The organism is Pseudomonas sp. ML2-2023-3 (genome assembly GCF_037055275.1).
Classification (GTDB): domain Bacteria; phylum Pseudomonadota; class Gammaproteobacteria; order Pseudomonadales; family Pseudomonadaceae; genus Aquipseudomonas.
Genome location: NZ_CP146343.1, coordinates 4,914,294 through 5,112,500, shown reverse-complemented (window position 1 = coordinate 5,112,500; position 198,207 = coordinate 4,914,294). Strand labels below are relative to the sequence as shown.

Annotated in this window: 194 protein-coding genes, 3 tRNA genes and 5 rRNA genes (2 of these 202 running past the window's edge); 98 read left to right on the top strand and 104 right to left on the bottom strand. The window is 57.5% G+C overall.

The window, feature by feature from the left end:
• From V6P94_RS23660 to V6P94_RS23625, 8 genes are all read left to right on the top strand, one after another.
• Positions 1–1,777 (top strand): 23S ribosomal RNA (locus V6P94_RS23660) (it extends 1,115 nt beyond the left edge of the window).
• 151 nt (positions 1,778–1,928) lie between these two features.
• A 5S ribosomal RNA gene (gene rrf / locus V6P94_RS23655) occupies positions 1,929–2,044 on the top strand.
• Positions 2,045–2,524: 480 nt separating this feature from the next.
• Positions 2,525–4,061, top strand: a 16S ribosomal RNA gene (locus V6P94_RS23650).
• A gap of 312 nt (positions 4,062–4,373) precedes the next feature.
• Positions 4,374–7,265: ribosomal RNA gene (locus V6P94_RS23645) — 23S ribosomal RNA — on the top strand.
• A gap of 151 nt (positions 7,266–7,416) precedes the next feature.
• Positions 7,417–7,532 (top strand): 5S ribosomal RNA (gene rrf / locus V6P94_RS23640).
• Together the 16S, 23S and 5S rRNA genes form the textbook arrangement of a ribosomal RNA operon.
• Before the next feature lie 196 nt (positions 7,533–7,728).
• Positions 7,729–8,388: a paraquat-inducible protein A gene (locus V6P94_RS23635; RefSeq protein WP_133076461.1), complete on the top strand. Its 660-nt coding sequence runs from the start codon at positions 7,729–7,731 to the stop codon at positions 8,386–8,388.
• The gene (locus V6P94_RS23630) at positions 8,375–8,998 is read left to right on the top strand and encodes a paraquat-inducible protein A (protein WP_095003217.1); all 624 of its coding nucleotides are present in this window, start codon (positions 8,375–8,377) and stop codon (positions 8,996–8,998) included. The genes V6P94_RS23635 and V6P94_RS23630 overlap by 14 nt, the downstream gene beginning before the upstream one ends.
• Positions 8,991–11,294, top strand: a complete 2,304-nt coding sequence (locus tag V6P94_RS23625) for a PqiB family protein (RefSeq protein ID WP_133076460.1) — start codon at positions 8,991–8,993, stop codon at positions 11,292–11,294. The genes V6P94_RS23630 and V6P94_RS23625 overlap by 8 nt, the downstream gene beginning before the upstream one ends.
• 56 nt (positions 11,295–11,350) lie before the next feature.
• On the opposite strand, the gene mksF is transcribed toward V6P94_RS23625, so the two are convergent.
• From mksF to mksB, 3 genes are read right to left on the bottom strand one after another with little or no spacing between them, the layout of a single operon-like run.
• Entirely contained in the window at positions 11,351–14,191 is a 2,841-nt protein-coding gene (gene mksF / locus V6P94_RS23620; RefSeq protein ID WP_133076459.1) for an Mks condensin complex protein MksF, read from the bottom strand.
• Positions 14,188–14,835, bottom strand: coding sequence for an Mks condensin complex protein MksE (gene mksE / locus V6P94_RS23615; RefSeq protein ID WP_338648815.1), 648 nt, complete (start codon positions 14,833–14,835; stop codon positions 14,188–14,190). The genes mksF and mksE overlap by 4 nt, the downstream gene beginning before the upstream one ends.
• Entirely contained in the window at positions 14,825–16,102 is a 1,278-nt protein-coding gene (gene mksB, locus V6P94_RS23610) for an Mks condensin complex protein MksB (protein WP_133076457.1), read from the bottom strand. Before mksB ends, mksE begins: the two co-directional genes overlap by 11 nt.
• A 144-nt stretch (positions 16,103–16,246) precedes the next feature.
• On the opposite strand from mksB, the gene V6P94_RS23605 reads away from it, so the two are divergent.
• Both V6P94_RS23605 and rimI read left to right on the top strand, forming a co-directional pair.
• Positions 16,247–17,020: an energy transducer TonB gene (locus tag V6P94_RS23605; protein ID WP_133076456.1), complete on the top strand. Its 774-nt coding sequence runs from the start codon at positions 16,247–16,249 to the stop codon at positions 17,018–17,020.
• Complete coding sequence (gene rimI / locus V6P94_RS23600) at positions 17,013–17,465, top strand: ribosomal protein S18-alanine N-acetyltransferase (protein WP_016781701.1); 453 nt, start codon at positions 17,013–17,015, stop codon at positions 17,463–17,465. Before V6P94_RS23605 ends, rimI begins: the two co-directional genes overlap by 8 nt.
• Before the next feature lie 114 nt (positions 17,466–17,579).
• Here rimI and V6P94_RS23595 read toward each other — a convergent pair whose 3' ends face one another.
• Positions 17,580–17,963, bottom strand: a complete 384-nt coding sequence (locus tag V6P94_RS23595; protein WP_219261718.1) for a serine kinase/phosphatase — start codon at positions 17,961–17,963, stop codon at positions 17,580–17,582.
• 154 nt (positions 17,964–18,117) lie between these two features.
• Here V6P94_RS23595 and can point away from each other — a divergent pair, with 154 nt between their 5' ends.
• Positions 18,118–18,756, top strand: a complete 639-nt coding sequence (gene can / locus V6P94_RS23590; RefSeq protein WP_338648814.1) for a carbonate dehydratase — start codon at positions 18,118–18,120, stop codon at positions 18,754–18,756.
• Between the two features lie 126 nt (positions 18,757–18,882).
• Here can and V6P94_RS23585 read toward each other — a convergent pair whose 3' ends face one another.
• Complete coding sequence (locus V6P94_RS23585) at positions 18,883–20,301, bottom strand: short-chain fatty acid transporter (RefSeq protein ID WP_019825185.1); 1,419 nt, start codon at positions 20,299–20,301, stop codon at positions 18,883–18,885.
• A 189-nt stretch (positions 20,302–20,490) separates the two neighbouring features.
• Here V6P94_RS23585 and V6P94_RS23580 point away from each other — a divergent pair, with 189 nt between their 5' ends.
• From V6P94_RS23580 to V6P94_RS23560, 5 genes are all read left to right on the top strand, one after another.
• Positions 20,491–21,372, top strand: a complete 882-nt coding sequence (locus tag V6P94_RS23580) for a Dyp-type peroxidase (protein ID WP_322149971.1) — start codon at positions 20,491–20,493, stop codon at positions 21,370–21,372.
• 193 nt (positions 21,373–21,565) lie between these two features.
• Positions 21,566–24,334, top strand: a complete 2,769-nt coding sequence (locus V6P94_RS23575) for an ATP-binding protein (RefSeq protein WP_338648813.1) — start codon at positions 21,566–21,568, stop codon at positions 24,332–24,334.
• 11 nt (positions 24,335–24,345) lie between these two features.
• Positions 24,346–25,542, top strand: coding sequence for an EAL domain-containing response regulator (locus V6P94_RS23570; protein ID WP_338648811.1), 1,197 nt, complete (start codon positions 24,346–24,348; stop codon positions 25,540–25,542).
• 79 nt (positions 25,543–25,621) lie between these two features.
• On the top strand, positions 25,622–26,272 hold the full coding sequence (locus V6P94_RS23565) for a response regulator (protein WP_338648810.1): 651 nt from the start codon (positions 25,622–25,624) through the stop codon (positions 26,270–26,272).
• A 73-nt stretch (positions 26,273–26,345) separates the two neighbouring features.
• The gene (locus V6P94_RS23560) at positions 26,346–26,990 is read left to right on the top strand and encodes a response regulator (protein WP_338648809.1); all 645 of its coding nucleotides are present in this window, start codon (positions 26,346–26,348) and stop codon (positions 26,988–26,990) included.
• A 10-nt stretch (positions 26,991–27,000) separates the two neighbouring features.
• On the opposite strand, the gene V6P94_RS23555 is transcribed toward V6P94_RS23560, so the two are convergent.
• From V6P94_RS23555 to V6P94_RS23530, 6 genes are all read right to left on the bottom strand, one after another.
• Positions 27,001–27,507 carry a fimbrial protein gene (locus V6P94_RS23555; protein ID WP_338648808.1) on the bottom strand — a complete coding sequence of 169 codons (507 nt, stop codon included), beginning with the start codon at positions 27,505–27,507 and terminating at the stop codon, positions 27,001–27,003.
• Positions 27,508–27,526: 19 nt separating this feature from the next.
• Positions 27,527–28,015 carry a fimbrial protein gene (locus tag V6P94_RS23550; RefSeq protein ID WP_338648807.1) on the bottom strand — a complete coding sequence of 163 codons (489 nt, stop codon included), beginning with the start codon at positions 28,013–28,015 and terminating at the stop codon, positions 27,527–27,529.
• 19 nt (positions 28,016–28,034) lie between these two features.
• Positions 28,035–28,985, bottom strand: coding sequence for a fimbrial protein (locus V6P94_RS23545; RefSeq protein ID WP_338648806.1), 951 nt, complete (start codon positions 28,983–28,985; stop codon positions 28,035–28,037).
• Positions 28,978–31,608, bottom strand: coding sequence for a fimbria/pilus outer membrane usher protein (locus V6P94_RS23540; RefSeq protein ID WP_338648805.1), 2,631 nt, complete (start codon positions 31,606–31,608; stop codon positions 28,978–28,980). The genes V6P94_RS23545 and V6P94_RS23540 overlap by 8 nt, the downstream gene beginning before the upstream one ends.
• Positions 31,609–31,643: 35 nt before the next feature.
• Positions 31,644–32,342: a molecular chaperone gene (locus V6P94_RS23535; RefSeq protein WP_338648804.1), complete on the bottom strand. Its 699-nt coding sequence runs from the start codon at positions 32,340–32,342 to the stop codon at positions 31,644–31,646.
• Between the two features lie 73 nt (positions 32,343–32,415).
• On the bottom strand, positions 32,416–32,976 hold the full coding sequence (locus tag V6P94_RS23530) for a fimbrial protein (protein ID WP_338648803.1): 561 nt from the start codon (positions 32,974–32,976) through the stop codon (positions 32,416–32,418).
• Positions 32,977–33,227: 251 nt separating this feature from the next.
• Between V6P94_RS23530 and V6P94_RS23525 the strand changes: the two genes are divergently transcribed.
• Both V6P94_RS23525 and V6P94_RS23520 read left to right on the top strand, forming a co-directional pair.
• Positions 33,228–36,479 (top strand): response regulator, encoded by a 3,252-nt coding sequence (locus tag V6P94_RS23525; protein WP_338648801.1) that lies wholly within the window; start codon positions 33,228–33,230, stop codon positions 36,477–36,479.
• 80 nt (positions 36,480–36,559) lie between these two features.
• A tRNA-Phe gene (locus V6P94_RS23520) sits at positions 36,560–36,635 on the top strand.
• 152 nt (positions 36,636–36,787) lie between these two features.
• Here V6P94_RS23520 and V6P94_RS23515 read toward each other — a convergent pair.
• Together V6P94_RS23515 and V6P94_RS23510 are read right to left on the bottom strand one after the other, a co-directional pair.
• On the bottom strand, positions 36,788–37,078 hold the full coding sequence (locus tag V6P94_RS23515; RefSeq protein ID WP_338648800.1) for a DUF3325 family protein: 291 nt from the start codon (positions 37,076–37,078) through the stop codon (positions 36,788–36,790).
• Between the two features lie 3 nt (positions 37,079–37,081).
• Positions 37,082–38,605 carry a PepSY-associated TM helix domain-containing protein gene (locus V6P94_RS23510; protein WP_338648799.1) on the bottom strand — a complete coding sequence of 508 codons (1,524 nt, stop codon included), beginning with the start codon at positions 38,603–38,605 and terminating at the stop codon, positions 37,082–37,084.
• Positions 38,606–38,620: 15 nt separating this feature from the next.
• Here V6P94_RS23510 and V6P94_RS23505 point away from each other — a divergent pair, with 15 nt between their 5' ends.
• The gene (locus V6P94_RS23505) at positions 38,621–38,779 is read left to right on the top strand and encodes a hypothetical protein (RefSeq protein WP_338648798.1); all 159 of its coding nucleotides are present in this window, start codon (positions 38,621–38,623) and stop codon (positions 38,777–38,779) included.
• A gap of 199 nt (positions 38,780–38,978) precedes the next feature.
• Here the strand turns inward: V6P94_RS23505 and V6P94_RS23500 are convergent, their stop codons facing one another.
• The 5 genes from V6P94_RS23500 to V6P94_RS23480 form a co-directional block, all read right to left on the bottom strand.
• On the bottom strand, positions 38,979–40,751 hold the full coding sequence (locus tag V6P94_RS23500; protein ID WP_338648796.1) for a TonB-dependent siderophore receptor: 1,773 nt from the start codon (positions 40,749–40,751) through the stop codon (positions 38,979–38,981).
• A gap of 2 nt (positions 40,752–40,753) precedes the next feature.
• A complete protein-coding gene (locus V6P94_RS23495; RefSeq protein ID WP_338648795.1) occupies positions 40,754–41,407 on the bottom strand; it encodes a TonB-dependent receptor plug domain-containing protein in 654 nt (217 codons plus the stop codon).
• A gap of 93 nt (positions 41,408–41,500) precedes the next feature.
• Entirely contained in the window at positions 41,501–42,445 is a 945-nt protein-coding gene (locus V6P94_RS23490; RefSeq protein WP_338648794.1) for a FecR domain-containing protein, read from the bottom strand.
• On the bottom strand, positions 42,442–42,966 hold the full coding sequence (locus V6P94_RS23485; RefSeq protein WP_338648793.1) for a sigma-70 family RNA polymerase sigma factor: 525 nt from the start codon (positions 42,964–42,966) through the stop codon (positions 42,442–42,444). The genes V6P94_RS23490 and V6P94_RS23485 overlap by 4 nt, the downstream gene beginning before the upstream one ends.
• Before the next feature lie 515 nt (positions 42,967–43,481).
• A tRNA-Met gene (locus tag V6P94_RS23480) sits at positions 43,482–43,558 on the bottom strand.
• A 172-nt stretch (positions 43,559–43,730) separates the two neighbouring features.
• On the opposite strand from V6P94_RS23480, the gene V6P94_RS23475 reads away from it, so the two are divergent.
• Positions 43,731–44,948 (top strand): MFS transporter, encoded by a 1,218-nt coding sequence (locus V6P94_RS23475; protein ID WP_338648792.1) that lies wholly within the window; start codon positions 43,731–43,733, stop codon positions 44,946–44,948.
• Between the two features lie 85 nt (positions 44,949–45,033).
• Here V6P94_RS23475 and V6P94_RS23470 read toward each other — a convergent pair whose 3' ends face one another.
• From V6P94_RS23470 to V6P94_RS23450, 5 genes are all read right to left on the bottom strand, one after another.
• On the bottom strand, positions 45,034–45,573 hold the full coding sequence (locus V6P94_RS23470) for a sigma-70 family RNA polymerase sigma factor (RefSeq protein WP_326397353.1): 540 nt from the start codon (positions 45,571–45,573) through the stop codon (positions 45,034–45,036).
• A gap of 68 nt (positions 45,574–45,641) precedes the next feature.
• Positions 45,642–45,986, bottom strand: coding sequence for a hypothetical protein (locus tag V6P94_RS23465; protein WP_338648791.1), 345 nt, complete (start codon positions 45,984–45,986; stop codon positions 45,642–45,644).
• A complete protein-coding gene (gene sctJ, locus V6P94_RS23460; RefSeq protein WP_338649467.1) occupies positions 45,983–46,729 on the bottom strand; it encodes a type III secretion system inner membrane ring lipoprotein SctJ in 747 nt (248 codons plus the stop codon). Before sctJ ends, V6P94_RS23465 begins: the two co-directional genes overlap by 4 nt.
• A gap of 513 nt (positions 46,730–47,242) precedes the next feature.
• A complete protein-coding gene (locus tag V6P94_RS23455; protein WP_338648790.1) occupies positions 47,243–47,503 on the bottom strand; it encodes a hypothetical protein in 261 nt (86 codons plus the stop codon).
• 294 nt (positions 47,504–47,797) lie between these two features.
• Complete coding sequence (locus V6P94_RS23450; RefSeq protein WP_338648789.1) at positions 47,798–48,715, bottom strand: sigma 54-interacting transcriptional regulator; 918 nt, start codon at positions 48,713–48,715, stop codon at positions 47,798–47,800.
• A 260-nt stretch (positions 48,716–48,975) separates the two neighbouring features.
• Between V6P94_RS23450 and V6P94_RS23445 the strand changes: the two genes are divergently transcribed.
• Positions 48,976–50,067: an IS630 family transposase gene (locus tag V6P94_RS23445; protein ID WP_044272157.1), complete on the top strand. Its 1,092-nt coding sequence runs from the start codon at positions 48,976–48,978 to the stop codon at positions 50,065–50,067.
• Between the two features lie 68 nt (positions 50,068–50,135).
• On the opposite strand, the gene V6P94_RS23440 is transcribed toward V6P94_RS23445, so the two are convergent.
• From V6P94_RS23440 to V6P94_RS23400, 9 genes are all read right to left on the bottom strand, one after another.
• Positions 50,136–51,209, bottom strand: coding sequence for an FUSC family protein (locus V6P94_RS23440; protein ID WP_133076414.1), 1,074 nt, complete (start codon positions 51,207–51,209; stop codon positions 50,136–50,138).
• 131 nt (positions 51,210–51,340) lie between these two features.
• The gene (ychF, locus tag V6P94_RS23435; RefSeq protein WP_133076413.1) at positions 51,341–52,441 is read right to left on the bottom strand and encodes a redox-regulated ATPase YchF; all 1,101 of its coding nucleotides are present in this window, start codon (positions 52,439–52,441) and stop codon (positions 51,341–51,343) included.
• 23 nt (positions 52,442–52,464) lie between these two features.
• On the bottom strand, positions 52,465–53,049 hold the full coding sequence (gene pth / locus V6P94_RS23430; protein WP_003439790.1) for an aminoacyl-tRNA hydrolase: 585 nt from the start codon (positions 53,047–53,049) through the stop codon (positions 52,465–52,467).
• Between the two features lie 166 nt (positions 53,050–53,215).
• On the bottom strand, positions 53,216–53,803 hold the full coding sequence (locus tag V6P94_RS23425; RefSeq protein ID WP_095035802.1) for a 50S ribosomal protein L25/general stress protein Ctc: 588 nt from the start codon (positions 53,801–53,803) through the stop codon (positions 53,216–53,218).
• Positions 53,804–53,943: 140 nt separating this feature from the next.
• Positions 53,944–54,885, bottom strand: a complete 942-nt coding sequence (locus tag V6P94_RS23420) for a ribose-phosphate pyrophosphokinase (protein WP_019825119.1) — start codon at positions 54,883–54,885, stop codon at positions 53,944–53,946.
• Between the two features lie 45 nt (positions 54,886–54,930).
• Positions 54,931–55,005, bottom strand: a tRNA-Gln gene (locus tag V6P94_RS23415).
• A 10-nt stretch (positions 55,006–55,015) separates the two neighbouring features.
• On the bottom strand, positions 55,016–55,903 hold the full coding sequence (ispE, locus tag V6P94_RS23410) for a 4-(cytidine 5'-diphospho)-2-C-methyl-D-erythritol kinase (protein ID WP_326427360.1): 888 nt from the start codon (positions 55,901–55,903) through the stop codon (positions 55,016–55,018).
• 1 nt (position 55,904) lies between these two features.
• A complete protein-coding gene (lolB, locus tag V6P94_RS23405; protein ID WP_405046719.1) occupies positions 55,905–56,516 on the bottom strand; it encodes a lipoprotein insertase outer membrane protein LolB in 612 nt (203 codons plus the stop codon).
• 18 nt (positions 56,517–56,534) lie between these two features.
• On the bottom strand, positions 56,535–58,259 hold the full coding sequence (locus tag V6P94_RS23400) for a tetratricopeptide repeat protein (protein WP_133076410.1): 1,725 nt from the start codon (positions 58,257–58,259) through the stop codon (positions 56,535–56,537).
• 203 nt (positions 58,260–58,462) lie between these two features.
• Between V6P94_RS23400 and hemA the strand changes: the two genes are divergently transcribed.
• The 6 genes from hemA to V6P94_RS23370 all read left to right on the top strand — a co-directional run bounded on the left by hemA (position 58,463) and on the right by V6P94_RS23370 (position 63,796).
• On the top strand, positions 58,463–59,746 hold the full coding sequence (gene hemA, locus V6P94_RS23395) for a glutamyl-tRNA reductase (RefSeq protein ID WP_133076409.1): 1,284 nt from the start codon (positions 58,463–58,465) through the stop codon (positions 59,744–59,746).
• Between the two features lie 2 nt (positions 59,747–59,748).
• Positions 59,749–60,831, top strand: a complete 1,083-nt coding sequence (prfA, locus tag V6P94_RS23390) for a peptide chain release factor 1 (RefSeq protein WP_133076408.1) — start codon at positions 59,749–59,751, stop codon at positions 60,829–60,831.
• Positions 60,832–61,662 (top strand): peptide chain release factor N(5)-glutamine methyltransferase, encoded by an 831-nt coding sequence (gene prmC / locus V6P94_RS23385; RefSeq protein WP_338648788.1) that lies wholly within the window; start codon positions 60,832–60,834, stop codon positions 61,660–61,662.
• Positions 61,656–62,411: a molybdopterin-synthase adenylyltransferase MoeB gene (locus tag V6P94_RS23380; protein ID WP_133076406.1), complete on the top strand. Its 756-nt coding sequence runs from the start codon at positions 61,656–61,658 to the stop codon at positions 62,409–62,411. The genes prmC and V6P94_RS23380 overlap by 7 nt, the downstream gene beginning before the upstream one ends.
• Positions 62,404–63,195: a glutamate racemase gene (gene murI / locus V6P94_RS23375; protein WP_338648787.1), complete on the top strand. Its 792-nt coding sequence runs from the start codon at positions 62,404–62,406 to the stop codon at positions 63,193–63,195. Before V6P94_RS23380 ends, murI begins: the two co-directional genes overlap by 8 nt.
• An 82-nt stretch (positions 63,196–63,277) precedes the next feature.
• Positions 63,278–63,796 (top strand): acyloxyacyl hydrolase, encoded by a 519-nt coding sequence (locus V6P94_RS23370; RefSeq protein WP_338648786.1) that lies wholly within the window; start codon positions 63,278–63,280, stop codon positions 63,794–63,796.
• Between the two features lie 10 nt (positions 63,797–63,806).
• Here V6P94_RS23370 and V6P94_RS23365 read toward each other — a convergent pair whose 3' ends face one another.
• The 11 genes from V6P94_RS23365 to V6P94_RS23315 form a co-directional block, all read right to left on the bottom strand.
• Positions 63,807–64,112: a YkgJ family cysteine cluster protein gene (locus V6P94_RS23365; RefSeq protein ID WP_037032157.1), complete on the bottom strand. Its 306-nt coding sequence runs from the start codon at positions 64,110–64,112 to the stop codon at positions 63,807–63,809.
• Between the two features lie 163 nt (positions 64,113–64,275).
• Complete coding sequence (locus V6P94_RS23360) at positions 64,276–64,782, bottom strand: DUF2878 domain-containing protein (protein ID WP_338648785.1); 507 nt, start codon at positions 64,780–64,782, stop codon at positions 64,276–64,278.
• Complete coding sequence (locus V6P94_RS23355) at positions 64,775–66,046, bottom strand: class I SAM-dependent methyltransferase (protein WP_133076402.1); 1,272 nt, start codon at positions 66,044–66,046, stop codon at positions 64,775–64,777. Before V6P94_RS23355 ends, V6P94_RS23360 begins: the two co-directional genes overlap by 8 nt.
• Positions 66,033–66,833: a DUF1365 domain-containing protein gene (locus tag V6P94_RS23350; protein ID WP_338648784.1), complete on the bottom strand. Its 801-nt coding sequence runs from the start codon at positions 66,831–66,833 to the stop codon at positions 66,033–66,035. Before V6P94_RS23350 ends, V6P94_RS23355 begins: the two co-directional genes overlap by 14 nt.
• Positions 66,830–68,077 carry an FAD-dependent oxidoreductase gene (locus V6P94_RS23345; RefSeq protein ID WP_338648783.1) on the bottom strand — a complete coding sequence of 416 codons (1,248 nt, stop codon included), beginning with the start codon at positions 68,075–68,077 and terminating at the stop codon, positions 66,830–66,832. The genes V6P94_RS23350 and V6P94_RS23345 overlap by 4 nt, the downstream gene beginning before the upstream one ends.
• Positions 68,074–68,844, bottom strand: a complete 771-nt coding sequence (locus V6P94_RS23340; RefSeq protein ID WP_338648782.1) for an SDR family NAD(P)-dependent oxidoreductase — start codon at positions 68,842–68,844, stop codon at positions 68,074–68,076. Before V6P94_RS23340 ends, V6P94_RS23345 begins: the two co-directional genes overlap by 4 nt.
• The gene (gene phrB, locus V6P94_RS23335) at positions 68,837–70,282 is read right to left on the bottom strand and encodes a deoxyribodipyrimidine photo-lyase (protein ID WP_338648781.1); all 1,446 of its coding nucleotides are present in this window, start codon (positions 70,280–70,282) and stop codon (positions 68,837–68,839) included. Before phrB ends, V6P94_RS23340 begins: the two co-directional genes overlap by 8 nt.
• Positions 70,283–70,294: 12 nt before the next feature.
• Positions 70,295–71,230, bottom strand: coding sequence for a MerR family transcriptional regulator (locus V6P94_RS23330; protein ID WP_338648780.1), 936 nt, complete (start codon positions 71,228–71,230; stop codon positions 70,295–70,297).
• 2 nt (positions 71,231–71,232) lie between these two features.
• The gene (locus V6P94_RS23325) at positions 71,233–72,201 is read right to left on the bottom strand and encodes a DUF523 and DUF1722 domain-containing protein (protein ID WP_338648779.1); all 969 of its coding nucleotides are present in this window, start codon (positions 72,199–72,201) and stop codon (positions 71,233–71,235) included.
• 122 nt (positions 72,202–72,323) lie between these two features.
• Complete coding sequence (locus V6P94_RS23320; RefSeq protein ID WP_019825089.1) at positions 72,324–72,539, bottom strand: TIGR02450 family Trp-rich protein; 216 nt, start codon at positions 72,537–72,539, stop codon at positions 72,324–72,326.
• Positions 72,536–73,522 carry an FAD-dependent oxidoreductase gene (locus V6P94_RS23315; protein WP_338648778.1) on the bottom strand — a complete coding sequence of 329 codons (987 nt, stop codon included), beginning with the start codon at positions 73,520–73,522 and terminating at the stop codon, positions 72,536–72,538. The genes V6P94_RS23320 and V6P94_RS23315 overlap by 4 nt, the downstream gene beginning before the upstream one ends.
• Positions 73,523–73,713: 191 nt before the next feature.
• On the opposite strand from V6P94_RS23315, the gene V6P94_RS23310 reads away from it, so the two are divergent.
• The gene (locus V6P94_RS23310) at positions 73,714–74,616 is read left to right on the top strand and encodes a TIGR01777 family oxidoreductase (protein ID WP_338648777.1); all 903 of its coding nucleotides are present in this window, start codon (positions 73,714–73,716) and stop codon (positions 74,614–74,616) included.
• Between the two features lie 13 nt (positions 74,617–74,629).
• Entirely contained in the window at positions 74,630–75,655 is a 1,026-nt protein-coding gene (gene hemH / locus V6P94_RS23305; RefSeq protein WP_338648775.1) for a ferrochelatase, read from the top strand.
• 107 nt (positions 75,656–75,762) lie between these two features.
• Here the strand turns inward: hemH and V6P94_RS23300 are convergent, their stop codons facing one another.
• Positions 75,763–77,037: a uracil-xanthine permease family protein gene (locus V6P94_RS23300; RefSeq protein ID WP_338648774.1), complete on the bottom strand. Its 1,275-nt coding sequence runs from the start codon at positions 77,035–77,037 to the stop codon at positions 75,763–75,765.
• Position 77,038: 1 nt separating this feature from the next.
• Positions 77,039–77,677 carry a uracil phosphoribosyltransferase gene (gene upp / locus V6P94_RS23295; protein WP_133076391.1) on the bottom strand — a complete coding sequence of 213 codons (639 nt, stop codon included), beginning with the start codon at positions 77,675–77,677 and terminating at the stop codon, positions 77,039–77,041.
• A gap of 165 nt (positions 77,678–77,842) precedes the next feature.
• Between upp and V6P94_RS23290 the strand changes: the two genes are divergently transcribed.
• Together V6P94_RS23290 and V6P94_RS23285 are read left to right on the top strand one after the other, a co-directional pair.
• Positions 77,843–78,400, top strand: a complete 558-nt coding sequence (locus V6P94_RS23290; RefSeq protein WP_133076390.1) for a hypoxanthine-guanine phosphoribosyltransferase — start codon at positions 77,843–77,845, stop codon at positions 78,398–78,400.
• Positions 78,401–78,465: 65 nt separating this feature from the next.
• Positions 78,466–79,407, top strand: coding sequence for an AEC family transporter (locus tag V6P94_RS23285; protein WP_133076389.1), 942 nt, complete (start codon positions 78,466–78,468; stop codon positions 79,405–79,407).
• Here V6P94_RS23285 and V6P94_RS23280 read toward each other — a convergent pair.
• The 5 genes from V6P94_RS23280 to gatC form a co-directional block, all read right to left on the bottom strand.
• Positions 79,404–80,444, bottom strand: coding sequence for a calcium/sodium antiporter (locus tag V6P94_RS23280; protein WP_133076469.1), 1,041 nt, complete (start codon positions 80,442–80,444; stop codon positions 79,404–79,406). The two genes, V6P94_RS23285 and V6P94_RS23280, sit on opposite strands and share 4 nt — an antisense overlap.
• Before the next feature lie 50 nt (positions 80,445–80,494).
• On the bottom strand, positions 80,495–80,866 hold the full coding sequence (locus V6P94_RS23275; RefSeq protein WP_133076388.1) for a septal ring lytic transglycosylase RlpA family protein: 372 nt from the start codon (positions 80,864–80,866) through the stop codon (positions 80,495–80,497).
• Positions 80,867–81,044: 178 nt separating this feature from the next.
• The gene (gatB, locus tag V6P94_RS23270; protein WP_133076387.1) at positions 81,045–82,490 is read right to left on the bottom strand and encodes an Asp-tRNA(Asn)/Glu-tRNA(Gln) amidotransferase subunit GatB; all 1,446 of its coding nucleotides are present in this window, start codon (positions 82,488–82,490) and stop codon (positions 81,045–81,047) included.
• A gap of 10 nt (positions 82,491–82,500) precedes the next feature.
• On the bottom strand, positions 82,501–83,952 hold the full coding sequence (gatA, locus tag V6P94_RS23265) for an Asp-tRNA(Asn)/Glu-tRNA(Gln) amidotransferase subunit GatA (RefSeq protein WP_338648772.1): 1,452 nt from the start codon (positions 83,950–83,952) through the stop codon (positions 82,501–82,503).
• Between the two features lie 14 nt (positions 83,953–83,966).
• Positions 83,967–84,254, bottom strand: a complete 288-nt coding sequence (gene gatC, locus V6P94_RS23260; RefSeq protein ID WP_019825066.1) for an Asp-tRNA(Asn)/Glu-tRNA(Gln) amidotransferase subunit GatC — start codon at positions 84,252–84,254, stop codon at positions 83,967–83,969.
• A gap of 210 nt (positions 84,255–84,464) precedes the next feature.
• On the opposite strand from gatC, the gene mreB reads away from it, so the two are divergent.
• From mreB to tldD, 8 genes are all read left to right on the top strand, one after another.
• Positions 84,465–85,502 (top strand): rod shape-determining protein MreB, encoded by a 1,038-nt coding sequence (mreB, locus tag V6P94_RS23255; protein ID WP_003439856.1) that lies wholly within the window; start codon positions 84,465–84,467, stop codon positions 85,500–85,502.
• Positions 85,503–85,645: 143 nt separating this feature from the next.
• Positions 85,646–86,731 carry a rod shape-determining protein MreC gene (gene mreC, locus V6P94_RS23250; protein ID WP_338649466.1) on the top strand — a complete coding sequence of 362 codons (1,086 nt, stop codon included), beginning with the start codon at positions 85,646–85,648 and terminating at the stop codon, positions 86,729–86,731.
• On the top strand, positions 86,731–87,219 hold the full coding sequence (mreD, locus tag V6P94_RS23245; RefSeq protein ID WP_019825061.1) for a rod shape-determining protein MreD: 489 nt from the start codon (positions 86,731–86,733) through the stop codon (positions 87,217–87,219). Before mreC ends, mreD begins: the two co-directional genes overlap by 1 nt.
• A 51-nt stretch (positions 87,220–87,270) precedes the next feature.
• On the top strand, positions 87,271–87,876 hold the full coding sequence (locus V6P94_RS23240) for a nucleoside triphosphate pyrophosphatase (protein ID WP_133076384.1): 606 nt from the start codon (positions 87,271–87,273) through the stop codon (positions 87,874–87,876).
• 56 nt (positions 87,877–87,932) lie between these two features.
• Positions 87,933–89,390 carry a ribonuclease G gene (rng, locus tag V6P94_RS23235; protein WP_133076383.1) on the top strand — a complete coding sequence of 486 codons (1,458 nt, stop codon included), beginning with the start codon at positions 87,933–87,935 and terminating at the stop codon, positions 89,388–89,390.
• 75 nt (positions 89,391–89,465) lie between these two features.
• The gene (locus V6P94_RS23230; RefSeq protein WP_338648771.1) at positions 89,466–93,278 is read left to right on the top strand and encodes a YhdP family protein; all 3,813 of its coding nucleotides are present in this window, start codon (positions 89,466–89,468) and stop codon (positions 93,276–93,278) included.
• A gap of 9 nt (positions 93,279–93,287) precedes the next feature.
• Positions 93,288–94,115 (top strand): carbon-nitrogen hydrolase family protein, encoded by an 828-nt coding sequence (locus V6P94_RS23225; protein WP_338648770.1) that lies wholly within the window; start codon positions 93,288–93,290, stop codon positions 94,113–94,115.
• Between the two features lie 128 nt (positions 94,116–94,243).
• A complete protein-coding gene (gene tldD / locus V6P94_RS23220; RefSeq protein ID WP_019825054.1) occupies positions 94,244–95,686 on the top strand; it encodes a metalloprotease TldD in 1,443 nt (480 codons plus the stop codon).
• A gap of 47 nt (positions 95,687–95,733) precedes the next feature.
• On the opposite strand, the gene yjgA is transcribed toward tldD, so the two are convergent.
• A complete protein-coding gene (gene yjgA / locus V6P94_RS23215; RefSeq protein WP_095029013.1) occupies positions 95,734–96,255 on the bottom strand; it encodes a ribosome biogenesis factor YjgA in 522 nt (173 codons plus the stop codon).
• Positions 96,256–96,362: 107 nt separating this feature from the next.
• On the opposite strand from yjgA, the gene pmbA reads away from it, so the two are divergent.
• The gene (gene pmbA, locus V6P94_RS23210; protein ID WP_338648768.1) at positions 96,363–97,709 is read left to right on the top strand and encodes a metalloprotease PmbA; all 1,347 of its coding nucleotides are present in this window, start codon (positions 96,363–96,365) and stop codon (positions 97,707–97,709) included.
• 322 nt (positions 97,710–98,031) lie between these two features.
• Here the strand turns inward: pmbA and V6P94_RS23205 are convergent, their stop codons facing one another.
• The gene (locus V6P94_RS23205; RefSeq protein ID WP_338648767.1) at positions 98,032–98,613 is read right to left on the bottom strand and encodes a fimbrial protein; all 582 of its coding nucleotides are present in this window, start codon (positions 98,611–98,613) and stop codon (positions 98,032–98,034) included.
• A 449-nt stretch (positions 98,614–99,062) separates the two neighbouring features.
• On the opposite strand from V6P94_RS23205, the gene V6P94_RS23200 reads away from it, so the two are divergent.
• Positions 99,063–100,106, top strand: a complete 1,044-nt coding sequence (locus tag V6P94_RS23200) for an IS630 family transposase (protein ID WP_338648766.1) — start codon at positions 99,063–99,065, stop codon at positions 100,104–100,106.
• Here V6P94_RS23200 and V6P94_RS23195 read toward each other — a convergent pair.
• Together V6P94_RS23195 and V6P94_RS23190 are read right to left on the bottom strand one after the other, a co-directional pair.
• Positions 100,099–100,404 (bottom strand): fimbria/pilus periplasmic chaperone, encoded by a 306-nt coding sequence (locus V6P94_RS23195; RefSeq protein ID WP_338648764.1) that lies wholly within the window; start codon positions 100,402–100,404, stop codon positions 100,099–100,101. The genes V6P94_RS23200 and V6P94_RS23195 overlap by 8 nt on opposite strands.
• 63 nt (positions 100,405–100,467) lie before the next feature.
• Positions 100,468–101,016 (bottom strand): fimbrial protein, encoded by a 549-nt coding sequence (locus V6P94_RS23190; protein WP_338648763.1) that lies wholly within the window; start codon positions 101,014–101,016, stop codon positions 100,468–100,470.
• Between the two features lie 234 nt (positions 101,017–101,250).
• Here V6P94_RS23190 and V6P94_RS23185 point away from each other — a divergent pair, with 234 nt between their 5' ends.
• Genes V6P94_RS23185 through V6P94_RS23165 form a run of 5 tightly spaced genes read left to right on the top strand, consistent with a single transcriptional unit; the run spans position 101,251 to position 105,026 of the window.
• Complete coding sequence (locus V6P94_RS23185) at positions 101,251–101,646, top strand: FagA protein (RefSeq protein WP_338648762.1); 396 nt, start codon at positions 101,251–101,253, stop codon at positions 101,644–101,646.
• The gene (locus tag V6P94_RS23180) at positions 101,639–103,015 is read left to right on the top strand and encodes a class II fumarate hydratase (RefSeq protein WP_338648761.1); all 1,377 of its coding nucleotides are present in this window, start codon (positions 101,639–101,641) and stop codon (positions 103,013–103,015) included. Before V6P94_RS23185 ends, V6P94_RS23180 begins: the two co-directional genes overlap by 8 nt.
• Positions 103,016–103,042: 27 nt before the next feature.
• Positions 103,043–103,492: a hypothetical protein gene (locus V6P94_RS23175; protein ID WP_133076372.1), complete on the top strand. Its 450-nt coding sequence runs from the start codon at positions 103,043–103,045 to the stop codon at positions 103,490–103,492.
• Position 103,493: 1 nt separating this feature from the next.
• Positions 103,494–104,105, top strand: a complete 612-nt coding sequence (locus V6P94_RS23170) for a superoxide dismutase (RefSeq protein ID WP_326397368.1) — start codon at positions 103,494–103,496, stop codon at positions 104,103–104,105.
• Between the two features lie 27 nt (positions 104,106–104,132).
• Entirely contained in the window at positions 104,133–105,026 is an 894-nt protein-coding gene (locus tag V6P94_RS23165; protein WP_338648759.1) for a ZIP family metal transporter, read from the top strand.
• Between the two features lie 17 nt (positions 105,027–105,043).
• Here V6P94_RS23165 and V6P94_RS23160 read toward each other — a convergent pair whose 3' ends face one another.
• From V6P94_RS23160 to V6P94_RS23115, 10 genes are all read right to left on the bottom strand, one after another.
• Positions 105,044–105,316, bottom strand: a complete 273-nt coding sequence (locus V6P94_RS23160; protein WP_019825032.1) for an HPr family phosphocarrier protein — start codon at positions 105,314–105,316, stop codon at positions 105,044–105,046.
• Positions 105,317–105,331: 15 nt separating this feature from the next.
• Entirely contained in the window at positions 105,332–106,189 is an 858-nt protein-coding gene (rapZ, locus tag V6P94_RS23155; RefSeq protein WP_133076369.1) for an RNase adapter RapZ, read from the bottom strand.
• Positions 106,190–106,191: 2 nt separating this feature from the next.
• Positions 106,192–106,656, bottom strand: a complete 465-nt coding sequence (gene ptsN, locus V6P94_RS23150) for a PTS IIA-like nitrogen regulatory protein PtsN (RefSeq protein WP_095001138.1) — start codon at positions 106,654–106,656, stop codon at positions 106,192–106,194.
• Positions 106,657–106,668: 12 nt separating this feature from the next.
• Positions 106,669–106,977, bottom strand: a complete 309-nt coding sequence (gene hpf, locus V6P94_RS23145; RefSeq protein WP_016781796.1) for a ribosome hibernation-promoting factor, HPF/YfiA family — start codon at positions 106,975–106,977, stop codon at positions 106,669–106,671.
• A gap of 75 nt (positions 106,978–107,052) precedes the next feature.
• Complete coding sequence (locus V6P94_RS23140; protein ID WP_338648758.1) at positions 107,053–108,546, bottom strand: RNA polymerase factor sigma-54; 1,494 nt, start codon at positions 108,544–108,546, stop codon at positions 107,053–107,055.
• Between the two features lie 231 nt (positions 108,547–108,777).
• Complete coding sequence (gene lptB / locus V6P94_RS23135) at positions 108,778–109,503, bottom strand: LPS export ABC transporter ATP-binding protein (protein WP_133076366.1); 726 nt, start codon at positions 109,501–109,503, stop codon at positions 108,778–108,780.
• Positions 109,503–110,048: a lipopolysaccharide transport periplasmic protein LptA gene (gene lptA / locus V6P94_RS23130; RefSeq protein ID WP_133076365.1), complete on the bottom strand. Its 546-nt coding sequence runs from the start codon at positions 110,046–110,048 to the stop codon at positions 109,503–109,505. Before lptA ends, lptB begins: the two co-directional genes overlap by 1 nt.
• Positions 110,035–110,607, bottom strand: a complete 573-nt coding sequence (gene lptC / locus V6P94_RS23125) for an LPS export ABC transporter periplasmic protein LptC (protein ID WP_338648757.1) — start codon at positions 110,605–110,607, stop codon at positions 110,035–110,037. The genes lptA and lptC overlap by 14 nt, the downstream gene beginning before the upstream one ends.
• Before the next feature lie 8 nt (positions 110,608–110,615).
• On the bottom strand, positions 110,616–111,140 hold the full coding sequence (locus tag V6P94_RS23120; protein WP_133076363.1) for an HAD family hydrolase: 525 nt from the start codon (positions 111,138–111,140) through the stop codon (positions 110,616–110,618).
• Entirely contained in the window at positions 111,140–112,114 is a 975-nt protein-coding gene (locus V6P94_RS23115) for a KpsF/GutQ family sugar-phosphate isomerase (protein WP_019825016.1), read from the bottom strand. The genes V6P94_RS23120 and V6P94_RS23115 overlap by 1 nt, the downstream gene beginning before the upstream one ends.
• 292 nt (positions 112,115–112,406) lie before the next feature.
• Between V6P94_RS23115 and V6P94_RS23110 the strand changes: the two genes are divergently transcribed.
• The 10 genes from V6P94_RS23110 to hisC all read left to right on the top strand — a co-directional run bounded on the left by V6P94_RS23110 (position 112,407) and on the right by hisC (position 120,454).
• Positions 112,407–113,216, top strand: coding sequence for an ATP-binding cassette domain-containing protein (locus V6P94_RS23110; protein WP_046809022.1), 810 nt, complete (start codon positions 112,407–112,409; stop codon positions 113,214–113,216).
• Positions 113,216–114,013 carry a lipid asymmetry maintenance ABC transporter permease subunit MlaE gene (gene mlaE / locus V6P94_RS23105; protein ID WP_133076362.1) on the top strand — a complete coding sequence of 266 codons (798 nt, stop codon included), beginning with the start codon at positions 113,216–113,218 and terminating at the stop codon, positions 114,011–114,013. The genes V6P94_RS23110 and mlaE overlap by 1 nt, the downstream gene beginning before the upstream one ends.
• A complete protein-coding gene (gene mlaD / locus V6P94_RS23100) occupies positions 114,013–114,480 on the top strand; it encodes an outer membrane lipid asymmetry maintenance protein MlaD (RefSeq protein ID WP_019825010.1) in 468 nt (155 codons plus the stop codon). The genes mlaE and mlaD overlap by 1 nt, the downstream gene beginning before the upstream one ends.
• Before the next feature lie 11 nt (positions 114,481–114,491).
• Complete coding sequence (locus V6P94_RS23095) at positions 114,492–115,151, top strand: phospholipid-binding protein MlaC (protein ID WP_133076361.1); 660 nt, start codon at positions 114,492–114,494, stop codon at positions 115,149–115,151.
• Complete coding sequence (locus V6P94_RS23090) at positions 115,148–115,453, top strand: lipid asymmetry maintenance protein MlaB (RefSeq protein ID WP_019825006.1); 306 nt, start codon at positions 115,148–115,150, stop codon at positions 115,451–115,453. Before V6P94_RS23095 ends, V6P94_RS23090 begins: the two co-directional genes overlap by 4 nt.
• A gap of 115 nt (positions 115,454–115,568) precedes the next feature.
• Positions 115,569–115,808 (top strand): BolA family protein, encoded by a 240-nt coding sequence (locus tag V6P94_RS23085; protein WP_003439919.1) that lies wholly within the window; start codon positions 115,569–115,571, stop codon positions 115,806–115,808.
• Between the two features lie 31 nt (positions 115,809–115,839).
• Positions 115,840–117,105 carry a UDP-N-acetylglucosamine 1-carboxyvinyltransferase gene (gene murA / locus V6P94_RS23080; protein ID WP_133076360.1) on the top strand — a complete coding sequence of 422 codons (1,266 nt, stop codon included), beginning with the start codon at positions 115,840–115,842 and terminating at the stop codon, positions 117,103–117,105.
• A gap of 182 nt (positions 117,106–117,287) precedes the next feature.
• Positions 117,288–117,923, top strand: coding sequence for an ATP phosphoribosyltransferase (gene hisG / locus V6P94_RS23075; RefSeq protein ID WP_133076359.1), 636 nt, complete (start codon positions 117,288–117,290; stop codon positions 117,921–117,923).
• A gap of 147 nt (positions 117,924–118,070) precedes the next feature.
• Positions 118,071–119,396: a histidinol dehydrogenase gene (gene hisD / locus V6P94_RS23070; protein ID WP_133076358.1), complete on the top strand. Its 1,326-nt coding sequence runs from the start codon at positions 118,071–118,073 to the stop codon at positions 119,394–119,396.
• A gap of 2 nt (positions 119,397–119,398) precedes the next feature.
• Positions 119,399–120,454 carry a histidinol-phosphate transaminase gene (hisC, locus tag V6P94_RS23065; RefSeq protein ID WP_338648754.1) on the top strand — a complete coding sequence of 352 codons (1,056 nt, stop codon included), beginning with the start codon at positions 119,399–119,401 and terminating at the stop codon, positions 120,452–120,454.
• A 126-nt stretch (positions 120,455–120,580) separates the two neighbouring features.
• On the opposite strand, the gene algW is transcribed toward hisC, so the two are convergent.
• Positions 120,581–121,738: a Do family serine endopeptidase AlgW gene (gene algW / locus V6P94_RS23060; RefSeq protein ID WP_133076356.1), complete on the bottom strand. Its 1,158-nt coding sequence runs from the start codon at positions 121,736–121,738 to the stop codon at positions 120,581–120,583.
• Between the two features lie 100 nt (positions 121,739–121,838).
• Between algW and V6P94_RS23055 the strand changes: the two genes are divergently transcribed.
• From V6P94_RS23055 to cysN, 3 genes are all read left to right on the top strand, one after another.
• Positions 121,839–122,597, top strand: a complete 759-nt coding sequence (locus V6P94_RS23055) for a Nif3-like dinuclear metal center hexameric protein (protein WP_338648752.1) — start codon at positions 121,839–121,841, stop codon at positions 122,595–122,597.
• 246 nt (positions 122,598–122,843) lie between these two features.
• The gene (gene cysD, locus V6P94_RS23050; protein ID WP_019408820.1) at positions 122,844–123,761 is read left to right on the top strand and encodes a sulfate adenylyltransferase subunit CysD; all 918 of its coding nucleotides are present in this window, start codon (positions 122,844–122,846) and stop codon (positions 123,759–123,761) included.
• Positions 123,762–123,770: 9 nt separating this feature from the next.
• A complete protein-coding gene (cysN, locus tag V6P94_RS23045; protein ID WP_338648751.1) occupies positions 123,771–125,669 on the top strand; it encodes a sulfate adenylyltransferase subunit CysN in 1,899 nt (632 codons plus the stop codon).
• A gap of 171 nt (positions 125,670–125,840) precedes the next feature.
• On the opposite strand, the gene V6P94_RS23040 is transcribed toward cysN, so the two are convergent.
• Genes V6P94_RS23040 through V6P94_RS23030 form a run of 3 tightly spaced genes read right to left on the bottom strand, consistent with a single transcriptional unit; the run spans position 125,841 to position 129,244 of the window.
• A complete protein-coding gene (locus V6P94_RS23040) occupies positions 125,841–126,746 on the bottom strand; it encodes an acyltransferase (protein ID WP_338648750.1) in 906 nt (301 codons plus the stop codon).
• Entirely contained in the window at positions 126,747–128,846 is a 2,100-nt protein-coding gene (gene pta, locus V6P94_RS23035) for a phosphate acetyltransferase (protein ID WP_326427344.1), read from the bottom strand. It lies immediately after the preceding gene.
• Positions 128,847–128,905: 59 nt separating this feature from the next.
• A complete protein-coding gene (locus tag V6P94_RS23030) occupies positions 128,906–129,244 on the bottom strand; it encodes a DUF3565 domain-containing protein (RefSeq protein WP_133076351.1) in 339 nt (112 codons plus the stop codon).
• Between V6P94_RS23030 and V6P94_RS23025 the strand changes: the two genes are divergently transcribed.
• Together V6P94_RS23025 and V6P94_RS23020 are read left to right on the top strand one after the other, a co-directional pair.
• On the top strand, positions 129,213–129,698 hold the full coding sequence (locus V6P94_RS23025) for a peptidylprolyl isomerase (protein WP_019824979.1): 486 nt from the start codon (positions 129,213–129,215) through the stop codon (positions 129,696–129,698). The two genes, V6P94_RS23030 and V6P94_RS23025, sit on opposite strands and share 32 nt — an antisense overlap.
• 133 nt (positions 129,699–129,831) lie before the next feature.
• The gene (locus V6P94_RS23020; protein ID WP_133076350.1) at positions 129,832–130,314 is read left to right on the top strand and encodes a glutathione peroxidase; all 483 of its coding nucleotides are present in this window, start codon (positions 129,832–129,834) and stop codon (positions 130,312–130,314) included.
• On the opposite strand, the gene V6P94_RS23015 is transcribed toward V6P94_RS23020, so the two are convergent.
• The gene (locus V6P94_RS23015; protein ID WP_338648748.1) at positions 130,311–131,501 is read right to left on the bottom strand and encodes a glycosyltransferase family 1 protein; all 1,191 of its coding nucleotides are present in this window, start codon (positions 131,499–131,501) and stop codon (positions 130,311–130,313) included. The genes V6P94_RS23020 and V6P94_RS23015 overlap by 4 nt on opposite strands.
• A 64-nt stretch (positions 131,502–131,565) precedes the next feature.
• A complete protein-coding gene (gene cysZ / locus V6P94_RS23010; RefSeq protein WP_338648747.1) occupies positions 131,566–132,315 on the bottom strand; it encodes a sulfate transporter CysZ in 750 nt (249 codons plus the stop codon).
• Positions 132,316–132,625: 310 nt separating this feature from the next.
• On the opposite strand from cysZ, the gene trxB reads away from it, so the two are divergent.
• On the top strand, positions 132,626–133,588 hold the full coding sequence (gene trxB / locus V6P94_RS23005) for a thioredoxin-disulfide reductase (RefSeq protein ID WP_133076347.1): 963 nt from the start codon (positions 132,626–132,628) through the stop codon (positions 133,586–133,588).
• 160 nt (positions 133,589–133,748) lie between these two features.
• Here the strand turns inward: trxB and V6P94_RS23000 are convergent, their stop codons facing one another.
• The 6 genes from V6P94_RS23000 to V6P94_RS22975 all read right to left on the bottom strand — a co-directional run bounded on the left by V6P94_RS23000 (position 133,749) and on the right by V6P94_RS22975 (position 136,734).
• Positions 133,749–134,090, bottom strand: a complete 342-nt coding sequence (locus tag V6P94_RS23000; protein ID WP_133076346.1) for a HopJ type III effector protein — start codon at positions 134,088–134,090, stop codon at positions 133,749–133,751.
• Positions 134,087–134,380 carry a DUF1244 domain-containing protein gene (locus tag V6P94_RS22995; RefSeq protein WP_338648746.1) on the bottom strand — a complete coding sequence of 98 codons (294 nt, stop codon included), beginning with the start codon at positions 134,378–134,380 and terminating at the stop codon, positions 134,087–134,089. Before V6P94_RS22995 ends, V6P94_RS23000 begins: the two co-directional genes overlap by 4 nt.
• A gap of 14 nt (positions 134,381–134,394) precedes the next feature.
• Entirely contained in the window at positions 134,395–134,781 is a 387-nt protein-coding gene (gene folX, locus V6P94_RS22990; RefSeq protein ID WP_133076344.1) for a dihydroneopterin triphosphate 2'-epimerase, read from the bottom strand.
• Entirely contained in the window at positions 134,781–135,341 is a 561-nt protein-coding gene (gene folE, locus V6P94_RS22985) for a GTP cyclohydrolase I FolE (RefSeq protein ID WP_338648745.1), read from the bottom strand. The genes folX and folE overlap by 1 nt, the downstream gene beginning before the upstream one ends.
• Positions 135,342–135,365: 24 nt before the next feature.
• The gene (gene folM / locus V6P94_RS22980; RefSeq protein ID WP_338648744.1) at positions 135,366–136,076 is read right to left on the bottom strand and encodes a dihydromonapterin reductase; all 711 of its coding nucleotides are present in this window, start codon (positions 136,074–136,076) and stop codon (positions 135,366–135,368) included.
• Between the two features lie 88 nt (positions 136,077–136,164).
• Positions 136,165–136,734, bottom strand: coding sequence for an antibiotic biosynthesis monooxygenase (locus V6P94_RS22975; RefSeq protein WP_338648743.1), 570 nt, complete (start codon positions 136,732–136,734; stop codon positions 136,165–136,167).
• 261 nt (positions 136,735–136,995) lie between these two features.
• Between V6P94_RS22975 and V6P94_RS22970 the strand changes: the two genes are divergently transcribed.
• The gene (locus V6P94_RS22970; protein ID WP_338648742.1) at positions 136,996–137,928 is read left to right on the top strand and encodes a MerR family transcriptional regulator; all 933 of its coding nucleotides are present in this window, start codon (positions 136,996–136,998) and stop codon (positions 137,926–137,928) included.
• A gap of 6 nt (positions 137,929–137,934) precedes the next feature.
• Here V6P94_RS22970 and V6P94_RS22965 read toward each other — a convergent pair whose 3' ends face one another.
• Together V6P94_RS22965 and V6P94_RS22960 are read right to left on the bottom strand one after the other, a co-directional pair.
• The gene (locus V6P94_RS22965) at positions 137,935–138,540 is read right to left on the bottom strand and encodes a hypothetical protein (protein ID WP_338648741.1); all 606 of its coding nucleotides are present in this window, start codon (positions 138,538–138,540) and stop codon (positions 137,935–137,937) included.
• 58 nt (positions 138,541–138,598) lie between these two features.
• Positions 138,599–139,066, bottom strand: a complete 468-nt coding sequence (locus V6P94_RS22960; protein ID WP_338648740.1) for a PAS domain-containing protein — start codon at positions 139,064–139,066, stop codon at positions 138,599–138,601.
• A 110-nt stretch (positions 139,067–139,176) separates the two neighbouring features.
• On the opposite strand from V6P94_RS22960, the gene V6P94_RS22955 reads away from it, so the two are divergent.
• Entirely contained in the window at positions 139,177–139,632 is a 456-nt protein-coding gene (locus tag V6P94_RS22955) for a flavodoxin (RefSeq protein WP_133076337.1), read from the top strand.
• Here the strand turns inward: V6P94_RS22955 and V6P94_RS22950 are convergent.
• Entirely contained in the window at positions 139,613–140,509 is an 897-nt protein-coding gene (locus tag V6P94_RS22950; protein ID WP_338648739.1) for a LysR family transcriptional regulator, read from the bottom strand. The two genes, V6P94_RS22955 and V6P94_RS22950, sit on opposite strands and share 20 nt — an antisense overlap.
• A gap of 99 nt (positions 140,510–140,608) precedes the next feature.
• On the opposite strand from V6P94_RS22950, the gene V6P94_RS22945 reads away from it, so the two are divergent.
• From V6P94_RS22945 to V6P94_RS22935, 3 genes are all read left to right on the top strand, one after another.
• Positions 140,609–140,995 carry a CidA/LrgA family protein gene (locus V6P94_RS22945; protein ID WP_326427341.1) on the top strand — a complete coding sequence of 129 codons (387 nt, stop codon included), beginning with the start codon at positions 140,609–140,611 and terminating at the stop codon, positions 140,993–140,995.
• Positions 140,985–141,671, top strand: a complete 687-nt coding sequence (locus V6P94_RS22940) for an LrgB family protein (RefSeq protein WP_338648738.1) — start codon at positions 140,985–140,987, stop codon at positions 141,669–141,671. The genes V6P94_RS22945 and V6P94_RS22940 overlap by 11 nt, the downstream gene beginning before the upstream one ends.
• A gap of 410 nt (positions 141,672–142,081) precedes the next feature.
• On the top strand, positions 142,082–142,456 hold the full coding sequence (locus tag V6P94_RS22935; protein ID WP_338648737.1) for a hypothetical protein: 375 nt from the start codon (positions 142,082–142,084) through the stop codon (positions 142,454–142,456).
• A 12-nt stretch (positions 142,457–142,468) separates the two neighbouring features.
• Here V6P94_RS22935 and V6P94_RS22930 read toward each other — a convergent pair whose 3' ends face one another.
• Positions 142,469–143,263 carry an IclR family transcriptional regulator gene (locus tag V6P94_RS22930; protein WP_133076332.1) on the bottom strand — a complete coding sequence of 265 codons (795 nt, stop codon included), beginning with the start codon at positions 143,261–143,263 and terminating at the stop codon, positions 142,469–142,471.
• Between the two features lie 164 nt (positions 143,264–143,427).
• Between V6P94_RS22930 and hmgA the strand changes: the two genes are divergently transcribed.
• The 4 genes from hmgA (at position 143,428) to V6P94_RS22910 (ending at position 147,936) form a co-directional block, all read left to right on the top strand.
• The gene (gene hmgA / locus V6P94_RS22925) at positions 143,428–144,732 is read left to right on the top strand and encodes a homogentisate 1,2-dioxygenase (protein ID WP_338648736.1); all 1,305 of its coding nucleotides are present in this window, start codon (positions 143,428–143,430) and stop codon (positions 144,730–144,732) included.
• A 3-nt stretch (positions 144,733–144,735) separates the two neighbouring features.
• Positions 144,736–146,040 (top strand): fumarylacetoacetase, encoded by a 1,305-nt coding sequence (gene fahA, locus V6P94_RS22920; protein WP_338648735.1) that lies wholly within the window; start codon positions 144,736–144,738, stop codon positions 146,038–146,040.
• A gap of 12 nt (positions 146,041–146,052) precedes the next feature.
• Positions 146,053–146,691, top strand: a complete 639-nt coding sequence (maiA, locus tag V6P94_RS22915; protein WP_133076329.1) for a maleylacetoacetate isomerase — start codon at positions 146,053–146,055, stop codon at positions 146,689–146,691.
• Between the two features lie 219 nt (positions 146,692–146,910).
• Positions 146,911–147,936 (top strand): Glu/Leu/Phe/Val dehydrogenase dimerization domain-containing protein, encoded by a 1,026-nt coding sequence (locus tag V6P94_RS22910; protein ID WP_338649465.1) that lies wholly within the window; start codon positions 146,911–146,913, stop codon positions 147,934–147,936.
• Here the strand turns inward: V6P94_RS22910 and V6P94_RS22905 are convergent.
• The 3 genes from V6P94_RS22905 to V6P94_RS22895 form a co-directional block, all read right to left on the bottom strand.
• Entirely contained in the window at positions 147,912–148,304 is a 393-nt protein-coding gene (locus tag V6P94_RS22905; RefSeq protein WP_133076328.1) for a MerR family transcriptional regulator, read from the bottom strand. The two genes, V6P94_RS22910 and V6P94_RS22905, sit on opposite strands and share 25 nt — an antisense overlap.
• A gap of 39 nt (positions 148,305–148,343) precedes the next feature.
• Complete coding sequence (locus tag V6P94_RS22900) at positions 148,344–148,919, bottom strand: NAD(P)H-dependent oxidoreductase (RefSeq protein ID WP_338648734.1); 576 nt, start codon at positions 148,917–148,919, stop codon at positions 148,344–148,346.
• Positions 148,920–148,997: 78 nt separating this feature from the next.
• A complete protein-coding gene (locus V6P94_RS22895) occupies positions 148,998–149,255 on the bottom strand; it encodes a YebG family protein (protein WP_338648733.1) in 258 nt (85 codons plus the stop codon).
• Positions 149,256–149,511: 256 nt separating this feature from the next.
• Between V6P94_RS22895 and V6P94_RS22890 the strand changes: the two genes are divergently transcribed.
• Positions 149,512–150,012, top strand: coding sequence for a phosphate-starvation-inducible PsiE family protein (locus V6P94_RS22890; RefSeq protein ID WP_133076326.1), 501 nt, complete (start codon positions 149,512–149,514; stop codon positions 150,010–150,012).
• Between the two features lie 70 nt (positions 150,013–150,082).
• Here V6P94_RS22890 and V6P94_RS22885 read toward each other — a convergent pair whose 3' ends face one another.
• The 4 genes from V6P94_RS22885 to V6P94_RS22870 form a co-directional block, all read right to left on the bottom strand.
• Positions 150,083–150,511 (bottom strand): HPF/RaiA family ribosome-associated protein, encoded by a 429-nt coding sequence (locus V6P94_RS22885; protein ID WP_133076325.1) that lies wholly within the window; start codon positions 150,509–150,511, stop codon positions 150,083–150,085.
• 202 nt (positions 150,512–150,713) lie between these two features.
• Positions 150,714–153,050, bottom strand: a complete 2,337-nt coding sequence (fecA, locus tag V6P94_RS22880; RefSeq protein ID WP_338648731.1) for a TonB-dependent Fe(3+) dicitrate receptor FecA — start codon at positions 153,048–153,050, stop codon at positions 150,714–150,716.
• A gap of 202 nt (positions 153,051–153,252) precedes the next feature.
• The gene (locus V6P94_RS22875) at positions 153,253–154,218 is read right to left on the bottom strand and encodes a FecR family protein (protein ID WP_338648730.1); all 966 of its coding nucleotides are present in this window, start codon (positions 154,216–154,218) and stop codon (positions 153,253–153,255) included.
• Complete coding sequence (locus tag V6P94_RS22870) at positions 154,215–154,703, bottom strand: sigma-70 family RNA polymerase sigma factor (RefSeq protein WP_133076322.1); 489 nt, start codon at positions 154,701–154,703, stop codon at positions 154,215–154,217. Before V6P94_RS22870 ends, V6P94_RS22875 begins: the two co-directional genes overlap by 4 nt.
• A 176-nt stretch (positions 154,704–154,879) precedes the next feature.
• Here V6P94_RS22870 and V6P94_RS22865 point away from each other — a divergent pair, with 176 nt between their 5' ends.
• The 3 genes from V6P94_RS22865 to V6P94_RS22855 all read left to right on the top strand — a co-directional run bounded on the left by V6P94_RS22865 (position 154,880) and on the right by V6P94_RS22855 (position 159,043).
• Entirely contained in the window at positions 154,880–155,440 is a 561-nt protein-coding gene (locus V6P94_RS22865) for an RNA polymerase sigma factor (RefSeq protein ID WP_133076321.1), read from the top strand.
• Positions 155,437–156,423: a FecR domain-containing protein gene (locus V6P94_RS22860; protein ID WP_133076320.1), complete on the top strand. Its 987-nt coding sequence runs from the start codon at positions 155,437–155,439 to the stop codon at positions 156,421–156,423. The genes V6P94_RS22865 and V6P94_RS22860 overlap by 4 nt, the downstream gene beginning before the upstream one ends.
• 202 nt (positions 156,424–156,625) lie before the next feature.
• Positions 156,626–159,043 carry a TonB-dependent receptor gene (locus V6P94_RS22855; RefSeq protein ID WP_338649464.1) on the top strand — a complete coding sequence of 806 codons (2,418 nt, stop codon included), beginning with the start codon at positions 156,626–156,628 and terminating at the stop codon, positions 159,041–159,043.
• Positions 159,044–159,097: 54 nt separating this feature from the next.
• Here the strand turns inward: V6P94_RS22855 and V6P94_RS22850 are convergent, their stop codons facing one another.
• The gene (locus V6P94_RS22850; RefSeq protein WP_133076319.1) at positions 159,098–159,970 is read right to left on the bottom strand and encodes a helix-turn-helix domain-containing protein; all 873 of its coding nucleotides are present in this window, start codon (positions 159,968–159,970) and stop codon (positions 159,098–159,100) included.
• A gap of 134 nt (positions 159,971–160,104) precedes the next feature.
• Here V6P94_RS22850 and V6P94_RS22845 point away from each other — a divergent pair, with 134 nt between their 5' ends.
• A complete protein-coding gene (locus V6P94_RS22845) occupies positions 160,105–161,001 on the top strand; it encodes a DMT family transporter (RefSeq protein WP_219261667.1) in 897 nt (298 codons plus the stop codon).
• 109 nt (positions 161,002–161,110) lie between these two features.
• On the opposite strand, the gene V6P94_RS22840 is transcribed toward V6P94_RS22845, so the two are convergent.
• The gene (locus V6P94_RS22840) at positions 161,111–162,100 is read right to left on the bottom strand and encodes a D-glycerate dehydrogenase (RefSeq protein WP_338648729.1); all 990 of its coding nucleotides are present in this window, start codon (positions 162,098–162,100) and stop codon (positions 161,111–161,113) included.
• Between the two features lie 164 nt (positions 162,101–162,264).
• Entirely contained in the window at positions 162,265–163,197 is a 933-nt protein-coding gene (locus tag V6P94_RS22835; protein WP_133076316.1) for a LysR family transcriptional regulator, read from the bottom strand.
• 220 nt (positions 163,198–163,417) lie between these two features.
• Between V6P94_RS22835 and V6P94_RS22830 the strand changes: the two genes are divergently transcribed.
• From V6P94_RS22830 to V6P94_RS22815, 4 genes are read left to right on the top strand one after another with little or no spacing between them, the layout of a single operon-like run.
• On the top strand, positions 163,418–164,929 hold the full coding sequence (locus V6P94_RS22830) for an efflux transporter outer membrane subunit (RefSeq protein ID WP_338648728.1): 1,512 nt from the start codon (positions 163,418–163,420) through the stop codon (positions 164,927–164,929).
• Positions 164,930–164,959: 30 nt separating this feature from the next.
• Positions 164,960–167,146 carry an FUSC family protein gene (locus V6P94_RS22825; RefSeq protein ID WP_338648727.1) on the top strand — a complete coding sequence of 729 codons (2,187 nt, stop codon included), beginning with the start codon at positions 164,960–164,962 and terminating at the stop codon, positions 167,144–167,146.
• Positions 167,136–167,336 carry a DUF1656 domain-containing protein gene (locus V6P94_RS22820; RefSeq protein WP_016781859.1) on the top strand — a complete coding sequence of 67 codons (201 nt, stop codon included), beginning with the start codon at positions 167,136–167,138 and terminating at the stop codon, positions 167,334–167,336. Before V6P94_RS22825 ends, V6P94_RS22820 begins: the two co-directional genes overlap by 11 nt.
• Positions 167,337–167,346: 10 nt before the next feature.
• On the top strand, positions 167,347–168,210 hold the full coding sequence (locus V6P94_RS22815; RefSeq protein ID WP_133076313.1) for an HlyD family secretion protein: 864 nt from the start codon (positions 167,347–167,349) through the stop codon (positions 168,208–168,210).
• A gap of 103 nt (positions 168,211–168,313) precedes the next feature.
• Here V6P94_RS22815 and V6P94_RS22810 read toward each other — a convergent pair whose 3' ends face one another.
• The gene (locus V6P94_RS22810) at positions 168,314–168,709 is read right to left on the bottom strand and encodes a DUF4440 domain-containing protein (RefSeq protein ID WP_322149906.1); all 396 of its coding nucleotides are present in this window, start codon (positions 168,707–168,709) and stop codon (positions 168,314–168,316) included.
• 13 nt (positions 168,710–168,722) lie between these two features.
• Positions 168,723–169,946, bottom strand: coding sequence for an MFS transporter (locus V6P94_RS22805; protein ID WP_338648726.1), 1,224 nt, complete (start codon positions 169,944–169,946; stop codon positions 168,723–168,725).
• 109 nt (positions 169,947–170,055) lie between these two features.
• On the opposite strand from V6P94_RS22805, the gene V6P94_RS22800 reads away from it, so the two are divergent.
• Positions 170,056–170,940 (top strand): LysR family transcriptional regulator, encoded by an 885-nt coding sequence (locus V6P94_RS22800; RefSeq protein WP_326397392.1) that lies wholly within the window; start codon positions 170,056–170,058, stop codon positions 170,938–170,940.
• Between the two features lie 117 nt (positions 170,941–171,057).
• Here the strand turns inward: V6P94_RS22800 and V6P94_RS22795 are convergent, their stop codons facing one another.
• Both V6P94_RS22795 and V6P94_RS22790 read right to left on the bottom strand, forming a co-directional pair.
• Positions 171,058–171,882 carry an SDR family oxidoreductase gene (locus V6P94_RS22795; protein WP_338648725.1) on the bottom strand — a complete coding sequence of 275 codons (825 nt, stop codon included), beginning with the start codon at positions 171,880–171,882 and terminating at the stop codon, positions 171,058–171,060.
• A 10-nt stretch (positions 171,883–171,892) separates the two neighbouring features.
• The gene (locus tag V6P94_RS22790) at positions 171,893–172,357 is read right to left on the bottom strand and encodes a multidrug transporter (RefSeq protein WP_133076308.1); all 465 of its coding nucleotides are present in this window, start codon (positions 172,355–172,357) and stop codon (positions 171,893–171,895) included.
• Positions 172,358–172,542: 185 nt separating this feature from the next.
• Here V6P94_RS22790 and V6P94_RS22785 point away from each other — a divergent pair, with 185 nt between their 5' ends.
• Positions 172,543–174,336, top strand: a complete 1,794-nt coding sequence (locus V6P94_RS22785) for a hypothetical protein (RefSeq protein WP_338648724.1) — start codon at positions 172,543–172,545, stop codon at positions 174,334–174,336.
• Between the two features lie 27 nt (positions 174,337–174,363).
• A complete protein-coding gene (locus V6P94_RS22780; RefSeq protein WP_338648723.1) occupies positions 174,364–175,425 on the top strand; it encodes an RHS repeat-associated core domain-containing protein in 1,062 nt (353 codons plus the stop codon).
• Between the two features lie 48 nt (positions 175,426–175,473).
• Here V6P94_RS22780 and yaaA read toward each other — a convergent pair whose 3' ends face one another.
• Positions 175,474–176,253, bottom strand: a complete 780-nt coding sequence (gene yaaA, locus V6P94_RS22775) for a peroxide stress protein YaaA (RefSeq protein WP_338648722.1) — start codon at positions 176,251–176,253, stop codon at positions 175,474–175,476.
• Between the two features lie 134 nt (positions 176,254–176,387).
• On the opposite strand from yaaA, the gene V6P94_RS22770 reads away from it, so the two are divergent.
• The 3 genes from V6P94_RS22770 to V6P94_RS22760 all read left to right on the top strand — a co-directional run bounded on the left by V6P94_RS22770 (position 176,388) and on the right by V6P94_RS22760 (position 180,302).
• Entirely contained in the window at positions 176,388–177,506 is a 1,119-nt protein-coding gene (locus tag V6P94_RS22770; RefSeq protein ID WP_338648721.1) for a polysaccharide deacetylase family protein, read from the top strand.
• A gap of 259 nt (positions 177,507–177,765) precedes the next feature.
• Positions 177,766–179,160, top strand: coding sequence for a PhoH family protein (locus tag V6P94_RS22765; protein ID WP_133076304.1), 1,395 nt, complete (start codon positions 177,766–177,768; stop codon positions 179,158–179,160).
• A gap of 230 nt (positions 179,161–179,390) precedes the next feature.
• Positions 179,391–180,302, top strand: coding sequence for a LysR family transcriptional regulator (locus V6P94_RS22760; protein WP_338648720.1), 912 nt, complete (start codon positions 179,391–179,393; stop codon positions 180,300–180,302).
• Here V6P94_RS22760 and V6P94_RS22755 read toward each other — a convergent pair.
• On the bottom strand, positions 180,291–180,737 hold the full coding sequence (locus V6P94_RS22755; protein ID WP_338648719.1) for a DMT family transporter: 447 nt from the start codon (positions 180,735–180,737) through the stop codon (positions 180,291–180,293). The two genes, V6P94_RS22760 and V6P94_RS22755, sit on opposite strands and share 12 nt — an antisense overlap.
• 145 nt (positions 180,738–180,882) lie before the next feature.
• Between V6P94_RS22755 and moaC the strand changes: the two genes are divergently transcribed.
• The 3 genes from moaC to moaE are packed head-to-tail and all read left to right on the top strand — an operon-like array spanning position 180,883 to position 182,050.
• A complete protein-coding gene (gene moaC / locus V6P94_RS22750) occupies positions 180,883–181,356 on the top strand; it encodes a cyclic pyranopterin monophosphate synthase MoaC (RefSeq protein WP_133076300.1) in 474 nt (157 codons plus the stop codon).
• Positions 181,353–181,598, top strand: coding sequence for a MoaD/ThiS family protein (locus V6P94_RS22745; protein ID WP_338648717.1), 246 nt, complete (start codon positions 181,353–181,355; stop codon positions 181,596–181,598). The genes moaC and V6P94_RS22745 overlap by 4 nt, the downstream gene beginning before the upstream one ends.
• 2 nt (positions 181,599–181,600) lie before the next feature.
• Positions 181,601–182,050 carry a molybdopterin synthase catalytic subunit MoaE gene (moaE, locus tag V6P94_RS22740; protein ID WP_338648715.1) on the top strand — a complete coding sequence of 150 codons (450 nt, stop codon included), beginning with the start codon at positions 181,601–181,603 and terminating at the stop codon, positions 182,048–182,050.
• 169 nt (positions 182,051–182,219) lie between these two features.
• Here the strand turns inward: moaE and rhlB are convergent, their stop codons facing one another.
• Positions 182,220–183,722, bottom strand: a complete 1,503-nt coding sequence (rhlB, locus tag V6P94_RS22735; protein WP_338648714.1) for an ATP-dependent RNA helicase RhlB — start codon at positions 183,720–183,722, stop codon at positions 182,220–182,222.
• A gap of 84 nt (positions 183,723–183,806) precedes the next feature.
• Positions 183,807–184,463, bottom strand: coding sequence for an alpha/beta fold hydrolase (locus tag V6P94_RS22730; protein WP_338648713.1), 657 nt, complete (start codon positions 184,461–184,463; stop codon positions 183,807–183,809).
• A 420-nt stretch (positions 184,464–184,883) separates the two neighbouring features.
• Here V6P94_RS22730 and V6P94_RS22725 point away from each other — a divergent pair, with 420 nt between their 5' ends.
• From V6P94_RS22725 to V6P94_RS22710, 4 genes are all read left to right on the top strand, one after another.
• The gene (locus V6P94_RS22725) at positions 184,884–185,915 is read left to right on the top strand and encodes an amino acid ABC transporter substrate-binding protein (RefSeq protein WP_338648712.1); all 1,032 of its coding nucleotides are present in this window, start codon (positions 184,884–184,886) and stop codon (positions 185,913–185,915) included.
• 65 nt (positions 185,916–185,980) lie between these two features.
• The gene (locus V6P94_RS22720; protein ID WP_133076294.1) at positions 185,981–187,162 is read left to right on the top strand and encodes an amino acid ABC transporter permease; all 1,182 of its coding nucleotides are present in this window, start codon (positions 185,981–185,983) and stop codon (positions 187,160–187,162) included.
• 10 nt (positions 187,163–187,172) lie between these two features.
• A complete protein-coding gene (locus V6P94_RS22715; protein ID WP_338648711.1) occupies positions 187,173–188,270 on the top strand; it encodes an amino acid ABC transporter permease in 1,098 nt (365 codons plus the stop codon).
• A gap of 12 nt (positions 188,271–188,282) precedes the next feature.
• On the top strand, positions 188,283–189,047 hold the full coding sequence (locus V6P94_RS22710) for an amino acid ABC transporter ATP-binding protein (protein WP_133076292.1): 765 nt from the start codon (positions 188,283–188,285) through the stop codon (positions 189,045–189,047).
• Positions 189,048–189,087: 40 nt separating this feature from the next.
• On the opposite strand, the gene V6P94_RS22705 is transcribed toward V6P94_RS22710, so the two are convergent.
• Both V6P94_RS22705 and V6P94_RS22700 read right to left on the bottom strand, forming a co-directional pair.
• Entirely contained in the window at positions 189,088–189,558 is a 471-nt protein-coding gene (locus V6P94_RS22705; RefSeq protein WP_338648710.1) for a type II toxin-antitoxin system MqsA family antitoxin, read from the bottom strand.
• Complete coding sequence (locus V6P94_RS22700; RefSeq protein ID WP_338648709.1) at positions 189,555–189,866, bottom strand: type II toxin-antitoxin system MqsR family toxin; 312 nt, start codon at positions 189,864–189,866, stop codon at positions 189,555–189,557. Before V6P94_RS22700 ends, V6P94_RS22705 begins: the two co-directional genes overlap by 4 nt.
• Positions 189,867–190,029: 163 nt before the next feature.
• Here V6P94_RS22700 and V6P94_RS22695 point away from each other — a divergent pair, with 163 nt between their 5' ends.
• The 4 genes from V6P94_RS22695 to V6P94_RS22680 all read left to right on the top strand — a co-directional run bounded on the left by V6P94_RS22695 (position 190,030) and on the right by V6P94_RS22680 (position 192,834).
• Entirely contained in the window at positions 190,030–190,689 is a 660-nt protein-coding gene (locus tag V6P94_RS22695; RefSeq protein ID WP_133076289.1) for a FadR/GntR family transcriptional regulator, read from the top strand.
• On the top strand, positions 190,679–191,998 hold the full coding sequence (locus V6P94_RS22690) for a CynX/NimT family MFS transporter (RefSeq protein ID WP_338648708.1): 1,320 nt from the start codon (positions 190,679–190,681) through the stop codon (positions 191,996–191,998). Before V6P94_RS22695 ends, V6P94_RS22690 begins: the two co-directional genes overlap by 11 nt.
• Before the next feature lie 66 nt (positions 191,999–192,064).
• Entirely contained in the window at positions 192,065–192,535 is a 471-nt protein-coding gene (locus V6P94_RS22685) for a nuclear transport factor 2 family protein (protein ID WP_133076287.1), read from the top strand.
• Positions 192,536–192,537: 2 nt separating this feature from the next.
• Positions 192,538–192,834 carry a GIY-YIG nuclease family protein gene (locus V6P94_RS22680; protein ID WP_338648707.1) on the top strand — a complete coding sequence of 99 codons (297 nt, stop codon included), beginning with the start codon at positions 192,538–192,540 and terminating at the stop codon, positions 192,832–192,834.
• Here the strand turns inward: V6P94_RS22680 and V6P94_RS22675 are convergent.
• Entirely contained in the window at positions 192,800–193,150 is a 351-nt protein-coding gene (locus V6P94_RS22675) for a glutaredoxin family protein (RefSeq protein ID WP_133076285.1), read from the bottom strand. The genes V6P94_RS22680 and V6P94_RS22675 overlap by 35 nt on opposite strands.
• Positions 193,150–194,154, bottom strand: a complete 1,005-nt coding sequence (gene yejK, locus V6P94_RS22670) for a nucleoid-associated protein YejK (protein WP_133076284.1) — start codon at positions 194,152–194,154, stop codon at positions 193,150–193,152. The genes V6P94_RS22675 and yejK overlap by 1 nt, the downstream gene beginning before the upstream one ends.
• A gap of 386 nt (positions 194,155–194,540) precedes the next feature.
• On the opposite strand from yejK, the gene V6P94_RS22665 reads away from it, so the two are divergent.
• Positions 194,541–194,822, top strand: a complete 282-nt coding sequence (locus V6P94_RS22665) for an HU family DNA-binding protein (protein ID WP_003440137.1) — start codon at positions 194,541–194,543, stop codon at positions 194,820–194,822.
• A gap of 174 nt (positions 194,823–194,996) precedes the next feature.
• Here V6P94_RS22665 and rlmF read toward each other — a convergent pair whose 3' ends face one another.
• Complete coding sequence (gene rlmF, locus V6P94_RS22660; RefSeq protein WP_133076283.1) at positions 194,997–196,013, bottom strand: 23S rRNA (adenine(1618)-N(6))-methyltransferase RlmF; 1,017 nt, start codon at positions 196,011–196,013, stop codon at positions 194,997–194,999.
• A 98-nt stretch (positions 196,014–196,111) separates the two neighbouring features.
• A protein-coding gene (locus V6P94_RS22655) for a valine--tRNA ligase (RefSeq protein ID WP_133076282.1) crosses the window boundary here: on the bottom strand, positions 196,112–198,207 show its 3' portion. Its footprint extends 751 nt past the window's final position; only the last 2,096 of its 2,847 coding nucleotides appear in the window; its start codon lies beyond the right edge, outside the window; it ends in the stop codon at positions 196,112–196,114.

Sequence of the window (198,207 nt, the reverse complement as noted above, 5' to 3'; positions counted from 1 at the left end):
GAAGATTTAACGGGGCTCAAACCATACACCGAAGCTACGGGTATCACTTAGGTGATGCGGTAGAGGAGCGTTCTGTAAGCCTGTGAAGGTGAGTTGAGAAGCTTGCTGGAGGTATCAGAAGTGCGAATGCTGACATGAGTAACGATAATGGGTGTGAAAAACACCCACGCCGAAAGACCAAGGTTTCCTGCGCAACGTTAATCGACGCAGGGTTAGTCGGTCCCTAAGGCGAGGCTGAAAAGCGTAGTCGATGGAAAACAGGTTAATATTCCTGTACTTCTGGTTATTGCGATGGAGGGACGGAGAAGGCTAGGCCAGCTTGGCGTTGGTTGTCCAAGTTTAAGGTGGTAGGCTGGAATCTTAGGTAAATCCGGGATTCTAAGGCCGAGAGCTGATGACGAGTTGTCTTTTAGACAACGAAGTGGTTGATGCCATGCTTCCAAGAAAAGCTTCTAAGCTTCAGGTAACCAGGAACCGTACCCCAAACCGACACAGGTGGTTGGGTAGAGAATACCAAGGCGCTTGAGAGAACTCGGGTGAAGGAACTAGGCAAAATGGCACCGTAACTTCGGGAGAAGGTGCGCCGGTGAGGGTGAAGCATTTACTGCGTAAGCCCATGCCGGTCGAAGATACCAGGCCGCTGCGACTGTTTATTAAAAACACAGCACTCTGCAAACACGAAAGTGGACGTATAGGGTGTGACGCCTGCCCGGTGCCGGAAGGTTAATTGATGGGGTTAGCTAACGCGAAGCTCTTGATCGAAGCCCCGGTAAACGGCGGCCGTAACTATAACGGTCCTAAGGTAGCGAAATTCCTTGTCGGGTAAGTTCCGACCTGCACGAATGGCGTAACGATGGCGGCGCTGTCTCCACCCGAGACTCAGTGAAATTGAAATCGCTGTGAAGATGCAGTGTATCCGCGGCTAGACGGAAAGACCCCGTGAACCTTTACTATAGCTTTGCACTGGACTTTGAATTTGCTTGTGTAGGATAGGTGGGAGGCTTTGAAGTGTGGACGCCAGTCTGCATGGAGCCAACCTTGAAATACCACCCTGGCAACTTTGAGGTTCTAACTCAGGTCCGTTATCCGGATCGAGGACAGTGTATGGTGGGTAGTTTGACTGGGGCGGTCTCCTCCTAAAGAGTAACGGAGGAGTACGAAGGTGCGCTCAGACCGGTCGGAAATCGGTCGTAGAGTATAAAGGCAAAAGCGCGCTTGACTGCGAGACAGACACGTCGAGCAGGTACGAAAGTAGGTCTTAGTGATCCGGTGGTTCTGTATGGAAGGGCCATCGCTCAACGGATAAAAGGTACTCCGGGGATAACAGGCTGATACCGCCCAAGAGTTCATATCGACGGCGGTGTTTGGCACCTCGATGTCGGCTCATCACATCCTGGGGCTGAAGCCGGTCCCAAGGGTATGGCTGTTCGCCATTTAAAGTGGTACGCGAGCTGGGTTTAGAACGTCGTGAGACAGTTCGGTCCCTATCTGCCGTGGACGTTTGAGATTTGAGAGGGGCTGCTCCTAGTACGAGAGGACCGGAGTGGACGAACCTCTGGTGTTCCGGTTGTCACGCCAGTGGCATTGCCGGGTAGCTATGTTCGGGAAAGATAACCGCTGAAAGCATCTAAGCGGGAAACTTGCCTCAAGATGAGATCTCACTGGAACCTTGAGTTCCCTAAAGGGCCGTCGAAGACTACGACGTTGATAGGTTGGGTGTGTAAGCGCTGTGAGGCGTTGAGCTAACCAATACTAATTGCCCGTGAGGCTTGACCATATAACACCCAAGCAATTTGAGTCGAAGAGACCAGATTGCGGTGTGTGAAGACGATACAGACCGAAAGTTTGCGACTCACAAAACACCAAACTATTACATACCCATTCGCTGGAGCGTAAACCGAAAGGTAAACGACCTGGCTACCGAATTTCTTGACGACCATAGAGCATTGGAACCACCTGATCCCATCCCGAACTCAGAAGTGAAACGATGCATCGCCGATGGTAGTGTGGGGTTTCCCCATGTGAGAGTAGGTCATCGTCAAGATTAAATTCCAAAATCCCTGTCTGCTCGCGCAGACGGGGATTTTGTTTTTGTATAAGTACAAGCTTTGTAAAAAGCCTGTGCTGTTAACCAGGTCATTTGCCTGGCTAACACTTCGATTATCTCAATCGAAAGCAGCAGGAAATAAGGTGTTGACAGCAGCGTGTAACGCTGTAGAATTCGCCTCCCGCTAACGAGAGATCGAAAGCGCAAGTGGTTGATGTTACAGAGGAAACTTTGAAAATATCTTAAAATAACCGCTTGACAGTAACAGAGGCTGCTGTAGAATGCGCGCCTCGGTTCAGCGAAAGCTAAACCAACCGCTCTTTAACAACTGAATCAAGCAATTCGTGTGGGTGCTTGTGGAGTCAGACTGATAGTCAACAAGATTATCAGCATCACAAGTTACTCCGCGAGAAATCAAAGATGTAACCAACGATTGCTGAGCCAAGTTTAGGGTTTCTTAAAAACCCAAAGATGTTTGAACTGAAGAGTTTGATCATGGCTCAGATTGAACGCTGGCGGCAGGCCTAACACATGCAAGTCGAGCGGTAGAGAGAAGCTTGCTTCTCTTGAGAGCGGCGGACGGGTGAGTAATACCTAGGAATCTGCCTGATAGTGGGGGATAACGTTCGGAAACGGACGCTAATACCGCATACGTCCTACGGGAGAAAGCAGGGGACCTTCAGGCCTTGCGCTATCAGATGAGCCTAGGTCGGATTAGCTAGTTGGTGAGGTAATGGCTCACCAAGGCTACGATCCGTAACTGGTCTGAGAGGATGATCAGTCACACTGGAACTGAGACACGGTCCAGACTCCTACGGGAGGCAGCAGTGGGGAATATTGGACAATGGGCGAAAGCCTGATCCAGCCATGCCGCGTGTGTGAAGAAGGTCTTCGGATTGTAAAGCACTTTAAGTTGGGAGGAAGGGCATTAACCTAATACGTTAGTGTTTTGACGTTACCGACAGAATAAGCACCGGCTAACTCTGTGCCAGCAGCCGCGGTAATACAGAGGGTGCAAGCGTTAATCGGAATTACTGGGCGTAAAGCGCGCGTAGGTGGTTTGTTAAGTTGAATGTGAAATCCCCGGGCTCAACCTGGGAACTGCATCCAAAACTGGCAAGCTAGAGTATGGTAGAGGGTAGTGGAATTTCCTGTGTAGCGGTGAAATGCGTAGATATAGGAAGGAACACCAGTGGCGAAGGCGACTACCTGGACTGATACTGACACTGAGGTGCGAAAGCGTGGGGAGCAAACAGGATTAGATACCCTGGTAGTCCACGCCGTAAACGATGTCAACTAGCCGTTGGGAGTCTTGAACTCTTAGTGGCGCAGCTAACGCATTAAGTTGACCGCCTGGGGAGTACGGCCGCAAGGTTAAAACTCAAATGAATTGACGGGGGCCCGCACAAGCGGTGGAGCATGTGGTTTAATTCGAAGCAACGCGAAGAACCTTACCAGGCCTTGACATCCAATGAACTTTCTAGAGATAGATTGGTGCCTTCGGGAACATTGAGACAGGTGCTGCATGGCTGTCGTCAGCTCGTGTCGTGAGATGTTGGGTTAAGTCCCGTAACGAGCGCAACCCTTGTCCTTAGTTACCAGCACGTAATGGTGGGCACTCTAAGGAGACTGCCGGTGACAAACCGGAGGAAGGTGGGGATGACGTCAAGTCATCATGGCCCTTACGGCCTGGGCTACACACGTGCTACAATGGTCGGTACAAAGGGTTGCCAAGCCGCGAGGTGGAGCTAATCCCATAAAACCGATCGTAGTCCGGATCGCAGTCTGCAACTCGACTGCGTGAAGTCGGAATCGCTAGTAATCGTGAATCAGAATGTCACGGTGAATACGTTCCCGGGCCTTGTACACACCGCCCGTCACACCATGGGAGTGGGTTGCACCAGAAGTAGCTAGTCTAACCTTCGGGAGGACGGTTACCACGGTGTGATTCATGACTGGGGTGAAGTCGTAACAAGGTAGCCGTAGGGGAACCTGCGGCTGGATCACCTCCTTAATCGACGACATCAGCTGCTCCATAAGTTCCCACACGAATTGCTTGATTCATTGTAGAAGACGATAACTGCAGAGTCGCTCTGTGGTTTTTCTGTCGTAAAGCTTAGAAATGAGCATTCCATCGAACGGTGGTGAATGTTGATTTCTGATCTTTTGATTAGATCGTTCTTTAAAAATTTGGGTATGTAATAGAAAGTTAGACTGAATAGCACTTTCACTGGTGTTTATTCAGGCTAAGGTAAAATTTGTGATTGAAAGCAAATTTTCGGCGAATGTCGTCTTCATAGTATAACCAGATTGCTTGGGGTTATATGGTCAAGTGAAGAAGCGCATACGGTGGATGCCTTGGCAGTCAGAGGCGATGAAAGACGTGGTAGCCTGCGAAAAGCTTCGGGGAGTCGGCAAACAGACTTTGATCCGGAGATGTCTGAATGGGGGAACCCACCTAACATAAGTTAGGTATCTTAAGCTGAATACATAGGCTTAAGAAGCGAACCAGGGGAACTGAAACATCTAAGTACCCTGAGGAAAAGAAATCAACCGAGATTCCCTTAGTAGTGGCGAGCGAACGGGGACCAGCCCTTAAGCTGTATTGATGTTAGCGGAACGCTCTGGAAAGTGCGGCCATAGTGGGTGATAGCCCTGTACGCGAAAACATCTTTGCAGTGAAATCGAGTAGGACGGAGCACGAGAAACTTTGTCTGAATATGGGGGGACCATCCTCCAAGGCTAAATACTACTGACTGACCGATAGTGAACTAGTACCGTGAGGGAAAGGCGAAAAGAACCCCGGAGAGGGGAGTGAAATAGATCCTGAAACCGTATGCGTACAAGCAGTGGGAGCCCACTTTGTTGGGTGACTGCGTACCTTTTGTATAATGGGTCAGCGACTTATTTTCAGTGGCAAGCTTAACCGAATAGGGGAGGCGTAGCGAAAGCGAGTCTTAATAGGGCGTCTAGTCGCTGGGAATAGACCCGAAACCGGGCGATCTATCCATGGGCAGGTTGAAGGTTGGGTAACACTAACTGGAGGACCGAACCGACTACCGTTGAAAAGTTAGCGGATGACCTGTGGATCGGAGTGAAAGGCTAATCAAGCTCGGAGATAGCTGGTTCTCCTCGAAAGCTATTTAGGTAGCGCCTCATGTATCACTGTAGGGGGTAGAGCACTGTTTCGGCTAGGGGGTCATCCCGACTTACCAAACCGATGCAAACTCCGAATACCTACAAGTGCCGAGCATGGGAGACACACGGCGGGTGCTAACGTCCGTCGTGAAAAGGGAAACAACCCAGACCGTCAGCTAAGGTCCCAAAGTTATGGTTAAGTGGGAAACGATGTGGGAAGGCTTAGACAGCTAGGAGGTTGGCTTAGAAGCAGCCACCCTTTAAAGAAAGCGTAATAGCTCACTAGTCGAGTCGGCCTGCGCGGAAGATTTAACGGGGCTCAAACCATACACCGAAGCTACGGGTATCACTTAGGTGATGCGGTAGAGGAGCGTTCTGTAAGCCTGTGAAGGTGAGTTGAGAAGCTTGCTGGAGGTATCAGAAGTGCGAATGCTGACATGAGTAACGATAATGGGTGTGAAAAACACCCACGCCGAAAGACCAAGGTTTCCTGCGCAACGTTAATCGACGCAGGGTTAGTCGGTCCCTAAGGCGAGGCTGAAAAGCGTAGTCGATGGAAAACAGGTTAATATTCCTGTACTTCTGGTTATTGCGATGGAGGGACGGAGAAGGCTAGGCCAGCTTGGCGTTGGTTGTCCAAGTTTAAGGTGGTAGGCTGGAATCTTAGGTAAATCCGGGATTCTAAGGCCGAGAGCTGATGACGAGTTGTCTTTTAGACAACGAAGTGGTTGATGCCATGCTTCCAAGAAAAGCTTCTAAGCTTCAGGTAACCAGGAACCGTACCCCAAACCGACACAGGTGGTTGGGTAGAGAATACCAAGGCGCTTGAGAGAACTCGGGTGAAGGAACTAGGCAAAATGGCACCGTAACTTCGGGAGAAGGTGCGCCGGTGAGGGTGAAGCATTTACTGCGTAAGCCCATGCCGGTCGAAGATACCAGGCCGCTGCGACTGTTTATTAAAAACACAGCACTCTGCAAACACGAAAGTGGACGTATAGGGTGTGACGCCTGCCCGGTGCCGGAAGGTTAATTGATGGGGTTAGCTAACGCGAAGCTCTTGATCGAAGCCCCGGTAAACGGCGGCCGTAACTATAACGGTCCTAAGGTAGCGAAATTCCTTGTCGGGTAAGTTCCGACCTGCACGAATGGCGTAACGATGGCGGCGCTGTCTCCACCCGAGACTCAGTGAAATTGAAATCGCTGTGAAGATGCAGTGTATCCGCGGCTAGACGGAAAGACCCCGTGAACCTTTACTATAGCTTTGCACTGGACTTTGAATTTGCTTGTGTAGGATAGGTGGGAGGCTTTGAAGTGTGGACGCCAGTCTGCATGGAGCCAACCTTGAAATACCACCCTGGCAACTTTGAGGTTCTAACTCAGGTCCGTTATCCGGATCGAGGACAGTGTATGGTGGGTAGTTTGACTGGGGCGGTCTCCTCCTAAAGAGTAACGGAGGAGTACGAAGGTGCGCTCAGACCGGTCGGAAATCGGTCGTAGAGTATAAAGGCAAAAGCGCGCTTGACTGCGAGACAGACACGTCGAGCAGGTACGAAAGTAGGTCTTAGTGATCCGGTGGTTCTGTATGGAAGGGCCATCGCTCAACGGATAAAAGGTACTCCGGGGATAACAGGCTGATACCGCCCAAGAGTTCATATCGACGGCGGTGTTTGGCACCTCGATGTCGGCTCATCACATCCTGGGGCTGAAGCCGGTCCCAAGGGTATGGCTGTTCGCCATTTAAAGTGGTACGCGAGCTGGGTTTAGAACGTCGTGAGACAGTTCGGTCCCTATCTGCCGTGGACGTTTGAGATTTGAGAGGGGCTGCTCCTAGTACGAGAGGACCGGAGTGGACGAACCTCTGGTGTTCCGGTTGTCACGCCAGTGGCATTGCCGGGTAGCTATGTTCGGGAAAGATAACCGCTGAAAGCATCTAAGCGGGAAACTTGCCTCAAGATGAGATCTCACTGGAACCTTGAGTTCCCTAAAGGGCCGTCGAAGACTACGACGTTGATAGGTTGGGTGTGTAAGCGCTGTGAGGCGTTGAGCTAACCAATACTAATTGCCCGTGAGGCTTGACCATATAACACCCAAGCAATTTGAGTCGAAGAGACCAGATTGCGGTGTGTGAAGACGATACAGACCGAAAGTTTGCGACTCACAAAACACCAAACTATTACATACCCATTCGCTGGAGCGTAAACCGAAAGGTAAACGACCTGGCTACCGAATTTCTTGACGACCATAGAGCATTGGAACCACCTGATCCCATCCCGAACTCAGAAGTGAAACGATGCATCGCCGATGGTAGTGTGGGGTTTCCCCATGTGAGAGTAGGTCATCGTCAAGATTAAATTCCAAACCCCCTGTCTGCTAACGCAGACAGGGGGTTTGTTTTTGGGCCGAGAAAAGTGGTGGTAAGTCCAAAATCCGGCTAAACCGCTCTTCAGTTCGGCTGCATCTAAAGTCCTACAAATATGCACAGTTATTTTGTAGTCCGCGCACTAGAATAGACTCAGTCAATTTCTGAGCCAGAGACTCCCTTTATGCCAGATCCGGTTGACCCCCGCGGGGTGTCAGAATTACCGCTGGACGAGTTGGTGGCCTGTCATGAGTGCGATTTGTTGATGCGCAAGCCGCATCTTGCTCTCGGTGAGAAAGCCCAATGCCCGCGCTGCGGTTACGAACTCTATGCTCACAGGTACAAGGTGGTCGAACGCAGCCTTGCGCTTGTGATCGCCGCATTGTTGCTCTACATACCTGCGAACTTTTTACCCATCATGCAGCTCAACCTGCTGGGCCAGGCGTCGCAAGACACGGTCTGGAGTGGTGTGCTTGGTTTGTTCAACACCGGCATGCAAGGCATAGCGGTGGTGGTGTTCCTGTGTAGCATGGGGGTTCCGCTACTCAAGTTGCTCTGCCAGCTCGCCGTGCTGCTCAGCATTCGCTGGAATGTAGGGCGCAGCTACGGGTTGCTCATTTACCGCATTTATCATCACTTGCGTGACTGGGGCATGCTTGAGGTGTACCTGATGGGGGTGCTGGTGGCGATTGTGAAACTGGCCGATCTGGCTGAGCTGAGCCTTGGCCTGGGTTTGGTCTGTTTTGTGAGCTTATTGCTGGTACAGGTTTGGCTGGAGGTTGTGATGTCACCTCACCAGATTTGGCAGGCATTGTCCGGGGAGGATGTTCATGCGGGCGATTGATGCGGGTATCTTGATCTGTGGCGAGTGTCACGAACTCAACAGGCAAGACCCCGAAACCGACGAGCAGACCTGTACTCGCTGCGGCGCACTGGTCCATGCGCGTCGCCCTGACAGCCTGATGCGCACCTGGGCATTACTGCTGACCTCGGCCATTCTCTACATTCCGGCCAACCTGCTGCCGATCATGACCGTCAATTCATTGGGCCAAGGCTCCCCGAGCACTATCATGGCGGGTGTCATCGAGCTGGTGCAGCACGGCATGATTCCGATTGCGGCCGTCGTGTTTGTGGCAAGTATCCTGGTGCCCACTTTCAAGCTGGTCGGCATTGCCTTGCTGTTGTTTTCCGTGCAGCGCCATCAACCGTTGTCTGCGCGGCAACGTATCATCATGTATCGCTTTATTGAGTTCATTGGCCGTTGGTCAATGTTGGATATTTTCGTCATCGCCATTTTGGTGGCCGTGGTGAACTTTGGACGCATAGCCAGCATCGAGGCCAATCTGGGCGCGGTGGCTTTTGCCAGTGTGGTGGTGCTGACGATGCTTGCAGCTGTAACTTTTGATCCCCGACTGATTTGGGACAATACGGAGTCGGACGACGACCATGAGTGACTTGCCTACCGCTAAAACCCGCCCGGCTTCGAACTGGTCGGCGATCTGGATCCTCCCGCTTATTGCCCTGATCATTGGTGGCTGGCTGGGGTGGCGTGCCTACAGCCAAACCGGCATCGATATTCAAGTGCGCTTTGAAAGTGGCGAAGGCATCGTCGCCAACAAGACCGAAGTGGTCTACAAAGGCATGCCTGTGGGCAAGGTCAAGACCCTGGCCCTGGATGAAGACGGTCCGAACAAGGGTGTAATTGCCACGGTCGAGATGGACAAGGACGTCGAGCAATACCTGAAGACCAATACCCGCTTCTGGCTGGTCAAGCCCAGCGTGTCATTGGCCGGTATCACGGGGCTCGAAACCCTGGTCTCGGGTAACTACATTGCCGTGAGTCCTTCCGATGGAGAACCTGCGCGCAAGTTCAAGGCACTGTCGCAAGAACCGCCCCTGTCAGATGCCATGCCCGGCCTTCACCTGACCCTCAAGGCTGACCGTCTCGGCTCGCTGAACCGTGGCAGCCCGGTTTTCTATAAGCAAATCCAGGTCGGCCAGATCAAAAGCTACGTGCTCTCGGAAGACCAGAGTACGGTCGAGATCAAAGTCTTTATCGAGCCTACCTACGCCAATCTGGTGCGCAAACACACGCGTTTCTGGAATGCCAGTGGCATCAGCATCGACGCCAACCTGTCAGGTGTGAAGCTGCGCAGTGAATCCCTTGCCAGCATCGTCGCGGGTGGTATTGCGTTCGCAACTCCTGAAAACCGCAAAGACAGCCCGCCTACCGACTCGAACCTGCCGTTCAGGCTCTATGAGGACTTCGATGCCGCACAGGCCGGGATCAAGGTCAAAGTTAAGCTCAGCGACTTCGAGGGCCTGCAGGCGGGTCGCACACCGGTCATGTACAAAGGCATACAGGTCGGCAGCCTCAAGGGCCTCAAGGTCGATCCGGACCTGACCAGCGCTAGCGCCGAGCTGACCCTCGACCCGTTGGCCGAAGACTATCTGGTGCAAGGGACTCAGTTCTGGGTGGTCAAGCCGTCGATCTCCCTGGCCGGTATCACCGGGCTGGAGGCCTTGGTAAAGGGTAACTACATCGCCATTCGTCCGGGTGACAAGGGCAGCACCCCCGAGCGTGAATTTGTCGCACGGCCAAAAGCGCCACCGCTGGACCTGCGTTCGCCGGGCCTGCACATGGTGCTCTTTACCGAGAACCTGGGTTCGCTGGATGTTGGCAGCCCGATTCTCTACAAGCAGGTCAAAGTCGGTTCAGTGCAGAGCTATCAGTTCTCTCGCACGAAAAAGCAGCTCGTCATTGGGGTACATATCGAGAAGGAATACGAAAACCTGGTCAACGCCTCGACCCGCTTCTGGAATGCCAGCGGTATCACGCTCACCGGCGGCCTGACCGGCGGGATTCAGGTCAAGAGTGAATCCCTGCAAAGCCTGATGGCCGGCGGGATTGCTTTTGAAACCCCAGAGGCCACCGCGCCGCTGCAAAAGCGGATCCCGCGCTTCCGCCTGTTTACTGACCGTGATGCCGCGATGCAGCAGGGTGTAGCCGTTACGATCAAGGTGGCTCGTGCCGATGGGCTGCGAGAGGGCACGCCTATTCGTTTCAAGGGGCTGGATGTGGGCAAGATCGAAAGCGTCGACCTGAGCCAGGATTTGCAATCGGTCATGCTTAAGGCGCGCATTACCGAAGTCCCGGAGCGCATTGCGCGGGTCGGCAGCCAGTTCTGGGTGGTCAAGCCAGAACTGGGGCTGATGAAAACGGCGAACCTCGAAACCCTGGTGACAGGTCAGTACCTGGAAGTGCAGCCCGCAATCAAGCAACTGGGCCGCCAGACCAGCTTTGTAGCGCTGGAGCAGGCACCGGATGCTGCCGTTCCCCAGGCCGGGTTGAGCCTTGTTTTGAGCGCTGCCCGCCGTGGCTCGCTCAAAGAGGGCGTGCCTGTTACCTACCGCGAAGTCACCGTGGGCAAGGTGACGGGCTATGAGCTGGGTAGCACCGCCGATCGCGTGCTGGTACACATCCTGATCGAGCCCCGTTACGCGCCGTTGGTACGCACCGGTAGCCGCTTCTGGAATACCAGCGGTTTCGGAGTCGACTTCGGCCTGTTCAAAGGGGCAACGATTCGTACCGAGTCCCTGGAAACCCTGGTCCAGGGTGGGATTGCCTTCGCTACCCCGGGTGATGACAAGATGGGTAATCAGGCCCGCCCCGAGCAAACCTTCCCGCTCTTCGACAAGTTCGAAGACGAGTGGCTGCAATGGGCGCCGAAGATCCAGCTAGGCAAATAAGCACCAAAAAAAACCGCGATCAGTGATCGCGGTTTTTTTATGTCCAGAATTGAGCCTCAGACTTCATCCAGTTCAGGCTCTTGCACAGCGGCCACCGCATCAGGCTTGACCTCATCATGGCGACGAATGTACTTCCAGTCGTCTTCATCGATGTAAATCCCGTTAGGCCCGCTACCGCCTTCAAGGTCAATTGCCACATGGGCGCAGACCTGGGGTTTCACGCTGGCCAGAATTGGCACGAAGCCCAGCTGCAAGCTGGTTTCCAACAAGGCAGTCTGGTTTTTCTCGTCAATGTCCGCGGCTTCGTCCAGGTAGTACGGCAAGCGGATACGGCCCGCTTGATCGCGATCCATCAAGTGCAGCAACAAATACATGTTGGTCAGCGCCTTGATCGTCATGGTCGTACCGTTGGATGCCGCCCCGTCGATATCAGTATGGATCACCGGCTGGCCATTGACCTTGGTGATCTCGAACGCCAGCTCAAACAAGTCCTTGAGCCCCAACTGGTTGTGGTTGGCTGCTACCAGTCGCGCCAGATATTCCTTGGCCTCTTCGTTCTTGTTGTCCTGCTCGGCACTCTGGCTGAGGTCGAACACAGACAGGGTTTCGCCTTCTTCGTACTGACCGGCGCTGTGGATAATCTGATCGATATGCTTGAGCGCCTCCTTGTTGGGGGCCAGCACAATGCGGAAGCTCTTGAGGTTGGACACCTGGCGCTTGTTGATCTCGCGGTTGAACAGCGCCAGTTGATGCTCAAGGCTGTCGTAGTCGCTGCGGATGTTACGCAGTGTACGGGCGATGTCAGTCACTGCCGCCCGGCGCGCCTTGCCCAGGGTCAACGCTTCTTCGGTGCGGTGTGCGTAAGCGTTGATCAACAACTGCAGGCGCCGCTCCATATCGTCTTCGCTGTCGAACTTGGCCACGCCTTTGAGGCGCACCTGCGCATACAGGGCTTCGATCTGGCCATCGCAGCGCAACAAGCCCTGCCAGCTGTCCTGATAGTCGTTGAGCAATGGCAGCAGGTTGTCCATCGAGTCATCGACCGGGTCCATAAACGGCGTACCGAAGGGCAAGTCAGCGGGCAGTAATTGGCGTCGACGCAAGCTGTCATCCAGGGTTCGCTGCTTGGCTTCCATGTCACCGATCTGGCGCCCGACCAACTGCAACTTGGCAGACAATTGCTGCACGCGCTCGGTAAAGGCATCGCTGGAGCGCTTCAGCTCGTCTTGCGCGGCTTCGGCCTGGGCCAGTTGCTCAAGCTTTTCGCCTTCCTCGGCACCCAGTGTCTGACTACGGCGGAAGTCTTCAAGGGCCTTCTGCGCATCCAGCACTTGCTGATACAACGACTCGGCTTCGGTTTTGCTCGCGGCGCGATCCGAAGTGACGGCTTGCTGGGTTTTCAGTTGCTTGAGTTCTTTTTCCAGACGCTCTCTCTGCTCGCGCAATGCCGCCCGGTCAGCCAGCGCCTGCAGGGCAGGAGGCTCAATGTGGCTGAGGTCGATGGACAGGCCCGGGGCCTCAAAGCGCTCGCCCTTGAAGCCGTCGAGAATCAATTCCAGCGACTTGACCCAGGCATCGCTGTCATCCAGCGCAATCCCGTGCTCGCCCAACGGCAAGCTGAACAGGGCGCTGTTGAACAGGCGCATCAGGCGCTCCACATCCTGCTGCGAAAATTCTTCGCGCAGGCGGGCATAACTGTTGTTATCGGCGTGATCGAGTTGTTGTTTGACGGACTTGAGGCGTTTTTCCAGGTCGCGCAGACGCTCGTCCAGATCCTCGGCACTGAACTGACGTGATTGCGCCAGCGCGCCTGCCAGTTCGTCATGGGCGTCCTTGGCACTCAGCAGTTGCTGTTCCAGTACCTTCACGTCGTCAACCAGGGCAAAGCGGTGCTTGAGCACCGACAACTCGCCCAGCCAGCGTTGAGTGCCGGCGATTTCCCTCTCCAGGCGCATCAGCTCCTGGGTGCTGCTGCGCTGATCGTTTTGCAAGGCGTCCTGCTCGTTGCGGTAGTGCTCGGACTGAATCAGCAGCTCCTCCTTGCGAGCCCCGGCGTAGTCCTGCCAGGTGCCGAGCAACGAGTCCAGCAGCGGCGACAGGCGATGCAGCTTGCCGCGCAACAGGTCGCGCTGACGAACGCCGGCAGCCAGTGACTCAACCAAGGGCCCGGCGCCGACCAGTGCGTTGTAGTCCTGCTCCATGCGTCGCACATCGCGGAAAGCTTCTTCACACGCCGCGATGTAGTCAACGCTGCCCGAGCGCAGACTGTGTTCAAACGCATCGAGAAACAGCTGCTTGAGCTTGGCAGCGGTGATTTCGCGCATGTGCAGCAGGTTGATAAACAGTGCGCGGAACGTTTTGAGGCTCTGTTCACTTGTGGAGCGCAGGGGGATCAATGTCAGATCCAGCGGAATAGAGGTATGCCCACCCACCAGCAAACGACGTAGTTCATCAGGCTTGAGTTCGTAGGCTTTGAGGCCATTGCGCTCAAGGTTATTGAACAGTTCTTTCTGGCGCAGGCAGGTGTCGTCTTTTTGGTAGTGAGCCAGGTCCAGCTTGCCCGCATAGGCGAAAAACTGGTGCCCGAAGCCACCGCCGGGCCCGCGTCCCACCACACCAATCACATGGGGACCGTGGGGCAGTGAGACTTCGACCAGGATGTAGCTGGTATCAGAGGCAAAGTAGAAGCGCCGCGATTGCTCCAGGCTGTATTTACCGAAGCTCATGTCTGACATGCGCGCCAGAATCGGGAACTGCAAAGCGTTGATCGATGCGGATTTACCGAGGTTGTTCGCCCCGTATACCGACAGCGGATGTTCCAGCGGGAACAGGCCCAGGCTGTATCCGGCGGTGTTCAGCAAGGCAAAGCGGCGTATGCCGTAGCGTTCCTGGCTCATGCGTCCATCTCCTGTTGTTCATCCGCGATGGCGCGGGCCAGAGCCGCTTCGTCGTCAATGTCGTCATCGACCAGAACCGGTGTCGGCAAAGGCAAGATGCTGTGCAGGCTGGCTGCCAGATCACGGTCTTGCTGCACCGACAGGCACACATCCAGAAACCGGTGCATCGGTGGCAGAAAGCGGTAGATGCCGGGTTCTTCACTGGCAAAGCCGAGCTGGGTCATGCGGCGCATGATCTTTTCTTCCAGCTCTTCATGGGTGGTGACTTCGGCCTGTACAAACAGGTCGCGGTACTTTTCAAGCAAGGCGGGCAACTCGTCGCGGCCCAGGCTGCCTCCGTCGAGTACGGCAATCGGGTCGCGGCTCTGATCGGCCAGATGCTCGACGATGATGAAGGTGAACAGCGCCAGACGCTGTGCGGTCTTGTTCACCTGGGCAGTGGCGGTCTCGGGTACGAAGTAATAGAAGCCGCGGGTGTCACACACCAGTTCAAAGCCCAGCGCTTTGAACAGCGTGCGGTATTGATCCTGGAAGTTCGACAGTTGCGCGTACAGTTCAGGATCCCGGCGACTGACGTGATAGCCCTTGAACAGCTCACGAAAAATCGGTGCCAGCTGGGACAGTTCAGAAAGATCAAGATGCATGCAGGGGGCTCGCAGAGGTCTGGGTCGCATCTTCGCTGTGAGAAAGCAAAGCGAATGAGCGCAGGCTGACCCGATGTTCGTGGGTGTGGTAATCGCGACGCTCAAGGCGTTCGCGCACGAAGCGTTTTTCACGGGACAGGCGGGAGAACCAGTACAGCAATTCGTCGGTGTCGCCGTCCGGCTCTTGTGCCAGCAGCCAGTTCATCAAGTCCGGCATCGGCAGCGCGTCGCTGCAGCGGTCGAGCATTTCCTTGACCGTGCGCGGGGCCTTGGGTGTTTCGCCCCGGTGGACTTTATGGGCCTTGGGGAATTTCGCGGGTTTGGGCTCGAAGCGGGCCAGGGCATAGACATAAGCCTCGACCTGACTGGCGCTGCCCAAGAAGGTGCTTTGCGGGCGAGTGAACATCGGCATCGAGGCTTGAGGCACCGCGTCCAGTCCCTTGCGCCGGATGGCTGCCAGCGCCAGCGCTGCACCGCGGGTTACGGCGTTATGCCGGCGGGCTTCTTCACGCAGCGGCAGTAGCAGTTCACGGGCATGGCGCAGGGTCATCTGGGCGCTGGTCTGCATTTCGAGGATGCGCGCATGGGTGCGCAACAGCATGTCGTCGTCCACCAGGTGGCCGAGTCGTTGCTGCTCGCTGAGCATGCGCAGCAGCACGATTTCAACCTTGCGTACGCCTTGCTCAAAAGCGCCGTCGGCGTTGACCAGTTGAATCATGGGTTCGACATACTCATCCCATGTCGCCAGTACCTCGGCGTAGCGCTGGCGCAGGGGGATCTGCCGGTCGCTGGTCTTGGCCCGCTCGGCTACGGCGACCAACGCTTGCTCATCGTTCGCCAGTTTCTTCAGTACATCACGTACACGCATGTCGAGCAGGCGCAGCTGACGTGCCAGATCATGGCCGTCACGGATGTCGAACGCATCCTGGATATATCCGGCCAAACGCTCCAGATGGCGCAGGTAAGCTTCGATTTCCAGGCACAGGCCAAGGCGATGTTCGTGCCTCAGATACGCCAGAAAATCGTGGATTTGCGCGTTGAGCTCGAAGCGGTTCGGACTTTTTGCGACTGGCACCAGTATGTCCAGACGGATCCAGCTGTCGAGCACGGTGGTGATGTCTTGTGGTGTGCTGTCCACCTGATGAGCGGCCAGTTGCAGGCGCAGTTCGTTGAGGCTCAAGGTGCCTTGGTCGAAGTGTTCACACAAAGGCTCAAGGAGTGCCCAGTGCTCGGCGAGGGCACGTAAAACGCGCTTGGGTTCGATCATGGGAGGGCCAGTCAATTGGCAAGTAAAGGCCGCGATTGTACTGCAACGTGCGGTCGAGTCATCACTTGGCGGATCAACTGCAGGCGGGAAGGGCAGAAGGGCGGTAGAATCCCCCCTCTTTAGTTATCCACAGATGGCCGACCTTTGTTGAACGAGTCCCGCCGCCGCGCTTTTTTGACTGCCATGCAAGTGGTCAGCTGGTTGCCGCGCACTGAACTGCCGTTTGCCGCCCCTTCGCGGCCAGAGCTGCTGGTACTTCCCGAACCACCGGCCGAGCCTGTCATCACGCGGCCTGTGGTCAAGGCTGCGGTCGCGCCGGGCAAGCCTGCGCAGCGTCCAAAAATCGAAGTGCCCCGGCCTTCGGTCAGCCGGCCTGTCAGCAAACCCGTGGTTGAGGCTGAATCGGCGCCTGTGCCGGCCAAGGTCGTGCAACTGCCACCGCCACGCTTTGCCTTGCAGTTGCTGCGTGCCGGGCGATGCCTGGTGCTGGTGGAGTTACCCACAGGCAGTGCATTCCAGAGTCGTGATCCGGCCTATTTATTGTTGAAGGACATGCTGCGCGCGGCGGGGCTGCCCGATAGTCCGCAGATCATTGGTGAGCCGGTGCGCTGGCCGTTGCTGCGCCGTGGCAATGTCGATCAGGGGCCTGAGGCTGCACGCGAATTCGTGCAGGGCTTTGTCATGGCCCGCCTCGAAGAGGCCGAGTGCGCCTGCTTGTGGCTGGTGGGGCTGCCGGCCGTGCGGTTTGCCGGTGAGACCGATGCACAAGTGTTCAACCGCGAACTCCACATCGAAGGGCTGGGCTGCGCATGGGCGTTGCCGGGTCTTGAACTTTTAATGGATGAGCCACAACGCAAAGCGGATGTGTGGCAAGCCATGCGCCAGCTGATGGCGCGCTGGAAACAAAACGATGAGTGATGCCGTAACGTTCCGCCCGATGACCGAGGCGGACCTTGATGCCGTATTGAAAATTGAATACGCCGCCTTCAGCCATCCCTGGACCCGAGGTATTTTTCTCGACGGTCTGGGCAAGTACCACATCTGGCTGATGTTTGAAGGTGAGCAGCAAGTGGGGCATGGCGTGGTGCAGATCATCCTCGACGAAGCTCATTTGCTGAACATCACCGTCAAGCCCGAAAGCCAGGGTCGAGGCCTGGGACTCAAGCTGCTTGAGCACCTAATGTCCATTGCCTACCAGCACGAAGCCCGTGAATGTTTCCTCGAACTGCGCGACAGCAACACGGCCGCGTTCAAGTTGTATGAGCGCTATGGCTTCAACGAAATCGGCCGCCGCCGCGACTACTACCCTGCGGTAGGTGGTCGTGAAGATGCGGTGGTGATGGCCTGCACCCTGGTCGACTGACGGCGAAAAGTCGTTAGGTGTGAGCGGGCTTGCTCGCGATGCTGGCGCTGCGGTTTATCAGGCAAACCGTGTTGATCCGATCGCGAGCAAGCCCGCTCCCACAGGGTTTACGTTTCAAGGCTTGCGTCCTACCGGGTCAATTTCCGCCAGTTCTGCCTCATCCAGCCCTTTTCCGGCGCCTATTTCGTCCTCGTCGACCAGGCTCAAATCCCAGTCAGCAGCGCCGTTCGGGCTCTGGGCGGCTTCCTTGGCATCGCGGGCACCGTCTTCGCGGATGAGCATCTCCTGCTCCAGGTCGTCGTCATTGAGGCCCAAGTCCAGCTCATCATCCAGCACCGCCCTGTGCTTGACTTTTTCATCGTCGATAAACAGGTCACTGATGGGCTCGTACGTGTCGTCGTCATCAAAGTTCAGTGGCTCGACGGAGCCCATGGCGTCTTCTATATCGTCTATGGGCGCGGGTTGCGGTGCCCCGTAAGGGCGGCGTGAATCAGTCATGGTAATTCCTCATCGTATGGGGCCTTAATACGATGACTGTAGCCATTGTTGAAGATTCCACCCGACCGACCGCCGGAATGACATTGATGAACGACGTGACCTCGACCGCAGGTCGGTTGTCAAAGCAGCGCATCAACTCTTGAGGCTTCACAGCATGAACGAACTACAAGATCTGATTGATAACAACGAGCGCTGGGCCGATGCGATCAAGCAGGAAGATCCTGACTTCTTCGCCAAGCTGGCTCGCCAGCAAACGCCTGAGTACCTGTGGATTGGTTGTTCGGATGCCCGTGTACCGGCCAACGAAATTGTCGGCATGTTGCCCGGCGATCTCTTTGTGCACCGTAACGTGGCCAATGTCGTGCTGCACACTGACTTGAACTGTCTGTCGGTGATCCAGTACGCGGTCGATGTGTTGAAGGTCAAACATATTCTGGTGACCGGCCACTATGGCTGTGGCGGCGTACGCGCATCCATGAAGGACCAGCAACTGGGCCTGATCGATGGTTGGCTGCGTTCCATTCGCGACCTGTATTACGAAAACCGCGAAGTGCTGGCGCTGTTGCCGACCGAGGAAGAGCGGGTAGACCGTTTGTGCGAGCTGAACGTGATCCAGCAAGTGGCCAACGTGGGTCACACCAACATTGTGCAAAATGCCTGGCATCGCGGGCAGAAGCTGTCGGTTCACGGCTGTATTTACGGGATCAAGGACGGTCGCTGGAAGAGCCTGAACACCACCATCAGTGGTCTTGACCAGTTGCCGCCGCAGTATCGTCTGCGTCCACTGGGCTAGATCTGAGGTTGCATGCATAACCCTTGGGAGCGGGCTTGCTCGCGATGGTATCGACGCGGTTTTCCTGCATGACCGCGCCGCCTGAATCGCGAGCAAGCCCGCTCCCACATTTGGTTGCGGGTTCGCTTACGGCATCACTGGCGGCGTATACGTCAGGGTAGTCCCCAGCGCCCACAGCAAAAACAGCACCAGCGGCGTGTGCACCAGCAACTGCACAAACGAAAAGCCGATCAAATCCCGCGCTTTGAGTCCCAGCACGCCCAACAGTGGCAGCATGTAAAACGGATTGATCAGGTTCGGCAGCGCTTCGGCTGCGTTGTAAATCTGTACAGCCCAACCCAGGTGGTACTCCAGATCATTGGCCACTTGCATCACATAGGGCGCTTCGATAATCCACTTGCCGCCGCCCGACGGAATGAAAAACCCCAGAATCGCCGAATACACGCCCATCAGTAATGCATAGGTATCGTGGGATGCGATCTGTACGAAAAACGTCGAAATGTGATGGGCCAGGGTTTGCCCGTCAGTTCCCTTGACCACTGTCATCAGCGCCGCAATCGAACCGTACAGCGGGAACTGAATCATCACCCCGGTGGTGGTTGGCACGGCGCTGGTCACGGCATTCAGAAAACTGCGCGGACGCCAGTGCAGCAGAGCCCCGAGCATCAAAAACAGAAAGTTGTAAGTGTTGAGCCCGGAGATGGCGCTGATCGCAGGTTTGGTTGAAAACTCATGGAACAACCAGCCCGCTGCCAGCAGTACCAGCAAAATGGTCAACAGCGGGCTGTATTCCAGCCACTCACCGGGCCGAGTACGCGGGGGCAACTTTGGCGAACTGAAACTTGGATCAATGCCGCAGGCCGCAGCATCACGGGCTGACTCAGGGCCTGGCGCTGTGGCGTAGGCCACGATGAGCGACACCACGACCAGGGCCGCCAGCAAAACGCCTGATTGCCAAAGAAAGATCGTTTCCGTGAAGGGGATAACCCCCGTGATTGCAAGAATCGACGGTGGCAGGCTGGCCGGGTTGGCCTGTAACTGTGCTGCCGAGGACGACAAACCCAGCGCCCACACCGCGCCAAGCCCCAGGTAGGCCGCAGCCCCGGCGGCGCGATAGTCCATGCGCAGGTTGGTGCGACGTGCCAGCGCCCGCACCAGCAAGCCACCAAACACCAGCGACAACCCCCAGTTAAGCAACGAAGCGACCATTGAAATCAGCGCGACCCAGCACACCGCCTGACGCCCGTTTTTCGGCACCTGTGCCAGTTTGTCGATCAGTTTGACGGCGGGCGGCGAACTGGCCACGACATAACCGCCAATGACCACGAAGGCCATTTGCATAGTGAACGGGATCAGGCTCCAGAATCCGTCACCAAAGGCCATGGCGGCATCGGTGGGTTTGGCGCCCATAAACATCGTGGCCAGAGCCACCGTTATCACCGCAACAGCGGCGAACACCCACGAGTCGGGGAACCAGCGCTCGGCCCAGTTCGAGCAGCGCAGGGCAAAGCGGGCAGAACGGCTGTCTGCAATCTCAGCGGCCATGGGAAGTACCTCGGTTTTCTTATGATTATGGTGTCGTCAGCAAGGACGACTGACGAGGCACAGTAATTCAATCAGCTGATTTTTCCGATGGGTTTTGCCCCGAGTGACCTGTGCGCGATAAAAATAACCTCAGCTGTCCGAAAAGACGCTGGTGAGGGGTAAACTCTTCCCTTTCCAAAAGGAGTTTCTATGAGTTTTTACCAGCCAGGCATTCTTGCCAAACCTGTGCCTTCACAGGCGCGCTATATGTTTTTCGCCCTCAAGTCAGTAGAAGCATTGCCGGCTGCACTGGACGTTTTGTCTGCGTGGGTGGACGGCAAAAGCGTAGTGGCGGGTCTGGGCTCGCCGCTGGTATTGGCACTTGGCGCGAAAGTCCCGGGCTTGCGCGTGTTCCCGGCACTCAACGCCATGGTTGAAAACCCGTCGACCCAACACGCCCTGTGGTTGTGGTTGCTGGGTGATGATCGCGGTGAGTTGCTGCATCGCAGCCAGGCCATCGAAACGGCGCTGGCGCCTGCCTTCAACTTGCTGCAAGTGACCGAAGGCTTCCGCTACGGCTCCGACCGTGACCTGACCGGTTACGAAGACGGCACCGAGAACCCGGTGGATGACGCGGCTGTCGACGCGGCTATCGTTGCTAACGCTGGCGCAGGGCTGGACGGTGGCAGCTTTGTTGCCATCCAGCAGTGGCAGCATGACCTGAACGGCTTCGCCGCACTGCCGTCCGAGGAGCAGGACAACATCATGGGCCGTCGCATGAGCGACAACGAAGAACTGGACGATGCTCCAGACTCCGCCCACGTCAAACGCACGGCACAAGAAAGCTTCTCGCCAGAAGCCTTTATCGTGCGCCGCTCCATGCCGTGGACAGAAAACGGTAAGTCCGGCCTGATGTTCGTCGCCTTCGGTCGCACCCTGAACGCCTTTGAAGTTCAGCTGCGTCGCATGAGCGGTATGGAAGACGGCATCATCGACGGGCTGTATCGCTACAGTCGCCCGCTTAACGGCGGCTATTACTGGTGCCCGCCATTGAAGGACGGGCGGATGGACTTGAGCGCTGTTCGCCCCTGAGGAGGCGACGACTGTTCCCGGTCAAGGTCCCCGTGGGAGCGAGCCTGCTCGCGAATGATCTTCGCGAGCAGGCTCGCTCCCACGGTTGAAGTACCTCTATCGCAACCTCGCTTCGCTCCTCAGCGGCTACAGCGCTCCAGGTTTCAGGAATTGTCTGATTATTTTTTTCATGCCCCAGCCTCAGGCTTACGGCATGAAATCGACCCCTCAAGCCGCCCGAAAACTCCTCCATTTATTTGCCTTTGGCCTGATCGTAGCGGTCTTTGCGGGTTCGTTCGTTTATTTGCGTTCCGTTTTTAACGAAGAAGTGTCCCAGCGTCGCAGCGTCATGAACGAGGCGGTATTCAAAGCTCAGGATTTTTTCGTCAGTCGTCAGACCTTGCTCAAAAGCCTGGTCCTGGCAACGGTGCCTGATACCGCTCTGTCTCAAGCGCTTGGCAGTGTTGATCCCGAAGAAGAGATCAGTATCAGTCTGGGCAGCGATGCTGGCCATTGGAGCCTGTGGCTGACTCGTCGGATGATGGACTATCTGCACGAGAGCAAAGTCAATCTGCTCTACGTCCCACCAACCGATCAACCCCAGGTGGTACGCCTGTTTGACGCCTCGCCCGACCTCGACCCCCTGCCCAAGGTGGTCTTGAAACGATTGGCCGAGGAGGCTGACAAGGCGTATTCCTTTGATGATGACCTCTGGCTGACAGACAACAAGGTTCTGGATTCCCCGTTCTATTTATTCGCACGACTGGATAGCCGCAACCTGTCTTCCGGCTGGTTGGGCATTGAAGTTGAGGTGCCGGATCTTATTGAGGCATTGCGCAGTGACAGCGCTGGCGACTTCATGTTGCTGGACGGTCAGGGGCAGATCATTTTCACCAATACCGCGCAATCCACCCTGGTGGATTCTTTGCACACCCTGGAGACCAATAAATCGTTTGGCTTTATTGGTTCAGGGTGGTTTCCCGACAGCTTGGCGATCTGGAAAAAACTGGGTTATTCAGGCTGGCAAATAGTCTATTCCGTGGACATCAAGTCTTTGCTGCCCGTATTGGGCTGGCCATTGGCGGGGTGTGTGCTGTTGTTGATTATCGTCTGCATCGGGCTGCGTTATTTGATTGTGCGTATCGACCGACGCCTGATTACTCCGGGTGAAAACCGCATCCAGGCGCTGATTGAAAGTGAGGCATTCAGTCGTGCTGCGCTGCAGGTCGCGCCGGTCGCCTTGTGCGTCATTCGCCGCACAGACGGCACGGTGGTGCTGGAAAACTCGCTTTCTCAACAGTGGCTAGGTAGCAGCAGTGAGCGTGGGAAGTTGTGTCATGGTTGGATTCACCGGGCTTTCGATGAGCCCGACACGCGCAACAGTGATGAAATTGAAATGGAAGATGGTCGTCTTCTGTACCTCGCGTTTGCCCCCACACGTTACAAAAGTGAAGACGTGCTGATTTGTGCGTTCAGCGACATTAGTGCGCGCAAACAAATTGAGGTGACATTGGAGCGTGCCCGGCAGTTGGCTGATCGGGCCAATGAAGCCAAGACCTTATTTCTGGCGACCATGAGCCATGAAATTCGCACACCTTTGTATGGCGTTTTAGGCACCCTTGAATTGCTGGCGCGAACCGATCTCAACGATCAGCAGAACAACTATTTAAAAGCCATCGAGCGCTCTTCCGGCAATTTATTGCAGTTGATCTGCGACGTGCTGGATGTGTCGCGCATTGAGGCGGGCCAATTGCAGCTGGAACTCAACACCTTCAGTCCGATGGAATTGATAGAGGAGGTTGTTCAGGGCTACAGCGGTGCTGCTCAGGCCAAGGGCCTGCAATTGTTTGCCCTGATTGATTCGACCGTGCCCGAGTGGCTCAGTGGCGATGTCTCACGTATCCGCCAGATCTTGAACAACCTGCTCAACAACGCCCTCAAGTTCACCGACTACGGAAAAGTCGTGCTGCGCCTGAAAATGGACAGCCGCAACGATGAGCGGGTCATGTTGCACTGGCAGGTTTCGGATACAGGTAAAGGTATTGCCCATGAAGAACAGTCCCACTTGTTCGAGCCCTTTTATCAAGTTGAGTCTTCGAAACACGTGGTCGCGGGTACCGGATTGGGTCTGTCCATCTGCAAGCGCCTCATGCACTTGATGAACGGCACCATGCGGTTGGTCAGCGAGCCGGGCCTGGGCAGTAGTTTTACCCTGCATTTACCCTTGGTTCAGGTCATGGCCCCCTCGCGCTTAGGCGCACTCGGCGAGTTGTCTTCCAGCGTTGTTTATGTGGTTTCACCACTGCGTGAACTGGCTGAATCTTACTGCGCCTGGTTACAGCGTTGGGGCGCCCGGCCTCATTTGGGAGCGCCCAAGCAGGGTGAAGCCGGTGACGATACAGTTTTGCTGGAGCTGCACCCGGGCGCTGTCCGGCAACTGCTGGAACCCGTTTGGGCGGGACCGCGGGTGGTGGCCGCCAGCGACAACTCGCAGCCGCTTACGATTGAAAGCCCTTGCTGGCGTGCCGACCTCAATAGCTTGCAGGACGTGTACCGGGCCTTGTGTGAGGCTCAGGGTATGCGTGCAGGGACTCATTTAAAGGCCGGAGTGGCCAAGGTTGAACTCAATCTTGGATTAAACATTCTGGTGGCTGAAGACAACGTCATCAATCAGCTGATTTTGCGTGATCAGCTCCAGGAACTGGGCTGCACCGTTACATTGGCCAGTGATGGTCTGGAGGCCCTTGAACTCTTTCAGCAAGGGGCATTCGACTTGGTTTTAACTGACGTCAACATGCCAAGAATGAACGGTTATGAGCTGGCTACCAGGTTGCGGGTGATGAATATCACTCAGCCGATTATCGGTGCAACGGCCAAGGGCATGCCTGATGACTCCGAGCGTTGCCTGAGCGCCGGGATGAATCACTGTTTGATCAAGCCTTTTACGCTGTACACCCTATACAACTGTCTTCAGCACTTTTAAAGGAGGGTCCAGTGAATCCCTATCGTGTACTGGTCGTTGAGGATCATCCCTTTCAGCATGAGTATTTACTGAATGTATTCAATGAAGTGGGGGGCTTCACAGTTGACACCGTTTGGGACGGCGATGGTGCCTTGCAATGTCTGGCTCGCAACGACTATGACCTGTTGCTCAGCGATTTGCTGATGCCAGGCATGGATGGCGTGCAGTTGATCCAGAAGATCGCTGCTCTGAAAAAAACACCGGCATTGGCACTGATGAGTGCTTCGTCACGTCGAATGTTGATCAGTGCCGGCCTGGCGGCGAAAAACCTGGGTATTTCAGTGGTCGGCCTGATTTCCAAGCCGGTCGAAGTTAATGCGGTCATGCGTTTGAAGGAACGAATGGCTATCTTCCGTCTCAACGGCGCCATGCACCCCGCACGGGGCATAGAGGTCGATCCGCACAGTATCGAGATGGCCATGGACAACGGCCAGATCCAGGCGTGGTTCCAGCCCAAGAAGTCTCTGCGCAACGGTAATATTCTCAGCGCTGAAGCGTTGGTCCGCTGGGCACATCCCGAGGTCGGACTATTACTGCCCAAGGATTTTCTTTCACTCTTGATTAATCAGGGGCTGGAGGAAAGGCTACTGTGGTTAATGCTGGAACAAACGCTGCAAGCACAAAGACAGTGGAGAGAGCAGGGTTGGGATATCCCGGTTTCAATCAACTTGCCCACCCATTTGCTGGATAGCCATGATCTGGCTGACCGCTTGCGCGATTACGTGATGGCCGATGGCGGTGAGCCGCGCAGCATCGTGTTTGAACTGATGGAGAGCTCAACCACAGAGGAACTCAGTAACTACTACGCTGGCGCCTGTCGCTTGCGTATGATGGGCTTTGGTTTGGCCCAGGATGACTTCGGCAAAGGGTTCAGCTCCTATTTCAACCTGGTCTCAACGCCCTTCAGCGAACTCAAGATTGACCGTTCGCTGGTGCATGGCTGTGTTGAAAATGAAAACTTGGCCTCTGCACTGCGCAGCCTCGTGGAGCTGAGCCGAAAGCTGGGCCTGACGGTCGTCGCCGAAGGTGTCGAGACGCAGGCAGAACTTGCATTCTTGCGTAGTATTGAGTGTGATCAGGCTCAGGGATTCCTGATTTGCGGCGCCGTGTCATGCACAGATTTTGAAACCCTTCTGCTCCAAGATAGCTCCAAACCATCACGGGGATAGCTCCAGCAACGACTTATCGGCATCCCCTCTCTGGTTGTGCATAACCGCTTTAGTGGCGTCATCAATATGGAGTCAGGCAATGCGCGAATTAAAGGTTGTGATTGCCGACGATCACCCGGTAGTACTGGTGGGACTTCGGGAAGTGATTCAACGCGATAAGTGTTTCACTCTTGTCGGCGAAGCCTTGAGTTCTTCTCAGTTGGTGGAGCAGTTGAGGTTGCATCAACCAGCCTTGTTGATTACCGACTTCAACATGCCCGGTGATGAGACCTATGGCGATGGACTGCAACTCATCGAGTACCTCATCGAACATTTCCCTGAGGTGAAAATCCTTGTGCTGACGATGGAGAGTAATCAGCTGATTATTTCACGCCTGCTGGAAATGGGCGTGGCGGGAGTGATTGCAAAAAATCATATCTATCAAGAAATAGGTAAAGCACTTAGTGCCCTGGCCAGCGGCCGGTCCTATACCCGGACATCGGCCCCGAACACGTCAGTGTTAACCAACCCAAAAGTCATTGATGAGCGTTTCTCCACACTGTCGCCCCGTGAGGTTGAAGTGCTACGGCTATTTGTTGCTGGCAACAGCGTGGGGGATATCGCCCGTCAGTTGAATCGAAGTGTCAAAACAGTCAGCACCCATAAAGTAGCTGCTATGCATAAGCTGGAAGTGATTAATGACCATGCTTTACTCACGTATTGCATCAAGGCTGACCTGTGGAACGTGTAGTCACTGCTCTGGCATGAGGCTACGATCTCGTGCCTCGTCAGTGACTACTCAGCAAGTTGGAGTTATGTAAGCCATGCCGCAAATGAAAGTCCTATTGGCCGACGATCACCCGATTGTATTGATGGGCGTGCGTGAAATCATCGAGCGCGACCCGCGATTCAAGGTTGTGGGAGAGGCAATGAGTCCCTCCCAACTAATCGAAAAGATTTCGCTGCTACGTCCTGATGTGATTATTACGGACTACAACATGCCGGGTGACGATCAATACGGCGATGGCTCGCGTCTGGTCGAATACCTGCGCCGGCATTTTCCCGAGCCTCGGGTGATCGTTCTGACAGTGATTTCCAACCCGCAGGTTTTGACCTGGTTATATGAATTGGGCATCAGCGGGGTCATTTCCAAAAGCTCCGGTCTGGAGCAAATTTTGGTCGCACTGGATGCGTTCTATCGTGAGGGTCACTACCAGCAAGACATGCCCGACGGCACGTCGAGTGACAGCGTAGATGATGTCACGCAAAGGCTCAGTCAATTAACTGTCAAAGAATTTGAAGTCTTGCGACTGTTCGCTTCTGGCATGGGTGTCGGGGATATTGCGCAAAGCCTGAACCGCAGTATTAAAACGATCAGCACCCTGAAGATTTCGGCAATGCGCAAGCTGGATGTCGACAATGATCAGGCGTTGCTGATTCTGTGTCTCAAAGCCAATCTGTTTGCCTGATCGGTCGGATTTACAGGTAGATCATTTCCATCAGTAGCGTTGAAGTGTAGCTCCCGGCTGCGGGCATCTGATTCCCGATCCTGACTGGGCGGACTGAAAGTTTGAGCATCAGCAGTGTGTCTTCAACAGCCAAAGCATGTTGTTCGCCCAGCTTAAAATCCACCACTTTTGCTGTGCTGGTCATGTCACTCAGACGGGTTTTCAACCCTACTCTGTCGAGGGTGGTACGCAGGGTATTACTGTCAAATGAACCATTGCCTGCAGTAAAGCGCAGCAGCACCTGGCTGCCTTTGAGGCATTTAAAGTTCAAGTTCACATCGGTCCAGTCAGAACTGTCTGCGCTCAGCGCACTTAGGCTCACCTTGGGAATATCAACACTCTGCGACGCCGGGAAACTGGCGGTGCAGGGCGGCTTTATCAGGGTGCCAGTGATATCGAGTTGGCTTGCGTCCTCGGCGCCATACACTGTGCTGCCGCACAGCGTTAAGCTCGACAGCAGTGCTGCAATCAGGCTCACTTTGGCCTGCCTGAACATCTTACAGGTACTCGAGGGTAATGACGGACGACCCGGTAAAAGTACCCTCGGTCTGTGCGGCGATCGCGTACAGCTTGGCAGTCAAACCCAGGTTTACGGTGCCGCTTTGATTGGTCAGGTTGCGTTTCGTCCCGGTGACGTTAGCCGCGGTGCCGTCACTTTTCCACGTCAATGTATACACAAGATTTGCCTTGGTTGTGCTCGCATAGGTGGTCGAGCCTTGATAGACGCCTGAAGCCTTGATGCTGACATTCAGTGACGAGTTGGAAGGGCAGCTCAGGGTGACCGGAATATCGACGGCACTGGCTGTGTTTATCTGGTCAGTACGGATGCTGCCAAAGTTGGCGGTCAATGTTTTGCTGCTGGTCAAGGCGCAAGGCGCTCGTGTCAGGGTGCCACTGACGTTGATGGTTACGGCTTCGTCCGCATAAACAGGCGTGCACGCCATGCCAGTTAGAAGTGTCGCCGCCAGTGTTAAGCGCAAGTTCATGATCGGTTCCTGTGGTTGATCAGAGATAATTGATGTTGAGGGTGTATTGGCTGGTGAAACTTCCAGTAGGTGAAGCACTGGTATTCAGACTCGGCCGGAAACCCAGGCGAATCGTGTTGGTGCCTGTCGTCAGGTTGAGCGTGCGCGGGCTGTTGAACGTTACTGCGGTGTTGTTATCGGCCCAGGTGGTGGCCATCGACAGCCCGGCCAAGGTGGTCGCTGAAACCCCGGGCCTGCCACTGACAGCACTTTGGGTGGGGATCAGGGTGGCGGTTGCTTGGGTGCCGCGGGTGCAGTTCAGCGTGATATTGGCAAGTTGCTGGGAGGTCGCGAAGTCATTGCTGTTCAGGGTGCCGAACGGGAGGTTCAGGGCCGTGCCCGAACTCATGGAGCAGGCCGGATTTACAATCCGATATTTCAGCGTCAGGGATTGAATGAGATCGACATAACCTTCATAGCCTTTGATAGAGGTGCTAGTTAGGTTTAGGGTTATCGTATAATTACCTGGCGTTGTCGGGCCTCTACCCTTGGGCATGGAAAACATCACGTTGTAGACGTTACTGGTATTGACGGGCAGCGGTTTACATCCGCTGCCGTTGGTTGGCATGCAAACGGATGACGCGACACCCCAGGGCTGTTCCGGAACCACTTCTCCAGTTACTGCCGTCGCAATCATCGACAAAGCTGGCCCTGGCGTTTGGGTCAGGACTTGGGTTTGCTGCAACGAAGAACCATAGGGGAAATTTCGTGTCACTCGGCAATTACCTATCATTCTTACTTCAAAATATTCCCCTGGTGCCAGATCGCCAAGATCAACTGTTCCTCCCACCACCCATCCTCCTGGGGTACAATCCAGGTTGTTCTGAATCAGTGCAAAAGCCTGTTGGCTACCAAGGCCGAACAGCAAGCCAAGCAGCAAGCTGCGTTTCACCCAGCGTGAGCCGGGCAGTAGGTTTGTTGAGTTATGCATCGGGAGTACCTTTAGTGTCTGCATGGGCGGCCGATGGGGTATCGCAACTGATCTGCAGTTGCCCGATGCCCGTTTCTGACAGCGTGTAATTGTTCAGGTCCAGATCCGTGGCGCACCACTGCCGGCCGCTGACATTGATCACCAGTCGCGATTTTTCGGGTACGCCGGTCAGAAATGCCCGCCCCTTGTCCGCCACCATGGCGTTGCTCAATAAGGTGCCGTCTAGTCCATAAATCTGAGCCTCGGCAGCAAAGGGTACCGGCTTGCCGTCTTTGGAACTGAGGCTGATCAACAGGCGGCGGCCGTTACGAGTCTCGAAGTTGGCCAATACGAAGGCGCCGCGATTGGGTGTCACCTCTTGTACCAGTTGCTCGACGTCGGTGTTGTCCGATAACGAGTCGGTATCGAGCGCTACCTTGTTTTTCCGGTATGGCTGGGCAGAAGAAATAATCGTATAACCACTGCTGTTGGTTTTCACTCCGCTTTTGGTCAGTACGCCGACATCCCCGGCACCGCGTGTCGCCACGATAATGTTGGTCTCGCCTAAAGGCTGGGTCAGCATCACGGTGTCACGGGTGGCGACGATCGCGCCTTCCACGCCATAATCCGTCTGACGGGTGTTCTGATCCTTGTTGTAAGACCCGTGCCATATGGCATTTGCCGCGTTGTAACGGGCAGCGACCGAACCTCCGAGCAAGCGCTCATCTTCACTGACTTGCTGATTGACGCCTAGGTTGTAAGACAGGGTGTCATTCGGGAGATATGAGCCGCTGTATGTGGCGTTGCGGCTGGCATTACCGCTTGAATCCTGGCTGTTGCTCAGGCCCAGACGGCTGCTGCTGCCAGGATCGCCCAGAGGAATACTGACGCTCAGCGACACGCTGCGAATGTCATCTGCGACGCCGCTGTTCTGTGCCACGCCCAGGTTGTAGGACGCGCGCCCGACACTGAAGCTGTAGCCTAATTGCACAGAGGTATTGCTCTTGGCCAGGTTCCAGTAATCGGTTTTGGTCAGGTTGGCGTACATGCCGCCATAGGAGCCGAATTGCTGGGATACGTTGGCGGTAATGCTGCTTTTCATATGGCCGCTCAAGTACGGGGTGTACATCGCACTGTCGGTCTGCGTCTCGTCCACATAGGGTTGGAGCGAGTTGTTGGCGCGCGCATTGATCGCTTCGTTAAAGCTGTAATAGCCGCTGGTGGAATAGCGGTAGCCAATCAGGCTGAAACTGGTGTCTGTCAGGTCGATTGACTTGGAATAACGGAAACGATAGGACTGACCCGTCAGGGTTTTTGAGTCAGAGCCCATGTCGTCGCTGATGGCATGGGTCACGTCCAGCGAAATTGCGCCGAAACCCGAAAAGTCATGGGCAAAACCCGCCAACAGCGAGTGGTATTGATCGCTGACGATGGTGCCACCGAACAAGGTGGTACCGTCAGTCAGTCCACGGCGGTAGGTGCCTTGTAAAAAACCCGGCTTTTGCGAATCCAATGCACCGTCTGCAGGGCGATACTGGCCTGCAGTTACGGCGTAGCTTTGCTGACCTTCGCGCAACATGTAGGGCACGGACGAGAACGACTGGATATACACCTGACGCTCGCCATTGGGGCCTTCAACCGTGACTTCGATATCACCGTTGCCCGAGGTTGAGTACAGGTCCTTGAGTGCAAACGGGCCGGACGGCACCCACTGTTCGCTGATCACATAGCCGCGTTGGCGTAACGTTACGAGCGAGCGCCCGTTGGCCACGCCACGTACTACAGGCGCGAAGTTGCGCGAGTCATCGGGCAGCATGTCCAGGTCAGAAGCGATGCCCACGCCACGGTACGAGATTGTGTCAAACAGATCGCTGTCGGTTGAGCTTTCACCGACAGTGGCAATGGCCATCATGTTGCCCAGGTCCCGCTGGACATAGGTGTCCACGGACTTCCAGTTGCCGTCGACGTTGGTGCTCTTCTGCCAGGTCGAGAAGTTTCGAAAGCGCCAGGCACCGCTGTTGAATCCGCTGTGCACACTGCCAAACTGGGATTGACGATTACCGTACTGATTCTCGTAGTTGCTGCCCGAAAAGTTATAGTTGGCAAAGGCTACTTGCTCGCCATCGCTCCAGCTTTTACGACGGGTTGCGAATGGAATGCTGCCGATAAATGCCTGTGGCACTTGCAGGTCAAGGTGTTGTTTATTGAAGTCGTAGTCATAGGTGATACCGGTCAGGTCACCCTGAAAGTACACACAGTGGTCAGCGCCGGTCTCAGCGTTTTTCAGGCGCTCTGGATCAACGCCAAAATCAGTCAGGGCCTGAAGGCTCAAGCAGGGAAACAAACCTGAAGGCGTCGATGTCTGACTCGCCGTTTCGCGCACAAACTGTAAGTCGCGCTGTTCGATGTGACGATTGTTCAGTGACAGATCGACACGATAAATGCCCGGAAGTTGACTACGGCTCATGGCCTTTACTTGCTCGGCTACTTCGGCAGAACTGGTACCGCCACCAATCTCCAGAAAGGAGGAATCGAAGCTGTAGTCCGCGAGAGCTGCAGTCGTTGTGAGACTAAGCGCGCTGAGGGGGAGGAGGCCCCAGTAATTAATTCGGCGCGCGAACGCGCACATGCGCAATCGCAGCATGAGATGGTTCTTCCAGTAGGCGTGTAGTTCAGTATTCAGCGAGCTATAACAGGAGTTGACTTAACCGTACTGCCGTATTCATTGATGTAGCTGAATTCGAGGGTGTCGCTGTTTTTCAACGGGATGTTGGTAGTAATGGAACTACCTGGCTTGATGACCTCAGGCATGCCTTTGCTGGCACTGTTGTTGATCAGCAGCTCACTGACTACCACGTTATATCCCGACGGGTTATGCACACTTAAATTACCGCCATCCGCACGCCATTGAAGTCCATCAACGGCTTGCACCAAAGTGCCTTTCAAATCGGCAGGACGATAGAACAGTTTGATCGTAGTCTTGAGTGCAATCTGCAACACGTTCTGGTTACGTTGCTCTTCACTCAGTGCCGGGATCGCCTTTACATTGAGAAAAAAAAGGCTTTCTTTATCGGTCGGCAAGTTTTGCGCGTTGGTCGCAATGACTCGCAAAATGTTCTGGCTATTGGCGTCCAGACGAAACAGCGGCGGGGTGATGATGAACTCATCTGCGCTCTCATCAGGTTTTTCGAATTTACTGACCCAGGATTGCACCAGATACGGTACGCCGTCGTCACCGGAGTTTGAGAGTGAAAGATTGGCTTCCTTATCTTTGCTTTGATAAATAACTCGCGTAGAGCCCACATTGACGCCCGCTTGAATCTGGGGCAGCCAAAAGACTGCTGCCAGTGTCAAAAAGGCTGCAATTTTTAAACGCATGAAGGGTGTCCTCTGTTTAACGTAACGAATGAGCTCGCGATTCATCGCGAGCTCTTTCGTTTAAAAACATAAATTACTTGTAAGTCACGTCGAAGCTGGCCAAGGCGTTAACTTTACCCGTGCCGATTCCGCTCACACCACCCGTGTCTGCTACTAGGCGTACATAGGTAGCTTTGAAATCAAAGGTGTTACCTTGAGGGCGCAATTCGTAATCTGGGCTGGCGGTGTTCAGTGCCAGTTTGATGTTGGACTTAACGTCGCTGATTTGAATGCCGATGCCAGTGACTTGGTTTTCGCCGGTCATACCTAGCAAGGTTGGATCGTTCATGGCCTGTTGGCCGCTGAACTTGATGGAAGCGTTTTTCAGGGTCGGACCGCTGCAGTTCTCCAGAGAAATAGAGAACGGAGTGGAGACGCTGGCTGTAGCGCCAACGCTGTCGCCGAAGTCAGCGATACGAACCTGGCCCATATCAACGGACTTCTTCACGCTTTCGCTGTTGATGGTGCATGGGTTGTCGTTGATGACACCGGTGAATTCAACCTGGCCATCAGCGGCTTGAGCGGTAGCTGCAGCCATGACGATCAGCATCGAAGAACCACAAAGTGCTGTGTATTTGCCTATTTTTTGAAACATTAGAGACGTCCTTTACAAATCGATGAAGTGTGATATCTATTTTAAAAGCCAGCCTGTTAACGGCTTGCCGCAGCAGGTGTTGCAAAGGATGCAACTAAACGTGGAGGAGTTCCATCAGACGATTCCTGTTCGTACGGTCAAGATTAATATCGGGCGCTCAAAGGTGTGTTGTGTGCCTCTTGAAGTGTTTAGATACCTGAGCAGGCAGTGGGCATGCGAGGCTCCATCCAGCTAAATGACGGCACTTAATAATGAAGCAAAAAACGGTTCGTCTCGGTGCACTGGCACTGAGTTCACTGCGACTGAACAAGTTGTTGCTCCTGCTGAGCGGGCTTGCCCTGTTGTTGGTGGGCATGAGTTATTGGGCCGTTAACCGGCTACTAATGGAGGAGCGCGAGAAGACGGATTTTCACTTCGCACGGTTGATCGAAAGTATTCATGAGCACGAAGTTTTTTTACGCACAGGCGCTGAGAGTTATGATCACGCCAGCGGCACCTTTTCGATGGATACCAAGCCGCGTTCGCACATTGAATTGATGCGCCAGGGTGATGAGCTTTTATTTCAAAACCGAGACACTGCCAAGTCTCTACCGTTTACGGTGAGCCAGCGAGACACGTTCACGCTGGGTGAAATGCAGGGGGTCTATTCGCTTGGCGTTCAGTTGACTGATCTGTTCACGGCTTACTGGTCTGATTCTTATTATTCGGCACCCCAGGTGTTTGTGTTTTCGCCCACGGCTCAGTTCACCATCGCCGTACCCGGTATTGATGGCACCCGTCAGTACCCCCTGTTGTTCAACAACAATTTTTTTGATGTGACCAAGCGTTTGTACGACTCTTTTTTGCCCCAGCGCCATTTGCTAAACACTGATCGTGTGCTGTGGATGAAAGCCCCGCTCGAACTCATTCAAAAACGCAAATATATAGTGGGCGCAATCAGTGTCGATCTTCCCGATCGCTTTATGCAGGCGGCCAATCAAGGGAACTCGGTGATTCTCAGCGCCTTGCTCGATGTCAGCGATGTCAGCGACCTTGAACGCTTGTTGATGCGCCCCACTAACAGTCGCCTTACCCTGATTTCCCCTACGGGTGATGTGCTGTTGGGTGACGTTCAGGATGTCGAGGAGCTGGCGCCGGGGTTGAGTTTTGCCCGTGACGGTCTGCGCTTCAAGTTGAGCTCGGGCGGAGATGATCCTTGGATCGGCCTGTACGCCATCACGTATCAGAATTTCTTTGGTTATGCGAAATGGCCCTTGATGTGGGCGGCGGGCCTGTTTCTTTTGTTCGTCCTGATTGGCTGGCGCTTCAATCGCTGGTACAGGGTGCGGATCATCGAGCCCGCACAGCAGTCCAGCCTGTCCTTGGCTGAAAGCGAAGAATTCAATCGGGTCATGCTCGATAACGCGCCCGTTGGGCTGTGTGTGGTTGAAAGGGGGACTGGTGTCGTCTTGCTGGAAAACCAGCGGGCGCACGAATGGCAGGGTACCCCTGAACTGATTGCTTTATTGAAGAGTGATTATGGTGAACGTGAGTCGGGCGAGGTGCAGCTCGAAGTGGCTGGGCGTTATCTGCAGGCCTGTTTTGTCTTCACCCGTTACAAAGGCAAAGACGTAGTGCTCTGCGGTTTCAACGACATCACCCGGCATGTGGATGACGCCAACCTGATGGAGCAAGCACGTCGTTCGGCTGATGAAGCCAGCAAGGCTAAAACCCTATTTTTGGCCACTATGAGCCATGAAATTCGTACCCCTTTGTACGGGGTGCTTGGCAATCTAGAACTACTGGAACTCACGCCTCTGAGTGAGCGCCAACATGAGTACTTGCACACTATTCAGCGCTCATCAGCGGTGTTGTTTCAATTGATCAGCGACGTGTTGGACGTGTCAAAAATCGAGTCCGGGCAAATGGCTGTCGAAGCCCAAACATTCAGCCCTCTGGATGTGTTTGAAGATTGCGTGCGCAGTTATTCCGCTGCTGCGAGCAATAAGGGATTAAAAATATTTGCCTGTGCGGACGCGAACTTACCGGCACTTTTGTGCGGAGATGCGGTGCGCATCCGGCAAATCATCGACAACCTGCTGAGTAATGCGATCAAGTTCACCGATACAGGCTGGGTGCTCTTCAGGCTTAAGGTGACAGACCTTGAGCATGGTCAAGTGTCATTGCAGTGGCAGGTCTCCGATACCGGTGTAGGGATCAGTGAGGAGCAACTGGCGCGTCTGTTTAAGCCCTTTTCCCAGGTGGGTGGTAGCGAGCGTGCAGGTGGTGCGGGCCTAGGTTTGTCTATTTGTGCCCGACTTGGCGAGATAATGGGTGCGAACCTGCGGGTGGTCAGTGAGCCAGGCTTGGGCAGCAGCTTTTCACTGAATATAAGTTTGCCTGTTATGGCTGGCCCGCTGGATAAGAGTGCCGATATTGATCTTGAGGGAGTGAGTGTCTATGTGCGCGCCTCCCGCAGTGATATCGTAGTGGTTCTGATTGACTGGCTAAATCGTTGGGGGGCGCGGGCCCAAGCACTCCCTGCATCGGATACCCACGCCAGCCATGCAATATTGCTGGATGTCGACCCAGACTCGCAGCTTGCTCTGCACTGGCCGGGAGAGTATGTGATAGCGACTGAAACGGGTCGCAGCCAGCCCAAAAAGACCTCGAGGGGATGGGAAGTTAACGCCTATGACATACGAGCCATCGCCAGAACGCTGATGCAGGTCGCGCAAGGAACTGCTCCCGAGTTAGCCAGCAGCGTGCCGCTACCTCTTTCACGTCTGGAGTTGAGCGTTTTGGTTGCGGAAGATAACCCCGTCAATCGGGAGATTCTCAAGGAGCAGCTGGAGGCTTTGGGCGTTCAGGTAACTTTGGCTGAGGATGGTGAGCAAGCCTTGCTGTGTTGGAGTGAGGCGTCATTCGATTTGGTGATTACCGACGTCAATATGCCCAGGCTCGATGGCTATCAGCTGACACGCCGCTTGCGCGAGCTTGACCCTCTGGTGCCGATTATTGGTGTCACAGCCAATGCGATGCGAGAGGAGGGAGAGCAATGCCTGAAGGCTGGTATGAACGTCTGGCTGGTCAAACCGCTGAGTCTGACAACCTTGCGCCAGACCTTGTCAGTCTACTGTTCCCGGTCAGCACAACCGCAGCCGCCCACGTTGCAGGCTGGCGAAGAGGTTGTGCAAAAAGATGATCTTGAAGACTGGATTACGCTTTCACCGAGCATGCACCGATTGTTTATCACCACCATGCATCAAGATCTGGCGCAGGCGCAGCAGGCTTTGCAAGAAGGCAATACATCGAAATTGCTCAATCATGTACACCGTATGCATGGCTCTTTTGCCACGGTAGGCGCTGTCGCTTTAGCGGCGGCCTGTAATGAGTGCGAAATCGGTTCGTTGCGTGAGCCCTTGAGTGCAGAGTCTGCCAGCAGAATCCAGGCGTTGTTGAAACGCTTGCACCGTGCAGTGTCCAGGCTGGTTGACGGGGAGTTGTATCCCAACGGCGGATAATCGTAACCGATGGTATTCATTGATCTTTTTTTATTTGTTGCTTGACGTCTCTGCTGTAAAGAACGTTTAATTACGGCCTTGCCCAGATAGCTCAGTCGGTAGAGCAGGGGATTGAAAATCCCCGTGTCGGCGGTTCGATTCCGTCTCTGGGCACCACTACATAGAAAACCCCTGATGCCTGATGGCTTCGGGGGTTTTTTGTTTCTGGTCGCTGCTGTGATTCGATGGTCTTGACGTGCCTGTTGTGCTGGTGCTTTTTTTATGAGCGGTTCAAGTGTTCTTGGGACATTTAAGCTGCAAGCGCCTGACTACTCTTTTCTCTGATGTGTGTGCCAGCAGAGGATCATCGTCACGCCAATACCTGACGGTGTAATCGCCAGCGTCCAGATTACCGCTCCCATGACAACTCCCTGGTTTGTCAGGCTCAACAGCAGACTCAAGGCCAGTAACAGCGTTGCGCCGCAACGCAATACTCGTGTTGTGGGACTCTTGCGGGTAAGCGTGATCCTGCGAGATTGGGGGATTTGACTGAGTGCTAGCGCGCTGAGCCCCATTATCATTAAGCCGAACGCCGCGATATCCGATAGCCAGTCAGCCATTTTTCACCTTGTTAGGTGCTTGCGACGGAGCAAGCGCCAACCAATGACTCCCGCGAGCAACGCGATGAGCATTAATGCCAGATCCACGCCCGCCACCGCCGGGAGCCCCCGCTTCATCGACTGCAATGGATGGTCGCCCGTGCTCCAGGCATTGGAGAACACTGCCAGCAGCGCCATTGCGCTGATCACCAGCAGGTGCTCTGCCCAGGGCGCGCGCGATTGTGCTGAACGCCGGATAGCCCACAGGGTATGCATGATCGCCGGTAACCAGACCCAGTAGAAAAGGGTGATTTCCCAGTTCGCACGGTCAGCCAGGCCGATCGGTAGCAATCGATTGGCCACCAGCATGGCCAGGGTGGCCAATGGCATTCCAGTGATCATCGCGCTGCTGAACAGCGTCATCGATACCTCGCTCCACCGCCCGGCAGCCTGCTGCAGGCGGCGCTTTTCCAGCCAGTACAGCAGGCCGCTGCCGAGCATCACGCAACCACTCAAACCTGCAAAAAAATACAAGGCGCGCAGCCACGGTTGCTGAAAGTGGGTTACGTGCAACCCGGCCAGAAACTTGAAGGTCGCGGCCGCTGCAGGCAATCGGGATTCGTGCAGCAGATGTGCGCTGGCGCCATCGAAGTACAGGGTTTGCCCATCCTGACTCATGCGGTCAGCCAACGAGCGGCTGACCTCAACGTAGGCATTGGCATCTCCAGGGTGCCAGACCCTGAGAAACGCCGGTTCGCCATTGCCCCAGTGCAATCGCGCTTGCGCCATCATCTGATCCAGCGAGGCCAATGACCCCGTTGTACCCAGTGCCGGGCGACTGTACGCTGCGTCCGCCTCCTGGCCAAACTGATAGGGCTGGTCCTGATACACCGCCAGGATGCCGGCAGGAAGGTACATCGGGAACAGGATCAGCAGCCCCGACAACAGGATGATGAAGTGAAAAGGCAGAGCAAACACACCGGTCAGGTTGTGCATGTCCAACAACCGCCTGGGTGATTTGTCTACCCGTAGCGTGAACAGGTCCTGAAACAGGCGTGCATGGATACACACGCCAGCTATCAACGCGATTAGCCCCAGCATTGCGGCAAGGCCAACCAGGCGCGTACCGATGTTCCAGAAGTTGATGTTGAGGGTGTAATGCAACCGGTAAAAGAAATCGCCGCCGCGGCTTCCGGCCTCCGGCAGCACTCGGTCTTCTCCTGGCGCCAAAAAGCGACTCAAGCCCTGACGGTCCTGGGTCCATGCTTGAAATCGAATCACCGGTCGGCGCTTGTCAGGCAGTTCCACGTACCACTGCAGCAGCGGTTTGCTCTGGGTCAAGCTGGCAACGTGGGGGACCACTCGCTGGTCCAGTGACAGTGGGGTGTCAACCGATGCCAGGCGAATCTGCGGCAACATCCAACTGTCCAGCTCACGGTCATACACCGCCAGGCTGCCCATGAAAAATGCGATCAGCAGCAGTCCGGAAAAACCGATTCCGATTATTCGATGCATCCACAGTAGCGCTTGACGAACACGGGTGAACATCAGGCGCCTGCCTCCATGAAAAAAGTGCTTGTCCACATCACAAGCGATGCACTCGTCACCCGTAGGCAATTGCGCGTTCCACGCGGTGCGCTGAACAGCCACAGCACCAGCCAAGGAAAGAGTGCAAAGCAGGTGATCGAACTGATCAGCACCGCTTCACTGGGCTGGACATGAGCGTGCACCAGGCACAACGCCAAGAATCGGTTCAGTTCCCAGCATGATAGGTAACTGAGCAGCAACACCAGTACCAGCCACACGCTGCGCAGTAGCTCCGGATGTTTTCCTGCGGTTCGTCTCACCACTGCCTCCCTGATCGCGGACCCTGTGGCCGACCCAAAAACCCCCATGCCGGGTGACTGATGTGCTGCTGCAATTAAAACTTGGCGCGCAGGGTCATGGACACGGCACGGGGGGCTCCGAAGATATTCCCGTCCTGGAAGGTGTTGATGCGCTGTAAATATTTCTTGTCGGTCAGGTTGGTAGCGAGCAGATCAGCAGAGAGATTTTGCGTGATCTGATAGCCAATGCCCGCATCGTACAAGGCGTACCCGCTCTGACGAAGTTTGGTGCCGTCCATGCCAATGCCAGGGACATCCAGTTTGTTGTAGGTCTCGCTGACGATGCTGGCACCACCCTGGACACTCCACTTCTCCAACTCGCCGGGCAGTTTGTACAGGCTCCAGACCCGCAGCATGTTTTTCGGCAGGTAGGTCTGCAGTTGCTCGTTGGGGCTGTCATAACGTTTGTAGGTATGGGTGAAGTTCGCGCTAAGGAACCAGTCAGGGGTCATTTGCCTATTCACCTCAGCCTCGAATCCGTGGGTGCGAGCCTTGCCGCTGGCAACCACGGCCAGAAAACTCGGATCGTTCATGTCCGGAATCGCGCGGTTCTCTTCTTCGATCTGAAACGCTGCCAGCGAGGCGTTCAACGCGCCATCGAGGAATTCGGCCTTGATCCCCAGTTCGTGCTGCTTGCCTTCCAGTGGTTTGAGGGTCTTGTTGTTAACGTCCAGGTTGCTGACGGCTTGCGGCTGGAATACCCCGGAGTAGTTGGCATACAGCGAGTAGTTATCGTTGAGGTCGTAGATCAGCCCGTAAAACGGAGTGAACTTCTGCGACACGCTCTCTGCGTTCTTTTGCGCCGGTGAACCAGCCTGGGGCTGGTGCTGGCTGCGGTGCATCTCAAACCAGGTCACGCGCCCGCCAAGCACCAGCGTCAGAGGGTCGGCCAGGCTCAAGCGGACGTTGCTGTAAATCGCTTTTGCGCGGGTTTTGGCAACGCTGGTCGGCAACTTGTCCGATTCGGCAAAGGCCGGATAGGCAAAGTCAGGCTGGGGGTCGTAGAGGTCGACATCACCCAGGAAGTCCGAGTAATAACCGCCGTTCGATGCAAACTCGGAGCGCGAATAGTTGGCGCCTACCAGCATCGTGTGTTCACGTCCAAGGAAGTTGAACGGGCCGTCGACGTAGACGTCGGCCTCGTCTTGTTTCTCTCGATAATCAAACATGATCGAGTTCATGGACACCAGATTGTCGGCGGGGTCTATGCCCCCACCATTGCGTGCGTAAGCCTGGGTCAAGTCGTAGTTGTTGTCGGCGTGTCGCAGGGAGAGTTTGGTTTTCCAGCCATCCCCCAGCTGGTGCTCGATTTCGGTGAAAACAGCGGTGCTCCAGAAATAGTCCCGGTTCCAGTCTTCACCGTAAAAATTCTTGCGCGACACGTTTGGTAGCGACATTGCGGCCTCACCGGCAGCGTTGGTGTAGCGATAGGCAGGCAGGGAGCGCTGGGCGCCACGGATGTCGGTGTTCTGGTTGCTGGCACCAATGGTCCAGACCGTATCTGGCGTCAGGTCTATATCGACGATGCCGTAGACTTGATCCGATTCGCGCTTGCCGCCACCGTCGTAGTAGAAGCCTTTCTTGTGCTCGCTGAGCACCAGGCGTGCGCGTACATTACCGCTCTCTGTCAGCGGGCCGGTGACATCGACCATGCCACGGTAGTCATCCCAGGAGCCGGCGCTGATCTCTGTTGAAACCGCAGTCTCGGCCGACGGCCGTTTGCGCACCAGGTTGATACTGCCGCCAGGACCGCCGGCGCCAGTCAGGCTGCCAGATGGACCCTTGAGTACTTCAACGCGGTCGTACATGGTCAGGTCGGGCGATAAAAAAACCTGTTGTCCATGGTGGTCGGCGTACCGTCCAACTGCAGTGAGGTCATGTTAAAACCGCGGGAGAAAAAACTCAGGCGGCTGGCGTCGATACGCTGAACGGTGACACCGCCAACCTTGCCCAGTGCATCTTCGAGGGTGTAGAGGTTTTGCTTCTGAATACGCTCCTGGCCGATGACATTGATCGTTTGCGGCACCTCTCGCAGATGCAGCGGGACTTTGGTTCCTACCGATACGGTCGGTGCCTCGGTCTGCATTCCAACAATCGCCTGCGCCGGCAACGTCATGCTACCCAGTGGGTCCAGCGTCAAGGCGCCACCCACAGTCGTACGTACGGACAATCCACTGCCTTCAATCGCAAGCTGTGCAGCCTGCTCTGCATTCATCGTTCCCTTGATGGCCGGAGCACGGAGCTCGTCGACGAGATTCGGGGCATAAATGATTTCGTTGCCGCTCTGGCGGGCGATGCGATCGAGTGTCACCACCAGGGTGTCTGCAGGCAAGTCGAAATGTTGTTGAGATGAGCTGCCCGTTGCAGGTGATTGCGCGTGGCTGGTCGAAGCGTGACCCAGGATAAGCAAAAAAGACAAACACACAGGCGTCAGCCTGAACGCCGTGTTAAAGCGATTGGACATGGGTAACTCCGTGTTGGCGGCTCCGCTTTTATTAGCGGTTAATTCCTATGTCCAACGAGATTGAAAAAGCGATATAGAGCCACTTGAAAATAATTAGCCGCGCAGTTCGATCCGGGTCCAAAACCCCAGGTATTGCTCTATGCGCACAGGCAGGATTTGCTCCAGCGAAGCCAGTGCACGTTCACTGTTATCCAGGGAGAACAAACCGGAGACACGAAGTTGCGCGGCCGCCGGATCAATGCGTAACACCCCGCGCCGATAGGGCTGCAATGCCTGAATGACTTCTCCCAGCGCCCAATCATCGACACTGAGCCTGCCGCTCTCCCAACTGGTTTCCCCTTTTCGATTAGCGGCAAGTGGCTGGATAGCCCTTGAATTGAGACGGGCACCCGCTCCGCTCTTGAGCAACGAGCATTGCCCCTCGAGCAGACCCACGCAGAGGCTGGAAGTCATTGCCCACACATGAGTGGTGCCGTCTTGTAGCGAGACCATAAACCGTGCGTCAGAGCTGCGTGCAAATCCATGTGATGTGCGCACAACAAGTGGCCTGGGATCGTCGCTGGCCTCTATGACCAGTTTCCCTTTACGCAACATCACGTTTCGCTGGCTGGCAGTAAAATCGATATCCACCGCACTGCGCGCGTCCAGAACCAGCGTGCTGCCATCCGGCAGTTTGAAGTCACGACGTTGCGCAGTGGTTGTACTCAAGTCGGCCCCCATGCTTGTGAACAACGTGCTCTGCCGGCCAATCAGTGCCGCGCCGACACCGACTCCGCCAAGAACCAGGGCGCCCCGAAGCAAGCGTCGTCGTTGCGGATCTGGCGACTGCAGAACCCTGCGTACCTTCGAGTCCGAGTTACGTGCAAGCGGTAAAAAGGTTGTCCCCAGGTGGGTCTGCACTCTCTCCCATGCCTGCGCATTCGCCGCGTTGGAGATCCAGGCTTCGAACGCTTTTTGTTCATCATCCAGGACTTCGCCTGAACGCATGCAGGCCGTCCATTCGATGGCTTCCTCGATGGCAGAAGGTGCGCGTTTCACTCGTGAATCAGATTCTGGCAGCACAGCTTCAAACCCTTGGCTTCATATTGGCGTACCCGAGTTGTCGATACCCCTATCAACTCGGCAATGTCGGCGTACTTCATACCGTCCACCTGGCTGCACAGAAATGCAGTGCGGGCCCGTGACGAAAGGCCTGAGAGTAAGGCGTCGATTTCAAGCAAAGCTTCAATCGCCAGTGCCCGGACTTCAGGGGAGGGTTCGAATGCTTCGGGTTGCAAAGCCAACACTTCCAGATAAGCGCGTTCCAGATCGCGCCTGCGCCAACTGTCGTACATCAATCGCTTGGCGATTGTCGTAAGGAGTGCCCGAGGTTCGCGGATTGCCTGCGGTTCAGGTAATGCGACAACCTGAACAAACACTTCAGCAGCGATGTCTGCAGCATCATGGGAACAGCCCAGCCGCGCACGTAGTCGATTCAACAACCAACCATGGTGGTCACCGAAAAGGCTGTGCAATACCGTCTGTCGTGCATTGGCAGAAGCGAGCGCGATTTGAGCCATTGGAATGAATTTAATGATAATTCTTATCATTTACCATGGCTGTAGCGGTTGTTTCAAGGTGTAAGACTGCTGATGAGCGTCGCAAGCCCGGCTGGACTGTCTCACCCCATTTGTCGGGGATACCCGGGGAAAGGTAGACGGGGGAGTCCAGGACACACTCCCGGACACAACTAAGCCCGCCGCAGGCCTAATGTCATTCACTCAAGAGCCATGCTGCTCAAGGGGGGGAGCGGGGAGAAGTCGCCTAACTGAGCAACAGGCGGGCTTCTTGTTGGCTTCATGTTCATCTTGCGATGTAGTGAAACCGGTATTTGGTAAGGGACGTCTTTTGATCTCTGAACGCTTCATTGGCTTGTATCCCTTCGGTTCGATTATTAACGAAGGATACACAGGGGGATACACGGAGGAAAGGTATAGGGGGAGACAAGGAGAAACCCCCAGACACAAGAAAGCCCGCACTAGGCGGGCTTCTTGTACTGTTTATAGACTCATGGAGACATCTGTAAACAAGCGTTTGGTGGCTACACAGGGACTTGAACCCCGGACCCCAGCATTATGAATGCTATGCTCTAACCAACTGAGCTATGTAGCCAATGGCGCGCATTATTCCCTCGTAATGGACATGTGTCAAGCAAATATCTTAAAAAATCTTTGTGCTATCAACTGCTTAAGGTTTTGGGCGGCTTTGGATGGCAATATCTTGTAAAAAAATGGCACATTGACGTACCTGCAAGCGCGCATTCACCTGTCGTACGGAAGCTCAAATGGCTCTTAGCAACGCTCAAACAACTACAACCGCGTCCCCTCCAGCTCCCCAGTCCAGCCCGTTAGTCATGCGCATTATCGGTGCCGTGGCGTTGGCGCATCTGATCAATGACCTGATCCAGGCGGTACTGCCGTCGATCTATCCGATGCTCAAGGCCAAATATGACCTGACCTTTACCCAGATCGGGCTGATTACCCTGACGTTCCAGATGACGGCTTCTCTATTGCAGCCGTGGGTGGGTTACTACACCGACCGTCATCCCAATCCGTTATTGCTGCCAGCCGGTATGGTGTGCACCCTGATAGGGATTTTGATGCTGTCCCAGGTTGGCAGCTTTCCTCTGATCCTGCTGGCGGCAGGGCTGGTCGGGGTTGGCTCTTCAACCTTTCACCCTGAAGCATCCCGCGTGGCAAGGCTCGCCTCAGGCGGACGTTACGGCCTGGCGCAATCGACCTTTCAAGTGGGTGGCAACGCGGGCTCGGCCTTCGGGCCGTTGTTGGCTGCGGCTATCATTATTCCCTATGGCCAGGGCAATGTGGCCTGGTTCGGGCTATTTGCGCTGTTCGCCGTAGGGCTGCTGTATGTCATTAGCCGCTGGTACCGCAACCACTTGAACCTGTTCAAGCTCAAGGCCGGGCAGAAAGCGACCCATGGCCTTTCAAAACGGCGGGTGCTCGGTGCGTTGGTGGTGCTCGGCCTGCTGGTGTTCTCCAAGTATTTCTACATGGCGAGCCTGACCAGCTACTACACCTTCTTTCTGATTGAGAAGTTCGACGTGTCGGTCTCGACTTCACAGCTGTATCTGTTCCTGTTCCTGGGAGCCGTTGCAGCAGGTACGTTCTTTGGTGGGCCGATAGGCGATCGCATCGGACGCAAGGCGGTGATCTGGTTCTCGATACTCGGGGTGGCACCGTTCACGTTGATGTTGCCTTATGCCGACCTGTTCTGGACCAGTGTGCTCAGTGTGGTCATCGGCTTTATTTTGGCTTCTGCCTTCTCGGCTATCGTGGTGTACGCCCAGGAGCTGGTGCCGGGCAATGTGGGAATGATTGCGGGTATCTTCTTTGGCTTGATGTTTGGCTTTGGCGGGATCGGTGCCGCCTTGCTCGGGCACCTGGCTGACATTCATGGCATCGAGTACGTCTATACCCTGTGCTCATATCTGCCGCTGTTCGGCGTGCTGGCGATTTTGCTGCCGCGAACGAAAAAAATCTGAATCGGTAGTGGGTGGCCACTCCCTGGCCTTTCTGCACGCTAGACCTCAACCATGGACCTCTCTGTGCAGATGTCCGTGGTGAGCACTAGCAGTGGGTGGCTATCTTGAGCTGCTCCCGGGCCCGCGAGATGCGTGAACGAACCGTCCCTATGGGGATCTCCAGAACATTGGCCGTGTCGCGATAACTACCGCCGCTTTCCAGCGACACGTACAGCGTATTGCGCATTTCGGTTGGCAGCCGGTTGATGGCCGTGAGGGTCAGTTCTAGACGTCGATTGATTTCGAACTGACCACCCAGGTCGCTGGCGCAATGCTGCTCAGGGCAGAGCGCCTCGTCGAACTCGCAATGTACCGGCCTCGCGTACAGCCGGCGAAAGTGATTGCGAATCAGATTCTGGGCAATGCCGCACATCCATGTGCTCAGTGTTGCCTGGCCATTGAAGCGGTCTTTGCTTCGCCAGGCCTCCAGACAGGTCACTTGAAAAATATCGTCCGCATCCTCGGGGTTCAATACGCGCTTGTGAATAAACGCTTTCAGTTTTTTCTGGAGCCCGGTCGACAGATCCAGGGGGGTGGTAGAAGAGGTCAAGAGGGGTGGGGAGGAAACATCATCAAGGCAATTCATTTTTTATCCTCAGGTGTGCGCTATCGAAATGATTTCGACGAAGGCCTCCTAAGCACCGCCTGTGCCAATCAATGAATTGCCTGTATATGATTGTTTTTTAAGAATTTTATTTTTTTGATGGCACCTTTTTGTGCCGAAACTTGCGTGGCCTGTCCTGGGCTTGCGCCAACTTTTTCAAAAACCATGTCAGCTGCGCGCCGGGGAACCGTTTGCCTGGGACCGGCCACACAGGTCATCGAACCTTCCTGACTTGGCATCCCTATGAAATTTGACGGACGAAACGAAGCCGTGCAGGCACTGAGTTCGATGCTCAGGGCAACTTCTGAAACAACAGCCTCAACGTTACGCCAGTCCGGATGGGTTTTTCGCCATGGGAAGGCCCACCACTGAACCCACAGGTCAGCCTCGGTCATGCAGAACCTTCCTCAGATGGGGGCGTTTTATGTCTCAACTTCAGCCACATGACAGGGCCGGTAATCGCAAGAAGGAGCCCAAAGACTCCACCGGCAAAGGTTTTTTTCCAGAACCCCAGGTTTTGCTCCGGCACCAGAAAGGGGCCGAAGAAGAGCAACTGCTGCTTGTCTTGAAACGCAGCCGCCGGGACAAATACCGTGGTTATTTTGTTCGGGTTGTCTAAAGCCGTGGCCATGCCCGGAATACTGCTGGCAACCATTCGGCGTACCCGAGACTGAATGCTGTCGGGGTCCAGTCTTGAGTCATGTTTGATGAAGACCGAAGCCGACGCGGGCTGGACTGCCTCGCCCGGGGCTACTCGCTCGGGAAGCACCACATGCACACGCGCAACGATGACACCGTCTATGTTTGACAGCGTCGCTTCGAGTTCCTGTGACAAGGCGTGGATGTAGCGGGCACGCTCTTCCAGCGGGGTAGAAATAACTCCCTCCTTGCGAAAGATTTGTCCCAGTGTCGAGCGTGTTGCCTTGGGTAGCCCGGCGGCTGCAAGGGTCTTGATAGCCCGGCTGATATCTTGTGCACTCACCCGCACGGAGACTCCGTTTTTGGTAGGGATCTTTTGGCTATGGACTTGCTTGTCTGCCAGTTCGGCGATGACTTCATTGGCTTCTTGTTCGGAAAGCTGGCTGTGAAGCTCCACACTTTCACCACAACCGGCCAAACACATTACGAGCAAAAACATCAGGCTCTTGATAAGGCGCGACACAATGCTGTTACCGTCTAAGACAGATTGGTGAGTTTTTCGATTGCTTGTGACGTCTTGCTGATTATCTTGGCGCTCAATACGGTCATCAAGATGAAATGCCGACATGGCACGGGTTGATTTGAGCATGTCGACGGGATCGGTACTGGTGCTGACTTTTTGCAAGGCCTGTGCAGCCCTGTTCGAGAGGCCTTGCAAGAATTCCGAGCGCTGACTGAGCGGGCTGGCGCCATTGTTGTAAGGAACTTCGGCCGCAGGCGATTTCAACAAGGTATTGAACCAGTTTATATCGGCAGTCTCAGGTGCAGGATACGGCGTGTCAGGGAACATGGACGGTGCCAGGGTGGCAACGTCAGGGGCATTAACGTTCATATAAAGCCTCAGGTGTGCCGTGTTCGATCTGCGAGACGTATCGGTGAGCGTCGCAAGAAAGGTCTGAACGGGTCGTTTAGGCCAATGCCCCATTATTGAGATGGGGCATTGGCCAATGCATCAATAGTTCAGTGCTTTAGCAGCAGATTGCATCGCATTCATCTGCTTGCTGGCGGTATCCATGATGCCCGCCGATTTTGCACCGCGGGCGTCATTTTCGAGTTTCTCTTTGTTTGTTAAGTAACTGTCCCAGGCTAGTTTCTTGTTTAGTTCGGCTTGTTCTTTGATGGGGTCTTTATCTGGTGTGCCGCCGCTACGGCCGCTACGGCCGCTACCGCCGCTACCGCCACTGAATAGTGCTGAGAGGAGTGGAATTAACATGGTGATATTTCTGTGGTTGGTTATTTTATGGGAGTGTTAAAACATGATTTTGTTCGTAGGGGTGGTGCTGTTGAGAGGAGAGGTCGCAGTTGTTACTGCGGTGTTTAACGTGTCTTTCGCAAGGCCGCCGAGCGTATCAATAACCTTGTTGACGACCGGTAATAGGATGGGTGCCAATAGGGGGAGTAGAGGTAGCATATGTATTCCTCTGGAGACCGATATTAATATTGAACCGGGAGGCTGGTTCGTTGTTTGAGTGACGTTATTAAGTCGCTCAGTTCCAGTTTGTTGACGTCAGGATATTTCCAGTTGTTTCATTCGATGGTAAAGCGTACGTTTCGCAACGCCTAACTCAAGTACCACAGCATCCAAGCTATATAGGTGACGTCGCAGGGAATCCTGAATGATTAATTTTTCGATTTGCTGCAAACGAAGTTTCAAGATTTTTTCGTCATTGTTATTGGCCCCTGAACATGTCAAAAGTGGGGGTAAACCCAGTACCAGCCGCTTGGCAACGGATCTCAATTCCCGGACATTAACAGGCCAGTCATGGCAAATAACACGTTGAAGCAGTGAAGTGCTGGGCACTGGTATAGATGAGTTGAAGTAATTAGCTTCGCGCTGAATCAAGTTAAGGAACAAGGGAATAATGTGTTCGCGTCGCTCGCGTAAAGGCGGTAAATGCAGGCTTACTACATTAAGACGGTAATACAGGTCTCGTCTGAAACGACCTTGTTCCACCATTTCTGATAAAGAAGATTGAGCCGAGGCAATGACGCGCATGTCCACGGGTATGGACCTTGTCGATCCTAGCCGTTCTACTCCACGAGTCTCCAGTACACGCAATAATTTGGCCTGCAGGATAAGCGGCATACTGTCTATCTCATCGAGATACAGCGTGCCCATATCGGAGGCTTCAATAAAGCCCGCCCGTGATTGCATGGCACCGGTAAATGCGCCGTGGGTGACGCCGAACAACTGGCTCTCAGCCAGGCTCTCGGGGATGGCCGCACAGTTTATTGCAATGTAATGACCTCGACGTCCTGATAAAGAATGTAGCCGCTCTGCCAGCGTGTCCTTGCCGGTGCCGGTTTCACCATAGAGTAAAATATCTATGTTTAGTGTTGCAGTACTGTTGATGGTGGCGTCAAGTTCGGGGTCTTCGAATTGATAGGCTTGATAATGTTCGTCTCTCGAATGGGAAGACGCCATTGAGTTTGCTCCCGCTTTATTTCTTTTTTGGGAAGGCTGTGTTTTACGGCCAACCCGGATAGACAGTCTTTTGGAGTAACTCCCGTCTGGAAACAGCTTGGTGCTATTGAATAGGTAAACCAAGTCATGAAATGGCCGTATTTCTTGAGTTAATAGAAACAGAAGCTGTAGGGGGGCAGTACTAGTGTCGTGAGCGGTTAGTTTATTTTCTAACGTACCACGATATACTGTGCACCCCTCGCCCCGAGATGGTTCCAGGCATGCCTCGTCCAATTGCTCCCTTTGCACTACAGCCCGCCGACGTTCTTACGCTTCAAGGTTGGCTGCGCATGAGTACGCTGGAGCAGAGCCTTGCTCAGCGGGCGCGGATACTGCTTTTGCTCAATGAAGGGGTGACGCCCATTGCCATCTGTGGGCAATTACTGATCACGACACCGACCGTGTTCAAGTGGCGAAAGCGTTATCTGGCGTCGGGCATCGACGGCCTGAACGACCTGCCGCGTAGCGGTCAGCCTTTGAAGCTGGGTGCTGAGAAAGTCAAAGAAATCCTGACCCTGACAACGCACCGGGTTCCCAAGGAAGCAACGCACTGGAGCGTCCGGTTGATGGCCAAGTACGCTCGCGTTACCACCTGGCAAGTCCGGCAGATATGGGCTGCGTCGGATCTCAAGCCGCACCGACTGAAGACATTCAAGATCAGCAACGATCCGCACTTCGCTGAGAAGGTCATCGATGTGGTCGGGCTGTACCTGAGCCCTCCGGACAACGCCATGGTGCTGTCGGTTGACGAGAAAACTCAGATCCAAGCGCTGGATCGTACTCAGCCAATGCTGCAACTTCGGCCTGGGCAGATCGAGCGGCGAACCCATGATTACAAGCGCCATGGCACGGCGAGCTTGTACGCCGCGTTCGACATCATGACCGGTGAAGTAATGGGCCGGATTACCCAGCGGCACCGGGCCAAGGAGTTCCTGGATTTCCTCCGGCAGATTGATAAGAACACGCCTGCCGAGTTGGATCTCCATGTGATCCTGGATAACAGTTCGACCCACAAAACCCCAGCGATCAAGGCCTGGCTGGAAAAGCATCCGCGCTTCAAGCTGCACTTCACGCCGACCAGTGCGTCCTGGCTAAACGCGGTGGAAGGCTGGTTTTCACAGCTGGAGAGACGCGCACTGTATCGAGGTGTCTTCACCAGTGTTACTGATCTGAAAGTCGCGATCCGCCAGTTCATTACTGCTCATAACGAGCATTCAGCCAAGCCGTTCAAGTGGACAAAGACCGCAGCGGCCATCATCAGCTCGGTACATATGGCAAAGCTGAGTGTGATGAAGAATAAGCTAATGAACTAACCGCTCGAGACACTAGTGGCTGTGTGATTTAACCCCTGGCCATGAAGGAACAAGGGTTTCGCTGATACTTATGGTTTGCTTTTGCTGGCGTTTGTCTGGCTTTCGGTTTGCGTGGTAAAGCCAAACGTCAGAAGGGCGCTTTCAACGGTACTCAAGTGTTGCAAGCAAAGCTGCCACGGTGCCGACACTGCATCGGCCAGTTCACTGGCTGATACCGGGATCAGCACTGGTCGCTCATTATCATTGGCGATCGAAGCACAGCCTGAGGCGACATTTTCCAGTCGCTCGTGCAACGAGGCCGGCGCCGGGCCTTGCTCCTTGCGCAAGGCATCGGCAAAGGCCTCGGAGAACAACAGCGAGCTTGCGTACAAACGAACGGCGTGGCGTTCGTAACGGCTGGCGATACCCTTGACCTCCCGTGACACAAAGCGCCCGCGCAATGTCCAGCGTGCGGTGTTGCGGGCCATGCTGATTCCGTTCTCCAGGGCAATCAGGCTGTCGTGGGCCCGAGAGAAAATCTGTACGGCGCTTTGAGCTTTGTCGGCGTTATTTTCTTCGAGTGCCTGCAGGCTTTTGCTAAATCCCGAGGAGAGTTTTTCCAGTAAGTCCTTTGCCGAGCCATCAATGATGCCAATAGGGTTGGGGGTCAGTAGCACCTGGCTGAAGACCAGTCCTACGCCAGCGCCTACCAGTACATCAAGCATGCGTACCACCCCGGCACTCTCGGGGCCGACTGCGAGCATCAGCACGGCCGAAACCCCGGCCTGAATCGGAACCACGGGTCCCAGGCCATACAAGGCCGCAATGGCGATGGCAGAGAACGTGGCAAAGCCAATCCGCAGCAAAGGATAAGCATCTGGAAGCCACAAGGCCGCGTCACCCACGATAATCCCGGTGGCGACACCCACCATCAAACCAATCGCCTGTTTGCCATGACTGGGCAAACCGGGTGCCAGGCATACCACTGCACTGATGGCAGCAAAGACGGGGTGTACATGGCCGAACAAATATTTGGCGAGAACCCAGGCCAATGCCGCTGCGATTGCTGAAGCCAATGCATCTCGCCAGGCGGAGGACCAGCGAAAGCTTATCCGCTGAATCAGAGGGGTGGTGAAGCGATTGATGAACACCTTGGCGAGCATTGAAACTCCCGATCAGTCTTATGGCCTTGAGACTTACCATAGACCTTTTGCCCGGGGGATGGTTTGACCTGCACTAAATACCGGACCAAAAAAAACCGCGCCTGGGCGCGGTTTTTTGGACGTGTGCTGTATTACACGTTGAAGCGGAAGTGCAGGACGTCACCGTCTTTGACGATGTATTCCTTGCCTTCCAGACGCCATTTGCCGGCTTCTTTTGCACCGGCTTCGCCGTTATACTTGATGAAATCGTCGTACGCGATAACTTCGGCGCGAATAAAGCCTTTTTCGAAGTCGGTGTGAATCACACCAGCTGCTTGCGGAGCGGTAGCACCCACCTTCACGGTCCAGGCGCGAACTTCCTGAACGCCTGCGGTGAAGTAGGTCTGAAGGTTAAGCATCTCGTAACCGGCACGGATTACGCGGTTCAGACCTGGCTCTTCAAGACCCAGGGCCTCAAGGAACATGTCTTTTTCTTCGCCATCGTCGAGTTCGGCAATTTCAGCTTCGATCTTGTTGCAGACCGGAACCACGATTGCGCCTTCTTCTTCGGCAATGGCCATGACCACGTCGAGCAACGGGTTGTTTTCGAAACCGTCTTCAGCCACGTTGGCGATGTACATCACAGGCTTGGTGGTCAGAAGGTGGAAGCCTTTGATGATTTGTTTCTCATCGGCATCCATGTTCTTGATCAGGCTACGCGCCGGCTTGGCCAAGGTGAAGTGTGCGATCAGTTGTTCCAGCAGTGCTTTTTGAGCCACCGCGTCCTTGTCGCCGCCCTTGGCGTTACGCGCAACTTTCTGCAGTTGCTTTTCGCAGCTGTCGAGGTCGGCGAAGATCAGCTCAAGATCGATGATCTCGATGTCACGCTTCGGGTCAACGCTGTTGGAAACGTGAATCACGTTTTCATCTTCAAAGCAGCGGACCACGTGAGCGATAGCATCGGTCTCGCGGATGTTGGCCAAAAACTTGTTGCCCAGGCCTTCGCCTTTCGATGCGCCAGCCACGAGGCCCGCGATATCGACGAACTCCATGGTGGTTGGCAGGATGCGCTGGGGTTTAACGATGGCAGCCAGCGCGTCCAGACGTGGGTCGGGCATCGGCACGATACCGGTGTTCGGCTCGATCGTGCAGAAGGGGAAGTTCTCGGCCGCAATACCGGATTTGGTCAGGGCGTTGAACAGGGTGGATTTGCCGACGTTAGGCAAGCCGACGATGCCGCAGTTAAATCCCATGGTGTTTTCCCCGAGGAGTAGAGTCAGGCCTTCTGGCTGTGCAGGTTTTTCATCGCACGGTTCCATTCCCCGGCGAGGATATCCGGCAGCACGCCGAGGGCAAAATCGATGCTGGCGTCCAGTTTTTCCTGCTCGGCGCGAGGCGCACGACCCAGGACAAAGTTGGACACCATGCTGGCGACGCCTGGGTGGCCAATGCCGAGCCGCAGACGGTAAAAATTATTGTTGTTTCCCAGCTGCGCAATGATGTCGCGCAATCCGTTGTGACCTCCGTGGCCGCCGCCCAGCTTGAGCTTGGCAACGCCAGGTGGGAGGTCGAGTTCGTCGTGGGCCACCAATATGGATTCCGGCGCAATGCGGTAGAAACCGGCAAGCGCCGCAACGGCTTGGCCGCTTCGGTTCATATAGGTGGTGGGAATCAACAGACGAACATCCTGACCCTGGTGGCTGAAACGCCCGGTCAGGCCAAAATATTTGCGATCCGCAACGAGGTTTACCCCGTTTGCCGACGCGAGACGCTCAACAAAAAGGGCCCCTGCGTTATGCCGGGTCTGTTCGTATTCGGTGCCTGGATTTCCCAGGCCAACGATCAGTTTTATGGCGGTCACGACAAGGGCCCTTCTATGGAGTTGTGGATAACATCGCCGCTAACAGTTAGCGGCGAAAACGGACAAAAAAGCGGGTTTACATGAGTAAACTTCGCGATCTTGTCCGCTTTACTCGCTGCGTGTTAGCTCGCGATGTTTCTCAAGACTCCAACGACAGAGTAATGAATTACTCTGCTGCTTCTGGTGCAACACGTGGAGCGTGAACGTTGGCTACTGCCAGGTCGTTACCGTGTGCCAGAGCTACGAACTCAACGCCTTTAGGAGCGGTGATGTCCGACAGGTGAATGATCGAGCCGACTTCGGCGTTAGCCAGGTCAACTTCGATGAATTCAGGCAGGTCTTTTGGCAGGCAGGAAACTTCGATGTCTGCAACAACGTGCGAGATCTCGCCGCCTTTCTTGATCGGAGCAGCTTCACCAACAAAGTGAACTGGAACGATTGCAGTCAGCTTTTGACCAGCAACAACGCGAACGAAGTCAGCGTGCATCACGTGGCCTTTAGCCGGGTGACGTTGCAGAGCTTTGATGATCACGTTTTGCTTAACGCCGCCAACGGTCAGTTCGATAACGTGGCTGTAAGCAGCTTCGTTTTCGAGCAGTTTGGCAACTTCTTTAGCCAGCATGCTGATGGATTCAGGGGCTTTTTCGCCACCGTAAACTACAGCTGGAACCAGGCTTGCGAGACGACGCAGGCGGCGGCTCGCACCTTTCCCCAGGTCGGAACGCACTTCAGCATTCAGAGTAAAATCGTTCATGTTGTATCTCCAAAATAACCACATCCGGCCTAGCGTTTGCGACCAGCGCTATGGACGGTATGGGCAAAAAAGCCCCGCCCCAACAGGCTGCTGGGGCGGGGCGCTTTTCGTCAACGTGATGTTTGAGAAGGGCAGGGCCCTTATCGGAACATCGCGCTGATCGATTCTTCGTTGCTGATGCGGCGAACCGCTTCAGCCACAACCGGTGCGATATCCAACTGACGGATACGCGAACAGGCTTGTGCGGCTGCGGACAGCGGAATGGTGTTAGTCACCACCAGCTCATCCAGCATGGAATTTTCGATATTCTCGATTGCCCGACCTGACAGCACAGGGTGTGTGCAGTAGGCGAACACTTTGGAAGCGCCATGCTCTTTCAAGGCTTTAGCCGCGTGGCACAGGGTGCCGGCGGTATCGACCATGTCATCAACCAGAATACAGGTACGCCCTTCGACATCACCGATGATATGCATCACTTCCGAGTGATTGGCTTTCTCACGGCGTTTGTCGATGATACCCAGATCGACGCCCAAGGACTTGGCAACAGCTCGTGCACGCACGACGCCGCCGATATCCGGGGACACAATCATAAGGTTCTCAAAGCGCTGATCTTCGATGTCATCCACCAAAACTGGGGAGCCATAGATGTTATCTACAGGAATATCGAAGAAACCCTGGATTTGGTCAGCATGCAAATCAACCGTGAGAACACGATCGATGCCGACTACGGTAAGCATGTCAGCGACAACTTTTGCGCTGATAGCCACACGTGCGGAACGCGGACGGCGATCCTGACGGGCATAACCAAAGTAAGGAATAACAGCAGTAATACGAGTCGCTGAGGAGCGGCGGAAGGCATCAGCCATCACGACGAGTTCCATCAGGTTATCGTTGGTCGGAGCACAAGTCGGCTGAATGATGAAAACGTCTTTACCGCGGACATTTTCATTAATCTCAGCGGTAATTTCGCCGTCGGAAAACTTGCCGACAGAGATGTCACCGAGTGGGATATGCAGCTGACGTACGACACGCCGAGCCAGATCGGGGTTAGCGTTCCCCGTAAAGACCATCATCTTGGACACGCGCAGTACCTGAAGGCTGAGGGTAACCTGGATGAGTATAAGAAATGGCAGGGGCGGCTGGATTCGAACCAACGCATGGCAGGATCAAAACCTGCTGCCTTACCGCTTGGCGACGCCCCTGTATCTGTTGCTACGAGTACCGTGTACCCGTTTCCTTTGCCAGATCTTGTAGCTTGCGATGCAACATCGAAACGTTGCTTCCTTTTGCTACAAACCCTGTAAGGGTGTCTGTCAGAAGGTGCAGCACTTTATCAGCATCTGCTTCGTTTGGGAAGGCCCCAAATATACAACTTCCAGTTCCAGTTAATTTTGCTTCGGTATATTTACCTAACAAATTCAAAGCGTTACGTACTTCTGGATAACGCTCCTTCACTACTGCTTCGCAGTCGTTTCGGCTGTTTCCCTTGGGAACGGGGCGCACTTTAATGGGCAAAGAGTCACGTGTCAACAAAGGATCTGAAAATATTTCTGCAGTACTAACAGAGACTTGCGGGACAAGGACCAGATACCACGGTTCTTCAGGGTCTGCAGGCGTAAGGATTTCGCCTACACCCTCAGCAAATGCGGCGTGTCCGCGCACGAAAACCGGGACGTCGGCCCCCAGGCTCAGGCCCAGCGCAGCCAGACGGTCTTCATCCCAGGCCAATTGCCAAAGATGGTTGAGCGCCAGCAAGGTGGTCGCCGCATTTGAGCTGCCGCCACCGATGCCGCCACCCATGGGCAACACTTTTTTGATCTGGATGTCGATCCCGAGGGCGCAACCGGATTGCGCCTGAAGTTTTTTTGCCGCCTTCACGATCAGGTTTTCGTCATGAGGGACACCGGGGAACTCGGTGTGCAGGCAAATAACGCCATCGTCACGTACGGCAAAGGTCATTTCATCGCCGTAATCGAGGAATTGAAACAGCGTTTGCAGTTCGTGATAGCCATCTTCGCGACGGCCGAGGATGTGCAGCATCAAGTTAAGCTTTGCCGGGGAGGGCAAAACCAGGCTTTCTTTATCTAAATGGCCTTGCATCTCATTGACCCAACAGGCGAGGTTGCCAATCTTTAACCACTAACGTGACATCCAGGTCCGGGCCGTGCAGCTTGACCCGCTCCGGCAGCCAGAAGCCGTTTTGCTCGACGTAGCTTAAATATTCGATTTTCCAGCCGTCCTGCTCCAGGTTGGCAAGGCGGCTATCAGCGTTCAATGTCACGCGGCTTTTACTGCCAGGTGCAGGCAAGCCGCGCACCCACCAGACCAGATGTGACACCGGCAGGCTCCAGCCCAATTGCTCGCCCAACAGTTCTTCAGGCGTTGGTGCTTCGTAGCGGCCCTGATTGGCGACTTCCAGAACGACACTGCCCGGGCGTCCGGTCAGGCGGGCAGCGCCTCGGCCCAGAGGACCGGAAAGACGAATATCGTAATAATCCTGGCGCTGGAGCCAGAACAGCGTGGCGCTGCCTGAGTCTTTGGGGGCGCGAATGCCGACTTTGCCGTTGATTTGCCAACCGTCGAGCTGGGTCAATTGCTGTTTATGGGCCGACCACAAGGCCGGGCTGCCGTGGCCTTCAACGGATTCGCGGGCACCAAAGCCCGCGCAACCGGCGAGCAGGGCGATAAGGCTAAAAACAACAAGGTGGCGCATATGACGAAAAAACATGAGTTAAAGAGTCTCTGATCCGGTCAGGCGCAAGATGGTTTTGCGCAGAGTAGGGCTGTCAGGATTTTCTTTAAGAAAAGTGCCCCAGATTTTTTTGGCTTCACGTTGCTTGCCGTTGGCCCACAACACTTCGCCCAGGTGAGCGGCGACTTCCTGGTCCGGGAAGCGTTCCAGCGCCTGGCGCAGCAAGCGTTCGGCTTCGTCGAGATTGCCAAGGCGGAAATTGACCCAGCCCAGGCTGTCGAGCACTGCCGGATCATCCGGATTCAGGTCGTAGGCTTGCTGGATCAATGCTTTGGCCTCGGCGTAGCGAGTGGTGCGATCCGATAGCGTGTAGCCCAGCGCATTCAATGCCATCGCATTGTCAGGCTCGCGCTGGATGATGGCGCGTAAATCCCGCTCCATTTGTTCGAGATTGTTGCGCTTCTCGGCCAGCATGGCCCGTGAGTACAACAGGTTCATGTCGTCCGGGTACTGCTTGAGTGCCTGTTGCAGGACATTCCAGGCGCGATCGGTCTGGTTATTCGCCGACAGGGTTTCCGCTTCTATCAAATACAGCTGAATGGCGAAGTCGGGTTGAGCATCACGGGCCGCGGCCAGTTTTTTCGATGCCTCGGTGCCGCGGCCGTGGCTGATCAGAATATCGGCCTGGCGCAGTTGTGCGGGCAAATAGTCGTTGCCCGGGCCAACGAGTGCGTATTGGGTGAGTGCAGTCTCGGGGTCGTTGCGCTCTTCAGCGATACGGCCAAGGTTCAAGTGTGCCGAGTCGACATGGCTGTCGCGCTCGATCAGCTCTTCGAGATAGCCCTCGGCCTCATCCCAGGCCTTGCCTTCCAGGCACACCAGGGCCAGGGAGAACCGCAGCTCATCGTCTTCGGGGTATTGCTCGACCAGACTGGCAAATTGCACTTTTGCCTCGCCCATGCGGTTCTGCTCGACCAGCGTGCGGGCATACGTCAGGCCCAGGCGCTTGTCGTCGGGGTATTGGCGAATGCTTTTTTGCAGCAGTGGCAAGGCTTCTTTGCCGCGATTAAGGCTTTGCAGCAAACGGGCGCGCAACAAGACCGGGGCGACCTCACCGTTTTGCGGCGGATTTTTTTCCAGCAGTTTCAGTGCGCCTTCGGCATCACCGTCCTGTTGCATCAACAAGGCCTTGCCGAAAATCAGCTGGCCATTGTCCGGATGCTTGACCAGCAGGCTGTCAAAACTTTTTTGCAGGCCCGCACGGGTGTCCGCATCTGTTTCTACCGCCGACAGGGCGAGGAAATCGAAGTGAGTATCGCCCTTGGCCTGCAGGACTTTTTCCATGTACACCATGGATTCGTCGTAACGACCGTTACGTGCCAGCTGAATGGCGGCAGCACGTTGTGCCTCAAGGTCGTCCGGGGCATTTCTGGCCCAGATCAGCGAGGTGTCGAGTGCGGCCTGATCGGCGCCCAGGTATTCGGCAATACGAAACGCCCGCTCAGAGATGCCGGGGTCTTGTGTATTGATCGCCTGCGTCACGTAGTTATCGAGTGCGATATCCAGACGATTACGTTGGCCGGCCAGCTCGGCGCTCAACAGGCTGTACAGCGTTTCTTCGCTGAACGAGCTGTAGACCGTTGGTTTTTCCGGGACGGAGGTGACGTCTTCAGCCGCGGATGAGTCATCCGGGGACGTGGGAGCCAAAGCCTGGCAGCCACTGAGAAGAACGAGGGCGAGGAGCAACGCGGAGGATCTATTCATATAAGAGATGGGCGACTTACCTGCGGTCCGGGCATCATGACACATGCGATGTCGCAAACCCTAGCAGGTGCGACTATCGATATCCGGGGGGCTGATGATGTGTTCAACAGAGGTTAACTATAGAGACAATAGTCAGCAGTGGTTGTTCTCAATCTGGCGAAGTAGGACAATTGTCGGCTTCTCGTCATCATCAGCGATATTGAATGGCCTTCCTCGCACTCGGTATTAACCACAAGACTGCTTCAGTAGACGTCCGCGAGCGCGTGGCTTTTACTCCGGAGCAGTTGGTTGAGGCCCTGCAGCAGCTCTGCCGCCTAACCGACAGTCGCGAAGCTGCGATCCTCTCCACCTGCAATCGCAGTGAACTCTATATAGAGCAGGACCACCTTTCAGCTGACAGCGTACTGAAGTGGCTGGCCGACTATCACAACCTGAGCCTTGATGAACTGCGTGCCTGTGCGTATGTCCATGAAGAAGACGCTGCCGTTCGTCACATGATGCGTGTGGCCTCGGGCCTCGATTCGCTGGTGCTGGGCGAGCCGCAGATTCTCGGCCAGATGAAATCGGCCTACGCTGTAGCGCGTGAGGCGGGCACGGTAGGGCCTTTGTTGGGGCGCTTGTTTCAGGCGACGTTCAACTCGGCCAAGCAAGTGCGCACCGACACCGCCATCGGTGAAAACCCGGTTTCCGTCGCGTTTGCTGCGGTGAGCCTGGCCAAGCAGATTTTCAGCGACTTGCAGCGCAGTCAGGCCTTGCTGATCGGTGCGGGCGAGACCATTACCCTGGTCGCCCGTCACCTGCATGACCTGGGCGTAAAACGCATCGTGGTCGCCAACCGTACCCTGGAGCGCGCGAGCACTCTGGCTGAGCAGTTCGGTGCCCATGCAGTGCTGCTGTCGGATATTCCTCAAGAGCTGGTACATAGCGATATCGTGATCAGCTCCACGGCCAGCCAGTTGCCGATTTTGGGCAAAGGGGCAGTCGAAAGTGCCTTGAAGTTGCGCAAGCACAAACCTATTTTCATGGTCGATATTGCGGTTCCCCGCGATATCGAGCCTGAAGTCGGCGAGTTGGACGACGTTTACCTCTATACCGTCGATGACTTGCACGAAGTGGTCGCCGAGAATCTCAAGAGTCGTCAGGGTGCAGCCCAGGCGGCAGAAGAGCTGGTCAGCATCGGCGCCGAAGACTTTATGGTGCGTTTGCGTGAGCTGGCGGCTGTCGATGTGCTCAAAGCCTATCGCCAGCAGAGCGAGCGCCTGCGTGATGAAGAACTGCAAAAAGCCCAGCGGATGCTCGCCAACGGCAGCAACCCTGAAGATGTGCTGGTACAACTGGCACGCGGCCTGACCAATAAATTGCTGCACGCGCCCAGCGTGCAGCTGAAAAAGCTTTCCGCCGAAGGCCGCCTCGATGCGCTGGCCATGGCCCAAGAACTTTTTGCCCTCGGTGAGGGCTCATCGCATAGCTCTGCGGATAAAAAATAGTAATGAAAGCGTCACTGCTGAATAAGCTGGACATCCTCCAGGACCGTTTTGAAGAACTGACCGCATTGCTTGGCGATGGCGAAGTCATTTCTGATCAAACCAAATTTCGTGCTTATTCCAAGGAATACGCAGAAGTTGAACCCATTGTCGCGGCCTACGGGCAGTGGCTCAAAGTGCAAGCCGACCTTGAAGGCGCCCAGGCGCTGCTCAAGGACAACGACCCTGACATGCGTGAAATGGCGGTCGAAGAAGTTCGCGAAGCCAAAGAGCGCCTGAGCGAGCTTGAAAAAGACCTGCAACGGATGCTGTTGCCCAAGGACCCGAATGACGGACGCAACGTGTTCCTTGAAATTCGGGCCGGCACCGGTGGCGATGAAGCGGCCATCTTTGCCGGCGACCTGTTTCGCATGTATTCCCGTTACGCTGAACGTCGCGGCTGGAAGCTGGAAATCCTGTCAGAAAACAGCGGCGAACATGGTGGCTATAAAGAAGTCATTGCCCGCGTCGAGGGCGAGAATGTTTACGGCAAGCTGAAGTTCGAGTCGGGTGTTCACCGTGTGCAGCGTGTGCCCGCCACCGAATCCCAGGGCCGTATCCATACTTCCGCCTGTACTGTGGCGGTCTTGCCAGAGCCGGACGAGCAGGAAGCCATCGAGATCAACCCGGCCGACTTGCGCGTTGATACCTATCGCTCCTCGGGTGCGGGTGGTCAGCACGTCAACAAGACCGACTCGGCGATTCGTATCACCCACTTGCCCTCGGGTATTGTGGTGGAGTGTCAGGAAGAGCGTTCCCAGCATAAAAACCGGGCGCGGGCGATGTCCTGGCTGTCGGCCAAGTTGAATGACCAGCAAACCAGCGCGGCGGCAAATGCAATTGCCAGCGAGCGCAAGTCGCTGGTGGGCTCGGGGGATCGTTCCGAGCGCATCCGCACTTACAATTTCGCGCAGGGGCGAGTGACCGACCATCGCGTCAACCTGACCCTGTATTCCCTGGATGACGTACTGGCTGGCGGCGTTGATGCCGTTATCGAGCCATTATTGGCGGAGTTTCAGGCTGATCAACTGACAGCCCTGGGTGAATAAATGACTATTATTGCCAGTTTGTTACGTGCTGCTGAACTGCCTGACTCACCCACGGCCCGTCTGGATGCGGAGCTTTTATTGGCTGCTGCCCTGGGCAAGTCGCGCAGTTATCTGCATACATGGCCCGAAAAGATTGTCAGCAGCGAAGCGGCATGGACCTTCGCCGAATACCTGTTGCGTCGCCGTACCGGAGAGCCAGTGGCTTACATTCTGGGCCAACAGGGTTTCTGGAACCTTGATCTGGAAGTGGCGCCACATACCCTTATCCCGCGTCCCGATACCGAACTGCTGGTCGAAACCGCGCTGGCCCTGTTGCCGGAAAGCCCGGCCAAGGTGCTGGACCTCGGCACTGGCAGCGGTGCAATCGCCCTGGCATTGGCCAGTGAACGCGCCGCCTGGCACGTCACGGCAGTTGACCGCGTGCTGGAAGCCGTAGCGTTGGCCGAGCGCAATCGCCAACGTTTGCAGCTTGAAAACGTCAACGTGTTTACCAGCCACTGGTTCAGCGCATTGGCCGACCAGCGTTTTGACCTGATTATCAGCAACCCGCCCTACATTGCCGCCGGTGACGTTCACCTGGCTGAAGGCGATGTGCGTTTCGAACCGGAAAGCGCCCTGGTTGCCGGTACCGATGGCCTGGACGATATTCGCGAGATTATCACCGGCTCTGCCAGCCACCTGAATGCGGGTGGCTGGTTGATGCTGGAACACGGTTATGATCAGGCAGAGGCGGTTCGCCAATTGCTGCAAGACGCAGGTTTTGCACAGGTTGAAAGCCGCAAGGACCTGGGTGGCCACGAGCGCATCACGTTGGGCCGCCTGCCGTGCTGACCGATGAGGAGCTGTTGCGCTATAGCCGACAGATCCTGTTGCAACAGGTTGATATCGACGGTCAGTTGAAGCTGAAAAACAGTCGTGTACTGATTATCGGCCTCGGTGGTCTGGGTTCGCCCGTTGCGCTCTACCTTGCCGCCGCCGGTATCGGTGAACTGCATCTGGCCGACTTTGACAGCGTTGACCTGACCAATCTGCAGCGTCAGATCATCCATGACACCGCCAATGTGGGGGAGAGCAAGGTCGACTCGGCGTCCCGCCGACTGCGCCTGATCAATCCGCTCATTAAACTGGTTGCCCACCGTTCGGCACTGGATGCCGATTCGCTGGCCGAGGCTGTCAGTGCAGTGGATCTGGTGCTCGATTGCTGCGACAACTTTGCCACCCGTGAAGCGGTGAACAAAGCCTGTGTGGCGGCGCGCAAACCGTTGGTCAGTGGCGCGGCCATTCGCCTCGAAGGGCAGTTGTCGGTGTTTGATTCGCGTCAGCCTGCCAGTCCCTGCTACCACTGCCTGTACGGGCACGGCAGCGAAGCGGAACTGACCTGCAGCGAAGCCGGAGTGATGGGGCCGCTGGTGGGGTTGGTCGGCAGCCTGCAAGCCCTTGAGGCACTCAAGATTCTGGCCGGTTTTGGTGAGCCGCTGGTGGGGCGTCTATTGCTGGTCGATGCATTGAGCACGCGCTTTCGCGAGCTGCGGGTCAAGCGCGATCCTGCCTGCAGCGTGTGTGGTACTGGCCATGAGTGAGGCGCCGATTGGGGTTTTTGACTCCGGCGTTGGCGGTTTGTCGGTACTCAAGGAAATTCATGCACTGCTGCCCAACGAGTCGCTGCTCTATGTGGCGGACTGCGGGCATATTCCCTATGGCGAAAAAAGCCCTGAATTTATTCGCCAGCGCTGTGCCGTAATGGCTGATTTTTTCCAGCGTCAGGGGGCCAAGGCACTGGTGCTGGCCTGTAATACGGCGACGGTGGCGGGGGTGGCTGACCTGCGTCAGCGTTATCCCGACTGGCCCATGGTCGGCATGGAACCTGCGGTCAAACCCGCTGCAGCGGCCACTCGCAGCGGCGTGGTGGGTGTGCTCGCGACGACGGGCACGTTGCAAAGTGCCAAATTTGCCGCCTTGCTTGATCGTTTTGCCAGCGATGTCCGGGTGATCACCCAGCCATGCCCGGGCCTGGTGGAGCTGATCGAGACCGGTGACTTGCACAGCGAAGCCTTGTGCACCCTGTTGCGGGGTTATGTCGAGCCGTTGCTGGCAGCGGGCTGTGACACGATCATTCTTGGCTGCACCCATTACCCTTTTCTCAAGCCTCTGCTTGCCCGGATGCTCCCACCCTCGATCACCCTGATCGATACCGGCGCTGCCGTGGCCCGTCAGCTTCAGCGTTTGTTGGCTGATCAAGGCTTGCTGGCAGCCGGCCCTCCCAGTGACACGCAGTTCTGGACCAGCGCCTCACCTGAACACATGGGAAATATCCTGCCTGTGTTGTGGAATAAATCTGGCGTTGTGCGAAGCTTCTGTCTGTAAAAAAACCTGAACTCCGCTTTAAAACGCCTGCCTGATGTAGCGCATAACAACTGACACGGGCATATGAAAATAGGATTTTCTTATGAAGCGACTGTTTTGTTTGGCTGCGGTTGCAGCCGTTGCACTGGGGCAAAGTTTTACGGCAAACGCTGCCGGGCTTGAATTTGGGGTAGGGCACACCAGCGAATCGACCATGACGTATCGGCTTGGCTTGAAGTCGGATTGGGACAACAGCTGGCTGCAAAGTGATGTCGGTCGTCTGACCGGTTATTGGGATGGTGCTTACACCTACTGGGAAGGTGACAAGTCATCCGCGAGCAGCAGTCTGTCGTTCTCGCCCGTACTGGTGTACGAATTTGCGGGTGAAAGGGTAAAGCCCTATGTCGAGGCTGGTATTGGGGTCGCGTTGTTTTCTCACACCGAAGTTGAAGGGAACAAGCTGGGAACGGCCTTCCAGTTTGAGGACCGTCTTGGCTTCGGTGTGCGCTTTGCGGGGGGGCATGAAGTCGGGATTCGTGCGACCCACTATTCCAATGCCGGGATTTCCAGCACCAATGACGGCGTAGAAAGCTATGCGCTGCATTACACAATGGCGCTGTAGTTGCGGGGGGTTAACGATACGCCGTCGCAATGCCCTGGCGTTCGTTGAGGCATTCAACATCGCCCATTTCGAACTCGCGACAAATCAGCGGGCGCAGCTCATAAATGGTGCACATCATGGTGTTGCGGTCCAGGGCCGCACACCAGCCATCATCCAGGCGCAGCATCACTTCACCGCCCCAGTCATCGTTGTCGATGAAGCGCTCGGGCACGCCGGTATCAGTGATCAACATCACTTCCAGTTGGCAGCAGCACGCCGCGCACGTCGAACACGTGACAGCGGGTTCGGTAATTTCGGTCAGGGGGATGTTGGTCATAGGCGCGCAGTGTAAGGCAGAGCTGGCATCAGGTGTAAATGTGCTGATGAACGCAGGTGTATAAACCCTCGTAGCAGCTGCCGTAGGAACGAGGCTGCGTCCGGCGGCGTAGCCGTCGTAAGTCAGCCATTGCGGTTTGCCAGATGAACTTCGATCTCAGGATTTACGATTGCTGCGCAACCGGACGTAGCCTGGCGGCAACTGCTACAAGGACCGCAAACAACCCCGCCCACAACAGGCTCAACCCGGCCAGCGTCGGCCACAGGCCCAGAGGGAATTGCACCGCGCCCAGACGTTGCCCGGCGTAATACGACAGCGGTCCACCGATGGCTCCCAGCAAAACAGCCCGCCACCAGGGCTTGGCAGTCCACGCCAGACAGTGGTTCAAGGTGATGGCCAGCAGGGCCCAAAGCAGTATCAGCCAGAATGGAATCAACAAACCGGGCTGCTTGAAGACGAAAACTCCGGCATTGAGCAGCAGGCTGTCTACGGCAGTGCCGAGCAAACACACGACCACGATTAAACGGACCTCTGCCATTGAGCGGCTTATCCACAGCAGATGCGCCATCAATGCACCACCTGCCAGCACGAGCCACAGGCTGTTGCCGCCCACCACACAGGCAAACCAGCCGAGCTGGAACAGCCCGGCATTGGCCAGATTCTTAAGCATTGAACCGACCGAGCAGTGGTTCAGGCATGGCTGCCGGCTTGGCCAGCAACAATTGCGCGGTACCGATGCTGCGTTCCAGAAAACCACCTTCGCAGTAACACAGGTAAAACTCCCACAGGCGCAGGAAGTATTCGTCGTAACCCAACTCAGTCAAACGCCCGTGAGCGCGGCGAAAGTTCTCATGCCACAGGCGCAGGGTTTTGGCGTAGTGCAAGCCGAAATCTTCCATGTGCATCAGGTTCATGTCAGTGTCCTTGCCCACGATTTCGAGCATTTTTTGCACACTGGGCAGGGCACCGCCGGGGAAAATGTAGCGCTGGATAAAGTCCACGCTGCTTTTGGCTTGCTCGTAACGCTGCTCGCGAATGGTGATGGCTTGCAGCAGCATCAATCCGTGGGGCTTGAGCAGGTGGGAGCACTGTTTGAAGTAGCTGGGTAAAAAACGATGCCCGACCGCCTCGATCATTTCGATCGATACAAGCTTGTCGTACTGCCCTGTCAGATCGCGGTAATCCTCCAGCAGCAACGTTACCTGGTCCTGTAAGCCCAAAGCGTCAACGCGGGTTTTGGTGTAGTCGAACTGCTCTTTGGACAGGGTCGTGGTCGTGACCTTGCACCCGTAATGCTGCGCCGCAAATAACGCCATGCTGCCCCAGCCGGTGCCAATTTCGAGCAAATGGTCCTCGGGCTTGAGATCGAGCTTCTGGCAGATTCGCTCCAGCTTGTTGAGCTGCGCTTGTTCCAGCGTGTCGTCAGGGCTTAAAAACTGGGCCGCTGAATACATCATGGTAGGGTCGAGAAACTGCTCGAACATTTCATTGCCCAGGTCGTAATGGGCGGCAATGTTTTTTTGCGAGCCCTTGCGGGTATTGCGATTGATCCAGTGCAGGCCGCGTATCAACGGGCGGCCCAGGCGCGCCAGACCACCCTCCATTGCATCGAGCACATCCATATTGCTGACCAGCACCCGGATCACCTTGGTCAGGTCGGGTGAGCTCCAGTAGCCATGAATAAAGGCCTCGCCCGCGCCAATCGAGCCGCTGCTGGCTATCATGCCCCACAGGCTTGCATCGTGAATCTGTACTTCGCCGACCAGACCGGCGCCGCTGTCGCCGAACATCAGGCGTTCGCCGTTTTCGATCACCACCAGATGACCGTGTTTCAACTGGGCAAGCTGGCGCATGACTCCGCGTCGCAATAGCGCACTGGTCAGGTTATGGGTAGTCGACAGTGAGGATTTGCTCACCAGGCTAGAGCTCTTCATGGCGTTTATCCTTAGGTTGCAGGGCGGCAATACGAAAGGCGCCGTCGGCGGCCTGATGGGAAAAAATCGGTGTGCGTTTGAGAAACAGGCGCAAGGCTTGCCAGTAAATGGCCAGGCAGGTTTTGGCGGTCATCCACGGAAACTGCCGCAAGTAGCGGTGCAGCCCTGCGCGGTCCAGGGTCGTACGTTGCAGGTTGAGGGTGGCGTCGAACAGTTTCAGCTCGCCCTGCCAGTCGGCCATATGCACGCCGAGTCGGGCCTGGGGTAGGCTGAAGCTCATGCGGTATTCCAGGTCCCGTGGCAGAAAGGGGGAAACGTGAAAGGCCTTGGCCACGGCGACATGCTGAAAACCATCGCCTTGTGCCGGGAGCACGTAGTGATAGCGTTCGCGCCAAGGCGTGTTGGTGACTTCGCACAAGATGGCAGCCAGTTTTCCGTCCGCCTCGTGGCAGTAAAAGAAGCTCACCGGGTTGAACGACAGCCCCCAGCTGCGGGCTTGGGTCAGCAAGCAGATCGAGCCCTGGGGCGTATGCCCTAAGGCGATGCCGACTTGCTGACGAACCGCGTCAATCAGGCGCATACCGGTTGCGGTGTAGGTTTTCAGGTAATCAGTTTCACGAAAGGAGAAAGGTGCAAATCGGCTTTTTCCTGCCAGCGCCGAAAGCCCCAGTACAGCGTCTTGCTCATCCAGATCCAGATACAACAAGCCGATCTGGTAGCGGAACGCATGGGTAGTCGGCGCAAAGCGTCGATGGGCGATCCAGCCGCTGTACAGGGCGCTGTTCATAGTTGTTGGCCAAAGGCCTGGGCCACGCGCAATGCGCTGACCACGCCGTCTTCATGAAAGCCGTTGGCCCAATAGGCGCCGCAAAAGTAGCTGTGCTGGGCGCCCAGTAGTTCTTGCCAGCGTGCTTGTGCAGCAATGGCGCCCAGGCTGTACTGAGGATGGGCATAGGTAAAACGGGCCAGTACTTTGAGCGGATCAATCGCGCTGGTTTGATTGAGGCTGACGCAGAATGTGGTCTCGCTCTCAATTCCTTGCAGGATGTTCATGTCGTAGGTCACGGCAGCACGCTTTTGGCCTGCAGAGCCCAAACGGTAATTCCAGCTCGCCCAGGCCAGTTTTCGGTCTGGCAGCAAGCGGGTATCGGTGTGCAGCACCACGTCATTATCGGCATAGGGCATCGCTGCCAGGATTTGCCGTTCTGCAGATGAGGGGGTGGCCAGCAGCTTGAGGGCTTGATCGCTGTGGCAGGCAAAGATCACCTTGTCGAAGTCTTCGATACCGCCGGCACTGTGTACCTGAACGCCCTGTTCATTGCGGGTTACCTGAATGACCGGGCAGTTGAGACGAATCCTGTCGGCAAAACCTGCACTCAAGGGTTGTATGTAGGCACTGGAGCCACCTTCAATCACACGCCATTGCGGGCGATTGCTGACGCTGAGCAAGCCGTGATTCTTGAAGAACCGCACAAAAAACTGCAGCGGAAAGCTCAGCATGTCTGCCAGGGACATGGACCAGATCGCAGCACCCATCGGTACGATGTAGTGCTCGATAAAACGCGTGCCATAACCCTGCTGGTGCAGGTAGTCACCCAGCCGGGTGTCGCTGGCAATGCGCTGCTCGTCCAGGTCGCGAATGGCTTGGCGATTGAAGCGCAGGATGTCGCGCAACATGCCCCAGAACCCGGGAGACAACAGGTTGCTGCGCTGGGCAAACAGGCTATTGAGGGTGTTGCCGTTGTATTCGAGGTTGCTGTCGGTGTCGTGCACTGAAAAGCTCATTTCAGTGGCTTTTGAGCGAACCCCCAACTGGTCCATCAGCTTGATGAAGTTGGGGTAAGTCCAGTCGTTGAACACGATAAAGCCAGTGTCCACGGCGTAGGACTGGCCTTTGACACTCAGGTTGACGGTGTGGGTGTGGCCGCCGACCCAGTCACTGGCTTCGAATACGCTGATGTCGTGCTCTTTATGCAGCAGGTAGCCGCAGGTCAGCCCCGAAATACCACTGCCAATGATCGCGATTTTCATGAGGGTTTACCGTCAGAGTTGCGTGCCAGGCGTTTCCCGAGTGCGACTTGCAGGCGTTTTGGCAAGTTCGCCAACAGCCTCAGCGAGAGGATGAACATTGTGGGAAAGGCGATTTCCAACGGACGTTTTTTCAGGCGCTGGCATATATGCTGTGCCGCTTTTTGCGCTGACCAGCGCATCGGCATCGGGAAGTCATTATTTTCGGTGAGCGGGGTGTCGACGAAGCCGGGGCTGACGAGGGTGACATTGATGCCTTCCTGGGCCAGGTCGATACGCAGCGATTCGAGCAAGTAACGCAAGCCGGCTTTTGAAGCGCCATAAGCCTGTGCCCGTGGCAGCGCCCAATAGGTGACAGAGCTGACCACGCCCACCAGATACGGGCGCGAACCGGCACGCAGCAGTGGCAGCGCACTCTCAATGCAATAACAGTTGGCCAGCAGGTTGGTGCGCACCACGCGCTCGATCAATGCGGAGTCGAACTCACGGACGTCGACATACTCACAGGTTCCGGCGTTGAGGATTACGGTGTCCAGTGCGCCCCAGGCCTGTGTGATGCGTTTGCTGATCTCGCGGACCTGCACAATGTCGGTCAGGTCGCCGGGTACCAGCAGGACTTGGCCGGGGAAGCGGTCAGACAAGGCTTTCAAGGGGGCGAGCGTACGGGCAGTCAACGCCAGCCGGGCGCCGCTTGTGAGCAATTCCTCAGCGATTTGCGCGCCAATCCCGCTGCTGGCGCCTGTCAGCCAGATCCGCCGCCCTTCAGCCATGGCTCACCTCCACTATTTGCCGCGACGGCAGGCTCTTGAAAGCGCTGAGGGCACGCTCACGGCTTTTGCTCAAATCGACGATGGGGGCCGGGTAATTGGCCACGCCAAATAACCCGCCGATCAAGGCGGGGTTGTGCACTTGTTTTTTATTCAGGTCCGCCAGCTCTGGCAGCCAGTGTTTGATGAATCGACCTTCGGGATCGAAGCGCTCTGACTGAGTCAGCGGGTTGAAAATTCGGAAGTACGGTACTGAGTCGGTGCCTGTGGATGAGCTCCACTGCCAGCCGCCGTTGTTGGCGGCCAAATCACCGTCGATCAAATGCTGCATAAAAAAACGCTCGCCTTCGCGCCAGTCGATCAGCAGGTTTTTGGTCAGGAACATGGCCACTACCATGCGCAGGCGGTTATGCATCCAGCCTGTTTCCAGCAGTTGGCGGATGGCTGCGTCGATAATCGGGAAGCCCGTGCGCCCCTGTTTCCAGGCGGCCAGCTCATCCGGCGCGTTACGCCACGGCAGGTATTCGGTCTCAAGGCGGAAGGCGCGATGACGTGAGACGCGTGGGTAACCGACCAGAATATGTTTGTAGAACTCGCGCCAGAGCAGTTCAGTGATCCAGGTGAACACCCCCGGGCTGCCGCTTTCAAACTCGCCGTTGTTACTGTGCAATGCCGCATGCAGGCATTGGCGGGGTGAGATTACGCCCGCGGCGAGGTAGGTCGAAAGCTGGCTGGTACCGGGTTTGGCCGGCAGGTCGCGTTCGTCCTGATAGAAGTGAATCTGTTCATCGGCAAACTGTGCCAGGCGCTGCTGAGCCTCTTTCTCGCCTGCTGGCCAGAGCGCTCGCAACGTTTGGCTGGGTGTAGCAAATCCGCTGACCGATTCTGGAATGCTATCGGGCTCGATGTTCAGCGGTGCCTGGCTGTCAGGCCTGGCCACAATCTGTGGCAAGGCCATGTGCAGGCGGTTGTAGCAGATCCTGCGGAACTGGCTGAAGACCTGAAAGTACGAGCCCGATTGCGTCAGGATGCTGCCCGGCTGGAACAGTAATTGGTCGAGGTAGCTGTGAAACTCGATGCCCTGGGCTTCAAGAGTCCGAGCCACCTCCTGGTCGCGACGGGTTTCGTTGATGCCGTATTCCTGATTGGTGTGGACGGCCTGAATCCCGAGCTGCTGGCACAGTTCAAGCAGCACTGCAGGCGCCTGATCCCATGCCGGAGCGGTGCGGATCAGCAGCGGGATGTTGAGCTGCTGCAGACTGTCACTCAAGGTGCGCAGGTTGCGCAGCCAGAAATCAACTTTGCACGGCGCATCATCGTGGGCCAGCCATTGCTCGGGGCTGATGAGGTACACGGCCACGGTCGGTCCGCGTTTGGCTGCGGCGCTCAGGGCGGTGTTGTCGTAGTGGCGCAAGTCGCTGCGCAGCCAGATCAGTTGCATGTCAATTCCTTGCTATAAAAGGCCAAGTTGGCTGAGGCGTTGATGGGCCTCTACCGGGTCGTGGGCCAGGTACAATCCTGCGATCTCGGTTGTAGTTACGGACAACAGATCGAAATGGATGCTTACCGTTGGTCCGGCAATCAGGATCGGGCATTCAATGCCGCTCAGTAGCCTGGGCAGTACTTGGGTGTTAAGGGTTTTGCTGGAATACAGCACCACTGCACGGGGTTTTAAATGTTCCACCGCCAGGCCCAGTTCACCGTTGGGTAAAGGCGCGTCGAACACCTCGACCGCACAGTGACTGCTGCTGACCAGCAAGGCGGTCAGCCACAGCTGTGGCTCGAACGGCAGGTCGGAATGGTTGATCAGCAAGACCGGTGCGCCCTTGAGCGAGCGGTTGTTGTGATAAATCCGGGCCCCCAGTTTGCTGCGTAACCAGGAGTGGAAAAACACACGCTCCAGTTGCGCGCCGAATTGCCCTTGCCAGCGTTGCTCCAGATCGTTGAGCAGCGGCACCAGCAGTTGTTCGCAGAGCGGGCGAGCAGGGTAGAGCGACATTGCCTGATTGAAGCAATCATCCAGGCGGCGCTCGGCCAGTTCACTGATGGACTCAATCATGGTTTGGCGCCACACCTGCCAGTCGCTGTCGGGCGTTACGGCGGGAGTCGAGGGGGTGTTGAGCAGCGGTTTGATCTGGCTGACCGACACGCCGCGATTGAGCCACAACAAAATGTGCTGAATACGCTGGATATGCTCGCTGGAAAACAGACGATGGCCCTTGGCCGTGCGGTGCGGCACGATCAGGCCATAACGTCGCTCCCAGGCACGCAAGGTCACGGCATTCACACCGGTGATGCGCGAGACTTCACGAATGGGCAACCAGCCTTCAGCCAGTGCCTGGCTGTAGTCCGTGTCAGGGGTATTGGACATGATCAGGTCATCATTCATGGTCAGATGGCATTGCGCAGGCTGAGGTCTTCCGGATGCGGCTGCAGGTAAACCTGGCGCGAGATGTAAGGGTGCGGGTGCAGGCGAAAGTGATGCTTGAGCAGGGTCAGGGGCACCACCAGCGGCACGATGCCGTGCAGGTACTGGCCAATCAGCTGCTGAACTTCCTGCTTGTCTTCGGGGCTGATGGATTGTTTGAGGTAGCCGCTGATGTGTTGCAGCACGTTGGTGTGGGTGCGCCGGGTCGCGCATTTTTTCAGCGCTTTCATCAGCTCGCTGAAGTACTGCGGTGCAATGGCTCGCGGATCTTGCTTGCCAAGACTGCCGAGCAAATTGCCCAGGGTTTTGTACTGCACCGGGTGATGGGCCATCAGCTGGTATTTGTAGCAGGCGTGAAATTCGGTCAGTGAGCGGCGGGTGACGCCCTGTTTGAGCAGGGCCTGCCAGGCGCTGTAGGCATAAACCCGGGTCATGAAGTTCTCGCGCAACACCGGATCATTCAATCGACCGTCTTCCTCCACAGGCAAGTCGGGATGGGCGTCACAGAACGCTTGAGCGTAAATGCCACGGCCGCTCAACTCTGCGGGACGGCCGCCGTCCTGATACACCTTGACCCGCTCCAGGCCGCATGAGGGCGACTTTTGCATGAAGATGTAGCCACAAATATCCGTGTGGGCTGCGGCCATTTCCACGCCGTAGTCGTGCAATGGCTGAGTCACGTTCAAGGTGCGATCGACGGTGCCGACGGCTTGAGGTTGAGCAGGATTGCCCACCAGACGTACAGGCTGGCGAGGAATGCCAAGGCCGATGGCAACCTCGGGGCACAGCGGCACAAATTCGAAGTGCTGGCTCAACGTCTGGCTGCACAGCCGCGACTCTTTGTGCCCGCCGTTGAAGCGAACTTCGGCCCCCAGCAAGCACGCGCTGATGGCAATTTTGGGTTTGTGCCGGGCGGGAACGGTGCTGGCCATGTGACGAACCTCCAAGAATTACTTGTACATCTTTTAATCGATGTACAGCTTGAGTTCATCATAGGCCTGATGTTGTACAAGTCAATTATCTTGTACAAGTATTTGAAGTGCTGCCGAAAGGATTATTGCCAGCCCATTTTCCATTCGCCCGCATCTTGCAGGCTTTGCCACGTCAAACGCTGATTACGCTGGGTAAGCACCGCTTGCAGTTCGATATCGAGCACGGTGCCTTCTTCGTCGCAAAACAGCTGGGTGACCAGAAAGTGTTTTTCACGGTTACGCGGCACAGCTGCTGTCCATTTTGACAGCAGCAATTTGCGCGGGTTGATGCGGTTCATCCCAGGTGCTCAATCAGCCGGCGTGCAGCTTCCTGACCACTCAGCCATGCCCCTTCCACGCGACCCGACAGGCACCAGTCGCCGCAGGCATACAGGCCCAGATCGGAGTCCGCCAGGGCCCCCCATTCATGGGCTGCGGCGGGGCGGGCGTAGAGCCAGCGGTGCGCCAGGCTGAAAATCGGGGCCGGGGTGGGGAAATGCATTAGCTCGGCAAAAGCGCCATGCAATTGTTCGATGACCGCCTCCTTGGGCAAGTCGAGGTTTTGCTTGCTCCAAGTGCTAGTCGCGTGCAAAACCCAGGTGTCAGGCTGGCTGGCACGTCCGGGTTTGCTACGGTTTCGGGCTATCCAGTCCAGCGGGCTGCCTTGTACGAAGCAACCCTCCATAGGTGTGTCGAGGGGGGATTCAAAGGCCAGAGCGACGGCCCAGGCCGGTTCCATTTTGACCCCGGCTGCGGTGCTCGCCAACTTAGGGGCGCTGGCCAGCAGAGAGGTGGCCTGTGGCGCCGGGGTGGCAATGATGACGTGGCTGAACGGGCCGTGCTCTTCACCTTCGGCATCCAGCAGGTGCCAGCGTTTCTCGCCGCGTATCAGGTCGGTGATCTGGCACGAGAAGCTGACTGGCAGACTGCCGAGCAGGCCGCGTGTGATGGCGCTCATGCGTGGCGTGCCCACCCAGCGGGTCTGTTCGTCGGGGGAGGGGCTTAACTGACCGTTTTTATAGTGGTACAGGTGTGGCTCCCACTCGACAGCCCAGCCATTGGCTTGCCACTGCTGGACTTCATCGACAAAACGCCGGTCCCGTGCGGTGAAGTACTGAGCCCCCAGGTCCAGTACACCGACATCGCTGCGCTTGCTCGACATGCGTCCGCCGCTGCCACGGCTCTTGTCGAAAAGATGAATCGCGTGCCCTGCCTTGTGCAGAGTGTTTGCTGCTGCCAGCCCGGCTATGCCGGCGCCAATAATCGCGATAGGTACAGTCATTATGGCCTCGATCTCTGTTTGCACAGACTACGCCGTCGGCAATACCTGTACAATTCTATTTGTTAGTATAGGTTTTAGTGATTCTTCCAGATCCATGTGGCCTATTCTTAAGTCAGGTCGACGACCGATAAAAGGTCTTACAGTAAAAATAGACCAGTGCTCCCGATAAAACTCCTTGCGAGGATCAACTCATGCACATATTGCTGACCGGCGGTACAGGCTTGATAGGGCGTCAGCTCTGTCGTCACTGGCTGGCGCAAGGCCACCGCCTTAGTGTGTGGAGTCGGCGCCCTGAGCAAGTGGCCCGATTGTGCGGTGCTCAGGTCAAAGGTGTTGCCCTGCTTGAGGAGCTCGGGCAGGAACCGATTGATGCCGTGGTCAATCTGGCAGGTGCGCCCATCGCCGATCGTCCCTGGACGCGCGGGCGCAAGGCTCTGCTGTGGAGCAGTCGCATTACCCTGACCGAAACCCTGGTGGCCTGGCTTGAAAGCCGGGACCAAAGGCCGTCGGTGCTGGTGTCCGGTTCGGCCGTTGGCTGGTACGGCGACGGTGGCGAGCGTGAGCTGACCGAGGACTCACCGCCCGTCAGCGAAGATTTTTCCAGCCACTTGTGCATTGCCTGGGAAGAAACCGCGCAGCGGGCGCAGGCCTTGGGCATTCGAGTGGTGCTGGTGCGCACGGGACTGGTACTGGCAGCTGAAGGCGGCTTTTTGTCGCGCCTGTTGTTGCCTTTCAAGCTGGCGCTGGGCGGGCCTATAGGCAATGGTCGGCAGTGGATGCCGTGGATTCATATCAAGGATCAAATTGCCCTGATTGATTTTCTTGTGCATGAGAATGCCGCCAGCGGTCCTTATAATGCCTGCGCGCCACACCCGGTACGCAATGCCGACTTCGCCAGGACCTTGGGCAGCGTGTTGCACCGTCCGGCATTTATGCCTATGCCCGCATTTGTACTGCGCGTGTTGCTGGGCGAGATGTCCGGTTTGTTACTGGGTGGCCAGCGGGCTATGCCTGCAAAGTTGCTGGCTGCCGGTTTTACTTTTCAGTTCACCGATTTGCGTGCGGCACTTGATGATGTCGCCGCCCGCCTCTGAAATAGGAAGTTGCATGACCGACCACGCGTTGTTGCTGGTTAACCTGGGTTCGCCGGCGTCTACTTCGGTAGCGGATGTACGCAGTTACTTGAACCAGTTTTTGATGGATCCGTACGTCATCGACTTGCCGTGGCCGGTACGGCGCTTGCTGGTGTCGTTGATCCTGGTCAAGCGTCCTGAGCAGTCGGCCCACGCGTATGCCTCGATCTGGTGGGACGAGGGTTCGCCACTGGTGGTACTCAGTCGTCGCCTGCAGCAGGCGATGACCAAAGAGTGGACCCAGGGCCCGGTCGAATTGGCCATGCGTTACGGCGAGCCGTCGATTGAAACCGTGCTCACCCGTCTGGCGTCGCAGGGCATCAAGAAGGTCACGCTGGCACCGCTTTATCCGCAGTTCGCTGACAGCACCGTGACCACGGTGATTGAAGAAGCCAAGCGCGTGGTCAAGGCCAAAAAATTGCCGATGCAGTTTTCGATTGTGCAGCCGTTCTATGACCAGCCCGAGTACCTCGATGCGCTGGTGGCTAGCGCCCGGCCGCATCTGGAGCAGGATTACGATCACCTGCTGCTCAGCTTTCACGGTTTGCCCGAGCGGCATTTGCACAAGCTGGACCCGACCGGCAATCACTGCTTCAAGAATGAAGACTGCTGCCAGAATGCTTCGCCTGCAGTTTTGCAAACCTGTTATCGAGCGCAGTGTTTGCGTTCTGCCCAGGCTTTTGCCGAGCGTATGGGGTTGCCTGAAGGCAAGTGGTCGGTGGCGTTCCAGTCCCGTTTGGGCCGGGCCAAGTGGATCGAACCCTACACGGAGGCGCGTCTTGATGCGTTGGCCAAGCAGGGGGTGAAGAAGATTCTGGTGATGTGCCCGGCGTTTGTGGCTGATTGCATTGAAACGCTGGAAGAGATCGGTGATCGCGGGCGCGAGCAGTTTATCGAGGCGGGGGGCGAAGAGTTGGTGCTGGTGCCGTGCCTCAATGACAACCCGCAATGGGCGCAGGCGTTAAAAACTTTGTGTGAAAGGGCGCCGCTGGCGCTTTAGAAAAACCCCTGTGGGAGCGGGCTTGCTCGCGATGCAGTCAACGCGGTCTATCGGTTGGATAGAGGTGATGCAATCGCGAGCAAGCCCGCTCCTACAGGGATTACAGGTCAGATGACGGGGCCGTCACCTTTCTTGTGTTTCCAGCTGTCGTTGCCCGGCAGGATCAGGTTCAGCGCAATCGCCACAATGGCGCACAACGCGATGCCTTTGAGACCGAAGTCCTCAGGCCCCATCCCCGTACCGATCAGCACGCCACCAATCCCGAAGACCAGAATCACCGACACGATCACCAGGTTGCGTGCTTCGCTCAGGTCGACCTGATGGCGGATCAGGGTGTTCATGCCCACGGCTGCAATCGAACCGAACAGCAGGCACAGAATCCCGCCCATTACAGGGACCGGAATGCTTTGCAGCAGCGCGCCGAACTTACCGACAAATGCCAGGCTGATGGCGAAAATCGCTGCCCAGGTCATGATTTTCGGGTTGTAGTTCTTGGTCAGCATCACCGCGCCAGTCACTTCGGCGTAGGTGGTGTTGGGTGGTCCGCCCAGCATGCCGGCAGCGGTGGTGGCGATACCGTCACCGAACAGCGTGCGGTGCAGGCCCGGCTTTTTCAGGTAGTCGCGACCGGTCACGCTGCCTACGGCAATCACGCCGCCGATATGTTCAATGGCCGGAGCAAGCGCTACGGGGACGATAAACAGAATCGCCTGCCAGTTGAACTCGGGGGCAGTGAAGTGCGGCATGGCGAACCACGGCGCTGCGGCGATCTTGGCGGTGTCGACGACGCCAAAGTAAAACGCCATGCCAAACCCGACCAGCACACCGGCGATGATGGGCACCAGACGGAAAATCCCTTTACCGAATACAGCCACGATCAAGGTCGTCAGCAGCGCTGGCATCGAGATCATCATGGCGGTTTGATAGTGAATCAGCTCGGTGCCATCTTCAGCGCGGCCCATGGCCATGTGCGCTGCAATGGGCGCCATCGCCAGGCCAATCGAGATAATCACCGGACCGATCACCACAGGTGGCAACAAGCGGTCGATGAATCCGGTGCCCTTGAGCTTCACCGCGAAACCGAGAAAGGTATACACAAAACCGGCTGCCATGACGCCGCCCATGGTCGCTGCAAGGCCGAACTGCCCTTTGGCGAGAATGATCGGGGTAATGAAAGCGAAACTCGAAGCCAGAAAGACCGGCACTTGGCGCCGGGTCACGATCTGGAACAGCAGAGTCCCGAGACCCGCCGTGAACAGCGCAACGTTGGGGTCGAGGCCGGTAATCAATGGCATCAACACCAACGCGCCAAACGCCACGAAGAGCATCTGCGCGCCAGAGATTATCTGGCGCCAGAGCGGGTCGTTGAACTCGTCCTGCATGTTAAATGTCCTTTTGCTTGGTGCCGAAGATCTTGTCGCCGGCATCGCCCAAGCCCGGGATGATGTAGCCGTGCTCGTTCAAACGCTCATCAATGGAGGCGGTGTAGATGGTCACGTCCGGGTGAGCGGCTTCAACCGCAGCAATCCCTTCTGGCGCAGCAACCAGCACCATGGCGCGGATTTCCTTGCAGCCGGCTTTTTTCAGCAGATCAATGGTGGCAACCATCGAAGAGCCGGTGGCCAGCATCGGGTCGATAATCATCGCCAGACGCTCGTTGATTTCCGGAACCAGTTTTTCCAGGTAGGTGTGGGCCTGGAGGGTTTCTTCGTTACGGGCAATACCGACAGCGCTGACTTTGGCGCCCGGGATCAGGCTCAGAACACCTTCCAGCATGCCGATACCGGCGCGCAGGATCGGCACGACGGTAATTTTCTTACCGGCGATTTTTTCAACTTGAACAGTGCCGCACCAGCCTTCGATATCGTAGGTTTCGAGGGTCAGGTCACTGGTGGCTTCATAGGTCAGCAAAGCGCCGACTTCCTGAGCGAGCTCACGGAAATTCTTCGTGCTAATGTCAGCGCGACGCATGAGGCCGAGTTTATGACGGATTAGCGGATGGCGTATCTCGCGGATAGGCATAGGGAAAAACTCCGGGGGGCAGGCAAAAAAACCGGCCTAGATTAATCTAATCCGGGGTGATGTCCTACAGACATTACTGCACGTTAGTCCATAAATGCTTGATCTGAGCCATGCGGATGCGTACCTTTGCCCGCTTTTCTTGCACAACCCCCCCTGGAGAGCGTCATGTCTGCTGATCTCGAGCATATCCGTCAAATCATGCGAGAGGCTGACTGCCTGTACACCGAAGCCGAAGTCGAAGAGGCAATTGCCCGCGTTGGTGCGCAAATCACGGCAGAAATGGCCGAGACCAATCCAGTGGTTTTTTGTGTGATGAACGGCGGCCTGATTTTTTCCGGCAAGCTGCTCACCCATCTGAAATTCCCGCTTGAAGCGTCGTACCTGCACGCTACGCGCTATCGCAATGAAACCACTGGCGGCGACCTGTTCTGGAAAGCCAAGCCAGAAGTATCGTTCATCGACCGTCACGTGTTGATCATCGACGACATCCTCGACGAGGGGCACACCCTTAGCGCGATCGTAGAATTCTGCAAGCACGCCGGTGCCCGACAGGTGCACACCGCGGTATTGATCGACAAGGACCATGACCGCAAGGCGCGTCCGGACTTGAAGGCCAACTACGTCGGCTTGCCGTGCATTGACCGTTATATCTTCGGCTATGGTATGGACTACAAAGGCTACTGGCGTAATGCCGCCGGCATTTATGCCGTCAAAGGTATGTAACAAAGGACGTTGAGGCTTTCTTCAAGAAGGCCTCAACCCGGTTCTACCTCCATGAGTGTGCTGACATGCTGGCTATTTTCCTTCAGACGCTCACGATAACTGCCCCCGTATTTGCCATGCTGTTTCTGGGCGTGGTGCTCAAGCGCGTGGGCTGGATCAATGACAACTTTATCCACACAGCGTCGGCACTGGTGTTTAACGTCACCATGCCGGCGTTGTTGTTTCTGGGCATTTTGCATGCCGATCTCAGGGCGGCCCTGCAGCCCAAGGTGCTGGCTTATTTCGTGCTGGCAACCCTCGCAGGGTTTGCGTTTGCCTGGGGTTGGTCGATCTGGCGCTGCCCTCGTGAAGACCGTGGGGTCTACACCCAGGGCGCCTTTCGCGGCAATAACGGGGTCATTGGCCTGGCTCTCGCGGCCAGCATGTACGGCGACTACGGGATTTCATTGGGCGCGGTACTCGCAGGCCTCGTGATCCTGTTCTACAACACGCTGTCGACTATCGTGCTGGCGGTGTACAGCCCGGTGATCAAGTCCGATCCGTGGAGCATCTGCAAAAGTGTGGTCAAGAACCCGCTGATCATCAGCGTGCTGGCTGCGGTGCCGTTTGCGGTATTCAAGATCAGCCTGCCCGGTTGGTTGCAAGCGTCTGGCGAATACCTGGCCGCAATGACCTTGCCCCTGGCGCTGATTTGCATCGGTGGCACGCTGTCGCTGGCAAGCCTGCGTAAAAGTGGCGACAGGGCGCTGAGCGCAAGTCTGGTGAAAATGGTCAGTTTGCCGCTACTGACAACTCTGGGGGCTTGGTTGTGTGGCTTTCGCGGGCCGGAATTGGGGATTTTGTTCCTTTATTTCGCCAGCCCGACGGCCGCTGCCAGTTATGTCATGGTGCGGGCGGCCAACGGTAATCACGAATTGGCGGCCGCAATTATTGTGATCACCACCTTGATGGCGGCCATCACGACCAATATCGGGATATTTGTATTGCAGTGGGGCGGTTGGATCTAGTGCTGACGGCGCCACGCGCGCAGGGTACTGAACAGCAGAAACACCAGCAGCGCCGGCAAGATGAAAAACAGCATCAGATGTTCAAGCTTGCCGGCCAAGGGCATGCCGATGGTGAAGGACACTACATGCAGCCCATAGGCCAGGTATAAACCCAGAAACAGCAACCCTTCAGCGCGGGTGACGCGGTACCCCGCGTAGAACACGGGCAGACACAGCGCCGCCACACCCAGCATCACCGGCAAGTCGAACGCCAGCGCGTTGGGCGATACCGACAAGGGCGCTGGAGCGACCAGAGCCGTCAGGCCAAGTACCCCCAGCAGGCTGAAAACATTGCTGCCAATCACATTGCCGACAGCGATTTCGCGCTGGCCGCGAAAGGCTGCGATCAGTGACGTGGCCAGTTCCGGCAGTGAAGTGCTGACCGCAATGATGGTCAGCCCGATAATCCGCTCTGATAGCCCAAGCTCAGTGGCAACCGTGACTGCCGCGCCGAGCAGCAGGTGCCCGGCCGCCCCGAGCAGGATCAGGGCCAACAGCATTAACGCGATGTTGTGCAGCCATGGGGTGTGTGGCTGCGCGTGGCTGTTGTGATGGTGGCCGCTTTGACGCGATTGCCGCAACAGCAGGGCCAGGTAGATCATCAGGCCGCACAACAGGACAACACCGTCCAGGCGATCGAGCTGTTTGTTGAGTGCCAGGGCAAACACCAGGGCGCTGGCAAGGATCATCAGGGGAATGTCCAGGCGCACCAGTTGACGGGATACGCGCAGGGGAATGATCAGCGCCGACAGCCCCAGGGTGACCAGGATGTTGAAAATATTGCTGCCGATCACACTGCCTACGGCAATGTCCGAGGTGTCATTGAGCGCGGCCTGCAGGCTGACAGTCATCTGTGGGGCGCTGCTGCCCAATGCGACCACGGTCAAACCGATCAGCAGCGGGCGTACCTTCATGTTGGCAGCCATACGTACGGCGCAGCGCACCAGCAATTCGGCCCCTGCGATCAGCATGACGAGGCCGCAGAGCAATTGCAGCAGGTTCCATGGTGACAGCGCGCTCAAGCCCAAAATGGCGGCAACTCCCTCAATTAATCACTCAAGCCCTGAACCCGGACTTTTGCTGTGCCGCTGCGCAGCATATCCAATTGCTGGGCGGCCTTGCGCGAAACGTCTATCAGGCGTCCGCGGGTATGGGGGCCGCGATCATTGATGCGCAGCACAACAGATTTGTCGTTGCTCAGATTGGTGACCAGCACCCGCGTCCCGAAAGGCAGAGCAGGGTGGGCGGCGGTAAGGGCATTCTGGTCGAATGGTTCACCGCTGGCGGTTCGCTTGCCGTGATGGCGAGCACCGTAATAAGAGGCAATGCCTGTTTTGTCATAGCCACGGGGGTCTATGTCATGGCTGGCGCAGCCTGCGAGCAAGCTGAGCAGGGCGCAAGCGCCGAGTAGCCGCTTCATGGGGGAATCCTTATGTAGCTTGAAAAGCGATTCGCGTAGCAGCTGCCGAAGGCTGCGTTCGATTGCGAAGCGATCGTAAAGTCAGAAAATGCGGTTCAACTCTTGAACCGCAACCTCTGGTTTTACGACGGCTACGCCGCCGGACGCAGCCTGCGGCAGCTGCTACGAGTTTTGTGGCTTAGCCTTCGAGCTTGCTCTTGAGCAGTTCGTTGACCTGTTGCGGGTTGGCTTTGCCTTTGGAGGCTTTCATCGCCTGGCCCACGAAGAAGCCGAACATCTTGCCGCGCTTGGCTTCGTCTGCCGCACGGTATTGCTCGACCTGCTCTGCGTTGGCCGCCAGCATTTCATCCAGCACCTTTTCAATGGCGCCGCTGTCGGTCACTTGCTTGAGGCCGCGCTTTTCGATGACTTCGTCTGCGTTGCCCTCACCATTGGCCATCGCTTCCAGCACAACCTTGGCGATTTTGCCGGAGATGGTGTTGTCTTTGATGCGCTGCAGCATGCCGCCCAATTGCTCTGCGCTGACCGGCGACTGGTCGATATCCAGGCCTTGTTTGTTGAGCAGGCTGCCCAACTCGACCATCACCCAGTTGGCCGCCAGCTTGGCATCGCCACTGATGCTCACGACCTTTTCGAAGTAGTCCGCTTGCTCGCGGCTCGAAGCCAATACGCTGGCGTCGTAGGCCGACAGGCCGAACTGCGACTGGAAGCGTTCGCGCTTTTGCGGCGGCAGTTCCGGCAGCGTGGCGCGCACCTCTTCGATAAACGAATCTTCGATCACCACTGGCAGCAGGTCAGGATCGGGGAAGTAACGGTAGTCGTTGGCTTCCTCCTTGCTGCGCATGGCGCGGGTTTCGTCCTTGTTCGGGTCATACAGGCGGGTTTGCTGAATGACCTTGCCGCCGTCTTCGATCAGCTCGATCTGGCGTTGTACTTCGCTGTTGATCGCCTTCTCGATAAAGCGGAACGAGTTGACGTTCTTGATCTCGCAGCGAGTCCCAAACTCGGCCTGGCCGACCGGGCGGATCGATACGTTGCAGTCGCAGCGCAGGGAGCCTTCAGCCATGTTGCCGTCGCAAATGCCCAGGTAACGCACCAGAGCATGCATTGCCTTGACGTAGGCCACGGCCTCTTTGGCGCTGCGCATGTCCGGCTCGGAAACGATTTCTAGCAACGGCGTGCCGGCACGGTTCAAGTCGATGCCGGTGGAACCGCTGAAATCTTCGTGCAGGCTTTTGCCTGCGTCTTCTTCCAGGTGGGCACGGGTAATGCCGACACGTTTGACGGTGCCGTCTTCCAGGGTGATGTCCAGGTGGCCCTTGCCGACAATCGGCAGTTCCATCTGGCTGATCTGGTAGCCCTTGGGCAGGTCCGGGTAGAAGTAGTTCTTGCGGGCGAACACGTTGTGCTGAACGATTTCGGCGTCAACGGCTACGCCGAACATGACCGCCATGCGCACGGCTTCCTGGTTCAGCACCGGCAGTACGCCGGGCATGCCCAGGTCGACCAGGCTGGCCTGGGTGTTCGGTTCTGCGCCAAAGGTGGTGGCGCTACCGGAGAAAATCTTCGATTGGGTGGCGAGCTGGGAGTGAATTTCCAGCCCGATCACAACTTCCCATTGCATATGTTTCTCCTCAGAAGCCGGCAGGTGAGCGCGTGTGCCAGTCAGTGTTGAGCTGATACTGGTGAGCGACGTTGAGCAGGCGGCCTTCCTGGAAGTAAGGCGCAAGCAATTGCACGCCTACTGGCAAGCCATCGACAAAACCGGCTGGCATCGACAGGCCTGGCAGGCCGGCGAGGTTGGCGGTGATGGTGTAGACGTCTTCCAGATAGGCCGAAACCGGATCGCTGTTTTTAGCGCCGATTTTCCAGGCCGGGTTAGGCGTGGTCGGGCCGAGGATGATGTCGACTTCGTTGAACGCGGTCATGAAGTCGTTTTTGATCAGACGACGGATTTTTTGCGCTTGCAGGTAGTAAGCGTCGTAGTAACCCGCCGACAGGGCGTAGGCACCGACCAGAATCCGGCGCTGTACTTCCGGGCCAAAGCCTTCGGCGCGCGAGCGCTTGTACAGGTCGGTGAGGTCTTTCGGGTCTTCGCAGCGATGGCCGAAGCGCACGCCGTCAAAACGCGATAGGTTGGACGAAGCTTCTGCTGGCGCGATCACGTAGTACGCAGGAATGGCGTGCTGCATGTTCGGCAGGCTGATGGGCTTGATCACGGCACCGAGCTTTTCAAGCGCCTTGACGCTGTTGTGGACCAGTTCGGCAATGCGCGCGTCCAGGCCTTCGCTGAAGAACTCTTTAGGCACGCCGATGCGCAGGCCTTGCAGCGAACCATTGAGGCTGGCGCTGAAGTCCGGTACGGGTTCGTCGATGCTGGTGGAGTCTTGCGGGTCGAAACCGGCCATGCCTTGCAGCAGGATGGCGCAGTCTTCGGCGGTGCGAGCCAATGGGCCGCCCTGATCGAGACTGGAGGCGTAAGCGATCATGCCCCAGCGCGAAACACGACCGTATGTCGGTTTCAGGCCGGTGAGGTTGGTCAGGGCTGCCGGCTGTCGGATAGATCCGCCCGTGTCGGTGCCGGTCGCAGCGGGGAGCAGACGAGCGGCAACGGCGGCTGCCGAACCGCCCGAAGATCCGCCCGGTACGTGCTCGAGGTTCCACGGGTTTTTGACCGCGCCGTAGTAGCTCGACTCGTTGGCCGACCCCATGGCGAATTCGTCCATGTTGGTCTTGCCCAGGGTCACGGTGCCGGCAGCGGCAAGCTTGGCAACCACGGTGGCGTCGTACGGAGCCTTGAAGTTGTCGAGCATTTTGGAGGCGCAGCTGGTGCGTACGCCCTGGGTGCAGAACAGGTCCTTGTGACCGATCGGCGCGCCCAGCAGGGCACCGGTTTCACCGTTGGCGCGACGTGCGTCAGCGGCCTTGGCCTGCTCTAGGGCAAGGTCTTCGGTGACTGTGATGAAACTGTTGAGCTGAGGATCGAGCTGGGCGATACGCGCCAGCAGGGTCTTGGTCAGCTCTTCGGAAGAAAACTTTTTATCGGCGAGTCCGCGGGCGATCTCGGCCAGAGTCAATTGATGCATGCAGGCTCTTTCCTTTACTCGATGACTTTCGGAACCAGATAGAGGCCGTTTTCGACCGCTGGAGCGATGGACTGATAAGCCTCGCGATGATTGCTTTCAGTCACGACGTCTGCACGCAAGCGCTGGCTGGCTTCCAGAGGGTGGGCCATAGGCTCGATACCTGTGGTGTCAACAGCCTGCATCTGATCAATCAGCCCCAAAATGCTGTTAAGGGCTTCGGTGGTGCGTGGAATATCGGCATCATTAAGACCAAGGCGGGCCAAATGAGCGATTTTTTCCACGTCGGAGCGGTCTAGCGCCATGGGATTCTCCAGTGGAAAACAGGACGGATGCTATCCGTGTGTTAGATTGTCGGAACACTACCGCATTTCTACGGTCATATGGCCGCGATTGTGGGAGTTGGTGCTCAGAAAAGCGCCCAATTTAACATATTGGCGCCTTGCCCAAAATCCCTGTCGTTGTTAGAGTTTGCCGCACTTTTTTACCCACGCGTTGCCTAGGGTCCCTTTCCCATGTTCAAGAAACTGCGTGGCATGTTTTCCAGCGATCTTTCCATCGACCTGGGCACTGCCAACACCCTTATTTACGTGCGTGAGCGCGGTATCGTCCTGAATGAGCCATCGGTTGTGGCTATTCGGACACACGGTAACCAGAAAAGTGTCGTTGCCGTCGGCACCGAGGCCAAGCGCATGCTTGGCCGTACACCGGGCAACATTGCTGCCATTCGTCCGATGAAGGACGGCGTTATTGCCGATTTCAGCGTTTGCGAAAAAATGCTGCAGTACTTCATCAACAAGGTGCATGAAAACAGCTTCCTGCAACCTAGCCCACGCGTACTGATTTGCGTCCCGTGCAAGTCGACTCAGGTAGAGCGTCGCGCCATTCGTGAATCGGCACTCGGCGCGGGCGCCCGTGAAGTGTTCCTGATCGAAGAACCAATGGCTGCTGCCATCGGTGCCGGCTTGCCGGTTGAAGAAGCACGCGGCTCGATGGTTGTCGATATCGGTGGTGGTACCACTGAAATCGCGCTGATCTCCCTCAACGGTGTGGTGTATGCCGAATCCGTACGGGTTGGCGGCGACCGCTTCGACGAAGCGATCATCACTTATGTGCGTCGTAACTACGGCAGCCTGATCGGTGAATCGACGGCCGAGCGCATCAAGACCGAAATCGGTACGGCTTTCCCGGGTGGCGAAGTACGTGAAGTCGACGTGCGCGGCCGTAACCTGGCAGAAGGTGTCCCACGTGCCTTCACCCTGAACTCCAATGAAGTGCTTGAGGCTCTGCAAGAGTCGCTGGCAACCATCGTTCAGGCTGTGAAGAGCGCGCTGGAGCAGTCTCCGCCAGAGCTGGCTTCGGACATCGCCGAGCGTGGCCTGGTACTGACCGGTGGTGGCGCCTTGCTGCGTGACCTCGACAAGTTGCTGGCTCAGGAAACCGGCTTGCCGGTCATCGTTGCCGAAGACCCGCTGACCTGCGTTGCACGTGGCGGTGGCCGTGCGCTGGAAATGATGGATAAACACACAATGGACCTGCTCTCCAGCGAATAAGATCGCGTGGTGCAGTCCTATGGTTATCACCAGAAGGTAGCACTTTGCAGTGCTGCCTTTTGGCGTTTATCTTCTGTCAATCTTCATCCAGGCCGCTTGAAGCCGTATGAATAAATTGAACACTTGCCCGGGAGGAGCGGCCTATTAAACCGCTCTTTTCCAAAGGCCCATCATTGGGCGTGCGCTTTCTGGTGCTGGTCGTGCTATCCGTCACGCTGATGGTAGTGGACGCTCGCTTCACGTTGCTCAAGCCTGTGCGCAGTCAAATGTCGCTGGTGCTGATGCAGTCCTACTGGATTACCGATTTGCCGCAGCGATTGTGGCAGGGCGTAGCCAGTCAGTTCGGTAGCCGCACCGAGCTTGTGGCTGAAAACGAGAAACTCAAAACCGAAAACCTTCTGCTTCAAGGCCGCATGCAAAAGCTGGCCGCCTTGACCGAGCAGAACGTTCGCCTGCGCGAGTTGTTGAACTCCTCTGCGCTGGTCAACGAAAAGGTGGAAGTGGCCGAGTTGATCGGCATGGACCCTAACCCTTTTACCCATCGCATCATCATCAACAAGGGTGAGCGCGACGGCGTGGTGCTCGGTCAGCCAGTGCTCGACGCACGGGGCTTGATGGGGCAGGTGGTTGAATTGATGCCCTACACCTCCCGTGTACTGTTGCTCACCGATACCACTCACAGCATTCCGGTCCAGGTAAACCGTAATGGCCTGCGTGCAATTGCCAGCGGTACGGGGAACCCCGAGCGCCTGGAACTGCGCCATGTGGCCGACACTGCGGATATCAAAGTGGGCGACCTGCTGGTCAGCTCGGGCCTGGGGCAGCGCTTCCCGGCCGGTTATCCGGTGGCAACGGTCAAGGAAGTCATCCACGACTCGGGTCAGCCGTTCGCCATTGTGCGTGCGGTTCCCACGGCGGCATTGAATCGCAGTCGCTACCTGCTGCTGGTGTTCAGCGATAGCCGAACTCCGGAAGAGCGGGCCAACGATGCGGCCAAGGCCCAGGAAGCCGAGCAAAACGGTGAAGCGCCGGCGATCGTTCCGGCCACAGTGCCCAAGCCGACAGTGCCTGCGCCAGCCGCTGCACCCGCTGCAGCGCCAGCTACACCTGCCGCGCCTGCGGCGGTGGCCACTGACCCCAAGGCCGTGAAAAAACCTGCGCCAGTTGCAACCCCCGCCGCAGCCAGAACGCCTGCCACTGCGCCGGCCACTACTCGGGAGAGGCAATAATGGCGAATACGCGTTCGAGTAATGGCTGGTTGATCTGGCTGACGTTTGCCATCGGCCTGTTGCTCAGCATTTCACCGATGCCCCAGTTCATGGAAATCCTGCGTCCGCTGTGGCTGGCGCTGTTGCTGGCTTTTTGGGCCTTATACATGCCGCACAAAGTGGGTATGGTTACAGCGTTTTGCCTGGGGCTGGCCGAAGATGTGCTGTACGGCACGTTGCTGGGGCAGAATGCCCTGACACTGACCCTGATCACCTTCCTGGTACTGTCGCTTCAACAGCGCCTGAGGGTGTTCCCGATGTGGCAGCAATGTCTGGTGCTTCTGGTGATTTTCGGTCTGGCCCAGCTTGCCCAGTTGTGGCTCAGTGCCTTGACCGGCAACCGACAGCCGACCCTGGCGCTGGTCTTGCCCGCGTTGGTCAGCGCCCTGTTGTGGCCCTGGATCAGTTACGGACTTCGTGGGCTGTGCCGACGTTTTAAAATCAATTAATTGGATACGAGCCATTTCCTGGTTTGTGCACTTCGACAGGGAGATGTCTTGATGACTTCGCTTTATCTGGCCTCTGGCTCACCGCGCCGACGCGAGTTACTGACTCAGATCGGCGTGCCGTTCAAAACGGTCAGCGCGGCCATCGATGAAACTCCCTTTCAAAATGAACCCCCTGTGGCATACGTCGAGCGCCTGGCGCGCGAAAAGGCCCAGGCTGGACGCCAGCAACTCCTGACAACAGCGGCGGACAGCACTTTTTGCGTGCTGGGGGCCGACACCGCCGTGGTCCTGGATGGCTGCATTCTTGGTAAACCGATCGACGAGGCCGATGCCTTGGCTATGCTCATGGCGCTGTCTGGCCGGGAGCATGAAGTGTTGACCGCCATCGCAATCATTGATGCCGATCGCTGTGAAACCCGTGTGGTCAGCAGCCAGGTACGCTTTCGCAACATCAGCAAACAAGAAGCCAGCCTGTATTGGGCCAGCGGTGAGCCGCAGGATAAAGCCGGTGGCTACGCCATTCAGGGGTTGGCCGCAGTGTTTGTAGCGGGGCTCAATGGCAGTTATTCCGCCGTTGTGGGCTTGCCTGTGTGCGAAACCGCAGAACTGCTCGGGCATTTCGGCATACCCTGTTGGCAAAACCTTACCGTGCGCTGAATACCGCACCTACGAGACGTGGCACTACTGTGATGACGCCTGAACGAGACCCAGCCATGAGTGAAGAGATCCTGATCAACATCACGCCGATGGAATCGCGCGTGGCGGTGGTAGAGAACGGTGTTCTGCAAGAGGTTCATGTCGAACGTACCCAGCGCCGGGGTATTGTGGGCAATATCTACAAAGGCAAGATTGTCAGGGTTTTGCCCGGCATGCAGGCCGCATTTGTTGATATCGGTCTGGATCGCGCTGCGTTTATCCATGCCTCCGAAATTTCCCTGCGTGAAGGCCAGGCGGTTGAAAGCATCAGCACCCTGGTGCATGAAGGCCAGAGCCTGGTGGTGCAAGTCACCAAAGACCCGATTGCGTCCAAAGGTGCACGCCTGACAACCCAGCTGTCGATACCGTCACGCTATCTGGTGTACATGCCACGCACTGCCCATGTGGGCATTTCGTTGAAAATTGAAGACGAAGCCGAGCGTGAGCGCCTGAAGAAGGTGGTCAGCGATTGCGTGGCCCAGGAAGGCATCAAGGAAACCGGTGGTTTTATCCTGCGTACGGCGGCCGAGGGCGCCGGGGCGGATGAAATCCTGATGGACATTCGTTACCTGCGTCGTCTGTGGGACCAGATCGGTGCCCAGATCCAGACCGTTGGCGCGCCGACCGTGATCTATGAAGACCTGGGCCTGGCGTTGCGCACCTTGCGCGATCTGGTCAGCCCCAAGATCGAGAAAATTCGCATCGATTCACGGGAAACCTTCCAGAAGACCACGCAGTTTGTTGCCGAACTGATGCCGGAAATTGCCGACCGCCTTGAGCATTATCCGGGTGAGCGGCCGATTTTCGATTTGTATGGCGTCGAAGACGAGATCCAGAAAGCCCTGGATCGTAAGGTACCGCTCAAGTCCGGCGGTTATCTGGTGGTCGATCCGGCGGAAGCCATGACCACCATCGACGTCAATACCGGCGCATTCGTGGGCCATCGCAACCTTGAAGAAACCATCTTCAAGACCAACCTCGAGGCGGCCACAGCCATCGCCCGGCAACTGCGCCTGCGCAATCTGGGCGGGATCATCATCATCGACTTCATCGACATGGAAGATGAAGAGCATCAGCGCCAGGTGTTACGTACCCTCGAAAAACAGCTTGAGCGTGATCACGCTAAAACCAACATCATCGGAATTACCGAGTTGGGCCTGGTGCAGATGACCCGCAAGCGTACCCGCGAGAGCCTGGAACAGGTCTTGTGCGAGCCGTGCGTGTGCTGTCAGGGCCGTGGCAAGTTGAAAACCCCTGAAACCATCTGCTATGAAATCTTCCGTGAAATCCTGCGCGAGGCCCGGGCTTATCAGGCAACGGGGTATCGGGTACTGGCCAACCAGAAAGTGGTCGATCGCTTGCTGGACGAAGAGTCGGGTAACGTTGCAGAGCTTGAAGGATTTATCGGGCGTACGATTCGCTTTCAGGTCGAAACCATGTATTCCCAGGAACAATACGACGTGGTGCTGCTCTGAAGTATCAGGCGTCATATAGCGTTTTAAAGGGGCTGAATCCGGCCCCTTCGATTATTACTGAAGGGGCCACATGACATGGAGCGTCTGACACGCTTTTTTGCCGCGCTGACCCGTTGGGGGTTGGGCCTGTGTGCTTTGGTTTTGGTGCTGACGGCGCTGTACGTCAGCCTGGGCCGCGAACTCACGCCCCTGATTGCCGAATACCGCGTAGAGGTCCAGAACAAGGCCCGCGAAGCTTTGGGCATGCCATTGACCATTGGCAGCCTCGAGGGCCGCTGGAGTGTGATGGCGCCGGTGTTGCTGGCACACGACGTGATGATCGGCGAGGGCAACAGTGCCCTGCGTCTGGATGAAGTGCGGGTGGTACCCGACGTGTGGGCCAGCCTGTTGAGCCGGGATATCCGCATCGCCCGCGTACAACTCAATGGCCTGCAACTGAGCTTGCGCCAGGATGAAAGCGGCCACTGGAGCCTTGAAGGGCTGCCGGTGCAGGATGATCAGCCACTGGACCCGGAGCAGTTGCTCAATCAGTTGCAACACGTGGCGCAGTTGTCGGTACTCGACAGCCAGGTGACGCTCGAACCCTTCAAGCAAGCTCCGCTGACCCTGACTTATGTAGGGCTGACGCTGGACGTTGGCCCCTCGGATCAGCGTCTCGATGCGCGCCTGACCCTGCCTGATGGCCAGCCCGTAGCGCTGAGCCTCAAGACCCAGGTCCAGGCCAGTCGCTGGCGTGATGGCGCGGCCCAGGCCTACGTGAGCCTGCCGCAAAGTGATTGGGCCAAATGGCTGCCAGCCACACTGATTGCACCCTGGAAAGTCTCTGAGCTGAAGGCGGGCGGCGAACTCTGGTTCAACTGGGGCCAGGGCTCGGTACAGAGCGCGGTAGCGCGCTTGAATGCGCCAAAACTGAAAGGTGCCTACGCCGACCGCAAACCTGAAACCATCGAGAACCTGGCCCTGCATGCCTGGGCCGAACGGGGCAAGCAAGGTTTCAATGTGGTGCTCGATTCATTGGCCATGAATCTGGGCAAGACCCGCTGGGAAACCCGCCTGCAACTGCAGCAGTTTGCGGCCTCCGACAAGGAGCAGGAGCGCTGGCATTTACAGGCCGACCGCCTGGACCTGACCCCGATCACACCCTTGCTCGACTCCCTGGCACCCTGGCCGGACGGTGTGGCCAAGGTTATTGACCAACTCAAGGTCACGGGTACGCTGCGCAATGTGCTTGCCGATTACCGCCCCGAGGCCCTCGATGATCAAAAACTCAGCTTTGCGGCGAACCTGCAGCAGGTCGGCTTCAACGCCACCCACGGCGCCCCGGCTGCGCGCAATGTCAGCGGCCTGATCAGTGGTGACCTGGGCAAGGGCGAACTGCGGCTCGACAGCAAGGACTTCATGCTGCATCTGGAGCCGATCTTCGCCAAACCCTGGCAGTACCAGCAGGCCAACGCCTTGCTGACGTGGACGTTGAACAAGGACAGCTTCACCCTGGTTGCCCCGTACATCAAAGTGCTGGGCGAAGAAGGCAAGATTGCGGCGGACTTTTTGATCCGTATCCATCTCGACCATTCCCAGGAAGACTACATGGACCTGCGGGTCGGCCTTACGGATGGCGACGGCAGTTTCACGCCTAAATACCTGCCGGAAGTGTTGAGCCCGGCGCTCACCGAATGGTTGAGCACCGCAATCATAAAAGGTGCGGTGGAAGAGGGCTTCTTCCAGTACCAGGGCTCTCTGAGCCACGACGCCGTTGCGGCGGCGCGCAATATCAGCCTGTTCTTTAAAGTGCATGGCGCCGAACTGGCGTTCCAGCCCGGCTGGCCCCATGTGCGCAACGTATCGGGTGATGTGTTCATCGAAGACAGCGGTGTGCGCATCATGGCCAGCAAGGGCCAGTTGCTCGACACCCAGGTCCGCAATGTGGCCGTCAGTATTCCCCATGTGCCCGCCGGCAAGGTCAGCCACCTGTTTTTGGACGGCGATTTTGAGGGCGGGTTGGGTGACGGCCTGAAAATACTTCAGGAGGCGCCGATTGGCACCGCTGAAACGTTCGCCGGCTGGCAGGGAGAAGGCTCGCTCAAAGGCCGCGTCGATCTGGATATCCCTCTGGAGAAAGGCGTTGAGCCTAAAATCCTGGTGGATTTCAACACCGACAAGGCGCGCTTGAAAATCAGCGACCCCGAGTTTGAACTGACTCAGCTCAAGGGCAGCTTTCGCTTTGACAGTACCAAGGGGCTGACCGGCAAGGGCATCAGCGCCCGGGCCTTTGATCGTCCGATCACGGCGCAGATTTTTGCCGACGGCAAGCCTGGTCGCCTCAGCACCCGGGTCGTGGCCAGCGGCCAGGTTGGGGTTAAAAAACTCACGGACTGGCTCAAGTTCAATCAGCCGATCCCGGTGACGGGTGACTTGCCTTATCAATTGCAACTGACCCTGGACGGTGCCGACAGCCAGCTACGGGTCAGTTCCAGCCTCAAGGGCGCAGTGGTTGATTTGCCAGCGCCCTTCGGTCTGGCGGCAAATGAAAGCCGCAACAGCGTGTTTCGCATGACCCTGCAAGGTGCCGAGCGCCGTTACTGGTTTGACTACGGCGACCTGGCCAACCTGACCTTTGCCGCGCCCAACGGCAAGTTTGAAGACGGACGCGGTGAGTTGTTTCTGGGCGATGGCGATCCGATCTTGCCGACCACCAAAGGCCTGAGAATTCGTGGCGTGCTCTCGGAACTGGACGTTGCCCCGTGGCAGGCGCTGGTCGAACGCTATGCCGGCAAGGATCCGGGGGGCAGTGCCAAGCAACTGCTCAGCAGTGCGGATTTTAAAGTCGGCAAGTTGATTGCCTTCGGTACCCAACTGGACAAAGTTCGTCTGGTCATGAAGCGCAACGCGGCGGCCTGGGCGCTGCAAATCGACAGCAAACAGGCTATCGGTGCCGTGACCTTGCCGGATGCCAAAAACGCCCCGATTGTGGTCACGATGCAGAGCATCAGATTGCCTGCGCCCGATCCGAAGGCCGTGGCCGACGAAAATGCTCCGGACCCGCTGGCCGCGGTTGATCCGCGCAAAATTCCGGCGCTGGACATCAATATTCGTCAGCTCTACCAGGGGCCCGACCTGCTCGGTGCCTGGTCACTCAAGGTGCGCCCCACCAGTCGGGGCATCAACCTGAGCAACTTGAATCTTGGGCTCAAGGGCATGCTGCTTGAAGGCGCGGGCGGCTGGGAAGGCGTCGCGGGTAACAGCAAGAGCTGGTATCAGGGCCGACTGGGCGGTGGCAATCTGGCCGATGTACTCAAGAACTGGGGCTTTGCGCCGAGCGTGACCAGTGATAACTTTCACGTGGACATTGATGGCAACTGGCCCGGTTCACCTGCCTGGATCGGCCTCAAGCGCTTCTCCGGGACCCTGGACGCCTCGTTCAATAAAGGCCAGTTTGTGGAGGTCGATGGCAGCGCCCAGGTGCTGCGCATTTTTGGCTTGCTCAACTTCAACGCGATCGGCCGTCGCCTGCGTCTGGATTTCTCCGACCTGTTTGGCAAGGGCCTGAGTTACGATCGGGTCAAGGGCGTACTCAATGCCAGCAGTGGCGTATACAGCACCAGCAAACCGATTCTGATGACCGGGCCGTCCACCAATCTTGAACTTAACGGCACGCTGAACATGATCACCGATCAGGTCAATGCGAAGCTGCTGGTGACCTTGCCGGTGACCAACAACCTGCCGCTGGCCGCGCTGTTGGTGGGCGGGCCGGCCGTCGGTGGGGCGGTGTTTCTGCTCAACAAGCTGATCGGCGACCAGGTGTCGCGATTCGCCAGCGTGCAATACAGCATTCAAGGCCCGTGGAACGATCCCAAGATCACCTTCGACAAGCCTTTCGAGAAAAACTAGGAGCGCGCCATGTCACTCGCAGTGATTCAAATGGTCAGCCAGAGCGATGTTCTGGCGAACCTGGCTCAGGCTCGACGCCTGCTGCAAGAGGCTGCAAGCGGTGGTGCGCAACTGGCCGTGTTGCCCGAGAATTTCGCCGCCATGGGCCGTCGCGACATAGCCGATATCGGCCGCGCCGAGGCATTGGGTGAAGGCCCGATCCTGCCCTGGTTGAAACAGGCTGCCCGCGACCTCAACTTATGGATAGTTGCAGGGACTTTGCCCCTGCCGCCCGAGGGCCAGCCTGATGCCAAGGTCAATGCCTGTTCACTGCTGATCAACGCCGACGGCGAGCAAGTGGCCCGTTACGACAAACTGCATTTATTCGACGTGGATGTGTCAGACAATCGTGGTCGCTACCGTGAGTCCGATGACTATGCTCAGGGTGAGCGCGTGGTGGTGGCGGATACCCCGGTCGGCAAGGTGGGCCTGAGCGTCTGTTATGACCTGCGCTTCCCGGAGCTGTACAGTGAGCTTCGAGCCGCTGGTGCTGAACTGATTACCGCACCGTCGGCCTTCACTGCCGTCACCGGGGCCGCGCATTGGGACATTCTGATTCGTGCCCGTGCTATCGAAACCCAGTGTTACGTGCTTGCAGCCGCCCAGGGTGGTGTTCATCCGGGCCCCCGGGAGACTTACGGGCATGCTGCCATTATTGACCCCTGGGGGCGGATACTGGCCGAGCAGGCGCAAGGCGAGGGTGTATTGCTGGCCCGGCGCGATGCTGGCGAACAAGCAGATATCAGGGCGCGCATGCCGGTGGTGAACCATCGGCGGTTCAACGCCCATTTAATTTAGGTGGGATCGGGTTTGCCCGCGATGCGATCGCGAGCAAGCCCGCTCCCACAGATTCAGGCAGGACTAATTTTCAGGCCCGTGTGTTCAGCACTCAAAGCTGCTGAAGCAGGGGCCAAGACGGAGTGAATATGAGCGAGTTGTTGACCTCAGTCAGCGAACACCTGTTGGCACCGGGCGGTGTCACCATCGAAAGCCTGCAAAGCGTTTTAGGCGACCTGGCCGGGCCAGGTATCGACGCGGCAGACCTGTATTTCCAGGGCCAGATTTCCGAGTCCTGGGCACTGGAAGACGGCATCGTCAAAGAAGGCAGCTTCAATCTCGATCAGGGCGTGGGCGTACGCGCTCAGTCGGGTGAGAAAACCGGTTTTGCATACAGCAATGCCATCACCCTTGAAGCGCTGGGCCTGGCTGCACGGGCTGCACGATCGATCTCCCGCGCCGGACAAAACGGCACGGTGCAGGCGTTCACCACCCAGGACGTGGCCCAGCTGTATGGCCCGGATAACCCCCTGGAAGTCATCAGCCGCGCGGAAAAAGTCGAACTGCTCAAGCGTATCGATGCCGCCACTCGTGCCCTCGATCCACGTATCCAGCAAGTGACTGTGAGCATGGCCGGGGTCTGGGAGCGGATTCTGGTGGCGTCCACTGACGGTGGCCTGGCGGCGGATATTCGTCCGCTGGTACGTTTCAATGTCAGTGTCATCGTCGAGCAGAATGGACGTCGCGAGCGCGGCGGTCATGGCGGCGGCGGGCGCACCGACTACCGTTATTTCCTCACTGACGACCGTGCCATGGGCTATGCCCGCGAGGCGTTGCGTCAGGCACTGGTCAACCTTGAAGCCGTACCGGCACCGGCGGGCACTTTCCCGGTGGTCCTGGGCTCCGGCTGGTCGGGCGTACTGCTGCACGAAGCCGTGGGGCATGGCCTGGAAGGCGACTTCAACCGCAAGGGCAGTTCGGCCTACAGCGGGCGCATGGGTGAAATGGTGGCCTCCAAACTGTGCACCATCGTCGATGACGGCACCCTGGCAGGCCGCCGTGGCTCGCTCAGCGTGGATGACGAAGGCACCCCGACCGAGTGCACCACACTGATCGAAAACGGCGTGCTCAAGGGCTATATGCAAGACAAGCTCAATGCCCGACTGATGGGTGTGGCCCGCACGGGTAACGGCCGTCGCGAGTCTTATGCGCACCTGCCGATGCCGCGCATGACCAACACCTACATGTTGGGCGGTGAAAGCGATCCGGCCGAAATTATCGCCTCGGTGAAAAAGGGCATTTACTGCGCCAATCTGGGCGGTGGTCAGGTCGACATCACCAGCGGCAAGTTTGTGTTCTCCACCAGCGAAGCCTATTTGATTGAAGACGGCAAAATCACTCGCCCAGTCAAAGGCGCGACCCTGATTGGCAACGGGCCGGAAGCGATGAGCAAGGTGTCGATGGTCGGTAACGATCTGTCGCTGGACAGCGGCGTGGGCACGTGTGGCAAGGACGGGCAGTCGGTGCCGGTAGGCGTTGGGCAGCCAACCTTGAAGATTGACGCGATTACCGTGGGCGGTACGGGCGGTTGAAGGAAGTTGCCGGGAAGGCTGCAAGGCAGCCTTCCCGGTTACGAGGCTTAACGCAGACCGCGTTGAGTCTCGTCCAACCCACGGATGTACTTGAACAATTTGCGGCTTGAGGCCGGTGCCTTGTTATGAGCCAGCTCGTGTTTGGCCTGACGTATGACCGAACGCATTTGCTGGCGATCGGCTTCAGGGAACTCGGCGACAAACTTTTCCAGTACAGCGTCATCACCTTCGATCAGGCGATCACGCCAGCGCTCGAGGTTGTGGAAACGTTCGTTGTACTGGCGAGAAGAGGCATCGACTTGATCGATCAAAGCAAGAATTTCGTCAAGCGGTTGATCGCGCATCAGTTTGCCGATGAACATCATATGGCGCTTGCGCGCAATATTGGCCGTGTGTTTTGGAGCATCTGCCAAAGCCTTTCGCATAGCGTCAGTCAGGGGCATTTTGTTCAGCAAGTCAGGCTTGAGTGTCGTAAGACGCTCGCCCAGATCAACCAGAGCGTGAAGCTCGCGTTTGACCTGCGATTTGCTTTTTTCGCCGTCGAAGGCGTCGTCGTAAGAATCAACCATGGTGGCAGTCCGCAAAGAAACGCCACCATGATAACCAGTCGGGGGCCGCTTGTCCGGCCCGGTCGCTCGGCGGCCCTGCCGAAAACAGAATTTGAGTGGAGAAAACCATGAGTGCAGTACAAACCGTCGGCCCGCAGGCCTTGCCGGCACTGCAGGAGCAGGTCGAGCAAATCATCGCCGAAGCCAGGCGCCAGGGTGCCAGTGCCTGTGAAGTCGCCGTGTCCCTGGAGCAGGGGCTATCGACTTCGGTGCGTCAGCGCGAAGTCGAAACCGTTGAGTTCAACCGCGACCAGGGTTTTGGCATCACCCTCTATGTCGGCCAGCGCAAAGGCTCGGCCAGCACCTCGGCCACCGGCCCCGATGCCATCCGCGAAACCGTCGCGGCAGCCTTGGCGATTGCCAAACATACCTCCGAAGACGAGAGCTCGGGTCTGGCGGATGCCAGCCTGATGGCCCGTGACCTGCAAGATTTTGATGTGTTCCACACCTGGGACATTACCCCCGAGCAAGCCATCGAAAAGGCGCTGGCCTGTGAAGCTGCGGCGTTCGAGGCTGACAGCCGGATCAAAAACGCTGATGGCACCACCCTGAGCACCCATCAGGGCTGCCGCGTGTACGGCAACAGCAACGGTTTTATTGGTGGCTCTGCTTCGACCCGTCACAGCCTGAGCTGCGTGATGATCGCCGAAGGCGACGGCCAGATGCAGCGCGACTATTGGTATGACGTGAACTGCCAGGGCGAGTTGTTGATGGACGCCGCCACCATCGGCCAGCGTGCTGCTGAGCGTGCTGCGCGCCGCTTGGGTTCGCGTCCGGTGCCAACGTGCGAAGTGCCGGTGCTGTTTTCGGCCGAGTTGGCCGGTGGTTTGTTTGGCAGCTTCCTGGGTGCTATCTCGGGGGGCAACCTGTACCGCAAGTCGTCGTTCCTGCTGGATGCAATGGGGCAGCAGATCTTCCCTGAATGGCTGACCCTGGATGAGCGTCCGCACCTGATGCGCGCGATGGGCAGCTCGTCATTCGATAATGATGGGTTGGCCACTTACGCCAAGCCGTTTATCAAGGACGGCGAACTGGTGTCCTACATCCTCAGCACCTACTCCGGTCGCAAGCTGGGTATGCCAAGCACGGCCAACGCAGGCGGCGTACACAACCTGTTTGTGACCCACGGCGATGAGGATCAGGCGGCATTGATCCGGCGCATGGGCCGCGGCCTGTTCGTCACTGAGTTGATGGGCAGTGGCCTGAACATGGTCACGGGCGACTATTCCCGTGGCGCGGCGGGTTTTTGGGTCGAGAATGGCGATATTCAGTTCCCGGTTCAGGAAGTGACCATTGCCGGCAACATGCGCGACATGTTCAAACAGATCGTGGCGGTGGGTAATGACCTGGAACTGCGCAGCAACATCCGCACTGGCTCGGTGTTGATCGAGCGCATGATGGTAGCGGGTAGCTAAAACGCTGAATCTTATGTGGGAGCGGTGCAATGCCGCTCCCACAATAGAAACATGGGGGATTCCCCTCTTGTCATACAACCTTGCTGTTTCAGACATATAGCCATTGCCGTGCTAACGACCCTGGCCGCTGAGGTGCGCAGCAGTCCTGGCATTGTGAAGGTCCTTCGGCCCTTTTCGCAGCGGCTACATTTCAGAAGCGTTGCAAAACTGTGTAGCCGCTGAGGAGCGCAGCGAGGCTGCGATCGATTGCGCAGCGATCGTAAAATCAGCGTCCAGGAAGCCTCCGGTAATCCGCGTGTTCAGGTCTTGCTGCAGTCAGAGGTTAGTCATAATTGAGCGTATACGTGACCCCGGAATTCGCCGAACCGCCTTTAATCGGGCCGGGGAGCCTGACATAGTTCACTGAAAGCGGGATTGAATAACTGCCAACGCCCGCCGCACCGTCAAACCATTGGCCGGGGTTGCCGGTGCCGCTCAAGTCGGGACCAAAGTTAACCAGGCCGTGTCGGTTGTTCACTTCCAGGGCAATACCCAGTGCATCGGAGTCCGGAGACAGATTTAGTTGGGTCGTGGTGTTTCCTGGGTTATTGGCGTCGGTCAGGGTTACATGAACATTGCGTGTACTGGTGCCTCCGGTACACGTCAAGTCAATAGCGAAGTCTTGAGGCGTTGTCCGGCCTGATGAATTAAAGTCCGCCACGCTTACTGCTCCCAAGCCCACGTTAATGTCCGGGCGGTTTACTGCGCAGGTGGGTCTTAGTATAGTTACGTTAATAAGGTTGGCTAATCTGACATTTAAAAAATTAAAGTTGTTATTTTCATTGAGATTGCCTCTTATAAGAACTGCGTTTGGGAGTATTTGCCCGTCAGTGTATATTTCGCCAGTTTTGATTAGTGAAATCATGTAGTTTGCATTTGGCCTCGTGTATATGATGTATCTGGGTGTCTCGCTGGTAAAGGAAGAAGTGACAGGAAGATTACCGGCGAAACGACCAGATACGTCGGTGTACCGGTTTGCAAAGTGTATTATCATTCCTATTCCTGGAATGCTTGTGTCGTAAATTTTTATCGCGCCGAGCATGCCAGTGACTGGGTAGTCAGAGTCTACCGAAGCGTTAGGGATTATATCGGTGCATGTAATTGCTATTTCTGGATCTGAGCTCGTGAGCGGTAAATGATATAAAAAACTACCTGTGGGGGCTGAGCCATCTACTTGAATATTCCAAGTGGGGGCGTTTGTAAGTAGGCGATCAATTGAACCGCTGACAGTACAGCTAGTGTCGTGAGCGGTTAGTTTATTTTCTAACGTACAACGATATACTGTGCACCCCTCGCCCCGAGATGGTTCCAGGCATGCCTCGTCCAATTGCTCCCTTTGCACTGCAGCCCGCCGACGTTCTTACGCTTCAAGGTTGGCTGCGCATGAGTACGCTGGAGCAGAGCCTTGCTCAGCGGGCGCGGATACTGCTTTTGCTCAATGAAGGGGTGACGCCCATTGCCATCTGTGGGCAATTACTGATCACGACACCGACCGTGTTCAAGTGGCGAAAGCGTTATCTGGCGTCGGGCATCGACGGCCTGAACGACCTGCCGCGTAGCGGTCAGCCTTTGAAGCTGGGTGCTGAGAAAGTCAAAGAAATCCTGACCCTGACAACGCACCGGGTTCCCAAGGAAGCAACGCACTGGAGCGTCCGGTTGATGGCCAAGTACGCTCGCGTTACCACCTGGCAAGTCCGGCAGATATGGGCTGCGTCGGATCTCAAGCCGCACCGACTGAAGACATTCAAGATCAGCAACGATCCGCACTTCGCTGAGAAGGTCATCGATGTGGTCGGGCTGTACCTGAGCCCTCCGGACAACGCCATGGTGCTGTCGGTTGACGAGAAAACTCAGATCCAAGCGCTGGATCGTACTCAGCCAATGCTGCAACTTCGGCCTGGGCAGATCGAGCGGCGAACCCATGATTACAAGCGCCATGGCACGGCGAGCTTGTACGCCGCGTTCGACATCATGACCGGTGAAGTAATGGGCCGGATTACCCAGCGGCACCGGGCCAAGGAGTTCCTGGATTTCCTCCGGCAGATTGATAAGAACACGCCTGCCGAGTTGGATCTCCATGTGATCCTGGATAACAGTTCGACCCACAAAACCCCAGCGATCAAGGCCTGGCTGGAAAAGCATCCGCGCTTCAAGCTGCACTTCACGCCGACCAGTGCGTCCTGGCTAAACGCGGTGGAAGGCTGGTTTTCACAGCTGGAGAGACGCGCACTGTATCGAGGTGTCTTCACCAGTGTTACTGATCTGAAAGTCGCGATCCGCCAGTTCATTACTGCTCATAACGAGCATTCAGCCAAGCCGTTCAAGTGGACAAAGACCGCAGCGGCCATCATCAGCTAGGTACATATGGCAAAGCTGAGTGTGATGAAGAATAAGCTAATGAACTAACCGCTCGAGACACTAGCGGCGGGGTGATGGCAAAGGGAATAGAGCCGGAAGGCGTGCCGGACCTGTCGCCGTCGAGCCAGGACTGGATCAATATTTCATCGCTGCCCACATTGCGCACCGTGACACTGGCTTCTTTTTTATCTCCTTCATAGATAACCCGTGTTGAACTGAGCGTGATGGCAGCCTGCGCTTGACCGCACAGCAAGATGGCTAACAGCGCCACCACACCGTTTAAAGAATGTTGAAACATGGTAGTGCCCTCACGGCGCTCTATGACTCGAAGGGAAGTTTTGGAACTTCCCTTGCTTGGCGCTTAGTCGTAAGTAAACGTAAATGGCAACGTTGCATTCGCTTCGCCGGCGACAACAGGATCACCGTTCACGACATAAGCTGCCCGTAGATCGAGAGATGCTCTTGCCGTGCCATCGGCGGCAACGGTCAGAGGTTCTGTAATCGTGTCACCTGCCCGCATGTCGAGAATTTGGTTGGCGCCATTGATTAAACCAATACCGACCCCCGTGGCATCGCCCACTGTTTTTAACAGTCTAGAGTCGCGGCTATCTTGACCCGAGCCCGAGCGCGGATCGAAGTTCATATAAACATTGCTGAGCCCGGTTGCGGCGGTGCAGTCGATGTCTACGGTAATTCGGGTATTGGCGCCTGCAGCAGCGCTGCCATCGTTTAAATCGTCAATTGATACCAGGCCAAGATCAACGTCGAGGTCAGAACCCCCGCCACCGTTAATAGAACACGTTGCAGTGGTCAGACCGCCTGTAAAGTTGATATTGCCTGTTGATGCTTGAACAAACTGAATAGAAGAAGCCGCCACCAATATGCCTGACGCGAGTAATATTTTTTTCATGTGTACCTTCTGATAGAGCAATCCGATGAGTGTGCTGGATAAGTGCTACGCAACTTCAGAATGGTACTTTTGATGCACATGAATCAGATGGCGGATTAGTCCAGCGTATGCGTAGGGTTTTTCTCAAGTTTTGTTGGATTGTCGAACGCTCCGGGTGGAAATCAGCCTCCTTAGGCTTGTGTTGATAATCAATATCGCTTAATAATGAATCTCATTATCGAGCGGGCTTGGGTCATGAGTTCTGCCTTGCGTGAAGGGCTGTATCTAGAAAGCTGGCGTTGGATGAGCCGCCAGATCCGCTGCGGGCTGGCGCCGGACGAACCGCGCCTGATCGAGCATTACCTGGCTGAAGGCCGCTATCTTGCCGGCTGTACGGCGACCTCTCCCTGGATGATTGCCGTTACCTCGTTCCGGCTGTTGCTGGATACCGCAACCGATACGGCGTTGCCCTGGCATTGGCGCACTCTGTGTCTGGACCACGCGTGGCGTCCGCTGCGCGACCTCGAAACCCAAGCCCTGTGTACCTGCCGACTCAAACGCTGGCAAAGCTTTGCCTGGCTGTTGGCTACCTGCGAGCTCCAACCTTCAATTTCTTTAACAGAACTGGTGCAAGGATTTCCTGATGAGTAACACTCGTATCGAACGTGACAGCATGGGTGAGTTGCGCGTACCTGAGGCGGCGCTGTATGGCGCTCAAACACAGCGTGCGGTCGACAACTTCCCCATCAGTCATCAACGCATGCCGGCGCAATTCATTCGCGCGCTGATCCTGGCAAAAGCTGCGGCCGCCCAGGCAAACGTCGAACTCAAACAGATCACTGCTGCTCAGGGCGAGGCCATTGTCGAGGCCGCCCAGATCCTGCTGACCGGGGATTTCATGGAGCACTTCCCGGTGGATATTTTCCAGACCGGTTCGGGCACCAGCTCCAACATGAATGCCAATGAAGTGATCGCAACGCTGGCCACGCGGCTACTGGGCGAGGAGGTCAATCCCAATGACCATGTCAACTGCGGGCAAAGCAGCAACGACATCATCCCGACCACCATCCATGTCAGCGCGGCGTTAGGTCTGCACGAGCAACTGCTACCGGCGTTGAGGCATCTGGTTCAGGTGATCGAGCACAAGGCCGAGCAGGTTCATGTGTACGTCAAAACCGGGCGCACGCACTTGATGGATGCCATGCCCGTGCGCATGAGCCAGGTGCTCAACGGTTGGGCACAACAGCTCAAGGCCAATATCGAGCATTTGCACAACCTGCAGCCAGCGCTGCAATCCCTGGCGCAGGGCGGTACGGCGGTGGGGACGGGGATTAACGCGCACCCGCAATTCGCCGGGTTATTCAGTCAGCGGCTCAGCGCCTTGACTCACGTGACGTTCACGCCGGGCAAGGATCTGTTCGCGTTGATTGGCTCGCAGGACACGGCGGTAGCCGTGTCGGGGCAGCTCAAAGCCACGGCGGTGTCGCTGATGAAAATCGCCAACGATCTGCGCTGGATGAACTCCGGGCCGTTGGCGGGCCTGGGTGAGATCGAGCTGGAGGCCCTGCAGCCCGGCTCCTCGATCATGCCGGGCAAGGTCAATCCGGTGATCCCGGAAGCCACTGCAATGGTTGCGGCTCAGGTTATCGGTAACGACACGGTGATCACGGTTGCAGGTCAGTCCGGCAACTTTGAGCTGAACGTGATGTTGCCGGTGATCGCCCAGAACCTGTTGAGCAGTATTGAGTTGTTGGCCAACGCCAGCCGTCTGCTGGCCGACAAGGCGATTGCCAGCTTCAAGGTCAACGAGGCCAAGCTTAAAGAGGCGCTGTCGCGTAACCCGATTCTGGTGACGGCCCTTAACCCGATCATCGGGTATCAAAAAGCCGCTGAAATCGCCAAGACCGCCTATCAACAAGGTCGTCCGGTGATTGACGTGGCCCTTGAGTACACCGACCTGCCACGCAGCCAGCTAGAGATCTTGCTAGACCCCGAGAAACTGACCGCCGGCGGCGTTTAACGCATCCACACTGCTTTGGAGGCTCACATGGAACATTGGAAACGCACGATCGAAAGAGCCAATCGCTGTTTCGCCGAGGGTGAGTTGGTCGATGCGCGAGAGCATTACTTGCAGGCGCTGGCGTTGGCTCAAGTGTTGTTCGAACGATGGAGTGATGCCGACGAAGCAGTGGCGGCTTGCGTCATTTCGCACCATAACCTGGCGGATTTGCATTTGCGCCTCAACCAGCCGGAGGAAAGCGTCGAGTACCTCTGTGCGATCCATCAGCGTTTATTGCAAACCATGCAGAACGCTCGACTGTCGTCGGCGTTGCGTGAAGCAGCGTTGCGTCAGAGCAGCAAAACCTATGTTGAGCTTTTGAATTTCATCAGTGAGCACGGCGAATACCCGCGCTCCAATCTTTTACTCAAAAGCAATGTGGCTCAGAACAGCCATGAGTTCTCGACAGTTAGCGGCCATCACTTAGGAGCACACTGATATGACTTATACCTTGCCTGCCTTGCCTTATGCCTACGACGCGCTCGAGCCGCATATTGATGCGCAAACAATGGAAATCCACTACACCAAGCACCACCAGACCTACATCAATAATCTCAATGCGGCGGTAGAGGGTACTGAATGGGCGCAATGGCCTGTAGAAAAGCTGGTGGCCAGTGTTCATCAATTACCCGAGAAGCTAAGGGCTGCGGTGATCAACCAGGGCGGCGGGCATGCCAACCACTCGCTGTTTTGGGAGGTCATGAGCCCCAAGGGCGGGGGCAAGCCAGAAGGTGCATTGGCCAAGGCAATTGACGAACAGTTGGGTGGGCTCGAGACGTTCAAGGAGAACTTCACCAAGGCCGCGTTGACGCGTTTTGGCAGCGGCTGGGCATGGCTGAGCGTGACGCCGCAAAAAACACTGGTGATTGAAAGCAGTGGCAACCAGGACAGCCCGTTGATGAATGGCAATACGCCGATTCTGGGGCTGGATGTGTGGGAGCACGCTTACTACCTGCGTTATCAAAACCGTCGTCCGGAATACATTAACGCGTTCTATAACGTGATTAATTGGCCGGAAGTGGCGCGTCGTTATCAAGCCGCGATTGGCTGAGCCCACTTAACAGGATTCAGGCAGATTATGGGCACGCAAATATTGGCCGTCGGTGGTGTTCGGATGTTTCGTTATGCCCTCGGCACACTCTTGCTGTTGGCGGGTACTGCCTTGCTGGTGGCCAAGGGGCTGGTCTGGCTGGACCTGGAGCCCAGATTGCTGCGGGCACTGCAAGGCGGTGCGCTCTGTGCGTTAGGCACCGCGTTGGGCGCGGTGCCGGTATTGGTCATTCGTAAAATGCCGGTGGCAGTGAGCGATACCTTGCTTGGCTTTGGTGCCGGGGTGATGCTGGCTGCCACCGCTTTCTCGCTGATTGTGCCGGGAATCGCGGCTGCTCAGAGTCTGGGGTTGTCGCCCTGGTCCTCCAGTGGCCTGATCAGTGTGGGCATCCTGCTGGGTGCATTCTGCCTGTTTATGGTGGATCGCAAAGTGTCGGGGGTTGGGCCGCAAGTCTTTGCCAGCCGTCCCGGAGAGCCGGTCATTGCACCGCGCATCTGGTTGTTTGTCATCGCGATTGTGGCGCACAACATTCCTGAAGGGATGGCGGTCGGGGTGTCGGCGGGGGGTGGAATGCCTGATGCCGATAGCTTGGCGATGGGGATTGCGCTGCAGGATGTGCCGGAAGGGCTGGTAATTGCCTTGGTGTTGGCTGGGGCAGGGGTGTCGCGAATCAAGGCCTTCCTGATCGGTGCCGCCTCAGGTTTGGTCGAACCAGTGTTTGCGGTGCTTTGCGCGTGGCTGGTCAATCTGGCCGAAGTGTTGCTGCCATTGGGGTTGGCATTGGCTGCAGGGGCGATGCTATTGGTGGTCACACAAGAGGTTATCCCGGAGTCTCGACGCAATGGCCACGAAAAACTGGCGAGTCTGGGATTGTGTGTAGGTTTCTGCTTGATGATGGTGATGGATACGGCGCTTGGTTGAGCCGATCGCTGTAGCCGCTACTCACCTTCATCGAAGAAGTTGTTGATCAGCGCGACCAACGCATCCAGCGCTTCCTGTTCTTTCTCGCCTTCGGTTTTCAGGTGGATGGTGGTTCCTTTGCCAGCGGCGAGCATCATCATTGCCATGATGCTCTTGCCGTCTACCATTGACTCAGGTGTACGACCTGCCCGGATCTGGCATGGAAACTGACCTGCGATACCGACGAACTTTGCAGATGCCCGGGCGTGCAAGCCCAGTTTGTTGATGATTTGTATTTCCAGTGCAGGCATCGCAGGGTAGATCCTTCAAGTAAGGTCGCGGTGGCGAACCTGGACGTTCTTCAGAGTTTCTTGCAGGCACTTGCCCAGTCGCTCGGTCAGGTACACGGAGCGGTGATGTCCGCCCGTACAACCAATACCAATCGTTACATAGGCACGATTGCTCGCGGCAAAGCGTGGTAGCCACTTCAGCAGGTAGCTGGAGATGTCCTGGAACATTTCCTCGACATCAGGTTGTGCTGCCAGATAATCGGCAACCGGCTGATCCAGCCCGGATTGCTCGCGCAGTTCGGGCTTCCAGTACGGGTTGGGCAGGCAACGTACGTCAAAGACCAGGTCGGCATCCACTGGCATCCCGCGCTTGAAACCAAACGACTCAACCAAAAAGGCGGTGCCGGCTTCAGGTTTGTTCAGCAGGCGCAACTTGATGGTGTCACGCAACTGATACAGGTTCAGATTGGTGGTGTTGATGGTCAGGTCAGCGAGGTCGGCAATCGGTCCAAGCAGCTGGGTTTCATCGCGAATAGCTTCGGCAAGCGAACGGCTTGCGCTACTGAGCGGGTGACGCCTGCGGGTTTCCGAGAAGCGCTTGAGCAGGGTTTCTTCGTCGGCATCCAGGTAGAGCACGTCGCACTGGATGTGCCGGTTGCGAACCTCTTCAAGCAACTGGGGAAAGCGTGACAAATGGCTTGGCAGGTTTCGCGCGTCAATCGACACGGCCACCAGGGGTTGCGCTAATTCGGTGTGAATCAGCGCACGTTCGGCCAGTTCCGGCAGCAAGCCTGCCGGAAGGTTGTCGATGCAATAGAAACCGTTGTCTTCAAGGACGGCGAGGGCGGTGCTTTTACCGGAGCCGGAGCGTCCGCTGACAATGACTAAGCGCATGATTAATGACCGTTCTGTACGTCCAGAACAACCTGATACAACGCTTCGTTGCTGGGTGCGTTGCGCAGTCTTTCGCGCACGTCTTTACGATCGAGCATGCTGGCAATCTGCCGGAGCAGTTCCAGGTGTGCATCGGTTGCCGCTTCTGGTACCAGCAAAACGAAAAGCAGGTCGACCGGCGCGCCATCGATGGCGTCGAAATCTATAGGGGCGTCGAGGTGAAGCAAGGCGCTGACAGGCGACTCGCAGCCCTTGAGGCGGCAATGGGGTATGGCGATGCCGTTACCAAAACCGGTGGAACCCAGTTTTTCACGGGCAATAAGGCTCTCAAAAACATCCTGCATTTCGAGACCAGGCACTTCGCGGCTGATCAGGTTGGCAATGTGTTCGAGTGCGCGCTTTTTGCTGCCGCCCGGCGCGTTCACCAAGGAACGGCCGGGGGTCAGGATACTTTCAAGTCGGATCATGGGTTGGGAGTATTAACGACCGGTCGCGCCCTGGAGCAGGCTTTGGGTCTTTTCCTTATGCTTTTTCAGTTGGCGATCAAGCTTGTCAGTGAGCAGATCAATGGCGGCATACATGTCGTCATGCTCGGCGTTGGCAACGACTTCTCCTCCATGGATGTGCAAGGTGGCTTCGATTTTCTGTTTCAGTTTTTCGACCGCCATCGTTACCTGTACGTTGGTAATCTTGTCGAAATGACGCTCAAGTCGGTCGAGTTTTTCGCCGATGTAAGCGCGTAGCGGTTCGGTGACTTCCAGTTGGTGTCCACTGATGTTGACTTGCATACAGTTTCTCCTTTGATGCCATTGCATAAAGCGGCAGGCCGAGCAGCCTGCCACTGAAACGCCGGGGTCCGTGGCTTACATCAAACGCTTGCGTTCGCTCGAAGGCGCTATCCCGAGGGATTCGCGGTACTTGGCGACGGTGCGACGGGCTACCTGAATACCTTGTGCCTCCAGTAAACCAGCGATCTTGCTGTCACTCAACGGCTTTTTCTGATTTTCAGCTGCAACCAGTTTTTTGATGATGGCACGGATCGCAGTGGAGGAGCATTCGCCGCCTTCAGAGGTGCTGACGTGGCTGGAGAAAAAGTACTTCAGCTCATAGATACCGCGCGGGGTATGCATGAATTTCTGCGTGGTAACCCGCGAAATGGTTGACTCGTGCATGCCCACGGCTTCTGCGATGTCGTGCAGTACCAGTGGCTTCATGGCCTCGTCGCCATATTCCAGAAATCCGCGCTGATGCTCGACGATCTGGGTCGCCACTTTCATCAGGGTTTCGTTACGGCTCTGCAGGCTTTTGATAAACCAGCGTGCTTCTTGCAGCTGGTTGCGCATAAAGGTGTTGTCGGCGCTGGTGTCGGCGCGACGCACGAAACCTGCGTATTGCGGGTTTACCCGCAGACGTGGCACGGACTCCTGGTTGAGCTCCACCAGCCAGCGTTCGTTGTCCTTGCGAACGATCACGTCAGGCACGACATATTCGGCTTCGCTGGACTCGATTTGTGAGCCCGGGCGCGGATTGAGGCTTTGCACCAGCTCGATGACCTGGCGCAGTTCTTCCTCTTTGAGCTTCATGCGGCGCATGAGCTGGCTGTAGTCGCGCGCGCCCAGCAGGTCGATGTAATCCGTGACCAGGCGTTTGGCTTCGTTCAGCCAAGGTGTCTTGGCCGGGAGCTGGCGCAATTGCAGGAGCAGGCACTCGCCCAGGTTGCGCGCACCAATGCCGGAGGGTTCGAATTGCTGGATGCGGTGCAGGACGGCTTCGATTTCGTCGAGCTCGATATCCAGTTCCGGATCGAACGCTTCGAGAATTTCCTCGAGGGTTTCGTCCAGGTAGCCCTGGTTATTGATGCAGTCGATGAGGGTCACACCGATCAGTCGGTCGGTGTCGGACATCGGCGCAAGGTTCAACTGCCACAGCAGGTGGCTTTGCAGGCTCTCGCCGGCAGAGGTGCGGGTGGTGAAGTCCCACTCGTCATCATCGTTGCTTGGCAGGCTGCTGGCGCTGGTCTGGTAGACGTCTTCCCAGGCAGTGTCCACAGGCAGCTCATTGGGGATGCGGTCGCCCCAGTCGCCGTCTTCCAGATTGTCTACCGTCTGTGCGGGCTCCTGGTAGGTGGGCTCCTGAACGTCGGAATTGGGTTTTTGCTCGATGTTGTCGGCCAAGGGGTCTGCATTGTCGAAGTCGTCGCCTTCTTCCTGGCGTTCAAGCATCGGATTGGACTCCAGGGCTTCCTGGATTTCCTGTTGCAGGTCGAGGGTCGACAATTGGAGCAGGCGGATGGCCTGTTGCAGCTGAGGTGTCATCGTCAGCTGCTGGCCCATTCTCAGGACTAGCGATGGTTTCATGGCAGGGGCTTAACACCTTATTCGCCGGCGCACATGGCGCCATCCACTACAGGGCGCGCGAGCGCCAAACTTAAGCAAATTATATGCCTGAAACCGGTGCGTTTGCCTAGGGGGCGTTCTCAATTAGTTTCCACGCAGGGGGAGTAAACCCATTGAGAGCGCCCGGGCAATAAAAATCATCGGGACTTTTTACTGCCTCAGGTGCTCTGACAACACGCGACATGCCTGGATTTACAGGCGGAACTCATGGCCCAGGTAAACTTCTCTCACCAACTTGTTGGCCAGAATCGTTTCTGCATCACCTTCGGCGATCAGTTGGCCGTCGTTAACGATATAAGCGGTTTCGCAGATGTCGAGGGTTTCACGAACGTTGTGATCGGTGATCAGCACGCCAATGCCTTTGGCCTTGAGGTGGTGAATGATTTGCTTGATGTCGCCCACCGAAATCGGGTCAACCCCGGCAAAAGGTTCGTCGAGCAGGATGAACTTTGGCGCAGTGGCCAGGGCGCGGGCAATTTCTACCCGGCGACGTTCACCACCCGACAGGCTCATGCCCAGGTTGTCGCGGATGTGGTTGATGTGGAACTCCTGCAGCAGGCTTTCCAGCTCTTTGCGTCGACTGGCCTTGTCGAGTTCCTTGCGTGTTTCGAGGATGGCCATGATGTTATCCGCGACAGACAGCTTGCGGAAAATCGAGGCTTCCTGCGGCAGGTAGCCTATACCGGCGCGTGCGCGGCCGTGCATGGGCTCATGGCTGACGTCCAGGTCGTCGATCAGGACGCGGCCCTGGTCGGCATGCACCAGGCCGACAATCATGTAGAAGCACGTGGTCTTGCCCGCGCCGTTAGGGCCGAGCAAACCCACGATTTGCCCGCTGTCGATCGACAGGCTGACATCACGTACTACCTGACGGCCCTTGTAGCTTTTGGCCAGATGCTGGGCTTTCAGAGTTGCCATTACTGGGCCTTCTGCGGGTCGGTTTTCTTCTTGGGCTGGATCACCATGTCGATGCGTGGGCGAGGTGCTGTGACCTGGCTACCATTGGCGCGACCGGCGCTGGCGATTTGTTTCACCGTGTCGTAGACGATTTTCTCGCCTTCGGTGGTGTTGCCGTCGTTGATGACCTTGGCCTTGTCGATCAGCACGATGCGATTTTGCGGCGCATGGTACTGAATGGTGACGGCGTAAGCCTGGACCGGCTTGGGGTCTGTGGCTTTTTGCAACTGCTCGAAGTAAGCCAGGTTGCCCACAGAAGTCACCACGTCGATTTCTCCCGCAGCGTTACGGGTGATGGTGACGGTATTGCCGGTGATTTTCATCGAGCCCTGGGTGATGATTACATCGCCCTTGTAGGTGGCGATGCCTTGCTTGTCATCCAGTTGTGCTTCGTTGGCCTGAATGCGGATAGGTTGCTCGTTGTCGTTCGGCAGAGCCCAGGCGCTCACGCTTCCCAGTGCTGCGCTCAAGCTGAGCAATAAAGGGAGGGTTTTAACGAGACTCATACTGTCCTCTTACGTTGGACAGCAGGTCCATCCTGCCGTCTTTCAAATATGCTTTCATTCCCTTGCCAGTAGTCACGCCGCCAGCGCCGTCGATTCTAACGTCTCGCTCGGTCTGCGCATATTGCTTCTGCGGGAATACAGTCATGCGGGTACTGGTAATAATCGTGGTGCGTTTTTTCTCGTCGGTACGGGCTATGCGCACCGAGTCGATCAGCTCGACTTCAGTACCGTCCGGATTGACTTCACCGCGCTCGCTCTTCACGTCCCACGGGTAGGCCGTGCCGCGATACAGCTGCATTTTCGGGTTGGTCAATAGAGTGACTTCGGAAGCTTTCAAATGTTCAAGCTTCTCGGAGGTCATCTCGTACTGCAACTTGCCGTCGGGCAGAAACTGAAGGCTGCGTGCGTTGGTGGCGTAATAGTCGATAGCGTGTTCATCCACGGCCACGGTAGGGGCGTCGAGAAAGCGTTCCGGCCTGATGTTCCAGTAGCCAACTGCTGCAAACAGCGAAGCAATGACCGCGAACAGCAGTATTTGGCGAATCTTTTTGCTCAGCATAGAAAGCTCTATAGGTAGGCGGCGTGGGCTGCGTCCAGGCTGCCCTGGGCACGCAGAATCAGCTCGCAGAATTCGCGGGCGGCACCTTCGCCACCACGTGCCTGGGTAACGCCGTGGGCGTGCTCGCGAACAAAACTTGCAGCATTGGCCACTGCCATGCCAAGGCCGACACGACGGATAACCGGCAAGTCTGGCAAATCGTCGCCCAAATAGGCGACCTGTTCATAGCTTAGGTTGAGTTGGCCAAGAAGCTCGTCCAGCACGACCAATTTATCTTCCCGGCCCTGATAGAGGTGCGGGATGCCCAGATTTTGCGCGCGGCGCTCGACGACCGGGGTTTTGCGACCGCTGATGATTGCGGTTTGAACACCGGCCGCCATCAGCATCTTGATGCCTTGGCCGTCGAGGGTATTGAAGGTTTTGAATTCGCTGCCGTCTTCGAGGAAGTACAGGCGACCGTCGGTCAAGACACCGTCAACGTCAAAAATGGCAAGCTTGATGCCTTTGCCGCGTTTGAGAAGTTCCTGGGTCATTACATTACTCCTGCGCGTAGCAGATCGTGCATGTTCAAGGCGCCAACCGGGCGATCTTGCTTGTCGACAACCACCAGTGCGCTGATTTTGTGATCTTCCATGATCTTCAGGGCTTCGGCCGCCAGCATGTCGGCCCGGGCGGTTTTGCCGTGCGGGGTCATGACGGCATCAATGGTTGCGTTGCGGATATCGATTTCACGGTCCAGGGTGCGGCGCAAGTCACCGTCAGTGAAGATCCCGGCCAGCCGGCCGTCCTCTTCGATGACGACAGTCATGCCCAGCCCCTTGTGGGTCATTTCCATCAGTGCTTCTTTGAGCAGGGTGCCGCGCATGACTTGCGGCAACTCATCGCCAGAGTGCATGACGTTTTCGACCTTGAGCAGCAAACGCCGGCCCAGTGCTCCACCCGGATGGGAGAAGGCAAAGTCTTCGGCTGTGAAGCCACGGGCTTCGAGCAGTGCTATGGCCAGTGCATCGCCCAGCACCAGGGTTGCCGTGGTGGAGGAGGTCGGTGCCAGGTTTAGCGGGCAGGCCTCCTGGGCCACGCTTGCATCGAGGCTGACATCGGCCGCCTTGGCCAGGGGCGATTGCGGATTACCGGTCATGCTGATCAATTTGATGCCCAGGCGCTTGATCAGCGGCAGCAGGGTGACGATTTCGGCGGTTGAGCCAGAATTGGACAGCGCGAGAATGATGTCATCCCGGGTGATCATGCCCATGTCACCGTGGCTGGCTTCTGCCGGATGAACGAAAAAAGCCGTGGTGCCGGTGCTGGCCAGGGTGGCGGCAATTTTGTTGCCTATGTGCCCTGACTTGCCCATGCCGACCACGACTACCCGGCCTTTACTTGCCAAAATCATCTCGCAAGCGCGTACGAAATCTGCGTCGATATGAGTCAGCAAGCCCTCTACGGCTTCCAGTTCGAGGCGGATGGTGCGTTGGGCGGATTGAATCAGGTCGCTGGATTGGCTCATGGTTGAAGTCGGGTAGCCTGAGAAAAGGCAACGATTATAGCGGTTATGTGGCGTTCCCTCACGCTTGATCGCAGTGCTTTGTTGCCTGCGTAGGTAAACTCTTAGTGTGTTTACAGAAAAACCCGCTTTATTTCACTGTATTGAGGCTGAACCGGCACTCCTTCGGTCTTGGGCGGTCACTATGAGCAGTGGTATAGTTCGCCGCCAGTTCGGCCCGCCAGGGAACGCGTGCTTCTTGATAAGAAGTTTGGTGTCCGGGTGAGAGGCAGAGGCTGCATCGCAAGGAGTTTAGATGAGCGCCGATAACGCCTACGCGGTCGAGCTGAAGGGAGTGTCCTTCAAGCGCGGCACGCGCAGCATCTTCAATAATGTCGATATTCGAATTCCCCGTGGCAAGGTCACGGGAATCATGGGCCCGTCGGGCTGCGGCAAAACCACACTATTGCGCCTGATGGGCATGCAACTGCGTCCCAGCAGCGGCGAAGTGTGGGTCAACAATCAAAACCTGCCGACCCTGTCGCGCAGTGATTTGTTTGATGCCCGCAAGCACATGGGGGTGTTGTTCCAGAGTGGTGCATTGTTCACCGATCTGGATGTGTTCGAGAACGTTGCCTTCCCGCTGCGGGTGCATACCCAGCTGCCTGAAGAAATGATTCGTGACATCGTGCTGCTGAAATTGCAGGCGGTGGGCTTGCGCGGGGCTATCGATTTGATGCCCGACGAGTTGTCCGGCGGCATGAAGCGTCGGGTGGCCCTGGCGCGGGCGATTGCTCTGGATCCGCAAATCCTGATGTATGACGAACCCTTCGTGGGCCAGGATCCCATCGCAATGGGAGTGCTGGTGCGGCTGATTCGCCTGCTTAACGATGCGCTGGGCATCACCAGTATTGTGGTGTCTCACGACCTGGCTGAAACCGCGAGCATCGCCGACTATCTGTATGTAGTCGGTGACGGTCAGGTGCTGGGGCAGGGTACGCCTGAAGAGTTGATGAACGCCGATAACCCGCGCATTCGCCAGTTCATGACCGGCGATCCGGATGGCCCGGTTCCGTTTCACTTTCCGGCGTCGGACTACCGAACCGATCTACTGGGGAAGCGCTGATGCGCAGACATTCATTAATGGACCGTATCGGTTTGTTTGGCCGAGCCGGGATCGACATCGTCGCGGTGCTGGGGCGTTCGACGATTTTCCTGTTTCATGCACTGCTGGGGCGAGGCGGTATCGGCGGCGGTTTCGGGCTGCTGATCAAGCAGCTGCACTCCGTTGGTGTCATGTCGCTGGTCATTATCGTGGTCTCCGGCATATTCATCGGCATGGTGCTGGCGCTGCAAGGCTTCAGCATTCTGTCCAGCTATGGTTCCGAGCAGGCGGTTGGGCAGATGGTGGCCCTCACCCTGTTGCGCGAATTGGGGCCGGTGGTGACTGCCTTGCTGTTCGCCGGGCGGGCGGGTTCTGCCTTGACCGCTGAAATCGGCAACATGAAATCGACCGAGCAGCTGTCCAGCCTGGAAATGATTGGGGTCGACCCACTCAAATACATTATCGCGCCGCGGTTATGGGCCGGTTTTATTTCCCTGCCTGTGCTGGCGATGATTTTCAGTGTGGTCGGCATCTGGGGCGGTTCGTGGGTTGCAGTGGACTGGCTGGGTGTCTATGACGGTTCCTACTGGGCCAATATGCAAAATAGCGTGACCTTCAGTGGTGACGTACTTAACGGGATCATCAAAAGCATCGTATTTGCTTTCGTGGTGACCTGGATTGCCGTGTTTCAAGGTTATGACTGTGAGCCCACATCAGAGGGGATCAGCCGTGCCACTACCAAGACCGTGGTGTATGCCTCTCTGGCAGTCCTCGGGCTGGACTTCATTTTGACTGCCTTGATGTTTGGAGATTTCTGATGCAAAACCGCACCATGGAAATCGGTGTCGGCCTGTTCCTGCTGGCTGGCATCCTGGCTTTGCTTCTGCTTGCCCTGCGGGTCAGCGGACTGTCCCCGACCGCCAGCACTGACACCTACAAACTGTACGCCAACTTTGACAATATTGCCGGCCTCACCGTGCGCGCCAAAGTCACCATGGCGGGCGTGACCATCGGCAAGGTTACGGCGATTGACCTGGACCGTGACAACTACATGGCCCGTGTCACCCTGCAGCTCGAAAAAGCTGTGGATAATCTGCCGACCGATTCGACTGCGTCTATTCTCACAGCGGGTCTGCTGGGCGAGAAATACATCGGTCTGAGCGTGGGTGGTGAAGACACTGTGCTCAAGGACGGTGGCACCATTCACGACACTCAGTCGTCGCTGGTCCTTGAAGACCTGATCGGTAAATTCCTGCTCAATACCGTTAGCAAAGACGCCAAATAAGGAGCTTTAAGATGATTTCTCTCTTGCGCCGTGGCCTGTTGGTAATTATGGCTGCAGCCCTCCCTCTGGTGGCGAATGCTGCGCCGGGGCAGTCTGCTCACGACATCGTTTCAGACACAACCACCCGGTTGCTGGCTGACCTGGCTGCCAATAAAGAGCAGTACAAGCAAAACCCGAGCAAGTTCTACGATGCCCTGAACGGTATTGTCGGGCCGGTGGTGGATGCCGACGGTATTTCGAAAAGCATCATGACCGTGAAGTACTCCCGTAGTGCGAGTCCTGAGCAAATGCAGCGCTTTCAAGAGAACTTCAAGCGCAGCCTGATGCAGTTCTATGGCAATGCCTTGCTTGAGTTCAAAAACCAGGGCATCACCGTTGCCCCGGCCAAGGATGAAAGCGGCGATCGCACCAGCGTCGACATGACCGTCAAAGGTGATAACGGGGCGATTTACCCGCTGTCCTATACCCTTAACAAGGTTAACGGCGAGTGGAAAGTGCGTAACGTGATCATTAACGGCATCAACATCGGCAAGCTGTTCCGTGATCAGTTCGCCGACGCCATGCAGCGCAACGGCAACAACCTGGATAAAACCATCGATAACTGGGCTGGCGAAGTAGCCAAGGCCAAGGAAACGACCGATGCAGCTTCGCCCAAGGCTGCAGGCCAATGAGTGAAGCGGCTGTAACCCTGGCCGGCGAGAGCGAGTTGCGCCTCAGTGGCGTACTCGATTATCAGACCGGCCCCCGCTTGCGCACTGAAGGTCAGGCACTGATCAAAAAAGCTCTGGCCAAGGCGTTGGTCGTTGACTGCTCGGGTGTCACCAAATCCAGCAGCGTCGGTTTGTCGCTGTTGCTGTGTTACATCCGTGATGCGCAAGCCCTGAACAAGCCATTGAGCATTCGTGACATGCCCGAAGACATGCGCGAAATCGCCCAGGTCTCGGGCTTGACCGAATTGCTGGCACATCATTAATAGCCACGTATAGAAAAGTCCCCCCGTCAGAGTCCTGTTATACGGGGTTCGCAGGCGCGGGGCTTTTTTGTATGATGGCCGACCCGCGCGCGTTAGGCGCCGATTGAGGTTGAGCATGCAGGCCGTAGAAGTGAAGAGCTTTCTTGAGGGAAAGCTGCCTGGAACCCAGGTAGAAGTTGAGGGCGAAGGCTGCAACTTTCAGCTGAACGTGATTAGTGACGAACTGGTGGCCTTGAGCCCGGTCAAACGTCAACAAAGCATCTATGCCCATTTGAACCCGTGGATCGCTGATGGCAGCATCCATGCGGTCACTATGAAATTCTTCAGCAGCGCGGCCTGGGCCGAGCGCACCTGAGCCCCCTGAGCCCATTGGCGTCGAGATTGTTATGGATAAATTGATTATTACCGGCGGCGTTCGTCTAGATGGCGAAATCCGCATTTCCGGGGCGAAGAACTCCGCCCTGCCGATTCTGGCAGCGACCTTGCTGTGCAATGGCCCGGTCACTGTAGCCAACCTGCCGCACTTGCATGACATCACCACCATGATCGAGCTGTTCGGTCGCATGGGCATTGAGCCGGTGATCGATGAAAAGCTGAGCGTCGAAATCAACCCGAACACTATCAAAACCCTGGTTGCGCCGTACGAACTGGTTAAAACCATGCGTGCCTCGATCCTGGTTCTGGGCCCGATGGTTGCGCGTTTCGGTTATGCCGAAGTGGCCTTGCCAGGTGGTTGCGCCATTGGTTCGCGTCCGGTTGACCTGCACATCCGCGGCCTTGAAGCCATGGGCGCAGTGATCGACGTGGAAGGTGGCTACATCAAGGCCAAGGCTCCGGAAGGCGGCTTGCGCGGTGCCAACTTCTTCTTCGATACCGTCAGCGTGACCGGTACTGAAAACATCATGATGGCCGCCGCTCTGGCCAATGGCCGCAGCGTTTTGCAGAACTCTGCACGCGAGCCTGAAGTCGTCGACCTGGCCAACTTCCTGAACGCCATGGGCGCCAAGGTCAGCGGTGCAGGCACGGACACCATCACCATTGATGGCGTCAAAGAACTGCACACCGCAACCTACCGCGTGATGCCGGACCGTATCGAGACCGGTACCTACCTGGTAGCCGCTGCCGTGACCGGCGGCCGTGTGAAGGTCAAGGACACCGATCCGACCATCCTCGAAGCCGTTCTTGAAAAGCTCAAGGAAGCGGGCGCCGAAGTCACTACCGGTGAAGACTGGATCGAGCTGAACATGCACGGCAAGCGTCCTAAAGCGGTGAACGTGCGTACGGCTCCGTACCCGGCGTTCCCGACGGACATGCAGGCGCAGTTCATCTCCCTGAACGCCATCGCCGAAGGCACGGGCGCAGTGATCGAGACCATCTTCGAAAACCGCTTCATGCACGTGTACGAACTGCACCGCATGGGTGCCAAGATCCAGGTCGAAGGCAACACTGCCATCGTCACCGGTACTGAAACCCTCAAGGGCGCGCCAGTCATGGCTACCGACCTGCGTGCTTCGGCCAGCCTGGTTATCTCGGCTCTGGTCGCTGAAGGCGATACCCTGATCGACCGCATCTACCACATAGACCGTGGTTACGAGTGCATCGAAGAAAAACTGCAAATGCTGGGCGCCAAAATTCGCCGCGTTCCGGGCTAGTTTTTGCTGTTTGGCATCATGGGCACAGGGATAGTGTCCAGCCGCCAGGTGACGTAACGGCTTGCAAGCGTTACCTTACCTGGCCTCGAATCGTTCAAGTCGAGCCTGATATCAGGCTCGATGCTTGTCCGGCGCCGATTGCGCCCGGGCAAAAAGTACCCTGATAAGGACTTACGTTTCCCATGTTGACCATTGCACTGTCCAAGGGCCGTATCCTTGACGACACCCTGCCGCTTCTCGCTGAAGCGGGCATTGTGCCGACCGAGAATCCGGACAAAAGCCGCAAGCTGATCATTCCGACTACCCAACCCGATGTACGTCTGCTGATCGTACGCGCCACCGACGTGCCGACGTACGTTGAACATGGCGCGGCAGACCTCGGTGTCGCGGGTAAAGACGTGCTGATGGAGTACGGCGGCCAGGGCCTTTACGAGCCGCTGGACCTTCAGATTGCCCAGTGCAAGCTGATGACTGCCGGTGCCATTGGTGTTCCCGAGCCTAAAGGCCGCCTGCGTGTTGCCACCAAGTTCGTCAATGTCGCCAAGCGCTACTACGCCGAGCAAGGCCGCCAGGTCGACATCATCAAGCTGTACGGCTCGATGGAGCTGGCGCCGCTGATTGGCCTGGCCGACAAGATCATCGACGTGGTCGACACCGGCAACACCTTGCGCGCCAATGGCCTGGAACCTCAGGAATTCATTGCCGCCATCAGCTCCCGTCTGGTGGTTAACAAGGCTTCGATGAAAATGCAGCACGCCCGTATTCAAGCCCTGATCGATACCCTGCGCAAGGCAGTGGAATCGCGACACCGCGGCTGACTCACCTGCGCGACCTTGAGTCGCGCCCATCTATCCGTGTAATAGCCAGAAATTTCAGCGACCTGCGCGGATGGCTTGGTAGTCTTGCTGCCTTCACTGTGTAACATCATCCATTCTAAGCATTCGCCCAATACCGAGGCCCTCGCTATGACCGCTCCCACTGCAATTCGCCGACTCAACGCTGCTGACCCGGATTTCGCGCAGCATCTGGATCATCTGCTGAGCTGGGAAAGTGTGTCTGACGACTCGGTCAACCAGCGTGTGCTCGACATCATCAAAGCCGTGCGTGAGCGTGGCGACGCTGCTCTGGTTGAGTTCACCCAGCGCTTTGACGGGCTGAGCGTCAACTCGATGGCCGACTTGATCCTGCCCCGCGAGCGCCTGGAACTGGCCCTGACCCGTATCACTGCGCCGCAACGTGAAGCGCTGGAAAAAGCCGCACAGCGTGTGCGCAGCTATCACGAAAAACAGAAGCAGGATTCCTGGAGCTACACCGAAGCCGACGGCACGGTGCTGGGCCAGAAAGTCACGCCACTGGACCGGGCAGGCTTGTACGTACCGGGCGGCAAAGCCTCTTACCCGTCATCGGTGTTGATGAACGCCATTCCGGCCAAGGTCGCAGGCGTTACCGAAGTGGTCATGGTGGTGCCGACCCCTCGTGGCGAAATCAATGAGCTGGTGCTGGCTGCCGCCTGCATTGCGGGCGTTGACCGAGTGTTCACCATCGGCGGTGCACAGGCCGTTGCGGCACTGGCCTACGGCACAGAAAGCGTTCCGAAAGTCGACAAAGTGGTCGGCCCGGGCAACATCTATGTCGCCACCGCCAAGCGCCACGTGTTCGGTCAGGTGGGCATCGACATGATCGCCGGCCCTTCGGAAATTCTGGTGGTGTGCGATGGCCTGACCGATCCGGACTGGATTGCCATGGACCTGTTTTCCCAGGCCGAGCACGATGAAGACGCACAGGCGATTCTGGTCAGCCCCGACGCCGAGTTCCTCGACAAGGTCGCGGCGAGCATTGCCAAGTTGTTGCCGACCATGGAGCGTGCCGACATCATCGAAACGTCGATCAATGGCCGTGGCGCACTGATTCTGGTGAATGACATGCAGCAAGCCATCGACGTTGCCAATCGCATTGCTCCGGAGCACCTGGAGTTGTCGGTGGCTGACCCGCAAGCCTGGCTGCCGCAGATCCGTCACGCTGGCGCGATCTTCATGGGCCGACACACGTCTGAAGCCCTGGGTGATTACTGCGCGGGCCCCAACCACGTTTTGCCAACTTCCGGCACGGCACGTTTTTCGTCGCCGCTGGGGGTGTATGACTTCCAGAAGCGCTCCTCGATCATCTTCTGCTCCGAGCAGGGTGCTTCCGACCTGGGCAAGACCGCATCGATTCTCGCCCGTGGTGAGTCGCTGACCGGTCACGCCCGCAGTGCCGAATACCGCATCATCGCCGACGACAAGGGGCAATAAGCATGAGCAAATTCTGGAGTCCATTCGTCAAGGATCTGGTGCCTTACGTGCCGGGTGAGCAGCCGAAGCTGACCAAACTGGTCAAGCTCAACACCAACGAAAACCCTTATGGGCCTTCGCCCAAGGCCCTGGCGGCGATGCAGGCCGAGATCAACGACAATCTGCGTTTGTACCCTGACCCGAACAGCGACCTGCTCAAGCAGGCGGTGGCCGAGTACTACGGCGTACAGGCTGCCCAGGTGTTTCTGGGCAACGGTTCGGACGAAGTCCTGGCCCATGTATTCAATGGCCTGTTCCAGCACGACAAGCCGCTGCTGTTTCCGGATATCAGCTACAGCTTCTATCCGGTTTACTGCGGTTTGTACGGCATCGAATTTGATGCCGTGCCTCTGGATGAGCAATTCCAGATCCAGCCTGCGGACTATGCCAGGCCTAATGGCGGGATCATCTTCCCTAACCCGAATGCCCCGACCGGCTGCCTGTTGGCGCTGGAGGCCATCGAGCAGATCCTCAAGGCCAGCCCTGATTCAGTGGTTGTGGTGGATGAAGCGTACATCGACTTTGGTGGCGAGACGGCCATCAGCCTGGTGGATCGCTACCCGAACCTGCTGGTGACTCAGACACTGTCCAAATCGCGTTCCCTGGCCGGCTTGCGGGTCGGGTTGGCAGTGGGCCACCCGGATCTGATCGAAGCGCTGGAGCGGATCAAGAACAGCTTCAACTCCTACCCGCTGGACCGTATCGCCATTGCGGGCGCTGCGGCGGCGTTTGCCGACCGTGAATACTTCGAGCACACCTGCAAGCAGGTAATCGACAGTCGCGAACACGTGGTAGGGCAGTTGCAGGCACTGGGTTTTGAAGTGCTGCCGTCGGCGGCGAACTTTATCTTTGCCCGTCATCCGGAACACGATGCGGCGGCGCTGGCGGCCAAGTTGCGGGGGCAGGGCGTGATCGTGCGCCACTTCAAGCAATTGCGCATTGCCCAGTTCTTGCGCATCAGCATCGGTACGCCGGAGCAGAATGCGGCGTTGATTGAAGGGTTATCGGATATCGAATAGAGGTTGACCGCGGCTCTTGTGGGAGCGGGCTTGCTCGCGATGCAGGCGCCGCGGTAGTTCAGGCAAACCGCGGCGATACCATCGCGAGCAAGCCCGCTCCCACATCAGGTGGTGAGGGCTCGTTGCTTACTCTTCCTGCTGCGGCGGCTGCTCCTGTGGCGGTCGCAGGCCCACCTCGGCGGTGAGCTTAAGCTCTTTGCCGTTACGCATGACCTGGATCGTGATCTTGTCCGAAGGCTTGATCCGCGCCACCTGATTCATTGAGCGGCGCCCATCGCTGGCAGGCTCGCCATCGATGCTCAGAATCACGTCTCCCAGTTCAAGACCGGCTTTTTGCGCCGGCCCCCCACGGAAAATGCCCGCGACAACAATTCCCGGGCGTCCACTGAGACCAAACGACTCGGCCAGTTCCTGGGTCAAGGGTTGAACCTCAATCCCCAGCCAGCCGCGAATGACCTGGCCGTGCTCGATAATCGACTTCATGACCTCCATCGCCAGATTGATCGGGATCGCGAAGCCGATGCCTTGCGAACCGCCTGACTTGGAGAAAATCGCGGTGTTGATGCCGGTCAGGTTGCCGTTGGCATCTACCAGTGCGCCGCCCGAGTTGCCCGGGTTGATCGCGGCATCGGTCTGGATAAAGTCTTCGTAGTTGTTCAGGCCCAACTGGTTGCGGCCTGTGGCACTGATGATGCCCATTGTGGTGGTTTGACCCACGCCGAACGGGTTGCCAATTGCCAGGGCGATATCACCGATACGCAAGGTGTCCGAGCGGCCGATGGTGATTGCCGGCAGATTCTTGAGGTCGATCTTCAGCACCGCGAGGTCAGTTTCCGGGTCGCTGCCAATGACCCTGGCGTGTGTTTCACGACCGTCCTTCAGCGCCACCACAATCTGGTCGGCCCCTGCGACCACGTGGTTATTGGTCAGCAAATAGCCTTCGGGACTCATCAGAACCGCCGAACCCAGGCTGGACTCCATACGTTTTTGCTTGGGCTCGTTGTTGCCGAAAAAATGCCGGAACTGCGGGTCCTCGAACAAGGGCCTGGCGTTTTTGTTCACCACTTTGGTGGTGTACAGGTTGGCTACGGCAGGCGCGGCACGCACCACCGCGTCGGCATAGGTCACCGGCCCTTGCTGCATGTAACTGGTTTGCGGGGCTTGTTGCAGATTAACGTCCAGGCTCGGCAGTCCAACCCACTGCGGGTAACGCTGAATAATCAGCAAAGCGATAAGCACGCCAGCCAGCAATGGCCAGCCAAAAAAACGCAAAGCCTTAAACATTGAACTCAGTCCTGAAGGTTGCAGAGCCGTTCTGACGGCCCATAATGGCGCCATTATACGAGGGCCGCCCGGCTCTGAACGCTATATTTAGGAGTCTTTTATGGCTGTCGCCCTGAGCACGCTGGTAGAAGAAGCAAATCGTTACCTCAATTGCGCCGCCATCAATGATTACTGCCCCAATGGCCTGCAGGTCGAAGGTCGCCCCCAGGTGATGCGCATCGTCAGTGGCGTGACCGCCAGCCAGGCACTGCTGGATGCTGCAGTCGAGGCCCAGGCCGATCTGGTGCTGGTGCACCATGGTTACTTCTGGAAGGGCGAAGATCCCTGCGTGACCGGGATGAAGCAACGTCGCCTCAAGACGCTGCTCAAGCACGACATCAGCCTGCTGGCCTATCACTTGCCACTGGACCTGCATCCCGAGGTGGGCAACAACGTGCAATTGGCGCGGCAGCTGGACATCACCGTCGAAGGCCCGCTTGATCCTGGCAATTCGAAAGTGGTGGGGTTGGTGGGCTCTCTGGCCGAGCCTGTGACCGCCCGTGATTTTGCACGCCGTGTTCAAGAGGCGCTTGGGCGCGAGCCGCTGCTGATTGAAGGCAGTGAAATGATCCGCCGCGTGGGTTGGTGTACCGGTGGCGGGCAAGGCTATATCGATCAGGCGGTGCTGGCGGGCGTTGATCTGTACCTGAGTGGCGAAGCCTCGGAGCAAACTTTCCATAGTGCCCGGGAAAACGACATCAGCTTCATTGCCGCGGGGCACCATGCTACCGAACGCTATGGCGTGCAGGCATTGGGTGACTACCTGGCGCGGCGCTTTGCTTTGGAACACCTGTTCATCGATTGCCCGAATCCGATCTGATTATTGGAATCCAACCCTGTGGGAGCGGGCTTGCTCGCGATCGAATCAACGCGGTCTTGCGGTATAACCGCATTGCCTGCATCGCGAGCAAGCCCGTCCCACAGGGAGTAATCGCCCAAACTCCGGGGTCTATTCTTAGACCGTTTCGATCTAGCTGGGGTCATCTATAGAAGCGGACGCTGTGCTAGCATTCGACCCTCGAACACGGCCCGCAGGCCGTTCATAAGATAGCTTTCGTGAGTAGCCATGGTCGACAAACTGACGCACCTGAAACAGCTGGAGGCGGAAAGCATCCACATCATCCGCGAGGTGGCCGCCGAGTTCGATAACCCGGTGATGCTGTACTCGATCGGTAAAGATTCCGCCGTGATGCTGCACCTTGCACGCAAGGCGTTTTTCCCTGGCAAGCTGCCGTTTCCGGTGATGCATGTCGACACCCAGTGGAAATTCCAGGAGATGTACAGCTTTCGCGACAAGATGGTTGCCGAGCTGGGCCTGGACCTGATCACTCACGTCAACCCGGACGGCGTGGCTCAAGGGATCAACCCCTTCACCCACGGCAGTGCCAAGCACACCGACATCATGAAAACCGAGGGCCTGAAGCAGGCTCTGGACAAATACGGCTTCGATGCCGCCTTTGGTGGTGCCCGTCGCGACGAAGAAAAATCCCGCGCCAAAGAGCGCGTCTATTCCTTCCGTGACAGCAAGCACCGCTGGGATCCGAAAAACCAGCGCCCCGAGTTGTGGAACGTCTACAACGGCAACGTCAACAAGGGCGAATCCATCCGTGTGTTCCCGTTGTCGAACTGGACCGAGCTGGACATCTGGCAGTACATCTACCTTGAGGGCATCCCGATTGTGCCGCTGTACTTTGCGGCCGAGCGCGAGGTCATCGAGAAGAACGGCACGCTGATCATGATCGACGACGACCGTATCCTTGAGCACCTGTCTGACGAAGACAAGGCTCGCATCGTCAAGAAAAAGGTCCGCTTCCGTACCCTGGGATGCTACCCGCTGACCGGCGCGGTGGAGTCAGAGGCTGAAACCCTGACCGACATCATCCAGGAAATGCTCCTGACGCGAACTTCCGAGCGCCAAGGCCGAGTCATCGATCACGATGGCGCAGGCTCAATGGAAGATAAAAAACGTCAAGGTTATTTCTAAGGGGTTGTCATGTCGCATGTATCTGATTTGATCAGCGAGGACATCCTCGCCTACCTGGGCCAGCACGAGCGCAAAGAGATGTTGCGCTTCCTGACCTGCGGCAACGTCGACGACGGCAAAAGCACCCTGATCGGGCGCCTGCTGCACGACTCCAAGATGATCTACGAAGACCATCTGGAAGCCATTACCCGCGACTCGAAAAAAAGTGGCACCACGGGCGACGATATCGACCTGGCACTACTGGTTGACGGTCTGCAAGCCGAGCGCGAGCAGGGCATCACCATTGACGTGGCGTATCGCTATTTCTCTACCGCCAAGCGCAAATTCATCATTGCCGACACCCCGGGCCATGAGCAGTACACCCGCAACATGGCCACCGGTGCGTCCACCTGTGACCTGGCGATCATTCTGGTCGATGCCCGTTACGGCGTGCAGACCCAGACCCGTCGCCACAGCTTCATTGCCTCGTTGCTGGGCATCAAGCATATCGTCGTGGCCATCAACAAGATGGACCTCAAGGGTTTTGACGAAGGTGTGTTCGAGTCGATCAAGGCCGACTACCTGAAGTTTGCCGAGGGCTTGAAGCTCAAGCCGACCAGCCTGCACTTTGTGCCGATGTCTGCCCTTAAAGGCGACAACGTGGTGAACAAATCCGAGCGCTCGCCGTGGTACACCGGCCAGTCGCTGATGGAAATCCTTGAAACCGTGGAAGTGGCGGCCGACCGCAACCTCACCGACCTGCGCTTCCCGGTGCAGTACGTGAACCGTCCGAACCTCAACTTCCGTGGTTTTGCCGGCACCCTGGCCAGCGGCATCGTGCACAAGGGCGATGAAATCGTCGTGTTGCCGTCGGGCAAGAGCAGCCGCGTCAAATCCATCGTCACCTTTGAAGGTGAACTGGAGCACGCAGGCCCCGGTCAGGCAGTTACCCTGACCATGGAAGACGAGATCGACATCTCCCGTGGCGACTTGTTGGTGCATGCCGACAACGTGCCGCTGGTGACTGACAACTTCGAAGCCATGCTGGTGTGGATGGCTGAAGAGCCGATGCTGCCGGGCAAGAAGTACGACATCAAGCGCGCGACCAGCTACGTACCGGGTTCGGTTGCCAGCATCGTCAACAAAGTCGATGTGAACACCCTGGAAGAAGGTCCGGCCAGTGCTTTGCAGCTGAACGAAATCGGCAAAGTCAAAATCAGCCTCGACGCGCCGATTGCGCTGGATGGTTATGACAGCAACCGCACGACCGGCTCGTTCATCATCATCGACCGCCTGACCAACGGCACCGTGGGTGCAGGCATGATCGTTGCCCAGCCGTTGAGTCATGGCAACGCAACCCATCACGGCAAACTGGCCCATGTGGCTGTTGAAGAGCGTGCCCAGCGTTTTGGCCAGCAACCGGCCACCGTGTTGTTCAGCGGGCTGTCGGGTGCCGGCAAAAGCACCTTGGCCTATGCGGTTGAACGCAAGTTGTTCGATATGGGACGTGCGGTATTCGTGCTGGATGGCCAGAACCTGCGCCATGACCTGAACAAGGGTCTGCCACAGGATCGTGCCGGACGTACTGAAAACTGGCGTCGTGCTGCTCACGTGGCGCGCCAGTTCAACGAAGCCGGTCTGCTGACACTGGCCGCCTTCGTGGCGCCGGACGCTGAAGGCCGTGAACAGGCCAAGGCGTTGATTGGCAGCGACCGTCTGGTGACCGTTTATGTTCAGGCATCCCCGGCCGTGTGCGCCGAGCGTGACCCGCAAGGGCTGTATGCAGCGGGTGGTGACAACATCCCGGGTGAATCCTTCCCGTATGACGTGCCGTTGAATGCCGACCTTGTGGTCGACACGCAATCGCTGTCCCTGGAAGAGAGCGTCAAACTGGTGCTCGACCTGTTGCGCCAACGCGGCGCGATTTAAGCCGCACTAAAAAGCCCGCCACCGAGAGATCGGTGGCGGGCTTTTTATTGGGCTTCAGATGCCGGAAATGCCCCTGTGGGAGCGGGCTTGCTCGCGATGGAATCTATGTTCTTGAGCCAAACCGGGGCGCCTGCATCGCGAGCAAGCCCGCTCCCACAAGATCCAGAGGCATCAGGATTTAGGGAACTCGCGATGCAACTCCTCCAGCAGCCGGTCCTTGTCTTCCCATAACTGGTTGATCCAGCCTTGGAATGCCAGCCGGTACTCGGGGTCCTGATCGTAGTTTTTACCCAGAAACTCAGCCGGGATATGCAGCTCTTCAAACACCACCACCACGTCTTTCACATTGCCGCACAGCAAGTCCCAATACCCTGGACGCCCGCCCGGATAGTGGATGGTCACGTTGATGATGGACTGCAGCTGTTCGCCCATTGCATCCAGCACAAAGGCGATGCCTCCGGCCTTGGGCTTGAGCAGGTAGCGGAACGGCGAGTTTTGCTGCGCGTGCTTGGCTTCTGTAAAGCGCGTGCCTTCGACGAAGTTGAAGATCCCCACGGACTGGTTTTTGAACTTGGCGCAGGTTTTACGTGTGGTCGCCAGATCCGCGCCTTTTTTCTCCGGGTGCTTGGCCAGGTAGGCCTTGGAGTAGCGTTTCATGAACGGAAAGCCCAGCGCCCACCACGCCAGGCCAATGACCGGCACCCAGATCAGCTCCTGCTTGAGGAAGAACTTGAGCGGGCGGATGCGTTTGTTGAGCACGTATTGCAGCACCATGATGTCGACCCAGCTCTGGTGGTTGCTGGTCACCAGATACGAGTGCTCATAGTCCAGCCCCTCAAGGCCCTTGATATGCCAGCGGGTCTTGCGCAGCAAGTCCATACAGCGATTGTTGTTGGCGATCCAGGCTTCGTGGATACGGCGCATCAATTCGTCGGTCACCCGTTGAGCTGCCGCAAAGGGCAGACACAGCTTGAAAATCGCGACGATGAACAGCGGCGTGCAACACACGATGGTGTTGATCGCCAGCAGCAGCGAAGCAATGACGCCGCGTAGCGGTGCAGGCAAGAAGTCCAACATTTAAATATCCATAGGTCGGTTGGCGGCTTGAATGGCCGTGAGGGCGATGGTGTAGACGATATCGTCCACTTGAGCGCCGCGTGGCAGATCGTTCACCGGCTTGCGCAGGCCTTGCAGCATTGGCCCGAGGCTGACGCAATCGGCGCTGCGTTGCACGGCTTTGTGAGTCGTATTGCCGGTGTTCAGGTCCGGGAACACAAAAACGGTGGCTCGGCCTGCCACCTGGCTGTTGGGGGCCAGTTGCCTGGCGACTACCTCGTTGGCGGCGGCATCGTATTGCAGCGGGCCGTCGATCAGCAGTGAATGCTGGGCTTCGTGGGCCAGCAAGGTGGCTTCGCGGACTTTTTCGACTTCTTCACCGCTGGCCGATTCGCCGCTGGAATAGCTGATCATGGCCACCCGCGGGGTGATGCCGAACGCCGCGGCAGAGTCGGCGCTTTGCAGGGCGATTTCTGCCAGTTCAGAGGCGCTCGGGTGCGGGTTCATCACGCAGTCGCCGTACACCAGCACCTGCTCGGGGAACAGCATGAAGAACACCGACGATACCAGCGTGCAGCCCGGTGCCGTCTTGATCAACTGCAGGGCAGGCCGGATGGTGTTGGCGGTTGAGTGGATGACCCCTGAAACCAGCCCGTCGACCTCGTCCAGTGCCAGCATCATGGTGCCAATCACCACCGGGTCTTCCAGCTGCTGCTCGGCCATCGGCGCGTTGATGCTCTTGGTCTTGCGCAAGGCCACCATCGGTTCGACGTACCGGGCGCGAATCAGGTCCGGGTCGAGAATTTCCAGGCCCTCGGGCAGTTCGAAACCGTGGGCCTTGGCGACCGCGTGGACTTCTTCGGGCTTGGCCAGCAATACGCAGCGGGCGATGCCGCGAGCCTGACAAATAGCTGCCGCCTGGACGGTCAGGGGCTCGCTGCCTTCGGGCAAAACGATCCGCTTGTTGGCCTGCTGGGCGCGCTGGATCAGTTGGTAGCGGAAGACGGCTGGGGTCAGGCGCATTTCCCGTGGCGTGCCGCAGCGTTGATGCAGCCAGTGGGCGTCCAGATGGCTGGCAACAAAGTCGGTGATGATTTCGGCACGTTCGCGGTCATCGATCGGGATTTCCTTGTTCAGGCCATTGAGGCGGTTGGCGGTGTCGTAGGACCCCGTGCTCACCGACAGCACGGGCAGCCCGGCCTGCAACGCACCCCGGCAAAGCTCCATCAGGCGCGGATCGGGCTGGGTGTCGCTGGTCAGCAGCAGGCCCGCCAGCGGAACGCCATTCATCGCGGCCAGGCTGACGGCCAGGATGATGTCGTCGCGATCGCCGGGGGTGACGACCAGCACGCCCGGTTTGAGCAGTTGCAGGGTGTTGAGTACCGTGCGGGCGCACAGGATGATTTTCGACATGCGCCGGGTTTCATAGTCCCCGGCATTGAGCACCTGGGCGCCGAGCAGTTCGGCTACATCGCGGGTGCGCGGGGCGTTGAGTTCGGGTTGATACGGAATGCAGCCCAGCAGCTTGAAATCACCACTGCGCAGCAATGGGGAATGCTCTTTGAGGCGTGCCGAGAAGGCTTCCATGCTTTCGTCGGTGCGTACCTTGTTGAGGATCACACCGAGTACTTTAGGGTCCTTGGGCCCGCCAAACAGCTGCGCCTGTAACTCCACCCGTCCGGAAAGCTCGGTCAGCACTTCGTTTTCAGGGGCCGAGACCAGAATCACTTCGGCATCCAGGCTCTTGGCCAGGTGCAAGTTGACCCGAGCCGCGTAGCTGGCGGTACGGGTGGGCACCATGCCTTCTACGATCAGTACGTCCTTGCCGATGGCAGCCTGTTGATAGAGGTTGATGATCTCTTCGAGCAGCTCATCCAGCTGGCCGTCACCGAGCATGCGTTCGACATGGGCCAGACCCAGTGGGGTCGGTGGCTTGAGGCCGTGGGTGCGGGCGATCAGCTCGGTGGAACGTTCAGGGCCGAAGTCACCCGGATGCGGCTGGGCAATGGGCTTGAAAAACCCGACTTTCAACCCGGCGCGCTCCAGGGTGCGAACCAGGCCCAGGCTAATAGAGGTCAGACCCACACCAAAGTCGGTGGGAGCGATAAAGAAAGTTTGCATGCGAGCTTCCTGACGTGGCAGTGCAAGGGCAACACCCTTTAACCGGGCTTGTGCCTGAATCAATTGCCAAGATTAGCGCTATCCGCGTCTTGAGCACACCAGCCACAGTCAAAGGGCTGGCCTATTTTTGCCTGGCGCTGCTCAGGGTCAAGCACCCAGGGTCTTGATTGCCAGGGCGGTTGGTGACGCTGGTGCTGGGTGTGGCCACAGGAGAGCACGACAACCCAGTGCTGCTCTTCATCCTGACGCCAGCCAATGATCGTTGAAGTTTTCAAAATTATCCGTTGGTCTTTGTTGTGTTCGCTTTCGGGCGATTGCTTGGTTAAACTTGCGAACTCATTATTTTTTTGCAAAAGGTCTCGCCCCATGACGATCGCCGCCAATAAGGCTGTCTCCATCGACTATACCCTGACCAATGACGCTGGTGAGGTCATCGACAGCTCTGCCGGCGGCGCGCCGCTGGTCTACCTGCAAGGTGCAGGTAACATCATTCCGGGTCTGGAAAAGGCTCTGATCGGTAAGGCTGTTGGTGACGAGCTGGACGTTAGCGTTGAACCTGAAGACGCTTACGGCGAGTACTCCGCCGAGCTGGTAAGCACCTTGAGCGCCAGCATGTTCGAAGGCGTTGACCAACTGGAAGTTGGCATGCAGTTCCACGCTTCGGCGCCGGACGGCCAAATGCAGATCGTGACCATCCGTGATCTGGACGGCGACGATGTGACCGTTGATGGCAACCACCCACTGGCTGGTCAGCGTCTGAACTTCAAGGTCAAGGTTGTTGCAATTCGTGATGCCAGCGAAGAAGAAATCGCTCACGGCCACGTCCACGGTGAAGGCGGTCATCAGCACTGATAAGTGCTGCTACGCTCACTTGTGAACTAGCCAGGAAGGCGCCTACGGGCGCCTTTTTTGATCCTGGGAGATTACGGTAATCGGTACGTCGGACGATTGCTTGAACGTGGATACGGGAATTTTGGAGTCCGTCATGAGTGCTTTTCACGAACTTACTTTAGACGCGCTGGATGGCAAGCCGCTACCACTGGACACCTTCAAAGGCAAAGTGGTGCTGGTAGTGAATGTGGCCTCCAAGTGCGGTTTGACCCCTCAGTACGCAGCGCTGGAAAACCTGTATCAGCAATTCAAGGGCCAGGGTTTCAGCGTTTTGGGCGTGCCATGCAATCAGTTCGCCGGACAAGAGCCGGGTACCGAGGAGCAAATTCAGGCGTTTTGCAGCCTCAACTACGGTGTCAGTTTTCCTCTAAGCAGCAAGCTTGAGGTCAACGGGCCTGACCGTCATCAGCTCTATCGTTTGCTGGCAGGCGAGGGGGCCGAGTTTGAGGGGGAAATCACCTGGAACTTCGAGAAGTTCCTGGTCGGCAAAGATGGGCGGGTGTTGGCGCGATTCTCACCGCGCACCGCGCCAGACGATGCGACGGTGATTCAGTCGATTGAAAAATCCCTGGCTTAAGGTTTTTTTACCGCGACGTGAATGGGCACCGGGGCTTCGCACATGGAGCCCTGTCGAGCCCGCAACAACTGGCTTTCGAACTGCTCGACAATGCCTGGCCAGCTTTGGCGGCTGGCATGACGTCGGGCATTGAGGCGCAGGGTGCGTAAGGTCTCTGGGTCTTCAAGCAGCCAGCAGGCGGCTTCGATCCAGGCGTATTCGTCCCCCGGCATGGCCAGCACTCCGTTGTATCCATGGCGGATATGCAGGCCAGCAGCGGCCTCGTCATAGGCCACCACGCCCAAGCCAGAGGCCTGGGCTTCAAGCACCACATTGCCAAATGTCTCGCTCAGGCTCGGAAACAGAAACACATCCCCGCAGGCGTAGTGACAAGCCAGGGCGTGTCCTGACTGTTGCCCGCAAAAAATCGCTTCGGGCAATGAGGCTTCCAGGGCCGCACGTTTTGATCCGTCACCCACCACGATCAACTTGAACCGGCGCGCCGGATAGCGGGCTTGCAGCGCATCAAGACAGCGCTTGAGTGCATCCAGGTTTTTTTCCGGTGCCAGGCGCCCCACATGTAACAGCGCAATGTCGTTTTCCCTGAGTCCCCAGCTCTGGCGCAAGGCGTCCTGGCGTTTTGCCGGGCTGAACAACTGGCTGTCAACACCGCGAGGGAGCAGATCCAGGCGTTCAAAATGCCTGCGCGCAAGCTCCACGCGCTGGCTGGTGCTGGGGACCAGGGTCAGTGCAGAACGGTTATGGAACCAGCGCAAGTAGTGCGTCAGTGCACGGGTGAACAGGGTCAGGCCGTGTTGACGCAAATACTGCTGGAAGTTGGTGTGAAACCCCGTGACCGCGGTAATGCCCAGGCGACGTGCAACCCGCAATGCACACAGGCCCAATGGTCCCTCTGTGGCGATGTAGACCACATCCGGAGGTTGTTGGCGCCAGCGTTTGGTCAGGCGATGGGTGGATGTCAGGCCCCACTGCAGGCCGGGGTAGCCGGGTAGCGGCAAGCCCCGGCACAGCATCAGTTCGTCGTTGCTGCGCTGGCCGCCATCGTCGGCCTGGCGCGGGCGTACCAGTTCCACGCGATGATTGCGCGCACGCAAGCCATCACACAGCTGGCCAAGGGTATTGGCAACACCATTGATTTCAGGCGCGAAGGTTTCGGTGATCAGGGCGATGTGCAGGGCTGTGGTCATGACCCCAGTGTGTTCTGGGGTCATGACGCCCGTGTGTCACGGTGATGATGGATTTATGAAGTCGCTAGCGCGATGCCAGCGCTTCATCGCCCCGCTCGCGCACCCAGAACAGGGTGGCGCCAGCGACAGCAGCGGGCATCATCAGCACATTGACCACCGGGATCAGCAGCACCAGGTAGACGATGCCGCCGAAGCTCATGCTCTGCCAGCGCTTCTCGCGCAACCAGGCAAGCATCTCGTTCCAGCCCAGCTTGTGGTTATCAGCGGGGTAGTCGATGTACTGAATAGCCATCATCCAGACCCCGAACAACAGCCACAACGGGGCCGCAATCAGGTTGAGCACCGGTATGAACGACAGGATCAGCAGCGCAATGGCCCGTGGCAGAAAGTAGCCCAGCTTGCGCATTTCCCGGGCCAGGGTGCGGGGCACCATCGCAGCCAGTTCGCCCCAGCTGAAGGGCGGTGAGTTATCGACCCCGCGTACGACGGCCTCGACTTTTTCCGAGAGAAAACCGTTGAACGGCGCCGCAATGATGTTGGCCAGCATGGTGAACGTGAAAAACACCATCAACGCCACCAGCACGACAAACAACGGCCACAACAGGTAGTTGAGGAAGCTGAGCCAGCTTGGCAGTGACGGCATCAGGGTATCGACCCAGAGGCTGAACTGATGCCCGGCGAAATAAATCAACCCGACGAACAGCACCAGATTGATCAGCAACGGCAGCAGCACGAACAAGCGCAGGCCAGGGCTGAGAACCAACGTCAGGCCTTCACGCAGGTACTGCGGGCCAGAAAGAACGGGGGCGGGCATAGAGTGCTCCGAGCAGTGGAAAACCGGGCGACCTTAACGGCTTTATCTGTAGGACGAAAGCCTTGTCGCACTATCGACAATAACTGTAACAAAGCCGTCTAAAATCGAATTCGACTACATAGAGACCCGCTATGAGCTGGATTGTTAATGCGTATTTCCTTACTCTCTGCGGCCTCTATATGCTTCACCCATATTTTTCAGGACCTGCGTTTTTCAGGCTTGGCCTGTGCAGGTTTACGGTTTCTTTTTATTCCAGCCGGTAAACGGCGTTCCGACCCGGTTCCAATGCGGGCGGTCATAGGAGTGAGTCATGTCTGAAGTACGTCATTCGCGTGTGATTATTCTGGGTTCCGGCCCTGCCGGTTACAGCGCCGCGGTCTACGCGGCCCGCGCCAACCTCAAACCACTGCTGATCACGGGCATGCAGGCTGGCGGTCAATTGACCACCACGACTGAAGTCGACAACTGGCCAGGCGATGTTCACGGCCTGACCGGTCCGGCCCTGATGGACCGCATGCGTGAGCACGCCGAGCGCTTTGAGACTGAAATCATTTTCGACCACATCAATGAAGTGGATCTGAAAAACCGTCCGTTTACCTTGAAAGGTGACAGCGGCACGTTCACGTGTGACGCCCTGATCATTGCGACCGGCGCCAGCGCCCGTTACCTGGGCCTGCCGTCCGAAGAAGCGTTCATGGGCAAGGGCGTTTCCGCCTGTGCAACCTGTGACGGTTTCTTCTATCGCAACAAGCCGGTTGCCGTGGTCGGTGGTGGTAACACTGCCGTTGAAGAGGCGCTGTACCTGGCCAACATCGCCAGTAAAGTGACCCTGGTTCACCGTCGCGAAACCTTCCGCGCCGAGAAGATCCTGATCGACAAACTGCACGCCCGTGTTGCTGAAGGCAAGATCGAACTCAAGCTGAACGCGACCCTGGACGAAGTGTTGGGCGACAACATGGGTGTGACCGGCGCGCGCCTGAAAAACAACGATGGCAGCTTTGACGAGCTGAAAGTGGACGGCGTATTCATCGCCATCGGCCACACGCCGAACACTTCGTTGTTCGAAGGCCAGCTGGAGCTTAAAGACGGCTACATGGTTGTGCAGGGCGGCCGTGAAGGCAACGCTACGGCTACCAGCGTCGAAGGCGTGTTTGCTGCCGGCGACGTGGCTGACCACGTTTACCGTCAAGCCATCACCTCGGCTGGCGCCGGTTGCATGGCCGCGCTGGATACCGAGCGCTACCTGGACGGCCTGCAGAACGCTCAGTTCTGATAGCCCGCCCCAATAAAAAAACCGGCTTCGGCCGGTTTTTTTGTGTCTGTCCTGTGGGAGCGGGCTTGCTCGCGATGTAATCGCTGCGGTGTAACTGAAAAAAAGCGGCGCCTGCATCGCGAGCAAGCCCGCTCCCACCCCCTATGGGGCAGAGGCTGGCTTACGCCTTGCGGGTCAGCGGCTGTGCGTCGAATTTGACACCGGCCAGGCCGTGGGCAATCAGCGCACGGATATTGCTGTGGTCTGTGCCTTCAGGCGTGGCAAGCACCGAACGGTAATGCTCGCCAAACGCCAACAGCGCCTGCTGATCACTCAAACCTTCCAGCAGCGCCAGGCCCAGGGTCTTGCACGAGCCTTCATTTTGCCCGGCAGCGTTCTCCACGCCGCCGTTATTGAAGGCCTGCGGCTGGTAATCGTAGTGCGCTGCGATAAATGCCAGGGTGTCGGCGAAGAGGTGTTCGCCGCTGTCGAGGCTGGCGCGCAGGGTGTTCACATCAGTCATTGCTTTTTTCCTTGGGCAAACGCCGCGGTTTGTTCGGCGCTGGCTTCTTTCTGGTATTGGGATTTCCAGTCGGCATACGGCATGCCGTACACGGCTTCACGGGCGTCATCGAGGCTGATGTCGATCTGGCGCTCGTCAGCGGCAGCCTTGTACCACTTGGACAGGCAGTTGCGGCAAAAACCCGAGAGGTTCATCAGGTCAATGTTTTGCACGTCCTTGCGGCTGTCCAGATGTGCGACAAGGCGGCGGAAGGCGGCCGCCTCCAGTTCAAGCTGTTCTTGAGGAGTCATGGGGTTCACCGGGGTTATGAAGTTGCAGCCTGGCGGCTCGCCGCCAGCGTAATCGAGACCGATTCGGCAAAGCGCAGCGCGTGCGGCTTGTCGACTTCGACTTCGGCATACAGTACCGCGCCATTGGCCATTACCAGGTCCAGCAACTCCTGGGTCAGGCGCTCAAGCAGGGCGAAGCGGTTCTCTTCGACGTGCTGGATCACGGCCTTGGTGATGGTGCGGTAATTGAGCGCGTGGTCGATGTCGTTATCGCGCACCGCCTCTTGCGCGGCATAGAGGATGGTGAGGTTGATCAACACATCCTGCTTGTTGAGGATTTCTTCCTCATTGATACCGATGTAGGTGCGCAGGCACAGGTCCTTGACGCGAATACGGGCCATTCCTGGCTGAAGTTGTGGCATTACGACTTGCTCCGTCCAATCAGTTGCAAGAACTCCATGCGGGTGCTCGGCTCGCGAAACGCGCCAAGCATGACCGAGGTGTTCATGGTCGAATTCTGTTTTTCTACACCGCGCATCATCATGCACATGTGCTGAGCTTCAATCACAACGGCTACGCCTGCGGCCTGGGTCACGCTTTCAATGGCGTCGGCGATTTCACGGGTGAGGTTTTCCTGGATTTGCAGGCGACGGGCAAACATGTCGACGATGCGGGCGATTTTCGACAACCCCAGTACTTTGCCCGTCGGGATGTAGGCCACATGGGCCTTGCCGATAAACGGCAGCAGGTGATGCTCGCACAGTGAGTACAGCTCGATATTGGCCACGATCACCATTTCGTCGCTGTCAGAGGCGAACAGGGCGTCGTTGACGAGGGTCTCCAGGCTCTGCTCATAGCCATGACACAGGTACTGCATGGCTTTGGCTGCGCGCTTGGGGGTGTCGAGCAAACCTTCGCGGTCAGGGTCTTCACCGATATCGATGAGGATTTCGCGGTAATGCCCGGGCAGTGATGCGCTCATGAAAATACTTCCTCGCGGGGCGGCTTATTTTAGATGCCGGCCGCCATTGACGGTCAGGGTAGTGCCGGTCACATGGGGGTTGTCCAGCAGATAACGCAGGCTCTGGTAGATCACCTCGGCGCCGGGTTCTATGCCCAGCGCGGACTTGGCCAGCGCTTTGGTGCGGTACGCCGCATCGTCGTCAGGGTTGAACAACAGCATGGCCGGGGCGATGCCGTTGACTTTGATCTGTGGGGCCAGTTTAGCTGCGAATGACAGGGTCAGGCTGTCGAGCCCGGCCTTGGTGGCGCAATAGGCAATGTGCTTGCTGCTGCCCTTGCGGGTCACATCGTCGCTGATATGCACGATATCCGCCGGGGTCGAACGCTTGAGCAGCTCGCTGCAATGCAGGTTGATCAGGTAAGGCGCGAGCATGTGCACGCTGAACATGTGCGTAAAGGCGTCGGTTTCTGTCTGCGGGGTTTCTGCCAGCCAGGCCGAGGCGTTATGCACAATTGCCCGCAAGCAGTCGGTGTGCTCTTTAAGTCGCTGGATAAAATCCAGAATGCCAGCCTCGGTGGAGAAGTCGGCAAACAAGGCAACAGCGCCCAGGTCACGCAGGTTTTGCACCCCGGGTTTTTCGCTGCGATAGGTAAAAACCACCGGGTAGCCGTCTGCCAGCAATTGCTGCGCGCAGTACAGGCCGATGCGCTGGCCGGCACCCGTGATCAGGATCGGAGCAGAAGAAGTGGGCATGACAGACTCGGAGCAGGTAAGCCGGAAACAGTCGCGGCGCAATGGCAAAACTATACCAGCGTCCGCGACGTAAAGCCCAAGCCCGAGCTTAGTTGCGCTGGGTTGCGATTGCGCTGCGCAGGGGTTTGCCTGGCGAGCTGTGCAGCCAGTTGGCCAGCAGGTGCGTGGACAGTGGAATAAATAGATAAACCATCAGCGGCGTCAGGGCCAGGGTGCTGACCAGGACCCGAGGCAACAGGCTCAGCTCGCTCAATAAGGGCGCGCACACAAAATTGAACAGCAGCGACACGGGGAAGAACGCCAGCCAGATGGCAACGGCTTGTTTCCAGCGTGGTGGTCTTTGTCCGGCAGCGCCAAACCAGCCGTCGATCCCGCTGACGCGGTGCTCCGACGGGTTGGCAAACAAATCGCTGCCGCGCAGCAACCAGGCCTTGCGCGATACCGAGTGCTCCCAGGCATGCAAGGTGGCTTCGTCGGCAAAGCGGAAGATGATTTGAAATTCGTCGTCGCCCGGTGGCGGGGCCAGTACGCCGGAACCCAGGTATCCGGAAAAGTCCGTGGCCAGTTGTTCGCCTTCATGCAACCAGGCAATCAATTCCTGGTAGCGACCTTTGGCGACACGGCGCGCAACCATCAACGTGACAGGGGAGGTAGACATTGTGTATCTCCATGAGGCTAATGCTGCCCGGGTAGGGCAGGCACAAAACACAGCGCCGGGGTGGTGGGCTGAGTGATGAAAAACAAGCAAGTATTGTTCCTGAATGCTCACGGCGCCGTTTGTGGGGCGGGCGTGCCCGCAATGGCATCACCGCCGCTTACCTGGCAGGCAGCGGGGCCTGCATCGCGAGCAAGCCCGCTCCCACAGGGTCTGGATTGAGGGGTAGAATCCTGTCATCCCTTTCTGACTGTTGCCCGCCCAATGTCCGTGATTACTGAAGTTGAGCCCATTACACAGGCTGATGATTGCCAAGGTCTCTACCCGATCCGGGATGTGGCCAGGCTCACCGGCATCAACCCGGTGACCCTGCGTGCGTGGGAGCGGCGTTATGGCTTGATCGAACCAAAACGCACCGAAAGTGGGCATCGGCTGTACTCAGTGAGCGATATTGAGTCAATTCGCATGATCATGGGCTGGCTTGAGCGTGGGGTTGCTGTCAGCAAAGTCGCGCAATTGCTCGCAAACACGCAGCCCGCTGACAATCCGCAGCCCGAGGCCAGCGAGTATGGCGAATGGCAAACCCGTATCAGCAGCGCGCTCGCGGCCTTCAATGAGTCGGAGCTGGAGAGACTCTACGGTCAGATTTACTCCAGCTACCCGGTCGAAGTGGTGTTTCAGGGGATCTTCCTGCCCCTGTGGCAACAGTTGTCAAAAGCTCAGGATGTGTTTGGCCGAACCAGCGAATGGCTGATGCTGGACGGCTTCTTGCGCGGGCGGGTGCAGCATCGCCTGCAGTTGCAGGCGGCAGATGCCAGGCAGTGTGTGATGGTGGTGGCGATGCCCGAGCTGTGCCGCGAGCTGGAACTGCTGGTGACGGGCTTGCTGTTGACCCGTAATGATCGCGTAGTCCGGGTTTTGGCTATCGGCCAACCTTTGGAAGAGCTGTCACTGGTCTGCGAAAAACTGGAGCCTCAGGCTGTCGTGCTGTTTGCCAGTCATGCCCTGGGGACGGCGCACCACCGCCGGCTGATGCGGCTGGCGCAGACCTTGAATTGCTCGATGTCATTGGCCGGGGCCGGTTCGAATGTGGCCCAGGAAGCGCTGGCGGGTTCATCCATTGCTTGCCTGGGCAGTGAGGCCCTGTTGATGAATCAGCGACTGGACGCTGATCTCAAGGCAACACTGGGCAGCTGATCGAGATCAGCCGTGCAGGCTTGGGTGCGTCAGGCGGTGTTGCTGCAAGATGTATTGGCGCAGGCGTTCAGTCTCGCCCTTGTTACGCTGACTGAGCTGGTAGGCGTAAAGGCCCAGTTCGGTTTTACGTTCAAGGGTGCCGCGCAGGGCAATGCGCTCATGGCCGCCTGGGCTGAACCACTGTGCAAACTGGCGGGGTGGCTCGCTGTCGTGACGCATTTCAACCAGCATCCCTTTGAACGAAAGTTCGGTGACCCACAGGTGACCGGCTTTGCCCCTGATGTTTTCCAGGGGGACCGGTTCTGCCAAGGTGAGGCGCCAGGGGCGGGATTTGGGCCCGTCCTCGAAGATGCTCGGCGTTCCGAGTTGAAGATGCTGGGCATGGAACTCGTCTTCAACCAGACGCAGTGGAAAGCTCATTTGCTGGTTGGCGAATTGCGCCAGGATGGTGACCTGTTCATGGGCCGCCAGGCGTGTCAGCAGATCACGGATTTGCGACACACCGTTGACCGTCAGGCTGGACGACGCATCCCGCGTATTGAGCAGCGGGTTTTGGTGCATCGTTCGGATGAAATCCAGCTCGTCCTGAGTCAAAAGGGCATCGTGAGACATGGATGGGGCTCAAAAAAAGGTCAGAAAAATCGTCATTGCGATTATCAGACCGCTTTTTTTACGTTTTGTTTGATCCGCTCGTCGCCTTGAGTGCCTGCAACTCGGCCTGGACAGCAGCCAGCTGGGCTTCGAGCTGCGCGACACGCTGTTCGGCCTTGACGTGCTGGGTGACATCTTTCTGCACGCCAATAAAGTAGGTCAGCTTGTCGTTCTCGTTGAACACCGGCGTTATCGACAGCTCATTCCAGAAGTGCGTGCCGTCCTTGCGATAGTTGCGTAGCACCTGGCGAGTCGGCTGCCCGCTGGCAATGGCTTCGCGGATCAACTGCAGGCCACGCTGGTCGCGGTCGCCAGCCTGCAAAAAACGGCAGTCCTGATACAGGATGTCGTCGCGGCTGTAGCCGGTGAGGGCCTCAAACGCATCGTTAACATAAATCAGAATGTTGTCTTCGCCTTCTTGTTCGGCCACCACAATGCCGTCCTGGGACGCGTCTACCATGCGCTGCAACAAGCGGGCGTTGATCATCGTGCAATTCTCTTTAGTCGAACAGATTGCTGCATCTTAAGGCATAGGTACGAGAGCTGTGTCGCACCTGTTAATATCCCAGCCTTTTAGTCAGTTACAGGATCAGATTGATGAAAGTCGCCATCCTTTGCGGCTCGGTGTACGGCACTGCTGAAGAAGTCGCCCGTAATGCCAAGCAACTGCTCACTGATGCCGGTTTTGAGGTGTTTCTCAATTCCCGCGCCACCCTTGCCGATCTCCAGGCGTTCGGCCCTGAAGCTTTGTTGGCCGTGACCTCGACCACGGGCATGGGCGAGCTGCCCGACAATCTTGTGGCGTTGTACAGCGCCATTCGTGACCAGCTGCCAGCCGCCTGGCGCGGTTTGCCCGGTGCCGTGATCGCCTTGGGTGACGAGAGCTACGGCGATACGTTCTGTGGCGGTGGCGAGCAACTGCGCGAACTGTTTGCCGAGCTTGGCGTGGGCGAAGTACTGCCGATGCTGCGCCTGGATTCCAGTGTCACGGTGACGCCAGAGGAAGACTCCGAGCCCTGGATTGCAGACTTGATCAAAGCACTGAGCCAATAACCGGGCGTTCACGCAGCAGCTCAAGCCAGGCTTGGGCTGCCCGTGACAAATACGCGCCGTCGCGCCAGATGAACGCGATATCCCAGCGCAAATAGTCCGGTGCCAGCAGCTTTACCCGCACCACGCCGGGGCGCACCAGCCCGCGGGCAACCACGCTGGGCAGCAATACCACGCCCTGGCCTGCGGCCACCAGTGCCACCAAAAAATCCGCCTGCCCACTGCGTCCGCCTTCGATGGGGGTAAAGCCCGCTTGCTGGCAGGCCTTGAGCACGCGATCGTTGAGCACAAAACTGCGCTGATAGAGCAAAAAAGGAGTATCGGCCAATTGTTCAAGGCGCACGCTGGGGCCTTCTGCCAGCGGGTGATCTACCGGGATCAAAACGTCCAGAGGCTCGTCACAAAAGGGCAGATAAGCAAAAGCGGGATTCTTCGGCGTCAAGCTACCGCCCAGTTCCAGCTCGCCGCTCAAAACCGCCTTTTCAATATTCAAGCTGCCTTCTTCCAACAACTGCACCTGAATATTCGGATAACGTCGCCGGTATTCGGCAAATAACCCGGCAAACAGCGTATTGCTGCCCAGCAATGGCAGGCCAACTCGCAGCTCGCCCCGGGTCAGATGGCTCAAATCGTCCAGTTCGCTCAGCAACTCGTTGTGCAAACGCAGCATGTCCTCGGCTCGCTGTAGCACCACCGTCCCCGCAGCCGTCAGCCTGACGTGTGAGCCCAGGCGATCGAACAGGGGCGTGCCCAGGCTGTGCTCGAGCTGTGCCACCTGCTTGCTGACCGCCGACTGGCTGATATGCAGGCCGCTGGCGGCCTGGGTGAAGCCGCCCAGGCGTGCAACTTCAATAAAAGTGCGCAGGTGTTTGAATTCCATCGTCGTGATTCCGTTTTGGAATGGCTATAAGTCTGACAATTCGTTTTTGGGATGGTAGCAGGCTCTTTAGACTGATGGCTTGTCAGGAATGGAAAGATCATGAAACGCTTTGATGTAAAACGCTTGGGTCGGCTGATCAGTGAGCTGGCGGTGTTGTTGGCGCTCTACTTCTTGGGCTGCCAGCTCGCGGCCTGGTGGCACTTGCCAATACCGGGGGGTGTCGTGGGCATGGCGCTGTTGCTGTTGGCGTTTGCCCTGGGCTGGGTCAAGCCTGCGACCCTGCAACTGGGGGCCGGCGTGTTGATGACTGAAATGCTGTTGTTTTTTATTCCCGCGCTGATGAGCCTGCTCGACTACGGCGTGATCATGCGTGATGACGGCTGGCGCATCCTGCTGGTGATTGGCGTCAGCACCCTGCTGGTGATGGTTGTGACGGCGTTTACCGTTGAGGCGGTATGCCGTTGGAGAGTGCGCCATGAAGTTTGAACTGATGCCCATGTTCTGGCTGTTGTTCACTCTGGGCACCTACGGTTTTAGCCGCTGGTTGTATCAGCGCGCCGGCCGCTATCTGCTGTCACCGCTGATTCTGGTACCTGCCTTGCTGCTTGCCGTGGCCGTCCCGTTACACACCGCCTATGCCGAGTACTCCAGCAACACCCATTGGCTGATGCTGGTGTTGGGGCCTGTGACGGTCGCCTTCGCTGTGCCTATCTGGCAGCAGCGCAGGTTGCTGGCCCGGCATTGGGTGGCTTTGCTGCTGGGCATGCTGGCAGGCAGCGCAGCGTCCATCGGCAGTTCATTCTGGCTGGCCAGGGCGCTGTCACTCGACACTGAACTCACCATGTCATTGGTGCCGCGCTCCATCACCACCCCGTTTGCCATGCCGCTGGCCCAGGGTTTGGGTGGCGTACCGGAACTGACGGCTGTGTTTGTGATGTTTACCGGAGTATTTGGCGCATTGCTGGGCGGCATCCTGCTCAAGTGGTTGCCGCTGCGCAGCAGTCTGGCACGGGGTGCGCTGTTCGGTATCGGTGCCCATGGGGCGGGCGTGAGCCGCGCCCGGGAAGTGGGGAGCGAAGAAGGTTCGGTGGCAGGGCTGGTGATGGTGTTGACCGGCATTCTTAACCTGTTCGCCGCGCCGCTGCTGGCGATGGTGTTTTAGCTTTTACCGTTGCCACACAATCTGCGGGCATAAAAAAGGCCGCTGAAAACAGCGGCCAAGGAAGACGTTCATCAAGGAGCTACAAATCAACGTCAGGGTAAATCGGGTGCAGAGTCGATGCGACTCGATGCGTTGGACGTGTGTCCGTGCTGGAAAGTTCGACAAGAATAAGGACTTGCCCGCTGCGGAGTAAGGCCGCTTTACGACAATCTCTTTTACAGCTTCGACAACAGTGGTGGAGCAAAAAAGTGCGGTAGCTCAGAGGGTTATATATCTGATGAGGGCGTGATAACTATGTACTTCATGCCCTGCATATTGGCCGTGTTGAATGCGCTTTCACATGATTTCTCCCGGCTGATCTGATGCAGCACGAGGCTGCACAGGCCGGGAGCAATGACAGGAGGTTCATCATGAGCGATATGGATAAGCGCGTGTTCGATGCTGCAAGCTTCACCCTCAAGCCGAGCCCGGAAGTGCTCGAGCGGGTACGCTCGTTTCTGAATGAGCAGTTGCTGCACCATGCAATAGATTGCGAAAACATTTACATCAACACGGTCAACAACATCGTTGACCTGACATTGACCTTTAACCAGGACCTGCAGGGCCTTGGCATGGACACGCTGGAGTGGGGCACGGTCCAGTTGCACAACGACTGGGAAACAGGCGTGTTCTCTAAACCCTGGACGTTCCAGGACAGCCACCGAATGCATCAGTTTGCCATCGAGGACATCGAACAACTGATGAGAGACCTGCTCGATGAAGCCAAATACAAATGGATGGTTTGACGTCGCTGATCGTCAGCCCGGCTGATAGCCCATTCGCCAACTGATGGCCTGGCTGGCAGCCAGCAAACGCTTGGCTGCCGGCCCGTTTTCATCGGCGTGGAACAGTGATGTGGGGCCAACCACGGTCAGTACGCCGGCAACCTTGCCGGTAGCGTCGAATACCGGGGCCGACAGCGCATCAACACCGGGCATCAGCAAGCCATGCACAAAGTGCAAGCCACGCTGACGGATGTGCTCACAGAGCCGGGTATAGGCCTCGGGTTTTTCCAGCGGGTGAACCAGATCGGTTTTTAATTCCAGTTCGCGCAAATCGGCGGTTTCGCGGTCCGGCAAAAAGGCGTTGAACACCAGCCCCGTGGATGAACTCAGCAGCGGTAAAACCGAGCCTAGCTGAGTGACCACCGTGATTGCCCGCACCGCCGGTTCAATATGCACCACCGTGGCCCCCTGATTGCCCCACACGGCCAGAAAGCAGGTTTCGTTCAAGTCATCACGCAACTCGGCCAGGGGCAGGGCGGCGACCTTTAGCACATCCATGCTGTTGAGCGCGGCCAGGCCCACTCGTAACGCCTCACGCCCCAGGCCGTAATGGTTGGTGGCGATATTCTGCTCGGCAAACCCGCTGGCAATAAGCGCCTGTAAATAGCGATGCACCTTGCTGGCGGGCATCTGCACGTGTTCGGCCAGGCGCGACAGCGAGGTCGAGGGTGACAGCTCGGCCAGGGCCTTGAGGATGTCTGTGCCGACCTCGGCCGAACGCACTTTTTGTTTGCCGGCACTGTCATTGCTGCTACGGGGCTTTTCCATGGTGATGCTTATATCTCGGGACGAATGGGCGTCTTTATAGCTTGACGCTTAATACCAATCAAATTACGTTATGCGTAATTGAATTACGATAAAAATAACGCAGCGACGCGCAGGTTGTCTCACAGCAATGCGCAGTCCACTGTCTTCTCCACTCTGGAGGCTCCATGAACCTCGACGCGTCTTCGCCAGTCTTTGGCTATCAATCCGGGTTTGGCAATGAATTCAGCAGCGAAGCACTGCCCGGCGCCTTGCCGGTCGGTCAGAACTCTCCGCAAAAAGCCCCGTACGGCCTGTACGCCGAATTGTTGTCCGGCACTGCATTCACCATGGTCCGCAGCGAATCGCGGCGGACCTGGATGTACCGCATCCAGCCGTCCGCCAATCATCCTGCGTTCGTTAAGCTGGAGCGGCAATTGGCCGGCGGCCCACTGGGCCCGGTAACGCCTAATCGCTTGCGATGGAATCCGCTGCCAATCCCTGCCGAGGCCACTGACTTTATCGATGGCCTCGTGGGCATGGTGGCCAATAGCGGGGCGGAAAAACCCTCGGGCATCAGCATTTACCATTACCGTGCCAACACCTCGATGCAGCGTGTGTTTTTCAATGCTGACGGCGAGTTGCTGCTGGTGCCTGAGCATGGTCGCTTGCGTATCTGCACGGAGCTGGGGCGTCTGGACCTGGAGCCTTTGGAGATTGCGGTCATCCCCCGTGGACTAAAGTTTCGCGTTGAGTTACTCGACCCGCAGGCCCGTGGCTATGTCGCCGAAAACCACGGCGCGCCGTTGCGTCTCCCGGACCTGGGGCCGATTGGCAGCAATGGTCTGGCCAACCCCCGCGACTTCTTGGCGCCGGTCGCCCATTACGAAGACGGCCAGGGCAGCACGACACTGATGCAAAAATTTCTCGGCGAACTGTGGGGCTGCGAGCTGGATCACTCGCCGCTGAACGTGGTCGCGTGGCATGGCAATAACGTGCCCTACAAATACGACTTGCGCCGCTTCAATACCATTGGCACGGTCAGCTTCGACCATCCCGATCCGTCCATTTTTACCGTCCTGACTTCGCCGACCAGCGTGCCTGGCCTGGCCAATCTGGACTTCGTGATTTTCCCGCCGCGCTGGATGGTGGCTGAAAACACCTTCAGGCCACCGTGGTTCCACCGCAACCTGATGAACGAATTCATGGGCCTGATCCAGGGCAGCTACGATGCCAAGGCCGAAGGCTTCTTGCCGGGAGGTGCCTCTCTGCACAGCTGCATGAGCGCCCACGGCCCGGACGGCGAAACCTGTACCAAAGCGATTGCGGCCGAGCTGCAACCGAGCAAGATCGACAACACCATGGCCTTCATGTTTGAGACCAGCCAGGTGTTGCGTCCCAGCCGGTTTGCGCTTGAATGCCCGCAACTGCAATCGAACTACGACGCTTGCTGGGCCTCCTTGCCCGCAACCTTCACCCCGAATCGGAGATAACCCATGACCCAGTCCACCTTCCCCCGTAGCTGGATTGCCTCCGCCAACGGTCACAGCGACTTCCCGCTGCAAAACTTACCGATGGGCATTTTCAGTATTGATGGATCTGCTGCGCGCAGCGGGGTTGCCATTGGCGATTCCATTTTCGACCTTGAAGCCGGACTGGCGGCCGGTCTGTTCGAAGGCCAGGCGAAGGCTGCAGTAGAAGCCTCGTTGGGCGGGGCGTTGAATGCCTATTTTGCGTTGGGCCGCAGCGCCCGGGTTGCCCTGCGCGAGCGCCTGCTTGAACTGCTGGTTGAAGGCAGCACCCTGCGCGGGAAAATCGAAGCCCAAGGCGCAAAGCTGCTGCCGTTGGCGGCGGATTGCCAGCTGCATCTGCCTGCCAGAATCGGTGACTACACCGACTTTTATGTCGGTATCGAGCACGCAAAAAATGTCGGCAAACTGTTCCGTCCCGACAATCCGCTGCTGCCCAACTATAAGTATGTGCCGATTGGCTATCACGGCCGCGCCTCTACCATTCGTGCGTCGGGTGCCGACGTACGTCGTCCAAAAGGGCAAACCTTGCCAGCGGGTCAGACTGAACCGACCTTTGGTCCATGCGCGCGCCTGGACTATGAGCTGGAGCTGGGGATCTGGATTGGCCAGGGCAATGAGATGGGGGACGCGATTCCTGTCAGCGAAGCAGGCGAGCACATCGCCGGTTTCTGCTTGCTCAACGACTGGTCGGCCCGGGATATCCAGGCCTGGGAATACCAGCCGCTGGGCCCGTTTCTGTCCAAGAGCTTTATCACCAGCATCTCGCCGTGGGTGGTAACGGCTGAAGCGCTGGAGCCGTTCCGCCGTGCGCAACCGGCCCGTCCTGAAGGTGACCCGCAGCCGTTGCCGTATCTGCTTGACCCCAAGGACCAGGCCGGTGGTGCCCTGGATATTGAACTTGAAGTGCTGTTGTTGACCGAGTCGATGCGCCAGCAAAATCTGCCCGCCCATCGCCTGGGGTTGAGCAATAGCCTGAACATGTACTGGACTGCTGCGCAGCTGGTGGCTCACCACAGCGTCAATGGGTGCCAATTGCAGTCAGGCGACCTGTTCGGTTCGGGGACTTTGTCGGGCCCTGACCGCTCGCAGCTGGGCAGCCTGCTGGAAATCACCGAAGGCGGCAAACTCCCGATCGAGCTGGCTTCGGGAGAGGTGCGCAAATTTTTGGAGGACGGTGATGAAATCATCCTGCGTGCCCGCTGCACCCGTGAAGGTCATGCCTCCATTGGTTTCGGCGAGTGCCGGGGCAAGGTTGTCGCAGCGCGTTAAAAGGAGCGGGTCATGGAACTCTTTACCTATTACCGCTCCACGTCTTCTTACCGGGTGCGGATCGCGCTGGCGCTCAAGGGCCTGGATTATCAGGCAGTGCCGGTCAACCTGATTGCGCCGCCTGGCGGTGAACACCGCCAGGCGGCATATCTGGCGATCAACCCGCAAGGCCGCGTGCCGGCCTTGCGCACCGATGAGGGCAGCGTGCTGACCCAGTCGCCGGCGATCATTGAATATCTTGAAGAGCGTTATCCGCAGGTAGCGCTGCTGTCCCCGGATCTCACCGTACGCGCTCACGAACGGGCGGTGGCGGCCCTGGTGGCCTGCGATATTCACCCGTTGCACAACGTCAGCGTGCTCAATCAACTGCGTCAATTGGGGCAGAGCGAAGAGCAAGTGGTGCAGTGGATCAGTCACTGGATCACCCAAGGGCTGGGAGCCATTGAGCAATTGATCGGTGACAGCGGATATTGCTTCGGGTCGCAGCCAGGGTTGGCGGATGTGTACCTGATCCCGCAGTTATACGCCGCGCAGCGTTTTGGCGTGCCAATGGCGGCGTACCCGCGCATTGCCCGTGTGGCAGCGCTGGCTGAGCAACACCCGGCGTTTATCCAGGCGCATCCGGCCAATCAGCCTGATACACCTGCCTGAACTCACTGTGGGAGCGGGCTTGCTCGCGATCGAATCAACGCGGTCTTGCTGGATAACCTCGTTGTTTGTATCGCGAGCAAGCCCGCTCCCACAGAATCCGATCCCGCCGGGATATGTCCGAAACCCCGAAAACCGCACAGGCTTATTCCTGCGCACTTCAACGATTTTTCTGGCGCCGCCTATACTGGCGATTACCCATAATCGTTCGAGGGCCTGATGATGTTTGCTCTCATGCAAAGCGCTCAGCTGGAGTCGCTGCACCTTAGTGTGGACCCCGTTACAGGCCTCAAGGCCGTGATTGCGATTCATAACACTCATTTGGGTCCAGCATTGGGTGGCTGCCGTTATCTGGCGTACCCCAACGACGAAAGTGCTGTGAACGATGCCATTCATCTGGCTCAAGACATGAGCTACAAGGCGGCTCTGGCCGGTCTGGCCGTTGGGGGTGGACAGGCAGTCGTTATTCGTGCGGCCCATGTCGAAAGCCGTGCGCAGCTGTTTGAAGCGTTTGGCCGCTGCGTGGAGCAACTGGACGGGCGCTACATCACCGCCATCGACAGCGGCACCTCTACCGCCGATATGGATTGCATTGCCCAACATACCCGACACGTCACCAGTACCAGCGCTGCAGGCGATCCTTCGCCCCATACGGCAATGGGTGTGTTTGCCGGTATTCGCAGCACCGCCTCGTCGCGCTTGGGCAGCGACAATCTCGAAGGTTTGCGGGTAGCGGTACAAGGGTTGGGCAAGGTGGGGTACGCGCTGGCCGAGCAACTGCATGCCGCGGGAGCCGAGTTGCTGGTCTGCGATACCGATCCGGTTAAAGTGCGCCTGGCCATGGAGCAACTTGGTGCGCATCCCATCGCGTGCGAAGCCTTGCTCAGTACCCCGTGCGATATTCTGGCGCCGTGTGGTCTGGGTGGCGTGCTGAACTGGCACAGTGTGGCGCAACTGCGCTGCTCGGCTGTGGCCGGATGTGCGAATAACCAGCTGACCAACCTGCAAGTGGCAGATCAGCTTGAGCGGCGGGGTATTTTGTACGCGCCCGATTACGTCATTAATTCTGGCGGCTTGATCTATATGGCGCTGACCCATGAAGGCGCAACGCCCGAGGCCATCAATGAGCAGTTGTTGCGTATCAGCCGGCGATTGACCGGCATCTACGCCCATGCCCAGGCTGAAAAGCGCTCACCGGCACGGGTTTCGGATGAGCTGGCGCATCAATTGCTGTACCCCAAGGACTGAACACAGGCCAAATCCAGCTCCAGGCCTCCCATGGCAAAGCGTGACTCAAACTCAACCAGCCCCGCATGCACCTGCTGCAATGCCTCGATCTGGCTTGCCACAGCGTGTTTTTTGCGGGCAATTGCGTTGCTGACCACTTCCCAGGGCAGTGTCTGGCCACGGTGCTCATCGAGAATGGCCTGCATCTCCTTGAGTTTGAAACCCAATTGCTGCGCGCACTTGATAAACATCAACAGCTCAACGCTCTGCTCGCAGTAGACGCGATAAGCCCCCCGGCGTTGCGGTGGTGGCAACAGGCCGATGTCTTCGTAATGGCGAATGCTTTTGACGGTGGTGCCCGACAGCTGGGCGGCTTTGCCGATGTACATGAAAAGTCCTTTTTCAATGGCCGCCCGCAAGGCTGATGCTCAGCGGATCGCGAGCGTGCGGGCTTGCTGCAGCCATGTGGTTTTTTGTGCGTGCGTGGCGTCCAGAAGCGGGCCGAACGTCAGGGTGGCGAGGGGCTTTATGCCACAAAACGCGAGGGTGGTTTTGCGTATTTGATGCAGTCCCGGCATGCGGTAAACCCATTTGTAGTACCAAGGGGGCGTGTCCATCGTCACCAGCAGGTGGGCACTGCGACCTTTCAAGAGCTTGTCTGGGAATGCCTTGCCCTTGCGGTACTGAAAGGCAAAGCCGGGTAGCAGGATCCGGTCGAAAAAACCTTTCATTAATGCGGGGATTCCACCCCACCAGATCGGGTAGACCAGGACCAGATGCTCAGCCCAGAGGATGTCTGCCTGAGCGTTGAGCAAATCAGGCTCCAGTGCCTGGATCTGCCTGTAACCCTCATGGAGTACCGGATCGAAGTGCAGGGTGCCCAATTGCATGACGCGAACATCATGGTTGGCACTCCTGGCAGCCTCGACATAGCTGTCTGCCAGTGCACCACAGAAACTGTCGGTGCCGGGGTGACCCAGGATCACCAGTACTCGCTTGCTCATCGTGACGCCAACCTGAAAGGGGGCCTTCGAGGTTAGGGGCTGCCCCATAGGGGAGAGTCAAGCGAGGACTGGGTGCGATTACTCGCTGCCGACCAGCAACTCGGACAGGGCGTCCGGCTGGCTCTTGAAGGCCTTGGCAAACACATCGCGATTTTTCGCCATGTAAATACCGGCTTCCTCGACTTGTTGCTCGCTCAGGGACGGCACAGCTTTTTGCAACACTTCGGCCAGCAATTCTGCCAGTTCCAGCATTTTGTCATGACGGTCAGCTTCGGCTTTATCCATGAACAAACGCTCCAGATCTCGGCTGCTGCGGTATACCACTTCGACGGCCATTTACCACCTCATATGCCTTCACGTAAATTATCTTGCGATTACTGTATTTATATACAGCTAAAAGGATAATCCAATCACCTGGATTTGAATAGCGGCTTTTTCACTCTAGCTGCAATTGGTAGGCGCAACGGTAGCCTGACGTGTCTAATAGCCGCCCGCCATCATCTCACCAGGGGTCGCTGGCCTTTTTTCTGCATGTAAAAAGCGTCATGTGCATCGCGGATGATCCGTTCGAGTCGATTCAAGGAGCTGCATCGTGAGAGTTAACAAAGCTGAGAAGCTACGTCGCCAGGTTCATGAACTGGCCGAATCGATGGGCAATCTGTTCGTCGAAACCTTCCATTACCTGGCGTTGTTTGCCATTGGAGCGGTCACTGCCTGGGCGGCGGTGATGGAATTTCTGGGGATGGTGGAGAAGGGCAACATCTCGATTGATGACATCCTGCTGCTGTTCATCTACCTGGAACTGGGCGCCATGGTAGGCATTTATTTCAAAACCAACCACATGCCCGTGCGCTTCCTGATTTACGTGGCAATTACGGCGCTGACCCGCTTGCTGATTTCCAACGTGTCACACCACAACCCGCCGGACATGGGCGTGGTGTACCTGACCGGGGCAATCCTGTTGCTGGCGTTTGCCATCCTGGTGGTGCGCTATGCGTCTTCGCAGTTCCCGTCTGTGAAGATCGAGAATCCCCATCGCAAGACCGGTACCGGCTCCAGTGAGCATCCGGAAGTGGAGAAGGGCGAGTTGTAAGGGCTCTTCATGAAAAAGGGCGGGCTTACCGAAGTAAGCCCGCCCTTTTTTATGCGTCCTGGACGCGGTATCAGCTATTGAGTTCGAGTTCTTTTTCTTTTTCCAAAAACTCTTCTTCCAGCAAAGCGTCAGCGCTCTGCTTTGGTTCTTTTGCCTCAAACCCTTCCGGGGCGAGGGCCGCAGTGCGTTTGCCACGCAGCTTGCCGAACAGGTGTTCCAGAGCGTGCTCCAGCTTTTCAGCTGCACCCTCCACAGCCTGGGTCAGCGAATCAGCGTCGTGGGATACAAGAATCGGCTGGTGTCCTTTAGGTCGAGCCTCCATTTTGCAGCGTTTGTCCTTCGGACCAGACTTGCCACCATTTTCATCACTGAGATGGACCTCGACCCGGGTCAGATCTTCCAAATGGCGTTCGAGCGTTACTTCAACAGTAGCGGTGACCCAGTCTTGGGTGCGTTTGTCACTGTCGATATGTTTATCGGAAAAGACGTGAGTAAGCATAGTTCTTCCCTTATATAAGCGTGCTCGTGTGAGGTCTGACGGCCTCGTGTGTACAAAGGTTCATCGTCATTGCTCAGTTACAGTGTTTGGGCCGATGAGCAAATATTTCAAGCACTATTTTCAGGAAGTCTTTCAAGTCGTGATCGGCGTCAGTCTTTGCCGGTGAGAAAAGCCCGCGTGTGCGGGCTATGATCGATTTATATCAAAATGCGACAGAAGTCTGGACGTAGAGCGTGCGCGGTTCGCCCACGTATTTCCCCTTGTTGTTATCGTCAAACGAGCGTGTGTAGTACTCGTGATTGAGGATGTTTTTGACGCCCACCGCCACGTTCAGGTCAGACAGTTGATGACCGAAGTCATAGCCCACGCGGCTGTTGAACACCATGTAACCGGGGATTAAACCGGTACTGCCGTCAGCGCTTTCGGCACGTGTGTTGGCGTTGTCGGCGAACTGGTTGCTCTGGAAGGTACTGTCCAGATTGGCTTTCCATTGGCCTTCGGTATAACCGACTCCGATGCTGCCTTTGTTTTTCGAGGAGAACGGCACACGATTGCCTTTGTTCGGCCCATCTTCACGGATGGTCGCGTCAACATAGGCGTAGGTGGCGTATACGTCGAAACCCGCCAGTACCGGGCTCAGGCCATCCAGCGCGTAATTGATGCTGGCCTCGATGCCCTGGTGCCGTGTCTTGCCCCGGGCGATCACCGTATCGGTGGTCTGGTTGCTGTCGTACTGATTGTTGAAGTTGATGAGAAATGCGCCGATCTCCGCGCGCAGGTTGCCATTGTCATAGCGTGTGCCGATTTCCCAGGTGCGGGCTTTTTCCGGTTTTACTTCGCCGCCGGTGACGCGGTTGGGCATCTGGCTGTACTGCACGCTGCCGAAGGAACCTTCGGTATTGGCGTAGAGATTCCAGCTGTCTGTCACGTGGTACATCACGTTCAAGGCAGGCAGCGGAGTGTTGTAGTCACCCTTGTATTTGACGTGGGTCAGCAGGTTGGTTTGCTGCTGTTCAATCATTTCGTAGCGAATGCCGGGGGTGAACGTCCACTTGCCGATGTCGATCTTGTCGTCGATAAAGAACGCATGGGCCTCGGCGGCGCCCCGGGTGTCGCGGTCATTGCGGCTATTGGTGGTAGGCAGCTGGTTGGCTGCAATGGGCGTGCGGTAGCGCAGTTCATGGCCAGCTTCGTTGATATAGCGATAGCCCGCGCCCACTTCGTGGCTGGTGTTGCCCAGATCAAAGCCCTGGGCTATGCGTGTTTCGATCCCCCGAACCCAGTATTCCCGTGGTGACAGCGAGAGAAAGGTGCCCTGGTCCAGGTAACCGCTGCGCAGGGTTTTGGTGAAGAAGCTGTTGACCGTGAATTCACGGCGGTCTTCCTGGTAGCGATAACCGAAGTTGACCAGTGTGCGGCGGCCCCAGAACTTGTCGTTCGGGCGGGTCGATTGATACGGGTCAGCCTTGTAGGCCGCTGTGCTCAGGCCGCCAGGCATATCGGCTTCGCCATCGTAGTACTGGGCCATGGCGTTCAGGCTGTTGGCTTCGTCGATCTGGTAATTGCCTTTGAGGATCAAGTCGTCGATGCGCGTGTCGCTGTGTTCGCGCCAGTCACCGCCGCGGGTACCGGAGTACAGCAAGGCGCCGCCAAGGCCATTGTCAGCTGTACCACCGGCCAGCAGGTTGGCGGTTTTCTTGAAGCCATCCTGTGTGGACGACGGGCTGGTCTCGGTCTGGAAACCCGCCTTGACGGTAGGTTCGTCAGGAATGGCGCGAGTCACGAAATTGACGATACCGCCTACGTTTTGCGGGCCATAACGCACTGCACCGCCGCCGCGAACCACGTCGACTGCATCCATGTTGCCCATGCTGATCGGAGCAAACGACAACTGCGGCTGACCGTAGGGCGCGAAGGGCACGGGGATGCCGTCCATCAACACGGTCGAACGGGTCGCCAGCCGTGGATTGAGCCCGCGAATACCGAAGTTGAGGGCCATATCATGGCTGCCAGTACCGTTGTTTTCCGGGGCGTTGACGCCGGGAATGCGATTGAGCACTTCCCGGGCAGTGGTCGCGCCCTGGCGTTCGAAGTCTTCGCGGCGGATCACGTCACGGGCGCCGGGGTGTTCGAATACATTGGTCTGCGCCGCGTCTCCCAGCCAGTCGCCGACCACGCTGGAAGCGCCCAGCTCAATGCTTGCCGGCGCTGTGGAGGCAGTCACCGGTTGCAGGCTGAACGCGCCCTGGCCTTCGGCACGGGCTTGCAGGCCGGTGCCTTCGAGCAAGGCGTGCAAGCCTTGCTCGGGGTCGTAGGTGCCTTCCAGGCCCTTGCTCTGAATACCGCTGGCGGCGGTTGAACTGAAGGAAATCAGCACCCCGGCTTCACGACCGAACTGGTTCAGGGCGTTTTCCAGCGATGAGGGGGCGATGTGATAGGCCTTGGCGTCGGCAAAGGCCATCGGTACAACGCTGAAACTCAAACTGGCACCCAGTAGCAAACGGGTCAGGGACATGAGACGCAAGGGCTGAGCAGGCATGAATGGATCCTGAGAAGATGAAAAACGAAGTGGCTTTCCTTCTCTGTCACGCCAGATTTGAAATCAGCTCACAGTGTTTGAAATTTAATTGTCCCTGTAGCCGCTGCCGCAGGCTGCGATAAGGGCCGAAGGACCTTCGCTCTTAAAAAGCGCGACCCCTTCGGGCTCGATCGCAGCCTGCGGCAGCGACTACAGGTTTTGTTTAGGCCTTTGCTTCGACCGTCACCCAATACCGGGTAAAGCGCTTGATCCGCACCGGCAGGCTGACCGCCAGCAGGTCCAGCACGCGCTCGCTGTTGTCTACCGGATAGGTGCCTGAAATCAGCAAGTCGGCGACGTTCGGGTCACAGTTGAGCTGGCCCCGACGATAGCGTCCCAGCTCGGCCAGAAAGTCGGCCAGGCGCATGTGGGCGGCAACCAGCATGCCGTCGGTCCAGGCACCGCTCCCCGCATCCAGTGGGCGCGGCGGCTTCCAGTCCAGGCGATTGAAGCTCAGTTGCTGGTGGGGCTCGATCCACAGCGGGCTTCCCGAATGCGCCGTTGGGGTGAGGGCAACCCGGCCATCAAATACGGCGACCTCCGTGCGATCGCTGAACTGGCGCACATTCAAGCGTGCGGCCTGGGGCTGCAGGGCGCCGTGGGCGGTAAGTACCTGCAAGGGACGAGGATCCTGGGCTGCGGTCAGCAGCATCTCGCCTTCGAGCAAGCGAATCACCCGCTGTTGACCGTCAAGCCTCACATCAACCGAACTGGCCGTGTTGAGCTGGATCTGGCTGCCATCGTGCAATTTCAGCGTGCGGCGCTGGCCCACCGGGCTGCTGAAGTCCGCCAGCAGCGGGGTGATGGGCAATTGATCGCGCAAGCCGTAGGTCAGCGCAGAACCGGCGCCCAACAACAGCAACAGTTTCAGGGCCTGACGGCGGCTGGTGCCTTTGGGTGCATTCAAGGCGGCATGGGCCAGTGGTGACGACAAGCCGCGCAAACGCTGGTTGATCCGTTGAATATGCTCCCACGCCCGCTCGTGTTCGCTGTGGGCCTGCAGCCATTGCTGCCATGCCTGCTGGCGCCGTGGACTGAGCTCGCCGTCCTGCATTTCGATCAGCCAGTTCACGGCCTGCTCGGCGACAGCCGCACCAATGTCGGGTGCCTGGGGGAAGGCGCCGTTCACAGGGCGAAGTAGCAGCGCAGGGCCGCCTTGCTTAGATGGCGTTTGACGGTGGCGACCGAAATGCCCAGCCGGGCGCCGATTTCGGCGTGGCTCAGGCCGTCGATCTGGGCGAGCAGAAAGGCGCGCTTGACCGGGGAGGGCAAACCGTCGAGCAACTGATCCAGTTCCATCAGGGTTTGCAGGATGATTGCCCGTTCTTCTTCGCTGGGGACCACCTGTTCCGGCATTTGGGCCAGCGCCTGCAGATAGGCGCGCTCCAGATCCTGGCGGCGGTAGTGATTGAACAACACACGTTTGGCAACAACCGTCAAAAAAGCCCGGGGTTCGGCCAGGGTCGGGGTTTCGCGGGCGGTCAGCAGCCGCATGAACGTGTCCTGGGCCAGGTCGGCGGCGCTTTGCGGGCAACCCAGCTTGCGCCGCAACCAGCCCGTGAGCCAGCTGTGGTGGTCCTGATACAGAACCTCGACGGTGTTTGACTGCGACAACGACCACTCCAGCTGCGCTGAAAACGCTTTAGAGAACAAGAATTGTTCGCATTGTAGTGGCGCCTGATTGCATTGAGCAATCACCACTGATCAATGACAGCAGCGCACCCCGTCATCTGCTTTTGCATATGAGAATATTTATCATTAGTATCGCTTTCCTTTTAACCTGCGCGCCGATGTCCATGATCCCACCCGAACCTGAGAATGGTCCCACCCGCGAAGCCCGCCAAGGACGTGCGCATTTTCTGCAGGTGTTTTTATCCCAGCGTCCGCAAATGGAAGCGCTGGTGAGCCGTCGCGTCGGATGCCGGGCAACGGCTGCCGATCTGGTTCAGGATTTGTTTCTGCGTTTCTGGCGGCGGCCCCTGGTGCAAGTCGAAGAACTCAGCACCTATTTGCTGCGTTGCGCGGGCAACATCGCCATCGACCACTTGCGCAGCGAAGGTACGCGCGAGCGGATCAACCATCACTGGCAGCCCGAGCCTGACGCCAACGGCTGCGAGCCCCAGGCGGCGCTGGAGGCGGGCAATGATTTGCGTCAGGTGGAGGCCGCCTTGCGCAGCCTGCCTGAGCGCACGCGGCATATCTTCTTGCTCAACCGGATTCACGGTCGTACCTATGCCGAGATCGCCAAGGTCATGGGCCTGTCCCAAAGTGCCGTTGAAAAACATATGATGCGCGCCCTGGAGGCCTGCAAGGCCAGTCTGCGTGAGCCGCCATCAGAGACAGCGTTGTGATCAGTCGTTCGAAAGTTTCCGTCACCCCCGAGCAAGAGCGCACCGCACTGGCGTGGCTCAGTGTGCTGCACGATCAGCCCGATAGCGGTGACCAGGCCACATTCAGCCGCTGGCTGCAGGCCGATCCTGCCCACGCCGAGGCCTACGCCCAGGCACAAGTGGTGTGGGAGTTGAGCGAAGTGGCGGGCAGCACCCTGGCGGCCGAAGAAGCACGGGTCATGCAGCGTTATCTGTCAGCGATGAACACTTCCCGACGCAGCCGCGTCAGCCACTGGTCCGGCGGTCTGGCCATTGCTGCGTGTTTGCTGATGGTGGTCGGCGTGTTTGCCGGTTGGCAGCCAGCGCGATGGCTGGATGATCTGGGCGCTGATTATGTGAGCGCGCCGGGGCAAGTACGCACCGTAATTTTGGCCGATCAATCCAGGGTCACGCTCGATGCCGACAGCGCCATCGCGGTGAACTTCAGCGCGGGCGAACGGCATGTCGAGTTGCGCCGCGGCGTGGCCTTTTTTCACGTCACCCACACCGGTGATCCCTTTGTCGTTGATGCCGAGGGCGGCGAAGCGCGGGTGCTGGGTACCGAGTTCGAGGTGCGCCTGCAACCCGGTGGCGCGCAAGTCACGGTGCTGTCCGGGCGGGTAGGGGTCAAGGCGAGCAAGGACGCTGCGCAGCAGATTCTGATCGCCGATCAGCAAATGGCCTACGACGCTGGAGTGACCGATGCGGTGCATCGTGTCGACAGTGAGGCTCAACTGGGTTGGCGCTCGGGCTGGCTGACCTACTACAAAACGCCGCTGGTCGACGTCGTGGCAGACCTGAAGCGCTATTACCCCGGTCAGATCGTGTTGCTCAACAGCCAGTTGGGCGCCAGGCGGATCAGCGGCAGCTTTCCCAGCCAGGACCCGCAGGCGGTGCTCAATTCGTTGCAGGGCGTGCTCGGGTTCGAGCAGCACAGCGTGCTTGGGCTGATTGTGTTGCGTTGATGCCTGTGGGAGCGGGCTTGCTTGCGATGCAGGCAGCTCGGTTCGCCAGGCACATCGCGGTGATCCGATCGCGAGCAAGCCCGCTCCCACATCCGAAATTTTTTTTCAGCATCAGGTGAGGTATTCCCCGGCCGCATCCGTGTAGTGCTTGAAAATGCGAAAAATTCGTATTCCGTATCAGGTCGACACACAGGTCATGAGCATGAAGTCCAGGGCAAGTTCGGTGAAACAGTGGTTGGGGGCTTCTGCTTTAGTGATGACCGGGTTGGCACTCAACCCGCTTTACGTCGCGATGGCCGCCGAGGCTGCGCAGCAGCAGGCCAGCGCGTTGTTCGATTTCAACCAGCCGGCCAAACCGCTGCCCCAGGCCCTGAACGACTTCTCACGTTTGACCGGTCTCAGCGTGGTTTATACCGACGAAGCCCCTTTCGGCCTGCAGGCTCCCGCCATCAAGGGCCGCATGAGTGCTGATCAGGCCTTGCAGCAGTTGCTCGCGCAGTCGTGCTTCAATGTGCGCCGTACCGACGCCAACACCTTCGCCCTCGAACCCCAGCCCACGGCAGGCGCCCTGAACCTGGGTGCGACTAACATCACTTCGCTGGCCTCAACCGACACCAGCTACCAGCCACCGGCCACCACTTCGGTCATGCGCGGCACGGGCTCGTCCATGGAAGTCCCGCAAACCATCAACGTGGTTGCCGCCCAGGTGATTCGCGATCAGGCGCCGCGCAATCTGGATGACGCGCTGAACAACGTCAGCGGCATCACCCAGGGCAATACGCTGGGCAGCACCCAGGACTCGGTGATGAAGCGCGGTTTTGGCGACAACCGCGACGGTTCGATCATGCGCGATGGCATGCCGCTGGTGCAGGGGCGGGCGATGAATGCCACCACTGAGCGGGTCGAAGTGCTCAAGGGGCCGGCCTCGTTGCTCTACGGGATTCAAGACCCGGGCGGCGTGGTCAACGTGGTCAGCAAAAAACCTCAGCTTGAGCAGTACAACGCACTGACGGTACGTGACTCAACCTATGGTTCGGGCAAAAACGGCAGTGGTGGCAGCCTGGACAGCACCGGCCCGCTGGGTGATTCAGGGCTGGCTTACCGGATGATCATCGACCATCAGGACGAAGATTACTGGCGCAACTTCGGTGTGCACCGCGAGACGCTGATTGCACCGTCGCTGGCCTGGTATGGCGACAACACGCAGGTGTTGCTGGCATACGAACATCGGGAATTCTTGACGCCTTTTGATCGCGGTACGGCGATCAACCCGGCCACCAATCATCCGCTGGATATTCCGGCCACGCGCCGACTGGATGAGCCGTTCAACAATATGGAAGGGCGCTCTGACCTGTACCGTCTCGAAGTCGATCACGACCTCAACGACGACTGGAAAGCCCATTTCGGCTACAGCTGGAATCGTGAGACCTACGATGCCAGTCAGGTGCGCGTCACTCAGGTCAACTCCAATGGCACCCTGACCCGTAAAATGGACGGCACCCAAGGCGCACTCACCACGGACCGCTTCTCGACCTTCAGCCTGCAGGGCAAGGTCCAGGCGGCGGGGATGCAGCATGACCTGGTGTTTGGCGTGGATGATGAATACCGCAAGATCTACCGCGCCGAGCTGATTCGCCAGGACAGCCAGTCCGTGTTCAACTATGAAAACCCGGTGTATGGCAAGGAAGTTGCCGGTACCACCGTGAGCGCCAGTGACAGCAACCAGACCGACTTGCTGCGCAGTGACTCGCTCTTTGCCCAGGACTCCATCCACCTCACCGACCAATGGATTCTGGTAGCCGGGGCACGTTTTCAGAAGTACGACCAACTGGCAGGCAAGGCCATTCCGTTCAAGGCCAACACTGACACCAATGGCGTGAAATGGATCCCCCGTGCCGGACTGGTTTATCGCTACACCGATGAACTGTCGTTCTACGGCAGTTACACCGAATCGTTCAAACCCAACTCCACCATCGCGCCGCTGACAGGGGGCGTGGTACTGGATTCGGCCATTGCGCCGGAGGAGTCAAAATCCTGGGAACTGGGCGCCAAGCTCGATCTTCCCGGGCGTATCACCGGCAGCGTTGCGCTGTTCGACATCCAAAAGCGCAACGTATTGGTTTCCACCACCGAGGGCCGCAATACCGTGTATTCGGCTGCCGGTGAAGTTCGATCGCGAGGGCTGGAACTGGACGTGAGCGGCCAGTTGAGCGAGCAGTGGAGCCTGATCGGCAGTTACGCCTACACCGATGCCGAAGTGACCAAGGACACTAAATACGAAGGCATGCGATTGCAGAACGTGGCCAAAAACAGCGGCTCGGTGTCGGCGGTGTATGACTTTGGCAACATTGTGGGCGGTGACAAATTACGGGTTGGTGCCGGTGCCCGCTATGTGGGCGAGCGGGCGGGGGATGCTCTGAACGACTTCGACCTGCCGGGCTACACCGTGGCCGATGCCTTCGCCACCTATGACACCCGGATCGAAGGGCAGAAGGTCAAATTCCAGGTCAACGTCAAAAACCTTTTCGACCGCACTTACTACACCTCGGCGGCCAGCCGGACCTTCGTCTCGATCGGGGATGCGCGGCAAATGACATTCTCCAGCACGCTGGAGTTTTAAGGGCTGTAACCTGTGGCTTTGACTCGTTGAGGGAGCGGGCCTGCTCCCTCAACGTTACCTGAACGCCACCCGATACTCCCCCGGCGTACTGCCCAGGCTTTGCTTGAAACGGTTGGCGAAGTGGCTGGCGCTGGCAAAGCCGCAGGCCAGTGCCACGTCGCCCAGTGCCAGGGCGCTGTGGCGCAGCAAGTCGCGGGCGCGGGCCAGGCGGCGGGCCAACAGGTACTGGTGGGGCGGCACGCCGAAGCTTTCGCGGAACATGCGCGCAAAGTGATAAGGCGACAGCGCACACTGGGCCGCCAGTTGGCCGATGCTCAGGGGCTCGGCCAACTGGTGTTCGATGTAGTCGACCAGTTGGCGCCGTTGATAGGCCGCCAGCCCGCCCTTGAGTTGCAACCCGTCACGCAAGCCCACTTGTGTCAGCACGGCATGGTCGAGCAGGGCGCCCGCCAGGCTGCTGGTCAGCAGGCGTTCGCCGGGTTCGTTCCAGTTCATGCCAATCAGTTGGTGAAAACGCCGGGTCTGCTGCTCGTCATCCTGAAAGGTGATTTCACGCAGTTGCAGTTCCCGTGGTTCGCGGTCGAGCAGGGTGATGCAGCTCAGCGCAAACTGCTCCTGGCTGACATAGACATGGGCCAGGCGAATCTCGCCATTGATGATCCAGGCCGATTGATGCCCGGCGGGCAGCACGCATAACTTGCCCGGAGCGCCTCTGGCGCCGGGTGTCTCACGACGAAAAGTGCCAGTGCCGCCGGAGATGTAGCACGACAACGTGTGGTGGGTCGGTGCTTCATAGTCCCGGGTGTCGTGGTGATTGCTCCACATGGCCGCAGACATGCCGTCACCCAGTTCGGCACTGTTCTCCAGGCGCGCATTGGGCGAGCGGCCCATGGCTTGAAAGACTTGTAGGGTGTGCAGTGTGTGCATGGTCAGTTCTCCAACGCCTTGCATCCTACTCCGTAGCGCCCGGGCTGCCAGCCCCGGGCCAACAAAAGCGCAAGAATCTGCAAGTGCGCGCACAGGCTCGGGCACAGACTGAAAGCCATTGTCTGGAGTGCGCCATGAATCTTTTTTTGTATGTGTTGACCGTGCTGATCTGGGGGACCACGTGGATCGCCCTGAAGCTGCAACTGGGAGTGGTGGCGATTCCGGTGTCCATCGTGTATCGCTTTGGCCTGGCGGCGCTGGTGCTATTTGTTGTGCTGCTGCTCAGCCGCAAATTGCAGGTGATGAACAGGCGCGGGCATCTGATATGCCTGGCTCAGGGGCTGTGTTTGTTTTGCGTCAATTTCATGTGTTTTCTGACCGCCAGCCAGTGGGTGACAACGGGGTTGATCGCGGTGGTGTTTTCCACTGCAACGTTGTGGAACGCGCTGAATGCGCGGATTTTCTTCAAGCAGAAAGTCGCCCGTAACGTCATTGCCGGTGGTGCTCTGGGGATGCTCGGACTGGGTTTGTTGTTCTGGCCGGAATTAAGCGGGCATACGGCGACGCCGCAGATTTTGCTCGGGCTGGGCCTGGCGTTGATCGGCACCCTGTGTTTCTCGGCGGGCAACATGCTGTCGAGCTTGCAACAGAAGGCTGGCCTCAAGCCGCTGACGACCAATGCCTGGGGCATGCTCTATGGCGCCAGCATGCTGGCGGTGTACTGCGTGTTCAGGGGTATCCCGTTCGACATGGAATGGAACGCGCGTTATGTCGGTTCGTTGCTGTATCTGGTGATACCGGGGTCGGTGATCGGTTTTACCGCGTACCTGACGCTGGTCGGGCGCATGGGCCCGGAACGCGCGGCGTATTGCACGGTGTTGTTCCCGCTGGTGGCGCTGAATGTGTCGGCCTTTGCAGAGGGCTATCAGTGGACGGCTCCGGCTTTGGCCGGGCTGGTGCTGGTGATGCTGGGTAACGTGCTGGTATTTCGCAAGCCCAAACCGGTGGCACTGAACGCCAAGCTGGCGTGAGCCTCCCCCCTGTGGGAGCGGGCTTGCTCGCGATCGGATCGCCGAGGTGTGACTGATACACCGCGTCGTAGCCATCGCGAGCAAGCCCGCTCCCACAACAGGCCTTGCGTCAGCCCTTGAACACCTGCGGGTTGACCAGGTCTTGTGGGCGCTCACCCAGCAGGGCGCTGCGCAGGTTGGCCAGCGCACGGTTGGCCATCGCCTCACGGGTTTCATGGGTGGCCGAGCCGATGTGGGGCAGGGTCACCGCATTCTTGAGCTGGAACAGCGGTGAATCGCTCAGGGGCTCTTTCTCGTAAACGTCCAGGCCAGCGCCACGAATGGTGCCGTTTTGCAGGGCTTCGATCAGGGCCGGCTCGTCGACCACCGGGCCACGGGAGATGTTCACCAGAATTGCACTTTTCTTCATCAGGCCCAGTTCGCGATGGCTGATCAAGTGTTTGGTCTTCTCGCTGAGCGGCACCACCAGGCAGACGAAATCCGCCTCGGCCAGCAGTTGGTCCAGGCTGCGAAACTGAGCGCCCAGCTCTTGCTCAAGCTCGGTCTTGCGGCTGTTGCCGCTGTACAGGATGGGCATGTTGAAACCCAACCGTCCCCGGCGAGCAACCGCTGCGCCGATATTGCCCATGCCGACAATCCCCAGGGTTTTGCCGTACACATCGCTGCCGAACAAGGCCGGCGGAACACTGGCCTGCCACTGGCCGGCCTTGGTCCAGGCGTCCAGCTCCGCGACCCGGCGGGCGCTGCTCATGATCAGGGTAAAACCCAGGTCAGCCGTGCTTTCAGTGAGGACGTCCGGGGTGTTGGTGAGCATGATGCCGCGCTCGTTGAAATAGTCGACATCGTAGTTGTCGTAGCCCACCGACACGCTAGACACCACTTCCAGCTGTGTGGCGTTTTCCAGCTGCTTGCGTCCCAGCTTGCGGCCGACACCGATCAATCCGTGGGCGTGGGGCAGGGCCTCATCGAACTGTGCGTTGATATCCCCCAGCTTGGGGTTGGGGGCAATGACGTTGAAGTCCTGTTGCAGGCGCTCGATCATCTCGGGGGTGACGCGGCTGAAGGCGAGTACGGTTTTCTTTGTGCTGGAAAGGCTCATCGGAACAAGGCTCATCGGCTGTCGGGAATGTAAGCACGCTAACATTCCCGCCCGCCTTGCGCCAATCCCTGTAGTCGCTGCCGAAGGCTGCGAAGGGCTGCGTAGCAGCCCGTTTCCCGGAGCCAGTGAAGATCCTTTCGCAACCTCCGGCAGCGTCTACAGGGTTAGCTGTAGGTGGTCAGCTCAGTCTGGTGTGCGGTCAAAATTTCCGGCAGCGAGCCGCGCAAGTACTCGACCCAGGTCTTGATCTTGGCATCCAGGTACTGGCGCGACGGGTAGATGGCGTACAGGTTCAGTTCCTGGGAGCGGTACTTGGGCAGCATGCGCACCAGTGTGCCGTTGCGCAGACCCTCGATGGCGGCATAGACCGGCAATACGCCCACACCCATGCCGCTGGTGATCGCGGTTTTCATCGCATCGGCTGAGTTGACCAGAAACGGCGAGGAGTTGATCAGGACCATTTCCTGGCCCTCCGGCCCTTCGAACACCCATTTGTCCAGTGCAATCACCGGGCTGACCAGGCGCAGGCAGGCGTGGTTGAGCAGGTCACTGGGTGTGGTTGCGGTGCCGTTGGCTTTCACGTAACCGGGCGATGCGCAGACGATGCTGTAGGTGATGCCCAGGCGCTGGGACACAAAGCCCGAATCCGGTAGCTCACTGGCCAGCACGATGGAGACGTCGTAACCCTCATTGAGCAAGTCCGGCACGCGATTGGCCAAGGTCAGGTCGAAGGTCACATCCGGGTGAGTCTTGCGATAGCGGGCAATGGCGTCGATCACAAAGTGCTGGCCGATACCGGTCATGGTATGCACTTTCAACTGGCCGGCAGGGCGCGAGTGGGCGTCGCTGGCCTCGGCTTCGGCTTCTTCGACGTAAGCCAGGATTTGCTCGCAGCGTAGCAAGTAACGTTTGCCGGCTTCGGTCAGGGCGATGCGGCGGGTGGTGCGGTTAAGCAGACGTGTTTGCAGGTGGGCCTCAAGATTGGAGACCGCGCGCGAGACGTTGGCAGTGGTTGTGTCCAGCATGACGGCAGCAGCCGTGAAACTTCCGGCTTCGGCCACGCAACTGAAGGCGCGCATGTTTTGCAAAGTGTCCATGAAGTGCTCTCAAGGGGCGATATAGGGGACAGCAACCGATTACACATCAACAAATTGTGACATGAAGTTTCGGACATTACTGGCCGGTTTTCATTCGACTAACGGATTATCCCAAGAACGGTAATAAAGATTCACATTTATGCCCGCTTATCGTGGTGCCTGCCAAGCCATAGACTTCTCTATCTCAAGTATCCCCCCTCCTTTTCAGGAATTTGCAGCAGTGCAGCGTCGCATCAGCAGAGAGCTTAAAGCCCTCAGTGTTCTGGCTTTATCGTTAGCATTAAATGGCTGCATCGGTTTTGGTGGTATTGCGCCCAAGGGCACGATGTTGCCAGCCAATGCCCTGGCCACCGACGAGGCGATTCAAAGCGCCGCGAAAGACGCAAACTGGCCCAAAGCCCAATGGTGGCACGCTTACGGCGACCCGCAACTGGATGAGTGGATCAGTCTGGCTGTTCAGGGTAGTCCAACCCTGGCAATGGCTGCTGCCCGAGTACGCCAGGCCAGGGCAATGGCGGGGGTTGCCGAGTCGGCCGAGTCATTGCAAATCAACGGTGAGTCGACCCTCAAGCGGCACAACTGGCCGTCTGACCAGTTCTATGGCCCCGGCGCGCTGGACAACTCCACGACCTGGGACAACAACGCCGCACTGGGTTTCAGCTTTGCGCTGGACCTGTGGGGCCGTGAAAGCAATGCTACCGAGCAGGCCCTGGACATGGCGCACATGAGTGCAGCAGAGGCCCGTCAGGCCCAGCTCGAACTGCAGAACAATGTGGTTCGCGCCTATATCCAGCTGTCTCTGCATTACGCCCAGCTCGACATCATCGAATCGACCCTGCATCAGCAGGAGCAGATCCTCGATCTGGCGCAAAAGCGTCTGGACGGCGGCATCGGTACACATTTTGAAGTCAGTCAGGCGCAAGCGCCGCTGCCCGAGATCCATCGCCAGATTGACGCCCGGGAAGAAGAAATCGCCCTGACCCGCAACCAGTTGGCGGCGCTGGCCGGCAAAGGTCCGGGCGAGGGCGCACGGCTGAAACGTCCGACCCTTGCCTTGAACACGGCACTCAAGCTGCCATCGGCCTTGCCTGCGCAATTGCTGGGCCAACGTCCGGACGTGGTCGCCAGCCGCTGGGAAGTGGCGGCGCAGGCCCGAGGCATCGATGTCGCCCATGCCGGCTTCTACCCCAACGTGGACCTGGTTGGCAGCATCGGTTTCATGGCCACCGGGGGGAGCGCGCTGGGCTTTTTGACCGGCAAGAAACTCAACTACAACGTCGGTCCGGCGATTTCGCTGCCGATTTTTGACGGCGGCCGTCTGCGCTCGGAACTGGGCGTGGCGTCCGGTGGTTACGACATGGCCGTGGCCAAGTACAACCAGACGCTGGTGACAGCGCTCAAGGGTATTTCAGATCAGTTGATCAAGCGCGAATCGATGGAAAAACAGCAGGTCTTCGCCGCCGAGTCGGTGCAGGCCGCACAGAAAACCTATGACATCGCCGTGGTCGCGTTCCAGCGCGGGCTGACCGACTACCTCAACGTACTGAATGCCCAAACCCTGCTGTTCAAGCAGCAGCAGATCGAGCAGCAGGTCCAGGCGGCCCGCCTGAGTGCCCATGCCGAGCTGGTCACTGCTCTGGGTGGCGGCCTTGGGGCAGGTTTTGATGTCCCCAGGGATGATCGCTATGTCCCCGAAAAACCCCCGGCCGTCATGGCGCTGCTCAATCACTAACCCCCCGATGGCCATTTTGAGAGCCTGTAGATGAACCACTTGCCCGCCCCGGTACGCTGGCTGTATTCCCTGGAATGGCGCCGTGGCTTTTTTGACTGGGCACGCAGTGATGGCGTGACCTGGGTGCATATTTTCAAAGTGCTGGTCGCGGCCTTTCTGACCCTGTGGCTGGCCATGCGTCTTGAGCTGCCGCAACCGCGCACGGCGATGATCACCGTGTTTATCGTGATGCAGCCGCAAAGTGGCCAGGTGTTCGCCAAAAGCTTTTACCGGTTTTTGGGCACCCTGACCGGCTCGGCAGTGATGGTCGCGCTGATCGCCTTGTTTGCCCAAAACACCGTGTTGTTTCTCGGTGCGATAGCGATCTGGGTCGGTATCTGCTCGGCCGGTGCAGCCCGTTGCCGCAACTTTCGCGCCTATGGTTTTGTACTGGCCGGCTACACCGCGGCTATGGTTGGCCTGCCTGCGCTGGCGCACCCTGAAGGGGCCTTCATGGCTGCGGTGTGGCGGGTGCTCGAGATCTCGCTGGGCATCCTGTGTGCCACGGTGGTCAGCGCTGCCATTTTGCCTAAAACCGCTGGCGCGGCCATGCATGACGCGCTGTATAAGCGCTTTGGTGTGTTCGCCGGTTTCGTTGCCGAAGGCTTGCGCGGCCAGTCCTCCCAGGAGGCCTATGAAGCCAGCAATGTGCGCTTTATCGCTGAGAGCGTAGGGCTGGAAGGCATGCGCAGCGTAACGGTGTTTGAAGACCCGCACATGCGTCGTCGCAGTGGCCGCCTGAGCCGCCTGAACAGCGAGTTCATGGCCATCACCACGCGCTTCAATGCCCTGCACCAGTTGCTTGCACGTTTGCGCAGCCGTGGCGTGGTGGACGTGGTGTCGGCCATTGAGCCCGAGCTGGAAATGCTCGCTCAATTGCTCGACACCTACTCAGGTCGCTCGATGACCGATAAAGATGCGGCCTTGCTGGCCGAGCAACTGGATGTGTTCAAGGCGAGCCTGCCGGGGCACGTCCGTGCACTGCGGGTGAAGTTCCTGGAAAGTGAGCCCGGCTCATCGGACCTTCTGGACTTCAACACGGCTTACGAACTGTTGTTCCGCTTTGTCGACGATTTGCACAACTATGCACTGACCCACGCCTCGCTGGCCGATCACACCCACGAACGGGAGCGCTGGGACCAGCCCTTTATCTCGCAAACCAACTGGTGGTCTGCCGCTGCCTCGGGGATCAGGGCCGCGTTCATTCTGGTGGTACTCGGCACCTATTGGGTGATGACCGCCTGGCCCAGCGGCGCCACCATGACCCTGGTCGCTGCCGCCACCGTGGGCTTGTCTGCCGCCACGCCAAACCCCAAGCGCATGGCGTTTCAGATGGCTTGCGGCACCTTTATCGGGGCGCTGGTGGGTTTTGTCGAAATGTTCTTCGTACTCCCCAACATCGACGGCTTCCCGCTGCTGTGCCTGGTGCTGACGCCGGTGATTGTTTTTGGTTCGTTCCTGACCTCGCGGGCCAATTACGCCGGGGTCGGCCTGGGCCTGCTGATTTTTTTCAGCATCGGTTCGGTCCCCGACAACCTGACGATCTACAACCCGTACCAGTTCATCAATGACTACATCGCAATGGTGCTGGGCATGCTGGTCTGCGCTGCTGCGGGGGCAATTATTTTGCCGCCCAACAGCCGTTGGTTGTGGAGCCGTCTGGAACAGGACCTGCGCGAGCAAGTGGTGTACGCCATCAGCGGCAAGTTGCGTGGCCTGAGCTCCAGCCTGGAAAGTCGTACCCGCGACCTGATGCATCAGGCCTATGGCCTGGCCGCCGGCAAACCCCAGGTACAGCGTGAACTGCTGCGCTGGATGTTTGTGGTGCTGGAAGTCGGCCACGCGATTATCGAGCTGCGTAAAGAGCAGGCGATTTTGCCGGTTCACCCGGCTTACGCCCCGGCCCAGCCGTGGCGTCAGGCCATTCGGGTGATGGGCCGGGCACTGGTCCGGCTATTTATCGCCCCCAGCGAGAGCAACCTGGAACGTGCGCTGATTGCCGTCGACCACGCCATTGGCCGGGTGCAATCCACCGACGAACCGTTTGCCCGCAACTTCGACACCTCGGCGCTGGTCCGGGTGCAAAGCTACCTGCACTTTATCCGTACTTCACTGCTCGACCCGCAATCGCCGCTGGCCGCCTACGCCCAGCCGCAAGGACTAGAACATGCCTCGTGAAATCGCCTTCCACGGCGTCTACATGCCCACCATGACCCTGATGTTTTTTATCGCGGCGGGGTTGGCATGGGGCTTTGACCGACTGTTTTCCGGCTACGACCTGTACCGCTTCTTCTGGCACCCGGCGCTGTTGCGCCTGAGCCTGTTTGCCTGTCTTTTTGGCGCCATGGCGCTCACTGTTTACCGTTGAGACCGATCCGATGAAAAAGTTCTTCAGCCTGCTCGCCACCTTGCTGGTTTTGGCCCTTGCGATATGGATCGGCCGAACCCTGTGGGAACATTACATGAACACCCCGTGGACCCGTGATGGACGGGTGCGGGCCGATATCATCAACGTTGCGGCCGACGTCAACGGCTATGTGGTCGGCGTGCCGGTCAAGGATAACCAGTGGGTGAAAAAGGGCGATGTGCTGCTGGAAATCGACCCCGAGCATTACCAGATCGTGGTCAGGCAGGCACAGTCCCTGGTGGCATCCCGCAAGGCGACCTGGGAAATGCGCAAGGTCAACGCCCATCGCCGGGCCGACATGGACAGTCTGGTGATCTCCCGCGAAAACCGTGACGACGCCAGCAACATCGCCGACTCGGCCCTGGCCGATTATCAGCACGCCCTGGCTCAACTGGACGCTGCGCAGCTTGATCTCAAACGCACCAAAGTGTTGGCCACCGTCGACGGCTACGTGACTAACCTCAACGTGCATCGCGGTGACTATGCACGGGTGGGGGATCCGAAAATGGCCGTGATCGACCAGGATTCGTTCTGGGTGTATGGCTTTTTTGAAGAAACCAAGCTGCCGCACATCCGCGTGGGCGACAAAGCCGATCTGCAAATGATGAGCGGTGAAGTGTTGAAGGGCCACGTCGAGAGCATCTCCCGCGGCATCTACGACCGTGACAACCCCGAGAGCCGTGAACTGGTGGCGGACGTAAACCCTACGTTCAACTGGGTGCGTCTGGCGCAGCGGGTGCCGGTGCGCATCCACATCGATGAAATCCCGGAGGGTTTCCTGCTGGCAGCGGGTACGACGTGTACGGTGATCGTGGATCAGGGCAAGGCCGAGTAATGTGGGAGCGGGCTTGCCCGCGATGGCCACGACGCGGTTTAACTGAAACTGCGCAGTGACTGCATCGCGAGCAAGCCCGCTCCCACACGATCGAGACCGGGGTTCAAGCCGCGCAAAACGTCTCGTGCAAATGCCGCCACAGTACCTTGCCGCTGGCGTCTTTCTCGAATACCACGGTGGCGCGGCGGTCGGTGCGGTTGCCGTTATGCTCCTCCTGCAGCTCGCGGTAACTGACCACTGCACCGCCCGCGTGCAGGGCAATACCCTTGAACTCGCTGAGGGTGATGTTCAGGCCCGGGCGCGCACCGCGCAGTTGTTCGAACAGTGCTTCTACGCCATCGATATCCAGCACTGTGCCGCTGGGTGCAATCATCGAAAACTGCGGCGAAAAACGTCCCAGTAGAACTGGCAACACGCCGGGCTCCAGCCCGGAAAACCAGCCTTCAATCTCGACGTGGGTTTCGGTTACAAGGTCGAAGTAGCTCGCATAATCAGTCATCAGGATCTCCAGGTCAGGGTGCGAGCAAGGCAAGCACGCGGGGTGTATCGAGGCGTAGAACGGGAATAAGCGGCACCAGCGTCAATGCGCACCCGATGGCAAAGCATAGGGCAAAGGCGTGGTGCGTCGAGGTGATCGCGGTCAATGCACCAAACAGGGCCATCATCAGCGCCGGGCCAAGCAGAAAACTCAACTGACGGTTGATATTGAAGAGTGCGCTGGCATAACCCATGTGCTCGGGCGAGATGTCGATAAATGCCGTGTTCTGCGCGGTACTGCTGCTCAGGCTGCCGCCAAATCCCATCAGCGCGTACAGCGCCATTGGCAGCCAGGTGCTGGAAGCATCGATCTGGATCAACAGGGCAATGCCCACGGCTTGTGCGCCCATGCCCAACAGCAACAAGGGTTTGGGGCCAAGGCGGTTGAACTGGTAACGGCTCAATGTAATGCCCAGCGCCGACGCCAGCGCCCAGGGCAGCATCAGCGCACCGGTTTGCGTGGCGCTGAAACCCAGTTGGTGCAAATACAAAATACTCACCAGTTGCGTGCCGATAAAAATGCCGGGAATAAACAGGTAGGCAAGCATCGCCACTTGCAGCAACGGGCCTTTGAGCAAGCGGCCCATGCCGATGGCACCCGCCCGTACACGCTGATAATCCAGAGGAGGCGGGTTTTGCAGGCGTGGTTCGGATTTTAGCCAATAACCGGCCAGCAGCAGGGTGAGCAGGGCCAGCGGCAGATTGGCGTAAAACACCCAGCGCCAGGACATCGCTTCGACCATCCAGCCCCCCAGAGCTGGCGAGAGTGCGGGCACCAGCAGGGCTACCAGCAAGATCACCGAAGTCAGGCGCGCCCGGTCACGGATCGGAAAGTGCCGATAGGCCATGGCCTGACCGACCGGTATCAGCAGTCCGCCACCGAGCCCCTGAAGCAAGCGCCAGCCAATCAGTGCCTCGATCGAAGCCGCCCGGGCCACGCACCACGACGCCACACTGAACAGCAGCAGGGAAAGTACGATCAGGCGTTTTTCCCCCACCCGCTGTGTCAGCCAGACACTGGGCACGATGATCAGGATCAGCCCGAGCATGTAGGCATTGCCGATCCATGCCAGCTGAGTGACTGAAGCCTGCAGCTCCTGGCTGATGTCCGGGTAGGCAATCGAGGCGGCGAACATGTTGACCAGGTCCAGCGCAAAGCCCAGTAAATACACCCCTGCGATTTTGTTGCGGTAGGCCATGGTCGGCTCCTTGACTGGAGGCCGCACAGTAAGCAGCTTTTGCGTGTGGAGGAACCGTCCGCTCGCTGCTAGATTGTCAAAATTATTTTGACAATGGGTGGAATGTTGCATGGTTAGCCTCGATCGATTCGACACCTTCAAAGCCGTTGTCGAGGCTGGTTCGCTGACGGCGGCTGCAGATTTGCTGGGACAAACCCGTGCTGTGGTCAGTTTCAATATCAAGCGGCTCGAGGCCGAACTGGGTGTGACCTTGCTGACGCGCAACACCCGACGGCTGGCCCTCACCGAGGCCGGTGAGCGTTTTTATGTGCATTGCCTGAGCATGCTGCAGGCGGCCAGGCTGGCGATTGACGAAGCCCGCAGCGAACACACCCAACTCAAGGGCACCCTGCGTATCACCACCACGGTGGAGTATGCGCTGGCCAAGGTCGTGCCGGCGCTTGAGCTGTTTCGCACCGTGCACCCCGATCTCAATGTGCATTTGTCGACATCGTCGACCCACGCGGATCTGATCTCGGAGCGTTTCGATGTGGCCTTGAGACTGGGCCGGGTTCTTGATTCCAGTCATCGTGCCGTGCAGTTGAGTACGTTCGAGATTGTGCCCGTGGCGTCCCCGTCCTTTGTCGCCAGCGTGGCGCCCATCAACAGCGTGCAGGCCCTGGAGCAAACGCCGTGGCTGGAGCATGGCCGGGTAGGGGAATTGAACATTACCGAGTTGAGCAGTGGCCTGGTCAGGCCTTACCAGCCCAACCCTTCGCGGGCGCGGATCAAGGCGCAAAACTCATCGGTACTGCAGGCTTTTGCCTTGACGGGGCAGGGTGTGGCGATCTTGCCCGACTGGCTGGTTGAGGAGGACTTGCGGGCCGGGCGACTGGTGCGGCTGCTGCCCGGCTGGCAACTGACCCGCCAGGGGGTTTATGCGCTTTACCCTGATACCCGTCATCTACCGCTGAAAGTGCGGGTATTTATCGATTTCATGAAGGCCCATGCGTGAACGTGGTTTCGCAAACACTGTGGGAGCGGGCTTGCTCGCGATACAAACGCTGCGGTCTTTCAGGAAAACCGAGGAGATGCCATCGCGAGCAAGCCCGCTCCCACAAGTGCCTGGGCATCACAACGATGCGTTCAGCCCAAAGCGTTTCATCAGGATTTTGTGCAGCAGCCTGCGGGGCACCAGTGCTGCCAGCAACGGCATGGCACGGCTGCCATTGCCGTAACGCAGCACCATCGGCGGGGAAGGTTTTTGTACGGCCTTGAGCACCGCTTGAGCGAAGTCTGTTACCGGGGTGGGGTTGTCTTGCGAGGCTTTTGCCCGGGCGCGAATACCCTCACGCACGGGCCACCAGGCGGACTGCTGGTCGATTAACTGTTCGGCCTGGGCACTGGCATTTTTGGCAAAGTGGGTGTCGATAGCGCCAGGCTGCACTTCCAGTACGCGAATGGCAAAAGGTGCCAGCTCCATGCGCAGGGCATCGCTCAATGCATGAACGGCGGCTTTTGAGGCGCAATAGGCCCCCGCAAACGGGGTCACCAGTACACCGGAAACACTGCCGATATTGACCACCAGGCCCTTGCTGCGGCGTAGCGCCGCAAACAGGGCACGGGTGACACCGACCACTGAAAACACATTGGTTTCAAACTGCTGTTGCAAGCCCTCGACTCCGCCATCGAGCAACGGACCCATGGCGCCGAAACCTGCGTTATTGATCAGTACGTCCAGCCCGCCACCGTCTCGTGACAGGCGTTCGGCTAGCTGTGCCAGCGCCTGAGGGTCGTTCACGTCCAGCAGGACCGCGTTAAATCCCGCGGCTGCCAGTCGGGCCACGTCTTCAGGCTTGCGGGCGCTGGCCCACACCTCATGACCCGCCGCCTTGAAGGCGTCGGCCAGGGCGCGACCAATACCACTGGAGCAACCGGTGATCAAAACACGCAGCATGGAAAAATCCTTAGTTGGAAAAACTGCCCTGCAGGCGTTCGGCCCGGAATTCGAGGGTTTGTGGACGATAACCGGCACGCAGGGGCGGCATCGGCAAGCAGTCCTGCCAGCTTGCACCCGCCTGCAGTTCACCGGGGCCGCGGTAGCGAGGGGCGGTATAGAGGTTGTCGGCAAGGTTGACGGTATCGCCAGGAGCATAGGCAGCAATGCGCCAGCCGAGTTCGACCAGTGGTACGTCATTGCTGTTTTTCAGGGTCAGCTGCAATGGCCGGTCTGCCGGGCATTGCGCGGGGTCATAGACGATACGCAGCTCCAGGCGTGCCAGTTGCGCATTTTCGCGGCTGTCCAGCCACGCTACCGAGGCTGCGACTACCGCAAGCCCGAACACTGCCGCCAACGAAACCGGCAATGCCTTGGCCGGATAGCGCAGCAGCAGGACAAGCCAGGTGATGATCAGTAACACGCCGATAAGCATTGCAAGGTCTCGTTATACGACTGTGGGCGCGTAGCGGATTCGCCCAGGTTCACTACCCAGTTTAGGCCCAGGCCCGGGTTTACGGACGATTTAACTCACAACCTTAACTGAGCCGGGGCAATGCCGTTAGTCGTAACTGTCATAGTTGACAGTCGAAGCGCGGCAGCCCCGAGGATTAACTATCGGTGACTTCCCGCCTGCGAGTAGTGATGATGTTGGATCAGGATCGCTATACGCCCACCCTGGCTGTTTCGGACCCGCAAGGCCGGACGGTGCGCTCGGTCGCTTATTGCAGTGCTGCCAGCAGCACGGTTGCCGAGGCGCGTGTCAGTCGAATCAAGTTCGATGCAGTGGGCAGGGCTGCGGCGCAATGGGATCCGCGGTTATGGGCGTTGCGGGCAGAGGATCCATCTACCCCGAGCAACCTTGAGAATATGTATTCCCTGTCGGGAGTGCTGTTGACCTCGCGCAGCGTGGATGCCGGTGTGCGGGTCAATCTGACCGGTGAACTCGGGCAGGTGCTGCACAGTTGGGACGGGCGCTGGAGTCAGCAAAAGGTCGAGTATGACGAATTGCTGCGTCCCACGGCTGTTTTTGAACAGGCGTTGAACAGCTCTGAATCCTGCATTGCGCGTTACGTGTACGGCGCGGCGGATGGGGCTGTTGCCGGGCGTAACCAGTATGGCCAGGTAATCCGCCTCGATAGCCCGGCAGGCACCTGTCATTTCAGTCACTTCTCAATCAAAGGGGCGTTGCTTGCACAACAACAGTTTTTTTTGCGGGCGCTTGTGCCGCCGCACTGGCCAGAGCCACTGAGCGATCGCGATGAGTTGCTTGAGTCCGGGGAGGGCGCCACCACGCAGATGGTCTTCAACGCCTTGGGTGAGCTTGTGATGCAAACCGACGCCCAGGGCAACCAGCAACAGTTTGATCACAACGTGGACGGTCAGCTGCGCCAGACCCGGTTGCGCCTCAAGGAGGCCGAGCCGAAAGTGCTGGTGCGCGATATTCATTACAACGCCCAAGGTGAGATCACGGGTCAAACCGCTGGCAATGGTGTTGTCAGCCTGTTGGATTACGCGCCTCAAACAGGCCGGCTTTTACGTCTGTACGCCAGCCTGCCACAGCAGCAAGCCTTGCAGGATTTGAACTACGTCCATGACCCGGTCGGCAATATCCTGAGTATCGAGGACAAGGCCTTGGCGGTTCGTCATTTCGCCAACCAGCGCATCGAGCCGATCAACCATTACACCTACGACAGCCTTTACCAACTGGTCGAGGCCACGGGGTGGGAGGCCGGAAGTGACAACCGTGGGCCAGACCAGATTGCGGATCCTCAGGCAGTGGCCTCATACCATCAAGCCTACGGTTACGACGGAGCAGGCAATTTACTGGAGCTGATTCACAAGGGGCCGCAAAGGCATGGGCGCGTGCTGACGGCTGGCAAATACAGCAATCGGTGCCTGGCCGAACACAATGGACAGGCACCCACGCAAGCCGAGATTGAGGCAGGTTTTGATCCGTGCGGCAATCTGCGATCTCTGGATAATGCGCGGGCTCTGGGGTGGAACCTGCGCAACCAGCTAAGCGAAGTCAGACCGGTTGAGCGCGAGTCGGGACTCGATGACCGCGAGCATTATATTTACGATGTTGACGGCTTGCGTCAGCGCAAGATCCGCTCGGTACAAACCAATGTCCGTACCGTCATCAGCGAGACTCGCTATCTGCCGGGGCTGGAAGTTCGCACCAACAACGCCACCGGCGAAACCTTGTACGTGATCAGCGCGCAGGCGGGTCGCAACAGTGTGCAAGTGTTGCACTGGAAAGACTCACCCCCCAAAGGGCTAGCCAATCGACAATATCGCTACTCTCTTGGCGATCTTCTGGGCTCTTGCACCCTTGAACTGGACAGCCAGGCCAAGGTAGTCAGTCGCGAAACCTATCATCCGTTTGGCACCACGGCGTTCAGTGAGAGATGAGATTCGAGCGAAAGCAGTTATCGCACGTTGTGTTACTCGGGCAAGGAGCGGGATGCAACGGGGCTTTATTATTACGGGCTTCGCTATTACATGCCCTGGCTACAGCGATGGGTCAACCCTGATCCCAAGGGTTATCTGGATGGGCCTAATGTCTATGCGTTTGTTGGAGGCAACCCGATAACCTTTATGGACGGCGATGGTGCGGTACGCATTGACGTCAGTAACTTGACCAAAGAGCAAAAGAAAGGGATCGACCTTGAGGGGCCGCAGGTCAAGCCTGCCTGGAAGGTACATGATGCCGGTCGGGGCGAAGTAAAACCCAGCAGCAAGACACGAGAGTTGAGTTCTGAAATGTACAACTCTTTCAAACAGGGGCATGTGACTAACCTGGTCACTAAAACCCTGTTGATTGAAGGTTCGCCCAATCAATTTGTTGATTTGTGGCGATCACGCAGGGATCCGGCAGACTTTCTCCAGCAGCGTCAGTTTAAACAGGGTACGAGCGCTTATATTCAATGCCGGACCGGTAATTGCGGTGAACATTCGGAAATTGCCTTTAGCCTGCTGGCCAGCACCAAAACCGAGCAACCGGTATTTCGCGTTAATGCTCAGGGCGTTGATCATGCTTTTGTGGTGATCGGCGACCGTCGCCAGATGAGCGATGAAAAACTGGTGATTGTTGATCCGTGGCCAAACTTTCCCATGGTGCATACCGCCGATGTCGGGGAATTCAGCATAGGCAATACGGCAGAAACAGCAGGCAGGGACGCGGATCCTGCGTTTCGATTGGATGATGCAACATTGAAGGGCAACAGCGAAATGTCGTTCCCGGTGTTAGCGATCACGGGAGGTGTCAGCGATAAGCGTAGAAAACTAATCAAGGAATATGATGACAACGCCAAAGCCCGGAGCCGAACAGGCAAGTCGCCGCTCTTTGAACAGTTGTTTTCAATTGAAGATAAACACCGGGGCATGTCGTTCATGAAGTCGGGCAAGGAAAAAGTATTCAATAACTTGCCTGCCAGTTATGTGAATGACCGCATGAAACATTACTCAAGTTACATGAATGTTCACTACGGTTTGCAGTGACGTCAGTGAGGCGGGTGCAGTCAGCATTGGCTGGCTGCACCGCGTCCGTCATTGTGGAGCGTGGTCGCGTAAAAACACCAACAGATCAGGCTTGGACTGTTCAGCGCTAAAGCGATAACCCTGCTCATCGAACTGCTTGAGGTGATCCGGGTTGTTGATGCGCTCCTTGATCACAAACCGGCTCATCATGCCGCGGGCTTTTTTCGCATAAAAGCTGATGATCTTGTGCTGGCCGTTTTTCAGATCCTTGAACTCGGTATTGATGATGCGTGCGTTCAAAGCCGACTTTTTGACCGCCGAGAAATACTCGTTGGACGCCAGGTTGAGCACGACGTCATCGCCCTGTTCGGCCAGGGCCTCGTTGAGCCATTCGCTGATTTGCGTGCCCCAGAACGCGTACAAATCCTTGCCCCGGGCATTGGCCAGCTTGGTGCCCATCTCCAGGCGATACGGCATCATCAGGTCCAGCGGGCGCAGCAGGCCATACAGCCCGGAGAGCATGCGCAGATGGGTTTGCGCGTAGTCAAAATCCGCTTCGCTGAAGTCGACGGCATTAAGGCCGGTGTACACATCGCCCTTGAAGGCCAGCAGTGCCTGCTTGGCATTTTCGGGGGTGAAGGCGGGAGTCCAGCTGCCGAAGCGCGCCGCATTGAGGCCCGAAAGCTTGTCGGACAAGTGCATCAGCTCGCCAATCTGTTGCGGGCTCAGTTCGCGCAATTGTTCGATCAGTTCCTGGGAGTGGTCCAGATACTGCGGCTGGGTGAAACGTGCTGTGGCGGGCGGCGTTTCGTAATCGAGGGTTTTAGCGGGTGAAATCACCATCAGCATGAGTTCGTCTCCTTTTAGCGTCGGGGGATTCTAGGGGGTTGGGCGGTTTGACTCCACCTATGACGTTGATAGAGGGCAAATACAAAATCCTGTAGCCGCTATAGTGCTGCCAGTTTTCACAGGGAGATTGACCCGTGCGCATTGCTCTTTTTTTCTCGGCCTGGCTGGTGTGCCTGGGGGCCGTTGCAGCACCCAATGAACCGGCGACGCTGGATCGCAGCGCCTGGCCCGAGCAGTTGACCAGCCCGGCCTTGTTCGATGTGGCCTCAAGGGCCGAAATTCTTGCCTTCGCCCATGCCTTGCTGGCCAGCGAGGCGCTGGATGAAAACGCACTCAAACAGCGCCTGGGTCTGAAAAACATCAACCAGGATGCCATCAATCATGTGCGCAAGCGGATGTGGCAGCGGCTGTTGGCCAACTACAACGTTGCCCAGCAAAGCTGTGATCAGGATGCCTCGTTTTGCTATTACGTTGACGGCATGGACAGCTTGCGTGAGCAGGCGGGCAAGTTTGCAGTGGCCGATGACTCGTTTTATGCGGCCTGGGCTGAGCCAAGCCGTGAGTTTCACCGGCGTTATCTGGATGAGCAACTGCGCAAGGCCGCGCTGTTCCCGCAAATCAGCAGTGAAATCGAGCTGTTCGGCGAGCAGGAAACTAACGGCGTCGGGATGCATGATCGGCTGTTTGTACTGACCTTCGACAGTGGTCCCTCCCAATTGCCGGGTACCACCGACTGGTTGACCGATTACTTGCGCAAGCAGTCCCTGAGTGCGAGGTTTTTTGTGTTGGGCAACAGCCTGCAAGTACGCCTGGACAAAGGCGGTGAGCGGGCGCTGCAAGCACTGTACAAGGGGCAGTGCGTGGGTGTGCAGGGCTGGGAGTATCGCTCCCACAGTCATTGGCAAGAGTGGCAGGACTCGATTTTACGCAGCGTTGCCCTGGTCAAGCAGGTTGTGCCGCACAACTATCTGGCACAGTTTCGCCCGCCCTACGGGCAGCGGCGGGCAGATAGCGGGGCGTTTTTCCAGGGGCAGGGCTTGCAGGTGTCGCTGTGGGATATTGATGCCCAGGACATGGCGGCCAACCTGAGTGGCGAGGAGTCGGCACAGCGGGTGTTGAGCCTGATGCTGCTGTGGCGTCATGGCGTGATCAAGTTTCACGACACCCAGGACAAAATTCGTACCGCGTTGCCCTGGTTACTCAAGGCGACGGCACAGAGCGGGCTGGGTTGGGAGGACTGCGAAGTGCTGTAAAAACATGCAGTTAATATATGACTTTAGCCCTGCTTTGGGCATTCGCCAAGGCGATTCGTCACTCAAAAAAATAAAGTGGGTTATCGCTAAAAAAACTTTTTTTTGTCACACATTTAGGAGTATTACGAAGACAGACGGCCGAAACCTGCAACACAGGTGGCGTCTTCCAAGACCCATCGGGCAGGGCATACGGCAGTCACTTCGAGGCGCAGCACTGTTGTGGTATTGCGTCGACTGGCTCCCACAAAGGTGACCGAGTATGGATGATCACGGACGCACTCCTTCTTCCAACCAGCCAATCCTTTATGTACTCGATACCAATGTTCTGATTCACGATCCAAACGCACTGCTTAACTTCGAGGAACACCACGTCGCGATCCCGATGACGGTGCTCGAAGAACTCGACAAGCTCAAGACCGGCAAGTTACTGGTGGCAGCCGAGTGCCGTCAGGCCATCCGTTTGATTGACCAGTTGCTGGGGGTTGCCAGCCCTGAAGATGTCGAAAAGGGGGTGCCGATCCAGCGAGGCAAAGGCGCACCCAAGGGCTTTCTGTCGATCATGATGAGCAAGCGCCGGGAACCCAACGCGCTGTTGCCCGAAAACCTCAACGACAACATCATCATCAACCAGTTGATTGACCTGCACGCCCGTGAGCCGAAGTTGCGCGTGGTGCTGGTCACCAAAGACATCAACATGCGCCTCAAGGCCCGGGCTTGCGGGATCGAGTCCGAGGATTACAGCACCGACCAACTGGTTGACGACGTGTCGATGTTGTCGCGCGGTTATCACACCATGACCGGCTCTTTCTGGGACCGGGTCAACAAAGTCGAAACCCGTCAGGGGCATGGCCGTACCTGGCATCAGGTACAGATGAACGAAAACCTGCCGGCGGTGCATATCAATGAATTCATCATCGATGAGCAGGGCTTTGTCGGCTGGATCAAGGAGGTGCGCAAGGACCAGTTGCTGATTCTGGACATGCATCAGGAGCCGTTGCTGCATCAGGAAGCCTGGGGTTTGAAACCGCGGGATATTTACCAGGGGCTGGCGCTGTTTGCCTTGCTTGACCCGGATATCCATCTGGTCAACCTGTCGGGTGCGGCGGGTTCGGGCAAGACCATCCTGGCGCTGGCGGCGGCGATTGAACAAACCATGGTCAGCAAGCGCTACCGGCGGATTATCTGTACCCGCAGCGTGCAGGGCCTGGATCAGGAAATCGGTTTTTTGCCAGGCACCGAAGCCGAGAAAATGGAACCTTGGCTGGGGGCCATTACCGACAACCTCGAAGCTCTGCACATGGATGACGAAAACACCCACGGCAGCGTCGACTACATCCTGAGTAAAGTGCCGTTGCAGTTCAAATCCCTGAACTACATTCGCGGTCGCAGCTTCCAGCAAAGCCTGATTTTGATCGATGAGTGCCAAAACCTGACACCGCACCAGATGAAAACCATCATCACCCGTGCGGGCGCCGGTTCCAAAGTGGTGTGCCTGGGCAACCTGGCACAGATCGATACACCGTACCTGTCAGCCACCAGTTCGGGGCTGACCTACCTGACGGAGCGTTTCAAAGACTTCCCCAACGGCGTGCACATCGCGCTGCAAGGGGTGCCACGTTCGATTCTGGCCGAATACGCCGAATCTCATTTGTAACCGTTTGAAGGTGGGAGCGGGCTTGCTCGCGATGAAAGTGGCGCGGTGTTTCAGATTACACCGCGCCGTCTTCATCGCGAGCAAGCCCGCTCCCACCGTTGTTTTGGCTACATGTCTGGTAACCCGGCTTTGTAAGGTAAGCTGGCGGAGGTGGCGCGCCGGGCCCTTGGGTCTTGTTGAATCTGGTAATGCCGCGCTGCCCTGGAGTTGACCAAGACAGGAGCGTCGGGGTGTTACTGCGCAATATTGATTTGAATCTGCTGGTGGTGCTCGATGCGCTGCTCACGGAAAAACACGTGACCCGCACCGGTGTCCGTTTGCACCTGAGTCAGCCAGCCATCAGTCATTCGCTGAGCAAACTCAGGGTGTTGCTCGATGACCCGTTGTTGATTCGTCAGGGCAACGACGTGGTGCTGAGCGCGTTGGCGCAAAATCTTCAGGCACCGCTCAAGGCGATCCTTGGGCAGATCGAAGCGCTGCTCGGCCAGTCCATCGATTTTGTGCCGGCCGACTCTCAGCGCACCTTTCGCGTGGCGATGTCCGATTACGGCGCCGCTATTGTGTTGCCCAAATTGCTGGTGCAATTGCGGGCCAAGGCCCCTGATACCTCGCTTGTGGTGGTCCAGGACAGCCGCTTGGGCATGCTGGAGCAGATCGAACAAGGCAAGATCGACCTGGCCCTGGGGGTTTTTGCGGCGTTGCCGGCGGATGTTTCCAGCGATGTGCTGTTTGAAGAAACCTTCACGTGCCTGCTCGATCGTCGCTCGCTTGCGGACAATGCCGTGCTCGATCTGGAGAGTTATCTGGCTCGCCCGCACCTGTTGGTGTCGACGGATGGCAACACCCAGGGCGAGGTCGACAACGTATTACGCGCCCAGGGCCTGCATCGACGGGTTGCGGTCAACGTCCCTCATTGGGGCGCGGCGCCAGGGATGATTGCCGACACTGACCTGATTCTCACGGTGGCCACCCGTACGCTGGACAACCTGTCATATGGCGACACCCTGATAGCGCTGGCGCCGCCCATGACAGTGGCGCCGTTCAACTATGTGCAGGTCTGGCATCAACGTTTCAATGAAGACCCGGCCCATCGCTGGCTGCGAGATCTGATCAGGCAGGTGAGCCCGCCCTCAGCCCCGTGATGCAATGAAAAACCCTGCCAGCACCACGCTGACCCCGAGCAGTTTTTGCAGGCCAGGTGTGTTTTTAGGCAAGCCCAGCAGTCCGAAATAATCGATGAGCAGTGAAATGATCAGCTGGCCCACTACCACTGCCATGATGAAATTCAGCGCACCCAGTCGAGGCACGGTGATCAGAGCCACCGTGATGTAAAACACCCCGGCCAGCCCGCCCAGCCAGATCCACCAGGGCCCGGTGATCAAGGCCTCGAGGTTGGGCCGTGGCACTTTGACGATCAGCATCACCAGCGCAATCGCGATACCACTCACCAGCAATGAGATCACGGTGGCCCAAAAGGGATGCCCCAGCATCAGGCCCAGTCGTGCGTTGCTGCCTGCCTGCAGGGGCACCGCAGCACCGGCCAGCAGGCTCAGGGTAATGGCTATAAAAAGTAGCATAAGGGCTTCTCCAGAGTTTCAACCGTTGTACGGCGAATGGTCGTGGGCGGCCAATTCGATGTTCTGATGCGCGGTATTCGCGGGGTCGATGGCCTTCCACTGAAACTCGGGTTTACAATCGAGTCTCCTGTCTGGAGTACCCCCTGTGCTGACACACTTAGATTCCCAAGGCCGCGCCAACATGGTCGATGTCACCGATAAAGCAGTGACTTCCCGTGAGGCCGTGGCACAAGCGGTGGTGCGCATGCGCCCTGAAACCCTGGAAATGATCGTCAGTGGCGGTCACCCCAAGGGTGATGTGTTCGCGGTGGCGCGCATTGCCGGGATACAGGCGGCGAAGAAAACCTCGGATTTGATCCCGCTGTGCCATCCCCTGATGCTCACCAGCGTCAAGGTTGAACTCAGCGCCCGTGGCAGCGATGCCGTGTTGATCGTGGCGCGTTGCAAATTGTCCGGGCAGACCGGTGTCGAAATGGAAGCCCTGACTGCCGCCAGCGTCGCGGCACTGACGATCTATGACATGTGCAAGGCCGTGGATCGCGGCATGACCATCGAAAACGTGGGTGTGCTGGAAAAACTCGGCGGCAAGAGCGGGCACTTTCAGGCTGACCTGTCATGAAGCTCAACGTGGTGTTTTTTGCTCGCTACCGTGAAGACCTGGGGCTGGATGGCGAATCAGTGGAAGGTGAATTCACCTCCATCGACGCGTTGCGCGCGCACCTGACGCAACGCGGGGGTGCCTGGCAGGTCTTGGCGGAGTCCAACCTGATGTGTGCGCGCAACGAGGAGCTGTGCAAGCTGGATGAAGGGTTGGCAGATGGCGATGAAGTGGCGTTCTTTCCGCCTGTGACCGGAGGCTGAACATGGCGATTCGGGTGCAAGCGGCAGCCTTTGATCCGGGCGCCGAACTCAACGCGTTGCACGCGGCCAACATGGGCGTGGGGGCGGTGGTGAGTTTTGTCGGTTATGTGCGCGACTTCAATGACGGGCGTGACGTGGCGGGGATGTTTCTGGAGCACTATCCGGGCATGACCGAAAAGGCGCTGACCAACATCATGAATGAGGCCGGGCAGCGTTGGCCCTTGCTCAGGCTTGAAGTGCTGCACCGGGTGGGAGCGCTGGAGCCGGGTGAGCCCATTGTGTTTGTAGGTGTGGCGAGTGCCCATCGCCAGGCGTCATTTGATGCCTGTGCATTTGTGATGGACTACCTGAAGACCCGTGCCCCGTTCTGGAAAAAAGAACAGACCAATGACGGCCCGCGCTGGGTTGAAGGGCGGGCCAGCGATGAAGCGGCGGCGGATCGCTGGAAGTAGGGGAGGATACTGTGTGGGAGCGGGCTTGCTCGCGATGCAAGCGGCGCGGTTTATCGTTTAAACCGCGTTGATCCTATCGCGAGCAAGCCCGCTCCCACAGGTTTGGTGGTGTTCACATCATCAGGCTACGCCAGGGCCCACTGTGGGCGTGGGCTTGCATGCGATGGCATCAAGCCGTTGCATCCGGATCGTGGGGCTTGCGCACGGCCCGTACAACAGGGCGCAGCAGTTCGGTCGGTGGTGTTTCGCAGCTGATTTTGCGGCCCAGCAAGGCTTCGATCGACGGCAGTTGATACGAGTCGTCCTCACCGGCAAAGCTGATGGAAACGCCGCTCGCGCCTGCACGGCCAGTACGACCAATGCGGTGTACGTAGTCGTCGGGCATTTCGGGCAGGGTGAAGTTGATCACATGGCTGATGCCGTCAATGTGAATCCCGCGTCCTGCCACGTCGGTGGCCACCAGTACGCGAATCTTGCCTTCGCGAAAGCCTTCGAGGGTCTTGATACGTTTGTGCTGCGGCACGTCACCCGACAGTTGGGCGGCGTTGATGCCATCACGCACCAGGCGTTCTTCAATGCGGCGTACTTCGTCCTTGCGGTTGGCGAAGACGATGACCCGCTCCCAACCATTGTCGTTCACCAGATTGAACAACAGTTTGTACTTGTCGGCACCGGCAACGGCATACACGTGCTGCTCAACCATGTCGCTGGCGACATTGACCGCCTCGATTTCGACGATGGCAGGGTCTGTGGTCCATTGCTTGGCCAGGTTCATCACGTCCTCGGTAAAGGTCGCAGAGAACAGCAGCGTCTGGCGCTCGGCTTTCGGCGGCGTTTGACGAATGATTTGACGTACTTGCGGGATGAAGCCCATGTCCAGCATGCGGTCGGCTTCGTCGAGCACCATCACCTCGACCATGTCCAGATGCACTTCGCCGCGCTGGTTGAAGTCCAGCAGGCGGCCCGGCGTGGCGACCAGGATGTCGCAATGACGCGCTTCAAGCTGCTTGAGCTGCTTGTCGAAGTCCATACCGCCCACGAACGTCATGACGTTGAGGTCGGTGTACTTGGTCAGGTCGGCGGCGTCCTTGGCGATTTGCACCACCAGCTCGCGGGTCGGCGCGATGATCAGTGCGCGCGGCTCGCCCATGTAACGTTCTTTGGGCGGCGGGGTCTGGGTCAGCTGGCTGATGATCGAGATCAGGAATGCAGCGGTTTTACCCGTACCGGTCTGGGCGCGGCCAATGGCGTCGCGACCGCTCAGGGTATAGCCCAGCACTTCAGCCTGGATCGGCGTGCAGTACGGAAAGCCCAGGTCTTGAATGGCGTGCATCAGCTCGGGGGTGAGCTTGAAATCGTGGAACCGGACTTTGCCTTCTTGTGGCTCGACCGCAAAATCTTCGAGTTTCCAGGGAATGACCGGTGGCTTGGGCGCTGCTTCACGCCGTGGTTTTGCAGCTTTTGGTTTTTCGACGCGTGGTTGTTCAGCAGCAGGTTGTGCGTCAGGAGTGCTCACCGGCGCAGCGGCTGGAACAGGAGCAGGAGCAGCACGGCCAGACTGTTGCGCGTCGGTTCGCGGGCTGGGGTTGCTCACAGGTGCGATGGATGCTGGCGCGAGCGGCTCAGCCTCGCTTTTACCGAATATTTTTTTGAGTGCTTTGAGCACGGTCATCTCATCAGTTGGTTAAGGAGTGTACGCCGGGCAGTGTAATGCAAGTCGGGTGCTCGGCGTAGTGAACGACAGGATGTTTCGGTTTTAGCCCAGGCGTTTCGCCAGCCAGGTACCGATGTCGCGAATTTCTTCGGGTAACACTTCATGGCCCATTGGGTATTCCTGCCATGTAACCGCCACACCTGCGGCTTTTAAGCGTTCATAAGCCGTACGGCCCATAGCGTTTTGGACTACTTCGTCGTACTGCCCATGCAAGCAAAGCGCCGGGATGCGTTGCTGGCTGGCTGACAATGGCAGGGTTTCGCTGAAGGTCGGGGCATAAGTGGAGAGGGCAAGTACGCCACCCAATGGTCCTTGCCATTTCAGGTAGGCGGTGTGGAAGACCACGGCACCGCCTTGGGAGAAACCGGCCAGAAATATCCGGTTGGAGTCGATACCGCTCTGGCGCTGGGCCTCGATCAATTGAATGACCATGTCGGCCGACTCTTCCAGCTCTTCTTCGCTGATGGAACGGGCAGGGCTCATGGCCTTGATGTCGTACCAGCTCGGCATGGCATAACCGCCATTAATGGTCACCGCGCGGGTCGGTGCCTGTGGCAATACGAAGCGTGTGGTCAGCAACGACTGTTGCAGTATTTCGGCCACCGGCATGAAGTCATAGCGGTCGGCACCCAGACCGTGGAGCCAGATAACACAGGCGTCTGCGGTCTTTTGGGGTTGGATGACAAGAGGTTGGGTCATGACTGCTCCATCGTTGTGCATGTGCGCAAACCGGGTGCGCTACAAATGTGCTTGATCGGTTAAAAGTTACAGAAAATGTCGCTTGCTTGAACGTTTTTTCCTGCATTACCTACTGAACTTACTTAAGCAGCAGGAGTGGTACGCGCTTTGCTTTGTGGACAGGGACGTGAATGCGCTCACCTTCGGCGGTAACACTAACAGGCTACTGCCGGTGGGGGGACAGCAAAAATCCCGAGGTTGAAGTTAGACAAGGAATTCAACAGCTCAAGTGAGCGCTTCAGTTTGACGGTTCGTGCGATGCACCCATCGCTCAAGACTTATGCCGCTTGACCCAATAAAAAGCCAACACGGGTCAACAGTGCCTCACAAGGGGGCGGCGGGTCTTGTTCAAACACAACAAAAGCATCACTGGAGGTTTGAATGAAGCAGTTGAAATCCACCCTGGCTCTGGCCACCGCAGCCATCGTGTTACTCAGTGCCAGTGGTTTTGCCCACGCAGGCGCAACCCTGGACAGCGTTAAAAAGAAAGGGTTTGTGCAATGTGGCGTCAGTGACGGATTGCCGGGTTTCTCGGTGCCGGATGCCACTGGCAAGATTCAGGGTATTGATGCAGACATTTGCCGAGCAGTGGCCGCCGCTGTATTTGGCGATGCAACCAAGGTCAAGTTCAGCCAGTTGAACGCCAAGGAGCGTTTCACCGCGCTGCAATCGGGCGAAGTGGACGTGCTGTCGCGTAACACCACCTGGACCAGCTCCCGTGATGCGGGCATGGGCATGGTGTTCGCGGGCGTGACTTATTACGACGGCATCGGTTTTTTGGTCAACAACAAGCTGGGGGTTAAAAGTGCCAAGGAGCTGGACGGTGCAACCATCTGTATCCAGGCCGGTACCACCACTGAGTTGAACGTGTCGGATTACTTCCGCGGTAACAACCTCAAATACACCCCAATCACTTTCGATACCTCCGATGAAAGCGCCAAGTCGCTGGAAAGCGGCCGTTGCGACGTGTTGACCTCCGACAAGTCGCAGTTGTACGCACAGCGCAGCAAACTGGCGAACCCGAGCGACTACGTCGTATTGCCTGAAACCATCTCCAAGGAGCCGCTGGGCCCTGTCGTGCGCAAGGGCGACGAAGACTGGTTCAGCATTGTGAAGTGGACTCTGTTCGCCATGCTCAATGCTGAAGAGGCGGGCATCACCTCCAAAAACGTCCTGGCTGAAGCCAAGTCGACCAAAAACCCTGATGTGGCCCGTTTGCTGGGTGCTGACGGTGAATATGGCAAAGACCTGAAACTGCCAAAAGACTGGGTAGTACAGATTGTCAGCCAGGTCGGTAACTACGGCGAAGTCTTCGAGAAAAACCTCGGCAAAAATACCCCTTTGGCCATCGACCGCGGGCTGAACGCTCTGTGGAATAACGGCGGCATTCAATACGCACCACCCGTGCGCTGATAGCCCTTTCACCCGGCAGGCCAACTGCCGGGTGATGTTGTCTGATCCATTTTTAGGGGCACTTCATGCAAATTAAAGTCGGCGCACCCAAGCCAAGGCTCAGCCTCGGCGATCCACGTGTGCGTGCGTGGTTATTTCAGCTCATCACCGTTGCGCTGGTGGTGTTCATGGGCTGGTATCTGTTCAACAACACCCAGACCAACTTGCAGCATCGCGGCATTACTTCGGGTTTTGACTTTCTGGAACGCAGTGCCGGTTTTGGCATTGCGCAGCATTTGATTGATTACACCGAGTCCGACAGTTATGCCCGGGTTTTTCTGATCGGTTTGCTTAACACATTGCTGGTGTCGGTCATCGGTATCGTCCTGGCGACGGTTTTGGGCTTTATCATCGGTGTCGCGCGCTTGTCGTCGAACTGGATGATCAGCAAGCTGGCCACGGTGTATGTCGAGATCTTCCGCAATATCCCGCCTCTGCTGCAAATCCTCTTCTGGTACTTCGCGGTCTTTCTGACCATGCCGGGGCCACGCAACAGCCACAACTTTGCCGACACCTTTTATATGAGCAGCCGCGGCCTGAACATGCCTGCAGCTGTTGGTACCGAGGCCTTCTGGCCCTTTGTGGGCAGTGTGGTGCTGGCGATTGCAGCCGTGGTGCTGATGGTTCGCCGGGCCAACAAGCGTTTCGAAGAAACCGGCGTACCGTTTCACAAGTTCTGGGTCGGGCTGGCTCTGATGCTGGTGATTCCGGGCTTGAGCATCGTGTTGTTCGGCACTCCGGTGCACTGGGAAATGCCAGAGCTCAAGGGTTTCAACTTTGTTGGCGGTTGGGTGCTGATTCCGGAGCTGCTGGCGCTGACCATTGCATTGACGGTCTACACCGCAGCTTTCATTGCTGAAATCGTACGTTCGGGGATCAAGTCGGTCAGCCATGGCCAGACCGAGGCTGCCCGCTCGCTTGGCCTGCGTCCGGGGCCAACACTGCGTAAGGTGATTATCCCGCAAGCACTGCGGGTGATTATTCCGCCACTGACCAGCCAATACCTGAACCTGGTGAAAAACTCGTCGCTGGCGGCGGGCATCGGTTATCCGGAAATGGTTTCACTGTTTGCAGGCACGGTGCTTAACCAGACCGGGCAAGCGATTGAAGTCATTGCCATCACCATGAGCGTGTACCTGGCCATCAGTATCAGCATTTCGCTGCTGATGAATTGGTACAACACGCGTATTGCGCTGATCGAGCGATGAGGACGGGACTATGACAACTCATATTTTTAAACCCGACATGCCGCCGCCGGGCAACCGCATCGGTATCGTTGCCTGGGCGCGGGCCAATCTGTTTTCCAATTGGCTCAACACCTTGCTCACCCTGTTTGCCTTTTACCTGATCTGGCTGATCGTGCCGCCGCTGCTGAGCTGGACGATCTTTGACGCCAACTGGGTCGGCAGCACTCAGGCGGACTGCACCAAGGAAGGCGCCTGTTGGGTGTTTATCCAGCAGCGTTTTGGCCAGTTCATGTATGGCTACTACCCGACCGGACTGCGCTGGCGTGTAGACCTGACCGTGTGGCTTGCCGTGGTGGGCGCCGCGCCGTTGTTTATCTCGCGCTTCAAGCACAAGGCAATCTGGGGACTGGGCTTTTTGGTGGTCTACCCGATTCTGGCATTCACCTTGTTGCATGGCGGCTACTGGGGCCTGAGCAACGTTGCCACGAGCCAGTGGGGCGGCCTGATGCTGACGCTGGTCATTGCCACTGTGGGCATTGCCGGTGCCTTGCCATTGGGGATTTTGCTGGCGTTGGGCCGACGTTCGGACATGCCCGCCATTCGTGTGGTGTGCGTGACCTTCATCGAGTTCTGGCGCGGCGTTCCTCTGATTACCGTGCTGTTCATGTCCTCGGTGATGTTGCCGTTGTTTCTGCCTGAGGGCATGAACTTCGACAAGCTGCTGCGTGCCTTGATCGGCGTGATCCTGTTTCAGTCGGCGTATGTGGCTGAAGTGGTGCGCGGAGGCCTGCAAGCCATTCCAAAAGGGCAATACGAAGCGGCTGCGGCGATGGGCCTGGGTTACTGGCGCAGCATGGGCCTGGTGATTTTGCCGCAAGCCCTCAAGCTGGTGATCCCCGGCATCGTCAACACCTTTATTGCCCTGTTCAAGGACACCAGCCTGGTGATCATCATCGGTCTGTTCGATCTGCTCAACAGCGTCAAGCAAGCCGCCGCCGATCCGAAATGGCTGGGCATGGCCACTGAAGGCTATGTGTTTGCAGCGTTGGTGTTCTGGATTTTCTGTTTTGGTATGTCCCGCTACTCCATGCATCTGGAGCACAAGCTGGACACTGGCCACAAGCGTTAGGAGTAGTGCGACATGAGTGAAGCAATCAAAAAGCCTGCAAGCGCTGAAGGCATTATTCAGATGCAGGGCGTCAACAAGTGGTACGGCCAGTTCCATGTGCTCAAGGACATCAACCTGAACGTCCAGCCAGGCGAGCGCATTGTGTTGTGCGGGCCTTCGGGCTCCGGCAAGTCGACGACCATTCGCTGCCTCAATCGCCTCGAAGAGCACCAGCAGGGGCGCATCGTGGTTGACGGGGTAGAGTTGACCAACGACATCAAGCAGATCGAGACGGTACGGCGCGAAGTGGGCATGGTGTTTCAGCACTTCAACCTGTTTCCGCACCTGACCATTCTGCAGAACTGCACGCTGGCACCGATGTGGGTACGCAAGATGCCCCGGCGTCAGGCTGAAGAAATCGCCATGCATTATCTGGAGCGGGTTCGTATTCCGGAGCAGGCGCACAAGTTTCCGGGGCAGTTGTCGGGCGGCCAGCAACAGCGTGTGGCGATTGCCCGGGCGTTGTGCATGAAACCAAAAATCATGCTGTTCGATGAGCCGACTTCAGCGCTCGATCCGGAGATGGTGAAAGAGGTGTTGGACACCATGATCGGCTTGGCCGAAGACGGCATGACCATGCTCTGCGTGACCCACGAAATGGGCTTTGCGCGCACAGTGGCCAACCGGGTGATCTTTATGGACAAGGGCGAAATCGTGGAAGAGGCCGCACCGAACGACTTCTTCGACAACCCGCAGAATGACCGGACCAAATTGTTCCTGAATCAGATTTTGCATTGATTCAACTGCTGTAGCCGCAGCCTAAAGCTGCGGCTACAGGCTATTCGTGTCGCTGCTGTTGTTTTTGCACCAGCAGCGCATTGATATCGGTGCACTCATTGATGGCCTGTAATTCCCGAACTAGTTCGGGATGGCGATCCAGCAAACGCATCAGCACAAACAAGGGTTTCGGTGGTTCGACCTCGGCACGCTCATAACGGCTGAACGCATTGTGGCCACCCCCCGACAGCAGTTGCACAGCACTTTTTTGAGTGAAGTGAAGTTTGCGCCGAATGCGCTTCATCTCATCAGCCATCACCTGCTTGGCATCTTCAATCAGTTCATCCCCTGCCCGGGCATAACGCTCTGCACTGGGAGCATCGAACTCGACCTCAGCGCATTCCTTGCATTCATGGCCGGTCAGGCTGTGCACCATCCGGTTCATTTGCTTGAAACTCACATTGAAGCTACGCCCTTTGAAGGCGTGCATCGCGTTGGGGGCCCCGCAGGCGTAACAGTCATGTTTGCTCATAGGTCTTTTTCCTTGAAAGCGATGACTGGCGGCCCTCCACTCGGGCGATAAGTCACCTTGATATAAATAGCCAAACCGTAGGCCTGTGCGTGATAGGCGTCTTGCCAGACCTTGTGGTCTGAGTGGGGCGACATCGACTTGTGCAGCGCCCGGCGTTCTAAAGAAGCAATGACCCGCTGCATTTGCGCCAGGGTCAGGCCCATGGTTCGTCCGCCATCCAGGGCGCTTTTGGTAAACGCTACAGCGCCAAGCCGTTGTACGTCGGCTTGAATGCACTGGAGGTTGTAGTGAGGTGTTTTCTTTTCCATAAGAGGCAGCCTCGATTTTTTAAAATACCCTTTAAGGGTTGTCGATTCAATGCTCAATCAGCATTTTTTTGGGGCACTTAATCTGTAGTTGATTGCCGATGTGAAGACGTCTCGCTAACATGTCGGAAAATTCATCCTATGATTGGATGAAAGGGTGAATTCAATGACAGACGCTTCTCCACTGATAAAACGTTCCCTGGTTGACCAGGCGCTTGAGCAACTGCGTGCGCGAATAAACAACGGCACCTGGGCGGTGGGGCAGCGTTTGCCGACCGAGCCGGAGCTTGCGGCGCAACTGAACATCAGCCGTAACACCGTGCGTGAAGCCATGCGCGTGCTGGCATTCGCCGGGCTGATCGAAATCCGTCAGGGCGATGGCAGTTATCTGCGAGGGCGAGTCGACCCGATGGACACGTTGCGTGCCTTGTCATCCTGCTCAATGGAGCAGGGTCGGGAGATGCGGCACATCCTTGAGGTTGAAGCCGTTGGCCTGGCGGCCTTGCGTCGTACGGACGAGGACTTGCGGCTGCTGCATCAGGCGCTCGATGCAAGTGGCGAGCACTATCACGGTGAGCTCGACACCTATATTTGCTGCGACCTGGTGTTTCACCAGCGGCTGATAGATGCCGCGCACAACCCGGCCTTGAGCGAGCTGTACCGCTACACCTCCAGCGTTGTGACCAACCATTTGCGCAAGACGATGGATGTTCATCCCAGGCGTCAATTGGTGTTCGACCTGCACGTCGAGCTACTCGAAGCCGTAGAACAACAAAACCCGCAACGGGCCATGGCGTTATGCCGGACGTTGATCAATGAACCCTGAGCCGGAGCACGCCATGACTCAACCTTTGTCAGTCGCCAATGCCAGCGCCGAGCCCGCTCGTCATCTGGATGAGCTGGAAGCGTTGCTGATCGATGCTGAGATAGACGGCGAACAGGTGCAGCAAACGCCCCCGGTCGTGCTGAGGCCGTGGTTGCTGCTATTGGGCCTGGTACTGGTGGCGCTGAACCTGCGTCCGGCATTGTCGAGCATGGCGCAGCTGCTGGGAGAAGTGTCGGACAGCCTGGGGCTGTCGGCAGCGCAGGCCGGTTTATTGACCACTTTGCCGGTGCTTTGCCTGGGACTGTTCGCGCCTTTGGCACCGATTCTGGCCCGGCGTTTTGGTACTGAGCGGGTGGTACTGGGGATTCTGGTGGCACTGGGCGGCGGCATCGTTCTGCGCAGTTGCCTGGGAGAGGCAGGGCTGTTTGCCGGGAGCATTCTGGCGGGCGCCAGCATTGGCATCATCGGCGTGCTGTTGCCGGGCATTATCAAGCGTGATTTCGCAGGGCATGCCGGGACCATGACCGGTGTCTACACCATGGCCTTGTGCCTGGGCGCGGCACTGGCGGCGGGCGCGACGGTACCACTGAGCGAGTCGTTGGGTCAGAGCTGGGCACTGGGACTCGGCTTCTGGGCCTTGCCGGCTCTGGTTGCGGCCATTTTCTGGCTGCCCCAAGTGGGCAAGCGTCAGGGCTCACACAATGTTGCTTATCGGGTGAGTGGCCTGCTGCGTGATCCGCTGGCCTGGCAAGTGACGCTTTACATGGGCTTGCAGTCCTCGTTGTCCTATATCGTTTTTGGCTGGTTGCCCTCCATTCTGATCGGGCGCGGTTTGACCCCGACCCAGGCCGGGCTGGTGATGTCGGGCTCGGTCATCGTGCAATTGCTGACTGCACTGACAGCGCCCTGGCTGGCCACACGGGGCAAAGATCAGCGGCTGGCCATTGTGCTGGTCATGAGCATGACCCTGGCCGGGCTGTTCGGCTGCCTGTATGCCCCCATCGAAGGCTTGTGGGGCTGGGCGATTGTGCTGGGCCTGGGGCAGGGCGGTACGTTCAGCCTGGCGTTGACGCTTATCGTATTGCGTTCGCGGGACGCTCATGTTGCGGCCAACCTGTCTGGCATGGCCCAGGGTATTGGTTACACCGTGGCCTCCATGGGGCCGCTGGCGGTCGGGATCGTGCATGAAGTCACGGGCGGCTGGAGTGCTGTGGGCTGGATTTTTGCCGTGGTGGGCCTGGGGGCTATCGTCGCCGGGCTCGGCGCGGGACGTTCCCTGTATGTGAATGTGCAGAGCGAGAAAATCTGAGGGCCATAGTGTTTCTGTTCATGGCAGATTATCGTGCACGGATTACTGACCCGCACGGACCCTGCCATGAGCCAAGACCATCAAGCATTGATCACTCGTTTCTACCAGGCCTTCCAGCAGCTCGATGCACAAGCGATGGCGGCCTGCTACACCGATGACGTCTTGTTCAGCGATCCGGTTTTTGGTGAATTGCGTGGCCAGGATGCCGCAGACATGTGGCGCATGCTGACCTCGCGGGCCAAGGATTTCAGCCTGACTTTCGATCAGGTCCAGGCTCAGGGGCAGCGCGGCAGCGCACACTGGGTGGCAACCTACGTGTTTGGCCAGACCGGGGCCACGGTGGTCAATGATATTCAGGCGCAGTTTGTGTTTCGCGACGGCAAGATTTGCGAGCACCACGATCACTTTGACCTGTGGCGCTGGTCGCGTCAGGCATTGGGCACCAAGGGCTTGTTGCTGGGGTGGACGCCGCTGGTGAAGAACGCCATTCGGGCTCAGGCGCAAAAAGGACTCAAGGCCTTTCAGGGCAGCCGTTGAAAGTGAGCGAAAAACCCTGGTTCGTTTATCTGGTGCGGGCCGCCAATGGCGCTCTGTACTGCGGGATCAGCGATGACCCGGTGCGCCGTTTTGCCAAACATCAAAGCGGCAAGGGCGCACGCTTTTTTGCTTCAAGCCCGGCAGTGGCCTTGGTGTATGTCGAATCCTGGCCTGACAGGGGCGAAGCCTTGCGCCAGGAACGACTGATCAAAAAGCTCAGGAAGAGCGCCAAGGAATGCCTGGTGCAAAGTCAGGCGCAAGGGGTTATTTCAATGCCGCCAGTATCGCATCCGGCTTGAAGTCCCTTATCAGCGTGCCGTTCACGTCCAGTATCGGAATTCCGCGTCCGCCCAGCGCTTCGTAAGCCTGGCGGGCGACCGCGTCTTTCTCGATATCAAACTCCTTGAACGGGATGCCTTTCTCATCCAGAAACCGGCGCGTCGCCTTGCAGTAGCCACACCATTGCGTGGAGTACAGCACCACACGGGCGCTGGCCCGGGTTTGCTCGGAGACGACACCCGAGGGATTGAGTACACGCTCGATCTTGCCCCAGTTCTGGAAGATGACCACCACCACCAGAACAAACAGGACTTTCTTCAAAATACCGTTGAGCATTATTTGCTGCGCTTGAGCTGGTCTAGCAGTTGGGTCGGCAAGCCCTTGATCACCAGCGTGCCGGCTTCTTCGTCGAACTCTACCTTGGAGCCCAGCAGGTGGGCTTCAAAGCTGATAGACAGGCCCTCAGCGCGCCCGGTGAAGCGGCGGAACTGGTTCAGGGTGCGTTTGTCTGCCGGGATCTCGGGAGAAAGTCCGTAGTCCTTGTTGCGGATATGGTCGTAGAAGGCTTTCGGACGCTCTTCGTCGATCAGCTCGGACAATTCGGCCAGACCCATCGGTTCGCCGATTTTGGCCTGGCTGCTGGCGTAGTCGACCAGGGTCTTGGTTTTTTCGCGGGCGGACTCTTCGGGCAGGTCTTCGCTTTCAACGAAGTCGCTGAAGGCCTTGAGCAGGGTCCGGGTTTCGCCTGGTCCGTCGACGCCTTCCTGGCAGCCGATAAAGTCGCGGAAGTACTCCGAAACTTTCTTGCCGTTTTTGCCTTTGATAAACGAAATGTACTGCTTGGACTGCTTGTTGTTTTGCCACTCGGAAATGTTGATCCGTGCCGCCAGGTGCAGTTGGCCAAGGTCCAGGTGACGCGATGGGGTCACGTCCAGATCCGAGGTCACCGCCACGCCATCGCTGTGATGCAGCAGGGCGATCGCCAGGTAGTCGGTCATGCCTTGCTGGTAATGGGCAAACAGTACGTGACCACCGACTGAAAGGTTGGACTCTTCCATCAGCTTCTGCAGATGCTCGACGGCCACGCGGCTGAATGCGGTGAAGTCTTTGCCGCCGTCCAGGTACTCCTTGAGCCAGCCGCTGAACGGATGCGCGCCGGATTCAGCATGGAAAAGGCCCCATGCTTTGCCTTGCTTGGCGTTGTAGCTTTCGTTGAGGTCCGCGAGCATGTTCTCGATGGCTTGAGACGCGGCCAGTTCAGAGTCGCGGGCATGGAGAACAGCGGGCGTACCGTCGGGTTTTTTGTCAATCAAATGGACGATGCAATGACGGATCGGCATGGGCTTCTCGGCGAGTAATGAGAGGACAGGGGGCGCACCCCGCAAAGGCGCCAAGTGTACCGCACCTGAGCGCTGGGTCGGTGTTTGGGGGGCTTGAGACCACCCGGGACGGCTTTTTTACGGTTTTAAGGCGATAAAGCTGACCAAAAGCCCAGGTAGAGGCGGATATTTAACCGTCTCTGTGCTAGTTTTGCCCGGTCTTGCGCTCGGAAACGGCGTAAAGCGTGCATTCAGCATGTGTCAGGTCGAACCAAACCCCGTTTTAGCTATCTACATCCGCGATTCGTCGTGAAAGCTGGCGGGTGTGCCAGACCCTTGAGATCTGGCTCGATGGCTGACATTGCACTCTGCAAACCAAATGAATTTGATAGGGAAGGAACATCTCAATGGCTATTACTAAAGACCAACTGATCGCTGATATCGCTGAAGCCATCGACGCGCCGAAAACTACCGCGCGTAACGCTCTGGACCAACTGGCTCAGATCGTTGCTGATCAATTGGAAAATGGCGGCGAAATCACTCTGCCAGGTATTGGCAAACTGAAAGTGACCGAGCGTCCTGCCCGTACTGGCCGTAACCCTTCGACTGGCGCTGCCATCGAAATCGCTGCCAAAAAAGTTATCAAGCTCGTTGTGGCCAAAGGCCTGACTGACGCTGTTAACAAGTAAGCATTAAAAAAGCCGCGCTTCGGATCACTCCGAAGCGCGGCTTTTTTATGCCCGCAATTTGTGTAGTCGCTGTCGAGGCACGAGGCTGCGATGGGCTGCGAAGCGGCCCCGCTTTCTCAGGGCCCCTCAGCTCTTATCGCAGCCTTCGGCAGCGACTACAGGATTGCGCGGGGCTTACTTCCAGTTCTTCTCGCGCCACATCTGCTGCTGGTCCTTGTCATGGAAGGTCCAGGCCACAAAGCGGCTTTGCTTGTTGCCCTGGGACATTTCCACGACCTGGCTTTCCCGTGCGCCGGCTTTTTTCAGCGCGGTCTGGATGGCTGGCAAGTTGGAAGCCTTGGACACCAGCACGCTGAACCACAGGATTTGACGCGCAACGTGGACGCTTTCGCGGATCAGTTGCGTGACAAAGCGCTGTTCGCCGCCTTCACACCACAATTCGGCCGCCTGGCCACCAAAGTTCAGAACCGGCAGCTTGCGCTTTGGATCTGCCTTGCCCAGTGCGCGCCATTTACGCTCACTGCCGCGTGTGGCTTCGTCCAGCGAGGCGTGGAACGGCGGGTTGCACATGGTCAGGTCGAAACGTTCGCTACTTTCCAGCACGTCCAGCAGGATTTTCTGCGGATTAGGCTGCAGGCGCAGGCTGATGGCTTTGTTCAGACCGTTGGACTGCACAATCGCCTTGGCCGCTTTAACGGCAGTCGGGTCGACTTCCGTACCCAGGAACTGCCAGCGATAGTCGCTGTGGCCGATCAGCGGGTAGACGCAGTTGGCACCCATGCCGATATCCAGCACGCGAACGTTTTGCCCGCGAGGGATCTCGCCGTCGTTCATGGTGGCCAGCAGGTCGGCCAGGAAGTGCACGTAGTCAGCGCGACCCGGTACGGGCGGGCACAGGTAGTCGGCCGGGATATCCCAGTGAGCAATGCCGTAGAACGCCTTGAGCAGGGCACGGTTGAATACGCGCACGGCACTCGGGTTGGCGAAGTCGATGCTTTCCTTGCCGTACGGGTTGATGATCACGAATTCGGCCAGTTCCGGGCACACCGAAATCAGCTGTGGGAAGTCGTAGCGGCCCTGGTGGCGGTTGCGCGGGTGCAGGCTGGGCTTGACGCGCGGCTCGACCGGTTTGGCATCGCTGGCAGCCTTGGGCTTGTGGCGTGTTGCTTTGGAAGTGCGTGGGGTAGTCATGTTCAATTCATTCCACAAAAGCAATCGCGGGCAAGCCCGTTCCTGCAGAGTTGAACCCTGCGGGAGCGGTCTTGCCCGCGATCAGGTGCGCAGCGTTATTACAGGCTGGAAATCCGCGCGTGCTGGTCTGCCAATTTGCTCAAGGCCTGTTCGGCTTCGGCCAATTTGGCACGTTCTTTTTCGATGACTTCGGCCGGGGCCTTGTCAACGAACGCGGCATTCGACAATTTGCCGCCCACTCGCGCAACTTCGCCGTGCAAGCGCTGGATTTCCTTGTCCAGGCGCGCCAACTCTGCATCTTTGTCGATCAGGCCGGCCATCGGCACCAGCACTTCCATCTCGCCTACCAGAGCGGTAGCGGACAAAGGTGCTTCGGCGCCGTCTTGCAGCACGGTGATCGATTCGAGTTTAGCCAGCTTTTTGAGCAAGGCATCGTTCTCGGTCAGACGGCGCTGGTCTTCGCTGCTGACGTTTTTCAGGTAGAGCTGCAATGGCTTGCCCGGGCCGATGTTCATTTCGCCACGGATGTTACGCGTGCCGAGCATCAAGCCCTTGAGCCATTCGATATCGTCTTCGGCCGCCTGGTCGATGCGTGCTTCGTTGGCCACTGGCCACGGTTGCAGCATGATGGTCTTGCCTTCAACGCCGGCCAGCGGCGCGATGCGCTGCCAGATCTCTTCGGTGATGAACGGCATGAACGGATGCGCCAGACGCAAGGCAACTTCCAGTACACGAACCAGCGTGCGACGGGTGCCGCGCTGACGTTCTACCGGAGCGTTTTCGTCCCACAGCACAGGCTTGGACAGTTCCAGGTACCAGTCGCAGTACTGGTTCCAGATGAACTCGTACAGCGCTTGTGCGGCCAGGTCGAAACGGAACTGGTCGAGGTGACGGGTCACTTCGGCTTCGGTGCGCTGCAGTTGCGAGATGATCCAGCGGTCGGCCAGTGACAGCTCGTAGGCTTCGCCGTTCTGGCCGCAGTCCTCGCCCTTGTCCAGCACGTAACGTGCGGCGTTCCAGATTTTGTTGCAGAAGTTGCGATAGCCTTCAACGCGGCCCATGTCGAACTTGATGTCGCGACCGGTAGATGCCAGCGAGCAGAAGGTGAAGCGCAAGGCGTCGGTGCCATAGCTGGCGATGCCGTCTGCGAATTCGTCGCGGGTCTGTTTCTCGATTTTCTTCAGCAGTTTTGGCTGCATCAGGCCGGTGGTGCGTTTGGCCACCAGGTCTTCGAGTTCAATGCCGTCGATGATGTCCAGCGGGTCCAGGACGTTGCCCTTGGACTTGGACATCTTCTGGCCCTGACCGTCACGTACCAGGCCGTGTACATACACGGTCTTGAACGGAACTTGCGGGGTGCCGTCTTCGTTTTTCACCAGGTGCATGGTGAGCATGATCATCCGGGCAACCCAGAAGAAAATGATGTCGAAGCCCGTCACCAGCACGTCAGTGGAGTGGAAGGTTTTCAGCGCGTCGGTTTTTTCCGGCCAGCCCAGGGTGGAGAACGTCCACAGGCCCGAACTGAACCAGGTGTCGAGTACGTCGTTGTCCTGTTGCAGCGCAACGTCCGGGCCCAGGTTGTTTTTGGCGCGGACTTCAGCTTCGTCGCGGCCTACATAGACCTTGCCCGACTCGTCGTACCAGGCCGGGATACGATGGCCCCACCACAGCTGGCGGCTGATGCACCAGTCCTGGATGTCGCGCATCCACGAAAAGTACATGTTTTCGTACTGTTTAGGCACAAACGCGATGCGCCCGTCTTCCACGGCTGCAATGGCTGGTTCTGCCAGAGGCTTGGTCGATACGTACCACTGGTCCGTCAGCCACGGCTCGATGATGGTGCCGGAGCGGTCGCCTTTCGGTACTTTCAGGGCGTGATCGTCAACGCTGACCAGCAGGCCTGCTTCGTCAAAATCAGCAACGATTTGCTTGCGCGCTTCGAAGCGGTCCAGGCCGGCGTATTTGGCCGGCAGGGTGCCGTCGACGGTTTCGTTGAGCTTGCCGTCGAGGTTGAACACCTGGGCAGCAGCCAGCACTTTGGCGTTTTTGTCGAAGATGTTCAGCAGCGGCAGGTTGTGGCGCTTGCCGACTTCGTAGTCGTTGAAATCGTGGGCCGGGGTGATCTTCACGCAACCGGTGCCGAATTCAGGGTCGCAGTAGTCGTCCGCGATGATCGGGATACGACGGCCAACCA

Bases quoted from the DNA above. Each gene is read 5' to 3' on its own strand.
- V6P94_RS23635 (WP_133076461.1), top strand. From the start codon at position 7,729: ATGCCAGATCCGGTTGACCCCCGCGGGGTGTCAGAATTACCGCTGGAC.
- V6P94_RS23630 (WP_095003217.1), top strand. From the start codon at position 8,375: ATGCGGGCGATTGATGCGGGTATCTTGATCTGTGGCGAGTGTCACGAA.
- V6P94_RS23625 (WP_133076460.1), top strand. From the start codon at position 8,991: ATGAGTGACTTGCCTACCGCTAAAACCCGCCCGGCTTCGAACTGGTCG.
- mksF (WP_133076459.1), bottom strand. From the start codon at position 14,191: ATGAGCCAGGAACGCTACGGCATACGCCGCTTTGCCTTGCTGAACACC.
- mksE (WP_338648815.1), bottom strand. From the start codon at position 14,835: ATGCATCTTGATCTTTCTGAACTGTCCCAGCTGGCACCGATTTTTCGT.
- mksB (WP_133076457.1), bottom strand. From the start codon at position 16,102: ATGATCGAACCCAAGCGCGTTTTACGTGCCCTCGCCGAGCACTGGGCA.
- rimI (WP_016781701.1), top strand. From the start codon at position 17,013: ATGAGTGATGCCGTAACGTTCCGCCCGATGACCGAGGCGGACCTTGAT.
- V6P94_RS23595 (WP_219261718.1), bottom strand. From the start codon at position 17,963: ATGACTGATTCACGCCGCCCTTACGGGGCACCGCAACCCGCGCCCATA.
- can (WP_338648814.1), top strand. From the start codon at position 18,118: ATGAACGAACTACAAGATCTGATTGATAACAACGAGCGCTGGGCCGAT.
- V6P94_RS23585 (WP_019825185.1), bottom strand. From the start codon at position 20,301: ATGGCCGCTGAGATTGCAGACAGCCGTTCTGCCCGCTTTGCCCTGCGC.
- V6P94_RS23580 (WP_322149971.1), top strand. From the start codon at position 20,491: ATGAGTTTTTACCAGCCAGGCATTCTTGCCAAACCTGTGCCTTCACAG.
- V6P94_RS23575 (WP_338648813.1), top strand. From the start codon at position 21,566: ATGAAATCGACCCCTCAAGCCGCCCGAAAACTCCTCCATTTATTTGCC.
- V6P94_RS23565 (WP_338648810.1), top strand. From the start codon at position 25,622: ATGCGCGAATTAAAGGTTGTGATTGCCGACGATCACCCGGTAGTACTG.
- V6P94_RS23560 (WP_338648809.1), top strand. From the start codon at position 26,346: ATGCCGCAAATGAAAGTCCTATTGGCCGACGATCACCCGATTGTATTG.
- V6P94_RS23550 (WP_338648807.1), bottom strand. From the start codon at position 28,015: ATGAACTTGCGCTTAACACTGGCGGCGACACTTCTAACTGGCATGGCG.
- V6P94_RS23545 (WP_338648806.1), bottom strand. From the start codon at position 28,985: ATGCATAACTCAACAAACCTACTGCCCGGCTCACGCTGGGTGAAACGC.
- V6P94_RS23540 (WP_338648805.1), bottom strand. From the start codon at position 31,608: ATGCTGCGATTGCGCATGTGCGCGTTCGCGCGCCGAATTAATTACTGG.
- V6P94_RS23535 (WP_338648804.1), bottom strand. From the start codon at position 32,342: ATGCGTTTAAAAATTGCAGCCTTTTTGACACTGGCAGCAGTCTTTTGG.
- V6P94_RS23530 (WP_338648803.1), bottom strand. From the start codon at position 32,976: ATGTTTCAAAAAATAGGCAAATACACAGCACTTTGTGGTTCTTCGATG.
- V6P94_RS23525 (WP_338648801.1), top strand. From the start codon at position 33,228: ATGAAGCAAAAAACGGTTCGTCTCGGTGCACTGGCACTGAGTTCACTG.
- V6P94_RS23515 (WP_338648800.1), bottom strand. From the start codon at position 37,078: ATGGCTGACTGGCTATCGGATATCGCGGCGTTCGGCTTAATGATAATG.
- V6P94_RS23510 (WP_338648799.1), bottom strand. From the start codon at position 38,605: ATGTTCACCCGTGTTCGTCAAGCGCTACTGTGGATGCATCGAATAATC.
- V6P94_RS23505 (WP_338648798.1), top strand. From the start codon at position 38,621: ATGAAAAAAGTGCTTGTCCACATCACAAGCGATGCACTCGTCACCCGT.
- V6P94_RS23500 (WP_338648796.1), bottom strand. From the start codon at position 40,751: ATGTACGACCGCGTTGAAGTACTCAAGGGTCCATCTGGCAGCCTGACT.
- V6P94_RS23495 (WP_338648795.1), bottom strand. From the start codon at position 41,407: ATGTCCAATCGCTTTAACACGGCGTTCAGGCTGACGCCTGTGTGTTTG.
- V6P94_RS23485 (WP_338648793.1), bottom strand. From the start codon at position 42,966: ATGGCTCAAATCGCGCTCGCTTCTGCCAATGCACGACAGACGGTATTG.
- V6P94_RS23475 (WP_338648792.1), top strand. From the start codon at position 43,731: ATGGCTCTTAGCAACGCTCAAACAACTACAACCGCGTCCCCTCCAGCT.
- V6P94_RS23470 (WP_326397353.1), bottom strand. From the start codon at position 45,573: ATGAATTGCCTTGATGATGTTTCCTCCCCACCCCTCTTGACCTCTTCT.
- V6P94_RS23465 (WP_338648791.1), bottom strand. From the start codon at position 45,986: ATGACCGAGGCTGACCTGTGGGTTCAGTGGTGGGCCTTCCCATGGCGA.
- sctJ (WP_338649467.1), bottom strand. From the start codon at position 46,729: ATGTTTTTGCTCGTAATGTGTTTGGCCGGTTGTGGTGAAAGTGTGGAG.
- V6P94_RS23455 (WP_338648790.1), bottom strand. From the start codon at position 47,503: ATGTTAATTCCACTCCTCTCAGCACTATTCAGTGGCGGTAGCGGCGGT.
- V6P94_RS23450 (WP_338648789.1), bottom strand. From the start codon at position 48,715: ATGGCGTCTTCCCATTCGAGAGACGAACATTATCAAGCCTATCAATTC.
- V6P94_RS23445 (WP_044272157.1), top strand. From the start codon at position 48,976: ATGCCTCGTCCAATTGCTCCCTTTGCACTACAGCCCGCCGACGTTCTT.
- V6P94_RS23440 (WP_133076414.1), bottom strand. From the start codon at position 51,209: ATGCTCGCCAAGGTGTTCATCAATCGCTTCACCACCCCTCTGATTCAG.
- ychF (WP_133076413.1), bottom strand. From the start codon at position 52,441: ATGGGATTTAACTGCGGCATCGTCGGCTTGCCTAACGTCGGCAAATCC.
- V6P94_RS23425 (WP_095035802.1), bottom strand. From the start codon at position 53,803: ATGAACGATTTTACTCTGAATGCTGAAGTGCGTTCCGACCTGGGGAAA.
- ispE (WP_326427360.1), bottom strand. From the start codon at position 55,903: ATGCAAGGCCATTTAGATAAAGAAAGCCTGGTTTTGCCCTCCCCGGCA.
- lolB (WP_405046719.1), bottom strand. From the start codon at position 56,516: ATGCGCCACCTTGTTGTTTTTAGCCTTATCGCCCTGCTCGCCGGTTGC.
- V6P94_RS23400 (WP_133076410.1), bottom strand. From the start codon at position 58,259: ATGAATAGATCCTCCGCGTTGCTCCTCGCCCTCGTTCTTCTCAGTGGC.
- hemA (WP_133076409.1), top strand. From the start codon at position 58,463: ATGGCCTTCCTCGCACTCGGTATTAACCACAAGACTGCTTCAGTAGAC.
- prfA (WP_133076408.1), top strand. From the start codon at position 59,749: ATGAAAGCGTCACTGCTGAATAAGCTGGACATCCTCCAGGACCGTTTT.
- prmC (WP_338648788.1), top strand. From the start codon at position 60,832: ATGACTATTATTGCCAGTTTGTTACGTGCTGCTGAACTGCCTGACTCA.
- murI (WP_338648787.1), top strand. From the start codon at position 62,404: ATGAGTGAGGCGCCGATTGGGGTTTTTGACTCCGGCGTTGGCGGTTTG.
- V6P94_RS23370 (WP_338648786.1), top strand. From the start codon at position 63,278: ATGAAGCGACTGTTTTGTTTGGCTGCGGTTGCAGCCGTTGCACTGGGG.
- V6P94_RS23365 (WP_037032157.1), bottom strand. From the start codon at position 64,112: ATGACCAACATCCCCCTGACCGAAATTACCGAACCCGCTGTCACGTGT.
- V6P94_RS23360 (WP_338648785.1), bottom strand. From the start codon at position 64,782: ATGCTTAAGAATCTGGCCAATGCCGGGCTGTTCCAGCTCGGCTGGTTT.
- V6P94_RS23355 (WP_133076402.1), bottom strand. From the start codon at position 66,046: ATGAAGAGCTCTAGCCTGGTGAGCAAATCCTCACTGTCGACTACCCAT.
- V6P94_RS23350 (WP_338648784.1), bottom strand. From the start codon at position 66,833: ATGAACAGCGCCCTGTACAGCGGCTGGATCGCCCATCGACGCTTTGCG.
- V6P94_RS23345 (WP_338648783.1), bottom strand. From the start codon at position 68,077: ATGAAAATCGCGATCATTGGCAGTGGTATTTCGGGGCTGACCTGCGGC.
- V6P94_RS23340 (WP_338648782.1), bottom strand. From the start codon at position 68,844: ATGGCTGAAGGGCGGCGGATCTGGCTGACAGGCGCCAGCAGCGGGATT.
- phrB (WP_338648781.1), bottom strand. From the start codon at position 70,282: ATGCAACTGATCTGGCTGCGCAGCGACTTGCGCCACTACGACAACACC.
- V6P94_RS23330 (WP_338648780.1), bottom strand. From the start codon at position 71,230: ATGAATGATGACCTGATCATGTCCAATACCCCTGACACGGACTACAGC.
- V6P94_RS23325 (WP_338648779.1), bottom strand. From the start codon at position 72,201: ATGGCCAGCACCGTTCCCGCCCGGCACAAACCCAAAATTGCCATCAGC.
- V6P94_RS23320 (WP_019825089.1), bottom strand. From the start codon at position 72,539: ATGAACCGCATCAACCCGCGCAAATTGCTGCTGTCAAAATGGACAGCA.
- V6P94_RS23315 (WP_338648778.1), bottom strand. From the start codon at position 73,522: ATGACTGTACCTATCGCGATTATTGGCGCCGGCATAGCCGGGCTGGCA.
- V6P94_RS23310 (WP_338648777.1), top strand. From the start codon at position 73,714: ATGCACATATTGCTGACCGGCGGTACAGGCTTGATAGGGCGTCAGCTC.
- hemH (WP_338648775.1), top strand. From the start codon at position 74,630: ATGACCGACCACGCGTTGTTGCTGGTTAACCTGGGTTCGCCGGCGTCT.
- V6P94_RS23300 (WP_338648774.1), bottom strand. From the start codon at position 77,037: ATGCAGGACGAGTTCAACGACCCGCTCTGGCGCCAGATAATCTCTGGC.
- upp (WP_133076391.1), bottom strand. From the start codon at position 77,677: ATGCCTATCCGCGAGATACGCCATCCGCTAATCCGTCATAAACTCGGC.
- V6P94_RS23290 (WP_133076390.1), top strand. From the start codon at position 77,843: ATGTCTGCTGATCTCGAGCATATCCGTCAAATCATGCGAGAGGCTGAC.
- V6P94_RS23285 (WP_133076389.1), top strand. From the start codon at position 78,466: ATGCTGGCTATTTTCCTTCAGACGCTCACGATAACTGCCCCCGTATTT.
- V6P94_RS23275 (WP_133076388.1), bottom strand. From the start codon at position 80,866: ATGAAGCGGCTACTCGGCGCTTGCGCCCTGCTCAGCTTGCTCGCAGGC.
- gatB (WP_133076387.1), bottom strand. From the start codon at position 82,490: ATGCAATGGGAAGTTGTGATCGGGCTGGAAATTCACTCCCAGCTCGCC.
- gatA (WP_338648772.1), bottom strand. From the start codon at position 83,952: ATGCATCAATTGACTCTGGCCGAGATCGCCCGCGGACTCGCCGATAAA.
- gatC (WP_019825066.1), bottom strand. From the start codon at position 84,254: ATGGCGCTAGACCGCTCCGACGTGGAAAAAATCGCTCATTTGGCCCGC.
- mreB (WP_003439856.1), top strand. From the start codon at position 84,465: ATGTTCAAGAAACTGCGTGGCATGTTTTCCAGCGATCTTTCCATCGAC.
- mreD (WP_019825061.1), top strand. From the start codon at position 86,731: ATGGCGAATACGCGTTCGAGTAATGGCTGGTTGATCTGGCTGACGTTT.
- V6P94_RS23240 (WP_133076384.1), top strand. From the start codon at position 87,271: ATGACTTCGCTTTATCTGGCCTCTGGCTCACCGCGCCGACGCGAGTTA.
- rng (WP_133076383.1), top strand. From the start codon at position 87,933: ATGAGTGAAGAGATCCTGATCAACATCACGCCGATGGAATCGCGCGTG.
- V6P94_RS23230 (WP_338648771.1), top strand. From the start codon at position 89,466: ATGGAGCGTCTGACACGCTTTTTTGCCGCGCTGACCCGTTGGGGGTTG.
- V6P94_RS23225 (WP_338648770.1), top strand. From the start codon at position 93,288: ATGTCACTCGCAGTGATTCAAATGGTCAGCCAGAGCGATGTTCTGGCG.
- tldD (WP_019825054.1), top strand. From the start codon at position 94,244: ATGAGCGAGTTGTTGACCTCAGTCAGCGAACACCTGTTGGCACCGGGC.
- yjgA (WP_095029013.1), bottom strand. From the start codon at position 96,255: ATGGTTGATTCTTACGACGACGCCTTCGACGGCGAAAAAAGCAAATCG.
- pmbA (WP_338648768.1), top strand. From the start codon at position 96,363: ATGAGTGCAGTACAAACCGTCGGCCCGCAGGCCTTGCCGGCACTGCAG.
- V6P94_RS23205 (WP_338648767.1), bottom strand. From the start codon at position 98,613: ATGATTTCACTAATCAAAACTGGCGAAATATACACTGACGGGCAAATA.
- V6P94_RS23200 (WP_338648766.1), top strand. From the start codon at position 99,063: ATGCCTCGTCCAATTGCTCCCTTTGCACTGCAGCCCGCCGACGTTCTT.
- V6P94_RS23195 (WP_338648764.1), bottom strand. From the start codon at position 100,404: ATGTTTCAACATTCTTTAAACGGTGTGGTGGCGCTGTTAGCCATCTTG.
- V6P94_RS23190 (WP_338648763.1), bottom strand. From the start codon at position 101,016: ATGAAAAAAATATTACTCGCGTCAGGCATATTGGTGGCGGCTTCTTCT.
- V6P94_RS23185 (WP_338648762.1), top strand. From the start codon at position 101,251: ATGAGTTCTGCCTTGCGTGAAGGGCTGTATCTAGAAAGCTGGCGTTGG.
- V6P94_RS23180 (WP_338648761.1), top strand. From the start codon at position 101,639: ATGAGTAACACTCGTATCGAACGTGACAGCATGGGTGAGTTGCGCGTA.
- V6P94_RS23175 (WP_133076372.1), top strand. From the start codon at position 103,043: ATGGAACATTGGAAACGCACGATCGAAAGAGCCAATCGCTGTTTCGCC.
- V6P94_RS23170 (WP_326397368.1), top strand. From the start codon at position 103,494: ATGACTTATACCTTGCCTGCCTTGCCTTATGCCTACGACGCGCTCGAG.
- V6P94_RS23165 (WP_338648759.1), top strand. From the start codon at position 104,133: ATGGGCACGCAAATATTGGCCGTCGGTGGTGTTCGGATGTTTCGTTAT.
- V6P94_RS23160 (WP_019825032.1), bottom strand. From the start codon at position 105,316: ATGCCTGCACTGGAAATACAAATCATCAACAAACTGGGCTTGCACGCC.
- rapZ (WP_133076369.1), bottom strand. From the start codon at position 106,189: ATGCGCTTAGTCATTGTCAGCGGACGCTCCGGCTCCGGTAAAAGCACC.
- ptsN (WP_095001138.1), bottom strand. From the start codon at position 106,656: ATGATCCGACTTGAAAGTATCCTGACCCCCGGCCGTTCCTTGGTGAAC.
- hpf (WP_016781796.1), bottom strand. From the start codon at position 106,977: ATGCAAGTCAACATCAGTGGACACCAACTGGAAGTCACCGAACCGCTA.
- V6P94_RS23140 (WP_338648758.1), bottom strand. From the start codon at position 108,546: ATGAAACCATCGCTAGTCCTGAGAATGGGCCAGCAGCTGACGATGACA.
- lptB (WP_133076366.1), bottom strand. From the start codon at position 109,503: ATGGCAACTCTGAAAGCCCAGCATCTGGCCAAAAGCTACAAGGGCCGT.
- lptA (WP_133076365.1), bottom strand. From the start codon at position 110,048: ATGAGTCTCGTTAAAACCCTCCCTTTATTGCTCAGCTTGAGCGCAGCA.
- lptC (WP_338648757.1), bottom strand. From the start codon at position 110,607: ATGCTGAGCAAAAAGATTCGCCAAATACTGCTGTTCGCGGTCATTGCT.
- V6P94_RS23120 (WP_133076363.1), bottom strand. From the start codon at position 111,140: ATGACCCAGGAACTTCTCAAACGCGGCAAAGGCATCAAGCTTGCCATT.
- V6P94_RS23115 (WP_019825016.1), bottom strand. From the start codon at position 112,114: ATGAGCCAATCCAGCGACCTGATTCAATCCGCCCAACGCACCATCCGC.
- V6P94_RS23110 (WP_046809022.1), top strand. From the start codon at position 112,407: ATGAGCGCCGATAACGCCTACGCGGTCGAGCTGAAGGGAGTGTCCTTC.
- mlaE (WP_133076362.1), top strand. From the start codon at position 113,216: ATGCGCAGACATTCATTAATGGACCGTATCGGTTTGTTTGGCCGAGCC.
- mlaD (WP_019825010.1), top strand. From the start codon at position 114,013: ATGCAAAACCGCACCATGGAAATCGGTGTCGGCCTGTTCCTGCTGGCT.
- V6P94_RS23095 (WP_133076361.1), top strand. From the start codon at position 114,492: ATGATTTCTCTCTTGCGCCGTGGCCTGTTGGTAATTATGGCTGCAGCC.
- V6P94_RS23090 (WP_019825006.1), top strand. From the start codon at position 115,148: ATGAGTGAAGCGGCTGTAACCCTGGCCGGCGAGAGCGAGTTGCGCCTC.
- V6P94_RS23085 (WP_003439919.1), top strand. From the start codon at position 115,569: ATGCAGGCCGTAGAAGTGAAGAGCTTTCTTGAGGGAAAGCTGCCTGGA.
- murA (WP_133076360.1), top strand. From the start codon at position 115,840: ATGGATAAATTGATTATTACCGGCGGCGTTCGTCTAGATGGCGAAATC.
- hisG (WP_133076359.1), top strand. From the start codon at position 117,288: ATGTTGACCATTGCACTGTCCAAGGGCCGTATCCTTGACGACACCCTG.
- hisD (WP_133076358.1), top strand. From the start codon at position 118,071: ATGACCGCTCCCACTGCAATTCGCCGACTCAACGCTGCTGACCCGGAT.
- hisC (WP_338648754.1), top strand. From the start codon at position 119,399: ATGAGCAAATTCTGGAGTCCATTCGTCAAGGATCTGGTGCCTTACGTG.
- algW (WP_133076356.1), bottom strand. From the start codon at position 121,738: ATGTTTAAGGCTTTGCGTTTTTTTGGCTGGCCATTGCTGGCTGGCGTG.
- V6P94_RS23055 (WP_338648752.1), top strand. From the start codon at position 121,839: ATGGCTGTCGCCCTGAGCACGCTGGTAGAAGAAGCAAATCGTTACCTC.
- cysD (WP_019408820.1), top strand. From the start codon at position 122,844: ATGGTCGACAAACTGACGCACCTGAAACAGCTGGAGGCGGAAAGCATC.
- cysN (WP_338648751.1), top strand. From the start codon at position 123,771: ATGTCGCATGTATCTGATTTGATCAGCGAGGACATCCTCGCCTACCTG.
- V6P94_RS23040 (WP_338648750.1), bottom strand. From the start codon at position 126,746: ATGTTGGACTTCTTGCCTGCACCGCTACGCGGCGTCATTGCTTCGCTG.
- pta (WP_326427344.1), bottom strand. From the start codon at position 128,846: ATGCAAACTTTCTTTATCGCTCCCACCGACTTTGGTGTGGGTCTGACC.
- V6P94_RS23025 (WP_019824979.1), top strand. From the start codon at position 129,213: ATGACGATCGCCGCCAATAAGGCTGTCTCCATCGACTATACCCTGACC.
- V6P94_RS23030 (WP_133076351.1), bottom strand. From the start codon at position 129,244: ATGGAGACAGCCTTATTGGCGGCGATCGTCATGGGGCGAGACCTTTTG.
- V6P94_RS23020 (WP_133076350.1), top strand. From the start codon at position 129,832: ATGAGTGCTTTTCACGAACTTACTTTAGACGCGCTGGATGGCAAGCCG.
- V6P94_RS23015 (WP_338648748.1), bottom strand. From the start codon at position 131,501: ATGACCACAGCCCTGCACATCGCCCTGATCACCGAAACCTTCGCGCCT.
- cysZ (WP_338648747.1), bottom strand. From the start codon at position 132,315: ATGCCCGCCCCCGTTCTTTCTGGCCCGCAGTACCTGCGTGAAGGCCTG.
- trxB (WP_133076347.1), top strand. From the start codon at position 132,626: ATGTCTGAAGTACGTCATTCGCGTGTGATTATTCTGGGTTCCGGCCCT.
- V6P94_RS23000 (WP_133076346.1), bottom strand. From the start codon at position 134,090: ATGACTGATGTGAACACCCTGCGCGCCAGCCTCGACAGCGGCGAACAC.
- V6P94_RS22995 (WP_338648746.1), bottom strand. From the start codon at position 134,380: ATGACTCCTCAAGAACAGCTTGAACTGGAGGCGGCCGCCTTCCGCCGC.
- folX (WP_133076344.1), bottom strand. From the start codon at position 134,781: ATGCCACAACTTCAGCCAGGAATGGCCCGTATTCGCGTCAAGGACCTG.
- folE (WP_338648745.1), bottom strand. From the start codon at position 135,341: ATGAGCGCATCACTGCCCGGGCATTACCGCGAAATCCTCATCGATATC.
- folM (WP_338648744.1), bottom strand. From the start codon at position 136,076: ATGCCCACTTCTTCTGCTCCGATCCTGATCACGGGTGCCGGCCAGCGC.
- V6P94_RS22975 (WP_338648743.1), bottom strand. From the start codon at position 136,734: ATGTCTACCTCCCCTGTCACGTTGATGGTTGCGCGCCGTGTCGCCAAA.
- V6P94_RS22970 (WP_338648742.1), top strand. From the start codon at position 136,996: ATGTCCGTGATTACTGAAGTTGAGCCCATTACACAGGCTGATGATTGC.
- V6P94_RS22965 (WP_338648741.1), bottom strand. From the start codon at position 138,540: ATGTCTCACGATGCCCTTTTGACTCAGGACGAGCTGGATTTCATCCGA.
- V6P94_RS22960 (WP_338648740.1), bottom strand. From the start codon at position 139,066: ATGATCAACGCCCGCTTGTTGCAGCGCATGGTAGACGCGTCCCAGGAC.
- V6P94_RS22955 (WP_133076337.1), top strand. From the start codon at position 139,177: ATGAAAGTCGCCATCCTTTGCGGCTCGGTGTACGGCACTGCTGAAGAA.
- V6P94_RS22950 (WP_338648739.1), bottom strand. From the start codon at position 140,509: ATGGAATTCAAACACCTGCGCACTTTTATTGAAGTTGCACGCCTGGGC.
- V6P94_RS22945 (WP_326427341.1), top strand. From the start codon at position 140,609: ATGAAACGCTTTGATGTAAAACGCTTGGGTCGGCTGATCAGTGAGCTG.
- V6P94_RS22940 (WP_338648738.1), top strand. From the start codon at position 140,985: ATGAAGTTTGAACTGATGCCCATGTTCTGGCTGTTGTTCACTCTGGGC.
- V6P94_RS22935 (WP_338648737.1), top strand. From the start codon at position 142,082: ATGAGCGATATGGATAAGCGCGTGTTCGATGCTGCAAGCTTCACCCTC.
- V6P94_RS22930 (WP_133076332.1), bottom strand. From the start codon at position 143,263: ATGGAAAAGCCCCGTAGCAGCAATGACAGTGCCGGCAAACAAAAAGTG.
- hmgA (WP_338648736.1), top strand. From the start codon at position 143,428: ATGAACCTCGACGCGTCTTCGCCAGTCTTTGGCTATCAATCCGGGTTT.
- fahA (WP_338648735.1), top strand. From the start codon at position 144,736: ATGACCCAGTCCACCTTCCCCCGTAGCTGGATTGCCTCCGCCAACGGT.
- maiA (WP_133076329.1), top strand. From the start codon at position 146,053: ATGGAACTCTTTACCTATTACCGCTCCACGTCTTCTTACCGGGTGCGG.
- V6P94_RS22910 (WP_338649465.1), top strand. From the start codon at position 146,911: ATGTTTGCTCTCATGCAAAGCGCTCAGCTGGAGTCGCTGCACCTTAGT.
- V6P94_RS22905 (WP_133076328.1), bottom strand. From the start codon at position 148,304: ATGTACATCGGCAAAGCCGCCCAGCTGTCGGGCACCACCGTCAAAAGC.
- V6P94_RS22900 (WP_338648734.1), bottom strand. From the start codon at position 148,919: ATGAGCAAGCGAGTACTGGTGATCCTGGGTCACCCCGGCACCGACAGT.
- V6P94_RS22895 (WP_338648733.1), bottom strand. From the start codon at position 149,255: ATGGCCGTCGAAGTGGTATACCGCAGCAGCCGAGATCTGGAGCGTTTG.
- V6P94_RS22885 (WP_133076325.1), bottom strand. From the start codon at position 150,511: ATGCTTACTCACGTCTTTTCCGATAAACATATCGACAGTGACAAACGC.
- fecA (WP_338648731.1), bottom strand. From the start codon at position 153,050: ATGCCTGCTCAGCCCTTGCGTCTCATGTCCCTGACCCGTTTGCTACTG.
- V6P94_RS22865 (WP_133076321.1), top strand. From the start codon at position 154,880: ATGTCCATGATCCCACCCGAACCTGAGAATGGTCCCACCCGCGAAGCC.
- V6P94_RS22855 (WP_338649464.1), top strand. From the start codon at position 156,626: ATGAAGTCCAGGGCAAGTTCGGTGAAACAGTGGTTGGGGGCTTCTGCT.
- V6P94_RS22850 (WP_133076319.1), bottom strand. From the start codon at position 159,970: ATGCACACACTGCACACCCTACAAGTCTTTCAAGCCATGGGCCGCTCG.
- V6P94_RS22845 (WP_219261667.1), top strand. From the start codon at position 160,105: ATGAATCTTTTTTTGTATGTGTTGACCGTGCTGATCTGGGGGACCACG.
- V6P94_RS22840 (WP_338648729.1), bottom strand. From the start codon at position 162,100: ATGAGCCTTTCCAGCACAAAGAAAACCGTACTCGCCTTCAGCCGCGTC.
- V6P94_RS22835 (WP_133076316.1), bottom strand. From the start codon at position 163,197: ATGGACACTTTGCAAAACATGCGCGCCTTCAGTTGCGTGGCCGAAGCC.
- V6P94_RS22825 (WP_338648727.1), top strand. From the start codon at position 164,960: ATGAACCACTTGCCCGCCCCGGTACGCTGGCTGTATTCCCTGGAATGG.
- V6P94_RS22820 (WP_016781859.1), top strand. From the start codon at position 167,136: ATGCCTCGTGAAATCGCCTTCCACGGCGTCTACATGCCCACCATGACC.
- V6P94_RS22815 (WP_133076313.1), top strand. From the start codon at position 167,347: ATGAAAAAGTTCTTCAGCCTGCTCGCCACCTTGCTGGTTTTGGCCCTT.
- V6P94_RS22810 (WP_322149906.1), bottom strand. From the start codon at position 168,709: ATGACTGATTATGCGAGCTACTTCGACCTTGTAACCGAAACCCACGTC.
- V6P94_RS22805 (WP_338648726.1), bottom strand. From the start codon at position 169,946: ATGGCCTACCGCAACAAAATCGCAGGGGTGTATTTACTGGGCTTTGCG.
- V6P94_RS22800 (WP_326397392.1), top strand. From the start codon at position 170,056: ATGGTTAGCCTCGATCGATTCGACACCTTCAAAGCCGTTGTCGAGGCT.
- V6P94_RS22795 (WP_338648725.1), bottom strand. From the start codon at position 171,882: ATGCTGCGTGTTTTGATCACCGGTTGCTCCAGTGGTATTGGTCGCGCC.
- V6P94_RS22790 (WP_133076308.1), bottom strand. From the start codon at position 172,357: ATGCTTATCGGCGTGTTACTGATCATCACCTGGCTTGTCCTGCTGCTG.
- yaaA (WP_338648722.1), bottom strand. From the start codon at position 176,253: ATGCTGATGGTGATTTCACCCGCTAAAACCCTCGATTACGAAACGCCG.
- V6P94_RS22765 (WP_133076304.1), top strand. From the start codon at position 177,766: ATGGATGATCACGGACGCACTCCTTCTTCCAACCAGCCAATCCTTTAT.
- V6P94_RS22755 (WP_338648719.1), bottom strand. From the start codon at position 180,737: ATGCTACTTTTTATAGCCATTACCCTGAGCCTGCTGGCCGGTGCTGCG.
- V6P94_RS22745 (WP_338648717.1), top strand. From the start codon at position 181,353: ATGAAGCTCAACGTGGTGTTTTTTGCTCGCTACCGTGAAGACCTGGGG.
- moaE (WP_338648715.1), top strand. From the start codon at position 181,601: ATGGCGATTCGGGTGCAAGCGGCAGCCTTTGATCCGGGCGCCGAACTC.
- rhlB (WP_338648714.1), bottom strand. From the start codon at position 183,722: ATGACCGTGCTCAAAGCACTCAAAAAAATATTCGGTAAAAGCGAGGCT.
- V6P94_RS22730 (WP_338648713.1), bottom strand. From the start codon at position 184,463: ATGACCCAACCTCTTGTCATCCAACCCCAAAAGACCGCAGACGCCTGT.
- V6P94_RS22725 (WP_338648712.1), top strand. From the start codon at position 184,884: ATGAAGCAGTTGAAATCCACCCTGGCTCTGGCCACCGCAGCCATCGTG.
- V6P94_RS22720 (WP_133076294.1), top strand. From the start codon at position 185,981: ATGCAAATTAAAGTCGGCGCACCCAAGCCAAGGCTCAGCCTCGGCGAT.
- V6P94_RS22715 (WP_338648711.1), top strand. From the start codon at position 187,173: ATGACAACTCATATTTTTAAACCCGACATGCCGCCGCCGGGCAACCGC.
- V6P94_RS22710 (WP_133076292.1), top strand. From the start codon at position 188,283: ATGAGTGAAGCAATCAAAAAGCCTGCAAGCGCTGAAGGCATTATTCAG.
- V6P94_RS22705 (WP_338648710.1), bottom strand. From the start codon at position 189,558: ATGAGCAAACATGACTGTTACGCCTGCGGGGCCCCCAACGCGATGCAC.
- V6P94_RS22700 (WP_338648709.1), bottom strand. From the start codon at position 189,866: ATGGAAAAGAAAACACCTCACTACAACCTCCAGTGCATTCAAGCCGAC.
- V6P94_RS22695 (WP_133076289.1), top strand. From the start codon at position 190,030: ATGACAGACGCTTCTCCACTGATAAAACGTTCCCTGGTTGACCAGGCG.
- V6P94_RS22690 (WP_338648708.1), top strand. From the start codon at position 190,679: ATGAACCCTGAGCCGGAGCACGCCATGACTCAACCTTTGTCAGTCGCC.
- V6P94_RS22685 (WP_133076287.1), top strand. From the start codon at position 192,065: ATGAGCCAAGACCATCAAGCATTGATCACTCGTTTCTACCAGGCCTTC.
- V6P94_RS22675 (WP_133076285.1), bottom strand. From the start codon at position 193,150: ATGCTCAACGGTATTTTGAAGAAAGTCCTGTTTGTTCTGGTGGTGGTG.
- yejK (WP_133076284.1), bottom strand. From the start codon at position 194,154: ATGCCGATCCGTCATTGCATCGTCCATTTGATTGACAAAAAACCCGAC.
- V6P94_RS22665 (WP_003440137.1), top strand. From the start codon at position 194,541: ATGGCTATTACTAAAGACCAACTGATCGCTGATATCGCTGAAGCCATC.
- rlmF (WP_133076283.1), bottom strand. From the start codon at position 196,013: ATGACTACCCCACGCACTTCCAAAGCAACACGCCACAAGCCCAAGGCT.